Annotated in this window: 173 protein-coding genes, 2 tRNA genes and 1 pseudogene (2 of these 176 only partly in view); 74 read left to right on the top strand and 102 right to left on the bottom strand. The window is 39.1% G+C overall.

Translation table 11 applies throughout. The features are described 5' to 3' along the window. Window positions 1-186, top strand: a pseudogene (locus tag FFJ24_RS06990) (MaoC family dehydratase) (it extends 273 nt beyond the left edge of the window). Window positions 187-616: 430 nt separating this feature from the next. On the opposite strand, the gene FFJ24_RS06985 reads toward FFJ24_RS06990, so the two are convergent. The 4 genes from FFJ24_RS06985 to FFJ24_RS06970 form a co-directional block, all read right to left on the bottom strand. After that, the gene (locus tag FFJ24_RS06985; protein ID WP_138823823.1) at window positions 617-1,003 is read right to left on the bottom strand and encodes a hypothetical protein; all 387 of its coding nucleotides are present in this window, start codon (window positions 1,001-1,003) and stop codon (window positions 617-619) included. A gap of 193 nt (window positions 1,004-1,196) precedes the next feature. Beyond that, on the bottom strand, window positions 1,197-1,913 hold the full coding sequence (locus tag FFJ24_RS06980) for a DUF92 domain-containing protein (protein WP_138823821.1): 717 nt from the start codon (window positions 1,911-1,913) through the stop codon (window positions 1,197-1,199). 125 nt (window positions 1,914-2,038) lie between these two features. Then, complete coding sequence (locus tag FFJ24_RS06975; protein WP_138823819.1) at window positions 2,039-2,737, bottom strand: DUF1826 domain-containing protein; 699 nt, start codon at window positions 2,735-2,737, stop codon at window positions 2,039-2,041. A gap of 202 nt (window positions 2,738-2,939) precedes the next feature. Then, window positions 2,940-3,542, bottom strand: coding sequence for a HEAT repeat domain-containing protein (locus FFJ24_RS06970; RefSeq protein WP_138823817.1), 603 nt, complete (start codon window positions 3,540-3,542; stop codon window positions 2,940-2,942). Window positions 3,543-4,158: 616 nt separating this feature from the next. Between FFJ24_RS06970 and FFJ24_RS06965 the strand changes: the two genes are divergently transcribed. After that, window positions 4,159-5,538 carry a serine hydrolase gene (locus FFJ24_RS06965; protein ID WP_256377628.1) on the top strand — a complete coding sequence of 460 codons (1,380 nt, stop codon included), beginning with the start codon at window positions 4,159-4,161 and terminating at the stop codon, window positions 5,536-5,538. A gap of 122 nt (window positions 5,539-5,660) precedes the next feature. On the opposite strand, the gene FFJ24_RS06960 is transcribed toward FFJ24_RS06965, so the two are convergent. Next, window positions 5,661-6,347, bottom strand: coding sequence for a DUF421 domain-containing protein (locus FFJ24_RS06960; protein ID WP_138823815.1), 687 nt, complete (start codon window positions 6,345-6,347; stop codon window positions 5,661-5,663). An 872-nt stretch (window positions 6,348-7,219) separates the two neighbouring features. Here FFJ24_RS06960 and FFJ24_RS06955 point away from each other — a divergent pair. After that, on the top strand, window positions 7,220-8,014 hold the full coding sequence (locus FFJ24_RS06955; protein WP_138823813.1) for a hypothetical protein: 795 nt from the start codon (window positions 7,220-7,222) through the stop codon (window positions 8,012-8,014). A 74-nt stretch (window positions 8,015-8,088) separates the two neighbouring features. Here FFJ24_RS06955 and FFJ24_RS06950 read toward each other — a convergent pair whose 3' ends face one another. Further along, window positions 8,089-9,696, bottom strand: coding sequence for a DUF6377 domain-containing protein (locus FFJ24_RS06950; RefSeq protein ID WP_138824043.1), 1,608 nt, complete (start codon window positions 9,694-9,696; stop codon window positions 8,089-8,091). Window positions 9,697-9,987: 291 nt separating this feature from the next. On the opposite strand from FFJ24_RS06950, the gene FFJ24_RS06945 reads away from it, so the two are divergent. The 6 genes from FFJ24_RS06945 to FFJ24_RS06920 all read left to right on the top strand — a co-directional run bounded on the left by FFJ24_RS06945 (window position 9,988) and on the right by FFJ24_RS06920 (window position 19,093). Beyond that, window positions 9,988-11,091, top strand: coding sequence for a family 43 glycosylhydrolase (locus FFJ24_RS06945; protein ID WP_168202405.1), 1,104 nt, complete (start codon window positions 9,988-9,990; stop codon window positions 11,089-11,091). Between the two features lie 192 nt (window positions 11,092-11,283). After that, entirely contained in the window at window positions 11,284-14,436 is a 3,153-nt protein-coding gene (locus tag FFJ24_RS06940) for a TonB-dependent receptor (protein WP_138823810.1), read from the top strand. A 4-nt stretch (window positions 14,437-14,440) separates the two neighbouring features. Then, window positions 14,441-16,294 carry a RagB/SusD family nutrient uptake outer membrane protein gene (locus FFJ24_RS06935; protein ID WP_168202404.1) on the top strand — a complete coding sequence of 618 codons (1,854 nt, stop codon included), beginning with the start codon at window positions 14,441-14,443 and terminating at the stop codon, window positions 16,292-16,294. A gap of 517 nt (window positions 16,295-16,811) precedes the next feature. Further along, entirely contained in the window at window positions 16,812-17,393 is a 582-nt protein-coding gene (locus FFJ24_RS06930) for a Crp/Fnr family transcriptional regulator (RefSeq protein ID WP_138823806.1), read from the top strand. 98 nt (window positions 17,394-17,491) lie between these two features. Beyond that, window positions 17,492-18,559 carry an SDR family oxidoreductase gene (locus FFJ24_RS06925; RefSeq protein ID WP_138823804.1) on the top strand — a complete coding sequence of 356 codons (1,068 nt, stop codon included), beginning with the start codon at window positions 17,492-17,494 and terminating at the stop codon, window positions 18,557-18,559. 460 nt (window positions 18,560-19,019) lie between these two features. Then, window positions 19,020-19,093: transfer RNA gene (locus FFJ24_RS06920), tRNA-Arg, on the top strand. 132 nt (window positions 19,094-19,225) lie between these two features. On the opposite strand, the gene FFJ24_RS06915 is transcribed toward FFJ24_RS06920, so the two are convergent. From FFJ24_RS06915 to FFJ24_RS06900, 4 genes are all read right to left on the bottom strand, one after another. After that, window positions 19,226-19,459, bottom strand: coding sequence for a hypothetical protein (locus FFJ24_RS06915; RefSeq protein ID WP_138823802.1), 234 nt, complete (start codon window positions 19,457-19,459; stop codon window positions 19,226-19,228). A 224-nt stretch (window positions 19,460-19,683) separates the two neighbouring features. Further along, window positions 19,684-20,847: a mannonate dehydratase gene (gene uxuA / locus FFJ24_RS06910; protein WP_138823800.1), complete on the bottom strand. Its 1,164-nt coding sequence runs from the start codon at window positions 20,845-20,847 to the stop codon at window positions 19,684-19,686. A 67-nt stretch (window positions 20,848-20,914) separates the two neighbouring features. Then, window positions 20,915-21,739: an SDR family oxidoreductase gene (locus FFJ24_RS06905; RefSeq protein ID WP_138823798.1), complete on the bottom strand. Its 825-nt coding sequence runs from the start codon at window positions 21,737-21,739 to the stop codon at window positions 20,915-20,917. Between the two features lie 135 nt (window positions 21,740-21,874). Further along, a complete protein-coding gene (locus tag FFJ24_RS06900; protein WP_168202403.1) occupies window positions 21,875-23,704 on the bottom strand; it encodes a glycoside hydrolase family 2 protein in 1,830 nt (609 codons plus the stop codon). Between the two features lie 252 nt (window positions 23,705-23,956). Between FFJ24_RS06900 and FFJ24_RS06895 the strand changes: the two genes are divergently transcribed. Continuing rightward, the gene (locus tag FFJ24_RS06895; protein ID WP_138823796.1) at window positions 23,957-24,976 is read left to right on the top strand and encodes a LacI family DNA-binding transcriptional regulator; all 1,020 of its coding nucleotides are present in this window, start codon (window positions 23,957-23,959) and stop codon (window positions 24,974-24,976) included. A gap of 148 nt (window positions 24,977-25,124) precedes the next feature. On the opposite strand, the gene FFJ24_RS06890 is transcribed toward FFJ24_RS06895, so the two are convergent. Next, on the bottom strand, window positions 25,125-26,354 hold the full coding sequence (locus tag FFJ24_RS06890; protein ID WP_138823794.1) for an MFS transporter: 1,230 nt from the start codon (window positions 26,352-26,354) through the stop codon (window positions 25,125-25,127). Between the two features lie 170 nt (window positions 26,355-26,524). Between FFJ24_RS06890 and FFJ24_RS06885 the strand changes: the two genes are divergently transcribed. Both FFJ24_RS06885 and FFJ24_RS06880 read left to right on the top strand, forming a co-directional pair. Next, window positions 26,525-26,968 (top strand): MarR family winged helix-turn-helix transcriptional regulator, encoded by a 444-nt coding sequence (locus tag FFJ24_RS06885; protein WP_138823792.1) that lies wholly within the window; start codon window positions 26,525-26,527, stop codon window positions 26,966-26,968. A gap of 46 nt (window positions 26,969-27,014) precedes the next feature. After that, window positions 27,015-27,851, top strand: a complete 837-nt coding sequence (locus FFJ24_RS06880) for an MBL fold metallo-hydrolase (protein WP_138823790.1) — start codon at window positions 27,015-27,017, stop codon at window positions 27,849-27,851. Window positions 27,852-28,198: 347 nt separating this feature from the next. Here the strand turns inward: FFJ24_RS06880 and FFJ24_RS06875 are convergent, their stop codons facing one another. Next, window positions 28,199-28,711 carry a glutathione peroxidase gene (locus tag FFJ24_RS06875; RefSeq protein ID WP_057934336.1) on the bottom strand — a complete coding sequence of 171 codons (513 nt, stop codon included), beginning with the start codon at window positions 28,709-28,711 and terminating at the stop codon, window positions 28,199-28,201. Between the two features lie 554 nt (window positions 28,712-29,265). Here FFJ24_RS06875 and topA point away from each other — a divergent pair. Both topA and FFJ24_RS06865 read left to right on the top strand, forming a co-directional pair. Continuing rightward, a complete protein-coding gene (gene topA / locus FFJ24_RS06870; RefSeq protein WP_138823788.1) occupies window positions 29,266-31,830 on the top strand; it encodes a type I DNA topoisomerase in 2,565 nt (854 codons plus the stop codon). Between the two features lie 73 nt (window positions 31,831-31,903). Next, window positions 31,904-32,308 carry a hypothetical protein gene (locus tag FFJ24_RS06865; RefSeq protein WP_138823786.1) on the top strand — a complete coding sequence of 135 codons (405 nt, stop codon included), beginning with the start codon at window positions 31,904-31,906 and terminating at the stop codon, window positions 32,306-32,308. Window positions 32,309-32,467: 159 nt separating this feature from the next. Here the strand turns inward: FFJ24_RS06865 and FFJ24_RS06860 are convergent, their stop codons facing one another. After that, window positions 32,468-33,622, bottom strand: a complete 1,155-nt coding sequence (locus tag FFJ24_RS06860; RefSeq protein ID WP_138823784.1) for an ATP-binding protein — start codon at window positions 33,620-33,622, stop codon at window positions 32,468-32,470. 48 nt (window positions 33,623-33,670) lie between these two features. Continuing rightward, window positions 33,671-34,105, bottom strand: a complete 435-nt coding sequence (locus FFJ24_RS06855; RefSeq protein WP_138823782.1) for a nuclear transport factor 2 family protein — start codon at window positions 34,103-34,105, stop codon at window positions 33,671-33,673. 213 nt (window positions 34,106-34,318) lie between these two features. On the opposite strand from FFJ24_RS06855, the gene FFJ24_RS06850 reads away from it, so the two are divergent. The 4 genes from FFJ24_RS06850 to pbpC all read left to right on the top strand — a co-directional run bounded on the left by FFJ24_RS06850 (window position 34,319) and on the right by pbpC (window position 44,411). Continuing rightward, window positions 34,319-39,910, top strand: a complete 5,592-nt coding sequence (locus FFJ24_RS06850) for an alpha-2-macroglobulin (protein ID WP_138823780.1) — start codon at window positions 34,319-34,321, stop codon at window positions 39,908-39,910. Window positions 39,911-40,022: 112 nt separating this feature from the next. Beyond that, window positions 40,023-40,658, top strand: coding sequence for a hypothetical protein (locus FFJ24_RS06845; protein ID WP_138823778.1), 636 nt, complete (start codon window positions 40,023-40,025; stop codon window positions 40,656-40,658). A gap of 211 nt (window positions 40,659-40,869) precedes the next feature. Next, window positions 40,870-41,955: a Fic family protein gene (locus FFJ24_RS06840; RefSeq protein ID WP_138823776.1), complete on the top strand. Its 1,086-nt coding sequence runs from the start codon at window positions 40,870-40,872 to the stop codon at window positions 41,953-41,955. A gap of 74 nt (window positions 41,956-42,029) precedes the next feature. Next, window positions 42,030-44,411, top strand: coding sequence for a penicillin-binding protein 1C (gene pbpC / locus FFJ24_RS06835; RefSeq protein ID WP_138823774.1), 2,382 nt, complete (start codon window positions 42,030-42,032; stop codon window positions 44,409-44,411). Between the two features lie 398 nt (window positions 44,412-44,809). On the opposite strand, the gene FFJ24_RS06830 is transcribed toward pbpC, so the two are convergent. Beyond that, window positions 44,810-45,502, bottom strand: coding sequence for a lysoplasmalogenase (locus FFJ24_RS06830; RefSeq protein ID WP_138823772.1), 693 nt, complete (start codon window positions 45,500-45,502; stop codon window positions 44,810-44,812). A 545-nt stretch (window positions 45,503-46,047) separates the two neighbouring features. On the opposite strand from FFJ24_RS06830, the gene FFJ24_RS06825 reads away from it, so the two are divergent. Beyond that, window positions 46,048-46,680, top strand: a complete 633-nt coding sequence (locus FFJ24_RS06825; protein WP_138823770.1) for a phosphatase PAP2 family protein — start codon at window positions 46,048-46,050, stop codon at window positions 46,678-46,680. 418 nt (window positions 46,681-47,098) lie between these two features. On the opposite strand, the gene FFJ24_RS06820 is transcribed toward FFJ24_RS06825, so the two are convergent. Continuing rightward, entirely contained in the window at window positions 47,099-47,737 is a 639-nt protein-coding gene (locus tag FFJ24_RS06820) for a Crp/Fnr family transcriptional regulator (RefSeq protein WP_138823768.1), read from the bottom strand. A 186-nt stretch (window positions 47,738-47,923) separates the two neighbouring features. Here FFJ24_RS06820 and FFJ24_RS06815 point away from each other — a divergent pair, with 186 nt between their 5' ends. Next, on the top strand, window positions 47,924-48,589 hold the full coding sequence (locus tag FFJ24_RS06815; protein WP_138823766.1) for an HAD family phosphatase: 666 nt from the start codon (window positions 47,924-47,926) through the stop codon (window positions 48,587-48,589). A gap of 71 nt (window positions 48,590-48,660) precedes the next feature. Here FFJ24_RS06815 and FFJ24_RS06810 read toward each other — a convergent pair whose 3' ends face one another. Continuing rightward, window positions 48,661-49,833 (bottom strand): aldose epimerase family protein, encoded by a 1,173-nt coding sequence (locus FFJ24_RS06810; RefSeq protein ID WP_138823764.1) that lies wholly within the window; start codon window positions 49,831-49,833, stop codon window positions 48,661-48,663. 363 nt (window positions 49,834-50,196) lie between these two features. On the opposite strand from FFJ24_RS06810, the gene mgrA reads away from it, so the two are divergent. Then, entirely contained in the window at window positions 50,197-51,186 is a 990-nt protein-coding gene (mgrA, locus tag FFJ24_RS06805; protein ID WP_138823762.1) for an L-glyceraldehyde 3-phosphate reductase, read from the top strand. An 811-nt stretch (window positions 51,187-51,997) separates the two neighbouring features. After that, on the top strand, window positions 51,998-52,939 hold the full coding sequence (locus FFJ24_RS06800) for a cation diffusion facilitator family transporter (protein WP_138823760.1): 942 nt from the start codon (window positions 51,998-52,000) through the stop codon (window positions 52,937-52,939). A 204-nt stretch (window positions 52,940-53,143) separates the two neighbouring features. Here the strand turns inward: FFJ24_RS06800 and FFJ24_RS06795 are convergent, their stop codons facing one another. The 4 genes from FFJ24_RS06795 to FFJ24_RS06780 all read right to left on the bottom strand — a co-directional run bounded on the left by FFJ24_RS06795 (window position 53,144) and on the right by FFJ24_RS06780 (window position 57,930). Next, on the bottom strand, window positions 53,144-54,073 hold the full coding sequence (locus tag FFJ24_RS06795; protein WP_138823758.1) for an NADP-dependent oxidoreductase: 930 nt from the start codon (window positions 54,071-54,073) through the stop codon (window positions 53,144-53,146). An 11-nt stretch (window positions 54,074-54,084) separates the two neighbouring features. Continuing rightward, window positions 54,085-55,458: an NAD-dependent succinate-semialdehyde dehydrogenase gene (locus FFJ24_RS06790; RefSeq protein WP_138823756.1), complete on the bottom strand. Its 1,374-nt coding sequence runs from the start codon at window positions 55,456-55,458 to the stop codon at window positions 54,085-54,087. Window positions 55,459-55,511: 53 nt separating this feature from the next. Further along, window positions 55,512-56,657, bottom strand: a complete 1,146-nt coding sequence (locus tag FFJ24_RS06785; RefSeq protein ID WP_138823754.1) for a PAS domain-containing sensor histidine kinase — start codon at window positions 56,655-56,657, stop codon at window positions 55,512-55,514. A gap of 106 nt (window positions 56,658-56,763) precedes the next feature. Next, entirely contained in the window at window positions 56,764-57,930 is a 1,167-nt protein-coding gene (locus FFJ24_RS06780) for a DUF3095 domain-containing protein (protein ID WP_138823751.1), read from the bottom strand. Window positions 57,931-58,089: 159 nt separating this feature from the next. On the opposite strand from FFJ24_RS06780, the gene FFJ24_RS06775 reads away from it, so the two are divergent. Further along, a complete protein-coding gene (locus FFJ24_RS06775) occupies window positions 58,090-60,588 on the top strand; it encodes a TonB-dependent receptor (protein ID WP_138823749.1) in 2,499 nt (832 codons plus the stop codon). A gap of 56 nt (window positions 60,589-60,644) precedes the next feature. Here FFJ24_RS06775 and FFJ24_RS06770 read toward each other — a convergent pair whose 3' ends face one another. From FFJ24_RS06770 to FFJ24_RS06745, 6 genes are all read right to left on the bottom strand, one after another. Continuing rightward, entirely contained in the window at window positions 60,645-61,139 is a 495-nt protein-coding gene (locus tag FFJ24_RS06770) for an RICIN domain-containing protein (protein WP_138823747.1), read from the bottom strand. Window positions 61,140-61,176: 37 nt separating this feature from the next. Beyond that, entirely contained in the window at window positions 61,177-61,374 is a 198-nt protein-coding gene (locus FFJ24_RS06765) for a hypothetical protein (RefSeq protein ID WP_138823745.1), read from the bottom strand. A 483-nt stretch (window positions 61,375-61,857) separates the two neighbouring features. Next, on the bottom strand, window positions 61,858-62,154 hold the full coding sequence (locus FFJ24_RS06760; RefSeq protein WP_138823743.1) for a Dabb family protein: 297 nt from the start codon (window positions 62,152-62,154) through the stop codon (window positions 61,858-61,860). 51 nt (window positions 62,155-62,205) lie between these two features. Beyond that, a complete protein-coding gene (ligD, locus tag FFJ24_RS06755) occupies window positions 62,206-64,902 on the bottom strand; it encodes a DNA ligase D (RefSeq protein ID WP_138823741.1) in 2,697 nt (898 codons plus the stop codon). Between the two features lie 9 nt (window positions 64,903-64,911). Beyond that, complete coding sequence (locus FFJ24_RS06750; protein ID WP_210419479.1) at window positions 64,912-65,085, bottom strand: DUF3606 domain-containing protein; 174 nt, start codon at window positions 65,083-65,085, stop codon at window positions 64,912-64,914. A 108-nt stretch (window positions 65,086-65,193) separates the two neighbouring features. Next, entirely contained in the window at window positions 65,194-66,405 is a 1,212-nt protein-coding gene (locus FFJ24_RS06745) for a glycosyltransferase family 87 protein (RefSeq protein WP_138823737.1), read from the bottom strand. Window positions 66,406-66,689: 284 nt separating this feature from the next. On the opposite strand from FFJ24_RS06745, the gene FFJ24_RS06740 reads away from it, so the two are divergent. Continuing rightward, window positions 66,690-66,911: a DUF3606 domain-containing protein gene (locus FFJ24_RS06740; protein ID WP_138823735.1), complete on the top strand. Its 222-nt coding sequence runs from the start codon at window positions 66,690-66,692 to the stop codon at window positions 66,909-66,911. Window positions 66,912-66,919: 8 nt separating this feature from the next. Further along, window positions 66,920-67,123, top strand: coding sequence for a hypothetical protein (locus FFJ24_RS06735; protein ID WP_138823734.1), 204 nt, complete (start codon window positions 66,920-66,922; stop codon window positions 67,121-67,123). A 3-nt stretch (window positions 67,124-67,126) separates the two neighbouring features. Here the strand turns inward: FFJ24_RS06735 and FFJ24_RS06730 are convergent, their stop codons facing one another. From FFJ24_RS06730 to FFJ24_RS06705, 6 genes are all read right to left on the bottom strand, one after another. Continuing rightward, complete coding sequence (locus FFJ24_RS06730; RefSeq protein WP_138823732.1) at window positions 67,127-68,272, bottom strand: serine hydrolase; 1,146 nt, start codon at window positions 68,270-68,272, stop codon at window positions 67,127-67,129. A gap of 68 nt (window positions 68,273-68,340) precedes the next feature. Then, window positions 68,341-68,802, bottom strand: a complete 462-nt coding sequence (locus FFJ24_RS06725) for a VOC family protein (protein WP_246862760.1) — start codon at window positions 68,800-68,802, stop codon at window positions 68,341-68,343. Between the two features lie 799 nt (window positions 68,803-69,601). Further along, window positions 69,602-70,432 carry an aldo/keto reductase gene (locus tag FFJ24_RS06720; protein ID WP_138823729.1) on the bottom strand — a complete coding sequence of 277 codons (831 nt, stop codon included), beginning with the start codon at window positions 70,430-70,432 and terminating at the stop codon, window positions 69,602-69,604. A 422-nt stretch (window positions 70,433-70,854) separates the two neighbouring features. After that, on the bottom strand, window positions 70,855-72,288 hold the full coding sequence (locus FFJ24_RS06715; protein WP_138823727.1) for a TolC family protein: 1,434 nt from the start codon (window positions 72,286-72,288) through the stop codon (window positions 70,855-70,857). Next, window positions 72,281-75,451, bottom strand: coding sequence for an efflux RND transporter permease subunit (locus FFJ24_RS06710; protein WP_138823725.1), 3,171 nt, complete (start codon window positions 75,449-75,451; stop codon window positions 72,281-72,283). The genes FFJ24_RS06715 and FFJ24_RS06710 overlap by 8 nt, the downstream gene beginning before the upstream one ends. 24 nt (window positions 75,452-75,475) lie before the next feature. Beyond that, window positions 75,476-76,558 carry an efflux RND transporter periplasmic adaptor subunit gene (locus FFJ24_RS06705; RefSeq protein ID WP_138823723.1) on the bottom strand — a complete coding sequence of 361 codons (1,083 nt, stop codon included), beginning with the start codon at window positions 76,556-76,558 and terminating at the stop codon, window positions 75,476-75,478. 759 nt (window positions 76,559-77,317) lie between these two features. Between FFJ24_RS06705 and FFJ24_RS06700 the strand changes: the two genes are divergently transcribed. Next, on the top strand, window positions 77,318-77,872 hold the full coding sequence (locus FFJ24_RS06700) for a hypothetical protein (protein WP_138823721.1): 555 nt from the start codon (window positions 77,318-77,320) through the stop codon (window positions 77,870-77,872). A gap of 251 nt (window positions 77,873-78,123) precedes the next feature. Here FFJ24_RS06700 and FFJ24_RS06695 read toward each other — a convergent pair whose 3' ends face one another. From FFJ24_RS06695 to FFJ24_RS06685, 3 genes are read right to left on the bottom strand one after another with little or no spacing between them, the layout of a single operon-like run. Next, on the bottom strand, window positions 78,124-78,627 hold the full coding sequence (locus tag FFJ24_RS06695; protein WP_138823719.1) for a hypothetical protein: 504 nt from the start codon (window positions 78,625-78,627) through the stop codon (window positions 78,124-78,126). Then, a complete protein-coding gene (locus FFJ24_RS06690) occupies window positions 78,624-79,844 on the bottom strand; it encodes a hypothetical protein (RefSeq protein WP_138823717.1) in 1,221 nt (406 codons plus the stop codon). The genes FFJ24_RS06695 and FFJ24_RS06690 overlap by 4 nt, the downstream gene beginning before the upstream one ends. A gap of 30 nt (window positions 79,845-79,874) precedes the next feature. After that, entirely contained in the window at window positions 79,875-81,293 is a 1,419-nt protein-coding gene (locus tag FFJ24_RS06685; protein ID WP_138823715.1) for a membrane dipeptidase, read from the bottom strand. Between the two features lie 387 nt (window positions 81,294-81,680). Between FFJ24_RS06685 and FFJ24_RS06680 the strand changes: the two genes are divergently transcribed. From FFJ24_RS06680 to FFJ24_RS25995, 4 genes are all read left to right on the top strand, one after another. Next, window positions 81,681-82,634 carry a hypothetical protein gene (locus tag FFJ24_RS06680; RefSeq protein WP_138823713.1) on the top strand — a complete coding sequence of 318 codons (954 nt, stop codon included), beginning with the start codon at window positions 81,681-81,683 and terminating at the stop codon, window positions 82,632-82,634. Then, window positions 82,618-83,340: a hypothetical protein gene (locus FFJ24_RS06675; RefSeq protein WP_138823711.1), complete on the top strand. Its 723-nt coding sequence runs from the start codon at window positions 82,618-82,620 to the stop codon at window positions 83,338-83,340. The genes FFJ24_RS06680 and FFJ24_RS06675 overlap by 17 nt, the downstream gene beginning before the upstream one ends. Window positions 83,341-83,351: 11 nt before the next feature. Next, window positions 83,352-83,546 (top strand): hypothetical protein, encoded by a 195-nt coding sequence (locus FFJ24_RS06670; RefSeq protein ID WP_138823709.1) that lies wholly within the window; start codon window positions 83,352-83,354, stop codon window positions 83,544-83,546. Window positions 83,547-83,670: 124 nt separating this feature from the next. Continuing rightward, a complete protein-coding gene (locus tag FFJ24_RS25995; RefSeq protein ID WP_168202402.1) occupies window positions 83,671-83,826 on the top strand; it encodes a hypothetical protein in 156 nt (51 codons plus the stop codon). 135 nt (window positions 83,827-83,961) lie between these two features. On the opposite strand, the gene FFJ24_RS06665 is transcribed toward FFJ24_RS25995, so the two are convergent. Next, window positions 83,962-85,842: a gamma-glutamyltransferase family protein gene (locus FFJ24_RS06665; RefSeq protein WP_138823707.1), complete on the bottom strand. Its 1,881-nt coding sequence runs from the start codon at window positions 85,840-85,842 to the stop codon at window positions 83,962-83,964. 106 nt (window positions 85,843-85,948) lie between these two features. After that, window positions 85,949-86,272 (bottom strand): TfoX/Sxy family protein, encoded by a 324-nt coding sequence (locus FFJ24_RS06660; protein WP_138823705.1) that lies wholly within the window; start codon window positions 86,270-86,272, stop codon window positions 85,949-85,951. 136 nt (window positions 86,273-86,408) lie between these two features. On the opposite strand from FFJ24_RS06660, the gene FFJ24_RS06655 reads away from it, so the two are divergent. Continuing rightward, entirely contained in the window at window positions 86,409-86,693 is a 285-nt protein-coding gene (locus tag FFJ24_RS06655; RefSeq protein WP_138823703.1) for a hypothetical protein, read from the top strand. Window positions 86,694-86,751: 58 nt separating this feature from the next. Here FFJ24_RS06655 and FFJ24_RS06650 read toward each other — a convergent pair whose 3' ends face one another. The 3 genes from FFJ24_RS06650 to FFJ24_RS06640 form a co-directional block, all read right to left on the bottom strand. Next, window positions 86,752-88,170, bottom strand: coding sequence for a glycoside hydrolase family 28 protein (locus FFJ24_RS06650; RefSeq protein ID WP_138823701.1), 1,419 nt, complete (start codon window positions 88,168-88,170; stop codon window positions 86,752-86,754). Between the two features lie 50 nt (window positions 88,171-88,220). Further along, complete coding sequence (locus tag FFJ24_RS06645; protein ID WP_138823699.1) at window positions 88,221-89,849, bottom strand: sodium/sugar symporter; 1,629 nt, start codon at window positions 89,847-89,849, stop codon at window positions 88,221-88,223. A 124-nt stretch (window positions 89,850-89,973) separates the two neighbouring features. Continuing rightward, entirely contained in the window at window positions 89,974-90,981 is a 1,008-nt protein-coding gene (locus FFJ24_RS06640; protein WP_138823697.1) for a LacI family DNA-binding transcriptional regulator, read from the bottom strand. Window positions 90,982-91,454: 473 nt separating this feature from the next. Between FFJ24_RS06640 and FFJ24_RS06635 the strand changes: the two genes are divergently transcribed. From FFJ24_RS06635 to FFJ24_RS06605, 7 genes are all read left to right on the top strand, one after another. Beyond that, window positions 91,455-92,342, top strand: a complete 888-nt coding sequence (locus FFJ24_RS06635) for an inositol oxygenase family protein (RefSeq protein ID WP_138823695.1) — start codon at window positions 91,455-91,457, stop codon at window positions 92,340-92,342. 60 nt (window positions 92,343-92,402) lie between these two features. Further along, on the top strand, window positions 92,403-95,444 hold the full coding sequence (locus tag FFJ24_RS06630) for a TonB-dependent receptor (RefSeq protein WP_138823693.1): 3,042 nt from the start codon (window positions 92,403-92,405) through the stop codon (window positions 95,442-95,444). 12 nt (window positions 95,445-95,456) lie between these two features. Next, entirely contained in the window at window positions 95,457-97,055 is a 1,599-nt protein-coding gene (locus FFJ24_RS06625; protein ID WP_138823690.1) for a RagB/SusD family nutrient uptake outer membrane protein, read from the top strand. Window positions 97,056-97,252: 197 nt separating this feature from the next. Continuing rightward, entirely contained in the window at window positions 97,253-98,233 is a 981-nt protein-coding gene (locus FFJ24_RS06620) for a metallophosphoesterase (protein WP_138823688.1), read from the top strand. A gap of 25 nt (window positions 98,234-98,258) precedes the next feature. After that, window positions 98,259-99,491 (top strand): acyltransferase family protein, encoded by a 1,233-nt coding sequence (locus tag FFJ24_RS06615; RefSeq protein WP_138823686.1) that lies wholly within the window; start codon window positions 98,259-98,261, stop codon window positions 99,489-99,491. 1 nt (window position 99,492) lies between these two features. Beyond that, a complete protein-coding gene (locus tag FFJ24_RS06610) occupies window positions 99,493-101,700 on the top strand; it encodes an alpha-N-acetylglucosaminidase (RefSeq protein ID WP_138823684.1) in 2,208 nt (735 codons plus the stop codon). A 106-nt stretch (window positions 101,701-101,806) separates the two neighbouring features. Further along, the gene (locus FFJ24_RS06605) at window positions 101,807-104,095 is read left to right on the top strand and encodes a GH92 family glycosyl hydrolase (protein WP_138823682.1); all 2,289 of its coding nucleotides are present in this window, start codon (window positions 101,807-101,809) and stop codon (window positions 104,093-104,095) included. Window positions 104,096-104,541: 446 nt separating this feature from the next. Here FFJ24_RS06605 and FFJ24_RS06600 read toward each other — a convergent pair whose 3' ends face one another. From FFJ24_RS06600 to FFJ24_RS06590, 3 genes are read right to left on the bottom strand one after another with little or no spacing between them, the layout of a single operon-like run. Then, complete coding sequence (locus FFJ24_RS06600; protein WP_210419478.1) at window positions 104,542-105,555, bottom strand: ABC transporter permease; 1,014 nt, start codon at window positions 105,553-105,555, stop codon at window positions 104,542-104,544. Next, window positions 105,542-106,513: an ABC transporter ATP-binding protein gene (locus tag FFJ24_RS06595; RefSeq protein WP_138823680.1), complete on the bottom strand. Its 972-nt coding sequence runs from the start codon at window positions 106,511-106,513 to the stop codon at window positions 105,542-105,544. Before FFJ24_RS06595 ends, FFJ24_RS06600 begins: the two co-directional genes overlap by 14 nt. A gap of 38 nt (window positions 106,514-106,551) precedes the next feature. Further along, window positions 106,552-107,406: an NEW3 domain-containing protein gene (locus FFJ24_RS06590; RefSeq protein ID WP_138823678.1), complete on the bottom strand. Its 855-nt coding sequence runs from the start codon at window positions 107,404-107,406 to the stop codon at window positions 106,552-106,554. Window positions 107,407-108,131: 725 nt separating this feature from the next. Here FFJ24_RS06590 and FFJ24_RS06585 point away from each other — a divergent pair. From FFJ24_RS06585 to FFJ24_RS06570, 4 genes are all read left to right on the top strand, one after another. Further along, entirely contained in the window at window positions 108,132-108,401 is a 270-nt protein-coding gene (locus tag FFJ24_RS06585) for a hypothetical protein (RefSeq protein ID WP_121283211.1), read from the top strand. A gap of 47 nt (window positions 108,402-108,448) precedes the next feature. Continuing rightward, window positions 108,449-109,003 (top strand): hypothetical protein, encoded by a 555-nt coding sequence (locus tag FFJ24_RS06580; RefSeq protein ID WP_138823676.1) that lies wholly within the window; start codon window positions 108,449-108,451, stop codon window positions 109,001-109,003. Between the two features lie 436 nt (window positions 109,004-109,439). Beyond that, entirely contained in the window at window positions 109,440-109,880 is a 441-nt protein-coding gene (locus tag FFJ24_RS06575; protein WP_138823674.1) for an Hsp20/alpha crystallin family protein, read from the top strand. An 81-nt stretch (window positions 109,881-109,961) separates the two neighbouring features. After that, window positions 109,962-110,264, top strand: coding sequence for a hypothetical protein (locus FFJ24_RS06570; RefSeq protein WP_138823672.1), 303 nt, complete (start codon window positions 109,962-109,964; stop codon window positions 110,262-110,264). A gap of 335 nt (window positions 110,265-110,599) precedes the next feature. Here the strand turns inward: FFJ24_RS06570 and FFJ24_RS06565 are convergent, their stop codons facing one another. Beyond that, window positions 110,600-112,705, bottom strand: coding sequence for a hypothetical protein (locus FFJ24_RS06565; protein ID WP_138823670.1), 2,106 nt, complete (start codon window positions 112,703-112,705; stop codon window positions 110,600-110,602). Here FFJ24_RS06565 and FFJ24_RS06560 point away from each other — a divergent pair. The 4 genes from FFJ24_RS06560 (at window position 112,704) to FFJ24_RS06545 (ending at window position 116,423) form a co-directional block, all read left to right on the top strand. Beyond that, window positions 112,704-114,026: a DUF4272 domain-containing protein gene (locus tag FFJ24_RS06560; protein ID WP_210419477.1), complete on the top strand. Its 1,323-nt coding sequence runs from the start codon at window positions 112,704-112,706 to the stop codon at window positions 114,024-114,026. The genes FFJ24_RS06565 and FFJ24_RS06560 overlap by 2 nt on opposite strands. Before the next feature lie 271 nt (window positions 114,027-114,297). Further along, a complete protein-coding gene (locus FFJ24_RS06555; RefSeq protein WP_138823668.1) occupies window positions 114,298-114,747 on the top strand; it encodes an SRPBCC family protein in 450 nt (149 codons plus the stop codon). A 203-nt stretch (window positions 114,748-114,950) separates the two neighbouring features. Beyond that, window positions 114,951-115,610, top strand: coding sequence for a hypothetical protein (locus tag FFJ24_RS06550; protein WP_138823666.1), 660 nt, complete (start codon window positions 114,951-114,953; stop codon window positions 115,608-115,610). A 153-nt stretch (window positions 115,611-115,763) separates the two neighbouring features. Next, window positions 115,764-116,423 carry a hypothetical protein gene (locus FFJ24_RS06545; RefSeq protein WP_138823664.1) on the top strand — a complete coding sequence of 220 codons (660 nt, stop codon included), beginning with the start codon at window positions 115,764-115,766 and terminating at the stop codon, window positions 116,421-116,423. 4 nt (window positions 116,424-116,427) lie between these two features. On the opposite strand, the gene FFJ24_RS06540 is transcribed toward FFJ24_RS06545, so the two are convergent. Beyond that, entirely contained in the window at window positions 116,428-116,640 is a 213-nt protein-coding gene (locus tag FFJ24_RS06540; protein ID WP_138823662.1) for a DUF6688 family protein, read from the bottom strand. Between the two features lie 722 nt (window positions 116,641-117,362). On the opposite strand from FFJ24_RS06540, the gene FFJ24_RS26750 reads away from it, so the two are divergent. The 4 genes from FFJ24_RS26750 to FFJ24_RS06520 all read left to right on the top strand — a co-directional run bounded on the left by FFJ24_RS26750 (window position 117,363) and on the right by FFJ24_RS06520 (window position 119,139). Next, on the top strand, window positions 117,363-117,566 hold the full coding sequence (locus tag FFJ24_RS26750) for a DUF5712 family protein (RefSeq protein WP_371716975.1): 204 nt from the start codon (window positions 117,363-117,365) through the stop codon (window positions 117,564-117,566). Window positions 117,567-117,626: 60 nt separating this feature from the next. Continuing rightward, window positions 117,627-118,208, top strand: a complete 582-nt coding sequence (locus tag FFJ24_RS06530; protein WP_138823660.1) for a Crp/Fnr family transcriptional regulator — start codon at window positions 117,627-117,629, stop codon at window positions 118,206-118,208. A 119-nt stretch (window positions 118,209-118,327) separates the two neighbouring features. After that, complete coding sequence (locus FFJ24_RS06525) at window positions 118,328-118,738, top strand: ester cyclase (RefSeq protein WP_138823658.1); 411 nt, start codon at window positions 118,328-118,330, stop codon at window positions 118,736-118,738. A gap of 170 nt (window positions 118,739-118,908) precedes the next feature. After that, complete coding sequence (locus FFJ24_RS06520) at window positions 118,909-119,139, top strand: hypothetical protein (protein WP_138823656.1); 231 nt, start codon at window positions 118,909-118,911, stop codon at window positions 119,137-119,139. A gap of 481 nt (window positions 119,140-119,620) precedes the next feature. Here FFJ24_RS06520 and FFJ24_RS06510 read toward each other — a convergent pair whose 3' ends face one another. From FFJ24_RS06510 to FFJ24_RS06490, 5 genes are all read right to left on the bottom strand, one after another. Then, a complete protein-coding gene (locus FFJ24_RS06510; protein WP_138823653.1) occupies window positions 119,621-120,196 on the bottom strand; it encodes a hypothetical protein in 576 nt (191 codons plus the stop codon). A gap of 5 nt (window positions 120,197-120,201) precedes the next feature. After that, entirely contained in the window at window positions 120,202-120,654 is a 453-nt protein-coding gene (locus FFJ24_RS06505) for a hypothetical protein (protein WP_138823651.1), read from the bottom strand. A 6-nt stretch (window positions 120,655-120,660) separates the two neighbouring features. Next, on the bottom strand, window positions 120,661-121,212 hold the full coding sequence (locus FFJ24_RS06500; RefSeq protein ID WP_138823649.1) for a hypothetical protein: 552 nt from the start codon (window positions 121,210-121,212) through the stop codon (window positions 120,661-120,663). After that, window positions 121,213-121,650: a hypothetical protein gene (locus FFJ24_RS06495; protein ID WP_138823647.1), complete on the bottom strand. Its 438-nt coding sequence runs from the start codon at window positions 121,648-121,650 to the stop codon at window positions 121,213-121,215. It abuts the gene before it with no gap. 735 nt (window positions 121,651-122,385) lie between these two features. Beyond that, a tRNA-Lys gene (locus tag FFJ24_RS06490) sits at window positions 122,386-122,458 on the bottom strand. Window positions 122,459-122,873: 415 nt separating this feature from the next. Between FFJ24_RS06490 and FFJ24_RS06485 the strand changes: the two genes are divergently transcribed. Next, window positions 122,874-123,488, top strand: coding sequence for a Crp/Fnr family transcriptional regulator (locus FFJ24_RS06485; RefSeq protein WP_138823645.1), 615 nt, complete (start codon window positions 122,874-122,876; stop codon window positions 123,486-123,488). A gap of 231 nt (window positions 123,489-123,719) precedes the next feature. Here the strand turns inward: FFJ24_RS06485 and FFJ24_RS06480 are convergent, their stop codons facing one another. From FFJ24_RS06480 to FFJ24_RS06340, 29 genes are all read right to left on the bottom strand, one after another. After that, window positions 123,720-125,558: a beta-galactosidase family protein gene (locus tag FFJ24_RS06480; RefSeq protein ID WP_246862758.1), complete on the bottom strand. Its 1,839-nt coding sequence runs from the start codon at window positions 125,556-125,558 to the stop codon at window positions 123,720-123,722. A 130-nt stretch (window positions 125,559-125,688) separates the two neighbouring features. Further along, a complete protein-coding gene (locus FFJ24_RS06475) occupies window positions 125,689-127,212 on the bottom strand; it encodes a glycoside hydrolase (RefSeq protein WP_138823642.1) in 1,524 nt (507 codons plus the stop codon). A gap of 14 nt (window positions 127,213-127,226) precedes the next feature. Beyond that, window positions 127,227-128,933: a RagB/SusD family nutrient uptake outer membrane protein gene (locus FFJ24_RS06470; RefSeq protein WP_138823641.1), complete on the bottom strand. Its 1,707-nt coding sequence runs from the start codon at window positions 128,931-128,933 to the stop codon at window positions 127,227-127,229. Between the two features lie 5 nt (window positions 128,934-128,938). Then, a complete protein-coding gene (locus FFJ24_RS06465; protein ID WP_210419476.1) occupies window positions 128,939-132,121 on the bottom strand; it encodes a TonB-dependent receptor in 3,183 nt (1,060 codons plus the stop codon). A 229-nt stretch (window positions 132,122-132,350) separates the two neighbouring features. After that, window positions 132,351-136,472, bottom strand: coding sequence for a two-component regulator propeller domain-containing protein (locus FFJ24_RS06460; protein WP_138823639.1), 4,122 nt, complete (start codon window positions 136,470-136,472; stop codon window positions 132,351-132,353). A gap of 501 nt (window positions 136,473-136,973) precedes the next feature. Next, window positions 136,974-137,759, bottom strand: coding sequence for an NIPSNAP family protein (locus FFJ24_RS06455; RefSeq protein WP_138823636.1), 786 nt, complete (start codon window positions 137,757-137,759; stop codon window positions 136,974-136,976). A 33-nt stretch (window positions 137,760-137,792) separates the two neighbouring features. Next, on the bottom strand, window positions 137,793-138,281 hold the full coding sequence (locus FFJ24_RS06450) for a DUF6265 family protein (protein WP_138823634.1): 489 nt from the start codon (window positions 138,279-138,281) through the stop codon (window positions 137,793-137,795). A 237-nt stretch (window positions 138,282-138,518) separates the two neighbouring features. After that, window positions 138,519-140,813 (bottom strand): S9 family peptidase, encoded by a 2,295-nt coding sequence (locus FFJ24_RS06445; protein ID WP_138823632.1) that lies wholly within the window; start codon window positions 140,811-140,813, stop codon window positions 138,519-138,521. A 77-nt stretch (window positions 140,814-140,890) separates the two neighbouring features. Further along, window positions 140,891-142,339, bottom strand: a complete 1,449-nt coding sequence (locus tag FFJ24_RS06440; protein ID WP_138823630.1) for an APC family permease — start codon at window positions 142,337-142,339, stop codon at window positions 140,891-140,893. A 42-nt stretch (window positions 142,340-142,381) separates the two neighbouring features. After that, a complete protein-coding gene (locus tag FFJ24_RS06435; protein WP_138823628.1) occupies window positions 142,382-144,160 on the bottom strand; it encodes a DUF885 family protein in 1,779 nt (592 codons plus the stop codon). Between the two features lie 84 nt (window positions 144,161-144,244). After that, entirely contained in the window at window positions 144,245-145,147 is a 903-nt protein-coding gene (locus tag FFJ24_RS06430; RefSeq protein ID WP_138823626.1) for an AraC family transcriptional regulator, read from the bottom strand. Between the two features lie 913 nt (window positions 145,148-146,060). Further along, window positions 146,061-147,302: an FAD-binding oxidoreductase gene (locus FFJ24_RS06425; protein WP_138823624.1), complete on the bottom strand. Its 1,242-nt coding sequence runs from the start codon at window positions 147,300-147,302 to the stop codon at window positions 146,061-146,063. Window positions 147,303-147,342: 40 nt separating this feature from the next. Continuing rightward, window positions 147,343-148,344 carry a 4-hydroxyproline epimerase gene (locus tag FFJ24_RS06420; RefSeq protein WP_138823622.1) on the bottom strand — a complete coding sequence of 334 codons (1,002 nt, stop codon included), beginning with the start codon at window positions 148,342-148,344 and terminating at the stop codon, window positions 147,343-147,345. Further along, complete coding sequence (locus FFJ24_RS06415; RefSeq protein ID WP_138823620.1) at window positions 148,337-149,923, bottom strand: aldehyde dehydrogenase (NADP(+)); 1,587 nt, start codon at window positions 149,921-149,923, stop codon at window positions 148,337-148,339. Before FFJ24_RS06415 ends, FFJ24_RS06420 begins: the two co-directional genes overlap by 8 nt. Window positions 149,924-149,937: 14 nt before the next feature. Next, entirely contained in the window at window positions 149,938-150,855 is a 918-nt protein-coding gene (locus FFJ24_RS06410; RefSeq protein ID WP_138823618.1) for a dihydrodipicolinate synthase family protein, read from the bottom strand. 335 nt (window positions 150,856-151,190) lie between these two features. Continuing rightward, window positions 151,191-152,861: a M1 family metallopeptidase gene (locus FFJ24_RS06405; RefSeq protein WP_138823616.1), complete on the bottom strand. Its 1,671-nt coding sequence runs from the start codon at window positions 152,859-152,861 to the stop codon at window positions 151,191-151,193. A gap of 542 nt (window positions 152,862-153,403) precedes the next feature. Further along, on the bottom strand, window positions 153,404-154,801 hold the full coding sequence (locus FFJ24_RS06400) for an aminopeptidase P family protein (protein ID WP_138823614.1): 1,398 nt from the start codon (window positions 154,799-154,801) through the stop codon (window positions 153,404-153,406). 832 nt (window positions 154,802-155,633) lie between these two features. Then, the gene (locus FFJ24_RS06395; RefSeq protein WP_210419475.1) at window positions 155,634-158,399 is read right to left on the bottom strand and encodes a DUF5695 domain-containing protein; all 2,766 of its coding nucleotides are present in this window, start codon (window positions 158,397-158,399) and stop codon (window positions 155,634-155,636) included. Window positions 158,400-158,994: 595 nt separating this feature from the next. Further along, on the bottom strand, window positions 158,995-160,770 hold the full coding sequence (locus FFJ24_RS06390) for an aminopeptidase P family protein (protein ID WP_138823612.1): 1,776 nt from the start codon (window positions 160,768-160,770) through the stop codon (window positions 158,995-158,997). A gap of 150 nt (window positions 160,771-160,920) precedes the next feature. Next, window positions 160,921-161,388 (bottom strand): hypothetical protein, encoded by a 468-nt coding sequence (locus tag FFJ24_RS06385; RefSeq protein ID WP_138823609.1) that lies wholly within the window; start codon window positions 161,386-161,388, stop codon window positions 160,921-160,923. An 8-nt stretch (window positions 161,389-161,396) separates the two neighbouring features. After that, complete coding sequence (locus FFJ24_RS06380) at window positions 161,397-161,777, bottom strand: LytTR family DNA-binding domain-containing protein (protein ID WP_138823607.1); 381 nt, start codon at window positions 161,775-161,777, stop codon at window positions 161,397-161,399. Between the two features lie 178 nt (window positions 161,778-161,955). Further along, entirely contained in the window at window positions 161,956-163,251 is a 1,296-nt protein-coding gene (locus FFJ24_RS06375; RefSeq protein ID WP_138823605.1) for an esterase-like activity of phytase family protein, read from the bottom strand. A 282-nt stretch (window positions 163,252-163,533) separates the two neighbouring features. Beyond that, complete coding sequence (locus tag FFJ24_RS06370; protein WP_138823603.1) at window positions 163,534-164,436, bottom strand: metallophosphoesterase; 903 nt, start codon at window positions 164,434-164,436, stop codon at window positions 163,534-163,536. 677 nt (window positions 164,437-165,113) lie between these two features. After that, a complete protein-coding gene (locus FFJ24_RS06365) occupies window positions 165,114-166,979 on the bottom strand; it encodes an alkaline phosphatase (protein ID WP_246862757.1) in 1,866 nt (621 codons plus the stop codon). Then, window positions 166,973-168,496, bottom strand: coding sequence for a RagB/SusD family nutrient uptake outer membrane protein (locus tag FFJ24_RS06360; RefSeq protein ID WP_138823601.1), 1,524 nt, complete (start codon window positions 168,494-168,496; stop codon window positions 166,973-166,975). The genes FFJ24_RS06365 and FFJ24_RS06360 overlap by 7 nt, the downstream gene beginning before the upstream one ends. Window positions 168,497-168,508: 12 nt before the next feature. Further along, window positions 168,509-171,739 (bottom strand): TonB-dependent receptor, encoded by a 3,231-nt coding sequence (locus tag FFJ24_RS06355; RefSeq protein ID WP_246862756.1) that lies wholly within the window; start codon window positions 171,737-171,739, stop codon window positions 168,509-168,511. A 237-nt stretch (window positions 171,740-171,976) separates the two neighbouring features. Continuing rightward, window positions 171,977-172,921: a FecR family protein gene (locus FFJ24_RS06350; protein WP_138823599.1), complete on the bottom strand. Its 945-nt coding sequence runs from the start codon at window positions 172,919-172,921 to the stop codon at window positions 171,977-171,979. Between the two features lie 63 nt (window positions 172,922-172,984). Beyond that, a complete protein-coding gene (locus FFJ24_RS06345; RefSeq protein WP_138823597.1) occupies window positions 172,985-173,500 on the bottom strand; it encodes an RNA polymerase sigma-70 factor in 516 nt (171 codons plus the stop codon). 424 nt (window positions 173,501-173,924) lie between these two features. Continuing rightward, a complete protein-coding gene (locus tag FFJ24_RS06340) occupies window positions 173,925-174,929 on the bottom strand; it encodes an LLM class flavin-dependent oxidoreductase (RefSeq protein ID WP_138823596.1) in 1,005 nt (334 codons plus the stop codon). Between the two features lie 449 nt (window positions 174,930-175,378). Here FFJ24_RS06340 and FFJ24_RS06335 point away from each other — a divergent pair, with 449 nt between their 5' ends. Further along, on the top strand, window positions 175,379-176,104 hold the full coding sequence (locus FFJ24_RS06335; protein ID WP_138823594.1) for a LytTR family DNA-binding domain-containing protein: 726 nt from the start codon (window positions 175,379-175,381) through the stop codon (window positions 176,102-176,104). Window positions 176,105-176,132: 28 nt separating this feature from the next. On the opposite strand, the gene FFJ24_RS26650 is transcribed toward FFJ24_RS06335, so the two are convergent. Then, complete coding sequence (locus FFJ24_RS26650; protein WP_256377611.1) at window positions 176,133-176,264, bottom strand: hypothetical protein; 132 nt, start codon at window positions 176,262-176,264, stop codon at window positions 176,133-176,135. Window positions 176,265-176,442: 178 nt separating this feature from the next. Here FFJ24_RS26650 and FFJ24_RS06330 point away from each other — a divergent pair, with 178 nt between their 5' ends. Beyond that, window positions 176,443-177,480 carry a sensor histidine kinase gene (locus tag FFJ24_RS06330; RefSeq protein WP_168202401.1) on the top strand — a complete coding sequence of 346 codons (1,038 nt, stop codon included), beginning with the start codon at window positions 176,443-176,445 and terminating at the stop codon, window positions 177,478-177,480. Window positions 177,481-177,683: 203 nt separating this feature from the next. Here the strand turns inward: FFJ24_RS06330 and FFJ24_RS06325 are convergent, their stop codons facing one another. Beyond that, window positions 177,684-178,571 (bottom strand): sugar phosphate isomerase/epimerase, encoded by an 888-nt coding sequence (locus tag FFJ24_RS06325; protein WP_138823590.1) that lies wholly within the window; start codon window positions 178,569-178,571, stop codon window positions 177,684-177,686. 355 nt (window positions 178,572-178,926) lie between these two features. Between FFJ24_RS06325 and FFJ24_RS06320 the strand changes: the two genes are divergently transcribed. Then, window positions 178,927-179,526, top strand: a complete 600-nt coding sequence (locus tag FFJ24_RS06320; protein WP_138823588.1) for a GIN domain-containing protein — start codon at window positions 178,927-178,929, stop codon at window positions 179,524-179,526. A 346-nt stretch (window positions 179,527-179,872) separates the two neighbouring features. Here the strand turns inward: FFJ24_RS06320 and FFJ24_RS06315 are convergent, their stop codons facing one another. After that, entirely contained in the window at window positions 179,873-181,243 is a 1,371-nt protein-coding gene (locus tag FFJ24_RS06315; RefSeq protein WP_138823586.1) for a YeiH family protein, read from the bottom strand. 328 nt (window positions 181,244-181,571) lie between these two features. Between FFJ24_RS06315 and FFJ24_RS06310 the strand changes: the two genes are divergently transcribed. The 7 genes from FFJ24_RS06310 to FFJ24_RS06280 are packed head-to-tail and all read left to right on the top strand — an operon-like array spanning window position 181,572 to window position 190,059. After that, the gene (locus FFJ24_RS06310; RefSeq protein WP_138823584.1) at window positions 181,572-182,819 is read left to right on the top strand and encodes an efflux RND transporter periplasmic adaptor subunit; all 1,248 of its coding nucleotides are present in this window, start codon (window positions 181,572-181,574) and stop codon (window positions 182,817-182,819) included. A gap of 4 nt (window positions 182,820-182,823) precedes the next feature. Next, a complete protein-coding gene (locus FFJ24_RS06305) occupies window positions 182,824-184,284 on the top strand; it encodes a TolC family protein (RefSeq protein ID WP_138823582.1) in 1,461 nt (486 codons plus the stop codon). Window positions 184,285-184,310: 26 nt separating this feature from the next. Continuing rightward, a complete protein-coding gene (locus FFJ24_RS06300) occupies window positions 184,311-184,976 on the top strand; it encodes an ABC transporter ATP-binding protein (protein WP_138823580.1) in 666 nt (221 codons plus the stop codon). 9 nt (window positions 184,977-184,985) lie between these two features. Beyond that, window positions 184,986-186,218: an ABC transporter permease gene (locus FFJ24_RS06295; protein ID WP_138823578.1), complete on the top strand. Its 1,233-nt coding sequence runs from the start codon at window positions 184,986-184,988 to the stop codon at window positions 186,216-186,218. A 10-nt stretch (window positions 186,219-186,228) separates the two neighbouring features. After that, window positions 186,229-187,410 (top strand): ABC transporter permease, encoded by a 1,182-nt coding sequence (locus FFJ24_RS06290; protein WP_138823576.1) that lies wholly within the window; start codon window positions 186,229-186,231, stop codon window positions 187,408-187,410. 20 nt (window positions 187,411-187,430) lie between these two features. Continuing rightward, window positions 187,431-188,804, top strand: a complete 1,374-nt coding sequence (locus FFJ24_RS06285; protein WP_138823574.1) for a sigma-54 dependent transcriptional regulator — start codon at window positions 187,431-187,433, stop codon at window positions 188,802-188,804. After that, window positions 188,788-190,059 carry a PAS domain-containing sensor histidine kinase gene (locus tag FFJ24_RS06280; RefSeq protein WP_138823572.1) on the top strand — a complete coding sequence of 424 codons (1,272 nt, stop codon included), beginning with the start codon at window positions 188,788-188,790 and terminating at the stop codon, window positions 190,057-190,059. The genes FFJ24_RS06285 and FFJ24_RS06280 overlap by 17 nt, the downstream gene beginning before the upstream one ends. 39 nt (window positions 190,060-190,098) lie before the next feature. Here the strand turns inward: FFJ24_RS06280 and FFJ24_RS06275 are convergent, their stop codons facing one another. Then, window positions 190,099-190,566 (bottom strand): Lrp/AsnC family transcriptional regulator, encoded by a 468-nt coding sequence (locus FFJ24_RS06275; protein ID WP_138823570.1) that lies wholly within the window; start codon window positions 190,564-190,566, stop codon window positions 190,099-190,101. An 847-nt stretch (window positions 190,567-191,413) separates the two neighbouring features. Between FFJ24_RS06275 and FFJ24_RS06270 the strand changes: the two genes are divergently transcribed. The 3 genes from FFJ24_RS06270 to FFJ24_RS06260 all read left to right on the top strand — a co-directional run bounded on the left by FFJ24_RS06270 (window position 191,414) and on the right by FFJ24_RS06260 (window position 194,179). Beyond that, window positions 191,414-191,920 carry a hypothetical protein gene (locus FFJ24_RS06270; protein ID WP_138823568.1) on the top strand — a complete coding sequence of 169 codons (507 nt, stop codon included), beginning with the start codon at window positions 191,414-191,416 and terminating at the stop codon, window positions 191,918-191,920. Beyond that, on the top strand, window positions 191,908-192,663 hold the full coding sequence (locus FFJ24_RS06265; protein ID WP_138823566.1) for an oxygenase MpaB family protein: 756 nt from the start codon (window positions 191,908-191,910) through the stop codon (window positions 192,661-192,663). The genes FFJ24_RS06270 and FFJ24_RS06265 overlap by 13 nt, the downstream gene beginning before the upstream one ends. A 925-nt stretch (window positions 192,664-193,588) precedes the next feature. After that, the gene (locus tag FFJ24_RS06260; protein ID WP_138823564.1) at window positions 193,589-194,179 is read left to right on the top strand and encodes a GIN domain-containing protein; all 591 of its coding nucleotides are present in this window, start codon (window positions 193,589-193,591) and stop codon (window positions 194,177-194,179) included. Between the two features lie 304 nt (window positions 194,180-194,483). Here the strand turns inward: FFJ24_RS06260 and FFJ24_RS06255 are convergent, their stop codons facing one another. The 11 genes from FFJ24_RS06255 to FFJ24_RS06205 form a co-directional block, all read right to left on the bottom strand. Next, the gene (locus tag FFJ24_RS06255) at window positions 194,484-195,749 is read right to left on the bottom strand and encodes a PA domain-containing protein (protein ID WP_138823562.1); all 1,266 of its coding nucleotides are present in this window, start codon (window positions 195,747-195,749) and stop codon (window positions 194,484-194,486) included. Between the two features lie 72 nt (window positions 195,750-195,821). Then, complete coding sequence (locus FFJ24_RS06250; RefSeq protein WP_138823560.1) at window positions 195,822-198,137, bottom strand: arylsulfatase; 2,316 nt, start codon at window positions 198,135-198,137, stop codon at window positions 195,822-195,824. Window positions 198,138-198,181: 44 nt separating this feature from the next. Beyond that, entirely contained in the window at window positions 198,182-199,702 is a 1,521-nt protein-coding gene (locus tag FFJ24_RS06245; protein ID WP_138823558.1) for a RagB/SusD family nutrient uptake outer membrane protein, read from the bottom strand. 27 nt (window positions 199,703-199,729) lie between these two features. Next, window positions 199,730-202,843, bottom strand: coding sequence for a TonB-dependent receptor (locus FFJ24_RS06240; protein ID WP_138823556.1), 3,114 nt, complete (start codon window positions 202,841-202,843; stop codon window positions 199,730-199,732). 161 nt (window positions 202,844-203,004) lie between these two features. Then, window positions 203,005-203,922, bottom strand: coding sequence for a formylglycine-generating enzyme family protein (locus tag FFJ24_RS06235; protein WP_246862755.1), 918 nt, complete (start codon window positions 203,920-203,922; stop codon window positions 203,005-203,007). A gap of 639 nt (window positions 203,923-204,561) precedes the next feature. After that, window positions 204,562-206,196 (bottom strand): ribosomal protection-like ABC-F family protein, encoded by a 1,635-nt coding sequence (gene abc-f, locus FFJ24_RS06230; RefSeq protein ID WP_138823552.1) that lies wholly within the window; start codon window positions 206,194-206,196, stop codon window positions 204,562-204,564. A gap of 458 nt (window positions 206,197-206,654) precedes the next feature. Further along, entirely contained in the window at window positions 206,655-207,554 is a 900-nt protein-coding gene (locus tag FFJ24_RS06225) for a glycerophosphodiester phosphodiesterase family protein (protein WP_138823550.1), read from the bottom strand. 27 nt (window positions 207,555-207,581) lie between these two features. Continuing rightward, complete coding sequence (locus FFJ24_RS06220; protein WP_138823548.1) at window positions 207,582-208,991, bottom strand: RagB/SusD family nutrient uptake outer membrane protein; 1,410 nt, start codon at window positions 208,989-208,991, stop codon at window positions 207,582-207,584. Between the two features lie 67 nt (window positions 208,992-209,058). After that, window positions 209,059-212,241 (bottom strand): TonB-dependent receptor, encoded by a 3,183-nt coding sequence (locus tag FFJ24_RS06215; RefSeq protein WP_138823547.1) that lies wholly within the window; start codon window positions 212,239-212,241, stop codon window positions 209,059-209,061. Between the two features lie 82 nt (window positions 212,242-212,323). Continuing rightward, window positions 212,324-213,394 (bottom strand): FecR family protein, encoded by a 1,071-nt coding sequence (locus FFJ24_RS06210; protein WP_138823545.1) that lies wholly within the window; start codon window positions 213,392-213,394, stop codon window positions 212,324-212,326. A gap of 79 nt (window positions 213,395-213,473) precedes the next feature. Then, window positions 213,474-214,061 (bottom strand): sigma-70 family RNA polymerase sigma factor, encoded by a 588-nt coding sequence (locus FFJ24_RS06205; protein WP_138823543.1) that lies wholly within the window; start codon window positions 214,059-214,061, stop codon window positions 213,474-213,476. Between the two features lie 274 nt (window positions 214,062-214,335). Between FFJ24_RS06205 and FFJ24_RS06200 the strand changes: the two genes are divergently transcribed. Further along, window positions 214,336-215,670 (top strand): putative sensor domain DACNV-containing protein, encoded by a 1,335-nt coding sequence (locus tag FFJ24_RS06200; RefSeq protein ID WP_138823541.1) that lies wholly within the window; start codon window positions 214,336-214,338, stop codon window positions 215,668-215,670. 36 nt (window positions 215,671-215,706) lie between these two features. Continuing rightward, on the top strand, window positions 215,707-216,954 hold the full coding sequence (locus FFJ24_RS06195; protein ID WP_138823539.1) for a HAMP domain-containing sensor histidine kinase: 1,248 nt from the start codon (window positions 215,707-215,709) through the stop codon (window positions 216,952-216,954). A 176-nt stretch (window positions 216,955-217,130) separates the two neighbouring features. Here FFJ24_RS06195 and FFJ24_RS06190 read toward each other — a convergent pair whose 3' ends face one another. Further along, entirely contained in the window at window positions 217,131-217,625 is a 495-nt protein-coding gene (locus FFJ24_RS06190; RefSeq protein WP_138823537.1) for a DUF6691 family protein, read from the bottom strand. 9 nt (window positions 217,626-217,634) lie between these two features. Beyond that, on the bottom strand, window positions 217,635-218,204 hold the full coding sequence (locus tag FFJ24_RS06185; RefSeq protein ID WP_246862754.1) for a YeeE/YedE family protein: 570 nt from the start codon (window positions 218,202-218,204) through the stop codon (window positions 217,635-217,637). Window positions 218,205-218,628: 424 nt separating this feature from the next. Between FFJ24_RS06185 and FFJ24_RS06180 the strand changes: the two genes are divergently transcribed. The 4 genes from FFJ24_RS06180 (at window position 218,629) to infC (ending at window position 224,420) form a co-directional block, all read left to right on the top strand. Continuing rightward, window positions 218,629-220,146, top strand: a complete 1,518-nt coding sequence (locus FFJ24_RS06180; RefSeq protein ID WP_138823535.1) for a hypothetical protein — start codon at window positions 218,629-218,631, stop codon at window positions 220,144-220,146. Between the two features lie 159 nt (window positions 220,147-220,305). After that, window positions 220,306-221,016 (top strand): outer membrane beta-barrel protein, encoded by a 711-nt coding sequence (locus FFJ24_RS06175; RefSeq protein ID WP_138823533.1) that lies wholly within the window; start codon window positions 220,306-220,308, stop codon window positions 221,014-221,016. Further along, window positions 221,013-222,176 carry a S41 family peptidase gene (locus FFJ24_RS06170; RefSeq protein ID WP_138823531.1) on the top strand — a complete coding sequence of 388 codons (1,164 nt, stop codon included), beginning with the start codon at window positions 221,013-221,015 and terminating at the stop codon, window positions 222,174-222,176. Before FFJ24_RS06175 ends, FFJ24_RS06170 begins: the two co-directional genes overlap by 4 nt. Window positions 222,177-223,850: 1,674 nt before the next feature. Next, window positions 223,851-224,420 (top strand): translation initiation factor IF-3, encoded by a 570-nt coding sequence (gene infC / locus FFJ24_RS06165; RefSeq protein ID WP_138823529.1) that lies wholly within the window; start codon window positions 223,851-223,853, stop codon window positions 224,418-224,420. A gap of 153 nt (window positions 224,421-224,573) precedes the next feature. Here the strand turns inward: infC and FFJ24_RS06160 are convergent, their stop codons facing one another. Then, window positions 224,574-225,347, bottom strand: coding sequence for a DJ-1/PfpI family protein (locus FFJ24_RS06160; protein WP_138823527.1), 774 nt, complete (start codon window positions 225,345-225,347; stop codon window positions 224,574-224,576). An 86-nt stretch (window positions 225,348-225,433) separates the two neighbouring features. Continuing rightward, the gene (locus FFJ24_RS06155) at window positions 225,434-226,357 is read right to left on the bottom strand and encodes a GlxA family transcriptional regulator (protein WP_138823525.1); all 924 of its coding nucleotides are present in this window, start codon (window positions 226,355-226,357) and stop codon (window positions 225,434-225,436) included. A 322-nt stretch (window positions 226,358-226,679) separates the two neighbouring features. Between FFJ24_RS06155 and FFJ24_RS06150 the strand changes: the two genes are divergently transcribed. Both FFJ24_RS06150 and FFJ24_RS06145 read left to right on the top strand, forming a co-directional pair. After that, entirely contained in the window at window positions 226,680-226,910 is a 231-nt protein-coding gene (locus tag FFJ24_RS06150; protein ID WP_132402219.1) for a hypothetical protein, read from the top strand. Window positions 226,911-226,934: 24 nt separating this feature from the next. Then, window positions 226,935-227,489, top strand: a complete 555-nt coding sequence (locus tag FFJ24_RS06145; RefSeq protein WP_138823523.1) for an STM3941 family protein — start codon at window positions 226,935-226,937, stop codon at window positions 227,487-227,489. A gap of 261 nt (window positions 227,490-227,750) precedes the next feature. Here the strand turns inward: FFJ24_RS06145 and FFJ24_RS06140 are convergent, their stop codons facing one another. The 3 genes from FFJ24_RS06140 to FFJ24_RS06130 form a co-directional block, all read right to left on the bottom strand. Next, the gene (locus tag FFJ24_RS06140; RefSeq protein ID WP_138823521.1) at window positions 227,751-228,419 is read right to left on the bottom strand and encodes a hypothetical protein; all 669 of its coding nucleotides are present in this window, start codon (window positions 228,417-228,419) and stop codon (window positions 227,751-227,753) included. Window positions 228,420-228,485: 66 nt separating this feature from the next. Next, on the bottom strand, window positions 228,486-229,073 hold the full coding sequence (locus FFJ24_RS06135; RefSeq protein WP_138823519.1) for a Crp/Fnr family transcriptional regulator: 588 nt from the start codon (window positions 229,071-229,073) through the stop codon (window positions 228,486-228,488). A 224-nt stretch (window positions 229,074-229,297) separates the two neighbouring features. Further along, entirely contained in the window at window positions 229,298-229,573 is a 276-nt protein-coding gene (locus tag FFJ24_RS06130) for a hypothetical protein (RefSeq protein ID WP_138823517.1), read from the bottom strand. 257 nt (window positions 229,574-229,830) lie between these two features. Here FFJ24_RS06130 and FFJ24_RS06125 point away from each other — a divergent pair, with 257 nt between their 5' ends. Next, complete coding sequence (locus FFJ24_RS06125) at window positions 229,831-230,385, top strand: RNA polymerase sigma-70 factor (protein WP_138823515.1); 555 nt, start codon at window positions 229,831-229,833, stop codon at window positions 230,383-230,385. Window positions 230,386-230,480: 95 nt separating this feature from the next. After that, window positions 230,481-230,686 carry the start of a FecR family protein gene (locus tag FFJ24_RS06120; RefSeq protein WP_168202399.1) on the top strand. It continues 820 nt past the right edge of the window, so the window shows 206 of its 1,026 coding nt (coding positions 1-206); its start codon is at window positions 230,481-230,483; its stop codon lies beyond the right edge, outside the window.

Here is a 230,686-nt window from a genome sequence, read left to right as displayed (position 1 = left end):
ATTGAACGTTTTAAATTTGGCCAGGCGGTTTTAGTGGATAACGAAGTGCAGTTAAAAGCTAAATTAATTTGTATCAGTAATTTGAGGGGAATCACTAAAGTTACCATTCAGGCTACTCTTGTAATTAAAGACCAACCGAAGCCGGCATACGTAGGTGACGTGGTATTCTTATATCATTTTATATAATATTATCTCATTTAGTTTTCATATCTGAGCAACTTAATGTCGGGCAAATTAATTTTGGCAAGCAACATTTAACCATATAGAAGCATTTGTTTCTGGGTCAAGGCGCTATTGAGTAAGTGACGTTTTAAGGTGTTTTTTACATGTATGGTTTAAAATATAAAATGCCCAGATATCCATCCGGGCATTTATAATCAACTAACCTAAACTTATAAATACTAACCAAATATTTACACCGCAAATCTAAATACCGATTATTAATCTAGTGTTAAATATTTATCACCTGTTATGGTAAAATTGATCTTCAATAATTAACGATACTGATTTTCAGGCTATTTTTCTGGGGCAATCAGTCTTCTTTTGCTAAACTATCACCGTAATGCCTGGCCTGCAAGTTCAAAATCAGCACTTTAAAAATTAATAATGCAAACCATTATTTTACAGCACGGGTTGCCTTATCAAAAGACAGTACCAGGTTTTTCTGATCAACCTGCTTTAAAGGCACTTCATGTACCTTCTTGGCCCGACCGGTAGTAAAATAAACTTCGGCTTTAACAGACTCCCCTTTTTCAATCCCATCCTCAAACAAAGCAATCCCAAAAAGGGTACTGTCAACTTTTGATGAGGCTATAACACTCACAGTACCTAAAGCATAGTTGCCATTATTCTTCAGGGTAACAATGCCCTGTTTATAACTGTAACTCACTCCTTTTAATGTTTCCAGGTAGGTTTTATTCTTGCTGGTGATAGGTTGATAAGTTTGCCCGTAACCTGAAAATCCACAGGCTGCCAGCAGTAAAACAAAAATGATTTTTTTCATGATCTTATGGAATAAACAATAGGATAAATATCGTAAAAAAACTTATTACAAATTGGCTAGAAATAAATTTTGATCGTACTAAAAAAGGGTATCGAAAAATTAAAGGTAGCAAAGTATAATCGGCCTGATATTCATAGGCGAACATGATTTTCGCTATCAAAATCATATCGTATCTACCTTATTCACAGCAATTTTAAATAAAAATAATTTCCAATATCAACATCACAAGCACGGCAGTTAATGTATTCAAAAAATTGACCATATTATTGCCTATTATCTCTTTGCGCTCTAGTACAGCACCCAGTATAGAATCAGTCAGGTTTCCCACCGTTCCAGCAATAACGATAAAGCAAAAGTTAATATTCCATCCATACCCCAGCGCATAAATAGCAGCAATAATACAACTACCTCCAATACCGATCACCGTTCCTTCCAGACTGATCACACCATCCATCCCGCAACGGTCGGGCTGGAAAGAAATAATATTAAAAAACCGTTTTCCATAAACCATCCCCAGCTCTGATGATAGCGTATCTGCAGTAGCTGAAGCAAAAGCTGCCGCCATTGCGGGAAGCATTAAATAAGTGAAAGAGGGATAAAATAAAATCACTATAGCCGCAAGACCAGCAGCCCCGGCATTAGCCAGCACCTGCAGCACACTGCGTCCATTTTTAGTTTCCGCTATTGTGGCAAAAGACTGCTTTTTATGTTTTTGCCAGGAAGTGGCCACAGAACCCATGATAAAAAACAGGCTCATCATCGCAACACCTGTGTAACCAGCGGCAATATAAATAAGACAGGCCAGCGTGCCGCCTGTAAGCGCAGCCAGAATGGTCAGTTTTTTGGCCAGGATACTATAAGCAATACCAGCAATAATGATGACAGGCAAAAAAATGCTGCTATTTAACATGTCGCAAATATATTTGAATTATATTGATGAATAGGGCATAACATATATTTACCAATGTTATTAGCGCATGAGAAAAATAGAAAACCATAACATTCAATTCTATTACAGACTTAACCCAGACTAATTTAGCAGATGAGCAGCAATCTATACTCCCCATTATTTTCTATTGGTGCCCGATGGATACAAGGTAAACACTGTTTCTCAGGATGATCTACCGCCAGTCTCCACAAATGGCCCAATCCCAGATTTACAGGTATTGCCCCTGGTTTGGCCTGGTAATGCAGGTCGAAATAATGCTCCGTCAAAAAACATTCAAACCCCTCCTCCGTACCATCATATAATTCCTGCAGCTTCTGCCTGATCTCTGGCAACAGCACTTTTTGTTTAGCTTGGTGATTGGCTAAGATTTCACTTACAGCACCATAATAGGTACATAAAAAAGTATCGGTAGCAATCGGCGACCGGTCTACGTGAAAAGAATATACATCTGTTGAAATAAAATCGAATTCTTCATCACGTTCGTAACTTTTAATTAAGTTCAGCGAAGGTGATGCGCCGGCATCGGTTAACAACTGAAAATCGTTTAGGATAACCGCCCTGGCCATACTTCCTTTTTCTGAGAGCTCGAGTGCCTGGAGATCTTCCATGGATACTACTGTCAGATCCGCTTTCAATTCAATTTTGGATACAATTTCCTTAAAATCGCCCAACAGGTCTCTATGCCAGCAAACTGCATTAATATCTCCTTTAAAAGCTGTATCTATAAGATCAGAAAAAGTGGATACAACCGCAACCTTTGAATTATCTGAGAATTTGTTATCCATTTTATAATATAACCATTTGCCCCCAAAAATAAGCAATAGCGCAGGCGAAAGTGAGGATGAGATGTTTTTTTAACAATAAAGGCGGTTAGCTTTTTACCGATTTCTTTCAATCGTAGTCGTAAACTAAGCCCAATCCTGTTTCAAGATTGTTTATATTCGCATATAAAATCTAAGCGCAGTCTTTCGACTCAACATCTGGAATTCACTTCCCCATAGCCAGTTGATAGGTAAATGCCGTTTTTTTCTCCTTCAAATCCCATTTCGAAATCTCATCTAACACTGCTTGGGAATGTTTTTTGCTGATATCGTGCAGGGCATTCCCAACTGATTTCCTCAGGTATTCGCTATCATCTGATTTATTTGTACCGATCAGCGTAATGGCAATATGCGGATGATCTTTAAAATAAGGGCGGCCTGTCCAGATGCGGAGCCCTTCTGTCACTGCTCTTTTCACATTCGGATTAGGGTCTGAAAGCCATTTTTTAATAATTGGAATACTTTTCTCGTAACCTGCAACTTTGCAATATTGGTCAAAAGCTTTTGCAAGCATTTCCTGCACCCGCCAGTTTTGATCATCTGCCACCCGTGTCTTAAGGGTCAGAAGCGCATCCGGATGGGTTGGCGAAAGCTCCCCCAAAATATAGGTAGCCAGCATCCTTACCTGGTAACTGTTGTCGGCAAGAAGCTTTAGAGCAAGGTCAAAATGATGCTCTTCCTGATCTGCTAAAATCTGATCGCCAGCCGCTATTATATGCTTAAAGCCATGTTCAATTTGTTTAATATGATCAATGATTGATGGTAACATCCTGTCTTGTATAGCGTTATTCAATTGTTCTGCTGTTTCAAAGTTTAATCTGTCACATCCGCGATTTTTAATCAGAGATTATGGCATGATCTATTCTACTATAAATATACAATCTCCAATTTATATGGCTTTAAATATTGAAAAGCAATTTATGCAGCTTTGATTTTTACCCGATGCATAATTACCCTCAAAAAGGGTATGTGGTTGTCTATTTTGTTCAGTAATTCTGCTCAGGTATCTCATTAGTACTTAATAAGCGTGCAACGTTTCCTGTGCCATATTTCAAAAACATCCAGGATTCTTTTTTAATTTTTACTTAACTCATTTATTATCAATATTTCTGGCCTACCGAAAATCATTTCAAAAGTTAAATTATTGATGTGTTTCTAACAACCTTGTTTTCCAGTAAACCCATTTTGAGATTAAAACCGTGCAATTCTCAGGTTTTATATAAATTGATTGCTATATCTGTATATCTTTATCCGTCATTATTCCAGACATTATCCTTACCTAGTCCATTATTCTACATGAAACATTTTTTGAAGTTTTTTCTGGCAGTTTCCCTATCACTTTCATGTACCCTTTCTGCTTTCTCTCAAACAGACAGCATTGATATATTTATTCAGCACCAGATGCAAAACGTAGGATTCCAGGACTACAACTTGCAATTGTGAGAGATGGTAAAATCATCAAAACGGGCTATTATGGAATTGCCAATATTCAGGACTCTATTGCTGTAACCAAAAAAACAGTATTTACAATCAACTCCATTACTAAGGCATTTGTGGGCGTTGCTATTCTACAACTTGTGGAAGAAGGAAAATTAAAACTGGATTTGCCGATTTCGACGTACCTGACAGATATTCCTGAAGCTTGGAAAACGGTGAAAGTACAGCAACTTTTATCTCATACTTCAGGAATTCCTGATCTTGTAGATGAAGAGGAAGCAGTAATGATTGCTGACAATTTTGAACTTTCATGGAAAAAGGTATTAGCAATGCCCAATGATTTTACTGCAGGTGCAGAATTTAGATATAATCAGACAAATTACTATCTGCTCGGTCTTATTATCAATAAACTCAGCGGCATTTCGTTTCAGGAGTATATTACTAAAAAACAGTTGGAAAGTGTAGGTATGCCGCTTACCATTCAGTCAGGGTTTGGCGCATCTAAAGAACTGGTACCTAATGCAGCCAACCAATACCAATTCGCTAAAGGCAAGCTCAATAATATGTTCTTTTCTTTCCCTATGCCATTACAAACGGCGGCAGGCATGAGCGCTACAGCCAATGAATTGGCAAATTGGGTTATTGCACTGCAGAATATGGTATTGTTAAAGCAGAAATCAAGTTTAGAAGCACTTTGGAAGCCAGATATATTAAATAATGGAAAAACCTCTGGTTTTAGCAGACTTCTTAATGGTTATGCAGCAGGGTGGCCGGTTATAGTAAGAAATGAGCATCCTGCAGTGGCTCCTGTAGGTGGAGGAAGGTCTGCTGTATTTGTTTATCCCAAAGATGATCTTTCCATTATCATATTAACGAATTTATCGGGTGGTACGCCTGATGGATTTATAGATGAACTTGCAGGAGTATTTATACCGGATATGAAGGCTGCTAATGGTTTCGGAATGTCTCCCTCTGGTAAAGCCTTGAAATTGGCTTTAGATAAGAACGGTTACAAAAATGCTTATGTAACCGTTAGAAAGTTAAAATCAAAAAATAAAGATTTTGTCCTGACAGAAATTGAAGTGAATGCTTGGGGATATCAATTTGTATCGCAGAAAAGACTGAAAGATGCCTTGGAATTATTTAAGCTAAATGTATACTTATATCCATCAAGTGCTAATGCTTACGACAGTTTGGGCGAAACCTATGCCGAGCTGGAAATGTATGATTTAGCACTTATAAATTATGAAAAGGCATTAAAACTCAATCCAAAGAACAAAAGTGCCGAAGTAATTATTGCTAAGCTAAAAGAACGGCTAAAAAAATAATCTTAATAAGTAATATACCAGGCGAGGCCTTTAATATGTAAGATACAAGCAAAATTATATGGATATTTTTTACACTATCCTCCAATGCAAATATGTCTGAAGCCGGCTTGTCGGCGCAAGTACTATTTAATACGCTTATCGCTAAGTGCGGCTACCCATTCTTCTCTGTTACAACGACTGCAAGCCTGCTGATGCGTTAGGTGTAAAACTTCTGCACAGTTTGTGCATGCATAAAGTCTGGGCTCAGCTATTACATTAGATTTCTTATTATATAGTTTTGGGTAGATGGGCAAGCCTGGTTTTACCTCTTCATCGTCAAAAAAAAGAAAACTTACCTGGCCGTTGGTTTCGAGCAAAGCAGCCCTTACCTGACCAACATGTTCAATGCCCTTTGCACGCATTTCAGCGAAAAATTCATCCTGCGCAAAATTGGCATCCCCTTGTTCATTCATGGTAAACCTGCCATCTTCAACAATATACATGGGTACACCCTCCAGTATATTCTCAATTTTTTGATATTTAGCGGCAAAAAAGGTAATGATCCTATAAATGAGTAAAATCACCAGGAAAACCAATACAGATGGAATGATTGCGGATTCACCACTCAACATGGGGTCGCCTGCAGCACTGCCAAGTGCAATAATAATGGCCACCTCGAAGATACTGAGCTGCCGTACTCCTTTTTTACCGGTAGACCGCAGGAATATCAGTACCAGGGCAAACATAATAACGGTACGGATGCCAATTTCCAACGCAATGGTGAAGTCAAGATCGTTTAGGAATATGTTTTTCCAGTTGAAGGAAGTCATAATAATCAATTAAGTTTTAGGTTGGATCTAATCATTTTTATATTGGAGTAATTTCCAAAAAATGATTTTTTTATAATTATCGCATTGAATGTGAAATGTGACGGCCATTAATCTAATGTTAATAATAACTGGATTATTATTCTCTCTTGCTCTTAACATGGAAATGGTAATAAAGGTTTATGCTTTGTTATTTAAAGTTTTTGAATTTGTAAAAAACACCTGTAAGAATAGATATTTCTAAACATTGATTTCATTTCTGTCAAAAATGATAAAAGCCCGGCTTTGAAAATTCTGATCAGATGAGGTTTATTTTCTAAACCGATCACAGGTGCGGAGGTTTAATATTATCCGCGAAAAGACTTAGTTATATTTAATCCATTGAATCATTTTTTTTGATTCTCCCGTTTCTGAACCAATTTATGCTGGTTAGCATAAAACCGCCTGATAAATTTTTACTTATGGTGTAATGTAAGGGGTGAACGTCCTGCACAGGAGAAAGCTTGAGCGCGTTAATTTAGATTGAGGGGTTAATTATGGATATAATTAATCCCCTTATTTTAAGTATCATAACTGATATGCCGTAGATAAAAGCCCGGAAAGTTTATATTAGATCAGTTTACTTTTGCCAGCAAGCTTATTCATTCCCGTAAATTGCTGATTATTTCTGAAGCGATCCCCAAAAAAATTAAAATTGTGCAATTTTAAGATGTGGTATCTTTAATACTTATTGCGCAAAACATTCATTACTAAGGTTTAAATAAAAACCAGTCAAATTTTATTATTTTCCCTAATACTTTTCGAAGAATTATTGTTAATAAAGGTATCGCATTACGCATAACCAGAATCAATATGCTAAAACGAACTTGAACTCCATGAATACAAAATATCAACTCCGCAGAGCCGAAACCTGGTTCTTGATCAGCTATTTCAGTTTATGGTTATTCATCTACCTGGCTTCACGTTTTATGTTCGAAATGACTGAAATCAAACTACAGTCGGGCCTGCTAAAATGGGTAGCGATAGGCATTTCACCTGTTGCCATATATGCTGCATTAAGAACCGGATTTGCTGAAAAGGCTAAATGGTATGGTTTTTTAGGCTATCTGTTGGGATATAGTGCCCTATTAACTTTTGCCACCCAATATATGGTTATACAAAGCAGCTTGCTTTGGGACTCGACTGTTAAGGAACAGACCCTTGCGCCAGTACAGATCATCGAGGTAAGAAAAGTTTTCAAACGCAAACTAGGTTTTGACCATACCGAAGTAACAATTTTACGGAATGGGAAGCTCATGAAAATGGAAGCCAGGCCATACGCTTATTTTTATCTTAAAGATAAGAAGCAACTTGATATCAAAATAGGCTATTCAGAAATGGGAGAATATGTGACCAGCATCAGCAGCAGTACATTTGTAGAAAAAACGGTTGCGCGCTGGCTGCACCTGAAAGACATGGTTTACCGGATGCGCTGGTTCGTTGGCGTAATCATTATCATTGTTGCAGCAAGCTTGATTAAATCCATCTATTTTCCCGATAAACCTGGAGGGGAAAAAAAGAAAATAAGTTTCTGGAAACAAATGGGCCTGGTAATGGCCATACTTTTCGCTATTGTACTTTTACTTTATGCGGGACTATGGATCTATGTCAGCTTTTTCGCAACCCGTTAAACGATACTGCAATAGCTCATAAATTAGCGTAATATCCTAAAGTGTTATTTACATATTTGGCACTTCCTGCTTCATCAGCGTTCATCTGTAAATTTAATTTCCATAATCTTTTCCTCAAACTGCTCCGGAGGCACCAATGCTTTTGCTTTCATACGAGCCTTATAGGTATACACCGTATTTACCGTATAATCCAGTATGCGGGCAATGGTTTCCGTATCGGTAACCCCTAAACGGATCAGTGCAAAAATACGGAGCGAGGCGGTGAGCATTTCCCCTTCCTTTAACTCAATCTGTTCATCGGTCCTTAAAAGTGCATTAAAAGAGGAAACAAAGTTCGGAAAAAGGGTCAGAAAAACGCTATCCAGGGTACTAAACAGCTGGGTTTTCTCTTTTTGTATGTGCACATTTCCCAGCACCTGGGTGGCATCCTGATATTTTCCTAATTTAATGTTGTGCTGCGCTTTGCGTTTTACTTTATCGAGCGTTTCGATGTAGGAAGAACAGGTTTTAAAAAACAGGCCAATGAGTTCTTCCTTGATTCGTGATGATTCCCACAATTTGCCATTTACATCTTCAAGTTCTGTATTCTTCTCTGTAATGATCAGATCGTTCTGTTCAATCCGGATCATCTGTTTGCGGAAAAGCACCAACTGGAAAAGCAATACAATGGCCACCAGAATAAACAGCACAATTCCAATCCAAAGCATTTCCTTTTCATGCTGTTTTTCCTCTATCAACCTGCTTGCAATGAGCGGTAATACCGACTCGATCTGTGCTGCCCTGTTTCTGGTTCCATAAAAAGCGGCATTACCGAGCGCCTCCTGCATACATACATAAGCATCATCATTCCTGTTCATTTTAAACAGTTCCTGCCCCAGCAAAAATATGGCAAAGGTTTCCTTCGTTGCCGACCGGATATCGTTAATTGCCGCAAGCGTAAGCAACATCAATTTATCCTCGCCTGAATAGGCATGACTGATTCTGGTGGCGATGATCGCAATCTGGTGTTCGGATAGATCGTGATTCAACAAATAGCGGTAATAAAATGCTGCATCTGGCTGCTTAGTTTGCCCGGAGCCATGCAAAAAAGCAAGGTTAATGGTTTTTTCAAGTTCACTTGGGTCAATCAAACTCCCCGCCTTTTCAAATTCTTTTCGGGCAGCCTTACGGTAGCCCCTGGCATAATATGCATCATTATCGTAAGCCGCTATTTCATCGAAAAGCATGCCACGTAAATTTAGATAGTCAAAATGTAATTTACCTGGGCCGCCAATGGTATCTATTCCAGCAATTGTTTCAAAAGCCTCCTTATAAAAGCCCGACTTTACCAAAACTGTAGCTAGTCCCATCTGGCTTTGAATGAGGTATTGTTTATCGCTCAGCTGTTTTGAAAGCGCAATTAATTTATTAGCATTTGTAATAGCAGAATCAAAACGAAAAGAACTATACTCATTAAATAATGCAGATAACAATCTGTACCGCTCCAGATACCTGGGTGTGGCAATGGCCGAAAGCTGGTTACGCAGTCTGGCAATCTTTTGTTCTTTTTGCCGGATATAATTGTTTTCTGTTGAAAGTTCCAACCTGAGTACTTTCCATAAACTGTCCGCTTTTGAAGTTTGCGCATAAACGGGAAACACATAAAGGAGCGGAATAATAAATGCAAAAATTTTCTTTATCATCAATAATGCTGTTGGCCTGCGGCTCTGTACATAAACATACAATAAATTATTATTTAAGTTAAAATGCTGTTTCCATATCATGTTCCAAAACCAGTAATGTAGTAGCTATCTCCACTCGAACATTAAAAAAAGTCTTGATTTTAAAAACACAAAATATTCATAAAATACTATATTTCAGATATTTATAATTTATCTGATTTTGATTTAAAGAAAAGCGGGCCTTGGATGGAAACGATACCGTTTTTTGATTGCTACTTTTGGCTAAACCAAATAACTATCATTTCAAACTTTATGAGAAACAGATTTTTTATCCTGATGGCTGCAGGGCTTCCGCTCTTCACCACAGCCTGTCAGAAAAGTTCTCAGGGAGATACTATTCTCACCACACAGGGCACGGTGGTGAAGTATTTTCAAAACCCATTGCTCAATGGCGATCATGCCGATCCTTTTGTAGCCCAGAAAAATGGAAACTATTATTTTCTTTCAACTAAAGGTAACCGTGTGGCAATAGCTAAAACAACGGCCATGTCGCAACTCGCTGCTGCTACTGAAACCACAGTTTGGACCCCACCTGAAAATACCGATCATTCTGCCGACCTATGGGCACCCGAGTTACATTTTTTAGCGGGAAAATGGTATATTTATGTTGCTGCAGCACAAAAGGGTGTAGATGATAGTAACCGCATGTTTGTGCTTGAAAATGATAACGCAGATCCTACCCAGGGTACCTGGAATTTCAAAGGTAAAATTGCCGATCCGGCAAATGATCAGTGGGCAATAGATGGTTCTGTGGTTACAGTAAGCAATAAAAACTATTTCGTCTGGTCGGGCTGGGAAAATCCAACAGAGAAATATAAACAATATATCTACCTCGCGCCCATGTCGAACCCCTGGACCATCAGCGGGCCGAGAATCAAGATCTCATCACCAACAAACGACTGGGAAAAATGGGAACCCGCTTTTCTTGGTGCAGGAGTAAACGAAGCACCGGTTATGCTACAACGCGACGCCAACAGCCCCTTATTTATCATTTTCTCGGCCAGCAGATACAGCAGTGACCATTACTGCCTGGCCCAGATCCAGTTGAAAACCGGCAGCGACCCCGCACTTGCAGAAAACTGGATCAACAAAAAACAGGTATTTGTAAAGAGTGATAAAAATGCGGTCTATGGGCCTGGACATAATGGTTTTTTTACCAGTAGCCACACCGATAAAAACGGCACGGTGAAAACCGAAAACTGGTTTATCTATCACGCCCGCAGCATGCCAAATGATCCCGGACAGGCCAGAACGACAAGAATGCAGCAGCTTTCCTGGAAGGCAGATGGATCACCTGATTTCGGAACCGCCAACAGTACGGGGATAAACCTCCCCTGTCCCATCAACGAACAATAGGCCAATGAATATAACCCCATCTTATACTGTGCCGCTAAAGCGGCAAGATGGGCACTGTTTAGCCTTTTTTTATATCACTAACCGGATCAAATCATGTATGATGCCAAAAAAAACCGTGATCAACAGAAAGACCGCCGTCTATCTGTCAACCTATTTTAAACCACTAATTGAAAAAAAACTATTTAACCAGCTATGAGAAAACTTTTACACTACAATAAAGGAAGAGCTGCTGCCGGAAGCCTTGGTTTCCGTAAAGTGTTCTTCATCATGATGATCTGCTGTTGTTCTGCTGCCCTTGTGCATGCCAGCACGGCTAAAAAAAATATGCCTGACATATTTTCTGTTAACTATGCATTGAGAGATATCGAAGTCAGAGGAACCGTAACCGACACCAGCGGGGTCGGCCTGCCCGGCGTAGTGGTTAGCATAAAAGGCCGCACTGGCTATGGTGTAGTTACCGACGTTAATGGTGGCTACCTGATCAAAGTTCCTGAAGATGCAACGCTGGTATATAGCATGGTGGGTTTTATCCGGCAGGAAGTCACCGTCAGTTCACGCGGATTTATTGCGGTTAAGCTGCGCCAGAACCAAGCCATGTTAGAAGATGTGGTGGTAGTAGGTTACGGTACCCAACAGAAAAATAACGTTACCGGTGCACTTACTTCGGTGAGCTCAAAAGAACTGTTGCGCACCCCAACCGCCAGTCTGACCAACAGCCTTGCCGGACGTTTACCCGGTCTTTTAACCATACAGAGCAGTGGCGAGCCCGGGGCCGACGGCTCTGCGCTTTACATCCGTGGGTTTGGTACCTACCAGGGCAAAAGCCCCCTGGTGTTGGTTGATGGGATTGAGAACAGTATTGATGGTATTGATGCGAACGATGTAGAAACGGTGAGCGTTTTAAAAGATGCAGCTGCCACAGCTGTTTACGGTATGAAGGGTGCAAATGGAGTTGTACTGGTTACGACTAAACGGGGAAAAACAGGTAAACCACTTATTTCACTTACCGCACAGACTTCGCAACAACGTCCGTTCAATATGCCAGAATACCTTGACTCATTCGATGCGCTAACCTTGTTTAGGGAAGCCCTGAATAATGACGGATTGAATGCCAACCTTTACACCGATGCCTACCTGAATAAATTCCGCGACCGCAGTAATCCAACCTATCAATACCTATATCCGAATGTGAAATGGACAGAAGAACTGATCAAGCCCTCATCCATGATGAGCCAAGCTAACCTCAATGTTAACGGAGGCTCTTCAACGGCCAGGTATTTTGTATCCATGGCCTATTTAAAACAGGATGGATTGTACAAATACGATGACCTCAATGCCTACAATATCAATGCAGTAATGAATAAATACAACTTCAGAAGCAACATTGATATTGATCTTTTGCCTACACTAAAGTTGGAGCTCAATCTTTCAGACATTGTTCGCGATCGAAACTATCCGACAGAAACGGCAAGCGCATTCTGGTCTGAAATACGCAATACACCAGCTTATCTTTATCCTTTAACAAATCCAAACGGTTCGGTGTCCGGGCAAAAAGATTCACCGGCCAATCCTTACGGCCGTTTAACTCAGTTTGGATATGGACGCTTTTTTGAAAATACCTTAAGCTCAATTATCGGATTTACCCTAAAATTGCCCTTTGTTACCGAAGGACTAAGTTTTAGAACACGCTTTGCTTACGATGCGCAGAACTTCAGAAACATTACCCGACAACGCAATTATTCTACCTACAGGTTTATCACGAACGAAAATGAAACGGACTTGAGCAAAGGCAGGTATGAAGAACTGACCACAGGTGATGGTTTGCTCGGTTTCGCCATCGCTGCCAACGGTAGCCGTAAATCGACCTTTGAAAGTTACCTGAACTATGACCGGACATTTGCGCAGAAAAATGTGGTTTCGGGGATGCTCCGGTATAACCAGTCGCAAAGTTTCCTGGCCACGGCCACGGCTGATGGCGCCATCGCTGCCTTACCCTATAAACAATTAGGAATAGTAGGTAGGGTTAATTATTCATTTGACAGGCGTTATGTGCTGGAATTCGATGCGGGCTATAATGGTTCAGAGAACTTTATGAAGGGGCGGCGCATGGGCTTTTTCCCGGCGGCCTCTGCCGGATGGATCATATCTAACGAGCAGTTTATGAAAGATTCTAAAGTGGTAAGCCTATTGAAATTAAGGGGGTCTTATGGTATAGTAGGTGTTGATAACAGTGTTGGCCGCTTTGCCTACCTCAGTACCTGGCAAACCGGTAACGGCAGTGGCTACCGCTTCGGTCTGGCGGCAGATGGAGATGGCTACTCCGGTGCTCAGGAAAGTGCCACCGGGAATTCATTTCTCACTTGGGAACAGTCAAAAAAAACCAATATTGGTGTAGATTTCGAATTATTTAAAGGGCAGATCGCTTTTACCGGTGATGTTTTTACCGAAAGGCGCTCGCAGATCCTGACCACGGCAGCCATCATTCCAAATGTAACGGGTGTTCAAAATTTACCTGCCATCAATGCGGGTATTGTAGACAACAAAGGTTTTGAAGGGGAAATTACCTTCCGCAAACGTTTCGGCAGCCACAACCTGATGTTACGGGGCTCCTATTCTTATGCCACCAACCGGATACAATATGCTGCCGAGCCGATATATGCATTGCCATACCGGGGATTAAAAGGTACGCAGATCAATGAAGCTTACGGCCTCACTGCACTTGGCTTATTTAAAGATGCAGCAGATATTGCTGCAAGCCCTACCCAGCAATTTGGTGCCGTTCGCCCGGGTGATATCAAATACTTTGACCGAAACAATGACGGTGTGATTAATAGTCAGGATGAAGGTTATCTGGGCCAGGTAACCACCCCAAAATCAATTTTGGGTTTAACGGTGTCCTACACTTATCAAAACTTTGACCTGAATGTCCTTTTCCAGGGTGCTGCCGGAGGAAAACTCTGGTTAACCGGTACTTCCGCATGGGCTTTCGCCAGCAACAGCTCTGTGCTGGCCGACTATATGGACGGACGTTGGACCATCCAGAATCCTGACCCAAATGCCAAATGGCCAAGATTATCTTCATCCAACAATGTAAATAACAACCAAAACTCAACCTTCTGGCTTAGATCATCCAATTATGTAAGGCTTAAAAATGTGGAGGTAGGATACACATTGCCCAAAACCTGGATCAAAAAAATCGGACTCACCAATATCAGGGCCTTTGCCACCGGATCAAATATTTTTACCTGGTCTGAAATGAAGATTTTCGATCCGGAGCGAACCAATGGCTTTGGAGACTATCCTCAAATGCGCGTAATCAACTTAGGAATAAATGCTTCATTGTAATCCCATGAAAAACATAATCAAGCTGCTTTTGGCAGCACTACTATTCAGCAGCACGTCCTGTAAAAAATACCTGGACGTTGTTCCCTCCGAATATTCGAGCGAAAATGATGTTTATAACAATATCAATCTGACAGAGCAGGCGTTGGCCCGTCTATACAACGCACTACCGAATGAGCTGACCTCACCCTTAACTGCTGCAACAGATGAAACCTACCACCACTGGTTCGATAATGGAGAGGCGGTAGATGCCTACAAATATAACCTTGGCGCATGGAGCACCAATGATAATCCGTATGGTAACTGGTCTGGCAAATACCAGGATATCCGCAGGGCCAATATCTTTATTAAACGCATAGACGCAGTTCCTGTACCGCTGGATCGGGAAAGTTATTATGCGATTTGGAAACCACGTTACAAAGCTGAGGCCCGTTTTCTTCGCGCTCAATTTTACTTTGAACTTTTTAAACGCTATGGAGCGGTTCCATTAATTACCAGCTCAAACGATGTAGACCCCGGGAACCTGGAAGATACCCAGGTAGCACGTAATTCGGTAGATGAGGTCGTAAATTTTATCACTTCAGAATGTGATGAAATTTCAGCTGCATTGCCACTCACTCAGGAAGCGGCACAAACCGGCCGCATTACCCGGGGCGCGGCACTGGCACTAAAAGCACGGACTTTGCTGTATGCAGCCAGCCCGCTATTTAATGGCAATCCCATTTACGCCAGTATAAAAAACAAAGATGGCAAAGTGCTCTTTAACAGTAGTTATGATAAAGAAAAATGGAAAAAGGCCGCAGACGCAGCAAAAGCGGTTATTGATTTGGGCATTTACAAACTGTATGCGCCTTTTCCAGATAATCCGGTACAAAATTATGCGGCACAGTTTTACACGCGCGATTATACCGAAACCATCCTGCAGCGCATCCTCAGTAATTCTACCGATATTGATGGTAATTATCTGCCCAATGGCTCCCCTTTTAAGGGAAATGGAAAACTTACCCCGTTACAGCAGTTTGTGGATGCTTATGAGATGAAAAATGGTTATCCGATTAACCAAACAGGTTCTGGCTACAATACTACCGGGGTTTGGAGCGGGCAGTTATGGGATGGCCTGAAATTTCAAACGGTAAGTAATATATCCAACATGTACAAAGATCGCGACCCACGGTTTTATGCCAGTATCTTTTTCCAGTACGATGTGTGGCGGTTCGACGCCACCAAGCGCCCGGTAAGACTGGCCTGGTATGGCGCCGGCAACGGCATAACAGATGGTTGGGCAACGGGCAAATCGGGTACAAATCCCTGGGGTTATAATGTCCGCAAGTTTTTGTCGCCCGGTTATGATAGAAATGCCAATTCAGGTACCGGCACGCGTAACTTTCCCATTTTCCGCCTGGCAGAAATATACCTGAACTATGCAGAAGCCATGAATGAATATCTTGATGCACCAGACCCCTCTGTTTATCAATACCTTAATCTGGTACGCAGTCGGGTGGCCATGCCCAACCTGCCCATTCTGCCTGCAGACAATACTAAAGGTGGTATGCGCAACCGGATCCAAAATGAACGCCGGGTAGAACTGGCATTTGAAAGCCACCGGTTCTGGGATGTAAGGCGCTGGCTAATTGCCAAAACAGTAGATAATGCCCCAGCATTAGGACTAAACGCCCGTCCTTCAGCAGCTGAACTGAGCAGTACAGGGCTGGATGTATCCAGCGAGGCGGCGGGGGTGGCTGTATTTTACAAAACCGTTATCTTGCAAAACCGTGTCTTTGCAGATAAACACTACCTGATGCCCATACCACAATCAGAAATTGATAAAGATCCAAACCTGGTTCAAAATTATGGCTGGTAAACCGACAAAAACCCGGAAGGGATAGTCGTTCCGGCAGCTCTCCAATGCATGCAGATGGTTCCTAAATCTGCATGCATTGTTTATTGTTACGATCCTCCCCTATATAATATCATGTTATCTATCATACAACATGGTGTTCAGGTCTGAAACGATCTATTTACTTCACTAAAATTTTTATTTGAGGCTGTTGAGTATCAGCACATACAATGATCAAGGTTAAACTTTGTACAAAGCTCAATCAAAGCTATTAATGCCAATTTTTGGAAACAATACCTTATTACCTGCTGGGTTATGATTAAGTTGTCCAATCCAGAAAACAATCTGATCTTTAAAAGATAAGGAATAGTCTTTTTGGGTATACTTTTGATAACCCGAATTTTAATACTTGTCATAACGATTCATTTTTGCATTGCTATTTCAGGACTAAACAATCATCACCGTCCTATTTAAATGCATCAATATTAAATCTGGCCGTTAATTTATTTTAAATTGCATTATTATTCATCTTAATTATTGAATGTTCGAAATTTTAATAAAACATATTCGTGATAAGGTTGATTTGAACCAAACGGATCTGATCTTGCTGAAAACTTTTTTTACGGGTAAAAGGCTCAAACGGAAAGCATTTTTGTTACGCGAAGGGGAAATCTGCAATCATCTCGCATTTGTAAGCAGCGGCATCCTAAAGTCATTTGTAAGCGATGAAAAGGGTCAGGAACGGATCAATCTTTTTGCTTTTGAAGGCTGGTGGATTTCTGATTTCAATAGCTTTATCAACAGGGAAAAAGCCCTGCTGAATATCAGTGCTATCGAAAATGCCGAATTGCTGCTCATCAGTTTTGATGATTATGAAGCATTAACGCTTCAGATTCCATTAATGGATCGCTATTTCAGAATCCTGTATCAAAATAGTCTGGTTACTAAAGATCGCCGGCTAATGATTTCCAATAAGTCTACTGCAATGGAAAAGTATCGCTCGCTGGTACACCATAATCCCGATATGGTTAAAAGAATACCACATACCCTTATTGCTTCCTATTTAGGATTAAGTCCGGAAACGGTTAGCAGGATAAGAAAAAAGCTATTATTTCATGAATAATTTTTCTATAATAAACTCTTGATCCTGGTCAAGTATTTTACCAAAGGTCTCTTCTTACTTTTGTGGTGATAAGAGAAATTTAACAAAAGGCATCAATTATGGAAAATATTGCATTGGTTGTGGGTTCAACCGGAATTACAGGAAGCAATCTTGCTGAGGAATTAATCGCACAAAACTGGACTACTTATGGTTTGGCAAGAAACCCCGGCATCCCTATTAAAGGGTTAAAAACTATTCAGGCTGATCTGCTAAATGAAGAAAGTTTATCTGTTGCACTAAAAGATGTTTGTCCTACTCACGTTTTATTTACCACCTGGATGAGGAAAGATAATGAAACAGAAAACATCATTGTTAACAGCACCATGGTAAGCAATCTGCTCAATGCCTTAGCTCCTAAAAAATCAGTTCGCCACGTAGCATTGGTTACCGGTTTAAAACATTATCTGGGCCCTTTTGAAGCCTATGCGAAAGCAGGAATATGGCCTGAAACACCGGTGAGGGAAGAACATCCCAGGTTAACCTACCCCAATTTCTATTATGCTCAGGAAGATGCAGTGTATGAAGCGGCAAACAGGGACCATTTCACCTGGAGCATTCACCGGCCGCATACCGTTATAGGCTATGCCATCGGCAACCTGATGAACATGGGCATTACATTAGCTGTTTACGCAAGTATATGCAAAGAAACAGGTGCAAAATTTGTATGGCCAGGTTCAGCAGCCCAGTGGAATGGGATATCAGATGTGACTGATGCTAAAATATTGGCAAAACAGCTTATCTGGGCCTCTACTGCAGAAAATGCTAGAAATCAGGCGTTCAACATCACCAATGGAGATGTTTTTAGATGGAAATGGTTATGGGAAAAAATAGCAGCTTATTTCGGAATTGAAGCAGATGGTTACGACGGTTCCATCAGGCCGCTGGAAAAAGAAATGGCAGATAAAGAGGATATCTGGGGCCGGATGGCCGCTCAATACGGCCTGAAAGAAAGCAATCTTCACCGGTTGACTTCAGCCTGGCATACCGACCTCGATTTAGGAAGGCCGCTGGAAGTGATGACCGATATGTCTAAAAGCAGAAAATACGGTTTTACTGCTTTTGAAAGCACGGAAGATTCTTTTGTCAGCTTATTCCAGAAATTGAAACAGAAAAAGATCATACCTTAAAACCACAGCATACCAGACTAATAAAGCCTACCGATTGGTATGGCGTTTTATTTTTACAGGATAAAATACCGTACAAAAAATTCAATACAGCGCTTTAGCAAATCTCAGGCCATCATATCGGTGAGCAATGCTGCTATACGCTTATCGCTCATTGCGGCCACCCATTCTTCTTTGGACTAGGATGGTGAAGGCCAGTTTTTCTTTCTGTCCACCGCTTGTTCCGCCTGAACATTCATAAAATTCCTTTTCCGTTCTATCCGAGCAGAAACGTTCGCTGGCGTTGAATTCAAAATAATCAGGTCTTTGAGGCCGAAAAACAAATTAATATGATAAAGATTCAATTTTAATTGCTTCGTTGTTAATTACTTATTTAAAATATAAAAAGTACATTCTAAATAGTTTAAAATATATTTTTACATATTAAATAGAACTTCTATATTTGCAGCTCATTAAAAAATGAGCCTCGGTAGCTCAGTTGGATAGAGCAACGGTTTTCTAAACCGTGGGTCAGGGGTTCGAATCCCTTCCGGGGTACAAAAAAAGCTTTCAGTGAAAACTGGAAGCTTTTTCTTTTTCTAGACTTTGTTTAACTTTAACCAACAAATTGCAGTGTAATTTTAAGTCTATTTTTTTTATAGGTAAATAACTATAAGTTTAACACCTAAATTAAGCGTCTTCCCCATTCCAGATATCATCATCTGCTTGCCTGATTTCGTCATGACTGGAGGTTATACTCTTTAATTCTTCGTGGTGATAGTTTCTTTCCGGATTTTCGGGCAATCCGCTATCGTGATCCAGCGGTACTTTCCTCAAATGTTCAGGCTTTTTAACCTCTGGTAAATCGTCATGCACAACAGAAGGCGTTAAAATTTTCTTCTTGGGATTATTGCTGTTTTCCATAATTTTAAGAGACTCAAATTTCAAGCCACAAGCAAAGGTGAGTTAAAATTTTGGCAATTGGGGTGTATTTATGGATAATAAGGATCAACGATAAGTGTTTGGCGGTTGGCGAAAAGCGGATACAAGAATGCGCACGAATAAATCAATGTTTATCTGTGCGCATTCTGGAAGACCCCGAAATGAATTCAGGGTGACGGCTGCTTATTTAGTTCCGATACTCTGGGTTAATAATTCCCTGTAACCCCGATTTCTAATCCCCTTAGTTCGGCCAAACCTCTTAACCTGCCGATAGCCGAATAACCCGGATTGGTTTCTTTTGCAAGGTCATCCAGCATCTGGTGACCATGATCCGGACGGAACGGAATCGATTTATCCCGAAGTGCATTTTCTTCTGTTAATGCTTTCATGATTTCGTACATGTTTACATCGCCACCTAGATGATCTGCTTCATAAAAACTACCATCTTCATCTTTTTTAACATTACGTAAATGCGCAAAATACACCCGCTCTTTAACCGCATTGAAGATTTCTAATGCATTATTCCCCATACCGGCACCCAGAGAACCCGTACAGAAACAAACCCCGTTAAAAGCCTGGTCTACTTCTTTGATAATGTAATTAAAATCATCCAGTGTACTTGCTATCCTTGGTAAACCCAAAATCGCATAAGGAGGATCGTCCGGATGAATGGTCATTTTAATGCCTTCCTCTGTACAAACCTCAGCAATAGCAGATAAGAAAAATTTCAGATTTTCTTTTAAACCCTGTGTACCAATAGCTTTGTATTCATTAATACTGTTACGCAAGGTATCCAGTTCGATTTCTTTCTCGTTGGGGATCCCCATTAATACATTGATCCGAAGATTAACCAAATCCTGTTCTGACAAGGTAGCAAATTTAGCTGCAGCCCGATCTAAAATAGATTTCGAATAATCAGCTGCTGCACCTTCCCTCTTTAAAATATAAAGATCAAAAATAGCCAGATCGATCCAGTTAAAATAAAGCGCTTTCGATCCATCGGTCATTTCCAGGTCCAGTTGCGTACGTGTCCAGTCTAAAACCGGCATAAAATTATAACATACGATCTTAATTCCGCTGGCCGAAAGGTTACGCAAAGAGGTTTTATAATTCTCAATATACTGCCCGGCATCTGCTCTACGTGTTTTAATCGCTTCGTGTACGGGAACACTTTCTACAACTGACCAGGTTAAACCGGCAGCCTCAATAATGGCTTTTCTTTCCTGAATATCTTCCAATGGCCAAACTTCGCCATGTGCAATATGATGCAATGCAGTTACAATACCTGTAGCGCCAGCCTGTTTAACGTCTTGTAAGCTAACCGGATCGTTTGGCCCATACCAACGCCAGGTTTGTTCTAATTTTTTCATTATATAATATATGATTACACTGATTTATATGATTACACCGATAATAGTTGGAGCATTACACAGATATTTAAACTCCGGAGAACGCAGTAAATCCTCCATCTACTTTAATATTTTCGCCGTTTACAAATTTAGAGGCGTCACTTAGCAAATACACCAATGCACCAATTAACTCTTCAGGAGCACCGAAACGTTTAAATGGTGTTTTATAAATAATGGCCTGCCCTCTTGCAGTTAAGCTACCATCTGCATTGGTCAGTAAAGCCCTGTTTTGGTTGGTGATAAAAAAGCCTGGAACAATTGAGTTGATCCTGATTTTATCCTGATAGCGGTTGGCCAGTTCTACAGCCATCCATTTGGTATAACAATCTATTGAAGTTTTGGCCAATGAGTAACCCAATACGCGTGTGATGGCCTGGTTAGCCGAAACAGATGAAATATTCACGATACTTCCCCCATTTTTTGCGATTTCTTTACCAAAAATCTGCGTAGGCAAAATGGTTCCAAATAAATTGAGGTCAAATGCCTGTTTCAGGGCCGGAATATTAAGATCAAAAATATCACTTCCTGGCTGAATCACAGCTTCCGCCACATTTCCACCCGCTGCGTTTACCAGGGCATCTATGCGGCCAAATTCTTTGATAATGTTTTCATTCGCATCAAGCAGGTTCTGCTCATCCAATACATTAGCAATTATATAAATGGCTTTTCCTCCTGCATTTGTTACATCAGTAACCCTTTGTTTTGCAGCCTCTTCATTTCTTCCTATAACAACAATTACAGCACCAGCGGCACATAATCCATTTACAAAAGCCTCACCCAAAACACCCGTAGCACCTGTAACCACTACCACCTTGTTTTTTAACGAAAACAGGCCTTCTATTTCTTTTACCATTTATTTAGTTCTTTTATTTATTCTATACCCTTACAATGGCGTGTGTAAACTACTTGCTGTTGCAGTCTCACATTTATCCATAAATTATATTTTATAATCTGATGATCCGTTAATCAACAGATTATGGTTCTTTATTTATTTATATTTAACCTGCATCTGGTCATAAAAATCTTTTAATACATAAAACGCTTTCTTTTTCTTACCTGTTTCACTGATTAATCCTTTGCGGTTCCAGAAATTCTGATAAATTGGATGTTGTCTTCTTGGCGATCTGAAGTCGGTTAAAATCCATGGCGTCATCCCGCGTAAAGCACCGATTTTGCTCAACATCGTAATCTGGTTTTTATACAATGCCTCCTGGTACTCTTCGCTCCAGCGGGTATTTTCATCAGCATGGAACCCGCCTAGTGCGTCGCCACCAAATTCAGTCACTACCACAGGTTTTTTATATTTGATATCGAAATTGTATTTGGTAATTTCCGATGGATTACCTCCCCAGTACCAGCCGGCATATTCATTAAAACTAACCAGATCAATTTTTTCGCCCAAAGGATCGTTTAAAATGATCGTATTCCCTTCTCGGTGCACCTCTAAAGCAGCAGCCACCAAACGGGTATCATCTAATGTGCGGGCAGTTTCTGCCAGATTACTCATAAAACTTAAACGGGCATCACTAAGCGGGGTTTCATTCCCGATCGACCAAACGATTACACTGGCCCTGTTTTTATCGCGTACAATTAAATCAGTCAATTGTTTTTTGGCATTGGCATAGGTTGCCGGGTTGGTCCAGCTAATGGTCCAGTAAACAGGCACTTCGGCCCAAACCAATAGTCCCATTTCATCGGCAAGGCGAATCATCTCCTCGTTATGCGGGTAATGTGCCAGCCGAACGTAGTTACAATTCATGTCTTTTGCCCATTGCAACATCATCCGCATATCCCCTTCTGAGCGTAATCGCCCGGCTAAAAGAGGGTTTTCATCATGAAGTGATATTCCTCTTAAAAAAACAGACTTACCATTTAACAGGATGCTATCGCCATCAACCCGAATAGTCCTGAAACCAATTTTATCATTAATATTTTCTTTATCGGTTTTAATATTTACGGCATATAATTTTGGTGTTTCGGGCGACCATAAGCTTAAATTGTTCCAGGTAAACTCATCAGCAATTTTACCTTCGCCATCGGTTTTATATTTCTTTTCGAGCTTAAGCTCAGGGATAGAAAGTGTGATTTCCTGTCCGGCAGTGGCATCGGCAAGTTTTACCGAAAAACTTAACAGGTTATTATTTCCTTTAACGAGCTGAAGTTTGTAATCACTGATAAAATGCTCAGGAAATTCTGCTAAAAAAACATCACGTGTAATGCCTCCATAATTCCACCAATCGGTATTTACAGTGGGAATTTCATCCTGTTTACGGATATTATCAACTTTAAGCACCAGGGAGTTTTCGCCAGCTTTTAAATTATTGGTTACATCGAACTGAAAGGGCGTAAAACCACCTTTGTGTACCCCTAGTTTTTTACCGTTGAGATAAACATGGGCTTCGTAATTTACTGCACCAAAGTAAACGAAATATTTTTTCCCTTTTTCGGGTTTTGCATCAAACTTTTTACGGAGCCAAACATTGCCCTCGTAAAGCTCTAATTTTTCTGATTGCGAATTCCAATCACCTGGAACATTCATTTGAGGCGAATGATCGAAATCATACTCAATCAGCTCTGACTTATCTTTCTGAACTTTATCATCATAAAAGCCCCCGGATCCGGTTTTCGATTGATCGTATGGATCATGACGATAATCATAATAACCATTTTCGTAAGGATCGACAATATAATTCCATTTACCATTAAGACTCTGGATTTTCCGGCCCTGAATATTCTGTATAGCCGTAACCTGACCGTAACTGAATGATGAAAGAAGCGAAAAGCAGATTAAAAATACGCTATAGGTTGTTTTTAGCATAACTTAAGTTTTAATATTATTAATTGATCGTTTCAAAACTAACAATTAATTGCGGACGGTTTCTCTGTCGCTAGCCTAAATTTGAGCAAGATTCTGTTTTTGCTTGGTTTATATTGTGATAACGAATTTAGAAAAGCTTAACAGATTAAGTGGTTTTAAAAAGGCCAAAGCGCGATAAAATCTACTGAAAATACATTTCAAACGTTTGAAATAATTGCTTTTTTTCTTAATTATGTACTGAGATTGGAAAAGATGATGAACAATACCCCTGTTACACTGAAATTCCTGGCTGAGAAGTTAAAGATGTCAGTTTCAACAGTATCAAAAGCCCTTAACAATTACCCAACCATAAACGCATACACCAGGCAGCGTGTTCAGGAAATGGCACGCGATCTGCATTTTACGCCGAATAAATCAGCTATCAATTTAAAAGAAAAGAGATCGCGCATTATTGGCGTTATTTTACCCAATCTTTTAGATCACTTTTTTACCAGGAGTATTTATGGAATAGAGCAGTTTGCCACACAAAATGGATACAATGTGATTATCAGTCAATCTCACGATGAGCTGGAAAAAGAGATTCAATCTGCAAATATGCTGTTACGGAGCCGGGTAGATGGCTTAATTGTGGCTATTTCGAAGTATACACAAGATTTTGCACACCTAAACCAGTTCGAAAACATAGGCATTCCGGTAGTATATTATACCCGGAACCCGAGTTTTAACCTCAACTGCCACAAAGTATTGTGCAATACTTTCCAGGGCTGTTACCAGGCTACCAAGTTTCTAATAGACAGGGGGCATCAGAAGATCGCTTATTTGGGTGGCCCCAAAATGATTAATTTCACGCACGATCGCTTTAATGGCTATATCAATGCCTTAAAGGATAAAGAGCTACCTTTTTCATCAGAATTAGTTGCTTATACCGATTTTGATAAGGAAAATACAATCTCGGCAATTAAGAATTTGTTCATCTATCCGGAAAATAAACCCACTGCACTTGTGGCTTTTAAAGAACCTATCTTATTCGATGCGATCAAATACCTAAAATCCACCAACCACTTGAACACTAACAAATTGGAATGTATAGGATTTGGCAACACTTCTTTCATCAGTTATCTCGATTCACCCCCTATCGCCTCTGTTGAAGAAAACCCCGAATCGGTAGGTGAAAATGCAATTTCTTTATTGATACAATTGATTAACAAAGAAATTGATATTCATAATTACCAAAAAGTAATGGTCGATTGTAAGTTGATGGTGCACGGGTAAATGCGGGTAGTGTATAGCGGCTGGCGTTTTGCGCGCAACTTTATATCCACGCGATCGTCATGCTGAATTTATTTCAGCATCTTTATCTATTAAGACCCTGAAATAAATTCAGGGTGACGACCACTCACACAAAAAAACGGACGAAATATTAATTCAGCGACATCGCACTGCTATTCAATTGATTTCTATGTTTTTCATGATATACAAACGCAGCCACAATCAACAACCCTGCAACACCTTCAAAGGCGACTACAACCTGGGTACCAAAAATATGCGCCAAATAACCCATCAATAAACTTCCGATCGGCAATACCCCCTGGTAAGCCATAATATAATAACTTAAAGTCCTGCCCCGCATGACATCATCGGCGTGGGTTTGCAAATAGGTATTAATAGATGAAGTTTGCGCCATTAAGCCTAAGGCAGCCATACTGGTGCAAATTAAAGCCATAATAAGTGATGGGGATATAGCCAGCGCCACAACAGAAATAGCCAGCAGCACACCCGACATCATAACAATTTTCTGTAGATTTTGGCCTGCCTTTAAAGTAGCCATATAAATTGCCCCGAAGAAAGCCCCAAGCCCTGCAGCACTTTCAAACCAGCCAAATGTTGTGGCATTTCCATTAAAAATATCTTTTGCAAAAACAGGCAACAAAGTAGTAAAAGGGATTACCAATAAACTCGATGCGGCCATCATTAATACCATAGAGGCCAAATCCGGAGATGATTTAAGATAATCGTAGCCTTTTTTCAGGTCGATCCAGATATTTTCTGTCGATTTTTGATGCCTGGTGAGTTTCAGTTTCATCATAACCAAACAACCTAATACCGCAATAAAGCTTACGAAATTGATCAGGAAACAGATATCTTCACCCCAGGTACTTAAAATTATTCCTGCCAATGCCGGCCCGATCAACCTTGCCGCATTAAACATTGAAGAATTGAGGGCTATGGCATTGGGCAAATCTTCTTTATCATCAATTAAATTTACCATTAACGATTGTCGGGCGGTAACATCAAAAGCATTTACCAGGCCCTGAACCAGCGCAAGTGCTGCAATCCAGAACATATCGTACACCTTAAACCAGATCATTAAAGCCAGAGCACCAGCCTGAAGCATCAGTATGACCTGGGTAATCACTAAAATCTTATACTTGTTATGCCTGTCAACATAGCTCCCTGCATAAGGCGCCAGTACCAGCGAAGGGATTAAACTTAAAAAAGTAATCAGTCCCAATAAAAATGCCGAACCTGTTAAACGGTAAACCAACCAGCTAATGGCAACACGCTGCATCCAAGTACCTATTAATGAAATGGCCTGGCCTGTAAAAAATAACCTGTAATTGTAATGTCTTAACGAACGAAAAATACTCATAATCAAAATAGTAAAGTAACTTTACAAAAGTATAAAATTCTAATTAAACTGTAAAACAAAAAGTACGTCTTTTTATCACGCTATCATCATAATTCACACACCTAATAAAAGCTCTTTAGTTCATCTATAGAAATAAAACCTTATATTTGTAAAGTTTATTTACCAATAATATGCCTACTCAAACACAAGAGATTGCCGCAAAATTAAGAAGCACCGTTACCCGCTTAACCAGGGAGTTACGCAAGCAAAATGTAAGTTCAGACTTTAGTAACGCTGAATTACTGACCATGTCGTTATTGGAACAACATGGCAAAATGCTTTCTACAGAACTGGCAGACATGGAAAGAGTATCCAAACAAGCCATTTCGCAGATCATTAACCGCCTGTTTGATGCTAAATGTGTAGAGCGCTTTCCAAGTGAAGAGGACAAACGAAAGGTTTTTATCGGCTTAACCAAACTTGGCGAAAAACATATTGTTGCAAGTAGAAAAATAAAAGAAGAATGGCTGGTACAAACCATGGAAAAAATCTTTTCTTCTGAAGAAATCAACCTCATCCAGGCTTTTTTACCCTTGCTTTCGCGTTTAGTAGAACACAATGGTGTCAGAGTATAATTTTCTTTTTTGCTTCGCCAAATAAGCCTTATCTTGCAACCTCAAAATGGCTTTATATTTTACATCAATCAATTCAGGCAGTAATGGCAATTGTTACTATATAGGTAATGATAATGAAGCTGTTTTGGTTGATATCGGCCTAACCTGCAAAGAGGTTGAAATCCGGATGAACCGTTTGGGTTTGCCTGTAAGCAAAGTAAAAGCTGTTTTTATCTCGCACGAACATAGCGACCATATTAAAGGGTTAGCTGTTTTTGCTAAAAAATATAAACTCCCGGTCTACATCAGTACAGCTACCTTAAAAAGCAGCCGGCTTCTTTTGGATGCAAACAATACCTTTTCATTAAACCATCAACAACATATTCATATTGGCAACTTAAAGATTACCGCCTTTTCTAAAGTTCACGATGCCGCTGATCCTTATAGTTTTACTGTTGAATGTAATGAAGTAAGAGTTGGGGTTTTTACAGATATTGGCTCAATATGCGATCGTTTAATTAGCCATTTCAAAAACTGTCATGCCGCTTTCTTAGAAGCCAATTATGATGCAGCGATGCTGGAGCGTGGTAAATATCCTTATTTTTTGAAAAGAAGGATTACAGGTGGCCATGGCCACCTGAGCAATGCACAGGCACTGGAACTTTTCATCAACCACAAAGCGCCATACATGAGCCATCTATTACTGAGCCACTTATCAAAAGATAATAACAACGCTGACTTAGTTGAAAGTCTTTTTAAAAATGTGGCCGGTGATACTCTTGTAAAAGTAGCTTCGAGACATGAGGAAACAGCGCTCTATTACGTTAGCAACAGGCAAAATACACCTGAAGTTTACAACTTCGATCCCAGCCTATACCAACCCGAGCAACTTAACCTGTTTTAACATCTCAGCGTCAAAAATATCCCGCCTTTTTCCATCAATTTGGTTACAGTATCGCCCATTTTACGTTATAAATAGGGATTGATCTGTTAACGCAATATTATCAACTAATAAATTTATTTTTTTCAAAAACTTTTTAGCTAAACAGGCGTTTTATTTAAACTTCATAAATAGTTTGTTTGGTTTATTGGGGCTTATGGATTTAAGCCCCTTTCTCTTGCCCAAAATTCTCCAATCTCTCCTATATTGTGTATAAAAAAAGGCAAAATGGCTATACCACTTTACCTTTTAAATAATTTGCAGAAGAAAGAAATTCATCTCCCCTCTTACATAATCCATTTTACATCCTTTTACAGGTTTTTTACGATCGCCTCGTCAGTAGGTTTTGTTTTAGAACGGAAACGGTGTACCAATTCTCCTTTTTCGTTGATTAGAAATTTCTCAAAATTCCATTTAATATCACCCTGCTCTTCAGTATTGGTCTGAGAAGTTAAATACTTAAACAAAGGACTGATATCATCGCCTTTAACACTGCTTTTTTCTGCAAGCAAAAACGAAACATTATACTTCCCGGTGCAAAACTCTTTAATTTCTGCATTAGTAGAAAATTCCTGTCCGCCAAAGTTACCCGCCGGGAAACCGATTAATACGACCTTTTTACCATATTGTTTCTGAAGTTTTTCTAAATCTTCATACTGTGGCGTAAAACCACATTTAGATGCAGTGTTAACAATTAGGATTTTTTTGCCTTTAAATTTAGAAAGCTTAATTTCCTTACCATCAATGGTTTTAAAGCTGAAATCGTAAACATTTTTTGGTGGAGATACCAATAAGTTTAATAGGATTAGAATAGTGCTGATCATCGTTGTTTTTATTTTTATATACGAATATAGGTACAAAACGGTTGTCTTGATGTAATGTGGCTGTAAATTATGTGATATCCATAATTAAAGCATTTGAGGTATTGCCAATAAGGCGGCTATTTGTCATAAATCATTATTTCTTTTGATCAAGAAATGAGCGCGCAGTAGTTCTTCGCAGTTGTAGCCCTGCTATCGCTTATAGTCCCCGCTGCGCTGTGGGCTATTCCGCTCTATCCGGTTTAATTAACAAAGTCTGTTCTTATCGCTTCATACTAGCAAAACGCTATTAAAACCTGAATAGCAGCATCAGCCAAGCCAACTAAACCCGACCGAAGTGAGATGCCGATTTTTCATCGGCAGAAACGGGGGCGGGCCCAACCTCAACCTAACAGCATTGTTATTGCTTTTCAAAAATAAAAAAGATTAAAACCAGATTAAAATCGACATATAAACCAACATATTTATCACTTAATTGATAAAAAAAATATATTAAATTCTCCTCAGGTTTGGATTTATGCTTTAATTATAGCTTTATTTGCACAAAAACGTATTTCATGGCCAAAAATTTATTAATCGTCGAGTCACCCGCAAAAGCTAAAACTATAGAAGGCTATTTAGGCAAAGATTTCCTTGTGAAATCTAGCTATGGCCACATCCGTGATTTAGTTAAAGGCGATATGGCGATTGATATTAAGAACAATTTTGCCCAAACCTACGAGGTTCCCGCCGACAAGAAAAATGTTGTCGCCGAATTAAAAAAACTAGCTAAAGAGGCCGAAATGGTATGGCTGGCATCCGATGAGGACCGCGAGGGAGAAGCCATCTCCTGGCACTTATTTGAAACTTTAGGCCTGAAAGTAGAGAAAACAAAACGTATTGTATTTCATGAAATTACCAAACCTGCAATTCTAAAAGCAATCGATAGTCCCCGTGGGATTGATTATAATCTGGTAAATGCTCAACAGGCTCGCCGTGTATTGGATCGTTTGGTGGGTTTTGAACTTTCTCCTGTATTATGGAAAAAAGTAAAACCATCCCTTTCTGCAGGCCGTGTACAATCCGTGGCCGTACGTTTAATTGTGGATAGAGAACGCGAAGTTTTAAACTTTAATGCAGCCGCTGCTTATAAAATTACTGCACAGTTTTCTACCGGAAAAGGAAAAGAAATGGTGAAGGCAGAATTGCCACAACGTTTTGAAAGTGAAGCGGATGCCGAAAAATTTCTTCAGGATTGTGTAAATGCTAAATTCGATATCACGAGTTTAGAAACCCGTCCGGCAAAGCGCAATCCGGCCGCCCCTTTTACCACTTCTACCCTGCAACAGGAAGCTTCCAGAAAATTAGGTTTTTCGGTTGCGAGAACCATGCAGGTTGCGCAGAGATTGTACGAAGCGGGTAAGATTACTTACATGAGAACAGACTCTGTAAATTTATCAGAAACCGCATTAAATGCTGCTGCTGCCGAGATTAAATCTGCTTATGGAGATAAATACCACCAACACCGCGTTTATAAAACCAAATCGGCTGGTGCGCAAGAAGCTCACGAAGCCATCCGCCCGACATATTTCGACAGACATACCGTAGATGGAGATATTTCAGAAAAACGTTTATACGATTTGATCTGGAAACGTTCCATTGCTTCGCAAATGAGTGAAGCTTTGTTTGAAAAGACAACCGCACAGATTACCGCTTCAACCAGAAAAGAACATTTAGTGGCAGAAGGTGAAGTATTAAAGTTCGATGGTTTCTTAAAAGTTTACCTGGAATCTACGGATGATGAAGAAAACGAAGAAAAAGAAGGTGGTGCAATTTTACCTCCTTTAAGTAAGGGGCAGGAATTATTTTTAAAAGAAATGCAGGCCACGGAGCGTTATTCGCGCCCGCCAGCCAGATATACAGAAGCCAGTTTGGTTAAAAAACTGGAAGAACTGGGCATTGGTCGCCCGTCTACTTATGCACCAACTATTTCTACCGTACAAAACCGTGGTTATGTGGTTAAAGAAGATAGAGACGGCAAACAACGAAAGTTTACTGCTTTTGTTTTAGCTGGTGGACAGGTAAAAAAAGAAATTAAATCGGAAATTACCGGTGCAGAAAAATCGAAACTTTTCCCTACTGATATAGGTGAAGTAGTAAACGATTTCTTAGTAGAACATTTTAAAGGTATTGTAGATTTTAACTTTACGGCCAAAGTAGAAAAGGAATTTGACGAAATTGCGCAAGGTTTACAAGAGTGGACCAAAATGCTGCATTCTTTTTATAATCCTTTCCATAGCGAAGTAGAAACCACTTTAGAAACTGCCGAACGTGCTACAGGTGAGCGTTTATTGGGATTAGATCCGGCAACTGGTAAAAATGTATATACTAAGGTTGGTAAATTTGGCCCATTGGTTCAGATTGGAGAATTGGATGAAGAGGAAAAACCCCGGTATGCCAGCTTAATGCGCACACAATCTGTTGCAACCATTACTTTAGATGAAGCGCTTGAACTATTTAAACTTCCTTTCCAGCTTCCTGATTTTGAAGGTAAGGAAGTAATGATTGGGGTTGGCCGTTTTGGTCCTTATGTAAAGTGGGGCGAAAGTTTTATTTCTCTTCCTAAAAACGAAGAGCCGCTATCGGTAACTTACGAAAGAGCAGTTGAAATTATCAAAGAGAAAATGGATGCTGATGCGCCGATTGCTTTTTACGAAGGTTTAGGGGTAACAAAAGGAAAAGGCCGTTTTGGTCCGTTTATCAAATGGAACGATCTTTTTATCAATATTCCGGCAAAAGGATACGATTTCGACAATTTAACACAAGAAGATATTAATACCTTAATCGGCAAAAAAGTAGAAAAAGAAGCCAACAGGTACATTAAAACCTGGGATGCTGAAAAAATCTCTATTGAGAATGGCCGTTGGGGACCGTTTATCCGTTTTGGCAAACTGATGCTCAAATTAAGGAATAACGAGGCGACCAAGCAGAAATATACACCGGAAGAACTGGCAGACATTGATTTGGAAACGGTGAAGAAAATGATCGTGGAACAGGTGCCTAATGCTTTTGAAACGAAGAAAAAAGCACCCGCAAAGAAAAAAGCAGCGCCGGCAAAAAAGGCTGTAGCGAAGAAGAAATAAATCTAAGATTAAAGATCATCTTGAAATTCATTAATTTACACAGTACGATTAAACAATTTAACAGTTAACCCAATTGAAATCAGATTTACCAGAAAATACAGTTGAAGATATCGCAATGGCCGTTGTATTAATGGGCGAAACACCTGAAGTAAAAAGCTGGACGGTTTATCTCGTCAATTTAAAAAACGAACCCATAACCAATGTTTTAATCAGCTCTAAGGGTTATGGAGAAAAAGACGGTAAGCAGGTAAAAACTTCTGTATTAAGGCACTTTGTTGGTGATATGGAAGCAAATTCTTTTGCTGGCGTAGAAGCCATTGATCCCGAGGTTTTTGGTTTAACCAACGAATACTGGCTGAGCTATTACATCGGCAGTACCATTTACGACAAAAAATTTATTTTCTTACCTGAAAGCATTATCGACTCTAATCTGATTAAAATTCCATTAGTGAACAGACCGGGGGTGATGATAAAATAGTTGGGAGTTTGGAGTGGTGAGTCTGGAGTCTTTTTCTAACGATTTAAAAGTATGAAGAAAAAATTAAATGATAAATTTTTTCTTCTGCATTTAGTCCTCACAACTCCAAACGCTCAACTCCAAACTCAGCTAAGGCACCTTAACCGCTTGTCCGTCTAGTTATTTCCAACCGATGCTGTTCCAAGGATAAATATTAATATCATTACTCCTTATCTGCGATTGATTTCCTGCATATATTATTGTACCTCCTATTCCAGAAGTCAATTTATTCCAAAAATTAATGCCCTTAAAGTAATCGGTGTTTATGGTTTTGCCAGCCTTAATTTCAATAGGATAAAGCGTACCTCCTTCATCAATCAGAACATCAATCTCATTCCCCACATTATCCCTCCAGAAATATAGATTATCGCTTAAACCTAAATTAAATCTTGATTTTAACATTTCAATAATAACCATATTTTCGAAAAGGCTTCCTTTACCTGGGTGAGTATCCAATTGTTGTTCATTTTGTATTCCAAGTAAAGCTGCTGCCAATCCTGTATCATAAAAATATAACTTTGGCATTTTAACTATACGTTTATTAAAGTTCTGATGATGAGGTCGCAGTAGATGTATCACGAAACTACTTTCAAGAACCGCAATCCACGAAGCAATTGTTTTGCTGTCTACCCCAACTTCAATTCCTAAACTGTTCATATTTAGTAACTGCCCGGTCCTACCTGCACATAGTCTTAAAAACCTTTCGAATAATGATAAATTGGTAATATTCTTTATCTGCCTCACATCTTTTTCCAAATAGGTATTTATATAATTTTGGTGCCATTTATTCGGCGGAATGTTTTGATCATAGATAGGTGGATAACCGCCCTTAAGAATAAAACTATTAATATTTTCTTCAAGCAAATTTGCAGATTTTAATTCTGGGATAGAAAGAGGTAGCAGTTTAATGTAAGCTACTCTCCCAGCTAAGCTTTGCACAATACTTTCTTGAAGTAAGAAATTATTAGATCCAGTTATGATGAACTTTCCTTTAGACTTCGATTCATCAAGAATTTGCTGTATATAAGAAAAGAGTTTAGGGGTCCTCTGGGCCTCATCTAAGATAGCTCCATTAGGAAATTGACTTAAAAATCCACGAGGGTCATCTTCGGCGTATAAACGCGTATCCGGATTTTCCAGAGAAACATAGGGTTTCTCTGGAAAAACATTTTTTGTTAAGGTAGTTTTTCCAGATTGCCTTGGGCCAATTACGGCTACTGATTTAAATTGATTACTTAAATCAAGAAGTTCTTTTTTAGCAGTTCTTTCTATCATTTTATAAATTTACAATTTCGGAATCGGATTCCGAAATTGTAAAAAAAATCATAGAACCTTAACAGCCTGCCTTCCAAGCAACTTCCAGCCTGATTTTTCTTTACTCCAGATTAAAAGAATATATAATTTTACATTTCCTGGAACATTTTTATCATTCGTTTTAGCATTTAAGGTATGCCTAACTAAGGCTGTTTTATTCTGAATAATAACCGATTGATCCGTTAAGTTGATATCTAGAAAATCAGATTCACCAGAAAGAAGCGAATGCATAAACTCTTGTTTAGTTTGCACTTTCCCGCTTGAGTGGCCATAACTCAGGTTATTGAGTAACAATTTGTCCAAACCCAGACTATCAGGATTTATCATTAAGCTGATCAGTTTGCTTACAGAATCATTTACTTCTTTTTCTGCATTTGTTTTTTGCGCAAAACAAAAATGCATAGAAATTAATAAACACGAAAGAATTAAGAGTTTCTTTGTCATATCTGGTTTTATTGAAGTTGATGCTGTAAACATATTCAAAACCCTGCAAATGAACAAACCATTCACTTTAATTTTCAACATTATTTCTTTTAACTTCAATTTAGTTGATTTTCGGGTGGAACAGTGGAATTTCGGTATATTCGAGTGAATTACGGCATAACAATTGTGGCAACCGCAGCGTTATAATCTCATTTATCTTAACGAATTTCATTTATGGAACAACCATCTACCTACCAATCGTCCTCAAAAAAGAAATTTATTTTTATTGGCTTGCTCGCTATTTCAATAGTTGCAATCGTATTTATTTATTTTAACAGGAAAAAGAAAAATCACGAAGAAAACCAGGCTTATGCGAAATATATCGAAGCTTATACTTCCGGTACCATTTCGAAAAAGAGTTTTATCCGCGTCCACCTGGCTAATGCCGCAACGGGCATGCAGGATCTGGGCAAAGCAGATACCCGCGAACTTTTCGACTTCTCTCCTTCTATCTCTGGAAAAACCTATTGGATAGACCCTCAAACAGTTGAATTCAGACCTGATGAAAGCCTTAAACCAGGTAAAAACTACGAGGCGACCTTTAAACTTTCGGAAGTTTCTCCTACAGAAAAAGGTCTTGAAGACTTCGATTTTGAGTTTAAAGTAATTACCCCGGGGATCATGCTTTCTCAAAACGGATTGGTGTCGCAAAACAACACTTCTCTGGATTACATGAAACTTACAGGTGAAGTAGCTACTGCCGACGTGGAAGAAACAAGTAAAATTGAAAAAACGCTGTCACTGGATTTTGATCAGAAATTAAAAATCAAATGGCAACATGATCCGGCTAAAAACACCTCGAAATTTACCATCGATAGCATTAAAAAGACGGGTAACGACCAAAATTTAAAATTAGAATGGGATGGTGATGCCATTGATGCCGATCAAAAAGGAGAAGTAGAAGTTCGTGTTCCGTCCATAAATAAATTCGAAATCCTTGATATGAAAGCCATTCAGGGAGAAGAAGATTATGCATTGGTACAGTTTTCTGAACCAATTGGTGTAGGACAGGATTTAACCGGTATGATCACCCTGGGCAACCTAAGTGATGTTAGGTACACCATTGATGCCAGTCAGGTTAAAGTGTACGCACCAGAAGAATTAAAAGGCAATTATGCTTTAAGTGTAAATGCAGGGGTCGAAAATATCAACGCCAAAACGCTAACCACCGGTAAAGTAGCCAATCTTGTCTTCGAAGATAAACTACCATCAGTTACCATTGCAGGTGCTGGCACCATTTTACCCAATTCAGGAAAATTGGTTTTACCTTTTGAAGCAATTAATTTAAAGGCTGTTGATGTAACAGTGATCAAGATTTATGAAAACAACATTCCGCAGTTTTTTCAAACCAATAGTTATAAAGATGGTAACGAATTGCGGAGAGTAGCCAAACCAATTCTGCAAAAAACGGTACGCTTAGATGAAGATAAAGCGCTTAACCTTCATAAAAAGAACCGCTTTACACTCGATCTGGATAAAATGATCCGTACTGAACCTGGTGCGATGTACCGTGTTACCATTGCTTTCAGACAGGAATATAACGCTTACAATTGCAAAGCCGGAGTAGAAAAAGGCGATGGTAATGATGAAGAAAGCGAATATGGGGATTATGAAGGTTATGGTGAAAAGATTGATGAGGATGATGATTTTTGGCAGCGTTATAATAATTATTATCCGCCAAATTACAGATGGGATGATAAAGACAATCCATGTACACCATCATTTTATACCAACCAGCGCTGGGCTAGCAGAAACTTAATTGCCTCAAATATAGGCTTAGTGGCTAAACGCGGTAACGACAATAGCATGCTGATTGTCGCAACAGATTTATTAACAGCAAAACCATTGAGTGGTATAAACCTGGAATTAATGGATTACCAGAAACAGATCATTTTTACGACTAAAACTGATGGTGATGGTTTTGCAAGTTTTGACCTGAAACGCCAGCCATTTTTATTGATCGCTAAAAATGGTTCGGAACGTGGCTACCTTAAATTAGACGATGGCAGCTCACTTCCTTTAAGCCGGTTCGATGTGGGAGGCGATATAGTTCAAAGTGGATTAAAAGGTTTTATTTATGGAGAACGTGGCGTTTGGAGACCTGGCGACAGTTTATTTGTTTCTTTCGTTCTGGAAGATAAATTAAAAAAACTTCCGGCCAACTACCCGGTAACCATGGAATTCTATAATCCTAAAGGCCAGCTTTACAAAAGATTGATTAATGGCAAGCCTTTAAATGGATTCTACACCTTTAAAACCGCGACAGAAAGTACTGCACCTACCGGTAACTGGATGGCCAAAGTGAAAGCAGGCGGTGCTACTTTTACCAAAACCTTAAAAATTGAAACCGTAATGCCAAACCGCTTGAAAATTGATTTCAACGTTGGCAATAAAACATATTTAAGCGCAGGAACCTCAGCTGCTACCCTATCTGCTAAATGGCTGTTCGGTGCCGTTGCACAAAACTTAAAAGCAAAGGTTGATGTAAACTTAAACACCACCGAAACCAAGTTTAAAGGCTTTGAGGGTTTTAGTTTTGATAATCCTACGGTTAACTTTGAATCGCAGGTTAAAACCATTTTCGAAGGTACATTAAACCAAAACGGTACCGCTCAGATTAACACCAATCTAAATGAGAACAATACTGCTCCTGGTGTATTAAGAGCAAATTTCACCACAAAAGTTTTCGAACCGGGAGGTAACTTCAGCATCGATAATTTCAGTATTCCCTATCACGTATACAACAGCTATTTAGGGATCCGTGCTGAAAAGGGCGATCGTTTAAGTGGTATGTTGGTTACCGGAAAAGAGCATAAAATTGAAATCGTTAATGTAAATACCGATGGAAAATTATTGAGCGGCACCAAAACCGTTACAGTAGAGTTGTATAAAACCCAATGGCGCTGGTGGTGGGAACAGGATGATCAGAACACTTACGCCAATTTCACTCAAAACCAGTTCAATAAACTGGTAGAAAGTCATCAGGTAAACCTATTCAACGGAAAAGGAAGCTGGAATTTACGCGTTGATGAACCAGAATGGGGCCGTTATTTAATTTTAGTACGCGATGTAAATGGCGGACATGTTACCGGCAAATCTGTTTACATTGATTGGCCGGGCTGGGCACAACGTGAACAAGGCAGCAACCCAACTGAGGCCTCTATGTTATCTTTCACAGCCAATAAAGAAAAATTTACCGTTGGAGAAGATATTACCCTAACCATTCCAACGGGCAAAAACGGAAGAGCACTGATCTCCATTGAAAATGGAAGCCGGGTATTAAAAACCTTCTGGGTAGATACCAAAGCCGGACAAACGCAATTTAAGTTCAAAGCTGAAAAAGAGATGGCACCTAATGTTTTTGCCAATATTACTTTATTACAACCGCATGCACAAACAGTTAACGATTTACCAATTAGAATGTATGGAGCTATTCCACTTTCTATAGAAGATCCGCAAACCATTTTAAAACCGACCATTAAAATGGCCGATAAAATTAAACCGGAAACCGAAAACACCATCACTGTTGGCGAGCAGAACGGTAAAGCGATGACCTATACCATTGCCCTGGTTGATGAAGGTTTATTGGATTTAACCCGATTTAAAACACCGGATCCACATGGTGCATTTTATGCCCGCGAAGGTTTGGGTGTTAAAACATGGGATTTATTCGACTATGTACTTGGCGCATGGGGTGGAAATTTAGAGCGTATTTTAAGCATCGGTGGTGATGGTAGCATCAACAAAAACCTTAATCCGGCTAAAGCGAACCGCTTTAAAGCAGTAGTTAAATTTATGGGGCCGTTTACCATTGGTAAAGGAGAAAGTAAAACACACAAATTTAAATTACCGCAATATATTGGCGCGGTGAGGGCTATGGTAGTTGCCGGACAGGATGCAGCTTATGGTTTTGCAGAAAAATCGGTTCAGGTTAAGAAGCCTTTAATGGTTTTGGCTACCTTGCCAAGAGTAATTGGCCCAGGTGAGAGTTTTACGCTGCCTGTAACCGTTTTCGCTACAGAGAATAACCTTAAAAAGGTATCCGTACAGCTTCAGGCCAGTAATTTAATTGTTCAGGGCAATAATAAACAACAGCTTTACTACAAACAAACGGGCGAGCAGATGACCTCCTTTGAGGTAAAAGCACCGAACAATGTAGGTATTGCCAAGGTAAAAGTGATCGCGCAAAGTGGATCAGAAAAAACGGTTTACGATGTAGAAATGGACATCAGAAATCCAAATCCTTATGTAACCAATGTGGTGTCTGCAACGGTTCAGCCGCATACCAAATGGGCTGTAAACTATTTACCGATCGGAATGACCGGTACCAATTCTGGTTCACTAGAAGTATCTTCTATTCCGGCGATTAACCTTGGCAAAAGATTGAGTTACCTCATTCAATATCCCCATGGCTGTATTGAACAAACTACATCAGGCATATTCCCACAACTATTTTTAGATCGGTTGAGCCCATTGAATGATCAGCAGAAAGCCAAAACAGAGAAAAACATCAAAGCTGGAATAAACAGACTAAAAGGTTTCCAAACTACTGATGGTGGTTTATCTTACTGGCCTGGAGAAGGAACATCTGACGAATGGGGAAGTAATTATGCCGGTCATTTCTTAATTGAGGCACAAAATGCTGGTTATACCTTACCTGTCGGCCTTCTGGATGAGTTATTGCGCTTTCAAAAATCAAAAGCGACAAACTGGGCACCAAACAGTAATAATTTCTATGGTGGCGATCTATCACAAGCGTACCGTTTATACATGCTGGCATTGGCTAAAAAGCCTGAAATGGCTGCCATGAACCGTTTAAAAGCTTTCCAATATTTATCTGTGGCAGCGAAATGGCGTTTGGCAGCAGCTTATAAACTAGCTGGGCAAAATGAGGTGGCCCTGAACATTATTAGAGGACTGGATACTTCCATCCAGGCTTACAAACAACTGGGTGGCACTTATGGGTCTGATGTTCGTGATCAAGCCATGATTTTAGAAACCTTAACCCTACTCGGTCAGAAAGCAAAAGCAGCCAGTTTATTACAACCTTTAGCAGCCAAACTTGGTGAAAACACCTGGTATAGCACACAAACAACCGCTTACAGTTTGCTGGCTATCGCTAAATTCTGCGGTTCAAATCAGTCTGCCAATAAATTGCAGTACCAATATATATTAGATGGAAAAACGGCACCTGTTAATTCAAATCAATATATTAACAGCACACCTGTAACCTTTAAAGGCAACACCGCATCGGTTACTAACAATGGAAATAATGTACTTTTTGTTCGCTTGGTTTTAGAAGGTCAACCAGTTGCTGGTCAGAACAACTTTTTACCTAACCGTCCTGAGGTTTTAGATATGAGTGTGAGCTACAAACGTTTAAACGGAAAAGTTCTAGATCCTACTACTTTAAAACAAGGAACAGATTTCTACGCAGAGGTAACGGTAAAAAATCCTGGCAGGATGGGTTACTACGAACAAATGGCATTAACTCAAATTTTCCCTTCGGGATGGGAAATTATTAATACCCGCGTTAACGATAACCAGAGTATTTTAGCTTCATCTCCTTTTACCTATCAGGACATTAGGGATGATCGCGTTTTCACTTACTTTAATGTTAGAGAGGGCGAAAGCCTGGTTTATAAGGTATTGCTGAACGCATCTTATCTGGGTAAATATTACTTATCGGCTGTTCAATGTGAAGCGATGTATAATAATGATATTTCGGCCACAGAAGCAGGTAAGTGGGTGCAGGTGGTGAAATAGAATATCTTTAAACCTCCCAGGTTTTAAAAACCTGGGAGGTTTAAATTTTTCGTGAGATACGAATGAAAAAATAGAGGAAATAAAACGTATTCATAAACAGAGACCGTCTAAAATGAAAATTATATTTACGATTTTAATTTTTCTTGTTCCGTTGTGTTCAATTGCACAAAAAACCGGAATTGTCTCCGACATTAACTATCAAATGGGATACGTTTACCTGAAAGGAGCATTTAAACCCAAAGCACTTGCTGAGAACGACTTAAGTTTTAATCTGTTAACTTATTTAACTGATTATTTAAATAAAAAAGATATTGAAAATAAGGAATTAGAAAATTTTGATTTTAAGGAACTGGAGTATTTTTCTCAGCGAAATAAATACAAAAAAATGGTTGCTTATGCTGAAGATTTCTGCATTAAAAATAACCTGGATCAAATTATAATTATTAGAAAAGAAAATGCTTATACCTTAACAGATCCTATGCAAATGTTTTATGGTTTCGATCATGATTTTGGCATTGCAACATTGAGTATATATGATAAGCGACCAATATTGTTTTATAATTTATCATTAATTAGGTATTTAAAAGGAAGCAATAATTTAAAAATACTTCTGGCGCCTGGCTACAAAAATCACAAATTCGATGATGTGGTTTTTGATAAAGAAAATTACAAACTCATAAATGATAAAGTTTTACTGTATTTCCGGCCAGTTTTTGAAACGATATTAAATAAGGGACTTGATAAATAATTTTATAAATCGCTTAAGCTTAGTAAAATCGATCTTAAATAGTATAGGATCAGCCAGATAATTAGGACACTTAAAAAACGAGGGTAAAATTAAATTTATTTTACTCCCGTTTATATTACGAGCGTAAATTTTACCCTTGTATAAATTACGAGTGTAAAATTTAACTATATTTACACTCGTTGTATGATTGCAGGTAAAATTTACTTCTGTTATGGAAAAGTTTAAACGAGAAATACCTTATAATAAATTACCCTTATTACCTCCTAATAAGGATATCGAAACCAGAGAAATATTGCTTAAAACAATTTCTGCAAGCAGAGCGCTTGCTCAATTAAATGGTGCACTTGTTAATTTACCAAACCCAACACTTTTTTTAGATACCATTCATTTACAAGAAGCAAAAGCCAGTTCAGAAATTGAAAACATCATTACAACAAATGATGAACTATACAAAAACCTAGTAGCCGACAATAATTTTGAGAATAGCTTGACAAAGGAGGTCTTAAATTACAAAGAAGCTTTGTGGCTAGGTTTAAAAAAATTAGAAAAGAAACCCTTTATCACCACAAATTTATGTATAGAGATAGTACAATGTATAAAACAGAACCAGGCAGCAATTAGAAACACACCAGGAACAACTTTAAAAAACAATAAAGGCGAAGTGATTTACACGCCACCCACAGGCGAAAATATTATTAGGGAAAAATTAGCTGATTTAGAAAAATTCATAAATAGCAACAAAGAAATTGATCCTTTAATAAAAATGGCGGCAATGCACTATCAGTTTGAGGCAATACACCCTTTCGCTGATGGAAATGGTAGAACAGGACGTATTTTGCTTTTATTATATTTAAAAATAAGTAAGCTTTTACACATTCCTGCAATTTACTTAAGCGGGTACATCATCAAGAATAAAAATGATTATTATAAAAATCTAAAAGCTGTAACCGAAACTAACAATTGGGAGCCTTATATCATTTATATGCTGGATATGATAGAGGTTACAGCGAAGACAGGCATTACCCAATTGGAAAATATTACTAGATTAATGAATGTAACTGCCGATGAAATTAAATTGAGATTACCTAAAGTGTATTCAAAAGACTTAATTGAAATTTTATTCAAATTACCCTATACAAAACGACAGACATTAACAAATGCAAATTTAGGAACACCTAAAACCGTCGGGAATTACCTTACTCTATTAGAGTCTAATGGTTTCTTAAAATCAACTAAAGTGGGAAAAGAAAAGCTTTATATCAATTATAAATTACTTGACATTTTAGAGAAAAATTAAATACGCCTGAGTATAAATTTACAAATAAAACCTCTCAAATTTTAAGTTTAAAGTTCCTTATCTTCAAAATCTACATGAACAAAATCCCAAAAGCATTTCTCATTTCTGATCTCATCTGTTTTGTCTTGCTTTTGGCATTTCTTTTCGCTTTACCCTCCAAACTTTTCAAAACAACTACTTCTTATGTAATTGAAGCCAGCAATGGCAATTTACTGAGTGCTGCAATTGCCAGCGATGGCCAGTGGCGCTTCCCGGTGGCCGATAGTGTTCCTGTAAAATTTAAAGATTGCATTATCGCTTTCGAGGATAAACGGTTTTATAATCACTTTGGTGTGGATATTTTGGCCATGAGCAGGGCCATGCGACAGAACTGGCGAGCCAAAAGCGTTGTAAGTGGTGGCAGTACCTTAACCATGCAGGTAATTCGCCTCTCACTAAAACAAGACCGAACGGTTTGGCAAAAATTATTGGAGGTGATTTTAGCAGTACGCTTAGAAATAAGATACTCAAAGGAAGAAATTATTGGCCTATATGCTGCTAATGCGCCTTTTGGAAGTAACGTTGTGGGTTTGGAGGCTGCAAGTTGGCGCTATTACGGACGCGATGCTCAAACGCTTTCCTGGGGCGAGATGGCCACCTTAGCCGTTCTTCCCAACAGCCCGTCGTTGGTTCATCCCGGTAAAAACTCGAGCAGGCTGATCAAAAAAAGAAACGATTTATTAGATAAGTTAGCCAGGCTAAAATACATCGATCAGGCAACGGCTAATTTAGCTAAGTTAGAGCCTGTTCCGGGCAAGCCCATGCCCCTACCGCAAAATGCGCCACACTTATTAAACCGTTTTAAAGCAGAAAGAGCAAGTTTAAAAATCAATTCTACGAGGATTACGTCCACATTAGATGAAAACATCCAGTTGAAAGTAAACTCGATATTAAAACGCTATAACAACCGCTATAGAGCCAACGACATTAATAATATTTCAGCTTTAGTGCTTGATGCCAGAACTGGTCATGTGGTGAGTTATGTAGGTAATATTTACCAGCCGGAAAATGCTGACCTGCAAAGTCACGTAGATATGATTAAGGCGCCGCGCAGCCCGGGTAGTACCTTAAAACCTTTGCTTTATGCCAGCATGATGAATGATGGATTCATATTGCCGCACACCTTAATTCCAGATATCCCGACTCAAATAGCAGGTTATTCGCCTCAAAATTACGATCTGGGTTATGATGGTGCCATCGCTGCAGATAAAGCGCTGAGCCGTTCGCTAAACATCCCGGCTGTAAAAATGTTGCAGCAGTATAAATACGAACGTTTTTATGATAAATTAAAAAAATTGGGGATCGGAACACTGAACCAGCAGGCAGATCACTATGGTTTGTCGTTAATTTTGGGTGGCAGTGAAGTTACGATGTGGGATTTGGCCAATACTTATATGGGTATGGTACGTACGCTAAACCATTTCAACACCTACAAAGGCCTCTATAATCCTGAAGATTATAAACAGGCAACTTACTTTAATAATAAAACTAAAGAAGAAAAAGACTATCAGCGTAACTCATTTTTAGATCATGGTGCAATATGGGCAACCTTTAATGCCATGGAAGAAGTGATGCGCCCAGGTGATGAAGGTTTATGGGAACAATTTTCCTCGTCGCAAAGAATAGCGTGGAAAACAGGTACCAGTTTTGGTTTCCGCGATGCCTGGGCCGTAGGCTTAACTCCAAATTACGTCGTATGCGTTTGGGTGGGTAATGCAGATGGTGAAGGCAGACCTGGTTTGGTGGGAATAGAAGCGGCCGCACCGGTGCTCTTTGATATTTTCAGGTTATTACCCAACGGAAAATGGTTCGAAACGCCCACAACAAAACTTAAAAAACTTAAAATTTGCAAAAAAAGCGGTTACAAGGCAGCAGAATATTGTACTGATGTGGTACAAGAACTTGTTCCTGTTTCGGGAGAAAAGACTTCCATTTGTCCATTTCACAAATTGGTCCATTTAGACAGAACCGGTACTTTCAGGGTTACCGACCAATGTGAAAGTATAACCAATATGCAGCACAAAAGCTGGTTTATTTTACCACCTGCCATGGAATATTATTATAAAATAAAAAACAGCGATTATAAATCCCTCCCTCCTTTTAAAGCTGGCTGTGAACTCTCAGGTGGAAATAGTGTAATGGAGATCATTTACCCAAAAAATAATGCGATAGTTTACATTCCTTTAGAACAGGATGGATCAAGAGGTAAAATTGTGATTAATGCAGCACACAGAAATCCAGGTGCTAAAATATATTGGCACATTGATAATGAATACGTAAGCACCACTACTAATTTTCATCAATTGGCCATTAGTCCGCCACCAGGTAAACATACCTTAACCTTAGTTGATGAAAATGGAGAACGCCTGGTACAGGTTTTTACAGTTTTGGATAAGGAGAAGAAAGGTGAAAAGTAGATGAAGGTTGATGTAGTGATTTATATTTTTCTTCTCTCTACAGTCTTGAGTTTTATAAACCTGGTATAGTGAAAATCCTTTTTAATTTGAAATGACCTTAAATATGTTGACATGCTGAAGGTTAATTTATTTCATATAAATCATTATAAATGACAGTATTAATCGACGCATAAAAATCCCTCGAGTTACCGTCATTTCGAGCGGAGTGCTACCTGTACCGATTTTACATCGGTAACGCAGTCGAGAACCACGAAGTGCTTAGCAAAGCTAAATCTAGCTAAATAGATCTCTCCATTTCGCTGTGTTACATCCGATAGCTATCGGATCGAGATGACGACCTTTATATTGGAGCCATGTCAATGGTAGGCACGAAGCATGACAAAGTACAAAACAACTCCCTACACTTCCGTCCGCGTTACCACCAACTTGCGCTCAATAGTACCGTAAACAATTAAATATTGGGCAATCATGTAAGTAGCCATAATCAGCGCACCACCTTGCGGAATGGGTTGTGCAAATTTATTAACGGCTAAAACACTATCAGACAGCAAGAAAAACAACGCACCATAAAGAATAAGTTTAAAACTAAAAATATTAACTTTCCCGTAGCGGTTAACTGCCATTAAGGCCATCACACAGATGATAATGGCATACATTAAAACCGGAAACTGCATAGGCCCAAGATGCGGCTGTAAATAGAAAAACAAACCAGAACAGAAAATAGCAAATGCACCCACAGCCCATAAAAAATATGGCGTCTTATGACTTGGATTGGATTTATGATCGAGTGTAAAAGCCCTGATGTAAAAAATATGGCAAACTAAAAAAGCAGCCAATCCGAAGATAAAAAAACTTGTCCCACCGTCCTGCAACATCAATAACAGATCTCCCGCCCAGGCAAAAATTAATCCCGTAAAAACCCTTTTATGGAAACGGCCTTTTAAATTTGTAGTAACATATAGCCACACCAAAAGCACCAACACAATTAAAGGTTTGGAAAAAGTACGCAAACTGGTATTATTGCTATATTCGGCGTAAAGCTGAATGATAAATATCAGAAAAAAAATAAATGAAAATAGCTTAGTCTTCATCAGCGTTAGGATTTGCCTTCTGCAAATTAAAAAACCAAATTACGGATATTAAATGGATAGCCACAAAAATTACTTGAGAACCTATCTGTAATTTAAAGAACAATACTGGTAAAACAACGGCCTAAAATGCCCGAAGCGCTAAAACGGAGATATGGTAACAACCTAAGCACCTCCTCATTTAAAGGAGGTAGGCTTTGGCCGAAGCGTTAATACAAAAAATATAATTTATGAATAAATTGTCGAAGGGTGCGCTTCGTTAGTCGGCAGGAATTAATCCTGCCAACCACTTAAGCATAGATATCCTTATTATCTGACCCGAAGATTAAAAATCATTTCAGCTTATCATAAAGAATTATACAGATAGGTTTATTTCCTTGATGAATCGGCTTATTTCCTTGATGAAATTTTTGGCTTGTAGTTTTCCATATCGTTAAATTTGGGCTTTTACCGACTTTTGTTCTCAATCATGTCCAATTTAAAAAGCTGAAAATTTTGCTTCTATTGGCATAAAATCCATAGTTTTGGCTTTTTATCAATCTGTGCCTATGCCTTTAAAACGAAATACATTAATTTTTATACTCTCATTACTAATTGCTGCTTTTACTTGTTTAAGTTTTTTTATTGCACAACATCACATACTTGGTTTTGACATTAAAACTTCGTTATTTATTCAGCAATACCACGCAGACTGGTTAGATAAATTAATGTTGGCCATCAGCTTTTTTGGCGAACTTCCCTATTCATTACTTTCAGTAGTAATAGTGGCGATCATATTTTATTATCAGAAATATAAACGCGAAGGAATATTTATTTCGACAGTATTATTATCTGGATTAATTATTCTGGGTATAAAAAATGTAATTAACCGTCCCCGCCCTACTGCATTTTACGTACGGCTGGTGGAAGTAAACCGGTTTCAAAGCTATCCGAGCGGGCATGTACTCTCTTATACGCTCTTTTTTGGATTCTTAATTATTTTGATGAATACGTTGAAAGATTTGCCAAAGCTAACCAAAAATATAGTAACTTATCTATCAGCCTTTTTGATGATCACCATTGCCCCGTCCAGAATTTACCTGGGCGCGCATTGGTTTACAGATACTGTTGGTGGTTTTCTGTTAGGCCTGATCTGCCTTTTTCCACTTTGTTACTTTTATTTTAAAAAGAAAAAAGATTAAGCGCATGTTTAAATTTTTACAACAAATATAAATAGCCCACTGCTGTCATCCTGGGAATAACTTATTTCATAAAGATCAATATAAAGGATGCTAAAAAATATCACTTGGCATATAATTCCCCTCTTTTAGAAAGGGTGTCCGCAGAACGGGGTATTTTATTTGTATATGGCCTAGTTGGATGGAAATGCGTAAGCAATAAAATATTGATTAATAACGATTTGCAAAATAACCTTAATGGCAGAGGTTAGAACCTTTTCAAATATGTTAAAAGGTTAATATACAAGAGGGCAAAATGATGGCAATTTTTTAAATCCGTCATTGATAGACTGGTCGAAGCACTTTATTTATGCGTTGAAATGATCTTCGACTACGCTCAGACCGACATACGAAATAAATTTCATTTCATTCTAAACAGGCGCTAACACCTTTCTTGCAGTTTTTCTTTTTTTCTGACTCTGCTTAAAGTTTCAATCCGCATCCCTAAATAGCTTGCCAAAAATTTTAGTGGCACCCTAGACTTTATAGCAGGATACCTGATTTTGAACTGTTTATACCTTAATTCTGCTGAAGGGATTAGTGACAAGATAGATCGCTCCTGCGACATATGGTAATGTATAGCCAATAATTTTCTGGCTAAAATATTGGTTTCGGGAAATTTTGCATACAGATCATCAATAAACCGATATGGAAATATAAGCAATTCGGAGTCTTCCAGTGCCTGATACTGTTCCTGGTAAGTTGGTCCAAATGCCCCTGGATTTCGAATACGACCAATCAAGTGATTTTCATCAATTAACCAGGCAGTGATGTCTTTTTCTTCATCCAGTATAAAAGCCCGTACTAAACCCTTAACAATGAAACATAAGCAATCCCCATTAATACTATTAAGGTTTGGCAAAACCTCATTCTTTCGCACAGATATTTTGAAGGTTTCGTTTTTTGCCCGATCAATTATCTCTTTTCTTAATGGCTGCAGTCCATTTAAATAATCAATAAGTGCATCGCATTCATCATGCGCATCAGTCATCATATTTATCTCTGGTGTTAAACTATACATTGCAATTAATTGAATACTAAATTTAAAAAAAATGAAAACGAGTGTAATTGCCAAAAAATTACGTTGAAGGGAAATTTATTTTCTCCATAATGTTTGCGCCCCGCAAACAAACAATTTTCAGTTAAATTTTCGTAATGATAACTGTATTTTAACAGAATCATAAAAAAATCTGATAATTTTGCCGCCATGACGAACGATAAACCCAAAGCTTTTCTTTTCGACTTAAATGGCACCATGATTAACGACATGGCTTTTCATAATCAGGCATGGCATAACATCCTTACAAAGGATTTAGGCGCGAGTATCAGTTTTGATGCGGTCAAAAAACAGATGTACGGTAAAAACCAGGATCTGTTGGAACGTGTTTTTGGTGTAGGTCATTTCTCTCAGGAACAGATTGATCAGATTTCCATTGAAAAAGAACACCGCTATCAGGCTGCATATAAAAAACATTTATCGTTGATAGCCGGTTTAGGCGATTTTTTGGAAAAAGCAAAACAATCAGGCATTCAAATGGCTATTGGTTCGGCTGCAATTCCCTTTAACATTAATTTTGTACTCGATAATTTAAATATCCGTTCTTATTTTAATGCGATAGTAAGCGCAGAAGATGTGATAAACAGCAAACCAGATCCTGAAACATTTACTAAAGGTGCTGAAATTTTAGGTGTTGAATCTAACCAATGTATTGTATTTGAAGATGCACCAAAAGGCGTTGAAGCTGCTCAAAATGCGGGGATGAAGTGTATTGTACTGACCACCATGCACACCAGTGAAGAATTTTCTGCTTACAATAACATTATTGCTTTTATAGAAGACTATACCGGTCCGGTACTACAAGATCTTTTCTAAACAGATACGGCCTGTGTTTCCACAGACCGTATACCATGTTATCATCACAGAGATGTAGGGATTACCAAATGTTATTTGGTAAATTTATAGATTGAACTTGTCTTGTAAACTTGTCCGGGTTTTAATACAGTTGAAGGAAATGCAGGCTGGTTTGGAGAATCCGGAAAATGTTGCGTTTCCATTGCAATTGCAGTTCTGAAATCATCTCTAGCACCAGTTTTAAAAGTATTTTTACTTTGCATAAAGTTTCCACTATAGAACTGTAAACCTGGCTCCTGCGTATAAATATCCATTATTATACCCGACTTATCTCCTCTAACTGTAGCCGCGTGGTACATGCCCATTGCCTTGGTTTTATTAAGTACGTAGTTATGATCATAACCTTTACCGAAGGTTAGTTGTTCATTTTTATCGTCTATACGGGCACCTATAGTTGTGGTTTTATTAAAATCGAAAGGTGTTCCGGCTACTTTATCAATTTTTCCGGTCGGGATCAATGTCGAATCTACAGGAGTATATTCATCAGCATAAATTTGCACTTCATGGTTTAAAATGGTACCGCTTCCATCGCCGTTTAAATTAAAAAATGCATGGTTTGTCAGATTTACTACTGTTGTTTTATCTGTTTTGGCTTCATAATCCATTTTCAATTCATTATCATCTGTTAAGGTGTAAGTGACCTTAACATCTAAATTACCAGGAAAATTTTCGTCGCCATCTTTTGATAGATAATGTAGCACCAAAGTATTGGGATTGGGCTGGCTCGCATCCCAAACTACATATTGATAGCCTTTTTTTCCTCCATGAAGGGTATTCTGCCCGTTATTGGTAAACAGCGAATAGGTTTTGCCTTCAAGCGTAAACTTACCTTTGGCAATACGGTTGCCATATCGGCCAATAGTTGCGCCAAAATAGGGTTCGGTAGATTTTTCGTAATCACCAACACTTTTAAAACCTACCACCACATCAATTAACTTACCATCTTTATTAGGTACTAATAAACTAACCAGGCGCCCGCCGTAATTGGTAAAAATTGCTTCCGCATTGTTGTTATTCTTTAAAGTATACAATGCTGTTGGTTTACCATCAATTTCTTTTTTAAATGAATCGGGAACTAGTTTAACAACTCCAGCAGAGTCGCTTTTCAAACTATCTGTAGAAGAAGTTTTTTTGATTTCAGATTGACAGGATACAAACCCGATTGCAGCCAGAACGCCGAGGCCAGCTAGTGATTTTAATTTCATAAAATGGAATACTTGGTTTAGATTTTTTATTTTTTTTAAATATAATGATATCACATAATATTGCAAATAAAACGATTTAGAATAAGTAAAAAGCATATCTTATAGAATAATTTACCTAAGACATCAGCAACGATGCGATTTGCAGAATTGATAATCACAAAATGTGGAAGTATTAAAATTACCTGATCTTAACTTTTAAGTAAACGAAGGCAGTTTATAATTACTGTTCTACTCCTGAGTCAAATATTTGCAGCAACAAGAGTGCTGATTTTGTAATTATCAATTATAAACTGATAATATATTAACTAATGGTCATTAAAATCCGTTGAAACTGATTATTATTGTGGCAATCAAACCACAAATATGAACCAGAGTATCTCAACAGATCGTTACGACCAAATGCTATATCGCCGTTGCGGAAACAGTGGCTTAAAATTGCCCGCAATATCTTTGGGTTTATGGCATAATTTCGGATATGTAAATGTTTTTGAAAACAGCAAAAACCTTATCTACACTGCTTTTAACAATGGAATTACTCACTTTGATTTAGCCAATAATTACGGTCCGCCCCCTGGTTCGGCTGAAGAAGTTTTCGGGAAAATTCTTCATGAAAATTTTAAGGGCTACCGTGACGAAATGATTATTTCAAGCAAAGCGGGATATACCATGTGGGATGGTCCGTACGGTGACTGGGGATCAAAAAAATACCTGGTATCGAGTTTGGATCAAAGCTTAAAACGCATGAAACTGGATTATGTTGATATTTTTTACCACCACCGTCCTGATCCAGAAACTCCGCTTGAAGAAACCATGGCGGCATTAAGCTTAATGGTTCAACAAGGAAAGGCTTTATACGTAGGCATATCAAATTACCAGGCGGAAGATGCTGCAAAAGCCATTAAAATTTTAAAAGATAACGGTACTCCGTGTTTAATCCACCAGCCGAAATATTCTATGTTTGAACGTTGGGTAGAAAATGGTTTACTTGATGTTTTGGAACAAAATGGTGTAGGCTGTATTCCATTTTCGCCATTGGCACAAGGTTTACTCACCGATAAATATTTACACGGTATCCCTGCCGACTCCCGGGTGGCTACCAGTGGTGTTTTCTTAAAAGAGAGCAATATTACCCCGGAGAGAATAGAAGTAATCGGCAAATTAAATGAAGTAGCAAAAGCACGTGGCCAAAAATTGGCACAGATGGCTTTATCATGGATTTTAAAAGATAACCGCATTACAACGGTATTAATAGGTGCCAGTAAACCAGAACAAATTGCTGATTCAATTAAAGCTTTAGATAATATCAAATTCAGTGAAACTGAAATCAAGTTAATTGATGAGATTTTAGGTTAAAAATTCCAAAAATAGCCGTCATCCCGATCCGATAGCTATCGGATGAAGCATCACGCAATGGAGAGATCTTTGAACTTTGTTAAAAGATTTCTCCATTGCAGTCGAAATGACGGTCCTGTTTATTTGTACTGGTCAAGACCAATCAAATAACGCCGTTTAAGAGTTAAAAAATCGTCATTCCCGCGAAGGCCTATCGTGTGGACACATCTTTTAAGTATTTTTAGGCGTTTTGCTAACTAACTTTAATAAAGCACGGATTATAACCAAGGACGCTGTCAATCCCAAGAGCCGGGGAAATCAAAAAAACAGGTGCACAACAGTAAAAATGGCAGTAATAAACCTGAAACGCAGTGGTTTTGTGTTCATAACCGATAATTTAATTTTTTAAAAAATATAGAACACAAACCCCGCAGGGCTCAATCAGACCAAAGAAAACACACACAATACCTGATTAAACGAAGTGTCACTGTTTTTTTGAAGCGCATGAGATTGTGTAAAAGCTCATTGCTGGATCCGATAGCCATCGGATGACAAAGCACTTTGGGTACTTTGACGCTCCAAAATGCGCAGCATTCTTGAACACAGCTAAAAACAACATTAACTGTGAAAAACTACCATGCCCCGCGGCATAGAGCGATAGAAGAATGTTATAATTAATTGTGTCCACACGATAGGCGAAGGCGGGAATCTTAAAGCGTATTGCATTAAGATTCCCAATTGAATTGGGAATACAGCATCTTTTCATCGCTCGTTATAAAACCAAATCAGATTAAAACCGTTTAAGAAATGAATCCTTTACATTCCTTAATCTATGGCAAGAGCCAACAATTCTATTTACAGCGCATTAGCGGCCAATTTATTAATTGCAGTAACTAAATTCATTGCAGGGGCATTTACTAACAGTTCATCAATGATTGCCGAAGGCATTCACTCTACGGTTGACACCAGCAACCAGCTTTTATTGCTGTATGGCTTAAAAAGAAGTGTAAAACCACCTGATAAGTCACGGCCATTTGGCTACGGTAAAGAGCTGTATTTCTGGTCGTTCATTGTATCCATCATGATTTTTGGTTTAGGTGGTGTAGTATCTATTTCGCAAGGGATTGCGCATATCCGCCATCCTGAAGTTTTGGGAAATCCAACCTGGAATTATGTGGTATTGGGATTATCTTTCTTATTCGAGGGCGCTTCTTTGATCATTGCAATGAAAGAATTTAACAAAACACGTAAAGGTTTGCCCTGGTGGAAAGCCATTATTAAAAGCAAAGATCCCTCTGGCTTTTTAGTATTATTTGAGGATGGAGCAGCCGTTTTAGGATTAATGATTGTTTTTATATTTATGGTGTTAAGCCACAACTTAAACCTTCCGTTTTTAGATGGACTGGCTTCTGTTTTAGTAGGTACACTCTTAATCTTTGTATCTTTTATACTGGCCAGGGAAAGCCGTAGTTTATTAATGGGCGAAGGCTTAACGCCAGAAACACAGCAGAAGATAAAAGAACTGACAGAAAATGATCAGGATGTAATTACGGTAACGAGCATATTATCCCAATATCAATCGCCAAAGGAAGTATTGCTGGTGCTCATTCTTACATTTAAAGCAGAATTAAACACTACCAATTTAACCAATGCGATTGACAGGCTGAGGGATAAAATAAAATCAGAATATAATGTGATCAAGTTTGTGATTATCCAGCCACAGTCTGTTGATGTAGCGGAAAATGATTTTAGCAAGGATATTTATATAAAATAATCATTGTTTTTTACCGAAAGTCGCTGAGCGAGTAGCAAAACACGTGAAAAGAGTTACAGGTTCTTTTTCACCATTAAGCTGTTAAGATCATTAAGATTTAGAGTCTGAATATTATCGTCCTTCTGAATAAATTCAGAAGGACGATAAACAATATGAATTATTATTTCTTCGGACCTCTAACATCCGACTTCGGACTTCCCTACCCTAAATTACCTGCAATACAATTTTTCCTCTTGTATGTCCCTGCTCGCTTTCGGTTTGAGCTTGTCTGGCGCTGGTAAAAGGCAAAACTTTTTCTATGATAGGTTTAACTTTACCAGAATCGATCAAAGTGGCAATTTCAGCCAGTTGATCGGGAATTGATTGTGCAGTAAAACCGATAAGATGAACATTTTTCACTTTCGCTTCTGCCACAAACTCTGGCATTAGGGTGGTGATTACCCTTCCCCCGTCTTTTAATATATTTAACGATTTGAGTTGCGTTTCTCCGCCAATAGTATCTAAAACCAAGTCAACATCACTTAAAGCGGTCTCAAAATCTTCCATTTTATAATCGATTACCTCATCGGCTCCTAAACGCTTCAAAAAATCGATGTTAGCACTTGAGGCGGTGCCAATTACATAAGCTCCTTTCCATTTTGCAAATTGTACGGCGTATGTTCCTACCCCACCGGCTGCTGCGTGAATCAGTACTTTTTGTCCTGCTTTTAACAAACCGTGGTCGAATAATGCTTGCCATGCTGTTAAACCTGCCAGGGGTACCGCAGCAGCTTCAGTATGTCCAATACTGGTAGGTTTAATGCTGATGATGTTGGCTTTAACCACAATGTATTCAGCATAAGCACCATTTTTTGTCGGATCGGGCCTACCATACACCTCATCTCCCTTTCTAAAAGCACTTTCTTTTTCGCCTAATGCCTCAATTGTGCCAGAAACATCCCAACCCAAAGTTAAAGGTAGCTTTACCGGAAATTTCTCTTTCCTTTGTCCTTCTCTAATTTTCCAGTCTACCGGATTTACACTGGTTGCATGCACTTTAATCAATACTTCATCTGGTGCTGGCTGGGGAACTGGTATTTCATCTATAGATAAAACTTCTGGTCCGCCAAATTCGTGGATTCTAACTGCTTTCATATAGGATATTATTATTTGATGTACACGGTTTTGATATTCACGAACTCATGAATACCGAACATACTTAATTCACGGCCGTAACCGGACTGGTTGATGCCTCCAAAAGGCAAAGCGGGATCTGATTTAACCCCCTCATTTACAAAACAAGATCCTGCTTCAAGTTTATTCCGGGCAATGTCTTCTGCTAATGCTGCATTTTCGGTAAAAACGGCTGCGCCCAGTCCAAAATTGGTATCATTGGCGATGCGGATGGCATCTTCAGTATCGTCTGCGGAGATAATTGCGGCCACCGGACCGAATATTTCTTCATCATAAGCCAATATGCCTTTTTTTACATGGGTTAATATGGTGGGTTGGTAATAGGCATGATCACCTTCCATACCGGGGATTTCGCCACCTAGAACACATTTTGCACCCTGTTCGATACTCTTTAAAACCTGCTGATGCAACTCATCGCGAAGGTCTGCCCTCGCCATTGGTCCTAAATCAGTATCGCTCTGCAATGGATCGCCAGTTTTTTTACTTTCCATTTCGGCTTTAAAAAATTTTGTAAACTGTTCTTCAACTGTTTTTACCACAATGAAACGTTTTGCAGCAATGCAGCTTTGCCCGTTATTAATTAACCTGGCTTCTGCACATATTTTGGCGGTCTTTTTTAAATCAGCATCTTCCAAAATCACATAAGGATCGCTCCCACCAAGTTCCAATACTGTTTTTTTGATCAGTTTCCCTGCTTGTTCGGCTACTTTTTTACCGGCTTCAGTGCTTCCTGTAAGGGTTATGGCTTTGATGTGGGGGTTTTCGATTACTTTTGAAATGGCTTTACTATTGCAGATCAGCGTTTTAAAAACATTTGCAGGAAAGCCGGCATCTTCAATTACTTTTTCTATTTCTATAGCGCAGCCTGTAACGCCTGATGAGTGTTTTAAAACACCGCAATTACCGGCCATTAATGCCGGCGCCAAAAAGCGGAACACTTGCCAAAAAGGGAAGTTCCAGGGCATAATAGCCAATACCACACCGATAGGCTGGAAGCTCACGTAACTTTTGGATGCGCTGGTTTTTATGGTTTGATCAGCCAAAAATTCAGCACCATTTTTAGCATAGTATTCACAAACAGAGGCACATTTAACAACTTCAGCAACACCAGCTTTTAGCGGTTTCCCCATTTCTAGCGACATAAGTCCGGCCAACTGATCTTTACGTTCGATTAATAGTTTCGAAACCTGCAGCAATAGTTTCGAGCGGCTTTGATAATCGGTTTCCCTGTAACTTAACCACGCTTGATGTACCTGATCGATTTTCTGACCGATTAACGCTTCAGTATCTTCCTGATAGGTTTTTATAATTTCCCCGTTTACAGGGTTTATAGATGAAATGCTCATTTAACAGTAACAAATAAGCATTTAAGATTGTGTTTTTTATTTGAATATATCAGCTAAGGAACAAGTGGAATATCAAAATGGAAGGTAGAACCTTCGCCATACTTACTTTCTACCCATATTTTCCCGTTATGGAGGTTAATAATCTCTGCGCTGAGGTATAAACCTATCCCAAAACCTGAAATGGTTTTAGTTTTGTGGCTTTCTACACGGTAAAACCGATCAAAGATTTTTTCCAGATCATGGGCCTGAATGCCAATGCCATGATCCGTTACAGAAACATTCATTTCATTCTCTCTGCTTGCAGATTGAATCAAAACGGTACTATTCTGATCAGAATATTTTACCGCATTGCTAATTAAATTTGAAATTACAGAGCCAATTTTATCTTTATCTGCGTAAATTAATTTAGAATCTCCCCCTTTAAAATCAATCTGATTAGTCGGATATACTAAACTTAAATCTTCAACAAGGTCGTGAATTAGTTTATTCAGATCAAAATATGATAGGTTCAATTGAATTTCTCCTGATTCTAAACGCGATACATTTAAAAAAGAGCTGATTAATGTGCTCATTTTCCGGATCTGCTTTTGCACCTTAGCTAAAGTATTTGCGATAAAAGCATCTGTTAAACTTCGACTCTGCATTAACTGTACGTAAGCACTGATAGAAGTTAATGGCGTTTTCAGCTCATGGCTTACCATACTGATAAAATCATTCTTTTGCTGTTCTTCCTTTATGCCGATTAAAATCTGTTCCTGATCCAGCGCTTCCCGCTGCAGTTCTGTTTCCTTGATCGCTTTTTTTGCCTTCATAATATCAGTAACATCGCTCGCGGTATGAAGAATACAATATGGCATTCCTGAATCGTCCTTAATGGCCCGGTATTCGTAGGTATAATAAGCGGTCTGTAACTTACCATCTCTCATCGTTTCGGCAGGGATAGCATCACCACTATCCGTAATGCCTGTTAGCAATACATTTTTCAGCATATTAATAAAAGGCTGCCCCTTTAACTCAGGTACGGCATCTTCCAGGCGTTTGCCAATAATAGAGCGGTCTTTACCCCAAAAAGAAATCATGGCATCGTTGGCCATTTCGATTACGATTTGTTCTGACGTGTATATGGCTGTTGCATCTTTAGATAGGAAAAGAACCTCTAAAAGTTGATCGTTACTTAAAACCTTTGAATAACTTTCCATATTTAAGGTAGACTATGCTGATATCTTGATTAATCGAATTAGACTAAGTATCATACAAGTAGCCTTCACAAATGTTTGGGGTAGTTTGTTAAATTGTTGACTTTTATCACTCAACATTAAATTTATGGCTTATTTTTTGTTTAAGGATCCCTGCGGCCCGGGTATATCCTCCATCCGCTCCATCAACAAAATGAATATGGTCGTCTTCCAGGTCCCTTACATAACAAGACATCACCGATTCGCCACTTACGTAAAAAGCGTACAAAATTTCATTATTTTTTTCAAGCTGGTTAAGGACTTGCGCTAATGCCAAACGTTGTTTTGCGGTACCGGTAATTACTGTATTTATCCTGCCATCTATTACCAGTGTATCCGACATTTCGACAAGTTGCTTCAGGTATTTTTTACCACGGTCTGTTCGGAAATAAATATATCCATAGATATTGATGAACCATGACTTAACAAGTTCAAAAAATTTGATCTTCCCTAAACGGTGTTTCATTTCCTGGCCCAGACTGTTAAAACTTGTCCTGAATATCAGTTTAGAAACCGAAATCGGCTGTCGTTTTTCAGGAGAGCCGTAAATCTGATCGAGGTGATGAATCACCTTGCTGAATACATCCGCCTGTTGCCCGTAGTCCTGTGCAATTACGATAAGGGTTACAATTTCTTCACTATTCTCTGGTGGTTCAATTTTATCCCATCGACATTGCATACCGCTTAAATCAATTTCATCACTGGCAGTATCGTGGCCCGATAACAGGTAATCTTCTCCTTTGATCAATTTTTCGGCGTAGGCCAAGCCATCTCCTAAAACAATTGGTATAGAAAATGTTTCAGCGCTAGCAAACTTACAAATCTGAAGGTTATGTCCCCTGGCATAAATTTCTGCAACAGGTACAATTCCAACCCTTAAATCAATATTAAAATTTTCGCTGGTGTTATTCTTATATTTCAGCAACGATTTCATCACGCCGTCTACAATTCCAGGTGGAACGATAAAGGTCGCTCCATCACCCCCAAAGAAAAATGGCACCGTAATATTGGCTTTAAAAGCAGTATTGAGCACTGCAACAATACTCCCTGTTGCAATAAGGTTTACATTTTCGTGCAAACCTGCATTAACGGCAGCTGTAGAACTTTTAATATCAGTAATGATTACATGCCAATCTAAAGGTATTTGCTTAAACAAATGCTTTTTAACCAATAGCTGGTATAAAAGAATTTTGTTAGTTGAAAGATTGGAATAAAAATGATCCTGGTTACTTGGCATAGTTCTGATACAACAGTTCTAATATACGTATTAGGAGATGATATATATTTCAAAAATATTCACAGAATCATTAATCTTATTTAGAACGAATAAAAATAATTTTGCTATTATGCTTATTAAACAGTTCCTTTGCGCCACCTAAGAATTAATCTAAATAAAATGAATAAAAAATTTGCTATTCTTTTAAATACTATAGCTCTTTTTCTGTTTTTAGCAGGGAATACAATGGCACAAATCAAAAACGGATCTGTTTCAGGTTCAGTTAAAACAAGTGATGGCAATCCAGCTGTGTATGTAAATGTTGGTTTAAAAAACACAGGTAAAACGACACAAACTGATGAGAAAGGTAACTTTATCATCAAAAATATAACACCTGGTACTTATACGATTAAAACATCTGCTATTGGTGTTTCAGCTCAGGAAAAATCAATTACTGTTATTGCCGGTCAGACTGTAAATGCAGATTTCGTCATAGCAGAATCTTCCTCACAATTAAATGAAGTAGCCATTAACGGTTATAAAACCCCCAATAGAAAGCCAGTTAACCTAGGTAAAATTGCAATTGCTCCTATGGATCTTCCGCAGGCTGTACAAATTATCGGGAACCAGGTAATTACCGATCAACAGGCAAACCGCTTAAGTGATGTATTAAAAAATGTAAATGGCGTTGCTTTTGGCGAAAACCGCGGATCGGTAAGTGGCGAAACATTCTTTGCCCGTGGTTATAGCTTAGGCGCCAACAACGTTTTCAAAAATGGATCACGTGCTACCAGTGGCGGTATGCCCGAAACCAGTACTTTAGAATCGGTTGAGGTTTTAAAAGGAAGTGCAGCCTTACTTTATGGTGGCGTAAGTGGCGGTGCTGTAGTGAATATGGTAACGAAAAAACCTAAATTCGAATATGGTGGAGAAGTTTCGATGCGTGCTGGTAGCTACGATATGTATAAACCAACCGCAGATATTTATGGCCCGATCACTAAAAATTTGGCTTTTCGATTAATCGGTACTTATGAAGATGCAGCCAGCTTTAGAAACAGTGTAACCTCGAACAGAGTTTATGTGAATCCATCTTTGCTCTATAAAATTAGCGAGAAAACAGACATCTTGTTACAAGGTGATTATTTAAAAAGCAACATGACACCAGATTTTGGTATCGGTACGGTGGAGAACCAGATTGCAGACATAGGCCGTAAGGCTTTTGTGAATGCGCCTTGGGCCTACAATAAAACGAATACCGCTACTACACAATTAAACCTTAACCATAAATTTAATGATAACTGGAAGTTGAATATATTGGCCAACCTACAATCTTACAACCGTAATTATTTCAGTGCAGAACGTCCATTTGCAGATACAAAAGCAGCCAATCCGCTTCCATATGGCCTTGCTTTACGTAATGTTACCCGTTCTAAAACAAAAGAATTTACTTACAATGAGCAGATTAACTTAAATGGTTACTTTAAAACCGGTAACATAACCCATACGTTATTAGTTGGTGCCGATGCAGATCAATCACGCACAACGAGTGGTGGATTTACTTACAATAATAACTTAACTACCTTTAACTATGGTACCGTTAACCTGCTTGATCCATCAACTTATTTCGGATCGGGTATTGAGCCAAACGTAAACACTGTTTCAGAAACTTTTGCACCGTTATATCGTATGGGGACTTTTGTTCAGGATTTGATCTCGGTTACAGACAAATTTAAAGTACTTGCAGGTGTTCGTTATACCTTTCAAAAAACGCCTCGAACGGTTACCACAAACCTGGCCACTGGCATACAAACTTTAAGCGTAAACAGTTTAAACAAATCTAAAGTAGAAAGTGCTTTCACCCCAAAACTTGGTTTAATTTACCAACCATTGAAAACGACATCAGTTTATGCAAGTTATTCGAGCAATTTTGTTCAAAATACCGGAACTGACATTAACTTAGCACCATTAGATCCTTCAACTTTGCAACAATATGAAGCTGGTGTTAAAAATGATTTATTTAAAGGCAGGTTATCAGTTAACCTAACCTGGTATAGAATTGCCAATGACAAATATGCACAACAGGCCCTTATCAATGCTCAGGGTGCACCAAATGGTGATGCAAACATCAAGGAACTTAATGGAAAATCGTTAAGCGATGGTTTAGAGTTAGATATTACAGGTACAATTGTAAAAGGCCTGAATTTTATTGCAGGTTATAGTTATAACTTTATTCGTTATACCGAAACCCGTGATAGAACAGTTTTAAAAATAGCAGCTCCAACACAAACCGATCCTAATGCCACCAAAGATGTTATAGTGGGTGGTGTGATAGAAGGACAAAGATTAGTAGGTTCTACCAAAAACACTGCAAACGGAACTTTATTTTATACTTTTCAGGAAGGAAGTGTTAAAGGCTTAAAGCTTGGTGCATCTGCTTATTATACAGGTTCGCGTAACGGTGGTTACAATGACACCAAGGTACAAACTTATAGCAGGTTAATTCCTTTAACTGCGTTTACCACATTCGATTTATCTGCCGGCTACAACTGGAAAAAGCTTTCATTATTGGCTAAAATTTCGAACATTACGAATGAGTTAAATTACTTTGTACATGAGAACTACAGTGTTAACCCAATTCCTCCACGTCAGTTTATGACTACATTAGCTTATAAATTTTAAGCAAAAGCGCCTATCAACAAAAAGCTCCAGTTTTAGTGATATGGAGCTTTTTGCATTTACATCGTAGGTGCTTGCTCATATATCGTCCATTGCTGTTCCTTGGTTTTCGTTTTCTTTGCCAGGATAATGGCTGAATTTGTAGTTACTTTTTTATCCTCTGGCGTGAGGTAAAGATCGGTTCCTTTGAGTTTTATGAAATAAGTATGTTTTCCGGCAGGCTCGAATTCGTATTGCTGAATATCGCTGCCCAGGGTTAAAGGCTGTTCCTCTAAAATTTGATCATTAGGTTTTGGCTGAAAAGTTTTTCCGGTAAAGAGATTTTTTAACTGATAAGTATTCCCCTCAACAGCAATAAAATTCCAGGTCATGCATTTCCAGTTCTGCGGTTGGTAAGCTACCAGTGGTGTTCCATTTTTACCGCTGGCATCTTTTACGCGCAACAGCATGCCGGTAAGCACATTTTTGATGGCGAAATTACCCTTAATGGCTTGAGCCAAAACAACTTGATTAACAAGCAATAAAAAAAACAATGCTATAAGATATCTTCTCATAACATAAATATAATCAATTTGTTAAACCTGGAAAGAATTAAAGAATAATCAATATGGTACCCGATTTTAGCAGTTTAAAGTAATAATGATATTCACCATGACGGTTTATCTTTTCAATTTCACAAACCTTACCCGATTTACCATATTCATCAGATAAAAAATCACCAATTTTAATGCTATCCAACTGATTTATATTAATTGATGCTCTTTTAATAAGTTTAGCTGTTTTTTCCATAATGATCGCGGTTTAAAACATTTACGCAATCAAAAACACTTTGGTTTTTCAGCATTACAAATTCTTTATAAATAAGTATATAAAATTGTATTTTTAATTAGTGATATACGATTTCATAAACCAGTTGAGCAGAGCACATTTATTTATAAAACCGTTTAGCCAGCAAGCCAATGTCATTAAGTTAAGGTTTTTAGCCACAGATGTACACAGATAAACATGGATTTTCACATTTGTGTGCATCCTTTTTATCTGTGGTTAAATTATTTCCACCTGTGCTAATGAGCTTACCTTAATCACATTGAGCCACAGGGCACGCTGAATAAAGCACAGTATATACTTAAGGCTTTTCTGTATCCTCATTACATTTTATCCGATGCCCCCTAATGAAGGTAATGACTGTTCTGTATAACAATGTGCTATTCAGAAATCCATTAGAAATCAAAACCTAAAAAATGCCTCCGGTTTATCGGAGGCATGAAATCTTTATTCTGCGTCGTAAATGACAACTTTTTCGAAATAAACCCTGAATTCATCCAGGAAAGCTTTATGCAATGGATGAACCTGGTAAACATCATGCGCAGCCAAATCTTCAAATAATAATAGCAAGCTAAAAGTATAAGTAGTATCTACAACGGCACGCTCAATCGGGGCTGGTACGCCAATATGAAAAGTTTTAACAACTTCAATGTTTTCTAATGTTTGTAAGCCATTGCGAAAGGCAGTTTTTTGCTCGTCAGTGGTATCGGTTTTAAGCCAGAATAAAACGTGGTGTGCTATCATTATTTTAATTTTTTTTCAAATATAATCAAAGCGGGAAAAGATCATTCATCTTTATCCAAAAACACTTTGGGCCTTATTTATGGCTTTTTTTAAGTCTATACCTTTACCTAAAACCCCTTTAAACAAGTCTCCTTCAACTTTTAAACGATCTATCGCATTAAAAATATTGAAATCTTTCATCTTCAAACCAGGTTTTACTTCATCCCAATGTAAAGGCATGGAAACCGTTGCCCCCACTTTTGGCCGTAAAGAGTATGGTCCGGCGATGGTCGCCCCTGGCCTGTTCTGCAAAAAGTCGAGATACATTTTTCCTTTTCTTGCAGCTACCATTCGCTCTAATGAAGTATAGTCAGGAATCTGTTTATGTACCAGATTTACAACGATTTTAGCGAACATCTGACTCTGATCGTAATCGTATTTAGCATTTAAAGGAATGTAAATGTGCATGCCTGTTGAGCCTGAAGTTTTGCAGTAACTGGGTACTTCAATTGCATCAAGCACTTTTTTGGTTTCGAGGGCAGCTTCAACCACCTGATCAAAAGAGTGTTTATCCGGATCGAGATCGATGACACAATAATCAGGATTATCAGGGTGTTGCACACGGCTAAACCAAGGGTTCATTTCAATACAGCCCAAACTGGCCATCCATAATAAAGAAGCCTCATCCGTACCTACCAGGTATTCCTTTTTCTCCCCTTCGCCATTTTCGTACGGAAAAGTTTCTGTCCAATCTGGTGCCTTTCCTTTTACATCTTTTTGGTAAAAACTTGGCCCGTGGATGCCTCCGGGGAAACGGTTAAGCGATTGTGGCCGGTCTTTAAGATAAGGTAAAATATAATCAGCAACCTGGTAATAGTAATTAAACATATCCCTTTTGGTTACTTTATCCTCTGGCCAATACACTTTGCTCAAATTGGTAAATTTAAGTTCGTGGCCTTTAATTTTTCTTACCTGTGTTTCATCTTTAGGGTTTAATAAGGTTTTGGGTTCTTTTCCTTTGGGCGGTTTAATAGCATGGGCATGCTCCTCTTTTTCTTTCACCTTACCAACAACCTTTTGAGTAGGTTTTTCCTCTTCCCGAACCACTTCTTTCGCTTTTTTATCCTCCCTCATCCCCTGAAAGGAAGGGTGACGGAAAACACCATCTTCGGTTACTTCAGTAAAAGCGACTTCGCAAACCAACTGCGGCTTTAACCAGGTGGCTTTTGCCTTCGGTGGATTTGGTCTGAAACGGGATGGTTTATTTACATCGGGGATACTTTCAAAAGGGCTTTTATCTATTATAATAGGCTTAAACTGCTCCATCATTGTTTTTTGCAGTTTATCGGAAAACCCGGTACCAACTTTACCTACATACTGCAATTTTCCTTTTTCATATAAGCCCAGTAAAAGGGAGCTGAAAGATTTGGAGGTATCGGCATTTTTGGTAAAACCGGCTATAACAACCTCCTGGCGTTTGTGCACTTTAATTTTCAACCACTCTTTCGATCTTCGGTCGGGAGCGTAGGTGCTATCCATTTTTTTAGCGATGATGCCTTCCAACCCCATCCTTTGTGCGGCATCAAAAAAATCGACACCACTGGCTTTGAAAACTTTACCTAAACGCACACGGTCATCATCTGTAGACAAAATATCATTTAAAATGGCCTGGCGTTCATTAAGCGGCATTTCCATCAGGTTTTTGCCCTCATACCAAAGGATATCGAAAACATAAAAAACAAGTTCACCATCTGCCTCACTTCGCCAGTTTTGTAATGAACCGAAATTGGATATGCCTTTATCATTTAACACTAAAATTTCACCATCCAAAACGGCATTGATTTTCCATTCTTTAAGCAGATCGTAAATAGGATAAAACTTTTCGTTAAATGATTTATTGTTCCTCGAAAAGAGCTCCACTTTTCCTTTGTTGATAAAAGCCAAAGCCCGGTATCCATCCCATTTTACTTCGTATTGCCAGTTTGGATCATCGAATGGCTCATCCACCAACGTAGCCAACATGGGTTTTATGTTTTTAGGCATAGCCGATTTTGGCGCTTTTTTCAGGATGGCTTTCACATCAATGCTTTTATCATCCCCTACTGGTTTTGTTTGTTTTTTAACCTTCGGCCCGGGATTTTTTCTTTCGGGCTTTATTTTTTGCTCTTTTCCTTCTTTCCAAACCTTATCTGATGTTTTTTCCATCTTTTCGATAGTTTTTCCTGAAAGAACCGATTTATCTTCTTTGGTTATATCTTTTGTGGAGGCATAATCATCTTTATGTTTAATGAGCAGCCAGCCATTTTCGCCCATCCCATGCGTTTTAACCAGCGCAAATTCGCCCTGAAGTTTTTCTCCGTTCAATTTAATTTTTAACGAACCTTCTTTTAACTGTTTTAAAAGATGCTTTTCCTGTGCTTTTTTGCCTTTTATAGCCTCAATTGGTTCGTAGGTACCTTCATCCCATACAATTACAGTTCCACCACCATATTCGCCTTGCGGAATAATGCCTTCAAAATCTTTATAATCGTAAGGATGGTCTTCTACCATCATGGCCAAACGTTTGGTTTTGGGATCGGTTGACGGACCTTTTGGTACGGCCCAGCTTTTTAAAACGCCTTCCATTTCAAGTCTGAAATCATAGTGCAGGCGTGATGCATCATGCTTTTGGATCACAAAGTGCAACTTGTTCGGATCGCTGCTTTCACCTGATTTGGGCTCTGCCGTTTTTGAGAAATCGCGCTTGGCAACATATTTTTCCAGACTCATAATCAATGTTTATTTTTTTAAAAAATCTTCTACTGCATGGGCAGAAGTACCCACCGTTTGCACAGCTGCTTTTAGCTTATCTTTGCTCACGCCAAATTTATTTGACCAATAATCCAGCTCATAATCCTCGTTAATGTTGATCCTACCGCGATCAGCACCCCCGTTTTTTTGTTTATCATCCATAATAATTTTTGATTACATTGCTATAAAACAGCCTGATAACAAAAAAGGTTTTAATATCTGTTTTTATAAACGGGTATTAAAACCTTTAAAAAAATAAAATTTTAAAATTTAATCTATTAGCACAGTAACCATTTCCGACTCTGTTTCTTCTGCATAGGCGAACCTGTTTTTAGTAGCGGTATAAACAACCCTTAACCACACCAGAAAATAAGGCAGGCTGATAATAGCCAAAAATAACGGGTGCGATTTCGCAAATACCGGAAATAATAATAGAGGGAAATTACACGTAATTAGAAGTAAAATGGGCAATAATACCTTTTTCATAGCCGCGTTACTTTCTCTCACATACCATACACCTACCCCAACAATAGAAATAATGAATGTACAGTCTTCCGCTCCAGTGCTGAATAATACTGGAAAAATCAATACCGATGACAGGATCATCAATTGGAATCTGCATTTTTTAAAACGCGATATATTTATAAATGGCAACATAAATAATACGGCACCAAGGATCAGGAATAGAAAATTCGGTATTTTCTTTTCACCAAAAAGCTCCCTAAAGAAACCCATAATGGAAATATCGATCCCTCCGCCTAACACGTTGACCATGTTTTTATCTATTAAAGAGTTTTTCCAATCTACATAACAGTGAACCACATAATCAGGAGACGCTAAAAGCATGGGCAATAAGAATAATATTATCGACCACATAATCAACCATAAGGTAAAAGCCGGCTTTTTTTTGGCAAAAAAGAAAAAAACCAGGCCTACAATACCGTAAAGTTTGATAAAAGTACCAAGTACAATGCAAAGTGCCGACCATATCCCTTTATTTTTATTCACCAGCGTATAACTCAATATCATCAGTGCACCTGCACCAGCATTAAACTGTTGGTTAAGCATAGATTCTATCAAACAGGGAATGGCAATATATCCAATAATTATTTTTTGATCTTCAGTTAATGGCAAAGTTTGTATAGCCTTAAAAAGCAGGAAACAGTTAAACAGGTTCCATAACAATAATCCTATCCAGTTATGAAAGATTGCAAATGGGGCAATTAACATACTAAAAATGGGACCATAATGATTCGCATCATCATGATAAGCCGGATAAACAGCATAGAGCGAATGCTCGTGCAGTAAGTTTCTAAATGTATTCTCGAAAATCAGGTAATTATTGTAACGATGTGTTGCCCACGAATCTATTACAAAAATCAGGGTAATCAGTACCCAAAGAAATAATACAAACCGGTTATCCTGATAATATTTTCGACTTGGATACAGACTTTGATTATTGGTTAGAAAATAATTAAGCATTGTAAAAATTATATTACAATACAATAATAAAAATGTAATTCAACAAAACCTAATGTTTTTGTAAAGAAAATATTACTAATTTCTTCAAATTAGTCTATGCTCGCTATTTATATGCTGAAATCAAGCGTTTAGATGGTTTTTAAAGCAAAAAATCATCGTCATTTATGTAATTTTTCATTTGTTCAACAGGTATGTTACTTTATCTGAGAATTTACTGACAAAACTCCAAAACCAAAAGTAATTTATTAGTGTTTCTTAAATATTACTAACCAAAAATTCATAAGATGGAATATCAATTAAATTCGATGAATGCGAGGAAAGAATTTATCGAAATCGCAGACGAACAAGACCGCAATTATTGGGCAGCCCGTTTAGGGGTAACAGGTGAGCAACTAAAATCAGTTGTTAAAGCCATTCAGAGTATGGAATTTTCAATATTGAAAGAATATTTAATGATGGAGAAAATTAAATCCGGAAGTACTTATCAAAGGTTTGCGAATCAATAATGGAGAAGATGGATTACGAGATTAACGAAAACAGAAATTTAGTAAAAACAGATGATCACACAATTACCGATTGTTCACATCTGATAGATTTGGCACCTGTAAAAAATGTTTTTGACGGTAAAGTGAAAGGAACTAATATCAATCATCCCAAAGCCTGTATTAAAATTTTAACAACCTTTTCGAATAAAAATGGTCTGGCAAACTTGCTTTAAATCTTATTTAAGAAAAGATTGGTACAAACTGTTAATAGCGGCGCGACTGAAATCGGGGAAACCATCGGTATAAGTTGCATTTATTCCATTGGTGATGATTACAAATCCAAATTTTTCTTTGGGATTGAAAAACATGGTACTATATAAGCCATAAGCAGAGCCAGTATGTCCTTTAAGTTTAACCCCGGGTATCAGGTGATCTGCAGTTCTGATGGCCAAGCCATATCCTTCATCATCAGTTAAGGCAGTTTGCATTTTTTTAGCGCTATTTTTACTTATAATTTTAACGCCATTCGAGGTGCCGTAATTCATGTGCATGATCATGTATTTAGCTAAATCTTTAGCAGAAATTTTCATCCCTCCTGTTGGCGAAAAAACCGGTGTACTATAACCCATCACATAATTTGCAATTTCGGCTCTCCTTGGAGCATAAGCGGTTGGCGAAGGACTAAAAGATTTTGTATCAGCATGATATTCATACAGGCTTACAAAACGGGTACTATCAAGAGAATCGACACAATAACCAGCATAAAGGCCTAAAGGTTTCAGAACATGGTTTTTCACATAGTTATCAAAACGTTCTCCTGATTTTTTCTCAATGATGGTGCCGATCAGGTTAAAATTGAGATTACAATAATCAAATTTGCTTCCTGGCGGATAATCATTATAACATTTGGCCCAATCGGGGTTTTTATCCGGATTAATTACATCGAGGTTCAAATAGCCCTGCGAATCATTTAAACCGGAGGTATGCGACAAGGCCATTTTTAAGGTAATTTTCTGATCAGGAAATTTTGGATTCCTGATTTTAAAACCTACCAGATCACCGAAATCATCATCTAAATGAATTTTTCCCGCTTCTACCAATTGCATGATTGATGTTGCCGAAAAAGATTTAGAAATCGAAGCGATCCTAAAAATATCCCGGTCGGTTAGAGGCAGTTTTTTCTCTAAATCTTTTAAACCAAACGAATGGGTATAAATAATCTGGCCATCTTTTACTACAGCTACTGAAGCGCCAATAGCACTGTATTTCTCCATAACCTGCTGAAAATCGGCTTCGGCTTTTTCATTTTGGGCATTTGACTGTTGCGTTATCCCAAAAAGTAAAAGAAGTACAAGAAGATGCTTAAGGCAAGATATTTTCATGAGTTTATCGGGGCTAAGCACTAAATATAAGTGATGAGACCAAACAAAGTTAATACGTAGTAAAAAATTTACTTCGCGTCGTTTACTTCAAGCCAATGACCGTCCGGATCTTTGAAATAAATCTGTTTTACACCATCAACTCGAAGAGTAATACCTTTTTCTTTGCCTGCCCAATCTTCAAAACTGATGTTTTTAGCATTCAGTTTCATTACAAAATCGTCAACCGATGGAACACTGAAACATAAATGCCCGTTTTTATCAAAAGTTTCATTTCCTTTTGCCCCCTGGATTAAATGCAACTGTCCGGCTGGCCCTAAGGTAAACCAGGTATGGCGGTTATCTTTAAAAGGTTCAGGAATCATTTTAAGGTTGAAAACACTTTCGTAAAAAATAGTGGCTTTACTCAGATCGCTTACATAAACAGCGATATGATTTAAAACTGCAGGTACATTTTCGGTTTTATTTTGCGCCATGGCTTTTTGAAATAGGATAGAAAATAAAATAATGCTGGTTAGGAAGACTTTTTTCATGCTTAAATATCCTATTTATAAAGGAATATTTTGAAAAAAAGATGAAAAGTTATTTAAAAAAAGAAAAATCGTCATCTCGACTGAAGCGCAGCGTAATGGAGAGATCTTCGAACCAAGTTATTGAAATCAAATTTAAAAGATTTATCTGCTGCGCTCGAAATGACGGCCCTTCTAAATCTATTATTAATTTAATAACTCCAACCACTCTCATTTGTGCGCACGGGAGAACCAATATTGACTGAATTTTTTGGTTCAGGGCTCTTCGACTACGCTCAGATTGACAGATCGATAGGAATTTTCCGTGTTCTCTGTGCTTCTGTTGCAAAAAAATAAATTATAAAAAAAAAGAGAACCAATATTGACAGAATACTTGGTTTAAGGCTCTTCGACTACGCTCAGAGTGACAGATCGATAGGAATTTTCCATGTTTTCTGTGCTTCCGTGGCAAAAAAATAAATTATAAAAAAAAGAGAACCAATATTGATTGAATACTTTGGTTTAAGGCTCTTCGACTACGCTCAGAGTGACAGATCGATAGGAAATTTTCCGTGTTTCTGCGCTTCCGTAGCAAAAAAATAAATTATAAAAAAAAAGAGAACCAATATTGACTGAATACTTTAGTTTAAGGCTCTTCGACTACGCTCAGAGTGACAGATCGATAGGAATTTTCCGTGTTTCTGCGCCTCCGTGGCAAAAAATAAATTTCATAAAAAAGGTCTTAGCGAGGACGCTAAGACCTGTAAAGACGCTAAAACCGGTAAAAAAGAAAAAGATTCCTCGCTACGCTCAAAACTTCTCCTTAATTCGCTAAACTTTCAAATTCTTCTTCAGTCAATTCGATTTCTCCGGCTTTTAAGTTTTCTTTTAAATGTTCTACAGATTTTGTCCCAGGGATTAAAATGATATTTGACGATCTTTTTAATAACCAGGCCAAAGCAATTTGTGCGGTTGTAGCTTTATGTTTTTCGGCAATCGCTTTAATCTTATCCGCTAACTTATGCGGACCAGAAGCCAAAGGAAACCAGGGAATAAAAGCCAGACCTTCTTCTGCCGTAAAATCTAAAACACTCTCCCATTGCCTGTTGCTAAGGTTATATAAATTTTGAACAGAAACTATCGGAAGAATATCCTGCACTTGTTTAATCTGATCGATGGTTACTTCTGATAATCCTACATTTTTTATTTTGCCTTCTTTCACAGCTTCTACCACAGGCGCCAGGGTTTTGGCAACATCCACATTGGGATCGATGCGGTGCAGTTGCCATAAATCTATTGAATCTACTTTTAATCGTTGCAAACTTCCTTCAATATCCTGCCTGATTTTTTCAGGGGCACCGTTAGGCACCCAATTGTCTGGACCTGGTCGATCAAAACCACCTTTAGTTGCAATAAAGAGATCTTTTTGAAAAGGAGATAAGGCATCAGCAATAAGTGATTCATTAAACTTCGGCCCATAAGCCTCTGCAGTATCAATAAAATTAACGCCATTTGCAACTGCTTCGCGCAAAACGGTTATCGCATTTTCGCGGTCTTCTACTTCGCCAAAAACACCCTTGCCGGTTAACTGCATTCCGCCATAACCTAAACGGTTAACTTCTAATTCGCCAAATTTAAATGTTGTTTTTCCCATTGTATTTCAGATATGATGATAAATTCCATGATAAAATAACCGCAGACAAAAGGCATTGTTTGCAAAATGAATTTTATGATAAATAAATGAACAAAGGGTAATTGTGAGGTGGGTGCTCGTTGTAAACTGCTCAGAGATCAAAAAAGAAAAGTTGTCATTGTAATGCATACGCTAATAGCGATTGTTGTAAGATTGCTTCCCCGAAAATCGGGGCTGGCTGTCGGCTGGAAAAGCCTTCTCAGCAACAACGATAACGAGAGGTATTCAACGCCTGTTAGAAAACGAGCGTAGCTATAAAGATTCCTCGCTGCGCTCAGAATGACAAAAAAGAAAAAGGCTGCTCCAAATGGAACAGCCTGATTGGATATAAGGATAATATACTTTAAAGTATTGTAATTATTTAAGGGGACTGTGGTATTCACCTATTTCCATCCGCCACCAAGCGCATGATAAATATCTACCACAGCGTTTAACTGCTGTTTTTTGGTATCGATCAGTTCTAATTTCGATTGTAAAGCATCACGTTGCGTCATCAATACCTCAAAATAATCAGCCCTGGCTGCTTTAAACAATTCGTTCGAAATATCGATCGATTGCGTAAGTGCGTTAACCTGTTTCGATTTCAGATCGTAGCTTTTTTGCAGGTTGCTGATTTTCGATAGCTGATTGGCTACTTCAATATAACCATTTAAAATGGTCTTTTCATAATCAAAAACAGCTTGTAGTTGTTTGGCGTTTGCAGATGAATATTCCGCCTTAATGGCATTTCTATTGATCAGCGGTCCGGCCAAATCTCCTGCCAAAGAGTAGATCAGAGATTCTGGTGTTCTTAATAAATATGAAGGATTAAAAGCCTGATAACCAATTGAAGCAGAAATACCCAATGATGGATAAAACTGTGCCTTAGCCACTTTAACATCTAATTTAGCAGCTTCTAGTTCATACTCTGCCTGTTTAATATCAGGACGGTTGGCCAACAACTGAGCTGGTAAACCCGAGTGTATGGTTGCAGGTACCAGATCGGTAAAGCTAGATCTATCCCTAATGATTGGCTGAGGAAAACGACCTAACAGGAAATTAATTTTATTCTCTGTTTCGGTAATATCTTGCTGAATATCAAATTCCAAACTTTTAGAACTTAACACCTCTGCTTCAAATTTACGTACAGCAAGTTCGTTAACCCTTGTGGCCTGTTTCTGGATCTTCATCAACTCCAATGCATTGCTTTGGAGTTCGATTGTTTTTTTTACCGTTTCCAACTGATTATCAGAGGCTAACAATTCATAATAAGAATTGGCTACTTCGGCAATTAAATTGGTGATTACGAAATTCTTACCTTCTACTGTCGACAGGTAGTGGTTAATGGCTGCTTTTTTCGAATTGCGCAGTTTATGCCAGATATCTGCTTCCCAGTTGGCCTGCAAACCAAAGTGGTAATCAGGCAATACTTCTGGCACCCCTTTGCCTGGAGTAATTTCAGTAGAGGCATCGCCGGCGCCCGAACTCGTATAACGGCCAACTTTATCCAATCCAGCGCCAACTCCATAGGTTACATTTGGCAAAAGTTCTCCTTTTTTTGCCTTGATTTCATTTTTGGCGATTTCGATATCCTGAAGGGTAATATTCAGCTCCTGGTTATTTTTCAGTGCGGTATCAATCAGGTTGATCAGATTAGGATCTGTAAAAAAGTTACGCCATTGAATACCAGCTATACTTACTGTATCCTGTGAGCCATTAAAGCTCACAGGTACATTTTTATTTTCGGCACGTTGGGCTACTTCCGGTAACTTACAGGCGGTATATGCAGCGCATATTAGCACTAATCCAAGGCCTTTATAAATATTATTTTTAAACATTATTCTCAATTTCTTCAGTTAACGGATGTTCTTCTTCAATTCTGATCAGCTTGTGTTTTGCTGCAATTGTTCCGAATATATAATATAACCCAGGGATCACAATTACCCCGAAAATGGTACCGAAAAGCATACCGCCTGCAGCCGCAGATCCGATGGTACGGTTACCGATTTTCCCCGGTCCACTTGCAATCATCAAGGGAATCAAGCCTGCAATAAAGGCAAAAGAGGTCATTAAAATCGGACGGAAACGTACACTTGCACCTTCCATTGCCGCCTTAAATATCGTTGCCCCCTGTGCATGGCGCTGCGTCGCAAACTCCACAATCAGTACGGCATTTTTACCCAATAAACCGATCAGCATCACCATGGCTACCTGCGCGTAAATGTTGTTTTCCAATCCTAATAATTTAAGGAAGAGAAACGCTCCAAAAATACCGGCCGGTAAAGAAAGGATTACCGAAAGTGGTAAAATGAAACTTTCATATTGTGCAGCCAGAACAAGGTACACGAAACCCAAACAGATCAGGAAGATATAAATAGCTTCATTACCTCTTGATACCTCATCTTTAGAAATACCTGCCCAATCGATACCGAATCCCCTTGGCAAGGTTTTCTTGGCTACTTCGGTAATGGCTTTAATGGCCTCACCGGAGCTGTAACCAGGAGCCGATTGTCCGCTGATCTCCGAAGCATTGTACATATTGTGTCTGGTAATTTCCGATAAACCATAAACCTTACGCATTTTGATGAAGGCTGAGAATGGCACCATCTCATCGCGATCGTTTTTAACCGATAGTTTTAAGATATCCTCTGGTAAAGCCCTGTATTGAGGCAATGCCTGTACGATTACTTTATACTGGCGGTCATATTTAATAAAGCTGGTTTCGTAGTTACTACCCACAAAAGTTGACAGGGTGTTCATCGCATTGTCAATACTTACTCCTTTTTGTTGCGCAATGTCGTTGTCAACATCAAGCATGTATTGCGGAAAACTCGCACTGTAGAAAGTAAATACGGATGATAACTCTTTACGTTTATTCAGTTCCCTTACAAAATCGTTGGCAACGGTTTCCATTTTTTTGTAGTCGCCGCTACCCGCTTTATCCAGTAAACGAAGCTCGAAACCACCTGCTGCACCATAACCTGGAACTGCTGGTGGCTGGAAAAACTCGATGGTTGCACCAGGGATAGATTTTGATTTTTCTTCAAGCTCTTCTATGATTTCTGCAGCCGAATGTTTACGCTCGCTCCAATCTTTCAGGTTAATTAAACAGGTACCCGAGTTCGATCCTGTACCTTCCGTAAGAATCTCATATCCGGCCAATGATGAAACTGACTTTACACCATCAATGTCTTCACACATTTTTTGCAGTTTCTCGGCAATCTGGTCGGTACGTTCCAAAGTAGATCCCGGAGGCGTTTGGATAATGGCATACACCATCCCCTGATCCTCGTTAGGAATAAAGCCTGATGGTACACTCCCACTTAATCCCCAAACCCCCAGACAAAAGGCAACCAATATACCAAAGGTTAATATCCTGCGGCTTACCACTTTGCTCAATACCAGTTCATATTTACCAGAAAGTTTGTTAAAACCATTATTAAAACCATCCAGGAAACGGTCGATTATGGTTTTCTTTTTGGTTGAACCATGATTATTCTTCAACATAATGGCACATAATGCAGGCGTAAGCGTTAAAGCTACAATACCAGAAAGGATAATTGCCGTTGCCATGGTAATGGAGAACTGACGATAGAAAATGCCCACCGGACCAGACATAAATGCTACCGGAATAAATACCGACGCCATTAAGAAGGTAATTGCGATAATCGCTCCACCAATCTCTTTCATGGCCTCCTGTGTAGCTTTTAAAACCGATAGATGTCTGTCGTGCTCCATCTTGGCATGCACCGCCTCAATTACTACAATCGCATCATCTACCACTACCCCAATGGCCAATACCAAAGCAAATAGGGTAATTAAGTTGAGTGTGATGCCGAAGAACTGCATAAACACAAATGTTCCGATCAACGATACCGGTACAGCAATGGCTGGGATAAGGGTTGAACGCCAATCGCCAAGGAACAGGAATACCACTAAACCCACCAGGATAAAAGCCTCTACCAGGGTGTGGATAACCTTTTCGATAGATGCATCCAGAAATTTGGAAACGTCGTAACTGATTTCGTAATCTAAACCTTTAGGAAATGATGCCGATTTAATCTCAGCCATTTTAGCTTTCACATCTTTAATAACCTGGCTGGCGTTACTGCCATAAGATTGTTTTAAAACAATCGCGGCAGATGCTTTTCCGTTTAAGGTAGAGTACAAGTTATAGGCAGAAGCACTAAAATCTACATCAGCGATATCTTTTAAACGAAGTAATTCTCCATTGGGAGTTGCCCTTACTACGATGTTTTCATATCCCTCTTTGGTATTAAAACGACCTGAATATTTTAATACATATTCAAAAGCCTGCGAACGTTTACCCGAACTCTCTCCTGTTTTACCGGGAGAGGCTTCTAAACTTTGCTCATCAAGCGATTTCATTACTTCATCAACTGAGATTTTATACGCCTGCATACGGTCTGGTTTTAACCAGATACGCATAGCATAATCCCTGTCGCCCAAAATATCGGCAAAACCCACACCATCAACCCTTTTCAGCTCTGAAAGCAAGTTGATATCTGCATAGTTGTACAGGAAGTTCTGGTTCATTTTAGGGTCTTTACTGTACAAGTTGATGTACATCAACATGTTCGACTCTTCACGGGTGATTTTTACCCCTTCGCGAACCACCAAAGGCGGAAGTTTATTGGTAACAGCGGCTACACGGTTCTGTACGTTAAGCGAGGCCTGATTGGGATCGGTACCCAGGTTAAATACCACCTGGATTGATGCTTCACCATCATTACCGGCATCAGAAGCAATATATTTCATTCCAGGTACACCGTTAAGTGCACGCTCGAGTGGAATAACTACCGATTTAATTAACAGCTCGTTGTTCGCCCCAGGATACTCTGCCGTAATATTTACTTTGGGCGGAGAAATGGAAGGGAATTGTGTAACCGGCAGGTAGCTGATGGCCAGCACACCAAGAAACACAATAATAAGCGATATTACGATAGAAAGGACTGGCCTTTGTATGAATTTACTAAACATAAAATAAGTATGGAGGGGTTTAGATTATTCTGTTTTCAATCTCAATTGTTTCATCACGTCCTGAGGCTGTTGGAATTTAAAGGCAATTTTATCATCGTCTTTAACCTTCTGTACACCTTCAAGTAAGATCTTATCTTCTACTGTGATGCCATCGCCAATAATGTATAAATCCGGCAGTTCACCAGCAATGGTGATGGCCCTGGAGTGTACTTTATTGTTTTTATCGATTACAAAAACATAAGTTTTATCCTGGATATCGTAAGTTGCTTTCTGTGGGATAACAATGGCATTTTTTAAAGGAACAACCATCTGAATTTTACCGGTTTCGCCGTTTCTAAGCAAGTTATCTGAGTTATTAAACCTTGCCCTGAAAGCAATATTCCCTGTCTCATTATCAAATTCACTTTCTATCACTTCCACTTTACCCTTAGATTTCAACAACTCGTTATTGGCCAGTAATAGACTTACTTCCTGCTGTCCTTTTGCTTTTGCTGCACTCTGGTAGTTTAAATATTCTGGCTCTGATACATTGAAATAAGCAAAAACCTGACTGTTATCCGAAAGGCTGGTTAACAAAGCGCCTTCATCAACCAAACTACCCAGTTTTAATGGAATTCGGTCGATGGTGCCATCAAACGGTGCCCTGATTTCGGTATTTGACAGGTGGAATTTTGCCAGTGAGGTTTCAGCATTTGCCGATTGAAGTTTGGCTTTGGCCATCGCCAGTTCATTTTTGGAAACAATATTTTTATCCGATAATAATTTGGTGTTTTCCAACTCAATTTCTGCCGATTTAGTTTCAGCCTGTGCTTTTAGCAACTCAGACTGGGCTGCTTTTGGCATAATTTTAAATAACAGCTGACCCGCTTTTACACGCTGGCCTTCATCTACATAAATATTTTGGAGATAGCCCTTTTCCTGGGCCCTAACTTCGATATTCCGGACAGATTTAATCTGCGAAACATATTCCTTGGTAAACGAAGTATCCATTCTTAGCGGCGTGGTTACCGCATAAGTAGCTACTTCTTCTTTTTCTTCTTTCTTCGAGGTACAACCTGTTACGTAAAGCAAAGTACACAAGCCTAAGCACATGAGAACTCTTTTCATTTTTTTTCGTTGAATGGTTTTAATCTGATTTATTTTTATTCTCTAATTAGTTTTCCCTGGCAACCAATTTATAATGAAAAGCTGTCTACGACCGGTTTGCAGACACTTAATTGATTTCAATAAATTATGGTTACGCAATGATTTAATTCGAAGGCGAAATAAATACAGATTTATGAAGTTTAAATGAAGTTGAAATTCATGTTTGCTATCCGAAAATCATGATTTAAAAGATAAAAAGATGATTTACAACCACAAACAGAATATTAAAGATGCTTTTTTGCCAATTTAGAGAATTAATAACCCTTTTTTGATGAAGAAACAATAAATCCACAAAAATGGCTCTTGTTTTTGGATGATCTGAATATTTTAACAATAAGGATAAAACAGGTTTTATGACTGTTTAACTACATGAAATGAATTAATCAATTGGAAAAAACGGGCGGCCCGCCCAGTTTATTAATTGCCGAGCACTCCTTTTAGCTCATCAGCTATCCGGGACTCAGCATCTATCAGTTTGATGTAAACGGCATATCAGAAATCGAGTATAAGAATACAGAGCAGTTTACCCTCATGTAATCATTTTTGGATAATCCGTAGCTCTACCTTCGTCATTTAATAAACAGTTGAAATAAAACAACACCAGCCAAAATAAAAGATTAAGCCGTTAAAAATAAAACACTTAGCAATAATTATTATATTTATTTAAAAGATAATTATCCAGCACCGCAGGCAAGCCTTACCTTTGCAAAAAATACCATAATGAACAGTACCCAATCAAAAGCGCTCGAACTAGTTGTAGGCATCATAAAAGATACCATTAGCGATATTAAAATTGAAAACACTTTTGCAAACACTGTTATCCTAAAAGACGGTAATGCCACTATGCAATTATCACAACAGGCAGGTGAAAATGCAGATCAGGAAACCATCGTAATCCTGGACCCGAAGGAAATTATTTACAGCGAAGACCTTCTTCCGGAGCTAAATGACCTCACTTCGGTTACGGTAATTATAAACGGTCTGAATATAGAAACACACCTCGTTTTTCAAGCGGTAAGAGATTGTTTTGATCAGATCAGCAACAGTTACGAATTTTTGAAAATATTTGAAAAAGACGTGATCAAAATAAAAAGCGGATTTAAATTCGGAAGCCATGCTTTTGTACTCAATGTACTGAATGAAAAAGATCAGATTTCTATTGGTGCAGAATTTGCAGCGTCATTTGATCCAGCGGTTAGAAAAACAGTTGAAACAGATGTAATCAAAGTACAAAAAGCCATTAATAAAATGGTTAAAGAAGACGGGGCAATTTAATCGTCCGTTTTTAAATAATAAATATTTCGATAGCCCTGTGCCAAAGCATGGGGCTATCGAAACCTATGATTTATATGTTCTTCAGGATAGGCATATTTATCTATCAATAACCGGCGAGGTGGCAGTTAAGTTTTTTAAGGTTATTGAAAAGCGGTAATATGGCTGCTTTTCTACAGAAACATAAATATAGTCCGGAGATTTCTCCACTCCACAGCTGCACCGGTTGGGATGGACACCGGTTGATACCAAAATTACTTATTAAAATAACACTTAATCACGGAGAAAATGTAGATCAGGATTACCCAACCTGCCATCACAAATTTAGGCCAGGCAATAAAATCTGTTCGCCAAAACTCACCCAGATTTCCAAGGTGGTGAAAGCTGTGAATCAGCCTGATATTCTCCACAACATCTGTTGTGCCAATTAAAAAGGCCAGAAATAAATTAAATCTTAGCAATTCATTTAACCAACTTGTTTTTTCTCTTTGCATTTGCGCATTAGACAGGGTCATGATGAGTAATACATATACCAAAATAAACAGAAAATCGAGGTGTGTATTCTTTAGTGCGAGGTTTAAAAGTGTTTGGTCGCCGTACAGCGTGTCGCTCCAAAGCGAGATGATTTCCGTTCCTGCATCTTTATTGGCGAGTTCCAGACTAATGATTCCTTTGCCGCTGAATTGCTGGAGTACATTTCCCTGAAAAGACATTATACCACAGATGGTAATAAAAACCAAAATTAATATCTTTTTCATTGCTGGCTTCCTTCCTGTTGTTTTAAAACTTCTACAACTGCAGTTCCATTTTGATTTGGGTTGTTAATGCAATGAATCAAGGCCGCTGCTGTTTTTTTGAAATGTTGGGGTAATGGATGCAATTCATCTGTCCAGCCATTTTTACCAACTGATCCTCTGGAATCGATATGGAATACCCGGTTCTCCCCTAACATTTCAGTAAAAATGCGTCCAATATCAATCATCATTTCATTAAACAGGTAAATCATGGCATAAACAATTTTGCGCTGATCTTCAGAATCGTAAATACCCCTGAGCTGCAAGGGCGTTTTTAGCCATCCGCCATGTCCGAGAAAGGTTCGTGCAAACAGCCGGTACCATTTTAGCGGATTATATCCTGCTATCTTTTTATCGCTTGGAATGGCATAATCGTAACCTTGTGTAATAATCTGTATGCCCGGAAATTTACCCTTTTCACCCTTACCTTTACCTCCGGTGAGAATTCCGTTTATAATAAAGTAATATTGGAGTTGAAAAAAGGCCAGCAAAGCATAAAAATCTTTGGATATGAACTGAATACCCCGCTTAAAATCTTCAGGTTTGTCGGGCGGATTAGCTGCATTTTGATAGAGGTATTTCGCAAATGCACTATTTTCAAATTCATTAGAGTCTCCCTTGTGTGTAACCATGGCTGCAATTCTCCGGTTTCCAACCAGATCGTTGCCTCCCCCGCTAATGATAAATACATCAGGCTGAAGTGTAGAAAGCTGTTCGACATATTTTTTGGCACTAACCATATTCATCAGCCAATCGCCTCCAGAGGCCAGACTATAAACAGCCATATTCTCTTCCATAGAAACCCAGTCGATTACATCACTTAAAAGGATCGGGTAATTGAACCAGGAATCGCCCTCTACCACTATTACCCTGTTTTTAAGTCCGTTATGCTTAGCGCTATGCTTACGAAAATTATTTTTTACCTTTTTTATAAAACGGGTATTACGCTGGCTATTTTTTAATGCGTCTACTTTAGCCATAACAGGCGCTAGTGCTGCTATTTTCCGTACCTGCTCCAGATTAAGGTCGTAGATATGCTGAATAATTTCAGAGAGATCAAACTCATTAATCTCCGGCCGCAACTCAACAAGTTCGCTAACCGTAATTTGATTATTAAGCAATTTGTCGATAAGACATTTCTTTATAGAAGGATCCATGGCTTTTCGATCGTTGTATATCATTTTCTATAGATTAAATATTGCATCTGGAAATTATCTGAAATTTTTCTCCATAAAACTGAGCATGTTCCGGCTCATAAACTTCTCTACAATTTCTGCTCCTGATATCAAATTATCCGGCATCGACATGTTGTAATCGGGATTTGCAACAAAAGCATTTGCGTGGATAAGAAGTCTGTCTTTCAGTAATCCAAAGTCGGCAGAGGTCCATATCCCATCAATAGGATTAACAATACCATCGTTGTCACTCCCTAAACATTGAATGTCCCAGGCGGGAAGCCTGTTAATATCGAGCAACACTGCAATATAACGAATCTGCCTCCAAACAAACAGTGCAGCATGAAGCAAGATTGCCTCGCTCCCGAGGTGCTTTCTAAATAGTGCAATTTCATGACTGCTGGCAATACGTCTTTCATCTAATTGTATCCCAAACAGCCCTTTAGTCTGGCCAATGAGCACAATTTCGCGGTCAGAGAAGTTAATATCCGAACTTAAAAACAAGTTATAAGCATGCTCGTCGCCACATATTGCCCCATGGCTCACAATTACCGGTATGTGCTCATTCTTGTATTCCTGATCCAAAAGTTCGAAATATTCTTTTCTGGATGCGATACTCATGTGTTTAATATCGATAAGGATCCGCTTTCCGTTTGTTTTGGATAATAATGCCCTAATCATATCCTTACCTAATGCATTTAGGCCTGTTCCAAGCATCACACTTTGATTGGTGATCAGCTTTACTGAAAAATCAGTTAAGCTGGCGGCATGCCCACATAATCCATTATAAAAATGATGGGCAAAAGTGATAAACAACGGGCAGTGCGGCCAGGCCTTTACCTTTGCCAGGTTATCCATTAAGCTTTGTTTTACCAAAGGATCGTCGCTCCCTACATCCTCAAAGCGATTGTAAAGGGCATGCATCCCTTCAAAAGATAATCCAATGTAGACTGTACGCACCTCATCATCTTCACTTTGGGCAATATGCTGAAAATCTATCAGCAATACATATCTAATTTTTTTTGGTCCAAAAGTGAAAACTTTTCCATCTAAAGCCTTTAAAAAAACATATTCATTTTCCAGATCTGCAAAATATCCATTGTGTGAATCCTGAATGTAATGTATACGCTCTTTTCCAATGCCAGTAACAAGGTTTACGCTATCGGTAACTAAATCACCTGGTAAGGCACCTTTCCTGACAAATCCTTTTTCGAAAGGATAAAGTGAGCAAAAAATAAGTCCGACACCTCCCTTTTCTAGCGCCTGAATGCCCGCCTGGGGAAAACTGGTAATACCTAAAATTTTATTGAGGATCTTTTTTACAAATGGTGGATCACCATAGAAATAAATGCAGTCTTTTATTAAAGGATTGGTCCCAGGTATCCTATCGGGAAAGCTACGCCCATAAGGTTTCATTGAAGGGTGGCAATGTAAATCTGCAACAGCGATATTCATAAGTTGAAAGGTTTTAGATGAAATGCCCCTAAGGCACAGCACAAAATCCACTTGGGGACATACCGAATAATATTAAATCAATTGAAAATATACAGCATTCAACCGAAGATAACAGCTTACTTTAGCCTAAAGCGCTCCAGTTATCGAATACGTAAATATAACGGATCATCTGATAGATTACAATACCCAATATTGGGTATAAAACCTGATCACATATTGGAAATCCAGTAAATACCTAATATCGGGTATTTGTATTCTGTACAAGAATAATTAAATTGCATTACCAATACAAATTGCTGTTATACCTTAAAATTAAGTTCATGCGTTCTGATTACAGGAAGTATGGATTTACGGTATTAACAACTTGATTATTTAAGTCGCTCTACCATGAAATACCTAATAGCGTTAGCCTTTTTAGCCCTTTTTAATGGTAATACCTATGCTCAAAAAGATTGGGCTTATGCACCATATTTCAGTTTCGGACTCAATGCAAATCTTAACTATGGAAAAAAGCAAACTTTTCCCGGGGTAAACCTTTATGGCGGGTTTGCAGTGAGCGCCGTTTACAAAAACAGCTTCATCGCAAACTATGGAGGCAGCATTTCTATATACAGGAAAACTGTTGGCACCAATCTGAATCCCCTGATTGATAATGTTGAAATAGACTTTACCAACGCTATATCTGCCGGATATGGAGGCCATCCGTTAAGTTACAATAAACTGATTCGCACGATGCAGAATTCAGCTTTCTACAACATTAACTTAAACAACAATTATTTCGGCCTGCTCTCTACCAATATTGTATTCAATAACCATCGGCGCAACCAGGTGGTAGGTTCGGTTACGCTTTCAGGGCCGGGACTTAGCTTTAATTATTATAATGATGGTGCTGCACCTGTAAAGTGGTTTGGCATTGGCGATGGTTTTGATCGCTGGTGGACGGGTGGTGGTTCATTCTTCGTACACTCCCGCAAGGGTTTTAACTATGGCGAGTTAAGTTTCGACCAGTTTACCGGTTACCAGCCATTTTTGTTTGAGCTTTCTGAAATCATCGGTATAGATGTTCCTCCGTATGCTCAGTCTGCCGATGATCAGTCGAAAAGAAAAAAAGATTCGAACTACAACAGTTCTCAATATCATCTCAGGATTGGACTAAATGAACATTTTAGTGTTGATGCGGGTGTTTTGGGTTCGTTAAGGGTAGGTGAAAACGGAACTATATTTTCTTTTCAGGATCTGATACACGTCATTGGCAAAATGCCTTTGCACCCAAATAACGATGTGAACAGGGTTTTTATTGGAGGATCATTTAATAATGTCAATTATGTTAAAGTTAAATAGCAGTAAACTCATTGTCTTTTTGCTGGTGGCGCTGAGCACTTCCTGCACCATCAGAAAACATCCGTTTAACTTTAATAAAGACATTGATAAAGCGTTTTTGCAAAATGTGATCAGCGGAAGTAAATCTATACTGGCCGCTGAAAAGAATGCCACCAGTGCAAGAGTATATAAAGCAGGTTTTCTACAAGGCTGGATGGAACAGAATCATTTTGTAGACTGGGCAGTTCTGAGTAAACAACGCAAAAATGAGTTTACTTCCTATAACCGTGGGGGCAAAAGCGAGTATGATGTTTACCTCATTTTGTTTGATGCAAAAAGTGGAAACAAGAACAGTTTCTTGTTTTTCACGGTTCAGCGGCCATGGTTAGATACTGATACTGCTACAGGCTTTAGCCCTTTTTATTATGGAATTTTAGACAGCCGGGCAGCTGGCCCCTATCTCCTTGCTGATGAAACTTTTAAGATAACAGCTAAATGCAAAGCTTATACGCCTACCAAGAGGAACAGTAACAAAATATATTTTTTACTGGATAAACGATATGGCTCCAACTTTAATTCAGACAGTCTCCGGATTGAAAAGGTAGTACTCACGCAAGACAATCAGCTAAGCGGCAACAAGGCATTAGTGATATCGGTTGATGATGTACTGGGCGATAAGGTATCGCTTATTATGAGGTATGAAGACACCATTATTTTGAAACCTTAACATTGTTAACAATGAGAAAATTAAGAAAAAAAAGGGCTAAGAGAGATAAACTATTTTTCTTACCTACATTAAGGTGCGTAGAAATTGATGGCGAGTTTTGTGTTTTCGAAAGAAAAGATGGTGGTTGGAGTGAAACAGGAATAACCTATACTACTTGTGAAGAATGCAAAAAGAAAAGCGGAACATATCGCTGTTTTTCTACATAATTCTTACCCTTTCAAAACAAACATTATCTTAACATTTACGAAACACAATACTTACATTAAAGGATTATCTTAGCAAACACAAACCAGCTTTCTTTGTTTTATAACCAGATTAGAGCGGCACAACATGGAAAAAGAAATGCAATCTGAAAGGGATATACAATGCGAATTCCTAAATATTTTTAAATTTATATGGGCAGCTTGTGGCATAGTTCCATTAGGTGAAGCGCCGGAAAATCCAGAGACAGAAAATGCAAATCTTAATCAAAGCATGCAATTATAAATATTAACTGTAATTACGTTTAGTAGTTAACTGCATTATAAATTTCAATACTAAGCGTGTTTAGACACGTGCATTTTGTTCATTATTTCTACCAAATAATAAAATTATAGCCCAGTATACTACGATCCTAATTTACTACCATGCAATGCCATAATCTTCTCCATGGTTACTCGATCCACCTTGCAAACTATTGTGTTTCCAATCAAAATAAATGGCATTGATAGGGCCACTGGTACGTTCTGAAAAACTGAGTGTATAACCCATTTTTTTCAATTCAGTACGCACCTCCTCTTTAGTATTGGCATTTAATAAGATCTGACCGGGCTTTGGTTCTCTGTCGCTCGTTTTAGTACCCCCCAGAGAAAGCCAAAGTTGATTGGTATTAAAATTAGCTGCTTCGGTTGCCCTTTGCACATTCATATCAAATTCAGCCATATTTAAAAAGAATTGCAGTAAGTTCTGGTCCTGGGTATCCCCACCCTGAACTGCAGCAGATATAAAAGGTTTACCATCTTTGAGAAATAGTGAGGGCGATAAGGTTACTCTTGGTCGTTTGCCAGGCGCAACAACATTGAAGGGGTTTAAGGCAGAATCGAGCACAAAACTTTGCATGCGCTGACTCATTCCAATACCTGTATTACCGGCAATACAGGCCGGAAGCCAACCTCCGCTTGGGGTAACTGATACTACCCAACCTGCTTTGTCTGCAGCTTCTATAGATGTTGTTCCCCGCCACAAGCGGTCTTCATAAATTTCTTTTGGCGTATTGTTGCCCAGGTCGTGCTTTGGTGCAAAATTACGTTTGGCTGTATCCGGGTTATAACCCCTGCTTTTTAACAGATTTAAATAAGGGTTTTTCTTTCCCTCATAAGGGTAAGGATCGCCAGGGCCTACATTTGCATCATTTTTATTAAATTGAATAAGTGAGGCCCGTTGTTTTGCATAATCTTTACTTAAAAGACCTTTTATTGGTTCAGCAGGATTTTGATCTGGATCTCCATAATAAAAATCACGGTCAGCAAACGACAGGTTCATTGCCTGATAAACAGTATGAATATATTTTGAACTATTATAGCCCATTGCTTTCAGATCAAAATTCTCCAGTATATTTAAAGCTTGCAGTAAAACAGGTCCTTGTGTCCACTGTTTTAATTTATACACCTTGATTCCTTTATAATCGGTGCTTAGCGCTTCTTCTTCAGCCGGTTTCCATTTAGCAAGGTCATCCATGGTAATTAAACCACCCTGTTCTTTGCTTCCGCGAACAAATTCTTTTGCGATATCTCCTTTATAAAAACGATCATAAGCGGCCATTAATGCCTCTTGTCGGGTGCTTCCTTTCTTTAATGCTGCTTGCTCTGCTTCAACCATTTTGGTTAGGGTGGCCAACAGCTCTTTTTGAACAAAAACCTCCCCTGCTTCTGGCGCCTCCCGTTTCTCACCCAAATGTGGCAACAACACCTTTTTACTGTAAGGCCAGGTTTTAATCAAATCTTTATCCCGTTCCATACTGTTTGCAGCCTGTGCTTCTATGGCATAACCTGCAGCCATCTGAATGGCAGGTGCTAAAACCTGACCCAGGCTCATGCTGCCGTATTTACTCAGCATGTAGATCAAGCCGCCGGGCGTACCCGGCGTGGTGGCGGCCAGAGGACCGTATTCTGGCGGAAAACTATAACCTTTAGCTTTAAAAAAGGCTACGGTTGCTCCGGTTGGTGCAACGCCCATCGCATTAATGGCGATCACCTTTTTTGTATTGGGATTGTAAATCAGCGCCTGCGTCTCTCCTCCCCAGCTCAAGGTATCCCACATGGTGCAAGTGGCAGCTAACATGGCACATGCCGCATCAACAGCATTTCCCCCTTGCTGAAAGATCATTGCACCTGCTGTCGCTGCCATTGGCTTTCCGGTGATGGCCATCCAACTGTTACCATAAAGCATCGGCTTTTGCGTTTGCTGTGCGAATAAAGGGCGAAAAGAAAGTGATAATAACAGAACAAGGAATAAATTTTTCATACTTCCAATATAGCTAAAATATGCACTACAACAACCCTGCTCCAGCAGTAAAAGCCTTAATTCAGGGCAATAAAACAAGCTTGTTACGAAATTTTAAATCATGTCTTCATTTCTTTTTCCGTGGCTTGGGTTCGGGTAGTTCAGCTACTGTAATGCTGATCAGTTTTTTTAACCAATCGCTATCTTCCAATTGCTCTTCTATTAAAAATTGATTTTTTGCACCTGGATAAGGTGGCGCTTCCACAACGTCAATGATATACGCTCTTCCCGATAAAGTAGGTTTAACAAACAATTTGTTATCGCACACGAGCGCAAATAACTTATCATCAAAATACAAACCGTATTCACCAAACATTTTCTTAAAGGTAACACGTCCGGAATAACCAATCTGATCGATAACAAAGTCTACGAATTTCTGATCTGATGCCATTTTTAAATTGATTTATTTGATTAAGATCTTTCTCTTTTGATTCTGGTTTGCAATAATACGCTTAATCACTAAATTTGCCGCTCTAAAAGCCAGTTGCCGATCAATCAACTGTTACGCTAAATGTTAAAAAACTAAAATGGAAGAAAACGATTTTGTTTCTATCTGGCTGGAAGAAAACGGAAATCCAGCAATTGAAAAACTAGAACAGCTAAACCTCGAAGTTGCCCTTAAAACTACAGAAATACTTGCAATAAAGGGTTCATCTGAAAAGGACCTGGCATTTATATTGGATATTAATCCTGATGAAATCAAAAGGTGGTTAACTGGCAGACATGTTTTCAGTATCAAAACTATTAATGAAATTACAGCTGCATTAGCTGAAATTGACATCAGTAACAACGGAAAGCAACAGATAAACTAATATATAAAAACACAGCAGGGGCTGGTTCACGAACGCAGCCCAGGTATTTAAAATCTCCTTACTTCTCTACTGTAGTTTCGCTAAAATTAACCGTTTTAAGTTTACTCACATTCTTTTCCTCCAAAGCTTTTCCTGCATAGTCTGGCTTATTTTTACCCCATACTACATTGCTGTTAAGCAGGCTGATGTATCCGGTATTTTCAAAATAAAATCCCGCAATTGCACTTTTAACCAGCCCTTCAACATTGCTTGGCCTGCGGTCATATACTCCCCCTCCTTCTTTTGTTGTTTTATCGAGGTAAACACTCACCTGGTCAAAATAGATATCAGAAATTTTATCGGGGCTTTCGCCACTGATGTACACACCACTTTCTCCGGTACACCGGATATTACTGAAATAAATATTTTTAACAGCCCCAACCTTGCCCTTGGTTTGGCCCTTCGGCAATCGCCAGCCAGCATCTTTATTATTGCTGGTTGCTCTTGGATAAGCGGTAATATAAATCGGCTCTGCCTTACCCCACCATACATCCGAAAAAAGTTTTGATTCGATAAACAGGTTAGAAAAAATCACATTATTTACGGTACCCTCATCACGGTTTTGAATACCAATACCGCGGTTACTCTTTCTGATATTACAGTTATTGATCAGTACATTACTGATCCGGTCCATATTTTCAGAACCTATTTTAATGGCGCAAGAGCTGGAGGTCATGGTACAGTTGCTGATCACAATGTTTTCACAGGCGCCATATTCTTCAAACTCTCGCCTGTTTTTTAAGCAGATACAGTCGTCACCCGATTCGATAAAACAATTGGTAATCCGCACATTTTTACTGTGATCCAGATCAATACCATCACTATTACGGATCTTAATGCTGTTCAGTAATGTTATATTCGATATCGAAACATCATTACAACCTATTAAATGAACGGTCCAGTAGGCAGAATTCTGAAAAGTTACCCCATCTATATTCAGTTTATTACAGCCGGTTAGTGTAAGCAAATGCGGTCGCGGATCTACAATATTAAAAGGTTTTAAAACATACGAGTCGCTAAGCTCCTCCCCCATGAACGAAATTCCATTTCCATCAATCGCCCCTGTTCCGCTAATGCTTACCTGTTCAAGCTTTTCTCCGCCTATCCAGATGGTACCCTCGCCTTTATTTTCTCTAAAAGCACTTTGCGTATACAGTTTTTCATCAGGACTGGCCAGGATTTTAGCACCACCCTCTACCCTTAAATCAACAAACGATTTTAAGTTAAATGGACCGGCTAAAAATACATTCCCTGCGGGTACAATTACCTGCCCGCCCCCTGCTGCAGAACAGGCATTGATGGCTTTCTGAATGGCCGCTGCATCGTTGTTTTTGCCATCGCCAACTGCACCATAATTTTTAATATTATATAATTTATTCTGGGCCATCCCACTGAAAGAAATCAGCAGTGCAAAAAAAAGTAAAATTCTTATCTTCATTTTTCAATTCGTTATAAATATAAATTGGGTTATTTTAAGTACATACTCACTTACCAAAAAACGGTATAAAGCGCTGCAAGAATACCACAAATAATAACCGAGGCAATGGTAAATGCCGGAGTAACCTTAAACATACTGCTATCAATCTCCAGTCCCTGCGGGTTATCTTTACTTTTAGGATCCGTTAAGGTTACCAGAACCATTAAAACCATAATAATCACAAATACCCATGACATTCTATTCAAGAAAGGAATCGGTGCAATAGCGCCGCTGCTTAGCGCAGGCAGGAATTTAAAAAAAGCAGATAAAGGGATGGTTAATAAAGAAGCGACAAGCGCAGCACGTGAAGTGGTTTTCTTCCAGAAAAAGCCTAGTAAAAAGATCGCAAAAACACCCGGCGAAATAAAACCAACATATTCCTGAATAAACTGATAAACCTGATCGAAACTCCGCAATGCAGGAGCGATAACGATAGCAATTAAAGATGCGACAACCACAGACCAGCGACCAACTGAAACCAATCGTGTTTCTGATGCTTCGGGTTTGATAAACTTCTTGTAAATATCAAGTGTAAAAATAGTGGCAATGCTATTACATTTTCCGGCAAGTGAGGCTACTATAGCGGCAGTAAGCGCAGCAAAAGCAAGTCCTTTTATTCCTGCGGGTAATAAATTCATGAGAACCGGGTATGCATGATCAGGTTTAACAGTTCCGGCTGCATCAAGCATTTCGGAATGGAAATAACCACGCTGATAAAGCACGTAGGCAGCAATACCTGGGATAACAACAATTACCGGAATGAGTAATTTCAAAAATGCGGCAAATATTAATCCGTTACGCCCGGTCTTTAAATCGGCTCCCAATGCCCGCTGAACAATATACTGGTTACAACCCCAATAATTTAAATTATTGATCCACAAACCACCTACCAGTACCGCAATACCAGGCAATTCGCTGTAAAATTTATCTCCTTTAGAAAATATCATATGAAAGTGATCAGATGCTTCGCTGCGCAATAATGGAAGAGAGGCCAAAACGCTGGGTGCATCCAATTTTTCAGCTACAAGTTTAAGCGCCATATAACAGGTAATCAATCCGCCTGCCACTAAAACAAAAACCTGTATCACATCAGTATAACCAATTACCTTCATGCCGCCAAGGGTGATAATAGCAGAAAAAATAGCCAGGAAAATGATGCATATATTAAAAGGAATGCCCGTAATCGTTTCAATAGCAATGGCACCAAGAAAGAAAATGGAAGTTAAGTTTACAAATACATAAACAAGTAACCAAAAAACTGCCATTAATGTACTTACCGTATTATTATAACGGTTAGACAGAAACTGTGGCATGGTGTAAATTTTGTTCTTAATGTAAATGGGCAGAAAGAATATAGCCACAATAATTAATGTAGCGGCAGCCATCCATTCGTAACTGGCAATGGCGAGCCCCATTGCAAAACCCGAACCCGACATGCCAATAAAATGTTCGGCAGAAATATTAGAAGCAATGATAGATGCACCAATTGCCCACCAGGTGAGTGAGCCTTCTGCCAAAAAATAATCCTTCGTATCAGTACGCTTTTTTTTCTTGCTTCGATAAACCCAATAGCCGTATACCGAAACAATGATAAAATACATTAAAAAAACAACATAATCGAATACAGACAAGTGATTCATAAGGGTTTTTTACATTTGGTTTTTTTAAAAGTCAGAAAAAATCCCAATGTTGAAGGTTTAATTCGATTATTTAATTACGTAAACGTTTTCGCGTATCAGCTAGCTATAACTTAAATTCAGCCTGTTAACAACCTGTAGATTCGCGTTTGGTCAGCACCGATTTCAATATGATATTCTGTTCATCGTCCAGTTGTTTATTGTTAAGGATTTTGAAAAGGCATTTTGCCGCTTCACGTCCAATTTCGAAGGCAGGCTGCGAAATTGTGGTAAGCGAGGGGCTTAAGAGCTTTGCCGTACTCAGGTTAGAAAAACTGAGAACTTTAATATCATCCGGAATCTGCAAACCCAATTCCCTGCAAGCGCAATAAGCAGGAATGATGAATTCTTCAATAGAAGAAAAAAGTGCATCGGGTTTATACTTCCCAAGCAATTCCTTGATCTGTTGCAGGTTAAATTCTTCGTCATCATGATATTTAACAATGACTTCATCCGAAGCCATTATCCCATGTAATTTCAGTGCATCGAGATAACCGGCAAACCTTGCTTTACCTGCCGGAAGATTTTCGAGGCCAAATAAATAGGCAATTTTGGTACAGCCGCACTCAATTAAATGTTCAGTGGCCTGGAAAGCAATCTCATAATCATCAGTAGTTACTTTAACCGCATCCAGGTTTTCATATACCCGATCAAAAAATACCAGAGGGATTTTCTTAACCAGATTGGCGTAATATTCACTATTGTATTCACTGCTTGATACGGAAGTAAGAATACCATCTACCCTCCCGTTTAACAAACTATTGGTGAAAGCTTTTTCTGCTTCTATATTTTCATGGGTTTGATAAATGAGCACATGGTAACCATGCTGTCGGGCTATTTCTTCAATTCCCATGATAGATAAGGAGAAAAAATTATTGGCTACGCAGGGTATAACTACTGCAACAGTTTTGGTTTTGTTGCTCCGAAGGTTACTCGCTGCCGGATTTGGTGTATAATTCAGTTCCTTAGCCAAAGTCCACACCCTGTTTTTGGTTTTTAAACTGATTTCATAGCTGTCGTTGAGGGCCTTAGAAACGGTTGCAATAGAAATATTCAATTCCTGAGCCAACCGCTTAATATTAACTGTTTCCGCCATGTCTTTAATTTTGTTTTGTTAGTTTTTTGAAGTTTACCTGGCTTCACCAAGAGCATTGAGATAAGCCAAATCCTCCCTTTTTTTCACCAGCAACTTCATCAAAAACAGCTGCTTCCTGGCTATACGGATATAACCAGGTGAAGTTGATGTTCAGAAACAAGTTAGCTGAGTAAGCAGCAGATATCTTTTCCTACCGGAATAAATATCTGGCCGCGAACGAAAATATAAAATAATCGTTACATCACCGTTCATTTTTTTCTTTTGTCTTTTCTCTAACATACGTTCAGTCAAATCAGCCAAAAATCATAACTACTTAAATTTAAACATTTTAAACCATATTTTTTAATCCAAAACAGGATTTTACGTAATCGTTTAAGTAAATAAAGTTGGTGAAACATAAAATTTTAAGCTTTCAAAAACTCAACTTTAACCCAACAACCAACAAAATTTCATACAAATCAATTTCTAGCCTTATGAGAAACCAAAGTGCATCTTCAGAGGACAATCAAAATCCATTGCAAAATCTTGATCAATGGGAAGAGGATATATTAACCCGCTATCCGGATCCTAAAAACATCAATGCTGACAAAAAAGAAGAGCAGTTCAGAAATTACGAAGAAACAGAAAAAGACAGTGTAAAAGAGTTTTACAGGCTTAACCATACCTATCAAACATACGATTTCGTAAAACAGAAAAAAGCAGATTACTTAAAGTTCGACAAGCAAGAGATGCCAATCTGGAGTGCGTTTGATTTTCTGAATAAGCTGGTGGATGATTCTGATCCGGATACCGATTTAGACCAGATGCAACACCTGTTGCAGACGTCTGAGGCCATCAGAAACGACGGCCATCCCGATTGGATGGTATTGGTTGGGTTAATCCACGATATGGGTAAAGTGCTTTGTTTATTCGGAGAGCCACAATGGGCCGTAGTTGGTGATACTTTCCCGGTAGGATGTGCGTATTCAGATAAAATTGTTTATCCGGAATTTTTCAGTCAGAATCCCGATTATAATAATGAAACTTATCAAACCAAATTGGGTGTCTACACTCAAAATTGCGGCCTGGATCATGTAGATATGTCTTGGGGGCATGATGAATATGTATACCACATGATGAAGCCCTACCTGCCAGAACCAGGTTTATATATGCTCCGTTACCATTCCTTTTATTCACAGCACAGGGAAAATGCGTATGAGCACCTGATGAATGAAAAAGACCATGAAATGTTTAAATGGGTTAACCTGTTTAACCCTTACGATTTATATTCTAAAAACCCCAATCAGAAAAGCTGGGAAGAACTGCAGCCTTATTACAAAGCACTGGTGGCTAAATATTTACCGGCTACTATTAAATTTTAATTCTATCTCCAAACATTAATAACCAAATAAACAATTTATGAATCTAATTTTACAAAAATCATGAGATTTAAATGTACACGCTTAAAGTATAGTGGCATATTTATGCTGCTTTTACTTATCAGCCAGGTGTTCAATGTTGCCTACGCGCAAACTGAACGAAAAATTACTGGAAATTTATTAGATAATACAAACCAGCCTGTAATCGGTGCGTCTGTTTCAGTAAAAGGTACCTCGAAAGTAACTTCCACAGGTACAGATGGATCATTCAGCATTTCAGCAAAAACCGGCGACAAAATTCTTTTCAGTTTCCTGGGCTATCAAACTAAAGAACTTACCGTAGGTACAGCATCTACCTATAAAGTCACTATCTTAGAATCTACGGCCGCTCTTAATGATGTGGTTGTAGTGGGTTATGGTAAAAGTTCAAGAAAAGCGTTAACCAGTTCCATATCTACGGTTAAAGGTGATGATTTGAATAAAGGGGCCATTAGTGATATTGGCCAGATGTTACAAGGTAAAGTACCGGGATTAAACATTACCAGAAATGGAGATCCTAGCCAAAATGCAGCAATCATTATGCGTGGTGCATCTACCCTTCGCGATGGTGCACAATCGCCGTTATTTGTAATTGATGGTGTGGTTGGTGCCGACATTTCAATTCTGGCACCAGATGATATTGCTTCGATCGATGTACTAAAAGATGCTGCAGCTGCCGCTATTTATGGTAACAGGGCTGCAAATGGTGTAATTATGGTAACCACCAAAAGAGGTGTAGCAGGTGCAACACAGATTGCTTACAATGGTTACTTTGGTGTAGAAAACGTATCTAACCGGTATGACATGATGAATGCTGATCAGTTAAAGGCATTCCTAGCGAAAAGCAATTCCGCCCTTACACCAGCCAATGATAAAGGTGCTAATACCAATTGGCAAAACGAGGTACAACGCAGTAATGCTTTATCATACAACCACAACGTCTCTTTAAGTGGTGGTACGGAAAAAACTACCTACAATGCCAGTTTAAATTATTTTAAACAAGAAGGAATTATCAAAACCAGCGATTTAGACAGATTTATCGGTCGCATCGGGATTGAACAAAAAGCTTTAAACGATAAGTTGAAGATCGGATTGAACATTAGCAACTCGGTAACCAACGCTAATCTGGTTCCATATCGTAATACCGTGCTATCGCAAATGCTTACTTACCTGCCAACAGCACCGGTAAAAAATCCTGATGGGTCTTATTTCGATAACTTAATCCAGACCAGCTATTATAATCCGGTTTCTATGCTTGAAAACGGTACAGAGAACCTGAAGAATAAAAATATCTTAGGAAATTTAACCGTTAACTTAAAATTACCATTTGGCTTCTCTTACGATGTTTCTGCATCTTACCAGAATAGCCAAAATGTTTATGGTGCATTTTATAATAACATCTATACTTCCAGGTATAACAATGTTCGTAACACGCCAGAACCACCGGCAACACCTAGCTTTGTAACCCTGGTGGGTAAAGATGGCTTGGCGGTTAGAAATGCCTATCAAAACACCAATAAAATTATAGAAACGTATTTAACCTGGAATAAAAAATTTGGTGACCACGACATCAATGCCGTTGTTGGTTATTCTTATCAGCAATCGCTAAATAATGATGGGTTTCAGGCTACCTCTACAAATTTCCCGATTAACCAGGTTAGTTATAATAATTTAAGTTTAGGAAACCCATACGCGGTAACTGATTTTAGAGTTGATTTTAATCCAAATGTAACTTATCAGGAAATTTTGATGATCTCTGATTTTGCAAGGGTAAATTATAATTATAAAAACAAATATCTTTTACAAGGATCGATTAGAAAAGACGGGTCGAATGTATTTGGTGCTAATGAGAAATGGGGATATTTCCCATCTGTAGGTGCAGCATGGAACATTGATCAGGAAAATTTCTTTAAAAATGTAGGTGTAATTAAAACCCTTAAATTAAGGGGTAGTTATGGTATTGCGGGTAACTCGCTTGGTTTTGCCCCCTTGACCACTAAACTCATTTATGGGCAGGTAGGACAATTTTATTATAACGGTTCGCCGAGAGAAGGTGCCTATGGCGCAATCCAAAACGAAAACCCTGATTTAAGATGGGAGAAAACCGCTACGACCAATATAGGTTTAGATTTTGGACTATTTAATGGCAGGTTAACAGGATCTGTAGACCTATATGATAAAAAAACAACCGATCTGATTTTGACATTTGGCGTTGATCCGAACTTATACCCAGCAGGTTCTTATACGGCAAATGTTGGTAGTCTGAGCAACAAAGGTATTGAGGTGGCTTTAAACGGTACGCCAGTAAGCACGGATAACTTCAGCTGGACTACCGGATTTAACCTGGCGCATAACCAAAATAAAATCATTACCTTATCAGATGATAGCAGATTCAATATCGAGGATCGCCTTACTGTTTCTCCTGATGGTGCCGGACAAAGTGGTGCAACACTTCAAATACTAAAACCAGGGCAGCCAATCGGAACTTTTTTCACCTTTAAGTATGCAGGTAAAGATGCAAATGGTGTTTCACAGTATTATGACGCTGCAGGAAATATAACAAAGACCCCGCTTAACAAAACCGACTATTATATTCTTGGCAATGCGCAACCGAAAGCGCTGTTAGGTTGGTCAAACAATTTAAGATATAAGAATTTTGATTTAAGTGTATTTATGAGAGCGGCGTTAGGCGTTAAAATTATGAACGTTACCCGTGCTGATTTGTTCAGACCGAGCACTGCACAGTTTACCAATATACCGGTAGAGGTTGAAAATGAATCACCAGCTGATTTCAACTCCTATAAATATTCGAGCAGGTTCCTGGAAAATGGTAGTTACCTGCGTTTAGATAATGCTACGCTTGGGTATACTTTCAAAAAAGGTCTTATTCCTGGTGTAAACGCTATCCGTTTGTATACTACAGCGAATAACCTGTTTGTAATAACAGGCTATAAAGGCATCGACCCGGAAATTAACCAGGGCGGTACTGCTCCGGGTGTAGATACCAATAACTTTTACCCTAAAACCAGAACATTTTTATTCGGGTTAAACGTATCATTTAATTAAAAATCACAAAAGATGAAAAATCTTATTAAATACATAGCAGGTACAGCTTTATCGCTAAGCCTGTTCACATCTTGCCATAAACTGGACTTGAAAGTGGAAACACAGCTCACCCCTGAAACATTTCCTCAAACAGACCAACACTTTATACAGCTAACCGGTCAGGTATATGTACAGCTTCGCCAAAACTGGAGTACCGATTATTTCTTTATGCAGTCTTTAAGTACTGATGAAGCCATTATGCCTGCCAGGGGCGGTAACTGGTATGATGGTGGCGTATTTGAAAACCACCATAAGCATACCTGGACTAAAGATAATGGCCATGTAAATAGTGGCTGGGGCTGGCTTTCCGCAACCATAAGTAAAGCAAATCAAAGCTTGTTCTTACTGAAAGATGCGGCTGAATCTCCGGGAAAAACAGCAGCAGTAGCAGAAGTTAGGGCTACCAGAGCCCTGGCATTATTCATGATGATGGATTTATGGGGGAATATTCCTGTTGTAACCACTTTCGGGCAAACAACGCCGCCTGAAACCAAATCGCGCCTTGAAGTTTTCAACTTTATTGAAGCAGAACTTAAGGAAGTATTGCCTAATTTAAGTAGCGCGGTAGGAACAGCGACTTATGGCCGCCCAAATAAGTATACAGCTTATGCTATTCTGGCTAAAATGTACCTGAATGCAGAAGTTTATATTAATACACCAAAATACAATGAAGCAGTAGCCATGTGCGATGCCATTATTGGGGCTTCAGGTTCTCCTTATAGCTTAGAAAGCGATTACAGAAAAATGTTTTTCATAGATAATGGACCTCAGATCAAAGAATTTATTTTTGCGATCCCTTTCGATCCGGGTTTTAGTAATGGTACCATGATTTATTCGCGTTACTCCTTACCTCGTTCTTTACAGAAAAAATACAGCTTAAAATTTACGCCAAGTGCACCAATGAGTACCTTGCCTGAATATTATGCTAATTTCAATGATCCTAATGATAAAAGGAATGCACAATGGATCAAAGGACTACAGACATATTATGATGGCTCACCGGTAACAGTGCCTACCACAAAAAAAGGATATGATCAATTTTATACCGGTTCAGATGGAGCAGATGCCCTTACCTATCAGGTTGATATTACACCAAATGTTACCCTTAGAGATGCATCCAGACCTTTTGATGCCGGAAACGATGAAATTGCCTGGAATATGGGATACAGAAATAATAAATTTTACTGTGACAGTACCTCATCCAGCAGAAACCAGAATAATGATGTACCGGTTTTCAGGTATTCTGATATTTTGTTAATGAAAGCAGAAGCGATATTGAGAGGCGCAACACCAACACAAGGTCAAACTGCTTTATCATTGGTAAATCAGTTACGTGCCGTTCGTACTACTTCACCTGCATGGACCTCAGTTACCTTAGAAGACTTATATAAAGAACGTTGCAGAGAAATGGCCTGGGAATGCTGGCACCGTAACGATATGATACGCTTTGGAAAGTATGAAGGTACATGGGGCTTTAAAACGGATGCGCAAACTTTTCACCGACTCATGCCGATTCCAGCCTCAGCTCTAATTTTAAATCCTAAATTGAAACAAAATCCAGGATACAATTAGAAATATCCAGCAAATTTATAAGAAGAGGTTGTCTCATAAATACAGATGTCATACCGAGCTTGTCGAAGGACTTGCGAAAGTGTCTTTTAAGGCGTTTCGACAAGCTCAACGTGACAAAATTCAAAGATAAATTGATTTATGAAATAGCCTCTTCTTATTTTTTTATCCTAAACTTGCAACAGCTTAAACCTGCCTTTATGATTAAAAAATTACTACTGATTTTCCCCCTTGTTATTTCGGGTTCATTATATGCTCAAACTATAACCAAAAGGCCTTCACAAAATATTACGGCAACAAAGGTGCTGACCAGAGATCCAACTGCCTTAAATTTCATCGCTATGGGCGATTGGGGACGGAACGGTGCCGATCATCAAAAACAGGTAGCCAAACAAATGGGTATTACAGCATCCGAAGTAAAGGCTAATTTTATTATTTCTACCGGCGATAACTTTTATCCCAGTGGCGTAATCAGCGCACAAGATCCTTCTTTTAAATATTCTTTCGAAGATATATATACCGATTTTTCATTACAATGGGACTGGTACCCTGTACTGGGCAACCACGATTATAAATCAAACCCCGATGCACAGGTAGAATATTCAAAAATCAGCCGCAGGTGGAAAATGCCGGCCCGGTATTACGCTAAAAAATTCCCCATCAATGGTGACCTCAATAACCAGGTACTCATTGCTTTTATTGACACCAACCCACTTATACCCGAATTTTACAGCAATGCCGAATACGGCCCAAATGTTAAAGGACAAGATACCACGGCGCAGAAACGTTGGATAGCTAAAACACTCGCCGATACTGATCCTGCAATTAAATGGAAAATCGTTGTAGGCCACCATCCTATTTATACGGGCGGCAGCCGCACCGATGCGTATGATACCAAAGCTGTGCGTAATTCCTTAAAATCAACGTTTGAAAAATATGGTGTAGATGTGTATCTTACCGGTCACGAACACAGTATGCAGTATATTAAACCTGCCGGAAAAACACATTATTTTATTTCTGGTTCTGCTTCTGAAAAAACACCAGTAAAACTCATTACCGATGCCGAAATGGTGGCATCTGAATATGGCTTTATGTTATTCTCGGTAAACAATAACCAATTACGCGTACAAGCCATTAACGATCAGGGTGAGATTATTTATAATACATTGATTAAAAAATAATCCAAAAACAAGCATCATCTGAATCATGGATCAACCAACCAGTACCCTATCTTCAACAGCACACCCGGCAAATAAACCAAAACGGCTGCTTTCACTAGATGCCTTACGTGGCTTTGATATGTTTTGGATTGTGAGTGGCGAAGGTATTTTTCATGGATTGGCCAATGGCATTAAAGAAGACCATGCACTGATAAGGGATTCGTATAACTGGACCATTGCAAGCACCCCAAACCTTTCCCTGTTCGAAAAGATTTTAGTGGGTATCAGCAACCAGCTGCACCATTCGCCCTGGAATGGCTTTACCTTTTACGACCTTATTTTCCCGCTTTTCATCTTTATTTCGGGAGTATCTATGCCTTTTTCTTATCAGAAGTATTTCATGGAAAAAGAGAGCGGACAGGCTTCAACAGGTAAGATTTATTATGCGCTGATTAAAAGAACCCTGATTTTAATTTTACTGGGTGCAGTGGTTAACGGCATGCTGCAATGGAAAGGTTATGAGCAGATCCGTTTTGCCAGTGTACTGGGTCGTATTGGCCTGGCCACTTTCTTTGCTGCTTTAATTTATCTGAATAGTTCACTTAAAAAACAGGTTATCTGGTTTGTATCAATCCTGGCTGGCTATTACCTCATCATGCGCTTTGTACCTGTTCCAGGCTTTGGTAGTGGCACATTTACGCCTGAAGGCAATCTTTCAGCTTATATAGATCGTTTGTTGCTTCCAGGCAAGCTTCACCGTGTAGTTTACGATCCGGAAGGTTTACTGAGTACTATACCGGCCATTTGCTCGGCCATGCTGGGCATATTTACCGGCAGCTTTATAAAGGATAAAACAGTATGCCCCAATCCAAATAAAAAAGTATTGTATTTAATCATTGCGGGTATTGCATTACTGCTCATTGCGCTTGCTGGCAGCTTCCTTTTCCCGATCAACAAAACCATCTGGTCGAGCACCTTTGTCATCTTTGCAGGCGGCTGGAGCATCATACTTTTTGCACTTTTCTATTATTTTATCGATGTGTGCAGTTATCAAAAATGGTGCATGCCTATGATATGGATGGGTACCAATTCCATCTTAATTTATATTTTTGCGCACGGTCTGTTCAATTTCGAATCTACTGCTAACTTCCTCTTCGGCGGAATCATCAATACCATCCCTACTGCGTGGCAACAGGCTGGCGTATGGACAGGTGTACTTCTAATACAATTGTTTGGCTTAAAGTTCCTCTTTGATAAAAAGTGGTTCCTAAAAATTTGATATGAAAATAAAAATGCTATTCGTAGTGCTGCTCGTACTATCGTTCAATAACCTTTGGTCTCAGGCATACCTGGCCTCATCTAATCAACTTATTGCGCGGATTTTACCAAAACAACACCAGGCATTCGTTACCAAGAGTATTGCTGCAGTAAACGGTAAAGATGTTTTTGAAATTGAAAGCAGCAACAACAAGATCGTACTTAGTGGCAGCAGCGGTGTTGCCCTGGCTTCGGCTTTTTATTATTACTTAACCGAATATGCGCACTGCCAGATTACCTGGAATGGCACCAATTTAAATCTGCCTGCTACCCTGCCTGCAGTAAAAACGAAATTAAGAAAGGAAACACCCTACGATTATCGTTACTATTTAAACTATTGTACTTTTAATTACAGTATGAGCTGGTGGGATTGGTCGCGTTGGGAAAAAGAGATAGACTGGATGGCCCTCCATGGTATTAACATGCCTCTTGCCATTACCGGCGAAGAATATACCTGGTACCTTTTATACAAAGAAATGGGCTTTTCAGATGAAGAACTTAAAGATTTTTTTACCGGTCCTGCTTATTTCTCCTGGTTTTGGATGGGAAATATTGATGGCTGGGGCGGTCCGCTTCCGGTAAGCTGGATGAAAAGTCACTTTGAACTGCAAAAGAAAATTTTAGCCAGGCAAAGGTCGCTGGGAATGAAACCGGTACTACCTGCCTTTACCGGACATGTTCCCGCAGCATTTAAAAATAAATTTCCACAGGCAAAGTTAAAAGCCACCAACTGGACCAATGGCTTTGCCGATACTTATATTCTTGATTCGGAAGACCCGATGTTTGCGCAGATCGGGAAGAAATTCCTGCAAAAACAAACTGAATTATTGGGCACCGATCACCTTTACTCTGCCGATACTTTTAACGAAAATGAGCCACCTTCTTCCGATCCCGGTTTTTTAGGTAAACTAAGCGCAAGAATTTACGACGGTATGGCACAGGCAGATCCGAAAGCCATTTGGGTAATGCAGGGATGGTTATTCTATAGTGACCGAAAATTTTGGAAAGAGCCGCAAACAGAGGCCTTATTAAAGGCTGTACCAAACGATAAGATGATTTTACTTGATCTGGCTACCGAAATAGAACCGGTTTGGAAAAGGACACAAGGCTTTTATGGTAAACCATGGATCTGGAATATGCTGCACAATTTTGGTGGCAATACCAACCTTTTCGGGCGGATGGATGTAGTGGCAACTGCCCCGGCCGAGGCGCTCAATGATCCGCAAAGTGGTAAAATGAAAGGTATTGGATTGAGCATGGAGGGCATAGAACAAAATCCGGTACTTTATGAGTTAATGATGGATAATGCCTGGCAGTCTAAACCAATAGATTTGAAAACCTGGTTACCCAAATTTGTGCGCAACCGCTACGGAAAAAGTAATGTAAATGCTTTAAAAGGCTGGGAAATATTGCGTAAAACCGTTTACAATGTACCTGCTGATCAATATATCAGAGATGGTGCAGAATCGATAATTCAGGCACGCCCTACCTTCGATTCGTTAACCCGTTGGGCAAAAACCACCTTAAATTACCATGAAAAAGATTTGCTTCCGGCCTGGGATGAATTTGTAAAAGCCGCACCACTTTGCAAAACCAGCGATGGTTTTCAATACGACCTGGTTGATATTACCCGACAGGTAATGGCCAATTATGCCTTGCCCGTACAAAGAAACATGGTGGCGGCCTACCGTAAAAAAGACCTGCTTACGTTTAAAAAAGAAAGTAGCAAATTTATCCAGCTGATTGATGATATGGACAGGCTATTGGCCACCAGAAAAGATTTTATGCTTGGACCATGGGTAAGTGATGCAAGGAAATGGGGAGAAACCCCGGCAGAAAAAGCGCTTTACGAAATGAATGCCAAAGACCTGATTACCCTTTGGGGAGATGCGAAAAGCCCCTTGAACGAGTATGCCTGCAGGCAATGGAGCGGCTTGTTAACTGATTTTTATAAACCAAGGTGGCAGCTTTTCTTTGCCCGTGCCGAACAATCACTAAAACAGCAAAGCGATTTTAATACCAGCCAATTTAATGAAGAAGTAAGCAACTGGGAATGGAAATGGGTGAATCAGCGAAAAGACTACCCGACTAAAACTGTTGGAAACCCGGTAAATGTGGCACTGGAAATGTATCAGAAATACCGCAAAACCATCGGGGTAGTGCACCAGTAAATCTCGTTAAGGAAATTAAAAAAACAGATCAGGTATACATTAAAAATATTATTGACCAGAAAGAGGCCATAAAAGCGCTGAGATGATTAACTTTTCCGATATAAAAATGATTAAAACGTTTACAAAACGAATTCACAACCGGACAGCCCGGTTAACATTTTATATCCGTATTTTATTGCTTTTTATACTTGTTGGTAGTAAGGGCATCGCGCAGCAACCTGTAATCAAATATGTGCAGCCATTTTCGGGTACATCTTCCAGTACCACACTAGCCAGCCAGCATATAGAAGACAAAACAGAACGGTTGGCTAATACCATACCAGCCGTTGCGCCACCCTTTAGTATGACCCAGTGGACGCCACAAACTCAGCTTTCGGAAAAGAAATGTCTTGCCCCTTATTATTACAATAACAAGAAATTTTATGGCATCAGGGCTAGTCACTGGATCAGCGGCTCGTGTACGCAAGATTATGGTAGCTTTACCATCATGCCCATTTCTGGCAAGCTGAAAACCAGCCCAACAGATTACGCTGCTGATTATACGCACCATAGTGAAGTAGCAACACCTGCTTATTACAAAACAAATTTACCTGGCTATCACCTCCGTACTGAAGCTACCGCCACTTTGCGTTGTGGCCTGATTAGAGTGACAGCACTAAATGCAGATAGTATTTACCTGTTAATTACCCCAAATAGTGATCAGGGTAAAGGATATATTAAAATTGACCGCCAAAGAGGTGAAATCTCGGGGTATAATCCTGTTCACCGCATTTACCAGGGCTGGGGACAGCCTGCGGGCTTTAGCGGCTATTTTTTCATCCGCATTACAAAAGGTTTTACAAGAAGTGGTGTATTTAGCGGTGGCCATGTTTCAGCACATCAATCTATCCAAAACCAGACAGATTTAGGTGCCTATGTTGGCTTTAAATTACAAAAAGGAGAAAGCATTAGCATTTACGCCGGTACTTCTTTTACCAGCATAGCTGCAGCAAAACGTAACCTCGAAACCGAGATCAACACCGCTAGCCTCGAAACCGTTGTGGCTAAAACAAGTCGGGCTTGGGAGCAGGCACTTGGCCAGATTAAGGTTAAAGACGCTAATGAAAAAAACAAGCGGATATTCTATACGGCGCTTTACCATGCACAGCAACACCCACGTTTATTTAACGATGCAGATGGTGGATACCCTCAGTTTGCAGGCAATTACCTCAAAAAAACACTGACCAAAGGAAATTATTATGATGATTTTTCGATGTGGGATATTTACCGCGCACAATTACCGCTTATCACATTTTTAAAACCCGATTTAACTAACGATTTTGCAAATTCCTTGGTGTTAAAAGGACAACAAGGTGGTTGGCTACCCATTTTCCCCTGCTGGAATAATTATACCGCAGCCATGATTGGCGACCACGTTACTGCTTTTCTGGCTTCGGCCTATAATAAGGGAATCCGCGGTTATAATGTAAAGGAAGCCTATCGCCTGATGCGACAAAATGCCTTTCAGATGCCCGATTCTGCCGATTACCTCAACGGCAAAGGCCGCCGTGGCATCAACAGTTACCTGAAATATGGTTATATCCCCATGGAAGACAGCATTCCGGATGCTTACCACAAACGGGAACAGGTGAGCAGAACGCTTGAGTATGCCTACGATGATTATGCTTTGGCTAAGGTAGCGAAAGACCTGGGTAAAACTGCGGACTATAAACAACTGATGGAGAGGGCTTCTAATTATAAAAATGTATTCGATCAACAGGTGGGAATGGCCAGGGGTCGCTTTGCAAACGGCACCTGGTATAAGCCCTTTTATCCTGACCACCGTGAACCCTATATTACGGAAGGAACCCCAAGGCAATACACCTTTTACGTACCGCATGATATGCCTGGATTGATTAAATTAATGGGCGGAAGTAAAAATCTCGAAAATGAACTGGATTCCCTTTTCGGCAAAAAGGAATATTGGCACGGTAACGAGCCTGGTCACCAGATCCCCTTTTTGTATAATTACACCACTTCTCCCTGGAAAACCCAACAACAGGTATCGCGTATTTTAGCAGAAGAGTATGATGAGGGGGCTGGCGGTTTAAGTGGTAATGATGATGCCGGACAAATGTCAGCATGGTATGTATTTGCAGCGATGGGTTTTTATCCGGTAGATCCTGTTTCAGGAAACTACCAGTTAACCAGTCCTTTATTTACACAAACGGTAATATCCTTTAACAATGGCAAAAAATTAACCATAACAACCTTCAAAAAGACTAAAAAATCTATTTTCATTTCAAAAATCACTTTAAACGGAAAATCTTTTACCAAAAATCAAATTACACATCAATCGCTGGTTCAGGGCGGAGAATTGATCTTTTATCTTCAGGATCAGCCAGCGATGCCTTAAATCACTATGAACTGATCTAAATTAAGCTTTAAACAAGATCAGGATCATTAGTAGCGCGCTGAGCAAAAGAATAAAAAATATCATCCTTTTGGGGAAGATGCCTTTATCCTCCTCGTCTCCGGTTTTATCTAATGTATTCGAAGCTTTCTTTTTAACCTTCATCGTTTGCACCTGTATAATACATCTGACTATGGTTAAGCCAAAAAGATTAACAGCCGAAAATTTTAATCTTATTCAAAGACAGATTGATGATCGAATTGAGGTTGTTTTGAGCAGGATCTGGTCAGTAAAACAAAAAATTATAAGTTAAATGTTAGCTACCCAAAACCGGATTGAGCAGAAAGCCAAGCGATCACCCTGATCTGGCTATTAGCATTTTGGGCAACTACATTCGATTTGAAACCGGAAATTAAACAGGAATGTTATTTTATTCAATCATCCGGACATTAACTTCTGATTTCACGACGCATGAAAAGATAATAAGAGCCCGCAAAACAAGCAATGCTGCCTGCCAGAAGTCCGCTAAGTTGCGGCCACACAATCATCAGGCTCTCCCGTAGCGGAAGCGGCAAGGGAATGGCTCCGGAAAGCTGCTCCATACTCAATGGCCCGAGACTTCTGATAGATGGCATTAGCATGGTCGTTGCAGCATCGCTGTATAACTGCCCCGGGGCAATACGCATGATACTCAGAATTAATTCATTGTAGGCCATAGTCTCACTTTGGGTCAGATTAGCTGCATCTGGTAAAAAAGCCCTGATGGCCAAATTAACCACAATCGGATAAAATACCGTAAAAAACAACCAGATGCCCAGCGCAGTTAAGGCTGAGGTGGCGGCGTGGCGAAAAGCAACCGAAAGCATAATAGACAGGCTTAAATAAAAACCGACATAAACCATGGTGAGTAAGGCAAAGGCAACAATTCTCAGAAACTCCTGAGGCTCAATCCTTACCCCGGTAACAAACAGTCCCCCGCCAATCATCAGCAAGGTGAGGGCAATAAACAGCGTTGCAATAATGAGCATTGCGCTGTAAAATTTAGCCAGCAGGATGTTGTCTCGGTATATAGGCTGGGCTAACAATCTTGTCAGCGAACCACTGTTCTGTTCGGAATTAATGGCATCGAAACCCATAGTGATACCAAGCAATGGTGCTAAAAAACTCATCAGGACATGAAAAGGTGGCATAGAACCATCTGTGGCTGTGAGCAGCTTGAGGTAAAAAAACGCATGATCAGGATCGTTGGTATTGGTAAAGGTTGCCCGGATGTTAGACATGGAAATGTACAATGAGGCAAAAAATGTGAGCACCACCAAAGCAAGCAGCAGGATAAAACGCCAGCTACGCACGTGATCTGACACCTCTTTTCTCACCATCACCTTAAAAGGACTGAGCTGGTAAGTTTCTTTTGAATTATTTTTGTTTGTTGCCCAATAATGGCTTTCGCTAAGCGCTTTCATGCTCTGGGGTTAAATTTGTGTTTTTTTCGAAATATTTCTCATAGATCTCATCCAGTCCATATTGTTTTTGGCTTACAGCCTGGATGTCTGCACCTGATTCGATAAGCCTGCGAATAAGTTTTGGGGTGATGTCTTCAGTGGTATTAAATTTCAGGCTCACACCGTTAATAGTCAGACTATTAAACTCCGGAAAACTACTGAATTTATCCTTTAGCACCTCAGGATCTACTGGTATTTGAGTCAGATCAATGCTGGTCTCTACACCTGTGTTTCCGAAGAGCTCGCGGGAGAGTGCAGGCAAATCCCCGGTAGCAAGCAGCTTTCCATCCACGAATATACCTACCCTGTCACACACCTGCTGAACGTGGTGAAGGTGGTGCGACGAAAGCAATACAGTTAAGCCTTGTTCCTGCTGCAGAGATTTGATAAGTTCAAGAAACTCCTTTACCCCGCTCGGATCCAATCCCAAAGTAGGCTCGTCCAGGATGATTAGTTCCGGTTTTTTGATAAGCACTTCAGCCAGTCCCAGTCTTTGCTTCATACCCCTGGAATAACTGGAGGCTAGCTTATCTGAAGCTGACTTCAGCCCTACCAATTCCATGAACCGACGGGCATTTTCAATCATATCCTTTTCAGCCAACCCGTTAAGCCTTGCCATATATACCAGGTTTTCAAGACCGGTTAACTGTGGATAAAAGCCCAGATTATCGGGCATATAGCCCACTTTTCGTTTTACTTCAATAGGATCTCGTGTGGCATTATGGCCACAAATAATGGCCGTGCCGCTATCGGGTTCAGTCAGGCCGAGCATCATCAGTATACTGGTAGTCTTACCCGCACCGTTTGGGCCCAGCAACCCGAATATTTCGCCATGAGGAATCTTTAGGCTGAGTTGATCAACGGCAACATGCGAACCGTAGCTTTTGCACAGGTCCTTTAAATCTATGATTGGTTCCATCTTTCTGGTTGAAGATTTTAAGGTTTCTTAAAAAATGGCTACCTACGACCGTACTTACGGATGAGCACATATACTGCTGCAACTGCCAGTGCAATAATGAGTATACCAATCCAGCCGGAAAGTACAGAGGTTTTAACAAAGATTCTAAAGGGGGCCTGAGCATTGGCATTGTTACCGCCCAGGGTAAAGGTGGCACTATAGTCTCCGGCAATTGTTTTATCCGGCACTTTTAGTGTCACTTTAACGGTCGCCTTCTTTCCACCTTCCAGTCTTTCAATCTGGCTTGGCGAAAAACTTGCTTCCCATCCGGTAGGTAATTGTGAAGAAATACTCAGCGAGGATAAAGGCAGGGTGCCCGTATTTTGCACCTCAAGCTCAATATCCTGATGAGAACCAGCCGTAAGTTCTTCACTCATCCTTCCGCCAGGCGTACCGATGCTGGCACCATAAGATCCCTTAACCACCGCTTCCAGTTGTAATGGCAGCGTCTGTGAAGAGGATACCGCTTTTACAGGAATAAGGTACTTTCTGGTAGCCGCGTTATTGGGTGCGGTAATTTCGATGGCGATCTCCCGCGTTTGGCCGCCTGCTAAATTAACAGAGGTTACCAGGCTACCATCTACGCGGTAGCTAATCTGCCATCCTATGGGCAATTCCGACTTCAGTTCGTAAACTTGTTGGCTGGCTGATCCATTGTGCAGTGAAGTGGAAAAGCGGAACGGTTCATTAACAGCCGATTCGATGTTAATCAGCTTGGCAGAAAACTCAGATGTCCCTTTCGGAGTTTCCTGATTTTGTGCATAAAGTGGCTTGGCCGCCACAAAAAAAATGATTAATAAAAATGTGCGAAATAAGCCTTTCCGCAAGGGTTTGGGTAGTAATTGTAGTGACATAATCTAAACCAAAATGTTAATAATTGCTCTAAAAAATGTTTTCTGATCTTCTTATCTGATGAGGCTTCAAAACAAAAAAAAGTTGTTTTTTTTTCAAAATATTTTAACATTTTTTAACAATTCGTATTGTTGTCTCATGTACATGCCGCATGCTATCTGATACTGTGTAAAAGGTAGCGCCTAAGATACTCCAGGCTACTCGTTAAAAATAGAATTTATGGAAGAAATTAAGGAATTGCCCACTCCTATCTGCACAATAAACTGCTCGCTGAATGAGTTAAAAGAAAATATTGCCATTATTTCCAGGGAATATTCCGCGTTGCACACCTCAGGAACGGAAGTATACTTGTATCTGACTGCATCTATATTAAAAAGGATTAGTACAGCAGAAAATTTATCTTTATTGTCGTTACATTCATCACATCTCTGTTAAAAAATTGAATATCTTTATTTACTGCCGCATAGTAACAGGAAAGCTCTGCGACTTCCTTTTAAAAAAATGTTTTCTTTTTTTTACAAATGAGGATGCGACATTACTCTCCCCAGCCTTCGGAAAACATATAACCAACATTTTTTTCCTCCAGAACACAACGCTATCAAACACTTAACAAACAAACAATAATCAGCTAACCTTAAGAAAACATTGGTTGGCTATTTTACAGGTACGTTTGCTTACAACAAGTAAAAAACAGGTAAATAACAATGTTTCCATAAAACATTAAGCGATGAAACAGCAAGCCAGAACGATACCAGGAAAACTGGTAGATTTTGATTATAACAGGTATAGATTACCCACTTTTGTGATGCAATTTAAGCCCTCCGTATATCAGGATGGTGATTGCTTTTATGCGGTATTATCCTTTGAAGAGGAACACGATGTTTCGGGCCTTGGAACCTCACCTGAAGATGCATTGATAGACTGGAATGATAAAGTGTGCGAAATGCTTGCCTTATCAGGTCCTTTACGTACATCATTAAGTATCAAAAACAAATAAGCTGCCGTAAAAACCAGCCATTCCTACCCTTACCTAAATTTATTCTGATGAACCACAATATATCTACCGACCTGGTATTTGATCAGGACTATCATGAGCAACCGAATTTTCTCCGCAATTGCCATTTTGAAATCAAAAGACCCTATGATTGTTCGATGATCCAGCTCCATCACTTCTATTTATTGTTGAGACAGGGAAATAAAGTTTCGCCTGTTGATCTGCACTTAAAGATTTTCAATGCAGCGTTTCTTGCATTCTGCTACAATGGAAAAAAACTGGTCGGCATTTCGGCTGTTAAAAGGCCATGTCCATCGTACCTGGAAGAAGTGTATAAAAAAGCTGGTATTATCGCAGGTATAGACAAACCATTTTTAGAAATCGGTTATTCGTTCACCCGTGAATCAGTTCGTAAAAAGGGAATCAGCAGCACATTAAAACGGATGTTACTCAGAAAAATCAGTGATCATCATGGTATTATATTTTCTACCACAGCAACCCCCAGCAGTCAGCGATTTCTTGTAGCCAACGGTTTCCGGGCAAAAGGGAATCCTTATCAGGGTAACTTCGATAACCATATCATCTACTTTGAACGTACGGCCTAATTAATGTTGATTTATGGTGCATTGGCGAATTGAGCAGCCAGTCAGGGATTCGAAAAAAATATTGTCCGCATCATATATCCGGTTTTGGTTGCTATTATCCGATGCTGCTGCTGAAATGCTTTAAGAATAAGTAAAATGGAGAAAGCAGACAAAATACGCTAAACTGCAATGAGCCATTAACGCTAAAATTACTTCATCTCGCTCATTTAAGAGCGGCCAGGCACAGAAGGGTAAAACTGAAAAAATTTCAGCAATGCACTGAAAAATTTTCATAAAAAATGAAAATTTTTCAGGTAAAACCGTTCGCAAACCTGCCTTGAACGCCCTGGCACAGCGCTTGATTAACCAGAGATGTAACCTTTGAAAGAAGGTTAAAGTGTTAAATTAATTGATTTATAGTCCATTTATTATTAAAACATTAAAAGGAGAAAAAACTATGACATTGGTTAAATTCAATCCGGAAAAAAAGAACAGTTCATTATTGCCAGGCTTTAATGACATCTTCGAATCAGTATTAGGCGATACTTTTTTTAACGACCGTCGCTTAAACAGCGTACCTGCAGTCAACATTTCCGAATCAAATGAAGCTTACCACATCGAACTGGCGGCACCTGGGTTAAAAAAAGAAGATTTCAAGGTATCCGTAGAGCGGGATATGTTGAGCATTTCTACCGGGCAGCATACCGAAAACAATAATGAGGGTAAAACCTATAACAGACGGGAATATAGCTACGCTTCATTTACCAGAGCATTTACCCTTCCGGAAAGTGCTGATGTTGATCGTATCGAGGCCGCTTATACAGATGGCATACTCAAACTTAACATTCCAAAAAAGGAAGAAGCTAAAGCAGTCTCCAGACAGATTGAGATACAATAATTTCCCAAGTGCCGCTACATGCGGCACTTTTTATTTGATCATGTACTCCAGTCTATTTAGAAAAAATACAACAGTTTAGCTATGGAAACCCGTTTCACCATCAATATCAGCCTTCAGGGACCAGGTGGAAAGATCACCTATGGCAAATTTTCTCTTGGCAAAGACAAAAAAGAAGCCAGCGAAATTTTCTCCCTGCTAAAAGGCAACGCAGAAGATACTCCAGGCTGTTCATTAAAAATAGAATTTCTGGAAGAAATTATGGAACTGCCCATTCCTATTGGCACCATAAACTGCTCGCTGGATGAGCTAAAAGAAAATATTGCCATTATCTCCAGAGAAATATTCCGTATCGCCCACCTGGAGAATGGAAATATTGATTATTGATATTTCGTGTGATCGATTCTTGTTAAAAAGGGATATTAAGCTTGCCTCCAACTTTTTTGCTTGATCCTGCTGAAACTGATCTATCTGGCACAAAGGAATATCAGCCAGAAATGCCTGGTAAGGCATTTACAACAGGTTCTTCGACAAGCTACCATTCCCAGACTCCAAGGGAATGGTCGTCATCTCGACCGCAGCAACGCGAAGTGGAGAGATCTTTTAACATAGTTCTCCACTACGGTCGAAATGATACTTCGAGATCCACCTGTCCATTCATATTGATTTTTATACAATAAATTATCCCTCAGGATGACAATTCTATATTTATTAGACAGCCTTTAGTTTTCCATTTCCTTGCCAAAAGCATCAAATTTTTTGCCAGCTATATAATATGTGGTTGTTGAAGCTTCTCCATGTACAGAGGCTACGTCATTGTCTCCTCTGTACATTAATGGTACAATCATTCTGCCGGTTACAATATTTAACAATCCGTTTCGCTGTTTACCTTCAGGCCCCTGTGCATCGGTAATTAGCGTAATATCATTGTATACTGGTGATAAACTTGTATTTGCGCAGGCTACTACCAGCTTTCCGGCATTGTTAATCACTCCCCAATAGCCTGCTTTCGACTTTACAAGTGCGTAATTGCCTACAAATTGCTTGATTACCACATATTCAGATAGATCAGCCTTTTTGTTTTTATTCTTATCCATCAGGTATTTGCCCTTGCCATTGCTCACCAGAAGGGCATCGCCAACATAGTTCGTCTCTAGTGCAAAGGTCCCTTCAGGCAGAAAATTTTTTCCTGAGCGGTTATCCAGTAACTTATATTTTTTATTCCCATCATTCGGATTACCCTCCTGTTCAATAAAGATGAAATTACCTTTACTACCGATTGGCTGGGCACTTCCCTGAATAATTGGCTTACCGGCTAGTGTGTATAAACCAAATTCTCCTTCACTGGTTTTCCCATTCTCTCCTGCGGTAATCAGATAATTTCCTGCAATCCATACGTCATAGTAAACCGGTTTCATGATAACGTTGCCATTTTTATCCATCACTCCATTATCATAGACTTTTGCGGGGTCGATATTTCTCTGTTGAAAAAGAACCAGATTTGCATTTAAAGCACGCTTCAGTACATAACCTTTTAGCTTGCTTTGCTCAAATGGAATCATTTTTTTATTCTTCGCATCCAATCTAAAGTATTCGCATTTTTCATCAGCAGTATACTCCTCACAGGTTCCGTAATAAAATGGATTTATAGCATGAAGGATTTTGAAAGAAGGTTTTATTAACCAACTGCCGTCTGCCTGTACAATTCCATAACCGCTTTGTTTTTCACCAATTCCTATAGAAAGACCAGTGGCTATAATATCCTCACTTCTCAGTGTCACCTGATATTCAACCGTTTTAACAGCCGCAGCATAATAAACCACAATCTTGGAAATATCCTGATAAAAGTGATAATTTGACAATTGGGAATTGGTTTCAGCGGCATCTTTTTCAGTGATTGATGAAGGTAAGGTAGCTTTTAGATCTGTAATTAATTCATCCACGTTTTTATATTTCCCTGCGTCGATCTTCTTCGTTGTAGATTTTAGAACTTCATTAAGTTCGTCCAGAAATTTACGTTTAGCAGCTGAAGGAATTGAGTTAGTAGCCGAACTATTATGATCAATCAATCTGCCTTGCGTATCCATTCCTGCTATTGATAGCAGATATCCCTCAGGCCCGTTATAGGTAAAGGTTGCCGAACCGTCGCCCAGCTGTTTAAGTTTTATAGTACCTTCACCAATTTTTTTCTCTGTCTGTTTCTCATCCAATATCACCTTTTCCATCTTAGTGATATAGGTATATTTTACAGTTGCTTTAAGGCTGTCTATTGGCTTTCTCCCCTTAATCATAATATTTTCATGACTGTCTGCCGATCCAATGTTGTCTTTTAAACTGGAATGGTCATGAAAATATAAACCATGCACTATAAATTCACTTCGTAAAACAGTAGATCCGTCTTTTCCTATAGGATCCTGAATAACGGGGGTATAGCCTGGTTTAAGAGATGTTGTGATAACCGAACCTTCAGGGAAGATCTTTTGTGAAAACTCATAGTGCTTAGCCATTTCATTAAGCGCAGGTCCTATGATTTTCTCCGGGCTAATTGTAAATGCAGGTCCGGATATAACGCCTTCAATAGAAGATGGATTACTACTTTTCGCAGGAGTTATCTCCAGCCGTGTATCCATTAATTTAAAAAGCCCTTCAATTTGTTCGGAATTACTTTTTAATAACTCATTAATTTCTTCCAGACTCTTGCCTTTGAATGCATTAACCATTTCATTAGCTAAAGAGTCATTGGATTTAGATTTGGTTTCCACCTGTCCTGAACAGGAAAAAAGATAACAACAGAAAAAGCAGACTACGGCGTAATTTAGTAATTTCATGGCGTGTTTAGTAATAAGCTTCAGGAATAGCGAAATTCATGCCATGTATGGTTCAGTTTTTGTTGCGATGATTCATCACCGGTTCAAAGTAAAACACATGATTTGTACGTATTATTCCCACTACATTGGGTTTGAAAAAATCGCAGACCTGCTTCAGAAAGAATTCCCTAAAGGGATATTATCCATCAGTGGTCCAGGTGAAGATAAAATAGCGCAACTGGTTATAAAAGGCGGGTTATTTAGTCCATCTGTTACGATTAGAGTAAGCTATCGTGAAAGGGCCTTTCCCTCCTACCAGCTTCCGGAAATTGACGACAGTCCGCTAACGGCAAACTTAAAAGGCCTTTACGGATATATTACATCATTACCGGCATCAAATGAACAGTTGAAACATTTGCTGCTGGCTAAAGTCTCTACTATAAATAGCGAGTTTTCTGTAGAACAGGAACCGCAGGACACCAAAGACATAAAACCACTGCTTCAAAAACTAGCAACTGAGTTTGATGCTATTATATTCACACAGCCAGGCACTTTAATCAGCAAGTCTGACGGACAACACTTTTTAGATAATAATTTAGCTCTAATTCTGGATACTTCAGGAAATTCAGAAATTGAGAAACTTAGTGTTAGTATTGAGTCGAAATATTTTGATAAGGAACAATCTCAATTATCTGATGACCAAATCAGAAGAAAAGAAAGAAGTGAAGCATTACTGAAAGTAAGGAGCATCAAAGTTAATTTAAGTTTACCCTGCATTAATGCTGAAAGTGAAACTTTAATCAGAACACCAAAAGAAATTGCGACCAGGTTATGCGTGCTAGCCGTCACTAATTTTGTTGCAAATAATGTAATACCGGCCGATATTGCAATTGCCTATTTGCAGCAATACGATTTATGGGCACAAACCACACCTGCAGAAAAAGAATTCCTGGGTAATCCTACCGAAGCGCGGAAAAATACGGAAAGTTGGAAAAGCGAATGTATTTACACGCTGATGTGGGCCTTAGGTAAGATTGATGAACTTGATTTGCCTGGCCAACTTTGCAATTTAAATGACATCCCTGAACAAGATTATCCTGTTGGTGCGGAAAAAGACCCCAATACTTTTATCAATTCCATCTCTGAAACAAGATCTGCAGCTGAAATTCTGGACGCAAATGACCTTTACTACAGAATCGACTGGGCTTGTGTAGATGCGAGATTGGCAAACGTCCAACTTGCAGAAGCTATTTCCGGCGTAGTATATGAAAGGCATTACGCCCTAAATTGGCTAATCAGGTATGGAGAACAAGATTGGGACGATGTAAGTTGTGATACCTAGCCTATCCCGGTTCGGTTAAAATTCATCCCCCATCATTCAATTACATAACATTGAAAACTCCTTTGGTATAGGCATTCATTATCACATCAGGAAACCATCAGACCCATCAATCACCTGGTGGGTAACCACAACGAAAGCTGGCCTGCACCATGTTGTCGAAGAAAATATTGTCCGATATCCCCTGTAAATTGTCGTATATAACCCTGCAAATTATCTGGTAATAACGTCATCTTTGTTAAGCAAAGTAAAATTCTAAAATAAAAATAATTGTATGTCAGACAACAGCGTTTCATTACACAGAGTTATTAAAGCATCCCCTGAAAAGGTTTACCGTGCTTTTACAGAGCCTACAGCACTTGCATCATGGATGCCGCCTTATGGATTTCTCGGCATCATTCATGACATGGATGTAAAGCCGGGCGGCACGTTTAAAATGTCTTTCCAGAATTTCACCACAGGAAGTACTAACGCGTTTGGTGGCGAATACTTAGAGGTTGTTCCGAATGAACTGTTAAAATACACCGATAAGTTTGAAGATTCAAATTTACCGGGTATCATCGTAAACACCATCTGGTTCAGAAAAACATCCGTAGGTACAGACCTGAAAATATTGCAGGAAAACATACCCGCGATGATACCCCTGGAGATGTGTTATCTTGGCTGGCAGGAATCCCTTGAAAAACTCATTAAACTTGTAGAGCCAAACATACCAGATGCTTAGCAAACCGGCAATCATGCTTATGGATCAGTTTTTGTTACAGGTTCGACTCTTAAAAACGTACCATGAGATGTAAATTTGCCGGTTTGATGATGATGCTGTTAGCTTCAGCATGTAATCCATTTCCAAAGAAGGATAGCCATCCGGAAGTGCCTTTAATTTCCGATTTACTTCAGGATCAGGGTAAGTTTAAGCTGGTTACAGACATGCAAAATTTAAGTGAAATTATCTTTTTAGAAGATGACAGATTTTTTTTGAAACCAGACAGAAGTGATGCTCCGTTTAAAATAATGGACGTAAACCAACGAATCATTTTTGAGAAAACTTATGACTGGGAGCTACCTTTTTTTATAGATAAAAAGGGTAATCTTTATTTTAATCGTAAAAAATACTTCTATCCGGATTATCGCAAATCCCAGGATTTCAAAAATGTAGTTTTTACAGACAGTCTGAGTGCAAAGTCGGAAGCGCTTAAAATTGAAAATGACAGTTTAAAACGTTTGGCACTTCATCAATATGAAACAGCACTTTTAAAACGATACGGTTACAAACCTTGTGAATATGTAACGGTACATCAGGAACGATGTAATATTTTTGAAATAAAAGATGAAACCTTATTTGTGCGCAATGACTATCTTTTCAACAGTGAATTTTCGAGAACTGCAAAAAACGTAAAAGAATTTGATGATGATGTTTTAGTTCGATGGAAAAAAGGCAGGCTTCCCTCTCCGGTATACATGTCTTATTATAAATTAGGTGACCTTAAGTTCAAGGCGGAGAACTTGGTTCTGCCACAAGTGATTGCCTTGCACGGCATCAAATATCTTTATTCCCCCGGTTTTGGATTGTACAGGATCATAGAGTAATTGCCCTGCCTTTTGCTAATTCTTTAGCATATTTTATATCAAACTATAAAATAATATAGATACGCAATTCTTCGTGCATTTTGGCTGCAATGATTACCTTGTATTCTTATTTCTCATCGTTCAATCCATTATGAAATTACCAGAACAGCCTCTATGACTAAAAAAATATTTACAATTTTTGTGTTATTTATCGTTTTATGCTCTTTTAGAGCAGGTTTTTTCCATCAAACACTAGGCGATTTAGCCGCAATTGACTTCCCTGATAAACCTCAAACCATTGATACCTTAGGGCAACATGTACATCATTATAGTGATTCATCAGGCTTTTATCTTGCCGGTCTTTCTGATCTTAGTAAAAACGGAGCAGGTTTTAGTCACAATGAACTTGACAGCCTTTATTCCGGATTCATTGGAGGAACATTAAAAACATCAAAGGGCGAACTTGTCAGTAAAAAGCCTTACCATCTCGATGGGTTGCAAGGATATGAGATTAAGTATGTAACCAACAATCCTAATTTATCAAATTTACGGTTTAAAAGGATTCTGTTCCTGAACAGTCAAATGCTTTATGTTGACTTCTGGACGGATAAGGATAAAGACGAAGTCTCTAAACCCGCCCGGGAGCGCTTTTTCAATTCCTTAAAGATTACCGCTAATAAGGCGAGCCGACAACAAGGTACTTCCAATATGGGAAATATAGCATTTGGATTAGGATATATTGTTGGCCAAGCGATAGTGTGGGTAGTGCTGGCAGGAGTAATTCTCGTTATTGTTTTCTTTATCATCAATAGAAATAAAAAACGGCCTCTGTAATCGCCTAGCCTTTTCCCATTGAATACTGTTTCCTGATGCGGTATTCAGGCTTCTGCGTAAAAAGATACAAACAGATCAGAAAAACCCACTCTAATGGCTTCATCAGTAAGTATGTTATATTTGATAAGCGTTCATTATTGATTTTTTTTGATAAATTATATCCATACTGGTCTTCAATGCCTGTAAACTTCTTAAACTGTGTTTCGTAAAGAGCCATGTATTTCAAAAACCTGATGCACGGCAACTGGTTACATTTTCGAAGAGGGGCCCGGGCATAAATGCAAGCCCATAAAAAATAAGTAAAACTATATTTTGGCTTACATCAGCGATTTCGGCACTTAACACAAAAGCATTTTGCGAAGCAAAAAATAGCGTTGCAAGATATAAAAACCCCTATTGCCGGTAGAAGGCAGCGTAAAAGATTTGCTTTCGGGGATAATTTGAAGAAAAGATGGGCCAAATCTCCAATGCCATCAGGCTGTTACCATGTCTCCTTTCTTACCAGAGCCTTAATTCTGCGGTTTGTAAAAAAGGGGCCTTTTGTTATTTAATTTTGATCATGACAACCCTGAAAACCATAATTTTAGTATCTTAGGATAATCAAAAAGGGATGATCACCCAAATCGATCCATCTGATTAAAAATCTCCAAAAAGAATATTCCAATTCCACCTTCACCCCACATCTACCCCACGTTTAAGCCACCTTCCGGCCAGGTCTGCTTCGTATCTGCTTGCACACTACTTCACACTTACTTCGGTTGAGCTGTAGCCTTGGTTTAGATGAGCTAGATCAAAAATTTACCTCGATTTCGATTGGCAGGTTCACAATAGCCAAATAAAAGGTAAAGAGAAAGTTAGCCTAAGGTATTGTTGGTCTACAGCTGTGTCGGAGCAGCACGGGGTAAAAGGCAATAAACAGCGGTTCGGGATTTCAGCATAGTGAAATCGTTTTCCAATGAGCGTTGGAGGATTTATGTGATCGTCAGCCGTAAGGACATTACTAATAGGATTAGGCTTAGCCCCCAAAATACCTCAAAGGGAAAGAACAAGGAGCATTCTGCTAAGCTTAGGGAATTTAACCGTAAAATCCAATTATCATTGCTAATGATTTACAGAATTTTAGTTCTATTTTTGCAGCTCTAAATTGCTGATTTATTTAGGAACTCTTTTCTGTAAAAACTATACAGGCTTAATATCAAAAACTTGACGATACAACCTTTAATTGAATATTTTAAAAAGTACCTTCCTCTAAATTCCGATGAAATAATTTTGCTTTCCGAAAGAGTAACGCCAAGGAAAATAAAACGGAGACAGATGATCTTACAGGAGGGCTTTATTTGCAAACATTATACATTTGTTGAGAAAGGCTGCTTTAAAATGTATGGCATTGATGAAAAAGGGACGGAACATAATCTAAGGTTTGCAGCAGAAAATGATTGGGTTGCTGATCTGGGGAGTTTCTATTCGGGAAAACCAAGCAAACTATTCATAGAGGCAATTGAACCTTCTACCATTTTGCAAATTGAGAAGCAAGACTTGCTTTATCTTTTTGTGAATTCACCAAAGTTTGACAGAAACTTTCGGGTGATCGTGGAGGAAAAATTTATTGAACTTCAGACCCGCTTGTTACAAAATTTCAGTTCAAATGCAGAGCAACGATATTTGGATTTTCTTGAACAGTATACCGAGTTATCTTCAAGATTACCCAATGCTCAGATAGCTTCCTATTTGGGCATAACACCTGAATTTCTGAGCAAAATCAGAAAAGATATATCATTAAAATAATAGTTACCCTTAAACTACATTAAGACTATTTATTAAGCTTGTTTATTGGCTGAAGAGACATTTGTAAACCATCTTTGCATTGTATAACAACACAGTTTTACAAGTCAAAAAAATATAAAATGGGAACAACAAAAGAATTCCTCAATCAATTTTTACAATTTATTAATACTGCTGATGAAAATTTGTCTCAACAATTAATAAGTCCAGCTGCGAAATTCTATGTGCCGTTTCAGGCTGATCCGTTGCAAGGGCCTAAAGGTTATCTAACGCTTATAGGAATGATGCGCAGCGGCTTTCCTGATATTCAATGGAGTATTGAAGATATGATCACTGAAAATGACAAAGTAGCCGTTAGATTTACAATGAAGGGAACCCATAAAGGAACTTTCTTTGGCGTACCCGCAACCGGAAAACCGATCGCAGTTAGCGCAATGAATTTTTATCGTTTATCTGACAACCAGATAATTGAAGAAATAGGACAACCTGATTTGCTAGCTTTAATGACTCAAATCGGAGCTATACCACAATAAAACTTTCGTTGCAAAAGTCTAGCGAGATGGTTTTAAATAAAGATCACGAAAAAATTAAAAACTTGAAATCACATGTATAACTAGCACTTGTTCAAGTTCATTAGGATTTAGGGGTATGGTTATTTTAGAAATAATTCTTTATTTTGGTGTTAACACTCAATATCATATCCATGCACATAGAAACACGTAAATTACATTTGATAGAAGAAATGCTCAAAGTAAAGAGTGAAGCTACTTTATCTGCTTTGGAGAAGCTATTAAAGAATAACAATAATAGAACAGTTAAGAAAACGCCAAGCTTAAAAGATTTTTCTGGAATCTGGTCTAAGGACGAGACGGAAGAAATGGAACGTATAATTACAGAATCTTGTGAAACAATCCACGCAGATGACTGGAAGTAATCTATTAGACACTAATGTGGTTATTGAGTTATTTAAAGGCAATCCAACAATTACAGCGTTTCTTGAAACCTTAGGGGAGGAAATAAATATTCCTTTTGCTGTATTAGGAGAACTATATCTGGGTGCTTACAGATAAGCTAACCCAAAGAGCACATTAAACAGATCAACTCAACTCTTTTCTAGAAAGGTGTAATGTTCTTATTGCTGATGAAGAAACAGCAAATCACTATGCCTTAACCAAAACTGCCTTGTTGCAAAAAGGTAAGCCAATACCGGAGAATGACATGTGGATAGCCGCAGTATCAAAGCAATTTGACCTAAAGTTACACACCAAGGACAAGCACCTTAAGGAAATAGACAACCTGAATTTAAAGAGCTGGTAAAGTATTATTAATTATTTATCCCCCCAACTTTTTTGCCTGATCCAAATTATCAAATATTAATATATTTGAAAGATGAGAACTTGATCATCAGGTACAGGTTATTGACTAAATGCACTATTTTTATTTGTATTGTCGCCCCCTATATAATCTATAAGCCATTTATTATCAGTTTTTGTCAATTGAAAAATCATATTAACATTTCTCTTAAAATTTATCCCAACTAATGCCTTATTATATATGACTAAAATTTTAGTGATTTTTAATGTCCCTATATTTTCTAAAATTTCTTCTGGTTCGAACGTGTTGAGTACGATATCCTGGTCTAAACCTTCAATTTTGATTAATTCCCCATCTTTAGGCTTATCCCCAAGAAATTTTTCATAATAGTTGAAATATTCTTTTAATTGCTCAATATATAATTCCGAAATTAAGCCACTATGCCTAAAATTATTATAATAAAGTTCTAAACTATCACGATCAAAATATCTTTTTCTGTCTCCCGTTCCGTCATATCTGGGTACGAAATAGTATTCTCCTAACTTTTCTTCTTTTCCCTCTTTATGCCATTTTAGAAACTTAACTATGGTGCCCTTAATAGCTTTGTCATATACTTGGGAGTAAGATTTGTTACATGTGAACAATAAAAGGACAAATAATATTAGTAGATATCTCATTTTTTTTATTTTTTTATGCTATTACGAACTTGGGTGACAATATAATCATGCATACCCGGATAATTTCTATAGTCAGTAACAGCTGTTTTCCCTGTGATTTTTCCTGTAGTAGAATTATAATAAAGTCGGTTACTGAAACTTGCACCCGTAGAAGGGTTATTAGTTGCGTTATCTACAAATTGTAAAAATTTTCCTTTTTCGTCAGTCCCCATTCCTACAACAACAACAAAATGATCTGTTGAGTTATCTGGATTTGCTGCTGGGGCACCCGATCTATTGTCAACACCTATTAATACTGGGATTTTTTGTGCCAATGCACTAATTATATAACTCAGCGCCTTTTTTGTTTCAGCTAAGTCAACACCTGTTGATGTTTTATATATTTGAAATGTTTGGCTCCATGGTAAATAACAGTTTGGACCGTTTTTTGAAAGAAGTCGTCGTGAAAACATTTTCATTCCTCGTTATATATAATGATCTGTGAAAAGAATGTCCGAAATTTTTATTTCATACCGGAATAATGGATCATCATCCAGAATTGAAAACTCATCTACCACTTCGTTTAAAATATCTCTACTTAACCAAATTGCTCTAATTGAGTTTACGTTACTGCATCTATATATTTCATCGCAAATTTCTGATTCATTGATGTTAACGTAATGAGGTACTTCATATTCATATCTACTATGAGCTAATTTTGCACTATGTTGATACACCGAAAAATAATTAAAAACACTTAATTGACATATAAATCTTTTTTCTTCACTTATTTGAATAAGAAATCTTATACATCTATCGTGATTAAAAAAATGGGTAAAGTTTTCCATTTTAATATTTGGGAAGCTATTACTCAGGTTACTTAAAAAAATAGTTGAAGCATTTGGGTTCTCCTTCTCAAATTTTTTGATTTGCACATTAATATTTTCAGTAGTAGTTATAGAACCCTGATCATAAAAAAAATCTCTTTGAAACTGATTTTTGATTATCTGATAAATTTTTTCTTTTATATTATCCATTTATTGACAATTTGTTCCGGTTACCGATGTATGAGGAGGCGTTTTCCCTGTTAATCTAGCACTTACTCTTGCACCGGGTATCACTGCCCCTAGTTGTATTTGCATTAATTTAGCCACCGATTTACCTAAGGTACCAGATTTTATAAGAATTGTTAGTCCTTTTGTTCCATAGCTTCTTTCAAGTCCTATCATTGTAGTGTTCGCAGCTAATGCAGCTTCTTTTGCAACTATCGCATTAGGAAGATCACCAGGCACTCCAACTGTCAAATCAAAACTCCCAGTAGCATATATGCTTGCTGTTGTGATAAGATCCCAAATGTTTTCCAAGTAACTTTCTGGTAGTACATTAATTGTTAAATCCTTTACCGCTGTTTCTTTCCATCCTCTAGAGTTGTGACTGGGATCTGGTATGACAACAGTTGAAAATAAAAACCCCACCTGAAATTATTTCAAAGCCATAATTTAAAATAAAAATTTACACAACTCTCCATGTCCCTAATAACGCTTATCTGTCATAGTCCATCCGTTACAAATACCTACACCAGAATAAATCCTATTTATTCTTAGGTTATGTTATGCAACGGCCTCCAATTCCAATAAGGTATGGGAATTGGTGAGTGTGCCGAGTTAAATGGATTTAATTGCATCTGCTGTAATCGGAAAGCCCATATCGAAAACACGTTAATGAGTATAATAAACGGCATTCTACAATTGGTTAAAATGGGTGTTCAACACCTTGATCTCTTCTTTAGAACCGATAGCCCAGGCCACCCTTTGCATTCCATCGCTTAGGGTCGCAATTCCGATTAGTGGCCATCTCCGCACGGTTTCTCTACAGTAATCCTTAGATAAACAGGAACAGCACCTTTAAGATAGTTTTTTGGTTTCTTCAGGTAGAAGAGCAGACTGAAATTAGTTTTCATAATCGACTGATTTAAAGTTAACAAAGTTAGCCTTGCAGTCTAATCGTATCAAGTCGTTAAATGATTTAACTTTTTGTAAGTCAATAACTTACGTTGTTTTTAGTGAGTATACCACTTTATAAAACTACTCACCGAATCACTCACTTTTTTTATGCGATTTATTGCATATTTTGGGTTTTCCGGTAAAACAAAAAAAAGCTTGCAATCATTAGATTTACAAGCTTTTACGTAGTTTTGATACTATCTTCTGTGATCCCGCTGGGATTCGAACCCAGGACCACTACATTAAAAGTGTAATGCTCTACCAGCTGAGCTACGGAATCATTTTCTCCCTTTCGAGGCTGCGAAGTTAGGAATTAAATTCATTCTTGCAAAAGGTAAATCCAAAATATTTAATAGAAAGTTAACAATAACTAAATAAAATGGAGTTAAATATTTAGGAATCATCAGGTTAAATGCGAATAAAAAAATCATTTTTTCTCCTTTTCAGTTAACTGATTCCAAGTTAATAAACCTCTTAAAGAAATATGTATTTAACCTGCCTAAAATCTCTTAGAATCGTTATTATCCTTTTACCATAAACAACCGAAAAGCGAATTACCAGCAATACACATTACCCTAATTTTTATGAATTTGTAGCTGATTAGCAATCGACATTCCCCTTGGTTGTAAGGAGAATAATGATTTTTTTATTTTTATAATTATTTTCACTTTTACATATATACTTCCTTTACCCTAATGAATATTGAAAATATTTATGGTGAAGATAAATGGGCTACGCTTGGTGGTTTCTCGCCAATTATTACAGTCTTTAGGTCTTACCATGCACTTACTCCAGAAATGGAGGAAATTATTAACTGTTACACATTCCCTGTACGTTTTGCTAAAAACAAACATATCGCTTCGCCATTAAAATACAACCGCTACATTTTTCTTATTCTGGAAGGAGCAGTACATGGCTACCTTAAAATGGGAAATAAAAAGATTACCACCTGGATTGCTGCAGAAAATGAATTGGCAGGAACCATCAGGAATTTATGGGAGAATGAAAGCTCTGATGAGTACATTGAAACAATAGATCCGGTATTTGCGATTGCGATTCCGCATGAAATGTCGAAACTGCTTTACGAAAATTTTCCTATCGCAAACTATGTTGGTAGAAAGATGACTGAAATTTATTTTCAGGGAGCATCTGAGAGAGCCTATATCTGCAGGCTTCCTACCGCATTAAAACGCTACCAAAGGTTCCTGATTTCTTACCCACACCTGATTAACCGTGTACCATTAAAGTACGTGGCCTCATTTACGGGCATGAGGCTCGAAACATTGAGCAGAATCAGGAGCATGATTTAACTGAAACCGCAAAGAAGTATCTTCTAAATTGATGCGTAAAACTTTTGCGTAAAAAGATGTATTGCTAAAAAATCAAATCCAACCTATATGTTCATCTGTTAATGATAAAGCAGCAATAGCCATTATGTTAAGCATATACTAACATAATGGCTATCGTTACAATTAAAACTTTAATTTCCTTAAGTCCTTTAATTATATTGGTGAAGCGTTAACCTAAAGGAAATGAAGATATTATTTTTTCAACTCATTTAAAATAGCTTTATTCAAACTGGTTAACGTCTTCTGCGCAGGTTTAAGCAGTTCAAAAACGACAATTTCATTCTTTCCTTTTTTAAGCCATTCTGCTGGCAGATAAATGGTTTGTTGCGGTCCGATACCCCAATATTTACCTAAATTATGTCCGTTAACCCAAACCAGTCCTTTCCCCCATTTGCGCATATCTAAATAAGTATCGGCAACTTTTGTTAAATTAAAGGTAGCTGATTTAAGTGCTGCTGCAGATTGACTACTTACTTTAGATTGCATTTTTTTGGTATCTATTTTATCAAATGGCAATGGATACATTTTCCACAATTTAATTTCTTCTCCATTAAAAGTTACGTTTTTAGTAATCCCTTTATTATTTTTAAGTAAGTAAGGGCCAAAATTAATTCTCCCCATGTTTTCTACCAGGATATCCAATTGCACATGGCCAACAGGAAGATTAAGCATCAAACTATCCTGGTAAAGTCTTCTGTCTAAAACACCTACAAGTTTTTTATTGATATATACTAATCCGTAATCGCGCAGCTCGTTGATTTTAATAACACCTTTGCGTCCGCCTTTTATTGTACTGCTGTACAATACAAAACCATAGGGCTGGTTAAGGGCTTCGAAGGTTAGTGGTTGTTCATTTAATTTTGGTTTTCCAATCAGGCTAAAAATATCGGTTGATTTGGCAAATGTAATTGCAGGCAATGCCGCTGCTGGCTTAGCGCCGGGTACATCAGGAAGTATCTGGTTTGCAGGCAGATTCTTTTTAATCGCTTCGCGAAAAAGCATAAATTTTGCTGTTGCATTACCTGCTTCATCTAAAGGTGCATCATAATCATAACTACTAATCTGTGGTTCGTAAGCTGTAGAATCATTAAAGTTGGCCCCGTTCATAAAACCTCTGGTTGTACCACCATGAAACATATACATATTAATAGAAATTCCACCTTTAAGTGCTGTATCCAGCTTATTGCCGTATGTTTTTGGATCTACCTCATGGTGTTTTGTACCCCACCAATCGAACCATGCCGGATACCATTCTGGTACAAAATAAGGTCCGGAACCATTGTTATATTTATTAATTAATGTTCTGATCTGAGCTGGATTATCGATACCATTTACGCCTGGAAGCAAGCCCGCCAAATGACCGCCTTCCAGTGCCGGAACCGGATCGCAGGTGGAAAGTACACCATCAAAACCGGCATCTTTAAACAGCTGAGCATTAATTTTCAGGTATTCTTTGTCATTTCCATAAGAACCATATTCGTTCTCCACCTGCACCATTAAGATATTGCCACCGTGGTTAATTTGCAAAGGTGCTAAACGTTTACCGATCTCTTTAAGGTATTCTTTATATTCTTTTAAATACTGTGTTTCTTTACTCCTAACCTGCAAACCTTTAATATTCTGTAACCAAAATGGATAACCGCCAAATTCCCATTCGGCACATACATACGGACTAGGGCGAAGCAATACCCATAAGCCTTCTTCTTTTGCAATGCGCACAAATTCGGCAATATCATTATTACCAGAAAAATCAAACTGATCTTTCTGAGGCTCGTGCACATTCCAAAACACATAGGTACCAATCGTATTTAAACCCATGGCTTTAGCCATTTTCATTCTGTCGCGCCAGGCTTCTCTAGGTATACGGGGATAATGCATTTCTCCCGAAATGATCTGAAAAGGTTTATTATCGAGCAGAAAAACAGAGTCTGCAAGTTTAAAAGTGTGCTGAACTTGTGCGAATGCACCAAAGCTGGCAAAACAAGTAATTAAAATTACTTTAATCATTACATGTTTTAGGGTAGGTTTCATTTAGGATGTGTTAAATATTAAAAAATCAAAAACATAGTTTTCCCATATCGGTTTATAAAGTGCTTTTCAGCTCAAACAAATAGGATGGGATTAAAAAATGAGGTGTGTTATCATTTCAAATCAATCAGGTTTAATTACTGAGTACAGTGGTAACAGATTTAGCCGGAATACGAACACGTTTGGTATCCTGGTATTGTTTATAGGGTGATAAATTATATTCGGCTGAGGTAACATAAGTTTGAACAAATTTTTGTTTATTCCCCTTTACCTCAATATCCAGATCAAGATCGTTTTCTGTAGGGTTAACTACTACTGTTACGAGCTTTTTATTTTGCAGATAGGATGATACATCAACCTGAGGTACATTTACCCCGGATGTTTTAACCTGAAGGCGTTTACTCCCTGGACTAACAAAACGACTATAATTACCGAGGGCCCATAACATTTTACTATCATAAACCTGCCCATCTGTTTTATTTTTGTCGATATAAACCAAACCATCCTTATAATCGCTGGCTGAGATGCCCAGCCACCACTGCCATGACGTAGCGTTTGATAAAACCAGGTCGTGATGGATTAACCGGGCGATAAATAATGCAGGAGCCATACCAAGGTCGCGCTTTTCTCCTTTCATTAAACTATCGCCTAAAATGCAATATTCAGACATCCAATACCTTAAACCTTTTATCTGAGCTACTGCCGCTCCTGTTTTTTTTCGCACAGTAATAAACTTTTGCTCCGGACTTGTTGTAAAATAGCTATGGCCGGAAATAGATTGATCTATGCCCGGTAGGTTGCCGACATAATTGGGTGATGAAGGATTAAAGAACTGATATACCTGGTTTCCTTTTACACTATTGCCATTATCGTATAAATAATCGAGCTGGCCAGCCTCTCCTATTTGTATTTTGGTTTTAACCTGATTTTTAACAAAGGCTTCATTAATACCCCTGTAAAGTTGAGCAAGTTCGTTATTGTTATAAGGACAGCCTTCCTGGTTGTGTTCATTCCATTTCCACTGCGGCTCATTAGCAGGGCTAAGGTAATTTAGCGCTATCCCGGTTGTTTTTTTTATTCCGTTGATGGTAGTTACAAGATCGGCAGCAAATTCCGGAAGTTTTTCAAAATTCAAATTGCAATTGCCATCTGTAGAATAGGCTTTCCCATTTTTGGTAAACAGGACATGCGGACTGTTTACAAAGCCGATAAACTGTTTCACTCCCCGGGTTTTGGCTGCTTTTAAAAACCAGACTTGCCCTGGCATCGCGTTCCAGTTATAAGTACGATCTGGCTGCAAAAAAGCATATTGACGACGCCATTCGTCGCCAATATTGCTTGCCTTACCTTGGGCGGCACTACCGCCACCTATACTGAAACGCCAGATGTTAAGCCCGATACCAAGGGGCTGCCCTTCTTTTGTGGTTTGGGTACTAAAAAGCAAATCAGCCATCTTATCCTTTTTCTCTGCAGGCCATAATCCGGCAAACTGACAACTCCAGGCATCAGAAGCGCCAAAGCCTTCTATAGTCTGAAATGTGCTGGCAGGATCAATTTCTATTTTCAGAATAGTTTCTTGTGCAAGAGCTGTTCTGCCACAGAAAAATAAGGCCAGGCAGATAAAAAAACTGTTAATATGTTGATATGACTTTACCATGTAAAACTTAATTTCTATTTATTGTAACCAGGGTTTTGCTCCAATTTACCACCTGAAGCTAAAATTTCGGCTCTTGGTATAGGTAACCAATAGTGTTTGGTTTCAAACTTGCGCCCGTCTAAAGCAACCTTAGGTGTATAAGTAAACCCACTGCCTGTTTTGGTAATAATCATTCCGCCAGCAGGTTTGTTTTCGGTTACATCGGCAATTTTCCATCTTCTTACATCATAAAAGCGATGTTCTTCAAAAGCGAGCTCTACCCTGCGCTCATAACGAACAGCATCACGCATTTGTGTCTGCGTAAGTCCAACAGCCAGTTCAGGCATATTAACACCTGGCCTTGCCCTTACCATATTAATGGCTTGCCTGGCCGACATGGTCGATCCGGCAGGAACAGCGTCAGGTCCGTAAGCTTCGTTAGCCGCTTCAGCATAGTTAAGCAAAATTTCTGCATATCTAAAATAGATCCATGGCTGAAAACCTGCATTACCCCAGGGGTTTTGCAATGGATAGGCATCATTCATAAATTTTTTGAGGTAATACCCGGTTTTGCTGGTATTCCAGTTATCATTTCCATCTTTACTGTCTTTTCCCCCAGGAATAAAAGTTTCTACATTACGCTCGCGATAAGCTGCTCCATTGTATAAAATGGTTGCGGCAAAACGCGGATCACGACCTTTGTAAGGTTCATTGATGTCGTAACCAGAATTAGGGTCGCTAATGGGTTTCCCGTTGGCCATTTCATATTCATCAACCAGGTTCTGCATTGGTAAATTTCCGCCCCAGCCGCCATAACCGTTTGGTCCGTTGGCAATTTCTAAGTGGGTATGATTGGCATTTTTGGTAAACAACCTTGCAAAAATAACCTCATTGCTTTGGTCAGTTAAAAACAAGTTCGCATATCCACCGGTATATATTCCATATTTATTTAAAGAAATAACTGCCTGCGCTGCTGTAACAGCCACCTGCCAGGTACCTGCATTATACAACGGACTCGCTGCATATAACAATAAGCGCGATTTGAGCGCTAGTGCCGCACCTTTGGTTGCCCTTCCTACCATCCAGCTTCCGCTATTATCTAAAGGTAAATCTGCTGCAGCCTGGTCAAGCTGTGCAGCGACATAATCTATACATTCTTTAATCGAGGCGCGTTGAAACAATGCCGGATCCTGCAAATTATCAGTTAGGTTGGTTACCTTATCGCCCATTAAAACTACGCGGCCATAGTTGCGAATTAAATCCTGGTAACGGAAAGCCCTTACAAATTTAAGCTCTGCTACCAATTGTTTTTTATGCGCGGCGCTCATTTCAATTTTAGCAAGCACACCAAGCGCATAATTACATTCTCTTATACTTCTGTAACTCCTGCCCCAATATACACCCGCACTTCCTAAATTTTCAGGTTCCAACTGTCCTCTTTGGATTAACCAGGTAGCATCGTCGTTATTATAAACAGATTCATCGGTAAAAGAACTCCACATGCTATACTCGAAACCTCTGCCAAAACCCGGTGCAGAGCCATCCGCTTCTTTGTCCTGCAATCGGGTACCAATGTATCTGTTCGTTATAAAAGCTTCCAATACCGCAGTATCTGTTTCTACAGTGGTGGTTGCAATACGATCTGTTGGTTCTACATTTAAAAAATCTTTCTTACAGCCCACAATACTCATGGAGATAAGAGACAGGCCTAAAAGTGATGTATATATTGATTTGTTATTCATGGTGTTTAGAATTTAATATTAGCGCCTAAATTAATAATGCGTTGCTGTGGATAGAACTGGCCACTACCATTGTTTCCTTCAGGATCGTAATCTTTAACTTTTGAGAATGTTAACAGGTTAAATGCACTCGCATAAAACCTTAAGCCAGATACATTTATTTTTTGAAGAAATGCTGCTTTAACATTGTAGGCAAGCTCTACGTTTTTAAGTCTTAAAAAAGAGGCATCATTTAACCAAAACGTATTGGTAAACTGTCCGCCACTGATGGCATTCGAAGCACGATCGGTTACCCTTGGATAAGTTCCATTCGGATTTGCGGCACTAAACCTGTTATCGGCCCAGCTGCTGTAAAAGTTACCAATGCTTCCTGCTTCAGGCAAAACGTATTGACTTACCTGTCCCTGGCCTGATAAAACAAATGATAAATCGAAATTTTTATAAGAAGCTCCGAAATTTAAACCATAAGTAATTTGAGGGGTATTGCTATATGGCGTTCTGGTTTGATCATCGGCAGTAATTTTGCCATCGTTATTATAATCCAAATACTTCAAATCGCCTACTTTAGCACCACTTACATGGGGGTAAGCATCTAACTCTTGTTGCGTTCTAAATATGCCAATACTATTGTAAAGGAGATCAACATTTAATGGTCTGCCCGTTTTGCGTTGATAATCTAAAGTACCACTGGCTTCATCAATAAAAATTACTTCACTTTTGGCATAGGTTATATTTCCAGAAATATTCCATTTCAGATTCTCGCCATTATGGTTATAGCCTAAAGTAGCCTCAAAGCCATTACTGTTTACTTTCCCAATATTTTCTGAAGGTACTAATGGCGTATAGTTCACACTCTTATCATCGTATGGATTTACGATACCTGAAGAACCTGGTACTGAAGCATTTCTGGTGGTTAAAATATCGGAGCGTTTTTGCTGAAAATAAATGGCTTCGATGCTAAAGTTTTTAAATACTGTAGCGTTAATTCCGATATCGAGTTTTTTTGCTACTTCCCAGGTAATGTTTGGGTTTGCCAATTTAACCAGGTTCACGCCAGGTTGTATGGTTGATGTTGTTGCACCAGGGCTTTGAGCTACGAAGCCATTGCCCACCAATACATAATTATCAAAATACTGGAAACCATTTACATTATCGTTACCCAGCGCACCATACGATGCACGGATTTTTAAGTTATCAATAAACTTAACGCTTTCGTTAAACCATTTTTCTTTTGAGATCACCCAACCTGCAGAAGCGGACGGAAAAACACCATACTGTTTCCCTTTTGGAAAAATGGATGATCCATCAACACGCAACTGGCCTTCAAAAAGATACTTGTCATCATAAGTATAAGCTAAACGGCTGATTATACTCCGGCGGTTATAATTAGAACTATAGCCCGAGTTCAGAAAATCGGTAGCGGCTGTGCCGCCTTGCGAAAGCTCAGGCAGTGATGTAGATAAATAATTAAAGCGTTGCGCATCGAAATATTCTAAATGATTTTCACTTTGTTCGTAACCCACAAAAGCATTAATATCATGCAGGTTAAACTTACGGGCATAGTTCAATTTAATATTTGAAGTAAGCAGCGATTCGTTTTTATGGCTTTCGGTTAAAGTTGCTTTTTGATTGTTACCACCAACGATTACACTTTTGTAGATTTGTGAACCTGTATCGTATTGATACAACAGGTAAGGTTTGTTAAAACTTTTACTAAAAACATTTGATTTATCTGCCGAGAAAAAGCCATCTACAGAAAGTCCCTCTACCCCTGGTATAATAAATGTAGCCCTTAAGATTCCGTTTAAAACCTGTGTAGGATTTTTATTGGTGCCACCGATATCGGTAACCTGCACCGCAGGGTTTGCGTTTTCTATACCCGTTGTTGGCAAACCATTTGGGTAATATGCCGCTGCAATTGGTTTTGCCCTATAAATGGATCTAAATATATCGCCTGCCCCAACTTGCGGAAACACTCGATTCTCTTGTCTGCCTGATACTGATAAGCCCACTTTAAGGTACTTAGAAACATTGGCATCTATATTCGTACGGAAATTGTATTGATTGTATTTAGTTGCTCCATTTTTGTACAACCCATCCTGAGAAACAGTTCCTAAGGACATGTAATATTTCACATCTTCACTACCACCATTAATAGAAAGGCTATGCTGGCTCTGTAAAGCTGTTTTTTCTAAAGTTTGATCCAGCCAATCGGTGTTAGGGTATAATAACGGATCGGAACCATTACGGAATTTTTCGATCTGATCTGCGGTGTAAGATTGATTAAGACCGCCTGCAGGATTGGAATCGAAACTAATTTCGTTCATAATCTGTGCATAAGTTGCAGCATCGGCCATTTTAGGCAACCTTGTTGGCGAGCTAAAGCCCTGGTTAAAACTATAATTGATAGTTGGTTTACCCGTTTTTCCTTTTTTCGTAGTCACTAAAATTACGCCATTGGCTGCTCTGTTACCGTAAATAGCTGCAGAAGCATCTTTTAATACCGATACACTTTCGATGTCGTTGGGATCTAAGCGTTCAAGTCCGCCAATTTGCCCGGGAATTCCATCTACAACAATTAATACATTATTGCTCCCGGTAGTAGCAAGCCCCCTTACTGTAATGGTAGAACCATCAACGCCAGGTTCGCCACTGCGGTTATTTACGATAACTCCCGAAAACCGGCCCGCTAAAGAGTTTGACAGGTTTGGTTGCGGACTCTTTACCAGGTCGGCTCCCTTTACCTGCGATATTGATCCTGTAAGCGTTGCTTTCTTTTGTGTTCCATAACCAACCACTACCAGTTCGTTTAGTGTTTTGGTATCAGAACCAAGCTGAACATTAATGGTCGTTCTATCGCCAACTGTTTGCTCCTGACTGGTGTAGCCTACATAAGAAAAAACAAGTACGTCTGTAGTGGCTGCCACGCTGATACTAAATTTACCTTTTGCATCGGTTTGAACCGCTTTTTCGGTTCCCTTAATTTTAACCGCTACCCCCGGAAATGTAGCTCCGGTTTCGGTTGTTACTGTACCCGTTACCACAATTTCTCTAAGCTGTCTTTTTATCCCTGTTTTAACGGAAACTAAAGATGCCATTGCCGGTAAACTGATGGATACGATAAATAGAAATGCCAGTGTTTTAATTGTAAAGAATTTTGGCAAAAATCCTTTCAGAACTTTTCTTCTCATATTTGTTTGCAAGTTTAATATTTGGTTAGCAGATCAATTTTATAACCTACCCAACAGAACCCTCTATCGGAATCGCGATTATAGCACTGCTTTATGAAAGGCTAAATTAGCGCCAACAAACAACTCCTATAGGGTGCAAACAATCCAAATTAGAGGGGCAAACAGACCGGATTATGCCCTAAATAAGGTTTTAAGACATATTGCAGAAAAACGGGCAAATAAATACAATTTATGATTTACCTTTTTTGCCAGTCGAATTTAATTGGATATGATTGGAAAACGGCTTCCTGAATTTTTTAATATACTGTGATGGATTCATGTTAAACAGTTTATAAAACTGCTCTCTAAAATATTTAGGATCGGTAATGGCTACCATGTAAGAGGTTTCCTGAATGGTTTTATCGGTATTGATAAAAATTTCGGCCGCTTTCCTCAACCTGATGAAACGGATAAAGCCATTGGCAGACTGACCTGAAATGGATTTTATTTTACGGTATAAATTAGATCTCGACATACCCAGGGCGGTTGACAGGGTATCGATATTAAAATCAGGATCGGTAAGGTGTTCTTCTACAATGCGGATGCAGTTATCTAAAAATTCTTTGTATTCTGCAGAGATTTTGGTATTGTTTGAGTTGAGCGTAATTTCATTATAAAAATACTTTTGCAGGGCATTTTTACTCTTTAATATACTGGCTACCCTTGCTTTTAAAAAGTCCTTATCAAAAGGTTTACTGATATAGTCGTCGGCGCCACCTTCAATTCCTTTAAGCTTAACCTCCGGAGCAGAAATGGCAGTAAGTAAAATAATTGGAATGTGAGAGATGGAAACATCTTCTTTTATTTTACTGCATAGTTCTATACCCGTTATGCCATCCATCATTACATCGCAGATCACAATATCGGGTAATAGCGCTTTCGTCATCTCATAGCCTTTTTCTCCGGTACTGGCTTCGTAAAGGTGATAATCCATTCTAAAAACCTGTTTAAGGTATTCTCTTATTTCAAGATTATCATCAATAATCAGCATGCTTTTTAGTTCGATGGCCAGCTGGTTATCCACTATTGGTCCTTCAGCAGCTTCTACAACTTTGTTGGCGCTGATCTCATCTTCTATCAATTCTTTAAATAATGAAGAGTCGGTATCTACTAATTCTTCCTGTAATATGATGGCATCTTTAAAATGACTCACTCCTCTTAACAAAGCGATATTAAAGGTAGTACCCTTATTTTCTATACTGGTATAGTTTATAGTGCCTCCGTGCATTTCAATAAAATTTTTAGCGAGGTATAAACCAATTCCAAAACCACCTTTAGCTGATTTGTTTCCGGGATCCTGATAAAATTTCTCGTATAATTTTTCTCCTGCCACATCTGTGATACCGCAGCCTGAATCTTCAATACTTATGATTACATTTTCCTTGCTGTTATCTACAATCATTCTAACCTTACCACCTTCCGGCGTAAATTTTATCGCATTAGAAAGGAGATTAAAGAACACAATTTCAATTTTTTCCCGATCGGCGTAAAAAGCAATCACCTCTTCGGTGCAGCTAAATTCGAGTATTACATTTTTTGACCGGGCCTGGTGTATAAAACAAAGAAATACCTCTTTGCACAAATTCACCAGATTTATCGGTGCCACTTTTAACTTTTCGCCGTAAGTATCTGCTTTCCTAAACAACAACAGCTGGTCTACCAAACTTAAAAGCCGTTTAGCGTTCCTGTACACAATATTTAAATCAGTAGTATCCACATTATTATCATTCTTATACAAAAGCTCCTTAACCGGATTGATAATTAAGGTAAGCGGTGTACGGAACTCATGCGATACGTTGGTAAAAAAGGATAGTTTCTTTTCACTCAGCTCCTTTTCTTTTTCACTTTCTACATGGGCCAGTTTAATCTGAAATTTTAAGTTAGATTGGTGCTCACGATATTTAAGATAGGCATACACAATGCCAAAGAAAGCCAGTCCATAAAAACAAAAAGCCCACCAGGTACGGTACCAGGGTGGCGTAATGATGATCTGGATTGAATTTCCTTTCCTATTCCAAACGCCATCGTTGTTTGATGCCCTTACTCTCAAGATATATTTACCAGGGTTTAAGTTGGTGTAGGTAATCTTATGTTCGCTGCCAGTATAATTCCATTTTTTATCAAAGCCTTCCAGAAAATAAGCATACTGGTTTTTCTCTGAAAGTGTATAGTTTAAGGCCACAAAGCCAAAAGAAAGTACACTCTGATCGTAAGGCAGTGTGACACTTTTTGTCATATAAACGGGTAATTTTAAAGGAGAATCTTTGCCAGGGAGAATCAGTTTGTTAAAAACTGAAAAATCAGAAAAGTAAACTGCAGGCGCTTCTTTATTGTATTTAAGTTGTTGTGGATTAAAATAAACGATGCCTTTACTTCCTGCCAGGTAAATTTCTCCTTTCGCATTTTTACAGATGGCAGCATTGGCATAAACACCATCTTTCTCATCGTAATTTTTAACCGTTTTGTTTACAGGATCGAAAAGTGATACACCTTGCTCGGTAGTTACCCACAGCTTGCCATTATTATCTTCTACCAGATCGGTAAAAACATTGCTCGCAAAACCGTTTTGTTTTGAATATATCTCGAAAGTATTTGTTTTAGCTACATATTTATTCAATCCATCGCGGGTACAGATCCAAACATTCTGGTGCGAATCCAGATAAAGGCTAATTACGATGTTATTGCTAATGCCGCCCGTTTTTGAATTATCGATCATGTAATTGCTGAACCTTTTTGTTTTAGGATTAAAACGGCTCAGGCCACTCCCGTATGTCCCTATCCAGATATTTCCCTGCGCATCTTTTAAAAGGCAGTATAAATGGTTATTACTCAGAGAGCCCAAATTTTTAGGATCATTATAGTAATGCGTATAGGCTTTAATTTTATCGTTATAGATTTTTAAGCCTGCATCTGTAGCTAAATAATATTCGCCATCATTTACCTCTATCAGGTCTCTGAAAACATCCTCGTTAAAAAAATTTCCCAATGCAGAACGATGGTGGTGATGTACAAACTTATTCTCCTTTTCGTTATACAGGTCAAATCCGTTCTCGCTCATTACCCATAACTGACCTTTTAAATCAACAGACAGGTTAATAATATCATTACTGGATAAACTGTTTAAGTTACTGGTGTGCGAAAGCCTGGTAACGGAGCGGTTATCTGGATTGTATTTATAAAGGCCCTTGTTGGTACCCAGCCAAAAACTGCCACGATCACTAATTATCGACCTGATTTCTGCCTGTCCGAAAGGAAGTGAAATAAAATTAAATTTATATTGGTTAAAATCAATTTTAGTCAGGCCGTTTTTACCACAGAGCCATATCATTCCGCTTTTATCACGATATAAACCGCCGTTGGCAAAAAATTCGAGCTTATCTATTTTTTCCCATTTATTTAATTTTGTATTTACCCAGAATATTCCGGCGCTGCCACCTACCAGTAATTTTCCGGCTCCTAGACTTAAAACATTAAATACGGAAGAATTACCTGTTCCCACACCTGGATAGGTTGTAAACTTTTCACTTTTAGGATCAAAGCGGAAAAGCTCGCCTTTCCAATAACATCCAATCCATATCATGCCATCATGATCAAGGCAGAGCGTCCAGATATCGTTCGGATTTTTTTGATTCGCGATTTCCTTTTGCATGTAATTGGTAAACCGCTTTGTTTTTTGATCGAATTTATTCAGTCCGTTACTCCAGTTGCCCAACCATAAATTGCCAGCGGCATCTTCTGCAATAGCATTAACAGATTTTCCTTTTATAGCATACTGATTTTTTGCATCGGGTTGATAAACCTTAAAAGTTTTTGAATTTTTGTTATAAAGGTTAAATCCATCATCGGTACCAATCCACAATTTGTTGGTTTTATCGATCAGTAAAGACCATACTTTGTTATTGCTTAGCGAAGCCTTATCGTTTTCTTTATGGTAAAAACGTTCAAATTTTTCGGTAACCGGGTCAAACCTGTTTAAGCCATTCATGGTACCCACCCAAAAATAACCATTGCTATCTTCTACCATAGCATTGATATAATTGTTGGTTAAAGAGGTGCTATCGCCGGCAATATTTACATAAACTTTAAAAGAATAACCATCAAACTTACAGAGCCCATTTTCTGTACCTATCCATACAAAACCTCTTTTATCTTTTAAAGCAACGGTAGTATTTTTAGATGGGAGACCATCATTAATGCCATAGGTTTTAAGCACATAATGTTCTGGAATAGAATTTTGTACCTGCGCATTAACGCTGTTAAAAAACAGCCAGAATTGCATAATAAAACCAAATGCTTTTATAAATCTCATCATTAGAAGGGCAAACCGACAGAATAGCTAAAAAAAAATCTTTTAGCGGAGGTAAAGATACAATTTGCTAAATTATTGTTACACAAAAACCGGTCAATCCGCAGTTCTGTTTATCTGAAAAGTCTTTCAGCTTTCGCCTTTTCTAACATTAAGCAATTAAGGGCATTAAGATTTTCATTGCTCAGATCATGCGATCGTCGTTCTGAGGGGGTAATTTATGGTATAAAGATCAACATGATTGACAGCAATTAATCTACGCGTAAAAATCTCCCCGGGTTACCGTCGAGAGGAGTCGAGAACCACGGAGTGCTCAGCGAGGCTAAATCTGTTTTGATAGATCTCTCCACTTCGCGCTGCTCCGGTTGAGATGACGACCATTCTATTGGAGTCTGTCAATGGTAACTTATTTCAGGATCTTTCTGGTTAGTTTTTTTGCCACGGAAGCACAGAGTTGCACGGAATTTAGTTTACCTTTTTGCTTTAGTCTTTCAGCTTTTGCCTTTCTTAAAAATCTGAATAGTCTGTTGGGTAAACAAATTTAGTATCGTTTTTAGAAACGTTGTGTTGATACTCTGGCATTGCTGAAAGTTTCTTCCAATATTCATCTGCTGAGAATGCTTTCCAGTGCGCATCTCTATCTGTTTTATTTTCGAAAGTGGTTAAATACATGAGGTTAGGCATACGACTTCCGGCGATTACTTCTCCATAAAATACGGCATTAAAATTTAATCTTTTGAATAAACCGATTTCGTCACCTTTATTAAACATTTGAACTTTATTCTGAAAATATTTCTCAGTAGGTGCCTCATAGCTTCTTAATTCGTACACCCGTTCATTCATCGGCGATTTTAGATTAGGTAGCATAAAGTGAGGTGCGTCTTCAAAAGCTTTTAATACAATTGATTCTAAACGCTCGAAAGGTGCCTCCGTGTAAACCGCATCCAGGTAAGCTTTAGCATCAACAGCATATTGTTTATCTTTTGCCAGCTTTTTATCCAGTTCCAAAATTCCATTAAATGATTTTAATGGAATGAATACATAAATCAGTTTCTCGTTAGCGCCAGTCTGATCACTTACAATGGGTTTAAATACACCAATTTTGGCTATTCCACTTCGATGTAATGCAGGCAGATATGCTTTTTGCAAATAATCATCCACCGTTTTTTCCTGAGCATCGGTTTTTAAGTGGTAAATTTTGATCTGATAGAAATCTATCGATGCATGAGCAGCAAATGCGCTGGATAATAACACAAGTAAAAACAGACAGGATATTTTAATTTTTGGCAACATATCAGGAGGTCAATATTTTGAATGGAAAAATACTTAAAGTTTTCGGGTAAAACTGAATATATCTTTTTTAGGCTGACCGTTTTTATCCTTTTCTTCCAGCACAACGCTTAATTTATTTTCAGTAATCAATTGATAGCTTAATCTCACCGACTTATCCTTCATTTCAAAAACAGCAAGTTTTCCCTTTAAGGATACCAGCGGAAAAAGTAGTGGTTTTTCTTTTTCTTCCCAGGCAATGCTTCCGCGGTTAAAATGCCGCATCTTCATCACAGGCAAACCCTCTTCAAGTTCAATCACAACGAATTCGTAAAATAAAGCTTTCCCATCTTTAACACACCTAAAGCTGCTCATCATACTTTCGCCATTTGGCCGGCTCCAAAATTCCTCCAAATCGCCCCATTCACTTTTCTGCACCCAGGTTCCGGACATAAATGCCAAATCTTTTACCGAAGCCTTTTTTATTTGTGCAAAAACCGGAATAGAAAAGAATAAGAAGGCAAAAATCAAAAAGTTATTTTTCATAGCGTAATTTATTACAGCTAAAATAACTAATTCTGTCTAATTATAGAATGAATCAGCGACCAATTTTCAGTTGCCAGTTTGCAATTTACAATTACCAGTTCTGCTTGTAGTTACCAATGGTAGAATTAAAAAGTCGCCGTCATTTCGACTGTAGCGCAGCGAAAATGACGTCCCATGTATATCTGCCATCAACCCTCCGATGTATTTGAAAAAATTCTAACTTCTACCAATGAACCCCTACTTTGAAATATTCGGATTTGGAGCTTCGGCATTTAGTAAATGTTTCACAAAGAAATCGCGTTTACGTCTGCGTCCGTAAACTCCCCCATCACTATGCCCCATACCCGGAATGCTTAAAATATCGAAATTTTTATTTGCTTTGATCAATGCATCGGCAAGTCGGTAGGTCGATTCCGGCGGTACATTTTCATCTGCTTCGCCCACAATTAGAAATAGATTGCCCTGTAATTTACCTGCATTGGTAATGTTAGATTGTTCTCCATAATGCGGCCCTACCGGATAGCCCATCCATTGTTCGTTCCACCACTGTTTATCAATGCGGTTATCATGACAACCACAGGCAGAAACTGCAGCCTTATAAAACTCAGGATGAGATAACAGTGCACCTGTTGAACTTTGCCCACCTGCCGAGGTGCCATAAATCCCTACGCGAGAAATATCAGCGTTTGGATATTTAACCGCCATAGCTTTCATCCACAATATCCTGTCAGGAAATCCGGAATCGGCTATATTTTTCCAACACACATCATGAAAGGCTTTAGACCGGTTGGCCGTGCCCATTCCATCAATCTGTACCACAATAAAACCCAGTTCGGCAATACTCTGCATTTCGCTGGCCGGCAGGAAATTTTTAGGCACAAAGCTATCATGCGGACCTGCATAAATATTTTCGATTACAGGATAAGTTTTACCCGGATCCATTTTTGAAGGGAGGCAAACAATGCCCCAGATATCCGTTTTGCCATCTCTTCCTTTAGCTACAAATACTTCAGGCAATTTAACACCTGTAGCTAAATAAGCATCTGTTTTTCCATGTTCTATTTCGTTTAATTTTTTAGTGCTTGCCGTTAACCTTAATTCGCTAACCGGTGGTACATTTACCTGAGAATAGGTATCGATATAATATTTCCGATCGGGAGAAAAGCTGAGGTTATGATTACCTTTTTCTGGTGTGAGGTTTACCAGGCCTTTTCCATCAAAACCGATCCGATAATAATGGATAAAATAAGGATCTTCGTCAGCATGCATTCCATTTGCCCTGAACCACACCTGGCGTTTTACGATATCTACACTGTCAATATCCCGAACTACATAATTTCCTTTTGTAATTAACTGCTGCTTTCCGGTTAAGGCATTTACCAGATAAAGGTGTTGCCAGCCATCTTGCTCACTCGTCCACAATATTTCATTTGTTTTAGGTAAGTATCTGGTATAAATGCGACTTTCATAAATGAAGGTTTTGGTTTTCTCGTCGATAATATTTTTGGTTTTCCCTGTTAAAACGTCCACTTCAATTACCCTGAAACGCTGATGCCCCCTGTCTACTTTCTCATAAGTATAATACCTGCTGTTATTGCCGCGCCAGTGCAGTTCCGGTGCACCAAAGAAATCGATCGGGTCGGCATCTACTTTAATTGTCGTTTTTGTCGCTATATTAAAAACATAGGGCTGATAAGCCGTAAAATCATCACCAGGCTGTGCATATTCTCTCGATTTTAATTCGCCACGGGTAGTGCCCGAAACAGAACTTAATACATAATATACTTTTTTAATTTCTTTGGGATCGATTTTGTAAGCCACAATATTTTTTCCATCAGGCGACCAGGCAAATTCGCCGTAAGGTTTATCGGCATTACCATCGGTACTCAGCTGGGTTTCAGCCTTGGTTGCCAGATCAATGACAAACAGGTTGCCGCCGCGGATCAGGATTTCACTTTTGCCATCCGGCGATTTTTTGGATTCGCGGTTTCCTTGCCAGCGCGATCTCCTTTGCTGTAAAGGTCTTTTGGCATTGTAACGATAAATATTGGTATCATTGGTATTGGTTAAGCTATAATCATTCAGGTTTAACTGATACCAGTTATTTTGTATTTTTAGTTTTGCCGTATTGCCCTGATCGGCGAAATATAACTCAGCAAGCTGAATTTTTAGTGGATTCTGTTTTTTACCGGTAACCTTTTCGATATTCTGCGCAAGTTTATGATGATCAAATGCGGCCTGGCGTTTACCTGTTGCGGCATCTACATAATAATATTCCCATGTTTTATCAGGAAGATTCTTTTTATACCAAAATGCTGTCCCGTCTTTTTTCCAGAAGGGAATGATATCATTGTTAGTTGGAATATTACGTAAGGTAGTATCCATTTTCAAGGATAATTGATAGGCATCCGCCACTTCAGCAGGATTTGGGGTGTATGGCTGCAACCTGGCTTGCTGTGCCAGCAATTGAGCGGAAACAAAACTTAGTAAGATAAAAACTATTGATTTTTTAACGGTTGCGTAAATGCTCATTACAGATTTTTTGTGGGTAAATATAGTATTGCAGCTTTGCAGGTTTTCTTTAGATTTTGATGAATAACATTAGTATTTTAACCATTCACATCAACCGGATCTTTTGATTTCAAATCCTGGCGGGCTATATTTCCTTTAATCAGGTAATAAACCGGGATACCTATTAATGTGATAATTAATCCAGGCCAGGTAAATTTGGGTTTAAAAATAATCAGTAATATGCAAAAGGCCAGTCCCATTATCATATAGATGATTGGCAGGACAGGGTAACCAAAGGCTTTGTAAGGTCTTTCGGCATCAGGCCGTTTTTTACGAAGGATAAAAATCCCGAAAATAGTGAGCATGTAAAACATCACCACCACAAACGAGATCATATCCAACAGATCGCCATATTTTCCGCTAATGCACCATAAACAGGCAAAAACACACTGGATCCAGAGTCCAAATCCGGGAACCGCATTTTTGTTGAGTGTACCAACTTTTTTAAAGAATAACCCATCTTTGGCCATTGAGTAATACACCCGGGCACCAGCCATAATTAAACCGTTATTACAACCGAAAGTCGAAACCATAATCATTAATGCGATAATGATGGTACCAGCAGTACCAAAAATATGGTTGGCAGCAGAAACCGCCACCCGGTCTTTATCAGCGTAGGCAATATCATGTAATGAAAGTACACCGGTATACATCACATTGGTAAGGATGTAGAGTACAGTTACGATGATGGTTCCTAAGGCTAAACTCAAACCAACATTGCGCGCAGGATTTTTAATTTCGCCGGCAATAAAGGTAACATTGTGCCAGGAATCGCTACTGAATATCGAACCCACCATCGCGGCAGCAATGGCTCCGAAAGCAGCCAAAGTAGTATAAGAACCAATACTGCCATCGGCAGATAAAGGTCCCAAAACCCACATATTTTCCCAGTTTGTTTTCCAGATTCCTTTATCTAAAAAGAAAAGTCCAAAAACAATCAGGCCAAACAAGCTTAACAATTTGGCCACGGTAAAGGTTGTCTGGATTATTTTACCGCCATTTACCCCTCTGTTGTTGATATAGGTTAGTAAAACAATTACCCCAATGGCCAGGAGTTGTGCGGGTGAGATGGTAAAAAAACCTAAATCAATGGCAACTAAATCTTCACTTAATGCAGGTATGAGATAAGCGGTAAACTTGGCAAATGCGACACCTACTGCGGCAATGGTTGCGGTTTGGATTACCGTAAAAAAACTCCAGCCATATAAAAAACTAATCAGCGGATTGTATGCTTCCTTTAAATAAATATATTGTCCTCCTGCTTTAGGAAACATGGCACTTAATTCGCCATAACTTAATGCTGCAGTAAGCGTCATGAAGCCTGTAATCAGCCAAACCACTAACAGCCAGCCAGAGCTGCCTACATTTCGGGTAATATCGGCACTTACAATAAAAATACCCGAGCCGATCATACTTCCGGCTACAAGCATGGTTGCATCCATCAGTTTAAGTGAGGGTTTAAATTGTGTGGTTTCTTTTTCAATCATCTGTTCGGTTGCTTGGTTGTTTTAAGGTTGGTTGAAGTTTATTTATTTAAGCTGATCGTAAAAATGCCATGAAGTTTTGAAATCTCGTGTTAAGGGCTGATTGGTTAAAGTAGCCCTGATCATTTCTACAGGAATTAAATTTTCTTTAATTACTGCATCATGAAAATCCTTAAAGCTCATTTTGCCGCTATCAACCAATTCTTTTTTCAGTGCAAAAAGCTGAAGACCACCGGTAAGGTACGCGACCTGGTATAAAGGACTATAATCGCCTTTGAAAGATCTGCGTACTTCGCCTTCTGCATTGGCACGTTCATGCCCTACACGATCTACCAGGAAATCGACGCATTGCTGAGGTGTCCATTTACCCAGGTGAAAGTTCAGCGAAAAAAGAATCCTCGCGCAACGGTGCATCCGCCAGAAAAGCATCCCCATTTTTTCTTCAGGCGTTTTGGCAAAACCTTTATCGTAAAGCAAAAGCTCCCAATATAAGGGCCAGCCTTCTACGCTGAAAGGTGTTTTAAAAGGATCGCGATAGCTTTTATAACGGTTATTCATAAAATACTGGTAATGATGGCCTGGTAAGAGTTCGTGCTGAACCGTTCCTCTTGAAAAATAAGGATTATTTCCACGCATACTCATTAACTTATCGTCTTCCTCCATCGAATTTGTCGGATAAGAAATACTGATTTCGCGCCCACCGGTAAAAAATGGATTTACCAACTGGCGTTCGGCCGACATCATGACCATACCCCAGGTTTCTTCTGCAAGTGCCGGGATAGTGATCAGATCGTTGGCCTTTATAAAACTTAAGGCATCATCCTGTAGTTTTACAATCAACTCTGGCTGTTTACCCAAGGGCACATAACTGTTCTTGATTTTCTCCTGAGCTTTTTTCCAGTCATTTCCGAAGCCCATAGCGGCTGACGCTTTTAAAAGTTCTTCATCGCAAAACTTAAATTCTTTTTCCGCAAGCTTGATCAGTTCTTCCGGTGTGTAAGGAATAAGCTCTGCATTTAGCTGTCTGATCAGTTCTTCCCTTCCGATAGGATTTCCTTTAATTTCTGTTTTATTTGATTTTAGGGAAAGAGCAGCACCACCATTATCATTAAAAAGTTTAGCGTAACTGGTTAAGGCCAGGTCTAATTTTTCGTAGGGTTTAGGTACCCACCAGGTAAAACCCGGCTCATAATCCATATAAAACTGGTAAAAGCCTTTTAAACGGTGTTTTAAACCTGAGGTTATCGCTGCTGCCATTTTAAGCTGATCGGGCGTTAATATTCCTTTCTTAAAATTTAGACTCAGGGCATCAACCTGCTTCGAAATTTCATCCATCTCTGCAGCCAGCAAAGCGCCTTCTTTATAAGTACCCCTTCTTCTTAATTTTTCGAGTGCATAAATGGCATCGGCAAAGGTAAAATACTTTGATAGGATGTTATAGTCTGCCTCCTCTTTACCTAAGAGCCATGCAGAAGATTCGATCTGTTTTTTAAGAAGGATATAATCTACCTTGCCATAAATACTAAAGCCTTCAAATTTGGCAGATTTTAACTTGTTTAAGTAATCGTTATTGATATCCTGCAGACGTTTTCTTTGCTCCGGACTTTTAAAAGTAGTCATCGGATAAGAATAAGTACCCCCTGCGGAATAAGGATAGTAGAAATCATTAATGGCATCAACATCTCTTTGGTAACCTACAATCAGCGTACCCATTTCACTGGTTTGTTCGTACAAGCTTTGATTTGGTGTTTGAGCCAGTACAAAAGTGCCAGATAACAGACTAGCGATTAAAAAAATGGCGAAAAAGTTTAATTTGTTTTGCATTTGGTTTGGTTAAAACAGGCAAATAGCGTTTGCCTCCATTTGAAAAAATGGTTCGCTTATTTAATATAAAAAATATCTTTTTGCTTAAGCCCCTATATAGCTCACCCTGCTTACATTATTATAAGTATCGATATATGCCCTTGGCGATTGACCAATAATACTTTTAAACACCCTGTTAAAATTGGTAATGCTGTTAAAGCCAGCCTTATAAGCCACACCTGAGATACAATCGGCTTTTTCTCCTGATATAAGACTTTTACAGGCATCATTAATTCTCACTTCATTTAGAAATGACACAAAAGTATGCCCGGTATGTTTCTTAAAATACCTGCAAAATGCCTGTGGCGTCATAAATGCAGCATTGGCTACATCTTCTAATGAAATCTGATTATTGTAATTTTCGGTAATGAAGTTAATGATTTTACTCAAACGTATACCTTCATTTTCAGTTACGTTAGAAGAATACATATCTGAGCATAAGGATTCTACATCTTCATTTAAATCCTGAAAACTGTTAACCAGTTTCAAAAAGTTAAACAATACATCAACTCCTGATGCCTCATGAACATTTAACATTTTGGTGATCATGTTTTTGGTAGCAGCAGCCGGAACTTTGAAACCATGTTTGTTTTTAGCTAAAAAACCACTTGCCATCTTCATTTCAGGAAGATTAAACAAAGCCGCTAAAATACCGTTCGGATTAAAGTAAATGGAACATGCTTTGATGGTTTTATTGCTATCAGCAGAGAAATATTCGGGGTTACTTTTAAATAGGTGTGGAAGTTTTGCCCCGATTACAAAAATATCACCCGATCGGAAAGCATGCATATCATTGCCTGCAATTAATGTCCCCTCTCCTTTTTCGATATACGTGATCTGCCATTCATCGTGACGGTGCAGATATTGGTAAAAAAAAGGCGATTCAATATGTTCCGATATCACACTCTTGTCATCGGGAACAAGCATGGTAAATGGTAATACTTTCATGATTCAGTTAGTTAGGTTTGGTTGTTGATTACAAATTGAATGTATGAATATTAACTCAAATAAACCAATAAAACTTAAATAAGGTTAAAATCCTGCTATAATTTGATAATATATGACGGATTTAATGATGAATCCGGTAGCTGGAAAATTACTAGAAATTTAGTTAACCCACTGTAATGCAAGATTTAAAACGATTAATTTAAACAAGTAATGTTTGCTGTTTTTGACTTAGTAGTCTATTCCGGCTTTTTTTTGGGGAAATTGCTCTAGAATTGATCATTTAATGACGTTAAATAATAGGATAATTAATTATTAGTGTTTTATTATCATTTTGCATGAAGACGAAACAAAATAGTTAATACGATTTAAAGCTTGTTTTGAACACAAAGAATCCTATAGATTAACAAACTCGATTGGAATCGGTATAACCTATGGTATTATATATTTTAAATCCACCAGTAAAGGATTGAAAGCCCTTTAGACGGGATTACAAATCCCGAATAACAGGGTTACACATCGAATTTTGGCTTTTCTCTTAAATACTTTATTGTTGATCTATTAATTTTGGTTGTGCTTATTTTTTTAGGAAATCTAATTGCTGAAAAGTGGATAAAAACAAATGAAATAATGTAAGCTAATCATTGATTTGAGAACCAGAAGTAGCAGAGCAATCAGGTTTTTAAAACATTGCCTACGCTATTTTTAGACTAAGTTATCATTGAAAGACTCCGATAGAAAAGTCGTCATCTCGACTGTAGCGCAGCGAAATGGAGAGATCTTTGTGCCAAATTATTGAACAAATTTAAAAGATCTCTCCACTACGGTCGAGATGACGGTACCTCTCAACATATCCTACCAACCCTTTTTGAAAAATGGCGTCTGGTAATGACTAAACATACAATACAAATTCCTATTATCGAACTACTTTATATGGCTCCATTTTCAGATCAGTGGCCATGCCTGAAACAATCTGGCTAACCAATAAACCTGTTGCCGGTCCTAAACTTAAACCCATCATGCCATGGCCGGTAGCGATGATCAGATTTTCTCTTTTTTCGCTTCTGCCAATGTATGGCAAACCATCAGGTGATGAAGGACGGAAACCGTACCAGATATTTTTTTCTGAAGGAACCGCAGGTTTTAAATCGGGAAAATATGCCGGAACCGATTCTACGATCCCTTTAACTCTTTGCATATTAATACGGGTATTGATCTTATCCAGCTCCATAGTACCGCCGTATCTAATCTGACCGTTCATTGGTGTGATGGCTACCCTGGCTTCACATAACAATGCAGGAATAGTTAAACGCTGCTGAGGTTCAGGCTCCATAAAAGAATAACCTTTACCGGGCATTAAAGATATTTTAACATCGGCCATTTTAGCCACAGCAGGCGACCACGAACCAGTTGCCAGAACATACTGATCGGCTTCCCAGGCGATACCACCTGTAAAAACCTTTGTAATGCGATTACCTGCCGTCTCCATTTTATCAACTTCTTTATTATGCGCTATTTTAACGCCATTGCTTAATAAATACTTAAGCAAAGCATTCATCAACTTTGTTGGATAAAGGTGCGCATCACAACGATAATGTACCGCTCCTAAAACATCTAACTTTAAATCTGGCTGTAAGGCATGGCATTCGTCGGCAGTGAGTACAGCCATATCCAAGCCCAGTTCAATTGCTTTTGCAGCTAAATGTGCTTCTTCTTCTCCCGCTTTTTCTGTTTTATAAAATGCCAGAATACCATTGTTGGTTAATTCGAAATCGAAATCAGACTCTTTTGCCAGGCCTTCATATAGTTTTTTGCTCAGTAACGATAAATCGCGTAATGGCACTGCTGCCTGGCTTACATGCTTTGCCGTGGCATGTTTCATAAATTTCAAACCCCAGTTAATAAGGTTCATATTTAGAGATGGGCGAACATAAAAGGGGCTTTTGCTGTCGAACATCCAACGGATCCCCTGTTTGATCATTCCAGGTGCAGCCAAAGGAACAAAATGACTTGGAACAATCATCCCTGCATTACCAAATGAGCAATTGTCGGTAATATCTCCTTTATCCAAAACCGTTACTTCGTAGCCTCTTTTCTGCAAGTAATATGCTGAAGTTAAACCTACTATTCCACCACCTATAATTAATACTTTCGACATGCTTTTAATTTATACTGCTGATATTCTTTTTAAAAACTCATTAAATCACCTGAAATCCGTATGCATAGGGATCATCTTCAGCATCGATTTTTATAGTATTATAGCCGTAAACCTTCGCCCAACCTTCTACACTCGGTATAATGGCTTTGATCCCATTCAGGTCTACCACCTCTTCTACTCTTCCAATAAACTTGCTGCCTATAAAACTTTCATGGATAAAATCCTCTCCCTGTTTTAGTTTTCCTTTTGCAAACCACTGTGCCAAACGGGCTGAAGTGCCCGTACCGCAAGGCGAGCGATCGATGGCTTTATCACCATAAAAAACTGCGTTCCTGGCAGTTGATGCAGGATCTATTGTTTTTCCTGTCCACAAGATATGGCTACAGCCATTTATCGTAGGGTCTTGTGGATGAACAAAGCTATAAAGCTCATTAATGCGTTTTCTTATGGTCTGGCTCCAGTTAATTAGTTGCGAAGCGGTATAGTTTTCCAGTCCGGGGAAATTTTCCTGCGGATCAACGATTGCGTAAAAATTTCCGCCATAAGCTACATCGAAAGTAAGTGTGCCTAAATCAGGGCATTCTACCTGAAGATTTTCAGCGGCCAGGTAAGATGCCACATTTTTCAGCTTAACAGACTTTACTTTTTTTCCTTCCTGTTTGTATTCAATCAGTACCAATCCGGCTGGCGCTTCCATTCTGATCACCCCTGGTATTTTCGGTTGGATGAGTCCTTCTTCAATAGCAATGGTAATGGTGCCAATAGTACCGTGCCCACACATTGGCAGGCAGCCACTAGTCTCGATAAAAAGTACAGCTACATCATTTGCAGGGTCGTGAGGTGGATAAAGAATACTACCCGACATCATATCATGTCCACGGGGTTCGAACATTAAACCTTTTCTGATCCAATCAAATTCATTCAGAAAATGCTGACGCTTTTCGCTCATGTTTGAGCCAATAAGCTGAGGTCCTCCGCCTGCAACCAATCTAACCGGATTTCCGCAAGTATGTGCATCTACACAAAAAAAAGTTTTACTCATGAGATTTCGTTAATTTTTGATTTACCGTTCTGAAAATACCCAATGGATTGCCATCTTTCAATTCATCCGGCAATAATTCCTGTTCCCAATCCTGGTAAGCCAGTGGCCTCACAAAACGATTGATTGCAGTAGAACCAACAGAAGTAAAACGGCTATCGTTAGTAGCCGGAAATGGTCCGCCATGTTGCATGGCAGCACAAACTTCTACACCTGTAGGCACACCATTCAGTATAATTCTTCCGGTTTTATCAGTCAGCTTGTTTATCAAAGTCTGGTAATGCTGAAGTTCCTGTTTTTCGGCCATTAAGGTTACCGTAAGCTGTCCTTCCAAAACTTCAATAGCCTGCTCCAGTTCTGCACGATCCTGAGCAACAACCAATAAAGAGTATGGACCGAAAATTTCCTCACGGAGTTTTGGATTTTTAATAAAATCGGCAGCACTTACCTGAGCAATTTTCGCCTCTGATTGATTTTGAAGCTCCGTATTTTTTACGGTTGACGCCGATAAAAGCGCAACACCACTTTCGTTTACTACTTCAGCAGAAAGTTTACCATAATTGTTGGCAATACCTTCAGTAAGCATGGTTGCCGAAGGAATAGTTGAAATAGCTTCTTTTAAAACGGCTTTAAAATTTTCGAGTGCAGGTGATTGTACCGCTAACAATAAACCTGGGTTAGTACAAAACTGACCGGCGCCTAAGGTAATAGATGCGGCGTATTTTTTAGCCAGTTCTTCTGCCTGATTTTCTATGGCTTGCGGAAGAAAGATTACCGGGTTAATACTTCCCATTTCGGCAAAAACCGGAATAGGTTGTTCGCGCTGCTGAGCAAGATTAATTAAGGCCATTCCGCCTTTAAACGAACCGGTAAAAGTTACCGCTTTAGTTAGCGGATGCTGAACCAGGCCAGCACCAATGGTATAACCATCATCATACAACAAAGAGAAAACACCTTTAGGCATTCCTGTTTTTTCTGCTGCTTTAACAATGGCACCACCTACCAAAGCACTGGCTCCGTAATGTGCGGGATGTGCTTTAACAACCACCGGGCAACCAGAAGCTAATGCTGATGCGGTATCGCCACCTGCAACTGAAAAAGCAAGTGGGAAATTACTTGCACCGAAAACTACTACTGGTCCGATTGGGATTAGCATTCTCCTGATATCAGGTCGCGGTAAAGGCTGTCTTTCAGGTAATGCGGTATCAATAATTGCGTCAACCCAGGAGCCTTCTGCAACCAGATTGGCAAATAACCTTAATTGTCCTGTAGTTCTTCCCAATTCGCCTTGTAAACGGGCTAAAGGTAAACCACTTTCTGCCGAAGCCCTGTTTACCAGTTCCTCGCCAAGATTAGCAATTTCATCGGCAATGGCGTTTAAAAAAGCGGCTTTAAGATCTTTGTTAAGATTTCTGTAGCTTTGGAAAGCCGATGTTGCTGATGTTAAGGCATCATCAACAAGTTTTTCGTTCGCTTTAAAAAACTCACCATCAAGCGTTAATCCCGTTGCAGGATTAACCGCTTTAAGGCTTCTTTCATTAATTTCAATATAAGTGCCGGCTACAATATTTTTCCCGTTCATATTTGGTTTTTAAACTATTTCCCCCAGCTACCTGCAGGTAATTCCGGACGAACAGCTAGTGCATCATTAATAATTTTCAATACTTTCTCTCTTTCTGCTCCACTTAATGGTAACCGTGGTGCACGAACGGCCTCGGTTCCTAATCCTGTTGCAACTTCTGCTAATTTAATGTATTGAACCAATTTTGCATGAATATCCAACTCAAGCACAGGTAAAAACCAACGGTAGATCGTTAGTGCTTCAGCAATGCGATTTTCTTTAATCAACCTGAAAATAGCAACGGTTTCTCTTGGAAAAGCATCAACCAAACCTGCAACCCATCCGTGTGCACCCATCACAATGCTTTCCATCGCTAACGGATCTACTCCGGTAAAGATTTTGAAACGGTCGCCAAAACGGTTGATTAACCGCGTTACATTTGATACATCCCTTGTTGATTCTTTGATCGCCTGTATGTTATCGTATTTGGTCAAAACCTCGAACATATCTAATGTTACCTCGATTTTATAATCAACAGGATTGTTATAAATCATGATCGGTAAGCTGGTACTTTCAGCAATGGCACCAAAAAAGGCCAGAGTTTCATCCGGAGCAGCGTTATAGCGCATTGGCGGCAATAACATTAAACCCTGTGCACCTAGCGATTCGGCTTTTTTAGCCACTTCGATTGCTTTTTTTGTAGTTGACTCAGCAATGTTTAATAAAACCGGTACACGTCCATTTACCACGGTTAAGGTATGCGATAACAGACCAAACTTTTCCTCATCGGTTAATACACTGGCTTCACCAAGCGATCCACCTAAAATTATCCCTTCAGCACCTGCTTCTAATTGCGCTTCGATATTTAAATCGAAAGCCGGAAAATCTAACTCATCATTTGCTGTAAATTTTGTAGTTACAGCAGGGAAAACCCCAGTCCATTTGATACTCATTGTAATGTTATGTTTTTATAATATTTTCAAAAGTTAATCTGGCCTAAAACCCAAAAACCGGATCTAATCGCCAGGCATCATTTAATCAGATTACCGGAGATAAAACTAAATAAACGATATTCAAAGTTAGGAAATTGCCCAACAGCAATATTGTTGGATTTTAACCGATATTAGTCATAAATACGCCACTTCAATCAGACAGATTTGATTGGAAAAAACCAGAAGGAATTGTAAGTGAAATTAGATATCACAAAAAAAATGTCCTGCCAAACAAGAATGCCTTTAAAATCAGTCAGATAGAGAACCATCCCCTATCCTTTTTGTTTCGCCATGATTTATTTTGTGTTTTTTACCTGCAGGTAGTACATAAATTCAATACCCGATTTTGTGAAAAGTGCATTCTGCCCTTTGGCCAATGTAATTTGCTGCCAGTTTTGCGAAGGAATAATTTTAAGCGTTTTAATTCCTTCTTTTTTCAAACTTAAAGGGAGATTGAAGCCCTTAACACAGTCGCTATACCGGTAAAAAGCTTTACCATCTTTAAGGTAATATTCAAAGACAGGAACCTGTACCGTACGCAAATATTGATCAAAAACCTTTGAAAAATTGTAACCTGCTTTTTTAGAAATATAATTTTCGATCTGTGCAGTAGTTACCGTTTTATGGTAAAAGGTTTGGTTAAGCCCTCGTAATATGGATCTAAAAAGTTCGTCGTTATTTAAACTATGCCTGATGGAATGCAGCATGTTGCCTCCTTTTGGATACATATCGCCACTGCCTTGTGCATTTACACCATAAGGGGGAATAATAGGACTATCATTTTTAATGCCTTTTCTAATCCCAAAATTGTATTCATTTCCAGCCTGGTTACCAAAAATATAATCGACAAAAAGTGTTTCGCTATAGTTCGTAAATCCTTCATGTACCCACATATCGGCCAGATCATTGGTAGTAATGTTGTTGCCAAACCATTCGTGCCCGCTTTCGTGAATAATGATAAAATCCCACTTCAAACCCCAGCCGTTGCCAGACATATCTCTGCCTCTGTAGCCGAACTTGTACCCATTACCATAAGAAACCGCAGATTGATGCTCCATACCCGTATGCGAAGCATCGATTAACTGATAACCATCTTCATAGAAAGGATATGGACCAAACCAATGCTCCATACTTTTCAGCATTTTATGTACCTGATCGGGCATGTAGGTTTTAGCCTTTGGGTAATTGTAATCAAGCACCCAATAATTCACATCAAGGGCACCTTTTTCGCCTGCATATTTCTCCTTAAAATTAACATACTTACCTATGTAAGGGATAATGCAATAATTACTGATCGGATTTTTAACATTGTACTGATAGGTCGTGGTACCATCGTGGTTATCCTTTTTAAATACCAGGCGCCCGTTACCTACTGCCACCAATGTATCCGGAACAGTCATGGTTAAAGATGCACCCAGATTAGGCTCGTCGCTTTGATGATCCTTATTTGGATACCAAACCGAAGCACCTAAGCCCTGGCAGGCTACGGTCATCCACGGACGTGAAAGTGAATCGGTAGTAAAAATAAAACCGCCATCCCAGGGAGCTCTTTTGGCCTGATGTACCTTTCCATGGTAAAAGATATGGACATTATTCATTGCCGATAACTTTTGTGCAGGCACATGTACATACCAGACACTGCCAACATGTTCGAATTTCACCTTTGAACCACCATTATATAAAACACTATCAATGATTAATGGCTCCTGCAAATCGATCTGCATACGGGTATTACCATTGTTGTGCTGCACTACTTTGTATACGATTTTATTTGAGCCTGTTATGCTCTTATCATTGTAATCGGGCTTAACTGAAAGTTCGTAACGCTGCACATCCCACCAGTTCCGTTCGGCATTTAAGCTTCCTCTTAAGGTGTCGGCCAAAGTGTAAACCTTTTTGGGGTTTTGTGCAAAAAGCAGGGTACTAAACGTTAAGAAGAGTAGGGTTAAGGAGGTTATTTTTTTCATATCTTTTTGCTGGTTGTTATGTTGCAATAGCGTATTATTATTTGAAAAACAGTTTCAGTTTTTCATCGGTTAGGGTAGTCCTGCTATCCCTCCTGCTCCGATGAAGAATCGGGAGCATCCGTTCTATCAGGTTTATTTAACCCTGGTTCTGTGCTTTGCCGACGTATCTAGCCCTGACAGCAGCGGGCATTCCGATCCTTCATCGGAATAAAGCGGATGGCAGGAACATTCTTTAAAAAAATCGAATGGACCTGCGCTCCAAAAGCAATAGCAAAATATTAATTTGAAAAGCAAATGCAGCTTTTCATGGGTTACGGTAGTCCTGCTTTCTCTTCTGCTCCGATGAAGAATCGGGAGCATCCGTTCTATCAGGTTTATTTAACCCTGGTCCTGTGCTTCTGCCTACGTATCTAGCCCTGACAGCAGCGGGCATTCCGATCCTTCATCGGAATAAAGCGGATGGCAGGAACATTCTTTAAAAAAATCGAATGGACCTGCGCTCCAAAACAAAAAACAACAGTCATTTCAAATAACCAACGTTACTAATAAGCTTCGCTCCTAACCGATTCAATTTCATCCGTAGTTAAGGCCAAATATTTTCCCAGCATCCGGCTTCCGTTTTCGGTAATCAGAAAATCGTCTTCTACCCTGATGCCGCTAAAGTTTCTGAACTGCTCCAATTTATCGTAGTTAATAAATTCGGCAAACTGGTTAGTGGCCTTCCAACGGTCTATTAGCTCCGGGATGATGTAAACACCTGGTTCTACCGTTAATACATAACCCGCTTCAAGCGCTTTGCCCAACCTTAACGATTTCAATCCGAACTGGGTGGTATTTTTAGTCAGCTCATCTGTATAACCTACATATTGCTCACCTAAATCTTCCATATCGTGTACATCTAAGCCCATCATGTGTCCTGTTCCACATTGAAAGAACATGGCATGCGCACCAGCCTGCACGGCATCGTCTATATTACCTTTCATCAGGCCAATATCTTTTAAACCCTGTGCCAGCATTTTACACGAAGCCAAATGCACATCTAAGTATCTTACCCCCGGTGCCAGCATATTTTTGCCATGCGTGTAAGCACTCAATACAATATCATAAATATCTTTCTGCCCTGCACTAAATTTCTTTCCTACGGGAAAAGTGCGCGTAAGATCGCCAGCATAACCTAAAGCTGTTTCTACACCAGAATCGTTTAAAACCAGTTGTCCTTCCCGGAGCTGATTGCCATGGTAGTGGTTATGCAGAATTTCGCCCCGAACCGTTAAAATAACCGGATAGGCCAGATTACCGCCCGAAGCCAATGCAGCACCTTGAATTTTAGCTGCAAGTTCGCGTTCATACATGCCGGGTTTTGCCTGCTGCATGATCATTAAATGAATATCGGCAGATATTACTGCAGCACGATCCAGCTCTTCAATTTCTTCAACCGATTTAACCGACCGTTGTGCCACTACAGCCTTAATAAAATTAAGCGATGCTTTTTCTTTAAGCTGATCAATTGGCAGGTTAAGCCAGTTGGCAAGTTTAATCTTATTTTCAGAACGATAAGGAGGTAAGAAATGAACCTCACGATTTTTGTCCTGGCATTGTTTAAGATAGGTGTTTAGTTGCGCAAAAGGCAGAACTTTGGTTAGACCAGCATCCAAACTTTTTTCTTCCAGTGTTTTCTGCCTGCCCATCCATACAATATCATCAATTCCCATTTCATCACCGAAAAGAATTGCCTGATCTTCATCCAGATCTATAATAGCGCCCAAAGATGGCTCACTGATTCCAAAATAATACAAAAAGGTACTATCCTGCCTAAAATGATAGGTATTGTCTTTATAATTCATCGGGCTTTCTTCATTACCCAAAAAGAGTAATATTCCCGAATTTATCTTTGATTTTAGTGCTGCTCTTCTTTGGAGGTAAACTTTCTTTTCAAACATATTTTTATGTGTTAAGCAAATATCCAAAAAGCCATATTCATTACATCAGAATTAAAATGAATGGATAAAATATGGTGTATATCTGCAAATTATAAGCTATGGTTATGGCACAAAAATCACAATAAATTTCAGGTTAGCGAAAAAAAAGGATAAAATCTGCATACAATAAGGCTGATTAAAAAAAGTTAACATTAACAATTTTAGCGGATACACAGAACATTTATCAAGTTTCTTTTGTCATCATGAGGGGGTAACTTATTGTATAAAAATCAATATGATTGACAGCAATTAATCTACGCGTAAAAATCCCCCGAGTTACCGTCATTCGAGCGGAGGGCTACCTGTACCGATTTTACATCAGAACGCAGTCTAGAACCACGGAGTACTCTGCGAAGCAAAATCTGTTTTGATAGAGGCCTGCGCGGGAATGACGACCATCCTATCGGAGTCTGTCAATAGCAGGCTTAATCTATTTCATAAAAAACCGCTTTTCTCAAGCTATCCTCGCTACAAACGAGGACCATCTAAACAATTTTTAAATGGACTACACCACTATTAAATTATATACTTATTTGAACTATAAAATTTTAAATTAATTAATATGAAGTAAATATGTAGTTATAAATAAAACAAAATCAATGGTTTTCGATTTATAAAACACGTCTATCCAAGTTCAATGTTTACTTTAATAATCTGGAATATAAATGATATAGATATATTATATCAACACATAATATTGATAAAGCATATATATGATTGATTATCAGAATTAATTGAAAATACAAAGTCCCGTAATTTTAATCACGGGGCTCAGACAGTAGGTGGATTGATATTATCTTTGAAGAATAATCTCAGTGGTATCAGCTTTTGAAAGTGGGAATTCGTATCCTCCTCTCTTCTCCATACCATTGCCTTTTATGGAATAAACACCAACTCCATTAACTTTTGTCGGTTGCGACAACCTTAACAAGGCAGTAGGTAGGTATTCGTTTGCCTTAGCTAGCTTTAAGCGAATTTCACCATTTACCGTATTATAATCTACTTCATCAATGGTTCCGGCATCAAGACTAATCCAAAGCCCCACAGGCGCAATGTAAACCGACGATTTTGCTGCTGTAGTTAATTTAACATTGATGACGTTCCCCTTTTTCTCCAAATTGCCACCAAAAGATAACCAACCAAATTCGGGATGTTGTAAAATGTAAGATGATGTATTAACCGCATAGCCAAAAAAGCCAGATCCATAATCGCCGGTAATGCCGTCATTTTTTAAGGTTGATGGGTAAGCATGAAATGCCGCAGGTGCAAAACCTTCCTGGGTGATATTGGAGATCGAACCTAATAACCCACCGTAACCGGCACGTAAAAGATAGAAATCGCCTGGATTTTTGCGGTAATCCATTAAAACAGGAATGGCATTAAGCGCTGAACCGTAATGATGGATCATCCGTTCGATACGCGAGAGTTTACCTCCATAAAGAAAATCCCAGTACCGACGGGCATTACCGTTGTAAGCCCAATGCGGTACCACAGGCATATAGGCTAATATGGCATCGAGCGTTACATTTGCTTTATCCTGGTAGCCAAAATAGCTCGACCACACATAAACTTCTTCCTGACCTGTAGAATCCCAAGGCATCTCACTACCAAAGGGATATTGTAATGAACGCCAGTGGTTGGCTCGCTTCTTCATTTCATTTTCTAACCTGGCTGCTTCATCTGTTAGTCCTTCGTTTTTAAGGTCATTTAAGATGAGATAAAATACCGTGCCTTCCATTTGACCAAACTGTGCGTAATAAGGGGCTATGTTAACCATAGCCATACCTGTTTCAGCAGCATCGATAAGGTGTTGTTTCCAACTCTGCTCCTCAATAAGGCCGCTATAATTACGCGCTAACCGGTACATCACCCAATGGGCTGCTGCAACATGCGGGTAGTTATAAGACCGGCCCAGGTTATCAGCTTCTTTTTTTGGCCATGCAGACCAGGTTTTAAAATTGATCTTTGCATCATAAGTATCTTTAGGGAGCGAATCCGGTGCATAATAAAACAAACTCTTTTTTACCCCATATTTCTGAGGACCATTTTTAAGTTGTATCCTCCCAAACATTACACTATCAACAAATTGCTTCAGTTTATCAACCTCTTCTTTTTTGGGTTGCACCAACTGCTTCATTATCGCACCTAACCATGAACCCGCACCACCTTCGTCACTCAAACCCGATATCCAGGCACGGTTATCCTGAATTACCTGTTGCTGTTTTTCATTGTCATAAGTAATAACAGAAGGATTTCTATTAAAAACAGGATCGGCCTGGTTAAACCATTGCTTGGTTGTTAAAAAATTACCGTAAGCCGCAATGACATCACTTTCCGCTTCAATTACTTTATAATTAATACTTTGCTCCAATCCATCTTCGTAAGTAATAGATAATCTTGCTCTACCCCAGGTATTCCCCTTAACTGCGTAACTTTTCCAGCCATTTTTGGTTGAGCCTGACGCAACTATTTTTAAGGCATTTTCAGGCTGAACCTGAATAGTTTTAATCTTTTTAGCATAGTTGATAAACAATTTCCCTTCCACATCTTTAGGAAGCACATAACCCGGAACGGATATAGCAACAGGTCTTTTATTTTCGATCAGTTTACTTTCAATATCTTTTGCGGTTCCTGACAGAATAAACTGAAGGGCATAACTACGGCTTTCGCCCGGCTTTAAAAAGATTGAAGTAGGTGTATTCCATTGCTCGGCATTTTTCCATTCGTTTTCAGCATAGGCTTTACTGTACACCATCCATTCGTAAAAGCCTTCAAAAGCAATCCCCCTTGGTGTGCGGTCGTCATTAAGTGGATTATAAGCTTCAAATGGTGTATGCCCCAACGGAGCAACCAGTAAAGAAGGCGCATGCCCGCTTAACCGGGTAACCTGTAAATAACCAGCATCTTTACCGATGTAAGGATCGTAAAATACATTTTTAGCATGAGTTTGCTCCAATGTACGGCCTTCTAAAATATTATCGAAAATCATCGGGATCCCCAATGCACCGATTTCCAGATTTTTATCGGTCTTGTTTTTAAGCTCGAAGCGCAATACCAGCTTTCCGTTCAACATTTCCCAGATCCTTTTTACCTGCAATGGGATATCAGCCGGAAGTGTTGGAGCCAGATCGGCAGCGGCGAGTACATTTTTACCCGGCACTATATTTTTCACAGGGCTTCGTTTCATGGCCGTGCTGTAGCTTTTCCAGGCTTCTTCGCCAATATAACGCAACTTCAGGTTGATATCGCCCAAATGATACAAACCATCTGAACTACGTACTTTTAAACTGTCACTCGGTACAAAATCAAAATCTTTTACCACTTTAGGCTGGAGACCTGCTACAGTTTGTGATGATTTAACAAGCTTTAGGTTAAATGCTCCGGCATTGTAAGTCGAAAATCCATTTTCCAGTCCCAGCGTAGATGGCTTTTTGCCTAAAGCAATCCAAGGTGATTGGGCCAGAACAACCTCAATATTTATAAAAGATAAAATACAGCAAAATATTGCTTCAAAAGCTATTATGGATAAGGTTCTCTTCTTTTTTAGTTCGATAATCATGATGATAAAGGAAATTTAGGAATGTGGTTAAATCAAAATTAAAATTTAAAAGATAAAGCAGGCATCGAAGTTAAAAATAGCGCAAAATCGGTAAAGAATTGGTGTATTTACGAGAAGTTGGGCATGGCAGTAAGTGGACGGCGGGATCGATGGTGAATAGCAGGAATTCATTCCCCATATCAAATTATTAACCACATAAGAGATATAAGAAACATTTAAGCAATTGATCACTAAATAGCATAAGGGTCTTCGACAAGCTCAGACTGACAACGATTATATTGAATACTAGTCCATTTAATTCCCGCAGATTACGCAAAAAAAACGCAGATTATCATACATGAAGGGAAAACCTAATCATTAGCATCAACGATACCCTGAGAGGTCAGCTTTTTAGAAAAACATTGGAGTGGAGATCACATTTATTCACCGCAACGTCATTCCCAACCCGATAGCCATCGGGTTGATTGGGAACCACGTAGTGCTCATGAATGCCTTTAAAACAAGGGAAGCTTATGAATAATCGTCATGCAAGCGCTTTAACATTCCCGCCTGCGCGGGAATGACGATCATATTTAAAATCATTGGTAAAAAATGATTAAACAGGCTGACATTTCACTTTCAACCATTCGGATTCTTCATCAGACAACACGGGCTTAAGCTTCTCAAACACCATTTGATTGTATTGATTTAACCAGGCGATCTGATCTGTTGCTAAAAGTGTTTTATTGATGATAGCGGTATCGATAAAACATAAAGTTAAGGTTTCAAAAGTGAGAAAATCGCCAAATTCACTATTTCCCTTAGGCACACACAAAACCAGATTTTCAATACGTATGCCATATTTCCCCGGACGATAAATACCAGGCTCTATGGAGGTTATCATACCTGGTTTAAAGACTACATCTACATTGGCAGGACTAATATTCTGAGGTCCTTCATGTACATTGAGAAAAAAACCTATACCATGACCTGTACCATGACCAAAATTTATGGAATGTTCCCAAAGCGGTTTTCTACAGATGGAATCGATTTGATAACCTTTGGTACCTTCCGGAAAAATTAATTTAGCACCTTCAATCAGGCCTTTTAATACTAAGGTATAATCATCAGCCTGGCTTGCCGAGCAATTACCAATAGGCATTACCCTTGTAATATCGGTTGTACCATACAAATACTGGCCTCCGGAATCGACAAGAAACAAACCATTACCTAAAATTTCCTGATTGCTTTCTGCTGTTACGATATAATGTGGCAATGCACCATTTGCATTATAACCAGCTATGGTATTAAAACTCAAACCCACGAAAGAAGCTTGTTCTGCTCTGAAGGAGGCCAATTTCTCTGCTGCAGACCATTCTGTAATTTTTTCCCTGCCCAAATGATCTTCCATCCATTTAAAGAACCTGGTTAAAGCTACCCCATCGTGAAGCATCGCCTTTCGGATATGATTAATTTCAGTATTATTCTTTAAACTCTTTAAATGTGTACTTGGATTAATTCCTGCAATGATTTTGGAACTTTTTGGCAAACATTCGAACAAACCGAAACAGGTACGTTTTGGATCGATAAAAATCTGCATATTTTTTGGCAGACTTTTTAGTGCCTGAGCTACTTCGCCATAAGGATGCAAAGTTACGCCCTGCTCATTTAAAGTAGAAATATCAGTTTGCGACAGCTTCTTTTTATCGATAAAGAGTTTTACCATTGCAGGCGTTATTAAGGCAAAACTTAAAGTTACAGGATTATAATCTACATCTTTTCCTCTTAAATTAAACAGCCAGGCGATGTCATCAAGCGAAGAAATAAAATGATAATCTGCTTTATTTAATTTTAAAGCCGTTCTTACTTCGTTTATTTTAGCCGAAATACTAAGTCCCGCAGCTTCTTCGTCAATTAAAAAAGCATTTTCTACGGGTAGCCCTACCCGATCTGGCCAAATTGCGCTGATAAAATCAATATCAATTATTTCTATTTCATACTGGGCTAAACTATTCTTCATCTCGAGTGCTAATGCCACCGTAATGAGCTCGTGGTTAAAGCCTACTTTTGCGCCACCTGGCAAAATTTCGAGTAACCAATTGATATACTCCGGTGTATGCGGTACTTTCAACTTTACCAATTCGTAACCGGTACCGCTCAATTGTGCTTCAGCCTGTGTAAAATATCGCGAATCAGTCCACAGACCTGCAAAATCCTGGGTAATGACCAGCGTACCTGCCGATCCTGTAAATCCACAAGCAAAAGGTATGGCCTTATAATGTGCCGGTAAATACTCACTGATGTGTGGATCTGCAGCGGTAATAATATAGGCATCTACTTGCTGAGCAAGCATTAATTGGCGTAAGGCCTCCAGTTTTTCTACAAAGGTCATATTGAGGATTGTTTTATCGCGCCAAATTTAAATATTACATCGACATCTTAAAACAAACAAGATTAATACCATACCGTTGAGATTGTTTTATCCTGAAGCCAGACTTAAGCAAGAGAATTGTAGTATCTGAGCGCGGAAATGCGATAAAAGTTAAACATAACGATCAATCGCCGGCGCTTTAATTACTTCATAATAATCAGATCTCTGAAAGCAACGTACTTTAAAAGTAATGGCCGATTCTCTTTGCGCCAGCGCATGAATACCCAGTGTAAAGCGTTGTTTAAAACGTTTGGAACAAGCCTCTTTATGGCAAATTATTTCGTAACAGTCTATATTTTCCACAACTACATCAAGTACATATTTTGACCATTGTTTTTTAATCAGATTTGGCAACCAGCTAAATTGCTGCATATTAATCAAATCGCCCATCCCTTTAATGACCATTGGTGGAATATCTCCTCCAGCAATTTGCTTCCATGATCCTTCAACTTCATCAATAATACCCAGCACTTTGCATCCGGATAATACTAACCAGGGGTCTTCGGTACCGGCCCGGATTAACTGATAAGATACATCGTCTAAAAATTCCTGCTCAAAAAGGTAAGTAAGTTCGATCATAAACTATTTCAATTGTTTATCGGCAGATTATTGAGTCGTATCAGTTTATCAATGGTACCTGCAAAACGTTTCATGGAGATCGGTTTGCCCAGATAACATTCAAAGCTGGAATCTATTTTTCTCACCTCATTTTCAAGGTGGGAAGATGCGTAGATCACAAACCTGGCTTTGGAGCGGAGATGCTGGGATAATTCAGTTCCCTTCATTCCATCCATATCTATATCTAAAAAAAGAAAATCGATTTTATCACCTGCACCAATTGTTTTTAATGCATCAATGGGATTTTTAAAGGTGCTAAAGAGTTTCAAAAAACGGGTGTCTTCAATATAATCATGAAGTACATCAATGGCGTGCTGTTCATCATCGACAATTGCACAGCTATAATACATAGGCAAATTAAGATAGGTTATACCAAACTTAACAATCTTAACCTGAATGTATGCAGAAAGACATAAAAAAGGTAAAATTACGGTAGTTACCGACTTACTAAGTATACGTAATTTTCAACTTATGTCTTATTTCATGATATAAATTAGCCATGAGTCAATTGATACATGGCTAAATACTTTAAAGTTTAATTTTAACAAAGTATAAACGGTTTCTATCAACCGAATTTGTTAAAGGCAATATTTTTTGTGCAAAGCCACTTGCACCATTATCCACCACACCAAAATCATCATCGTTAGAAATTACGAGGATATTGCCAGGAAGTAAGGCCAAACCTTCTGCTTTATCGTGCGGATAAATGGATGGTAGATCTTTTAACAGGTCTAAAACAACCGCTTTGCTTACCGGGGTAATTCCCGCTGCGCTTAAACCTGCTGCATTGTTCAGTTCTTCCACGGTTTTGCCACCATAAAGTTTTCCTGTTGCACCATTGCCGGAATCAGAAATATCGGTAGCACCACTCAGGTCTATTTTGAAAACTTTTTTAAATGTTGCCGGATTGCTTGCTGCGCCGCCATACAATCCATCACGTTCAATAGTTAAGAAGGTAGTGCTGTTAACGGCAACAATATCGCTCACGCCTGTTAAAGTAGTATTATCCATCAGGTAAGCGTATTGCCTGGTTGCTCCGCTTGCGATATCAAAAGTCAAAATTCTTAAAACCACCGAATTCGCAACCGCAGCTTTAGACGGGTTGTACATTGGCGACTGCATCATGCCTACCAAAGTTTTTCCATCTGGGGTAATGGCCAAACCTTCCATGCCACGGTTTGCTCTTCTATTAGCAAATACAGCCGGAATGGTACGCCCGCCGGTTCCCGTTCCAAATGGGTTAATGCGTTCTATTGTTTTACCAGTTGCATCGAAGTGTGCAATATGTGGACCGTATTCATCGCTGATCCAAAATGATCCGTCAGCTGCTCTTACCAAGCCTTCTGAGTCGATTCCATCGGCACTTGGAGCAATCACCTGTCCATTTAAGTCATAAGCAGTTTCACCAGAAGCCCCCATTCCTGCAGGATTTGGAAGTCCGTTTAATTTATTGCCAGATGCATTTTTAAGTTCGATAGTTTGTTCGAGTACCAATTTCCCATCTTTCAGCCTGAATTTTCCAATTTGTGGATCAAAATCAGGTTTTCCGATGATGATTGAGTTTGCGAGCTGTCCGGCAACGTTCGCCCCCCTGTCGGTCAGCATATAAAAAACATCCGGCGAGTTCGGATCGGCGGCAACTGCTGATCCAAAACCTCCGTTATATACTTTTACACCAGCTGCAGTGGTAAAAAGTACCGATGGATCGGAGACTTCGGCCACGGCCGGGTAAGTAAATTCTGCTGGTGTTTCTTCATGATTCTTTTTACACGATACCATACCGATAGATATGGCTACGATTAGGGTGAGTAGTTCTTTCTTCATTTAATTTTTTTGAACAAAGCAAGGATCTGGATGTGAAGGCAATGTTAAGGGAATAACAAGAATAGTTTTAAGGCTTTATCTTGAATAATCAATTTTTTATTTATAAGCAGGGGGCAGAGTGCAAAGGGCTTAAATGCAGCTTTCTTTCTAAAACAAGTCGTCATCTCGACTGGAACGCAGTGGAATGGAGAGATCTGTCTCGATAGATTTTGCTTCGCAGAGCCTTCGGGTTCTCGACTTCATTACACTCCGCTCGAAATGACGGTTCTAGGAAGCCAATCATTAGTAATTCACATATTTTTCTTCAAAACTCCCATCCTCATACAAATCAACTAAACCGTAACCTGGTGCGGTTTCCCTCCTGTTGCCTTCCCACCATGCACCAGATACCGCTCCATTGCAAAGATAGGTCACATTGTTGTATATAACTTTATCGCGCATGTGCAAATGACCACTTAAACACAGTTTTACATTGGGATGCTGATAAAAAAGGTTAATAATTTTAGCAGTATCGGTATGCATATCTCCTCCCAGCATGGTCCATTTGTTTACAATATCATCTTCTATCATCAATAGTGCAGTAAGGATTGGAATGTGCGACATCACCATGACCGGCATTGTTTTACTGGTGTTTTCCAGTTCGTTTTTAAGCCAATCTAATTGCTCATCGCCCAATTTGCCAATGTACCAGGTATTATCGATATCCAAATGGGTACTATCCAGCACAATAATTTTCCAGCCGTTCTGTACCAGGCTATAGTAAGGTTTAACCAGCTGCAATTTATCCAAGGCGTATTTTTTTCCATAAAAAACATCGCCTTTGCTATCTTCGTTCCACCAGATATCATGGTTCCCCAAACAGTAATGTACAGGAATGCTGCATTCGTTTTTCATGGTTTCCTGTACCAGTTTCCATTGATTATTAATGGTATTCATGTTTTCCTTGTTCATATCAAAAACAATATCTCCACCATTTAAAATCAGATTTACTTTTGGAGATTGCGCCTGTAAGTGGTGCAAACATTTTGCAAATCTTGCTGGTGCATTAAACTGATTTTTCAGATGGACATCGGTAATGTGCGCAACCCTTAAAACGGTCTTTTTTTCAGTGGATAACGAAACTTTTGATAAGGTTGGCAGCAAAAACAGGCCACCGATATTTTTGAGCGCAGATCTTCTTTCCATTATCTGTTATTTGTTGGGTTAAAAGTAGCAACGGTATGTTAAATAACACGAATTAAAAAAGCGGTGTTGTGAATAATGTCATTACGTAAATGTAATTAACCACAACTTATCCCGGTCTTTCCTATCGTGTGGACACAATTAATTATAACATTCTTCTATCGCTCTATGCCGCGGGGCATGGTAGTTTTTCACAGTTAATGTTGTTTTTAGCTGTGTTCAAGAATGCTGCGCATTTTGGAGCGCCAAAGTACCCAAAGCGCTTTGTCATCCGATGGCTATCGGATCCAGCAATGAGCCTTTTACACAATCTCATGCGCATCAAAAAACAGTGACACTTCGTGTTGTGTTCTATATTTTTTAAAATTAAATTATCGGTTATGAACACAAAACCACTGCGTTTCAGGTTTGTTACTGCCATTTTTACTGTTGTGCACCTGTTTTTTTGATTTCCCCGGCTCCTGGGATTGACAGCGTCCTTGGTTATAATCCGTGCTTTATTAAAGTTAGTTAGCAAAACGCCTAAAAATACTTAAAAGATGTGTCCACACGATAGGCTCTTTCGGGAGATAAAAAGGATGCACACAGATATAGATCCGTGTTTATCTGTGTGCATCAGTGGTTAATGATATTGTATTCTGGTATACAGACACCACCATTGGGATTTGGTTTATTCTTTTTTATTTGGACTTCGCTAAACGATAAGCCTTCATGATTTTATGAAAAATCTGGTTATTAGGATAAACACCGGTAAAGTTTTGCGAGCCAGGACCGTAGGCAAACACCGGAACCATAATACCCGTATGATCGTTGGTGCTAAATTCGCCCCTTACCATTCCTTTTTCAGCAGCACCATCTAAAAGTGTTAATCCTCCTGTTTCATGATCGGCAGTTACGATCACCAGTGTTTCACCATCCTGATCAGCAAAGCGAAGCGCTTCGGCAATCGTACGGTCAAAATCGTGTAATTCGGTAACGAGATAATGCAAATCGTTGGTATGACCACCGTAGTCGATCTGCGCGCCTTCGGCCATAATGAAGAAACCAGCTTTATTTTGCGATAAAATCTCCGCGGTATGTGCTAAGGATTTTTTAAGCATATCGCCACGACCTTTTGTCACCGGTCGGGTAGCCGAATCATCCAGCAAAACCAATTGTTTACCTTCATGTTGTTTTTCAAAATCAGCTAAACTATTTGTTACCTGAAAACCTTTAGTTTTCAGATCTGCCAAAAGCCTGCTGTTTTTATTCTGCTCAAAAGCTTTGCGGTTAGAACCCACTAAAACTTCGGCCTTGCTGCTTAACAGATCATTCGCAATTGCGCCGTTGTATGAGCGGTCGAGTTGATGGGCGTAAAATACTGCTGGCGTTGCATCGGTCATATCGCCCGCGGTGATGATACCACTTTTGATACCGAAGATGGATAAAGTATCAACTAAATTGGTTTTATGCTGATCATCAGGTCCCATGCCAATGTAACGGTTATTGGTTTTATGGCCAATTGCCATAGCACTGCCTCCCGCAGCCGAATCGGTGTTTCCGGCATCAGCCGCAGCGGTTTCAGAAAAGCCAATGTAATGGAACTTTGCCATATTCAGATCCCCATGATTGGCAATTAACCCAGCGTGGATTGCAGCCAGTCCCATCCCATCACCAATTAACAAAATGACATGTTTGGGTGCTTTGTCCTGGCCGTCGGTTTTATAAGTTGGTGAATAGGTTGTATATGGTTTTGGATTGGTATAACTCAGTTTATCCTGATGAAGATAAAAATCTTTCAGTTTGGTCGGTTTATCCGTATTGATCCAATCTGCGCCAAGCCTTTCGAGCACAATCCAGGTGTTCGGACTATCCTGCGAAGCCCAGAAGCGGAAAGGTTTGCCCTTACGATGTGCCTGCTCTATCGTGGCTCTCATCTTTGCTTCATCGGTTTTGGTAGGATTGCCCTTTCCATTCCATACGGTGTGATTTTTCAAATCATCACTGATCATCGCCACCCTTGCCAATTGCGCATCGGTATAAGTTGTTGCCGGCCTGCCATCGAAAGATAATTTCTCATCATAATTTTTAAAATCGGCTGGTGCAGGCATATCGCCACTAACCACTACTTTAATCGCATTGGCATTCTTTTTTGCATCGAATACCTCAGCATAACCTTCGAGCTCTTTTAGTAATACCGGTAGTACATGCTTGTAATCTTCTTTTACATCAACCACCAACTGCAGTTTTAAGGCTGCATTGCTATAGGGATGATTTCCTTTTGATTTAAAAAACCGGGCTAACGGATCAAGGTATATTTTTTTAAGTGTAAAATCCGGTTTAATTTCTGAAGCCTCATGTGCTACATATAATTGCCCTTCCTTTAAAAATACATCCGCCTCAATAGATCCCATTTCGGCATAATATGCCGCTAAAAGGGGAATTTCCTGCTTATAATCGTTATGGCTATGTCCGCGGTTTGCACTCAGTTTTACCTGGGCAGATGCACTTTGCAGCCCCAGCACAAAGGCCAGCGCTGCAAAGTTTATCCCTATTTTTTTTACCATCCTGGATTTTGTTTAATCACGCCCGCACTGTTATCAATTTCTCTTTGTGGCACCGCCCAAACATCGTGTACCTGTGGGTTGAAAGTTCTTGCCGGCCAGATTACAGTTCCATCAAAATCGTGTAATGGTTTAGCATAAGTGGATTGCGCATCGCCCCATCTTACTAAATCGCGGTGACGATCTGCCCATTCTCCGGCAAGCTCATTACGACGTTCGCGTTTAAGGTCATCTATAGTCATTCCTGTTTTAGCATTTAAACCTGCACGAAGCCTTATTTTGTTCAGTTCGGTATCTCCCGCTCCTGCACCGCTTAGGTTAATGGCAGCTTCTGCTTTGATCAGCAGAACTTCGGCATAACGCATTAATGGCACATTTAAATCAGTTGTTCCATTATCACCATTAGGGTTAACATGAGTTGGAATTGGGTTGGCATAAGAAAACGGCTCCATGTATTTTTTAAACTGGTAATTGGAAGTTGCTCCCCCATCTTTAGTAAAGCTACGCTCGGCACCAAAGAACATAAATTTATCGCCAGGTTTCAAAATGGTAGCTTCTCTGCGTTGATCGCCGGCTTCATAAGAATCGTAAAGTTCTTTGGTTGGCAGATAATAACCCCATCCATTATAAATACCCCATGCTTTGTTGGTTAGCATTACACCCGGGAGCTTGCTACCCCAGCCTGTTCCGCCACCGCTTGGTGTACAAACTACCGACCATATATATTCTTTAGACCAGTTGTTTGACGCTTTAAAAACATCGGCAAAACCCGTATTAATTAAATCATGCTGACCTGAAGTGATGACCATATCAGCATATTTTGCAGCATTGGCATAATCTTTTTTGAACAGGTACACCTTAGATAAGTAAGCCCAGGCAGCCGTTTTATGTGCTTTACCATAATCTGCAGGTTTCATTGCCGAAAACAGGGGAAGGTTATCAGCTGCCTTTAAAAGAAGCGAAATAACATAATCGTAGTTCTCGTTTACATTGCTGGCGCGGGGAATAGGCTGAGATGCATCGGTTTCAGGCTTAACAATTGGTACACCCGCTTTATCGTTTCCATAATTTGCAGCCAGCTGAAAATAAACCAAACCGGCATTAAAATAAGCATCGCCAATGATCTGTTTCTTTAAATTTTCATCCATATTGATCTTTGGCACATTGGTAATGATATCATTGGCACGTTTGATGATGGCATAACGCATGCTCCACTGCGTTTCGGTATAACCACCGCCTACGTAAGTACGGTTAAAGTTTTTAATGTTATCAGCCTCTGGCTTGTTACGGCCGGTAACCATATCATCGCTGGCATTGATAAACCAGAACATCCCGCGACCGTAAAAATCTTCAGCATTATAGATTTCGTACATTCCACCTTCGGCTTTCAATGCATCCTCTTTAGTTTTCCAGAAGTTTTGCGCTGATGGAGACCCTTCAGGTATGATATCAAGTTCTTTTGTGCATGAAGAAAAAGCAGCAAGTACTGCAAATGCGATATATTTAAAATTCTTTTTCATTGTTGTTTTTGATTATAGATTTACACTTAAACCAAGGATAAAACTTCGTGCCTGCGGATAACGGCCAACATCTACTCCGTTGTTGTCCATTCCGATTTCCGGATCAAAGCCTGAATATTTAGTAATGGTAAAAAGGTTGTTTGCTGTGGCATAAATTCTTACACCACCTGTTTTTAATTTATTAGCGATCGATTTTGGCAAACTGTAACCCAGGGTTACGTTACGGATACGCAGATAAGAGCCATTTTCCACATAAAAATCAGAAGCTGCAAAATTTCCGTTGGCATCGCTAGTTGAAATAATCGGCACTTTGCCACCTGGATTTTCTGGTGACCAGGCATCTAAAATACCGACCAATTTGTTGTATGAAGGACCACTAGCGCTATAAGTAGTACGTTTTACGGCATTGAATAATTTATTTCCTTGTACGCCCTGTGCAAAAATATTAAAGTCGAAATTTTTATAACTTGCGTTAAAGCTCAACCCATAAGAGAAATCGGGATAAGCGCTACCAGCAAAATAACGGTCTTTACTGTCAATAGATCCATCACCGTTGATATCTACAAATCTAAAATCACCTGCCTTTGCATTTGGCTGAATTTTTTGTCCTTTAGCATTTTTATAGTTATCGGCTTCTGCCTGACTTTGGAAAATACCATCCGTTTTTAATACAAAATAACTATACAGTGGCTGTCCTACCCTATTGGTAAGGGGGGCAACTTCATTCCGGAAATTGGTAGATACAACCTGGTTTTCTATACCAGGAATAAGTTCTTCTATATTGTTGTTTATTTTGGTTAAAGTAGCATTTACGGAATAAGTAAAAGCTGCATTTTTATCACTATTATAATTTAATCCTAACTCAAAACCTTTATCTTTTACTTTACCGGCATTAATGGTCTGAGTACCTAAACCTGCTGTTCCGGGTAATGTTCTCACCAGGATCATTTTATTAATTTCTTTAACAAAATAGTCTGCTGTAAGACTCAATCTGCCTAATACGGCTACATCAACACCAAAGTTTGTTTGTTTAGATTCTGCCCATGCGATATTAGGATTGGCCAAAACCGTTTGAACATAACCATTTTGCAAAGTTGGCGTTTGGCCAAAATAACTTTGTGTTGGACTTAACAATGGGTTCACCGCAGCAGAAGTAAGTGCCGCTAAATTACCGAGAAAACCATAGCTACCCCTTAATTTCAATTCATTTAACCAACTTACATCTTTAAGAAAGTCTTCTTTGCTCATTAGCCATCCAACAGAAGCTGAACCATAATTCCGGGTCCTGTTATTTTTGGTCAGTAATGACGAGCCATCACGGCGACCGATTAACGACACCAGGTATTTTTCGCGATAGTTATAGTTTGCCCGCAGAAACAATGACGAAAGTGCCTGTGCGCTGTAACCGCTGGAAGAAGGCTGTATTACTGTGGCGTTCATCAAGTACCTGTATTGTGGCGATTCATCATCAAAACCTGATCCTGAAGCAAATAAACTTCTGTATTGTGTTTTTTGAAATGAGTAACCACCTGTAAGATCGAGCTGATGGCTACCAAAGGTACCTTTGTAATTTAACACTTGTTCTGTCAGGAAATCGCTATTATGGTTGCTGCTTTCCTGTAAACTATTGCTTAATACGGGTTTTCCTACCTCAGGCCTTTTTGGTGTAAAGCTTTTAAAAGCAGCATCTGTTTTGGTGATGCTTAAGTTAGACCTAAAAGTTAAACCTTTGGCTAATTTAATATTGGCATAGGGATTAACGACCAACACATTTACCGGGTTGTTGATATCAATACGCATTAAATCGGCAACAGGGTTAACAATATCGCCATAATCTCCGGCATACGGCCCAGGTAAACCTGCAAAACTACCATCGGCATTGTAAGGTGTGGCATTTGTAGGATAATAAATGGCCGAAAGTAAAGCACCCGTATAATCGCTGCTGGTATTGGCGCCGTTTCCGTTAGTGCTGCTGTACGATAAGTTTTCGCCAATTTTTAACCAATTGGTTACCTCATGTTCGGTATTGATCCTGAAATTATAACGTTTGGTTTTAGTGTTTAACACAATCCCTTCGGCATTGCGGTAATTGAAACTCAAATAATAATTCGATTTTTCAGAGCCACCGTTAATTGCAGCATTATAATCCTGCAATAAGCCATCTCTAAACACTTCATCCATCCAGTTGGTACGTGTAATCTGCCCGTCAGGATATTTTGCGGCATCAAAGGCTGGCAATATGGTAGTACCACCGTTTTTAGCTGCAGTTGCGGCAACCTGTGCACGCTGTTGTGCATTTAATGATTCTAGTTTTTTCCAGGCACTTTGTTGTCCAATTTTAGCATCAAAACTGATCTGCATCTTACCGCTTTTACCTTTTTTGGTCGTAATTAATATTACACCGCCAGAAGCTCTTGCGCCATAAATGGCTGCAGATCCATCTTTTAGCACCGATATCGATTCAATATCGTTAGGGTTAAGCTGTGGAGTACCCGAAAAGATAGATCCGTCGATTACGTAAAGTACATTTTCTCCATTGATACCGCCTGAGCCACGAACATTGATACGAGGCATCGATGTCGGATCGCCACCCTCGTTGGTCACAATTACACCCGGAGTTTTTCCGGCAAGCACCTCACCTACACTATTTAATGATCGCGAAGAAAGTTTATCCATCCCCACAATACTGATTGCTCCGGTTAAGGTTTCTTTTTTCTGTGTACCGTAACCTACAACCACTACATCGGCAAGTGTGGAGCGTTCTTCTTTCAAAACCATGTTAATTACCTGGTTTTCGCCAACTTTTGCTTCCCTGGTCTGATAACCAATCATGGAGAATGACAGTACGGCATCAGCGGCAACTGCAATGCGATAAGCACCGTTTCCATCGGTAATAGTACCACTTTGTGTGCCCAATACTTTCACCGAAACACCTGGAAGTGCCAAACCTGTGGTATCTTTTACTACCCCTGTGATTATCCGGTCTGGCTTATTCATTACGGCATTGTTTAAAATCACGTATCCACCTTTTTCTAAAACCTGCAAACCAAGTCTGTCTAAAAGTGATCTTACGGGTTCTGTGTTAAAATCGCCACTTAAAGACATGTTTTTTTGTTGCAGCTGATCTGGATTGTACACAAAACTAAGCCCGGTACGGGATTCAATTTCTTTGATGATCTCGGTCATCTTACGGCCTTTATTGATGGTAATACTAACCGTAGTTTTCTCTAATTTTTGTGCCATACCTGCCGAAGCGAGGATAGAGCTGCAAAAAATGCAGAGGATTGTAAATGTTAAACATGAGTATTTCATGATCTTGTAAAGAGCTGGTGTCCTCTTAGCGGAGGTTGTTTTCATTGCTTAATTTGTTTGATTTTATTTTTGTAAAGCTTTAATTATACTGGCTTTTATTGCCAGAAAGAAAGATTGCGGCGAACGATCTGACCGGTACCGTAGATAATTTCTATATCATATCCTATCTCATCTGTATATATTAAATGTTTTATGATTTTTTGATGCATTGAACCTGAGGTGATGCAGACTGCAGATAATATCCAAAATTTCTTCAGGCGATTGTTTGCTGCTGAAGGATGCAGTAGTTTTAAGTTTACCCAAAGTGATATCGTTCAGCAAAATTTTAATGCTATAAACATATTGGAGTTTAGTGATCACCTGATTGAGGTTTGCACCATCGAAAGCAAATTCGATAAAAGCAGACGCTTTGATTTTACAGATGGCAGCGCGACCGTCATTTTTATCATAAGTTAAAAACTCATCCTTAACCAGCGTAGCCAGGTTGCCTTTTTGATTGCTCACCGCAACTTTACCCGTAACTACAGCCACCTCCAGCTGTTTATTTGCCTGATATGATTTAACTTTGAAAGAGGTCCCTAAAACTTTAATGTCTACCCCGGCGCTTGTATGCACTGTAAACGGCCTTTTTTCCTGATGAGCAATATCAAAAAAAGCTTCCCCTTCTTTAAGTGCAATATGGCGGCTGTTTGAAGCAAAGGCTTTAGGATAGCAGAGTTTTGCTGACGGACCTAACAAAACCACCGAACCATCTGACAAAGTAATTCGCTTCTGTTGCTTATTTCCGGTAACTACTGTTACCTGATTTTCAGGCGCTACTTTTGTATTGAGTTTCCAAACGCTTATTCCAATTGTTATGATGAGGAATACGGCGGCAGCAATCCTGATAAAAGATTGTAGTTTGAATACTTTGACGGGTTTTGGCTTCTCTTGCATAGCCACCTGAAGGTGAGCAAACATCTGCGCCCCTATCGCTGCTTTCCGATCGGCGGATAATGCCACATCTTTTGACTGAAGTGTAGCGTACCACTCTTCAACTTTTTTTTGCTCTTGCGGACTTGCCTGCTGATCGAGATATTTCTGCAGCAGTTCCTTTGCCTGTTCTTCTGTCATCTAAATACATGTCAGTTGAAAAGGAGATCGGTACCAACCAAAAATGTTATCTATAGATTAACTTTATGTTAAGCCGATCAATACAGCAATTAACAGGATATAGGAAAGACTTTTTTTAAGAAGCTTTAATGCTGCAGAGATCTGGTTCTTTACCGTCTGCACAGAAACGTCGAGTTCAGCAGCAATTTCTTTGATGGATTTTTCCTGTTTTCTGCTCATCGAGAAAACCTGTTGCATTTTCTCTGGTAAAAGCGCAATGGCGGCATCCACCTCCAGGTGAAGCTCTTTTAAAATTAGTTTATCATCCGCAGCAGCAGAATGCTGTTCATCCATCAGGGTCGTAAGCGCAGTTTGGTGCTGTTCTTTAATACTGCCCGACCTGAAATAATTAATCACCTTATATTTTACGGCTCCATGCAGATAAGCACCCAGGCTTCCGGAAAGGTTAATCGTTTTATGGTTTTCCCAAAGCGAAATGAAAATCTCCTGGGTAATATCCTGTGCAAGGGCTTCATCACCCGTTTTTTTTAGCGCAGCATCAAAAACATCTTCCCAATAAAACTGGTAGATTTTTTCCATGGCCAGATGGCTTCCGCACTGTAAAGATGAAAGTAAAGTTTCGCTCAAGGGATGGTGCTTTTTTTCACAGCAAAGCTACCAGCTCAATATTCCCTTATTATTAACAAATCTTAAAGTGTACGTGATGATGTAAAATGGAAGGGATTCGGCGCTCATCGGCGATATCTGCAGGAACATTAGCGATTAGCCCCCCGCAGATCTAAAAAGATTGACGCAGATATTTATAACAGAGTCTTAATGTCATTAACTATTTAATGGTCAAAATGAAATAAGTTCTGCGTAATCAGCGATATCGGCAGGAACATGATGCGATTGATTTAACAATATAGTCTTAATTTCATTAACTGCTTAATGTCAAAAAGCAATAGGTTCTGCGCAATCAGCGATATCTGCGGGAGCATGACGCGATTGATATGACTCGCAACTACCCAAACAACCCTGCAAAAATTTTATTCGAATGCAATTTTGCCTGATGATCATAAATATGCGAGGTGCTCATAATTTCGTTTATGCCATATTTGACAACAAATGCTTCTAAATTTTCTTTAATGGTATTAGCACTACCAATAAAAGAATAATACAACATCTGCTCTACAGCTTCTTTTTCCAACTGACCCCAATATTCATTAATATCATCAACGGCAGGTTTTAGTAATTCTCTTTTGCCTGTTATCACTCCTAAAAACATACGTTTTACAGAGCTTGATAAACGTTCTGCTTCCGCATCAGTATCTGCAGCTACCACATTCACACATGCCATTACATAGGGTTCCTGTAAAAATGCCGAGGGTTTAAAATTATTTTTATAAATGGATATCGCCTGTTCAAAATAGGTTGGGGCAAAATGACTGGCAAAAGCATAAGGAAGTCCTTTTTCTGCGGCTAAGCGCGCGCTATCTGTACTCGAACCTAAAATCCAGATCGGAATATCCAAACCTTCTCCAGGCATAGCCCTTACACTTGCCCGGTTATTACTGGCAGAGAAAAACTGTTGCAGTTTCTCAATATCCCTGGGAAAGCTATGAACAGCATTAAAGTTTTCACCTCGGATGGCCATTGCCGTAACCTGATCGGTTCCGGGTGCCCTGCCCAAGCCCAGATCGATCCGGTTAGGATAAAGCGAAGCCAGCGTGCCGAATTGTTCTGCTACAATTAAGGGAGCGTGATTGGGCAGCATAATACCTCCGGAACCTACTCGAATGCTATTGGTATTACCAGCAATATAACCAATTAGTACCGCCGTTGCTGAACTGGCCACACCAGCCATGTTATGGTGTTCTGCAAACCAGTAACGTGTATAACCTAAAGTTTCAGACTGTTTAGCTAAATCAAGACTGGTTTTAAAGGTATCTGCAGCAGTAAAACCGTCTAAAACGGTTGCAAGATCGAGAACGGAATAAAGTACATTTTTCAATAAGTGATCGGCCATAATTAAAGGAGTAAAATCTGTATTGCAAAAATATCTTTAATAAAACCAACTCACGTTTAAATGAATACAAATGACGTTTAGCCAACATAATCCGTAAGGTACGTTGCAATGCAATGACACAAAACATGAAATGCTTAATAAATGGCTACAACTACATGGGTGTAGGGATATGTATATTCTTGTAACAAAGCAGTTGGGCCCTTGCTCTTAATTTGAATAAATTTCAAACTTATAATAGATTAGCAAATCCGGTAAAGATGAGTATACGTTTATCGGTATTAGCATTATTTTATGGATTGTAGCTATTACCCGCATCTAGTAAACTTAATCGAGAATTTTTCTATTAAATTAGTGAATAAGGAAAAAATTTAAAATTAAAGCGTACAGATAGTATTCTTTTCGTTACGAAAAGGCGTAATTTCGTTATAAGAGAACCAGATTTTTTGAAGATGATTAAGTGCATAGCCATAGACGACCAGTACAGCTCCTTAGCGGGACTACAAAAATATATTGAGGATACTCCAAACATGCGGCTAGTGCAGCAATATACCGATCCAATTACTGCCTTAAGGGAGTTAGCCAATTCAGAAACGGTTGATGTAATTTTTATGGATGTGGAAATGCCCCAAATTTCGGGGCTGGAACTGGCCAAAGCCATCCGCTTCAGAACCAGAAAACTCATCTTCACTACTTCTCACCAGGAGTATGCTTTTGATGCTTTTGAAGCTGCAGGAGATGCTTATTTGCTTAAACCATACAGCTATGCTAAATTTGCTACAACAATTACCAGGCTTTTTGGACATGAAATGACTGGAGGTGCCAACGAGGATTATTTTCTGGTGAAAAATAAGGAAGAAGAGCACCGTGCGGTAATGGTTAAATATGAAGATATTATTGCCTTTGAAAGTTTTCATAATTACATTAAATTACATACTGTAGAAAAAGTAATTATTGCTTACTTAAGCTTAAAAGATGTTCGGGAACAGCTTAGCATCAAAAACGGTTTTATACAATTACACCGTGGTTATATTGTGGCGATTGATAAGATTTTGTATATAGATGGCAATCGGATTACCATGAACAACCAGATTAGCTTTACGGTTGGCGATATTTATTATAACGAATTTAAAAGTTTTATTTCCGAAAGGTTAATCATCAGTAGCCGTAAAAAATAACGGCTACTGATGGAAACATTTAATGGTTTTAAATTAAACCTGAAACTGTAGTAAATGTTGTGGTGGTGGGTTCAGAAATGGTTGTTGGCCTATTGATCTTTCCGCTCTGTTTTTTTTTAAATACAAAAAGTGTTTTTTTTGCTAATTTTTGAGTTTTCATAATTGTTTTTTTTCGAAAACTAGCGGCAATGGCACCCTATAACTTTAGTTGTTACACAAATAGTAAATATGCCTTTATGAATAGGTTGAAATGGCGCAACGGTACGTTGCAAAGATGGTTATACACATATCGTATACACATAATTGCTTGGACAGCATTTATCGTTTGGGAGACTGTGATGGTTATTTACTTCCTTGGCCTGTTAGGTACATTCGGTAACTACGCTATTCATTACACGATTAATATCACCTTATTTTATACCTATGCTTTACTGCTGGAAAAAGCAACGGCATTTCATAACGGAGCAGTATGGAAAGTTCCTCTGGTTGTTATATCAACTATCTTGATTTATTTAGGCATAGTTACAGGTGTTGACATTTTGCTAAATACTTATACCAATATTTTACCCGGGCAACTGCCAAGTCTCAAGATCAGAATAACCAAGGTACTTTACAGGGGTTCTTTTTTCCTTCTTTTTTCTACAGGGTATTATTTCTTAAAGCGGTTTATTAAAGAAAAAACAGAAAAATCCCGTATCGAAAAACAGCGTTTTCAAATGCTTATTGAGAAGGAAAAGATGGATAAGGAACTGGCCATGTCTAAGAATGCTTTCATGAAAGCACAGATTAATCCGCATCTGCTGTTCAATACATTTGAGTTTGTACACCAAAAATTAAGTGCTTACTCTCCGGAAGATGCTAAAGTGATGCTTTATCTTTCTGATATGATGCGCTTTGCAGCCAGCACGCAACATAATGAAGGTTATGTCCGTTTAAGTGATGAAATTTCGCAGTGTGAAAACCTGATCGGCCTGCACCAAATTACCCAGGGTGCAATTTATATTGAGTTTGCCAGCGGACCTGATCTTGATGAAATTAAACTCATTCCGCTTGTTTTGCTTACTATTCTGGAAAATATGTTTAAACATGGAAACCTTAATGATGCAGAAAATAAGGCCACTATTGATGTTTACACTATTGATGGCAAATTGCATATCGAAAGCCGTAATCTACCGAGATCGATAAAAAGCAAGGTAGGCTTTGGCTCAGGCATGGATAATATCAGTAACCGACTCAAATATGCCTACCATCAACATGCAGAAATGACCGCAGGAATTGATGAAGAGGGTTTCTACACTTTAAATATCAGTATTTCCTTAAATGCACTAACCATAGAATCTAAAACTAAAAAAGCTGAACAGCCTATCCTTGTTTAGAAATATCGACCGTCAATTTATGCTTAACTTAGTGAGAGCCATCGCTGCGATTAGTAAAAATGAAAATCTACCCTTAACCTTTGAAACCAGAATGGCAAAAAATGAGTCTACCAAAAATTGATAAGGCTGCGAAAGAATCAAATATGCAATCATTGGTGTTATTATCGAAATAAGTCAAGTTATATCTTCGATAGGAGATAACATCAATCTGTTTTCTTTTCTGAATATACTTCTGCAATCTGAGCAGAAAGATATTTGAAAGCTAGCGGCATTTCGACAGCAGCATTTTTGATGCTCCCTTCAATAAAAATGAAACCTTTATAATTTATTTTGTGCAAAGCTCTTAAATAAGGTTTAAAATCGTCGCCCATAACACCAGGCAATGATCTGTTTTGTTTTTCGGCAACCTCTGAAAATCCAATCAAGTCACCGGCCTCAATAATTTCATCAGGAGATTCTCCTTCACGCATCATGTGGAATATATCGGCGTTGAGCCTGAAATTAGGATGATTAACTTCCCTTACTATCTCTGCTGCTGACTTTAATGAAGTGATGAAGTTAGTTTCGGTGGTTTCGAGGTTCTCTAACAAAATGGTAACTTTATATTTTCCTGCAATTTGCGCCAGCTTTCCAGCCAAAATAACGAAATCAGATTTTGCCTTAACGATATTATAACCTGCGGGAATGCTCCTTGCACCCGAGCTACCCAAAACAATAAACTTAACACCTGCTTGCCCCGCTCTTGAAAGAACAGTTTCGGTATAAGTTAAAACCTTCGCTTCATCTACCTCTGGTCCAGCTATTTTTATGTTCGCCGGAAAAAAAAGGTTACAGCTTAATACTTTACATTTTGCTGCTTTAATCTTTTTTAAACTGGCATTAAACTGATCATCGGTTAATACAGGTGAAAGCAGCTTCGGAACCGATTCACCGATCATTTTAAAACCAGAAGCATAAGCTAAACTATCCTGTGCCAGACCAGATACAATACCTAAACGCGGATAAACCTGTTTCTCTGAAATAAAACCACAAAAACCGATATAAATCAGGCAAATCAAAAAAAACGGATAGCTGAATTTCGCACCTCTCATATATTTTTCAAATTATTTGGTTAAAAAAATTTAGATCTCAAGATTCCTCCCGCTCCTAATTTATTAATAAATACAGCAGCATTTTGAGAATTCTTGTTTAAAGATAATATAAAATCTAACTATTAAGTTTTGTATTAATAGAATCTGCGATAGAGCAGAAATTAAACAAACAGCAACTCGTAACATTAGAATACAAAAATAAATCCGACCATTGGGCTGTTTTTAAATCCAGTTGGTCGACAATTTAGCTGTGTTGGTATAATATCGATATTTCTGCTGCAACGTTTTGAGGGCATAGGCGTCTTATCTACAAAACAAACACAAAGTATTAATTAAAAATATAAACAACAGCATTATGAAAACCTCAATCAATACCTTAACAAAATCTATATTAGCAGCTATCGTATTAAGTTCTGCTATTTTCTCTACAAGTGCAATGGCTGATGAGAAACAACCAACTAAAGTTTATGCGCCTAAAAACGTAACCCAGGTTAGCGTAAACGGAAACGTAGAAATCACCTTAGTTCAAAGATCGAAAGAAGGCATTAGCTACAATGATGACAATACTGGCAAAGTAAAAGTAACACAAGAAGGATATGCATTAAAAATCAGTTCTGTAGATGATGAAGTCGCCAAAATTACACTTTATGTTAATAATATTTACAGGGTTAAAGCATCCGGTGACGCTGTGGTAAAAACAGAGGGCAAATTGGCTTTGAAATATCTTCAGGTATTTTTAAAAGAAAATGCTGTTGCCGAAATCAATTCTGATACAGAAAGTTTATATACCGTAATCGAAGACAATGCCGATTTAAAATTGAGCGGGGCTACTGAAAAACATACCTTAGTAATGAGTAAAACACCAAAATTAAACCTGGATAGATTTGCTGCACTAACAACAGAAGTGAGTAACCCGGATACAAATGCATTGCAAACTGTTGCACTTGCAAAATAATGAAACCAAAAGAGTAAAAAATCGACAGAAATGTCGCTTTTTTACCAATCGTGGGCTGAGAGGAATCGTCATTCCCAACCCGATAACTTTCGGGTTGATTGAGAATCACAGAGCGCTGATGAATACCTCTGAATAAAAGGACAACTTATGGATAATCCTAATTCAAGCGCTTTAAGATTAGCTTCGCTGAGCACTGCGTGGTTCCTGCCTGCGCGGGAATGACGATTCTGTATATAAAACATTGGTTTTGAAGTATTATCATTTCGATCGTAGTGGAAAAATGATGATACTTCAATTTTTGTGAAGGTTTAAAAATTTCTCGACTTCATTAAACCCAATTCCCATTCTATTTAAAATCAGGCACAGGTAATAAATATCCGCCAAATAAAATATACGACCATAAAAGGGTCCAGAATATATTAAATATTTGTGCGGTAACAAAAGTAAATGCAGGTTTCCCTCCCTGAAGTTTTACCAATGATGAAAATTTAGCTTCCATACCGATAGAAATAAATGCGATTGCAAACCACACAGTACGTAAACCATTTAGTGTTGGCCCGACACTTTTTGCCGTTGCAGGAGATAAAAGAAAAGAAAATACTAAAGATGCCGCAACAAAACCCAATACAAATTTCGGAAATCGTTCCCACACAATTTTCAATCCCGGGCGCTCTGCTTTAAGGATTACGCCATCTTCCCCTTTAGATTTTTTATAGGCCCACCATATTGCGATAAAAAAAGCAGCTACACCGATAAAAACATTTTGTGAAAATTTGGCAATAACACCCGCTTTAACAGCTATTGGCCCAACCAAATCGCCTGCAGCGGTTACGGTTGCCGTTGTATCTAAAGTACCGCCCAGCCATGCTCCTCCAATTACTTCAGGTATATGAAAATACTTTACCGCCCAGGGCAAAATTACCATCATCGGGATAGCCATAATTAACACTAAAGTGGTGACATAAGATAATTTACGTTTATCGCCATTAATAGCTCCGGCAGCTACAATTGCTGCAGAAACTCCGCAAATAGATACTGCTGACGCTAATATCACACCAAATTCATCATCAACTTTTAACTTGCGGCTCAACCACATCGAAAAAAACCAGACTACCGTAACAACAATAACCGCCTGTATGATACCAGGTAAACCAGCTTTAATCAAATCGGCCGACAAAATAGTTGTTCCCAATATGACTAAACCTGTTTTAATATAAAACTCAGACCGCACTGCTTCTTTTAACCAATAGGGCAACCTGATCAGATTACCTAACGCGATACCGATAAGCAATGCAAATACCACATATTCCAATCCAAAATAGGATACACTTTTATTGCCTCCGATAATAAAGGAAACAATGGCTAATAAATAGATAAGTGCAAAACCACCAGCAAACCGTGCAACATTACCCCCCGATAAACCTATAGCCATTGAAGCTAAGGCAAGAAAAACAGCCCCCATTTCAACAATCAGCAATAAGTTAGCTCCCGATAATATCTTGCCCAAAAGATCTTCACTATTTGCCCATTTAAATGCAGGTAAACTGATTACAGTACCATTGCTGGTTAAATAAAGCACAGTGGCAATAATCACTGTTCCCAATATCACCGCCCACCAATCTTCGGTGAGTGATTGTAAAAATGTTTTCTTATCAGGGCTTATTCCGGCATCTGTTAAGGCTCCGGTTGTATCGGCTGCGTTGTTTCGATTCGACATAGTATGATGTTAATTTGATTTCAGTTCTAAAAATACTTTTACCGCATTCGGCAGGTTGCAACAAGCGAATATGATCTAATTATAATATAAGCCGTTACTCAATATCTAACTAAAGTAGTTATTCAGCAAGATTTTATCCGTAACAAATATTTGACCTTAAATCTTTTGTCACAAATCTGTAGACCATTCAGCCTTTCATTTTTTTGCCCGATAATAAACAGGATGTTCGATATCGGGCATTTTTAAATCTGAAATAAAAAACAAATCACTAATAAACAGCAACTTAACAATGGCATCCCTATTGTAAAGCGTGGTATAAATTATTTAAATGGACAAACTCATTGAAGAAGAAGTTTCTTCGAAAAGGAAAAAGAAAACTTATCTCATCATTTTTATTATCATCATTATTCTGGCGATGATCATCTGGTTAGTGCGGTTTTATTTTAAGCCATCGCTAACCGGTGCCGATATTACTACAGCCAGGGTACAGACCGGAATAATTGAAAATACCATTAATGCTACCGGCGAGGTATTACCTGAATTTGAAGAGGTTTTAACAAGTCCGATAAACGCATCGATTAAAAATGTCTTAATGGATGCCGGTAACAAAGTAAATAAAGGTCAATCGATTTTATCACTTGATAAATCGGTGAGTCAAACGGATTATGGAAAACTTCAGTTTCAAATGGAATCAAAAGAAAATGAGATCCGTAAGCTGAAATTAGATCTGGAGAAGAGTTTTTTCGATATCAAATCCAATAACAGCATTAAACAATTACGTATCAGTAATCTTAAAGACGCAGTTTCTTCAGCTAAAAGATTATTAAAAGCCGGCGGCGGAACAAAGGAAGATGTAGAACGCGCTGAACTTGACTTAAAAGTTGCTGAACTGGAAAAACTTCAACTGGAAAATGAGATTAAGAGTAAACAGCAGACTATGAAAATCGAAATCAGGGAAGCTGAAATTGCTTTGGCCATCCAGAGGAATGATCTTGATGCGCTTAAACGAAAGCTCGATCTGGCCGATGTAATTGCAACAAGGCCCGGCGTAATTACCTGGGTAAACAAAAATATAGGGTCGAGTGTACATGAGGGCGATGCTTTGGTCAAAATTGCCGATCTAAGCGGTTTTAAAGTTGCCGGAAGCATGTCTGATAACTTGCTGGATAAAATACACAATAATATGGCCGCCATTATCCGCATCGGCAATACACAGTTACGCGGCTCCATTGTAAACATCTCTCCTTCAGTAAGCAACGCCATTGTTTCATTCGACATTCAATTGAACCAAAAGGACAGTAAAGAACTTCGCCCAAACCAAAAAGTTGATGTTTTTCTGGTTACCGCCACCAGAAACGGGGTATTAAGGATTGCCAATGGTCCGGCATTTAATGGTTCCAATCTTCAGGAAGTTTTTGTACTTAAAAATGGAATTGCCGAACGCAGAACCGTTAAAACCGGTTTAAGCAATTTCGATTATGTAGAAATTCTAAGCGGACTAAAAGCCGGCGATGAGGTAATTACCTCAGATATGGGCAATTATAAAAATACAAAAACCATAACCATCAGTAATTAAGACTATGCGGGGAAAATTTTTACTTATGGGTTTATTGATTATGGTTACTTTGAAAGGTTTTGCATTTCCAAAAACAGACACCCTGCAATTCACCTTACAACAGGTTGTGGAAATGGCGAAGGCAAATTCTATTGCCGCCAAACAGGCCATCACCGTAAAGGAAACCAAATACTGGGAGTGGCGTACATTCAAATCCAATTACCAGCCACAACTCGCATTGGAAGGGATTTTGCCCGGATACACCAAAACCTACACGCAGGTTCAGCAGCCCAACGGAAGTATACTTTTTCAACCTGTACATTACGATAACTCCTCGTTGACATTAAATTTTAGTCAGAGCATAGCCGCTACCGGAGGAAACATTTATGGGACCACACAGTTACAGCGTTTTGACGATTTCGACAGAAAAAGTGTGCTGTACAACGGAATCCCCTACGGCATTGGTTATACACAACCCTTACTACAGTTTAACAGCCTAAAATGGGACAAAAAAATAGAACCATTAAAATTCAATGAAAGCAAACAGGTTTTTATAGAAACACAGGAAAAAATTGCCATAACGGTTACAGAGTATTTTTTTGATTTGTTACTGGCACAGGTTAACCTGAACATTGCCGATTTAAATTATGGGAATACCAAACGCATTTTAACCATTGCCGGTACAAAATTCGAATTGGGCAAAATCTCTAAAAATGAAATGCTGCAGCTTCAGTTAGAAGTGTTAAATGCGCAGAAAGCAGTGGGTACCGCAAAACGCGATGTAGAAATTGCCACCTTAAACTTGCGGAGTTACATTGGCATTGAAGGCGACGACAGGATTAAACTACAGATGCCTGCAGTAGTGGCCCAAATGACCGTCATTACAGATAAAGTTCTAGCCGAAGCCTTCGAAAACCGTTCGGATGCTATTGGCTTTATCCGCCGTTTGGCCGAAGCCAAAAGAGATGTAGCAAAAGCAAAAGGCGAAAATGGCTTAACTGCAACCTTGAGGGCTAACCTCGGTTTCTCCAATGCGGCAAACAGTGCATTCGACATTTACCGTTCGCCAAAAAACCAGCAATCTGTCGAATTAAAGCTTGCTATCCCCGTGATGGATTGGGGAAGGTCTAAATCGCGAACCAAAACTGCTCAGGCCAACGAACAATTTATCACCTATGCTGTAGAGCAGGATAAACAGACGTTTAAACAACAGATTGTAACGCAGGTAACACTTTTTAACATGATGAAAGAACAGATCCTGCTTACTGATGAAGCCGAAAAGATTGCTGCTGAAAAATACAAAATTGCCAGCGAGCGCTATGTTCTGGGCAACCTGAGCATTAGCGATCTCAGTATCGCCTTTCAGGAAAATGACAGAGCAAAACGAGATTATGTTTCATCCCTGCGCGATTTCTGGGGTGCTTACTACCAGCTCCGTTACCTCTCGCTTTACGATTTCGAAAAAAACAGAAAAATAACCTATTAATAAATCTTAATTACTAATTATACATTATGATTCGCTTACAAAACATTGAAAAAGTTTACCGGACCGATACGGTAGAAACACTTGCCATCAACGGAATCAGCCTGGATATTGCCAAAGGTGAGTTTCTTTCGATCATGGGGCCATCGGGCTGTGGTAAAAGTACGCTCCTGAATATCATGGGTTTACTGGATGAGCCATCAAAAGGAAACATTGAAATCGACGAACAGGATATCAGCCGGTTTTCAGATCAGAAACTGGCAAAATTCAGAAATCAAAAACTGGGTTTTATCTTTCAAAGTTATCACCTTATCAATGACCTTAGGGTACTGGACAATGTAGAATTACCCCTATTGTACCGTACTTCATCGGCCAAAGAAAGAAAAGTACTTGCTACTGCAGCTTTAGAAAAAGTTGGGTTAAGCAACCGCTTAAAACATTTCCCCACGCAGCTTTCGGGCGGTCAGCGGCAGCGTGTGGCCATTGCAAGGGCTATAGTTGGCAATCCACAGATTATTTTAGCCGATGAACCCACCGGAAATCTAGATAGTGCCATGGGAAATGAGATTATGGATATCCTGATCAACCTGAATAAAAATGAAGGCACCACCATTGTTATGGTAACGCATGATGAAAGTATGGCACATAAAACACACCGCCTGGTGCGTCTGTTTGATGGTTCACAAGTTCAATAATCCGAAGTTATGCTAAAAAACTACTTTAAAATAGCCTTGGCTGTATTGAAACGGAGAAAATTCTTCACTTTCATCAGCCTGTTCGGGATCAGCTTTACGCTCACCATTTTGATGGTGGTTACGGCACTGGCTGATAAAATGATCAGTCCGGATTACCCCGATTATAAAAGAGAACGTTCATTATATATAGAAAGGATTGAAATCAAAAATTCTAAAGAAGGTTGGATGAACAGCAGTAATGTTTCCGTTTATTTTTTGGAACATTATGTAGCCACATTAAAAAACCTGCAAAAAATGGCCATTACCTCGGGTTCCAAATCATCTAATGCTTATGTAAACAATAAAAAACTGGTTATAGGCTATCAATACACCAATGCAGATTACTGGAATGTACTGGAATATAAATTTCTGGAAGGAAAAGCCTTTTCACAGAAGGAAATCGATAATGCAGAATTGGTTGCGGTAATTTCGAAAGAAACAAAGGAAGCCTATTTTGGTGATGAAAAATTTGTTGTGGGTAAATTTATTTCTGCAGACAACATCAATTACAGGGTTATTGGGGTAGTTGAAAATGTATCAGAAACAGTCCGGAATTTTAATGGCGATATGTATTTACCTTACAGTATTGCAAAAGAAAATCGCAACAACACTGATGTAATGGGCGCTTACAATGCAGTTCTGCTCGCAAAAAGTAAGGCCGATATTCCTAAATTAGAAAAGGAATTTAAGCAGATGATAAAGAAAGTGCCTATTCCAAAAGATTTTGATAAACTGTACTGTAATGCTGATCCGTTTTTTACCAGCGTTAGCAGAAGAATTGGAGGCGACTCTACAAATGGTGCAGTTGCAAAGGTAATTATTTTGGCCGGCGGGTTTATACTGCTTTTCTTGCTACTGCCAACCATCAACCTGGTTAACATCAACATTACCAGAATTATGGAACGTTCGTCTGAAATTGGCGTCCGTAAAGCCTTTGGTGCCTCTTCGAAAACATTGGTTTACCAGTTTATTGTAGAAAATATGATCCTTACCTTTCTTGGTGGATTTATCGGCATCATCCTTTCGCTTATTGTGATTGCACTTATTAATGAATCCGATTTTCTTTCCAACATGCGCCTTACAATGAATTTCGCAGTATTGTTCTATAGTTTCCTTGCCTGCGTATTTTTCGGACTCATTTCTGGTGTTTATCCAGCCTGGCGCATGTCGAAATTGAATGTAGTTAAAGCCCTTAAAGCCTAAAGATATTATTATGTTTATACACCTATTTAAATTGATATGGAATAAAAGGAAACAGAATTTTCTTTTCCTTTCCGAAATCCTGATTTCCTTTCTGGTGATATTTGCGGTTTTTTCTTACCTCACTTATTATTACCAGAATTATAGCAAACCACTTGGTTTCGATTATAAAAGCGTTTGGTCGGTTGCCTATGGTAATGGCCAGCTTACCAAAAACCGCGATTCGCTGATTACTTTTTATGATAATCTCACTAAGTCATTAAAAGCCATGCCGCAGATCGAAAGTATCTCCCTTTCAAGTTCTAATTATCCCTATTCTGATAGTTTTATGAGCACAGGACTTACGCATAACAGGCGAAAATACGATCGTGTGAGCAACTACATGGTGGGCAATGATTATCAGAAAGTATGGAACGTTGCTTTACTAGAGGGCAGGTGGTTTTTGCCGGAAGATGCGGTAAGCAAAGACAAAGGGGTTATTATTAATGAAACCTTAAAAAATGAGATGTTTGGAAAGCAAAAAGCAACAGGAAAATTTATTGGCGATTTTGATGACAAAAACAAATTAAAGGTTATTGGCGTAGTAGCTGATATTAAAGCGAACGGCGATTTCCAGCCTGGTAATAATGCTTTGTTCAGCCCTTTAGATACTGGTTACTTAAAATGGACTGGTACGGTTTTAATTAAAGTACGCGAAAGTGCAGACGCCACTTTCGAAAGTAAGTTGTATAAATTTATGGCAACCTCTACACATAACGCGGTGGAAATACAACATCTGGATGAAATGCGCGATAAGAGAAATAAGCAAACCATTATCCCAATGGTTATTTTTATCATTATCGCCAGTTTTCTGATTATTAATGTTGCATTGGGTTTATTTGGGGTATTGTGGTATAACATCAATAAAAGGAAGGGAGAAATCGGATTGCGCAGGGCTATCGGTGCAAGCGGCCGAACTGTTTCTTATCAATTGGTGATGGAAGCGATCATATTGGCTACTATGTCGTTACTGGTTGGTTGTTTCTTTGCAATCCAATTTCCATTACTCAGTGTTTTTAATGTTCCCGCAGGTGTTTACATCATTGCGATGCTTTTATCGGTGGCATTCATTTATTTACTGGTTTTGTTCTGTTCGTTATATCCCGGTAAACAGGCGGCCAGCATCCACCCTGCTATTGCATTGCATGAAGAATAACTTATCTTAACTTCGTATATATGATATTAATTGTTGATGACGATATAGCTGTACGTACTTCGCTTTCGCTTCTTTTAAAAAACACAGGAAATGAAATTGTGAGTACAGATAGTCCTGTTCAGGCTTTTGAGGTGGTAAAAACCCAAAAGCCTGAACTTATTATTTTAGATCTGAACTTTTCTATTGGTACTTCGGGCAAAGAAGGTATGGATCTGCTCAAAAAAATCAGGAATTTCGATGCTGCTTTACCTATAATATTGATCACTGGCTGGGCGAGCATCGAACTTGCGGTGCAGGGAATGAAACTGGGCGCAAACGATTTTATCAATAAACCATGGAATAATGACTATGTACTACAGTCGGTAGAAACGTTACTACAGTTAAACGGCAAAAAAACACTATCGCGAAGCCGAAAAGAGCTCGATAAAAAGTATAATTTTAAGCAGATTATTGGGGAAGATCCGGGTTTGCTGGCCATTCTCGAAACCATTGGACGTGTAGCATCTACCAATGCCTCCATTCTGATTACAGGTGAAAGTGGAACGGGAAAAGAGCTGATTGCAGAAGCCATCCACGAAAACAGCAACCGCATGAGCAAGCCATTTGTAAAAGTAAACCTGGGCGGCATTTCTTCCTCTTTATTTGAGAGTGAAATGTTTGGCCATGTCCGGGGTGCGTTTACCGATGCCCGTTTTGACAGAACCGGCCGTTTTGAAATGGCAAACAAGGGCACTATATTTCTGGATGAAATTGGCGATCTTGAAGCTTCGAGTCAGGTAAAACTATTAAGGGTACTGCAAGACAGAACTTACGAGGTTTTGGGTAGCAGCCGCACTAAAATAGTTGATACCAGGGTAGTTTGCGCCACCAATAAGAACCTGAACGAAATGGTGGCTGCAGGTCTGTTCAGAGAAGATTTATTGTACCGGATCAATTTAATTACCATTCATCTGCCTGCTTTAAGAGAACGTTCATCAGATATTCCATTACTTGTAAATTTCTTCATTAACAACATGAAAGAGATTTATAACCGTCCGGATTTATCCATCTCCTCAGCGGCAATGCGCTGGTTGCAACAACTGGCCTTGCCAGGAAATATCAGGCAGTTAAAAAACCTGGTAGAGCGAACAATATTGATCAGCCATAAAAATGAATTGGGAATAGATGAATTTCAATCTCAACTGAATTTATCTCCTTTAAGGAACGAAAAAGTAAAATTGCCTGGCGTTGGCACGATGACTTTAGACCAGATGGAAGCTGAGATGGTTAAACAAGCCATGAGTTTCCATAAAAACAGGATTACAAAAGCCGCTGCATCTTTGGGCATTACCCGAAATGCACTTTACCGCCGGTTGGAAAAATATCAAATCCCTTTTAATGAAACTGAAGACTAAATATATCCTCTTTTTAGTGCTGCTCCACCTGATTTGTCTGGTGATGAGCTACTTCATTTTTAAAGAAAATAAGCTTATTTTCTTGCTTGCTGAGCTACTTATTATCATTTCTATATTGATTTCGCTGAGTTTATACAAACAGTTGATTGCGCCCCTTACCTCTTTGAGGCAGGGTGTTTCGGCAATAAAGGATAAAGATTTTAATGTTAAATTTCTATCTACCGGCAAAAAAGAAGTAGATGAACTGGTAGATGTTTACAACCGGATGATCGATGAACTTAGAACCGAACGGACCAAACAACAGGAACAGCACTTTTTTCTCGAAAAACTGATTCAGACCTCTCCTACCGGCATTATTATATTAGATTACGATAAGCAGGTTAAACAGATTAACCCAAAAGCGACTGAAATTTTAACAGACAACCAGTATCTGCTTGAAAAACAAATACATGAAATAAAAACAGGCAGTTCTAAAGTAGTACGCGTTAACGGGCTGCATACCTATAAGATCCAGAAATCAAGATTTATTGACCGGGGTTTTGAGCGTATTTTTATCATGATGGAAGAAGTAACCGCCGAAATTTTTGCGGCAGAGAAAGGTGTGTACAGTAAAGTGATCCGAATGATGGCACACGAAGTAAACAATACGGTTGGACCAGTAAATTCGATCATCAATACCGCGCTATCACAACAAAACCTGTGGCTAAACGAACAGGACTATTCCTTAAAAAATGCGTTAAAGATTGCTGCAGACAGGAATCAGAACTTAAATATTTTTATGCGCAACTTTGCGGATCTGGTTAAACTACCAGCGGCAAACAGAAAAAGAATAAACCTGGTTGAGCTGATAAAATCGGTTACCCAACTTATGTATTTTCAGGCAAACGAAAAAAATATCAAAATTGATTTCGAAGGCACCCATGAAAGCTATTTTATCTCGGCCGATGTTGAACAAATGGAACAGGCACTGATCAATATTGTTAAAAATGCAATTGAAGCCATCGAAAATACAGGAAAAATTACATTAACGCTGAATCAGTCTAAACAAATGCTCACGATATCAGATACCGGAAAGGGAATCTCTCAACTAGATACTGAACAGCTATTCAGCCCATTCTTCAGCACTAAAAAAGATGGACAAGGAATTGGACTGACCTTAGTGCGTGAAATTCTTTTAAACCATGGCTTTGATTTCTCGCTAAAAACAATAAAACCTAACGAAACACAGTTTTCGATCAAGTTTACATTAAGTTGATTGGTTAGGGATTATCAATTAAATACATTATTTTAAGCCCTAAACAGGCAGAGCAGTTTCGCGCTTGGCCTGTGTAATTACTAGTGAACTATTAAGGGTACCTATATTATCCAAACGCCCCAATTTATTGGTTAGAAAATCATTATAAGCGATCATATTTCTGGCAACAACCTTGAGCATAAAATCGAAGCCACCTGTAGTGTGGTAACATTCCAGTACTTCATCCAGTTTGTTTACCTCCTGCTGAAATACCTTAAAGGTATTAACAGAATGATTGGTAAGCTGAACCTGCAAGTAGCAGATCATACAGTTGTCGAATTTATTGGGATCAATTAATGCCACTACAGAAGAAATGAATCCTAAACGTTCCAGGCGTTTTACGCGTTCCTGAATCGGAGATTTTGAAAGATGTAGTATAGCTGCAAGTTCTTTATAGGTCAGTCTTGCATCTTTTTGTAAAAGTGTTAAAATATCTCTGTCTGTTTGGTCAGGGGTGTATAATTCCATTATAGTGGTTAGTCTATTTATTTCTTTTCTAGGCTTAGTTTATAATGAATACCCAAATATATGAATACTCTCCTATTAACCCTTATACAGATCACAAAAAAAAGAACAAAATTTCATTAAAAAGTATCATTAAAAATACAAACAAAATTAAATTCCGTCAAAACCTATCCAGCAGGACATTTTCCGTATTTATTAACCGCCTTCGTTTTAATTGTCAATCAAAGGGATATTTGTTTAACAAATGAAGGAACTGCTAGGAGCAGTGCGTTTATTTAGTTTAGTTAATGATAACAAAAGCGCCAGCGCGATGCTGGCGCCTTTGCTTTTTAAAACGTACAGTATTTGTGCAAACCCATGGTAAATAACCAACTATTCCACAATCTTTAAGCACAACTGGCTCCCTCATTTCTAATCTAAATGCAAGACAAAAAAATTCTTTTAACCTCAGTTCGGTTAATATTTATTTATACTGACTAATTTTAAGCCTATGCAACAAACGCGACCGTCATGCTGAATTTATTTCAGCATCTTTCCTGCTATACTAGACCCTGAAATAAATTCAGGGTGACGATTATGAACGAAAGATGTCTGCAGTAGACCTTTAAAGAAATATTAATAATCGAAACGAGATTCTTATCAAAATCTTCAACTTTTTTTGGAATGTTCAATTTTTAGCACTTACTTTGAAAAACAAAGCGCTTTCCAAAAAATAGAAATATGAAGCAATTTATTTCATCAGAATTACAAACCCCTCAATATTTTAGTATAAAGTTTCGTCTTTGGATTTTATTGTATTATCAGCAGGTCTATAATTACTGGCAAATCAACATTATTTAACCGGCAAGCGATGAATACGGAAGAACAAAAACTAAGGCTACACGTCAAAATATGTATCTGTACAATTATTGCAGGATTAGTGATAAGCGGATTAACCGCTTTTCCTTTAGAAACCGAAATAGCTTATTTGGTTAAACACAGTGAAACATATCCAATTAGCCTTAAAAACTGGCTTAGAACGGTTTATCAGGCAATTAAAACAACCAATCTGTATTATACGTTTTTGAGTTATGGGACCGATTGGCTGGCTTTTGCTCATCTGATGTTGGCCGTGCTTTTTATCGGGCCTTTAAAAGATCCTGTCAAAAACAAATGGGTGATCGATTTTGGTATGATCTGTTGTATTGCGATTATACCATTGGCTATAATTGCGGGAAATATCCGTCAGATCCCGGTATTTTGGCAAATGATCGATTGCTCTTTTGGCATTATTGGAATTATCCCATTGACATTATGCTTTTCCAAGATTAAAAAAATTGAAAAATTAGAAGAAAACTACGGCTTATGGACTTTGTAGATAAACATTCCATCGTAAGGAAAATATGGGGCAATACGGATGTTATTCTTTTTATTTTTGCTGGTGCCGCAGCAGAGTTTAGCCTGAATAAAGCTGTTGATTGGTTATATTTTACCGGTAAACTGCCCAAAGATCCATTGGGAAGACTGTTTTCTACGGTTGGTTATGCGCAGAAAATCGTATTTTCTACTTTAACTGAAGCCCATGCAGCGATAGATCAGATTACGATAATTCATCGGCATGTTGAAGCTGGAAGAGGTGCTAAAATTCCAGATTGGGCCTATCGGGATGTATTATTTATGCTGATTAGCTATTCCATCCGCGCTTTCGAAGTGCTGGAAAGAAAACTCACTTTAAAAGAAAAAGAGGAAATATTTACCACTTTCTATCAAGTTGGGCACCGCATGGAAATAAACGGACTTCCTACTAATTTTCAGGCCTGGAAAATGATGCATGAACAACAGTTACAGGAAAATTTAGTTTATAGCCGTTTTTCTCATGATCTTTTTGATCAGTACAAAAAACACCTGGGTTTTCTGAGATATTCGTTAATGCGAAAAATACAAGCACTCATCGTTCCGCTTAAAGTGAATGAATTACTTAAACTGGGGGAAGGAAAAACCATTAAACAAGTGCTTACTTTATACAAAATAAGCAGGAAACTTAAGGTGAACAAACCTTTAAGAAACCTGATTCTGCCTGCTGCTTATAAGGCACAGATTTTGAAGCTCGAAGCTTTTTAAGCATAATGAAGCTGTATCAAAAAGTTAAATTCGATTCGTATTGTCACGTTGAGTTTAGCCTTTACTGAGCTTGACGAAGTATCGAAACGCCCTGCCAAGGCCTATTTAATCTAACCCTTCGATAGGTTATCAATGACAGAATCCAATAAATGGTCGTCATTATAAGTAACCACCAGGTCTGTGGCCTGGAAAATAGGAATGACGTCCTATATGCGTTTTCTAACGTATTAGGTTTAAGATTTTATATGCTGCAAAACTCATTGAGCTAAGATGTCTAAGGTGGTCGCAAAAATTAAAGACTACACAGTTTAATTAACCACCTTAGACACCTAAAAACATCTGATTTATAAAATAATCCTTTAAGCTTTCACACCATACAAGAACATGTAAACTTGTATGGTCCTCAAACGTCTTATATGGTCAAAAAAATAACACTAAATATCAGTTGTTTACATAACGTCATTACAAGGCACGAAACAATCTTAAAGCCCCACGCTGGTAGAGAATGCTTCGCCGGCTGAAAAAGCCTTCTCGCATCGGATAGTTAGCTATCGGATGACGATTATTTGCAGCCTATCGATTCGTTTAAATTCTCTGTCATTCATACCGATTTAAGGCAATAAATTAACTTCACCATTGACATTACTTCACAAGTGATTATTAATCAACGCTTTAATCAATAACGTTTTTAACCGGAGTTCTTTATTAGCGTTATATAAAACTGTTCGCTGTCGCACATCAACTGTTCGGAAATGAACAGGTCCCGACAAGCCATGAGCAAAAATACCTCTTATAGAGCGATTAAAGGCACATTTACATTTTGGCACCAGCTTGGTTAACTATGCAACTGAATAATATTGGTGTAAACTGATTCACATTAGCAGACCACCCTAACATAAAAAATTTAATATTTAATAAACACAACATGAAAACCTCAATTAAAACGCTAATCACTATGGTATATGCCGTAATAACCTTAATGGTTACCCTTCCAAATGTAAAGGCTGCAGAAAAAAGCAGAACATTACTTTATAAAATTCAAAACTTTAGAAGGATTGTGATAAAGGGCAATGTAGAAGTGATGTTGGTTCAGCGACCAACTGTTGGAGTATCTTATGCAGATGATAACGCGGGTAGTGCGAAAGTTACGCAACAGGGAGAGACCCTGCGCATTACCAGCCCCAATACAGAAAAGTGTAAACTTATTATTTATGTAAACGATATCTATCGCATTGAGGCCGATGAAAATGCTGTAGTGAAAACAGAAGCAAAACTTACTACTAAATTTCTCCAGATCATTCTTAAAGGGAATGCCTTTGCCGATATTGATACCAGTAGCGAGGGCTTGTATACGGAAATTCTCGACAAAAGCACATTAAAACTCAAAGGCAATACCAATCGCCATACGCTGGTTATGAGCAAAGCACCAAATTTGACTATTGATCATTTTGGGGCCACCCAAACAGACATTATTCAGGTGGGAACCGGGGAAGAAATTGCTGCGCTTGTTCCTTAGCTTATAACAATAGTAAATCAAAAGGGAAAAGATCCTTAAATGATTCTTTTCCCTCAATCAATTTGTATTTGGCTGTCGTCATCCTGAACCGAGCCTTAGCGAGTTCACCGAAGGTAATTTATTTCAGGGCCTTTCTTCAATAAAAGATGCGAACCACGTCTACTTGTAAACAAGTTCTGCACGACATATTATCCAGCATTGCAAGTGCTTAAGTGTAAAATTATAGAGCGTGTTAATCGATCTTTTTTTCAACTTTAATGCACTAAGCTAATTTAACCATATAACGCAACCCAATTTAATTTCATTACAAGTGATTCGCCAATTCTAATTCAATTGCATTCCTGATCAGTAAAGCAGTTTCTTCTAATATTTTTGGCGATGTAGCGGTCTCGTCATCAACTGGTGTGTGGAAATAAGGATTAAAATCGGGGCCAACAAAACCGAAATAAGAAGCGTACCCGTATTTTTTGGCTACACTAAGCTCTCCTAATGCAACATCCTTCAGCTGAGTAATCGATTTGTTATCAAAGGATTTATGGATTGTATTCTCCATATTTGAGCTATAATAAACTCTTCTTTTAGGATCAGCAGCATCAAGTTTTTTTATTCCGTCTGTTGTTTTTTGATAAGCATTTATGGCAAAACTTGCACCTAAATGCACCCACAACCTAACATTTTCTGGCTTTGGTGCCCTTTCATCAATAAATACATGGGTTCCCCTATGATCTTCCAGTTCGTGTGATGAATTTGCGATAAAAACAAAGGTATACGGTGGTTTGGTAATGCTTACCCATTCGGCAATGGCATTAAAAGTTGCAATTCCAGGTCCACGTTCTCCACCACAGGTAAACCAGCCGCTAATTGGAGTAGAAACAATTACTTCTTTTTTGCCAGATCCAATTTTGGCAATTACATTACGTGCTTGTACGTCTTTTAAACTGCCTTTAATCTGAAGGGAGGCTGTGGTACCGCTGATTAACTGCGCGCTATCTTTTGGCGCAATCTGAACCACAGGGATTTTCCATGATGCACCTGGTTGGGTATTTAAAGCTGCTATTTGGCCTGCATCATTATCCACAATCAAAATTATAGCGCTGGCATTCCGGGCAATCAAATCATTAAACCGATCGAGTTTTTCTAAACGGTCAATGTATTGACGGTCTTCTTTTTTCAATCTGATGATGGCAATTTTTCCCGAAACAGACTGTTTGTTCTTATCTGCATCAACTAAAACAGCATTTAAAGAAACATTGGCCTGAGCAACAGGCCAAAGCGGAAACACATTTAACACTTTATCTCTTACTTTTATTGAAGCACTTTCCAAGAAATACTGCTTCACCGGAAAATAAAGGTACTCGGTTTTATACCCTAATTTATCCAGTTTATTTTTTAGCCATGCTGATGTTTTGTTGTCGCCATCTGTCGCAGTTCTATGAATCCCAAAATCAACGTATTGCTTCACATCGGCAAACAATTTATTTCCATTAAAAATAGGATTACCGGCTTTATCCTGAGCCCATGTGTTTTTTGCCAAAACAGCGAGCATAAAAATTCTGAGTATTATTTTCATTTTTTTTCGATTTGAGAAATTGCTGTAAAACAAAAAAGGCTGCCAAAAGATGGCAGCCTGCTGTTTATCATCTTATTTATATTCAATAGTGATGTTGTTTAACTTTCCGGTAAAGTTAAAGGGTGCTTTGTAACGATCGGTTACAGGCGAATTTCTGTCTGCACCTACATCTATCCCATCTTTATATATTGCAATTCTACCTTCTGCAGCAACAATATTACGCTCACCTACTTTTTTATCATTGATATAAATAGCCTCAGTGCCTGCAGGTCCATTTTTATCTTTACTTTCGTGAGCCGGCGCAGTGAAATTAAATTCGAACTTCAGTTTTGATCTGCCCAGCGAAACCGGAATATTCGATTCCAGATACTTAACAATGCTACCTGTGTTATGTGCCACTACAAATTTTCCATCTTTGATAAATAAACTTAAGCCTTCAAATTCAGAACCGGTAGCAAATAAAACCCCTTGCGCTCCTGCCGATTTGATATCAACATCTGCAGTAATAGAAAATGCATCGTTCTGGAACTGTGGTCCGCTAAGGGTTAAAAACTGCTCAATGCCTGGGTAAAGCACCACCTTTTTATCAAGACCAAACGGGCTGCGGGCTCGCCCGCCGACGCTGTGGCCGAGGGCATTGTCATTTAATGGAAATACATTATACTTAATGGCCTCCTGCTCAAAAAGTGCCTGTAAGTCTTTTACTTTTTCAGGGTATTTTGCAGCTAAGTTAATCCGTTCGTTAAAATCTTCATTCAGGTTATAAAGTTCCCATACATCTTTATTAAAATCACTTCCGGATTTATGAAAGACAGAAGCTTTCCAGCCGTCTTTCACAATAGCCCGCTTTCCAAATAACTCATAGTATTGAATTTTGTGCCTGTTTTCTGCATTAGCGTCTTTAAACGAATAAACCAAACTCGTTCCTTCAATCGGTTTCTGTACACTTCCTTTAATAACTTCAGGAACCTTTGCCCCCGTTAACTCATATATGGTTGGTGCAATATCAATTACATGCCCGTATTGACCGCGGATATCACCTTTTTTAAGCTGACCATTCGGATAATACACAATAAGCGGCTGATGTGTACCTCCCTCACTGTTGGGGTCTGCTTTCCATAACCTGAACGGTGTATTGGTTGCCTGTGTCCAGCCTGAAGGTGCATCTTCAAAAGAATGTTCTGTACCTAATTTATCAATGTTTTTATATAACTCTGCAACTTGTTTATCTTCATCCAGTGAGCTGATATAACCGTTTAAGCTACCATGCTCCGGGCTGTGACTTGATCCGTTATCACCAATGCTTACCAGGATCACCGTGTTATCTGCCTGTCCGATTTCTTTTACATAGTTAACAATGCGGCCAAACTCGTAATCCGCATGCGTTAAGAAACCTGCATAAATTTCCATAAAACGGGCATATACTTTCTTTTGCTCTGGCGATAAGCTATTCCAGGCTTTAACCGTAGGATCGCGATCGGGCAGTACAGCATTGGCGGGTATTACACCCAGTTTTTTCTGACGGGTAAAAACTTCTTCTCTATACCAATCCCAACCTTTATCAAATTTGCCTTTATACAAATCGCTCCATTTTTTATCTACCTGATGCGGAGAATGAATAGCACCGGTTGCAAAATAGAGGAAGAAAGGTTTATCATTTGCAATGGATTTTTGATTTGAAATATAGTTGATTGCTTTATCAGCAAGTAAAGTGGTCAGGTGTTTCCCATTAGGTTCCGGATCAACAACTTTAGTGTCTTCGTAAAGATTTGGATGATACTGATCGGTATGCCCCAGTTGAAATCCATAAAAGTGATCGAATCCCCGGCCAACAGCCCATCTATCATACGGGCCAATTGCTGTAATTTCATTAATCGGCGCAACATGATATTTACCTACAGCGAAAGTGCTATAGTTATTTTCGTGCAGTACTTCGGCAATTGTTCCCTTATCGGCTGGCATAATTGCGTCATAACCAGGGAAACCACTCGAGCTGTAATTTAAGGTACCCATGTGTACCGAATGGTGGTTACGGCCAGTGAGCAGTGCAGCACGTGTTGGAGAACAAACCCCTGTAGAGTGGAAATTGGTATAACGTAACCCATTATTGGCCAAACTATCTAACACCGGCGTTTGCATTAAACCTCCAAAAGCACTCGATGTACCATAACCGGCGTCATCAATTAAAAATACAATTACATTTGGCGCACCCGCTGGCGCTTTTTTCTTTTCGGGAAAATATTCCTGAGATTCGGCTGCTGTTCTGCCAATTTTGCCTTTAAAACCCTGATCGGATGTTAATGGGTTTGATGTTTGTGCAGATGCTGCTTGAAATATTGATGATATTAAAATAGCTGCTCCCGCAATCTTATAATGTATCCTTTTCATAATACGTATCATTTAAAGTTTATGGTTTTCTAAAAATTTGTTTCTTACCAGCCTGGGTTTTGGGTAAGTTTTGGGTTTCTATCAATTTCACCTTGTGGGATGGCGTATAAATAATGTCGCGCTGCTACATTCGTTTTTCCAACGAGTTTCAGGTTCTTAAGTAAAATCCCTTTCCCTTCAGGACCAACTCCTGTAACTTCGGTTCCCGTCTGGCGGATCAGGTCGAAATACCTGTGGCACTCTCCTACCAGTTCCAGGCGACGATCCAGATAAACCGAATCCCTGAACTGATCTTTGGTTAATCCTGTTGTTAAATCGGCCAAACAGGCTCTCTTCCTGATTTTATTGATTGAAGTGTAAGCTTTGCCTGTTGGCCCGTTGAGTTCATTTTCAGCTTCGGCGTCTATCAAAATCACTTCCGCAAAACGCAAGATGTTCATATTGGCATCAGAGTTTCCGGTGCTGGCATAATTAGGATCCCAGTTTTTATTGATAAAAGGAACAGAATCGCCAGGTGCATTGATCGTTGCATACTTTTTGCCGTCTGCCGGACTGGTATAATAGGTAACAAATGATACACGCTTTCTTTTATCCTTACTTGAATAAAGTTTGTACAAGCTGAAAAAATTATCGCTTCCAACGGTATAAAAAGCCAACTGATTTCCATAGGATCCTTTTAATCCGGGAACACCGGAGCGGATATCACTTGAGGTAATTAAGTGACCGGTACTGATCGTACTTCCTTTTATCTGTGCGGAAAAAATGTGTTCTTTTCCATTTTTATAGGCCGGTAAAAAAACCTGCGCATAATCATCAAATAATGCATATCCATAAGTACCTGTAATTACAGCTTCAGCATATTTTACCGCATTGGCCCAATCTCTTCTGGTTAAATACACTTTGGATAACAAGGCAACCGCTGCACCCTCGGTAGCGCGACCTGCTTCGCCACTTGAGCCCGCTTTGAACAAAGAGGCAGCGGTTTCCAGATCATTGATAATCTGCAGATAAACCTGTTCTTTCGGTGTTCGTGGCACCTGCAGTTCAGCAATGCTCAACTGTGTCTGGTCTTTTAACAGCAATGGAACATCGCCATAAAGCCTGACTAAATTGAAATAATAAAAGGCCCTCAAAAATTTAGCCTCACCAAGTAAGCGGTTTTTAAGCTTGCCATCCATTTCTATAGCGGGGATTCTTTCCAGGGCAATATTCGCTTTATTAATGCCCTCGTAATGTTCTGTCCAGATTTGTTGAATACGCAAATTTGTAGAGGCATGGGTTAACTTGGCCAGTGCCCTTACTTCTGCATTTGGAGAACCCGGACCAGCATCCAGATCATCCGTCAGGAAATCCAATCCTGTATAAAACAACCGGTTATATATCGGCTGTGCGCCTGTGCTATTGTCAACCATTGGATAATATATGGCGTTAACAGCAGAAATGGCATCTCCAGCTGTTTTGTAAAATTGCTCTGGCGAGATGAATGATTTTGGGTTTTCATCCAGTTTTACGCAGGCTGAAAGACTGGCAACAGCAATTGCCAGCAGTAAATATTTTATTTTCATCGTAATAAAAATTAGATTTTGAAAAAATTAAAGCGTAAGGCTAATGCCACCCTGAATTGATTTTGCATTCGGATAAGCTGCCCTATCCATCCCAGTGCTTATCGAGTTCTGCCCATTTGTACTTACCTCCGGATCGTAACCTGTATACTTCGTCCACGTGTAAAGGTTCGAACCTGAAACATAAACCCTTATTGCACTTAATTTAAATTTGGAGAGTAAGCGGCCCGGAATGCTATAACCAATAGAGACATTTTTCAGTCTGAGGAAAGAGCCATCCTCCACAAAACGGTCAGAAATAGTTACTGCCGGGTTTTCTATGGCTTTGTGCACATCAGTATTCCGGTTGGTTGGTGTCCAGCGGTCGAGCAATGTTGCTACAGCACCGGTATAACCAGTTCCTAACTCCAGGTTGGCGCGCGTCCAGTTGAAGATTTTGTTCCCATAAGAGGCATTAAGGAAAACCGACAGATCGAAATTTTTGTACCTAAAAGTATTGGTAATGCTTGCCAAAAATTTTGGTTGTGAACTACCCACAATCTTACGGTCGGCATCTTGCGTTATCGCACCATCACCATTTAGGTCTTTGTACTTTTGTAAACCCGTAGCAGGATTTACACCATCAGTTTCATACATGTAAAATGCACCAACCGATTCACCAACTTTAATAATCTGGGTTGGTAAAGTGGTGGGACTGGCCGGATCTGTAACAAAGAAATAAGGCGCGCCACCAAGCGTAATAATTTTATTTCTGTTGGCAGAAAATATCAGGTTGGTTGTCCAGTTAAAATCGCCCTGGAAGTTTATGGTTTTCAGCCCTAACTCTACCCCTTTGTTTCTTACCACACCTAAATTTTGAAATGCGCTGGTCAAACTTGAAGAATAAGGCACCGGAACTTCAAGCAATAAATCTGAAGTTCTTTTGTAATACACATCAGTTGTTAACTGGATTCTGCCCGAAAACAGTTCCAGGTCGATACCAAAGTCATATTGGGCTGTTTTTTCCCATGTTAGATCAGGGTTTGCAAAACTGGCAATAGCCAAACCATTAACCAGGGTATTGGCAAAAGTATATTGATAACTTGACAAGCGCGAAAGTGATCGGTATGGATCGATCTCCTGGTTACCGGTTACACCCGCACTAAAACGGAATTTCAACGAACTGATGGCTTTTATACCCTGAAGAAACTCCTCATTTGAGGCATTCCAGGCAATTGCTGCCGAAGGGAAAGTTCCCCATTTATTATTGATACCGAACCTTGATGATCCATCTGCGCGGGCCGTTAAGGTTAAAAGGTATTTATTATCGTAAGCATAATTGATACGGGCAAGGAAAGATTGCAGTGACCACTCTGTTTTTAATGATGTTGGAGTTACCAGTACAGTTCCGGAAGCCAGATTATTGTATTTAAATGCATCGCTAACAAAATTTGAAGCACCGGCGGTAAAAACTTCGGTAACCGATTTCTGTTGTGTATTACCTAAAAGTATATCGAAGCTGTGTTTTCCATTAACTGTTTTTTTGTAGTTAATCGTATTTTCATTTAGCCAGTTTAATGTAGATAAAACGCCTATTGATGCATTTCCACCCGGCAGACTTTCGTAAAGTGTAGATGGCAGATATCTGTTCTGTTTGTTATTGATGATATCTGCGCCTAGTGAAACCCTGGCTGTTAGTCCATCGATAATGGTGTATTCTCCAAAACTGTTGGCCAAGAACCTGGTGGTTTTTGTTTCGTTGGTTTGCAAGCTTAATGTGGCTACCGGATTTGCAACCGTTGCCCCAAAACTACTGTTGGCCGTAAAATTTCCATTAGCATCTTTTACCGGAACAACGGGTACCATAGAAAGAATATTGGCCACAATCCCACTTGGCGCAACATCAGCATGGGTTACACTTCCGTTCAGATAAGCCCCCAATTTGAATTTAGCGTTTACTTCATGATCAACATTTAGCTTTGCCGAATACCGGTCAAAACCTGTATTTAAAATTACCCCTTCTTGTTTGAAGTAATTTCCAGAAAGTAATAAACGTGTTTTTTCATTACCCGACGAAATTGAAAGGCTGTGATTCTGCACGGGCGCTGTTCTGAAAGCCTCACCCTGCCAATCGGTTCCTTCTCCAAGCTGGTCTAACTGCGCCTGTGTATAAAAGGGTGCTTTACCGGCATCGGTAAGGGCGTCGTTTTTTAGCATCCCCCATTCCCTGGCATTCAATAAACCTATTTTCTTACTCACTTTTTGTGTACCATAATAACCGCTATAGTTAATGGAAAAACTATTTTTGCTTCCTCTTTTAGTGGTAATCAGAATTACACCATTTGCACCGCGAGAGCCGTAGATTGCAGTTGCAGAAGCATCCTTAAGTACATCTATCGATTCGATATCGGCTGGATTAATTGCAGAAAGCGGATTGATAGCCGGTCCGTTGGTTATACCTGCGTCAACTGATGCATCGCCATTGTAAACCGGGAAACCATCAATTACATAAAGGGGTTCGTTCCCTGCGTTTATAGATGTTCCGCCACGTACCCGGATCGAAACCCCACCGCCAGGCTGTCCGCTGGATTGGGTAACCTGGGCACCAGAAATTGCACCCTGGATAAGCCGGTCTGGCGAGGCTACCGGAACGCCTTTCAGTTCAGTGGGAACAGAAGAAAGAGCGCCTGTAAAATCGCTTTTTTTCTGCGTTCCATAACCTACTACCACTACATTGTTCAGTGTATTTACCTGTTCATCAAGTTTTACTTCAAGGGGCGAGCCGTTGGCTACTACCTGCAATGTTTTATAGCCAACAAAACTAATGGTAAGCGTATACGGAAACTTTTGTCCGGTTACGAAACGGAAAATACCGTTATTATCTGTTAGTGCCGTATGGGTAGTACCATTTATGCCCACATTTACGCCTGGTAAAGTTTCACCCGTTCTGGCATCCCTAACCGTTCCGGTTAAGGTTGAATTAATAAGCGGGGTGGTTTGCGCATGTCCAGTTTTTGAAAGTACAAGCAGCAACGATAAAATCAGGAAGCTGAAGGTTATTTTTTTTCTTCCGATGAAGGAAACAGAGAATAGCTTCCTAAAGTATTGTGTAAGAAATTTTGAAGTAAGCGTGCGCCGGGCACGTACTTCATAGAAATTTTGCATAATTTTGTTTAGAATTAAGTTACCATTTGAATCAGGGCCAACGCCAATTGAGAACCTGGTTCGAAGATTTATTTAGTTTGGAGGGAGAAATGAAAATTTTTCCCTTTTTTATTTTCTGCAGTTCATTTTCATTTGTTTTTGGTTTATAGTTAAGAATCTGGTTATTTATCTTTTACACATCTGAAGCCAAGGTGTTCCAGACTACTGTCTTCTGATGTTTTCATTCTCCGTGCAACCCGATATCCGGAGCAGTAGCTGGCATTACATAAAAAGGATCCGCCCCTGATCGATCTTTTTATGGCAAAAGTATCATCAGGATCAAAAGATTTAGCCGGACCTTTGGGGTTATCGAAAACTTTGGCACTTGCATAATATCTGCTATCGTAATAATCTGAACACCATTCCCATACATTACCTGCCATATCGTACAGCCCATAGTTATTGGGCTGATAAGATTTTACCGGTGCAGCATAATAGTAGCCATCTTTCTTCGCGTTTTGATTAGGAAATTCTCCTTCCCAGGTGTTTGCCTTCGCTTTACCTATGTTGAGGGCTTCATTACCCCAGGGATAGATTTTATTTTCGAGCCCACCCCTCGCTGCCCACTCCCACTCCGCTTCGGTTGGTAAACGCTTTCCGGCCCATTTACAATAAGCTAATGCATCTTCGAAAGAGATGTGAACTACAGGATAATTATCTTTATTTTTAATATCGCTCTCTGGTCCATGAGGATGTTTCCAATCCGCATTTTTGGTCCATACCCACCATTGAGAATAGTCATTTAAATCGATCTTATTAACACTCGGTTTAAAAACCAGCGAAGCTTTTGCGAGTAAACTAGGGTCAGGTTTAGGGGTGTTGGGGGGAAGCTGTTTTTTGATCACCTCCCAATCGGGAGTTCGCTCAGCAGTAGTTTTATAATGTGTTGCATTGACGAATTTTCTAAACTGGGCATTGGTTACTTCGGTCACATCAATATAAAAACCTTTAACACTTACCCGGTGCTTTGGATATTCATCGGCCTGCGCCTGCTTATCATCCCCGCCCATTAAATAGCTTCCGCCGTTTATCCATATCATTCCAGCGATAGCCTTTTCCCGAATGCGGGGAAAATTTTCTTTGGATGGATTTGATGCTGTAAATTTTATCCCATACCGATTTGGAAGCTTAGATGAACAGCAAGATAAAACAGAATAAGCTACCGGATAAGATTTAACAATGGGATCTGCCTGCTTAAAGTTCAAAAAAAAGCATGTCAGAAAAATAACCAAAAAGCTGATTACCAGTTTTCTGAAAAGGATATTCATAAAAAGGGATAATAAGGATATATTAAATAATATTTATGGCGAGCGCTAAGTTGTTACCGGCACATACAACAATCTGAATCTATCTCACAACAAATTTCAGCAAAGCTTAAAACGATGTTTAATTTAACTTTAGGTAATGTAGAATTGTTAATGTAAAGATGGTTCATATCGTTATGTGTAACATTTACACTGCAAATATATAAATATATCTATATTATCTATGGATATAGTAGATTTATTATAAATATTAAATTATCAGCCTGATGCGTTATCGATTTTGCAAAAAGAATGGCATTAAAAAATATAGAATTGCCAATACTGTAAAGTAAATTATTCGTTTAACTCATTTACTCCTAACAAAAAAGCAGTTCTTTTCAGAACTGCTTTGAAAAATTTAGTATTTAAAGCGTGTTAACTCTGCTCAATTTCCTTCAGGCTATTCATTTTTTTATAGGCTAAGAATCCTTTTATATCTTCAAAGTGTTCGCGAACACGTTTATTGCCGAATTCGAATACTTTTTGTACCAATCCATCTAAGAAATCCCTGTCATGCGATACCAAAATTAATGTACCATCAAAATCTTTCAAGGCATCTTTAATAATGTCTTTGGTTTTCATGTCCAAATGGTTGGTTGGCTCATCCAGGATTAATACATTTACAGGCTCTAATAACAGCTTAATCATAGCTAAACGCGTTTTCTCGCCACCAGAAAGTACTTTAACCTTTTTAGTGGTATCATCGCCACTGAACATAAAGGCACCTAAAAGGTCTTTGATTTTTATTGAGCCGTCGCTTAACGGAATTTGATCAATGGTTTCAAATACGGTGAAGTTCTCATCAAGTAAAGCGGCCTGGTTTTGCGCAAAATAGCCAATTTTAGCATTATGCCCTACTTTTAAACCGCCTTCAAAATCTATCTCCCCCATGATGGCTTTAATCATAGTCGATTTACCTTCGCCATTTTTACCAACGAAAGCTACTTTTTCTCCCCGTTCGATCACCATAGATGCTTTTTCAAAAACAACATGATCGCCGTAAGTTTTGGTAAGTTCTTCTACCATTACCGGATACTGACCTGAACGCGGCGATGGCGGAAACTTCAATCTTAATGCCGAGGTATCTACTTCATCAATTTCGATTACTTCGAGCTTCTCGAGCATTTTTACGCGCGATTGCACCTGTAAGGTTTTAGAATAAGTTCCCCTAAAACGATCAATAAACTCCTGGTTATCGGCAATAAAACGCTGTTGTTCTTCATAAGCCTTTAACTGGTGTATACGGCGATCAGCACGCAGTTGAAGATAATGGGTATATTTAGCTTTATAATCATATATCCTGCCCATGGTTACCTCAATGGTGCGATTGGTAATATTATCTACAAAGGTACGGTCGTGTGAGATTACCATTACCGCTTTTGCTGAATTGATCAGGAAATCTTCCAGCCATTGAATACTTTCGATATCCATGTGGTTGGTAGGCTCATCCAGTAAAATCAGATCAGGTTTCTTTAATAAAATTTTGGCTAACTCAATGCGCATACGCCACCCACCTGAAAACTCAGAAGTTTGACGGCTAAAGTCTTTACGCTCAAAACCCAATCCTTTTAATACCTTCTCTACTTCTGCATCATAATTGGTTTCTTCAATCGAATAAAATTTCTCACTCAGTTCTGATACGCGCTCGATAAGCTTCATATAATCATCACTTTCGTAATCGGTACGGATAGTAAGCTGCTCGTTCAGTTCATCAAGCTCTTTTTGCATTTGGTTTACCTCTGCAAAGGCTTTCATGGTTTCCTCAAAAACAGTAACCTGATCTTGAGTAAGCAAATGTTGTGGCAAATACGCTATCACAGCTTCTTTCGGACCTGTTACACTACCGGAAGTAGGTTTAGCTACATCAGCAATTATTTTGAGTATGGTCGACTTGCCTGCACCATTTTTACCCATAAGGGCGATTTTATCGTTCTCGTTTATCGAAAAGGTTACGTCGCTAAAAAGGGTAGTTCCGCCAAATGAAACGGAGATATTATTTACATTGATCACAAAAAGGGAATATTAAATTAGCGGCAAAGATAAAGGAAAGCGGTTAAATTTAATAACCAGTCTGGAAAAACCTAAAACTATCTACTCCATCTCATCAAATAAATCCAATCTATAGTCTGTTCGCAAAAAAAGTGGCATTAAATTGGTCTCTGCAAAAACATTGATTTCGAACTGAACTATATTAAACAAGAAGCTGTATCATAAATATTGAGTTGTCATCTTGAAGGATAGTTTATTTTATAAAAACCAATATAAAAGACAGTAATTAATCTTCATGTAAAAATTCCCTCGTGTTACCGTCATTTCGAGCGGAGTGCAACGCAGTCGAGAAATCTAACTAAATAGATCTCTCCACTTCGCGTTGCTCCGGTCGAGATGACGACCATTCTATTGGAGTCTTTATAATACAGCCTCTATACAACACTTAGCTATACTTAATCAAAATCCAGCCAGAAAAACTAATGATGAAGTTTTTTCGCTCTTAAATATTCAATAAGTTCTTTTGGCCGGTCCGTCTGAATCAGGTTTGCTTTACGGCTAATCAACCAGCCCCAGCTTTCATCCTTTTTGTTTTCTTCAACTGCCAGGTCATCATCATGACCACCGTTCTGTTCTGGCCATAAACTATTGATCCATAAACCGTAATTTGCTCTCAGGCTGTCCATATTTTTTAAAACCGGTAAGGTATCGGTACTGAAGTTGGCCTGGATAATGGTTTTTTGATGGGGTTTATAACTGGCAATAATTTCTGAAGCATCAGCTCTTTTCATATCCACTATTGGCATAATGGTAATGTCTTCCTCAATTTTACCTACCTCCTGTTCTATCTGGGGTAATGGTGTACTTCCTTTTACATTCACGATGGCCTGGCCGATCATTCCCTGTTCGCGCAGTTCCTTAATTACCTGCGGGTAATAATCATATCCCTTATCTACGTCAATAATGATCTTATCTTTCGCAATGGCCAGTATTTCGATAAAGGTTGGCAGATGGTGTTTGGTTGGATGCCCTGAACCTGAGCGTAGGAAAAATGTTTTTATTTCAGCCAGGGTATAATCAGACACGTTACCTTTTCCTGTTGTGGTTCTATCAATGGTTTGATCGTGCATGATCACCAGATGTCCATCCTTTGTTTTCTTCAGATCCAGTTCCATAATGTCTACTCCCATAGCAATACAGTTTTTAAGGGCCTGAATTGAATTTTCAGGCGTATTGCGCCAGTCGCCACGATGGGCAGTAACCAATACCCTTTGGCTTTTAGGGTTAAGTACTTCTTTTAAGCTAGCTTCTGGTACTGATTGTGCAAACCCGCTAAAAGCAATAAATGTTATAACTAAGTGCAGAATAATTTTTTTCATTTCGTTTTTATTTAAATTGGATGGTACTTATGGATTTTGTTTAATTGCAGGATCTGTATCAATCTGGTCTTGCGGAATAGGTTGCAGCAGATCGCGGTCTGTAATTCTGGTGGTTATATTTTGCGAAGCAAACCAGGCGTTCATTACCGAAATGGCAGTACCTGTTCTAAGCAGATCAAACCAACGATGGCCTTCCCCTATCAGTTCCAATCTTCTCTCCAGGGCAATAGCAGCCCTTACCTCGACTACACCTTCCTGTGAGGCATCTGTCAGACCCGCTCTCTTTCTGATCATATTAAGATATGTCTTTGCCACCTCCCAATTTCCCAACTCATTTTCATCTTCAGCCAGCATTAAAAATACATCTGCATAACGCAATACCACAAAATTACTGCCTCCGTCTACCGGCGTTGTTGCTGAAGCCTTCAGTTTAGTAGAGAAAGGAGTTCCGGTACTGGTTAGACCAACATAAGCTGTTTTGCGTTTATCTGAAGCACTGTACAACTGGTAGAAACTTTTGGTTGGTAAGTTATGGCCTTTTGCGCCACTGATGGTACCCGATGGGCTGAACTGCTGGTAAGCTGAACTGCCTTCACTATTTCCGTTTATGCCAGATGCAAACTGCACGGCAAAAATAACTTCATTGTTGTTTTTGTTGCTCAACGAAAAAATATCTGCAGGTTCGGCGAGTAACGTATGCTTCCCGGAGGCAACTACATCAGCAAGTACAGCTTTACTCTCTGCAAATTTACCCAAAGTCAGATAGACTTTCCCGATTAAAGATTGAGCAGCTGTTTTAGTAGCTTTTCCCGGTGTAGTGGTACTTGCAGGCAATTCTTGTATGGCATTGGTCAGGTCTGAAATGATCTGTGCATATACCAGACCTTTATTTGTCCGTCCCTGCCCAAAAAATTCGTTGGGATTAGTGGTTTCTTTGGTCACTAACGGTACGTCGCCAAATATCCTAACCATATTAAAGTAAAGCAGGGCACGAATAAAGTGCATCTCTCCTTTTCTTGCCTGTTTTACGGCAGCGCTGGCATAAGGGATACCATCAATCCTGTTCAGCACGGTATTGGCACGCTGAATGCCCTGATAGGAATTCTTCCATAAATCTGAAAGCATGCCATTGGAGGCAACGGTGGTAAACTGATCGAGCTGGCCATACATCCCGCTGTCGTTCGCAGGCACCTCATCGAATGTATTATCTGATGGAATTTCTCCGATGGCCGGCAGGTAAAGGCCATATAAGCCGTTTAATTGTAAGGTACCGTAAACCGCGTTCACATACTCTTCAACTTCTGTTTCTGTAGTGAGAAAATTAGTGAGTGATTTAGAGGTAATAGGCTTTTGATCAAGTTCTTTAGTACAGGAAGTTAGCCCTAAAAGACAGAAAATTCCTCCTGTAACAAGTATTTTATTGATTATTTTTTTCATCGGTATATTATGGTTTTTAAGCGGCAAGCTTGATGAGGGTTTCATATAATTAATATGTTGCTTTACATTAAAAGGTTAAATTGAAACCTGCTACAAAAGACCTGGCCACGGGATAGTTGGAATTAGAATAGCCTGAGGTCAATACGTTATCGCTGGTGGCATCAGGATTAAATCCCCGAAAATTAGTTACGGTGAGCAGGTTATTTCCGGTTACATATACACTTGCCCTGGATACTTTTAGTTGAGACAATAATTTTGAAGACAGGTTATAAGTAAGCTGAACATTACGCAAACGGATATAATCAGCCTTTTGGAAGAAAATATTCGAGGCATTGGTATTTAGCCTGTTGGCCGAGTAATTGGTATTGGGTTGCGCCAAAAAACCATTAGGGTTGTTAACAGGATGGTATCTGTTCTCGTAATAATAAGTATCGGCCATCGAGAAACCTTCTCCGGATTCCATATTGACTAATCCATTATCATAAATTTTCCTTCCCCATATTCCGTTGATGGAGAAATTCAGTTCAAAGCTTTTATAAGCCAGACTACTGTTGAAACCATAAGTAATTTTTGGTGCATAGGTACCAAAACCCATCCGGTCATCGGGCGTTATTTTTCCATCGCTGTTTACATCCTGCACAATATAATCGCCCAGCAGGGTTCCGGCAACGTGCGGACTGTTGTCTATCTGAATTTGGTTTTTGTACACACCGGTTACATTATAACCATAAAGCTCGGCAATTGGGCCACCCACTTTGGTTCTGAATGCGCTATTGGTACCAGTAACAATCTGGTTCTGTCCCGGCCCCAGCTCCAATACCTTATTTTTATTGGTGGCAATATTAGCACCAAAATTCCAGTTTAAGGGACCAAGTTTAATATTTGTACCAGCGAGTTCGAGTTCCAGGCCTTTATTGCTGGCCCTGCCTACATTTTGCAATGCGCTATCGTAACCCGATTGCGAGGGCACGGGAACCTGCAATAAAAGATCTGAAGTTACCATCGAATAATAATTGGCAGAAAGGTTCAAGACCTTGAAAAGCCCTAAGTCCATTCCAAAATTATAAGAGGTTTTAGTTTCCCAGGATAGTGTACTGTTTGCCGGATTAACTGCAGCAAAGCCTGGAAGAAGTGTTGATCCGCTTACATAACTTAGCGGATTTGCAAGGGCATAAGAGCTATAGTTACCAATCTGATTATTTCCGGCCTTGCCGTAAGTAGCCCTAAACTTTAATAAATCAATCCAGTTTACCTTTGGAAAAAAATCTTCCCTGCTTACGATCCATCCACCGGTTAACGATGGAAAATTACCCCATTTGGCATCCTGACCAAACCTTGAAGATCCATCTCTCCTGATGGCTGCCGAAAACAGGTATTTGTTTCCATAAGCATACTGTAATCTGGCCAGGTAAGAAAGCTGTGTCCAGATGTACCTTTGCGGAACCACAGAAAATGAAGATGCACCGGCGATGTTGTCAATATTATTATCAGGAATTCCGGTACCTGAAACCAGCGTACTGTTACCAGATTCTTTCTGAAAAGTGGTTCCAGCCAGCACATTGATATCGTGTTTTCCAAAGGTCTTCTCAAAAGTAAGGGTGTTCTCCCAAAGGTAATTGATCACTGAGCCATTTGTTTCGCTCGTCCGGGCTGGTTTTGGTGCTGCGGTACGGTATTCGCCCACATCAGATGGGGTAAAAAAGTCGATAAAACTATTACTGTAATCTCCACCTAAAAGTGATTTAAAGGTAAGCCCCGTAATTGGTTTAAAATTAAGGTAGGCATTACCAAAGGTGCGGAACAGGTTTTTATTGTATTTCGTTTTTTCCATTATTGCAACAGGATTTTCACCAAGGGCACCATCTTCCGGTGTATTCGCTGTAATCTGCTGGCTTATGGCCAAAGCGCCATCGTTGTTTCTGGAAGGGAAAAAAGGATACATGATCAGTGCGGCACCAATGGCATCGCTGCTCCTGCTCGCATCATTCTGGAAAAATTTCTGACGGTTGTAACTTGGGTTAATGCTCAAACCCATATCAAATGATTTAGAGAGTTTAGAATCAAACTTAAACGACATGCTGTAACGTTTCAGTCCGGTTTCTATCACGATCCCGTCCTGATCAAAATAATTGCCCGAGAAATAATATTTAGATCTATCATTTCCGCCTGAAACCGCAACATTATAACTGCTGATGGGGGCCGTTCGAAAAATCTCATCCAGCCAATCGGTATTGGTTAAACCTGGCTGGTAATTTAAATAGGGCTGAATGTAGTTTAACCTTAAATCTCTTTTATTCGCACCTTTCGAAACCCTGGTGGCATAATCATCGGTAATACTTCTGTTTGTTGGGTTTCTCGACACATAGCCCCAATCCCGTGCTTCCGTATTCAGCTGGGCGAACTGATAGCCGTCTACAAGATCAACTTTATCTGCACGCACCTGCGCACCGGTATAAAAGTCGAAAGAAACGGTGTTCTTATCTGAACGGCCATTTTTAGTGGTAATCAGGATCACCCCATTGGCAGCCCTTGAACCATAAATGGCTGCTGATGCCGGATCCTTTAAAATATCAATTGTTTCTATATCCTGTGGATTCACTGTATTGAGCGAACTTCCTTCAGAGAGCGGAAAACCATCTACCACGACCAAAGGACTTACGCCTGCCGTAAGCGTACCGATGCCGCGTATTACGATCTGTGGATCAGTACCTGGCTGCGCCGAAGCATCATTAATCACCACACCAGCTGCTTTACCGGCGAGTTGCTGGGCGAAGTTACTGCCAGCATATTTATTCAATTCCTCTGATTTTACCTGCGAAATTGCTCCGGTAATCCTGGTTTTACGCTGGCTGCCATAACCTACCACCACCACATCGTTCAATCCTGAAGAACTGGTTTCCATTCGGATGAGGATAGAGTTATTGATACCTGGATTGATTAGAAAGGCCGGTGATGTCTTCTTTTCGTAACCGACATAATTAAAAGAAAAATCGTACCTGTTTCCTATTTTAACATTGTTAAAAACAAATATTCCTTTTAAATCGGTAACGGTACTTTCTTGTTTTTTAGTTGTCTGATCCATCATCATTACCGATACCCCGGGAAGCGTAGCACCTTTTTCATCAACTACGGTTCCTTTAACGGAAGTATTCTGCTGTGCATAAACAGCATGGGTAATCATGGTCAGTAGCGCAAATGCGGCAAAACATTTGAATTTTCTGATTGTCTTTTTAAGTTTGTTTGTTTGCATGATATGATTAAAAATTAAGCAATAGCGTCCCTTTATCCCGTTTCGGGGACATTCATTTTGGTTTAAAACCAGGGTTTAAAAATTATTTTTGTTTGCTGATGGTGATGCTTTTGGCGGTAAGTTTATAGGTTAACCCGTTCATGTTACAGATAACAGGCAGTATTGTATTCAATTTTTCGGCAGCACCAATGCTACCGGTAAAGTATAATTTCTGCAGTTCGGTCTCTTCAACTCCCTCATAAACAAGATCAGTGTCATAGCGTTTCGACAAGCTGCTAAACACCTCACTTAAAGGCGTTTCATTAAACAAGAGTGCATCCTTTGTGGCTACCCTTAGTGTTTGTTGCTGCTTAACTGCTTTATCCGGATCTTTAAAATTGATCAGGCTATGCAACTTTAGTCTGGTATTAATGGATAACTGCTCGCCGGGAATTAAATAAACATCGCTCATTTTCATCCTGCTTTCTGAGCCAGCTTTAACAACTACCTTCCCTTCTATCAGCTTTACCGTGAGCCGATCTTTTTTATTGGTATTAATGGTAAATTCAGTACCCAGTGCAGTTGTGGTAAAACCATTTGCACTTACGATAAAAGGATGGTGCTTATCTTTGGCAACTTTGAAAGTAGCCTCACCCTTCATGCTGATATTTCTACTTCTGCTATCAAAAGGTTCATAATAACTCAGTGAACTCTGAGGCTGCAGGGTAACGCGTGAACCATCAGAAAGATTTATAATCATCTCACTTTTGCCAGAGTTGTATGGCTGCCTGAGTATTTCTTTTTTTATCTGTACATCGTTATCGGCCAATCCTTTCTTTTGTGGGGCATCATTACGATTGAAATATAGTGTTGAAATTAAAGCAACAACTAATAAAGCAGCAACCATTTTTATCCAATGGTAGATTGGGAATATTTTTGCACTATGTTTTACCTCCTGCTCATCCATACGGATATGGAGCCTGGCTAAAATATGCTCGAATCGCTTTTCGGTAATTTCTTTATTACCCTTTGACAGCTCCCGGTCATAGCCAGTTTTTAAATCAGATTTTAACCCATCTGAGTCTTTTTTTAAAGATTCCAGGAGTTTATGCTGCTCTTCTAAACTGATCTCGTTAGACCATAATTTATCTATGAGTTGATTTATTTCGTTCATCTGCCTGTAAATACGCAGAAGGGGGTGAAATGGGGGTGGCCAAAAATGTTATTAAAACATTAAGTTACCGTTAAGAAAACTACAGATGGACTAACATCACCAGGACCGATACGCTGATTATTCCACCGGTTGGATTTTTGGATAGCATATACTCCCTGATGAAGTATTTGGATTGTTTGAGGTAGTCTTTTACCGATTCAGTAGATAATCCCAGTAGCTGTGCAGTTTCTTTTTGCGATTTCCCTTCAAACCGGCATAACCTAAATACCCTTTGTTTTTGGGGCGAGAGTGCATTTATAGCCTCTTCAAGCATACTAAGTTCTGCCTCGATCAGGTATTGATCAGGAAATATTTCTTCGGCAACAGTTTGAAAAGGATCATAACTAGCTATATAGCTGATATTTTGTTTAATTTTCTTTCTGAGGTAAGATATTGATCTGTTGTAACTCACTACAAATAACCATGCAGATACCGGTTGTTCGGGATCTAGTTTAGCCTTATTTTCCCAAAGTACAAAAAATACATCCTGAAGAATATCCTCGGCGATGGAAGCATCCTTGATCAGTTTAAAAATATTGGCATATACAGCCTGATGGTACTCCTTGTAAATCTGATCGAAAACATCCCTATTGTGCAACGGATCGTTTTGAAATTGATGCTTTACCATGAAGAATTAGATTGACCAAAAATATTTATGCAAAAATAGGGTGTCCATGTTAACTATATATTAAGCTTTCTATTACGGAATGCTGCAGATGCAAGGCCAATCCTTAATATCATTAAGTTAAGAGTTTTTAACCACAGATGAGCACAGATAAACACGGATTTTCATATCTGTGTGCATCCTTCCTATCTGTGGTTAATTATTTTTTTTAAAAACACTATACATCTATCTGCTGTTATAAACCGTATATCAAGCCAAATAACAGCGCTATCAAGCAATGATTGAGGAAAAATCAAAAACAACGGACCTTGCAGCGCATATCCATGCCAAGCTGAACCATAGCAGGTTGGCATTGGCCACTCCCCCATTAATTGTTCTTGAAGAACTTTTCGAATGCCTTTTCTACACCTCGATGAGAACCGAAGAGGGCGAGTTGACCAAGGTGGCCGTAACGCTTATCGATCCTGCCAACCCTGATCCCAATCCGCCGCGAAAAATCGTTTCTGAAAGATGGAGCTGCGTGGAATTCGGCCATCACATTCCTCTCGACATCAGGTCTCTGACCAAGCTATCTAAGGCAGCCGACCCGTCTGGAACTTCGCTGGCAGTCTATTATGATCAGGATGGAAAACTCTTTATCTGGGGAATGATCGACCAGGCTATGCACTACCAGAGCTTTCTGAATTATGAATCCGAATCAGGGTCGGAACAACCCGGGCTGTTCCAGGTATTTATAGATGATATTGCCACGCTTAAGGTAATGTTCGATTACGAACTGCTGGCTACCCTAAAACAGAACGTACTGGTTACCCGTTACCTGGATGTATTCACCATTGGACCAGTATCCAAGATCATCAGAAAAAATGCCAGCGCAATCAGGGCCGAGATAAAGGCCTTTTTACTTGCCTCCCATCCGGGTGAAGATTTTGCAGACTGGGAAGGATTTGTAGACAGTATCTGGACCCAAACACTTTCCAGGCTGCTGCTAAAAATTCAAAACTATCATCATGGCGGAGCGGTGTTGATCTCAGAAGATAGTAGTGCCGTCGACATTAAATATGAGCTTAACTATAAAAGGTTGCTTCTTGCCATCATCGCTTACCTGAAGCAGACCATCAACAATTATGTTACGGAGCAAATGATCGACCAGCGGCTGGCTTCGGGCAAACAAACGGTAACCAGATCGCTCTATGAGCAGGAAACAATCGCCCTGCATGCAAAAACAGAAGTGGCAAACGAGATTAAGGGTTCGGTGAGTTTCATCGCCTCCCAGAGCTGCGTAGACGGTGTAGTGCTATTTGGACAGGACATGATAGCACGGGGTTTTGGTGGGGTAATCAGATCGAAAAAGATGCCAGGAAAGATCTATATATCCTCTACTGCCACCGCAACCCCTAAGTCATTGATCGCCATAGATCCGAAACATTTTGGTACCCGGCACCGCTCAATGATCGCTCATTGCTGGTTGCACACCGGCAGCCTGGGTATTGTTATTTCCCAGGATGGGGATATCCGTGTATTTTCCAGAATCGAGGACAGGCTGATCATGTGGGAAAACATCAAAACCCAGCAGTACCAAAAGAGTGGAAAGCTCAAGGCAACCAGAAACTGATTCTAAAGAAAAAACTAAAGCTAAATTTACCACGATTTGAACAATACACCAAACCTTCCCGATACCGAACAGCAAAGATTACAGGCGCTAGATTCTTACCAAATTATGGACAGCCTGCCTGAAGAGGATTTTGATGAACTGACCAAAATGGCTTCTCAGATCTGTGGAACGCCCATTGCGCTGATTACCCTGGTAGACAGCTCGCGCCAGTGGTTTAAAAGTAAGCTGGGCATTGATGTTCAGCAGACCCCCAGAGAACATGCATTCTGCGCATATACCATTACTGATCCATCAGGAATACTAATGGTTAGCAATGCAAGGGAAGATCAGCGATTTGCCGAGAACCCGCTCGTTACGGGTGATCCCAATATTGCGTTCTATGCAGGGATCTCACTGCAAACCTCAGAAGGGATGCAACTCGGTTCGCTGTGCGTGATAGATACTATTCCAAGAACACTGGATGAGCAGCAGCTTTGGTCGCTGAAGGTACTGGGTAAACAGGTAATTGCCCAGATGGAATTAAGAAAGAAACTACTGCTGCTCAGCGAGGCGAACAGGCGTCTTGCTGAGACCAATCAATTTATGCAGCAGTTTGCCACAGCTGCAGCCCACGACATCAAAAACCCATTAACTACCATTTCTATGAGTACGGAGCTTTTGACTCGTCACTTAAACCATAGCGGTGACCATAAAGGGCACAAGCTGGCATTAACCAGCCTAAATAGTGCAAAAACCCTTGCGAAACTGATTAACGACATGCTCGACTATTCCATCAGACCAGAAATTCTGACGGCACAACACGAATCCATTGAACTTGGTAGCTTTCTACGCAGAACGGTATCTATGCTCAGCATTCCAGAAAATGTACAGATCAGCTACCCGGAAGCAAAGATTGAGATCAACACTTCAGCAATCGCGCTCCATCAGATCATGATCAACCTATTAACCAACTCGGTGCGGTATAACGACAAACAGACTTGCCTGATCCAAATAGATTGTGTAATTAAAGACGACCTGGTCAACATTACCGTTTGCGATAACGGGATGGGTATCAGAAAAGAAGAGCTGGAACGTATCTTTCAAAGGAACGTTACCCTAAACACTTCTGACCGCTTCGCCCAAAGCGGAACCGGAATTGGCCTTGCGACGGTAAAACTTTTGGTTGAGAAACTTGGCGGACAAATCAGCGTCCAGTCTACCCCTGGCACAGGCAGCGCCTTTACTTTTACCATCAGCTCAAAAAAAACCAGCATTAAGAACAATTCGAAAATCGTTTTGCAATAAAAAAGAGGTAATGAAGGCTCAGTAAAGGTGGCTATATCTTTATAAAAATCTCTTTACTGAACTTAAAAATATTACAACAATTTGAGATTGACGCTTAGAAAATAACTGTATAAAGAATTGAAAGATTAGCCGATTATACACACACGTAAAAGACTAAATATCAGTATATTAATAAATTAATGTGGCAGCCTGCCTCTAAGTAGTCCATATACCCAGGTACCAGCAATAGCACTTACAAGCGTAACAGAGATTACCGTTGCACCCGTTCCAATTTGCGCAAAAAGCGGCCCCGGACAGGCTCCTGTAATGGCCCAACCAAAGCCGAATAGCAAGCCGCCAAATATCTGACCTTTATTGAAAGTCTTCGGATGAAATTCGATACTTTCTCGGTAAATGGTTTTAATATCGAATTTTTTGATTAACCAAATAGAAGTCATCCCTACCACTATCGCACTGCCTATAATGCCATACATTTGGAATGACTGCAGACGAAACATTTCCTGGATACGGAACCAGCTTACCACTTCTGATTTCACGAAGACAATGCCGAACAGTACGCCTACAACCAGGTATTTAATGTTATGGTACCATTTGTGTGTTAATTGACTTTCGTTTACGCACACCGCATCTAAAGAGCGGGTTTCAAAATCTGTGTTTGTATGTTGTTTCATGATGATTGTTTAGAGGAATAAAATGTGGGGCAAAATTAAATTGGCCATAATGAATCCGCCAATCATAAAACAAATGGTGGCTACTAATGATGGCCATTGTAAATTAGACAAACCCATAATGGCATGCCCGCTGGTACAGCCACCAGCATACCGGGTGCCAAAACCGACTAAAAACCCACCAACTACCATTAGCAAAAAGCCTTTTAACGTGAGTAACGCCGGCCAATTCATAATGTCCTGTGGTATTAGGTTATCGTAATTGGTAATGCCATAACCGGCTAACTCCGCGGCTAACTTTGGGTTAACTTCAACAGGCTTTGGATTGGAGAGAAGTCCTGTTGCGATGGCACCACCCATTAAAATCCCAAATACAAAGAACAAATTCCATGCTTCTTTCTTCCAATCGTATTTAAAAAAAGGGATGTTTGCAGGCAGGCAGGCTGCACAGATGTGTCTCAAAGAAGAGCTGATGCCAAACGACTTGTTGCCGAGGATCAACAGTGCTGGTACGGTTAATCCAATTAGCGGACCGGCTACATACCAAGGCCATGGCTGCTTTAAAAACTCTAATATATTCATATCATCTACTTAATTGCTTCAGTCAATTTTAAGTTATCTATTGTTTCGAACAACGATGAAAAAATTCCATAAATGTATTAAATCATCGCCTGATATTAATCACGAAACAGGTAGTTTAATGGATTTTCTCAGAATAGTTTACATTTTATTGTGATGTTTATTTTGACGCAAAAGAATAATCATCGGAAAGAGCTACTTGCTTCGTTTCAGACGGAACAGCTGACAGGCAGTGAAGGCGTAGAAAACCACCAGGCATACCCAGTTACTAATTTTATTATTCAGGTGATTTAACAATAAATTCTAAATTCATTTGATCCTTGGTTAAAATCAAAAACAGACTTAACTATTTGATCACCATCAATTAACATTTGATAACTACCATTGGATGAATATTCAGTTCAGCATTTAAATCAAATCACATCCAATGAAAAAAGCCACTTCTTACAAAGCAATTGCATTTCTAATTTCTTTATTTGTTTTTTCAGGTTGCCATAAAGATAACCTGTCCAAAAGCATTACTGTAAAATCTACGACAAAAGATGTACCCAATTATTATTTTAACTGGGAAACCGCTTCAACAATGCCGGTCGCGGGATCATCTCCGATAGTTTCTCTTCCATGGCAGAGCCAATCTGGTAATTACATCGACCCGTCATTGGTCAGTGACTATAAAAGTAATGATGGATGGGAGCTGGTTTATAACACGTTTAATCCTAATGTCATTGCAACAGCTGCAAGTCAACCGGCTGGCGGATTATATTTTGCCCTTTATAACCGCTATCGCGGCATAATAAGGTATTATCTTTATATACCTACAGGACTGTTTGGAAACAGTTCTAGCATCGAACATGGTTTAAGCACTTACTCAGATAATAGCACATCGTCTAAAATGTTGAATTTTGATGGGGTTGACATTGTTGATCCTAATATAAGCACACCATCGTTTGTAAAAACAAATAATCAGGGTGTAGCTGTAGGCGGAGGCTGGTATTCTATGCAGTATGAAATAGGCTATGATCCTGCATTTGCAGATACTACTTATCCGCATTTAGGATTTACGTGGAATTCAAAGACAGTAAACATTTCTCAAATAGCATTGAACGGAACCAATGTCGGTACCTTAAACGGTAATATTACTCAACCCTCAAGCGGCTTTGATTTGGCAGGCACATTGATCAACGGTATTGTCGGAGCGGCAGAAATTTACGGAACCGTTGCAACAGCTGGAGCAGCATCGGGAACATTTTTGTCAGGTTTAGGTGGCGCGGCAGCCGGCGGTTTAGCCGGTAACGTAACGGGCTTTCTAAGCGGTATCTTCGGTGGAAATAGTAACAACTCGCAGGAAGTAGATTTGAAAATGAATTCTACCATATCACTAAACGGAACATTATCAGGAAGCCAGCCATTAGTTCCTAATAGCCTGGTGTTTCCAGGTCAAACTGTTGCAAATACAATAGGTGCTCCGGTTCCATTAATTGGTCATCCGCTTGGCGTATTTAACTTGAGTGCAAGACCTACTGTAAACGTCCACACAACCAGACAATCGGTTTTGGTAAATGAAGGTGGTCAAAATATCCCTTACAACCAATACTCCATACAGTATACCGTTAACTCGTCAATTTTTAATAGCTTAGTTCAACAAAACACATCTGTTATTAATTCAAGTGCAACAGGCGCCAGCATTCAGAATTTAACCTGTCAGGTGGTGATGATAAACCCAAATACAGGTTATAACTTTAATGCTAATGCTACACATGAAAACATTGGCTCACTTTCCGTTTATACTGGATCGTCAGTTACTTTACAATATTTGGCGGAGCATAGTTTACCCGTTAATAATACGCAGGTCGCCGTAAGGGTTTCCTTTAATGTAGTGCCAAATAATGGCGCTCCATCTTCGCTGATCGTGAAGAGTTTTGTTGCCAACTTGGTCAACAATTAACTAAAAATTATAGATCTTGATTTTTGAGTTTCATGAGTTCAAAAGGCTATTTTTTTATTTTTGTCATACCTAAAACTAGGATAGACCAGTTTTATTTCAAAATGGAATAATCGATTAGATCCATGATGTGTACAATTAAGTTATTCTAGAATCTGGCTAATGAGGCTATCCAAAGGTATTACTGTTGTATTATTAATATCATTTTCTCTTACTTCAAAAGCCCAGCAATTGTTGGGCTTTGAAGCAGGAGTCAGCCGTAACTTTCTAAAAACGAATGACCTCAGTAAAGTTTCAACACGTGTTGATGCCCAAAATGGTTACTATTTTGCGTCAAGAATTCAATTTAGATTAGGTCATATAATAGCTATTGAAACAATGCCAGGCCTTATTGAAAAGAATTACAGCGTTAGTCGAACAGACTCACTTGCGGGCATTTATACACATCATAGCAATAAGTATTTACAGATTCCATTAACCTTGCATGCGGTTACCGGAAAAAGATTGAAGTATTTTTTTGACGCTGGTATCTTTGGTGATTATTGGGTAAACAGCAAAATTGAGGGTACCGTGCCGGATATATTCTCAGTAAACAGCGCTAAAAATCAGCATGGTCAAGAATTTAACTTAGTTCCCTACAGTCAGAGCTATAGGTTTGATAAGCAAAAAGATCAACGATTCGATTTTGGTTATGTAGGCGGTTTAGGGCTACAATTCAACTTCTTTCAACAGTTGGATGGGTTTATTGCAGGCAGATATTTTTACGCAATTTCTAACCGGCAAAAAAATAATCCAGCTTATAATATGACCAGTTATAACCAAACCACATCGGTCTCTTTAGGGATTACCTATAATTTAGTCAAAAGAAAATGATAAGGAATCGTATAATCAGGTTGGTTTTAATTTTATCTCTGTTATTTGCCGAGTCAAGCTGCAAGAAAGAGATGGATGTCTCAACCCCGAAAAATAATCTTCAAAGTTTTGACGCGATTTTTAAAAGCTATTGGACACAAATGAGTACAAATTATGTTTACTGGGATATTGATACGACCAATTGGGATAATGTGTACAAAAAATATCAGCCCTTATTTTCCAACCTAAAAACCAACAATAATAATGATTTAAATACAGCCTTTAGCTACTTTGAGTCAATCACTCAAGGCTTAACAGATGGTCATTATACCATAAACTTCAATTTAATGGGGCTATCGGGCCGCTATATTTATCCTGCTGCTACCAGAAAAATAGCGGCAAAGCAGTTTCATACACCATACAATTACATTGCAATAGATACGGTTTACTTGGATAAAGGCTTTAAATCAGGTTATTTCATAACCAGCGATAACAAAAGATTGCAGGTAACCAGCGGCTTAATTAATAATCAAATCCTGTACTTTAATTGTAATTTATTTTCGCTGAAAGAAGCTTTTACATCCAAGGAAAAGAACACCGCTGCCGAAACACTATCCTATTTTTTTAATCGTTTGAAGTTAAAAAAATCACTTTTAACGGCTGTTATTGTTGATATTAGGAATAATCCGGGAGGAAACATTGAGGATTTAAATTTCTTTGTTGGTCATTTCATTGACAAACGATTGAATTTCGGCTATACACGATATAAAAATGGCGGAGGAAGAAAAAACTATACACCGTGGATTAGTGCTGCCATTAATCCTGACCAGGATGGCGAATCACTTGCTATGCCAATTATTGTCCTTACCGATCATTTCACGGTCTCATTAGCAGAAGCTGCGGCAATGGCGCTTCGCTGTCTACCCAATGTCAGCATAATTGGGGAACAAACCTGGGGAGCTACCGGACCGATCACAAATTATGGCGTTTACAATGCCGGACCATTCGAAATATATGGTATCTTATCTGTTTATACATCATCTGCAGCATTTAAATACATAGATGGAAAGATGTATGAAGGCATTGGTTTTCCACCAGACCTTCAGGTTACCACAGATCCTGGTAATTTCATTAATGGACACGATGACATACTTGATAAGGCGCTTCAAACAGTTAGATAGTTAAGTTAATCTTCGTCATTGATATATCCTAAAATGATGGGAGGAGAAACAAAGCTTATTTTGAAGGCTGAAGAAAATGTAACGATCATTAACGGATTAGGTGGAAATGGAATGACCCTTTCCTTTGGTCTCTGCGAGGAATATTGCTTCAATATTTGATTAGGAAAATTTTAAAAAGCTGGAATTGGAAATGAAAAATACAGCAGTCATTTACAGCACAAGATTAGCATTCGCGTGCAAACTGAAAGTTATCCATTGATTAAATCGAGGGCTAAAAATTCGGAAGTATCTGAGTTCTCGAATTAAAACTCATAGTAAAGATTTTTTGATTCGCTTATACAATTTGATCTGGGCCATAAAGATGTTGTTTCACTATAAATCATGATTTTAATAATAACTCTTAAATTAGGATGAGTACTAAAGACTTAACGAATGGGATCAATGCACTTTAATTTTTTAACTCGTTCGAAGTCACTTAAATTGCGAGTATAGATTTCGAGGTTATGTATTAAAGCAGTAGCAGCAATAAGACTATTCACCAAGTTTAAGATTGTACTTTTTCCGAATTTCAATAGCCTTATCAAATATGTCTTGATCAGGAAGAATGATTGCGACATATTCAAAAATATCATTAAAGTACTTTTATTCCTCTTTCTTTAACGCATGATAACCGAGCACTTCAACGCGAGATATTTCTGATACTATACAGGATCCATCAATAATTAAATCCCTTAAGTATTCGTACTCATTTGAATACGAATAAATAATTAAATTACTGTCTAAAAGAAAAGCCATACCTATGAAAAGGCAATTCACGGTCAGAACGTTGATGTTGTTGCCATTCAGCTGCATTGCCAAAAGACGAAGATGTTGTAGCTTTAAAATTAAGGATACGGTTCTTAAGAAGAACCTTAGCTGAATTATCAAAATCAATGTTTTTCTTCTCAATAATCACATTTAACTTCTTAGCTAAAGCAATAATCTTCGCAACACTTTCTTCGTTATTTGATTTTAAAATGAGTTCTATGCTGAAATATTATGATGAGATACACACACAAATACTAAAAATAAAGTTTTCAGCATATAAATGTATTTGTAGAAATTGAGTTAGAATTTCCTTTAAGACAATCAGTATAACAGCAAAAAAATATTATTTTAAACTTTTTTACTACCTGTTGGTCTATTTTGTATGATAGAAACACAAGAGACATTCAATTTCACTACAATACCACTGGTTAGCGGCATCTTACTGCTGGTTTTCGGCACCTTCATTTTCCTATTTGCGCTATGGCGCAGAAACGAACGGAGAAAAGTGACAGGGATCAGCAGATTTACCTGCCCTGACAGGATGGTTAACACCAAAAATACGGAAAAAATCCTCCGGGTTTTGGCTATTTTGCTCCTAATATCCGGATTTATCTTAATCACCTCTGAAGCACTGAGGACTGAAAACAAGGCAGTAAATCAGGTAACCACAGGCTAAAGGATTGGCAATTTTAGCTCAACGACTCCCTATGTCTGGATGTACCTAAAGGCATATTAACGTCATAAAATTACGCATATAGTCATCATTTAACTACAGGTTTTGATTTATGGGCATAAAAAGCTATATTATCATTCATCCGAAATTAACCGCTCCAGTTAACATCATTTTTTCATTAAAACTTTTCAAATTTGGCATTAAAAAAAGCAGGATTTTACAGGGGGCCACGCTTGCCCTTCAAAAAAAAAGAAGCAGAACACAAGATTAATAATTTTATCACCTCACCGGAGGTACGCTTAACCGGAGATAATATTGAGACCAATATCTATCCGCTGGCTGAAGCACTCAAATTGGCTGAAGAACTGGATTTAGATCTGGTTGAAATTTCCCCGAACGCCACGCCGCCAGTTTGCCGTATCATCGACTACAGCAAATTCCTTTACGAACAGAAAAAAAAGCAGAAGGAAATTAAAAGCAAGGCGAAACAGACCATCATCAAGGACATCCGTTTCGGGCCTAATACCGATGAGCATGACTTTCAGTTCAAGCTCAAACACGCCGTTTCCTTTTTAGAAAGCGGAGAAAAAGTGCGTGCCTTTGTGCATTTCAAAGGAAGATCGATTGTTTATAAAGACCAGGGAGAAATACTGCTGCTGAAATTTGCGCAAGGCCTCGAAGAGGTAGGCAAGGTAGAGTTATTCCCAAAACTTGAAGGCAAGCGGATGTTTCTGACCTTAGCGCCAAGAGCAGGAAAAAGATAAACCTGGCCGCAATTTAACAAATTAACGTTCTCATCCATTACCTGGTTAATTACTGAAGTTCATAGAACACGATCACTGTTTAAGTGTCGTGGAACACAATAGTTGTCCATGATCAACTTCCAAAATATATCCGTTTAGCTTAACTGCAGACTTTTAGTGGGATAAATCCATACCCTGTTCAGGCACATATTTATCATATTCTATCTGTTTTGCAACTGCTTGCGCCGCTTCTTTACCGCTAAGTTTCGAAACCAGGTGTAAGGCTCCATCGATACCGGCCGATATCCCTGCTGTGGTGATCACCCTGCCATTGTCAACATAACGGACATTGGAAAGCACTTTAGCCTTTGGTACGGCCTTTTGAAGATTTATTATGCTTTTATGAAAAGTGGTAACGGTAAGCTGATCAAGCAGTCCAGCTTTGCCAAGAATAAACGCCCCGGTGCAGACAGAAAAATAGCTTTTGGTTGTGCTATCCCTGGATTTGATCCAGGAGATAACTTCAGGATCATCTGTTGCTATCTCGTCAGAACCGCCAAATACTGCAAAAATATCAGCCTGCGGAGCGTCTTTAATACTGTAATCCGGAGTGATTTTCAAAATCCCCTGTGACAATACAGGAGCTTTCGTTTTTGCGACGGTGATAATTTTGAACCCCGCATAGGAAAACACTTCCATCGGTCCGGCAAAGTCCAGAACCTCTACCCCATCATATAAGTAAAAGCAGACCGTTACTTTTTTTTGATCATTTAAAACCTGTTCGTTTTTCGTTATTAATTTCATCCCACAATGCGCACATATCCCGGGTTGTTGGTAAGTATGCGTGTCACAAGGACAGTTACAAGGAGGACACACATAGGTATTCGCATAGACCTGCGAAAATGCCAGGCAGGGTATAAAAAAGAGCAGGTGTAACAGCTGTTTCATAAATGTATCATTTGAATCCAAAATTAATAGGATACAGCCGATAAATCCGGACAGACATGGTCACGATCCGGCCATTCTATTTATGACTAATTATTAACACTTCGAGCCCTAACCAACTTCCGCATCTGAGACGTACTATTATAACCACATTGACATGCTACCCAGGCTATCTTATGCCCGGTTTTGAGCAGATGTTTGGCCTTTTCCTGTCTCACTGATTGGATATATTGTCCGATGGTTATTCCCGTGGCAATTTTGAACAAACGTGTAAGGTTGCGTGGGCTAATAAAAACCAGTTCAGCCAGTTCGCCAATTGTTATTTTTTGATGCAGATTTTTGATAATAAAATCCTGTACCTGATGGATATGATGATCAATATGCTGCCTGTTTTGCAAATAAACACTGTCTTGTGAGTCCATTCCATCTCTGCGCAGGTAAACCACCATATCTTTTGCTACAGTGTGTGTAAAAGCTGCTCCGTGCTGCTCTTCGACGAGGTAAAGTGCGAGATCAATACCTGTGGCAATTCCGGCGCTGGTAAAGATCCTGTCACTTTGTACAAATAGTTTATTCTCTATTACCTTAATCTGTGGATATTGTTGTTGCAAAGCTTTCGTCCACGACCAATGTGTGGTGCAATTCTTCCCATTTAAAAGTCCGGTAGCAGCAAGCGCGAAGGCGGCCGTACAAATTGAACAAATTGTTGCACCAGTTGCAGCGGCAGACCGCAGCCAGGGCATCCACAGCTGGTCATCTGCCCTGTTCCATTTTTGAATTTCCATTCCTGCAACGATTACAATATCATTCCTGTTTACTGTTACTGAACTGAGCGGCTCAACATTAGTAAAGCCAAGACCAGAGGAGGCTACAGGATGCTCATACGGCGAGACATAATGTAAATCGTAATTTTTTCCGCAGCATCCGGATTCATAAAAAACGGTGACAGCACCAGCCAGATCTAAAAGATGAACATTATTGAATATGAAAAATATAACGCGGTTAGGCTTCATTTTCCAAAGTTAGTGTTTTAGTATAAACGTATAATGGGCATTCCATCGATAGCGGCCAATAGGCTCAGTCCAAATGATGCGCTGTACTGTTATGTATCCGAAAGACCTGTTAAAATTATTTGTAAAATACAAGCTCCCGATTTAAGATGCTAACAGGTACTCAGCAATCTCCGTAAATCGCTGCAACATTGATACATAAAAAGAGAAAAAGTGGCGTTAAGACAAAAAACATCGATAGATAAGACGATTTTAAAAAAGCACTGTGCAAAAAGAGCGCAAACAAAAAGCATTTCCCGAAGTTATAAGCACTAAAAATCAAAATATGTCAGATAACAAAAAAGTAACCGATATTCAAAAATTCATTGAAAAATTCGAGCCATCAAAATTCAAAATGCTTTCTCGGGGAATTGAAGTACGCGGGATTAAGGACCTGAACAGAAGCATCAGTTTCGCGAAGGAAGTAATTGAAAAATTAAAGCTAAAACTTGTCATATCCCACAGTGCTGAAATGGCGATGTATGGCAGCTTTGAAGTGAACTATTTACAGCATTAAGTAGTTAAAATTCAAATACAGTAAATGGAATTTTACAGAAACAAAAAAAAATCAGCGCAGCTTATCTTTATCTGCGCAGGCATCCTGATTGCACTTGTGGCGGTATTTTTATACAGTATCGGATTATTCACCGGTAATATCGCCACTAAACTTGCGGGGGTGTCGGCCGCTTTAGGAATCATCCTTTTGATTGTCATCATCAGGATGCTGATCTCCCTAAATCGTTTAGCTCCCCTACTCATACTTAGTAATGAAGGAATATACTCAGAAGTTACCGCAGTGAGTAAAGCCGCAGGTCTGATATCATGGAAAGACATCCTCGACATCTCCATTACGAAAGCCGGATGGGATACCCTGGTGGTACTAAGTATAGGCAAGGCAGCGCATTATATGCCCATCATTCAAAAAAAACTATCTGCCATGGTAGTCAGTGGCATACAGGATCCTGCCGGGAACCTGCAGATCTCTCTGACCGCATCAGAACTGGATATGAACGCAAATGAACTTTTGATAGTAATCCAGGACTATCGCAAACACTTAGAGGGAAGCGATAACGACCAACATGACCAATTCAAATAAGGGCTGAAGTAAACCACTCATACAACATCTTCACGACCTGTTGATGTAACTATATCCTACAGATGCCTGCCCGGGATTGCATTAAATAACTTTTGACGACGGAAGCATTTGCCCGAAAAGTTGTAGAGGAAGGAATCGAACCTTCGGCATGCTACCGGCCAGCGCTCTACACGATCATTTCTTTTTGATCGCCGCAAAAGTAGTAAGTCAGCTTACATTTCAAAGTGCAAACCAAAAGTTTAACAGTTTAGTAATATGGGGCTACTCCTGAAGCTTTGCGGATCTGTTCAACTTAAACAAACGGTAAATGGCATAAACACCTGGTATCATGGGTAATATTGCTGTCCACATACCTGGAAAATAATATTTTCCGGTTGTGCCGAGGTAATAATTGCGCATATTGACAATTAGTTTTCCATGAATAGGCGCTGTAAGTGCATCCAATGTTGTTGCGTTTAGTTGTGGCCTGATCAGCGGAAAAATAAAATGGGTAAACTCTGCTACTCCCGGGCCTATAAAAATAAACCAGGCAACAAAACCTGCAATCGGAATTCTGTAATACAAACCAAGGGCAGTAAGGGTGTAAATTGTTGGTCCAATCAGCGCAAAAACCATCAAGAAACTTTTTTCACTCCATGGAATGCCAAAAAGCCTGCTCATTGCGGGAGCAAAACCCGTGAGGTACTCTTCTATGATGTGGATCTGAAGACCAGCAACCGTGAGCAGAAAAAGTGGTAAAATGATTTTTGGTTCGACGGGATTTTTAAGATAAGTGGCACACCAGCATACTAAACCAATCAGTGCAGATCCACCCACAATAATAACAGGCGGCAATCCGATGGAAAGATATCCCACTATTGGTGCAACCAGGGTAAAAATAATCGCGATTACCAGGCTTAACTTTTGCGGTACAGAGAATTGTGTTTTCATCACCTTTAAATTTATATTCAAACCTAGTACATCTGTGACGGTGAAAATTTATCAAATGATAAAAAATTACATTCCAGCCCTGATCCTGCTTAAAGAAACCTGGGTAATGCCCAGGTAACTGGCCAGATCGCGAAGGCTCACCCTCTGTAGGAGGCCTGGATTTTCCTTTACAAAATTTTCGTACCGCGCTGATGCCTGTTCTTCCAATATTTCACCGATCCTGGCCATCATATTAACCGAAGCCATGGCAGCCAGTTTCCCAAAAAAAGTTTCCATGTGGTGAAAACGGGTACGGAGTTTATCCATTTCTGTTCGTGATATCTGCGTAATCACTGTATCTTCCAAAGCCACAACTTCATAAGAAGAGGGTTTCTGCGAGAGGTAACTATCCAAAACGGTAAACATCTCGCCTTCGGCAAAAAAACGCATAACAAAAGTGCGGTCTTTACTTTCAAAGCCTGTTTTAACCAGTCCGCTGTTAATATAATATAGGTACCTGCAGGTGTTTCCCTGCACCAATATAGCCTGTCCTTTTTTAAAACGAAGGATTTCTAATTGCCTGGAAAGCATTGCGGCTGCATCTTCTTCCAAGGCACAAAGATTGTTCACAAAGCCGATAAAATCTCGGCCGGATTGATACTTTTCTATCTCCATATTAACGATTTAGCCTGCAACACATCTTTTTACCTCCGGTATAAATCTATGAGATAAATTACAGATAACCTGGCCTGAATGTTTTGGGATCAATGTAAAACTGTGTTTGACTTTGATCTTCAAAATACCGGTGTGATGTTAATACAACATGAAATAAAGTTCACTCAATGAATTGCTTATGACAGCATTTCTGGTAAGTGCCGAAGTGATATTTTAAGCTCGCTTTAGGAGGCATTTGAAACCGGCCCACCGGTCATCGAGTCAATTTCGCTATAGGGACGAAAGGCGGCAGCAAGTTTGCCTATCTCACGCTCCGGGATCAATCCTGGATCTTTGAACTGTATGTTTATTATATCTGTTGGGATCTCCATCATTCCCTTATCGGTTTTGAGCAGTACATAATCATCAAAAGGCAGTGCAGATCGGAATTCTCCAATCTCAGGTCTAAAAATGGTCAATCTGATCAGCAGCTCGTAGTAAAGAAAAAGAGGAAATTTCATTGATACAAAATTACCTAATGATAAATTTAATGTTAAATTATCATTATAACAAGATAAAAAAGATACTTAACAATGAATTAACCTGCCTGTAATTTAACACTAACTAAATATCCCAGATAAAAACAGGTTAAATAGTATCCAATGCTTAATATTCCCTTCTCAAATCATTTATAACTGAACGCGAAATTACCATGAGTATTTAATATTGAGTTAATATGTGTATCGTTTCTGAATTTTAATTTTGACGCGATAATTTTATGGGCGAAAACAATACTGCCGGTTTTAATAATAATAAGAAGAAGTTTGACGAAAAATCTTTCGAAGATCTTTACCGCCGCATGTACCCCACGCTGAAAAAGTACGCCATTTACCTGGTAAAGGATATAGAAGATGCGCAGCTTATTTTAAATGATGTATTCATATCCATCTGGAAAAATGAAACTATCCTTTCTAACGAAAAAGCCTATCTATTCCGTGCCATAAAAAATGCTGCTACAAATTATTATAAAGCGCCAAAAGCAAACCTTCTGCGTATTGATAACGAAGAAGAAGCCCCGGAAATTATCGATCGGAAAGAAACGCCTTCACAGGCTTTCCAGAATAAAGACCGGAACCGTGTACTTTATGCACTGATTGATCAGATGCCGGAAAGGCGACGGCTTATTTTCTATATGTATCGGATTGATGGCTTTAGTTATAAAGAAATTGCAGCTTTACTCGATATATCGGTGAGGACCGTAGAAGACCACCTGGTAAAAGGCTTTCAGTTTCTTCAGCAAAAAGTATTGCAAAACAGCGCTGAATTCAGGTAAAACACGGCGTTAATAATTTATTAACGCAAACTTAACAGGTTTCGACCCGTAGTTGCTCCTGCATTTCTTGTCTCTGTAGATACAAAAGCATGGGAATGGATCAGGAAACCTGGAAATTAGTACTCAAATATTTGGCTGTAAAGGAAGATTTGCCCAGCAGCAAAGCTGAAATTGCATTGCTGGAAAAAAGGCTCAGGGATTGGGTAGGTAAAGATGGTGATCGTGAGGAGCAGTTAGAAGAGGTGTTATTGTTATGGCAGGACACGGCGCAACTACCGGATGACGGATTGTGGAAGGAAAG

The sequence above is a fragment of the Pedobacter sp. KBS0701 genome, assembly GCF_005938645.2.
Taxonomy (GTDB): domain Bacteria; phylum Bacteroidota; class Bacteroidia; order Sphingobacteriales; family Sphingobacteriaceae; genus Pedobacter.
This window is presented reverse-complemented; position numbering and strand designations above follow the sequence as displayed.

What these genes read in the sequence shown, in the direction of transcription:
- FFJ24_RS06325 (WP_138823590.1), bottom strand. Translation starts at nt 178,571, where the DNA reads ATGAGAGGTGCGAAATTCAGCTATCCGTTTTTTTTGATTTGCCTGATT.
- FFJ24_RS06265 (WP_138823566.1), top strand. Translation starts at nt 191,908, where the DNA reads ATGGACTTTGTAGATAAACATTCCATCGTAAGGAAAATATGGGGCAAT.
- FFJ24_RS06145 (WP_138823523.1), top strand. Translation starts at nt 226,935, where the DNA reads ATGGAATTTTACAGAAACAAAAAAAAATCAGCGCAGCTTATCTTTATC.
- FFJ24_RS06480 (WP_246862758.1), bottom strand. Translation starts at nt 125,558, where the DNA reads ATGAAACCTACCCTAAAACATGTAATGATTAAAGTAATTTTAATTACT.
- FFJ24_RS06140 (WP_138823521.1), bottom strand. Translation starts at nt 228,419, where the DNA reads ATGAAAACACAATTCTCTGTACCGCAAAAGTTAAGCCTGGTAATCGCG.
- FFJ24_RS06890 (WP_138823794.1), bottom strand. Translation starts at nt 26,354, where the DNA reads ATGAGTATTTTTCGTTCGTTAAGACATTACAATTACAGGTTATTTTTT.
- FFJ24_RS06380 (WP_138823607.1), bottom strand. Translation starts at nt 161,777, where the DNA reads ATGTATTATAGCTGTGCAATTGTCGATGATGAACAGCACGCCATTGAT.
- FFJ24_RS06975 (WP_138823819.1), bottom strand. Translation starts at nt 2,737, where the DNA reads ATGGATAACAAATTCTCAGATAATTCAAAGGTTGCGGTTGTATCCACT.
- FFJ24_RS06660 (WP_138823705.1), bottom strand. Translation starts at nt 86,272, where the DNA reads ATGGCATCAGATCAGAAATTCGTAGACTTTGTTATCGATCAGATTGGT.
- FFJ24_RS06630 (WP_138823693.1), top strand. Translation starts at nt 92,403, where the DNA reads ATGAGATTTAAATGTACACGCTTAAAGTATAGTGGCATATTTATGCTG.
- FFJ24_RS06930 (WP_138823806.1), top strand. Translation starts at nt 16,812, where the DNA reads ATGTTCGAAATTTTAATAAAACATATTCGTGATAAGGTTGATTTGAAC.
- FFJ24_RS06780 (WP_138823751.1), bottom strand. Translation starts at nt 57,930, where the DNA reads ATGCCAAGTAACCAGGATCATTTTTATTCCAATCTTTCAACTAACAAA.
- FFJ24_RS06200 (WP_138823541.1), top strand. Translation starts at nt 214,336, where the DNA reads ATGATTGAGGAAAAATCAAAAACAACGGACCTTGCAGCGCATATCCAT.
- FFJ24_RS06635 (WP_138823695.1), top strand. Translation starts at nt 91,455, where the DNA reads ATGAGAAACCAAAGTGCATCTTCAGAGGACAATCAAAATCCATTGCAA.
- FFJ24_RS06275 (WP_138823570.1), bottom strand. Translation starts at nt 190,566, where the DNA reads ATGGAATTATACACCCCTGACCAAACAGACAGAGATATTTTAACACTT.
- FFJ24_RS06210 (WP_138823545.1), bottom strand. Translation starts at nt 213,394, where the DNA reads ATGAACGAAATAAATCAACTCATAGATAAATTATGGTCTAACGAGATC.
- FFJ24_RS06810 (WP_138823764.1), bottom strand. Translation starts at nt 49,833, where the DNA reads ATGAAATTAAAATCACTAGCTGGCCTCGGCGTTCTGGCTGCAATCGGG.
- FFJ24_RS06725 (WP_246862760.1), bottom strand. Translation starts at nt 68,802, where the DNA reads ATGAAAAAAGTCTTCCTAACCAGCATTATTTTATTTTCTATCCTATTT.
- FFJ24_RS06720 (WP_138823729.1), bottom strand. Translation starts at nt 70,432, where the DNA reads ATGGGAAAAACAACATTTAAATTTGGCGAATTAGAAGTTAACCGTTTA.
- FFJ24_RS06285 (WP_138823574.1), top strand. Translation starts at nt 187,431, where the DNA reads ATGATATTAATTGTTGATGACGATATAGCTGTACGTACTTCGCTTTCG.
- FFJ24_RS06695 (WP_138823719.1), bottom strand. Translation starts at nt 78,627, where the DNA reads ATGAAAAAGATATTAATTTTGGTTTTTATTACCATCTGTGGTATAATG.
- FFJ24_RS06700 (WP_138823721.1), top strand. Translation starts at nt 77,318, where the DNA reads ATGAACAGTACCCAATCAAAAGCGCTCGAACTAGTTGTAGGCATCATA.
- FFJ24_RS06315 (WP_138823586.1), bottom strand. Translation starts at nt 181,243, where the DNA reads ATGTCGAATCGAAACAACGCAGCCGATACAACCGGAGCCTTAACAGAT.
- FFJ24_RS06615 (WP_138823686.1), top strand. Translation starts at nt 98,259, where the DNA reads ATGGATCAACCAACCAGTACCCTATCTTCAACAGCACACCCGGCAAAT.
- FFJ24_RS06690 (WP_138823717.1), bottom strand. Translation starts at nt 79,844, where the DNA reads ATGATATACAACGATCGAAAAGCCATGGATCCTTCTATAAAGAAATGT.
- FFJ24_RS06125 (WP_138823515.1), top strand. Translation starts at nt 229,831, where the DNA reads ATGGGCGAAAACAATACTGCCGGTTTTAATAATAATAAGAAGAAGTTT.
- FFJ24_RS06590 (WP_138823678.1), bottom strand. Translation starts at nt 107,406, where the DNA reads ATGTCACTACAATTACTACCCAAACCCTTGCGGAAAGGCTTATTTCGC.
- FFJ24_RS06600 (WP_210419478.1), bottom strand. Translation starts at nt 105,555, where the DNA reads ATGAAAGCGCTTAGCGAAAGCCATTATTGGGCAACAAACAAAAATAAT.
- FFJ24_RS06250 (WP_138823560.1), bottom strand. Translation starts at nt 198,137, where the DNA reads ATGAAAAGGATACATTATAAGATTGCGGGAGCAGCTATTTTAATATCA.
- FFJ24_RS06300 (WP_138823580.1), top strand. Translation starts at nt 184,311, where the DNA reads ATGATTCGCTTACAAAACATTGAAAAAGTTTACCGGACCGATACGGTA.
- FFJ24_RS06980 (WP_138823821.1), bottom strand. Translation starts at nt 1,913, where the DNA reads ATGTTAAATAGCAGCATTTTTTTGCCTGTCATCATTATTGCTGGTATT.
- FFJ24_RS06775 (WP_138823749.1), top strand. Translation starts at nt 58,090, where the DNA reads ATGAATAAAAAATTTGCTATTCTTTTAAATACTATAGCTCTTTTTCTG.
- FFJ24_RS06215 (WP_138823547.1), bottom strand. Translation starts at nt 212,241, where the DNA reads ATGCAAACAAACAAACTTAAAAAGACAATCAGAAAATTCAAATGTTTT.
- FFJ24_RS06655 (WP_138823703.1), top strand. Translation starts at nt 86,409, where the DNA reads ATGGAAGAAAACGATTTTGTTTCTATCTGGCTGGAAGAAAACGGAAAT.
- FFJ24_RS06400 (WP_138823614.1), bottom strand. Translation starts at nt 154,801, where the DNA reads ATGTTTGAAAAGAAAGTTTACCTCCAAAGAAGAGCAGCACTAAAATCA.
- FFJ24_RS06260 (WP_138823564.1), top strand. Translation starts at nt 193,589, where the DNA reads ATGAAAACCTCAATTAAAACGCTAATCACTATGGTATATGCCGTAATA.
- FFJ24_RS06950 (WP_138824043.1), bottom strand. Translation starts at nt 9,696, where the DNA reads ATGATAAAGAAAATTTTTGCATTTATTATTCCGCTCCTTTATGTGTTT.
- FFJ24_RS06710 (WP_138823725.1), bottom strand. Translation starts at nt 75,451, where the DNA reads ATGTTTAGTAAATTCATACAAAGGCCAGTCCTTTCTATCGTAATATCG.
- FFJ24_RS06820 (WP_138823768.1), bottom strand. Translation starts at nt 47,737, where the DNA reads ATGTATAGTTTAACACCAGAGATAAATATGATGACTGATGCGCATGAT.
- FFJ24_RS06650 (WP_138823701.1), bottom strand. Translation starts at nt 88,170, where the DNA reads ATGAAGATAAGAATTTTACTTTTTTTTGCACTGCTGATTTCTTTCAGT.
- FFJ24_RS06575 (WP_138823674.1), top strand. Translation starts at nt 109,440, where the DNA reads ATGACATTGGTTAAATTCAATCCGGAAAAAAAGAACAGTTCATTATTG.
- FFJ24_RS06770 (WP_138823747.1), bottom strand. Translation starts at nt 61,139, where the DNA reads ATGAGAAGATATCTTATAGCATTGTTTTTTTTATTGCTTGTTAATCAA.
- FFJ24_RS25995 (WP_168202402.1), top strand. Translation starts at nt 83,671, where the DNA reads ATGGAAAAAGAAATGCAATCTGAAAGGGATATACAATGCGAATTCCTA.
- FFJ24_RS06370 (WP_138823603.1), bottom strand. Translation starts at nt 164,436, where the DNA reads ATGGAAAGAAGATCTGCGCTCAAAAATATCGGTGGCCTGTTTTTGCTG.
- FFJ24_RS06665 (WP_138823707.1), bottom strand. Translation starts at nt 85,842, where the DNA reads ATGAAAAATTTATTCCTTGTTCTGTTATTATCACTTTCTTTTCGCCCT.
- FFJ24_RS06290 (WP_138823576.1), top strand. Translation starts at nt 186,229, where the DNA reads ATGTTTATACACCTATTTAAATTGATATGGAATAAAAGGAAACAGAAT.
- FFJ24_RS06675 (WP_138823711.1), top strand. Translation starts at nt 82,618, where the DNA reads ATGTTAAAGTTAAATAGCAGTAAACTCATTGTCTTTTTGCTGGTGGCG.
- FFJ24_RS06390 (WP_138823612.1), bottom strand. Translation starts at nt 160,770, where the DNA reads ATGACCTTTGTAGAAAAACTGGAGGCCTTACGCCAATTAATGCTTGCT.
- FFJ24_RS06310 (WP_138823584.1), top strand. Translation starts at nt 181,572, where the DNA reads ATGGACAAACTCATTGAAGAAGAAGTTTCTTCGAAAAGGAAAAAGAAA.
- FFJ24_RS06410 (WP_138823618.1), bottom strand. Translation starts at nt 150,855, where the DNA reads ATGAGTATCAAATGGACTGGGGTTTTCCCTGCTGTAACTACAAAATTT.
- FFJ24_RS06225 (WP_138823550.1), bottom strand. Translation starts at nt 207,554, where the DNA reads ATGAAAAAAATTATTCTGCACTTAGTTATAACATTTATTGCTTTTAGC.
- FFJ24_RS06295 (WP_138823578.1), top strand. Translation starts at nt 184,986, where the DNA reads ATGCTAAAAAACTACTTTAAAATAGCCTTGGCTGTATTGAAACGGAGA.
- FFJ24_RS06185 (WP_246862754.1), bottom strand. Translation starts at nt 218,204, where the DNA reads ATGAATATATTAGAGTTTTTAAAGCAGCCATGGCCTTGGTATGTAGCC.
- FFJ24_RS06445 (WP_138823632.1), bottom strand. Translation starts at nt 140,813, where the DNA reads ATGAGCATTTACGCAACCGTTAAAAAATCAATAGTTTTTATCTTACTA.
- FFJ24_RS06340 (WP_138823596.1), bottom strand. Translation starts at nt 174,929, where the DNA reads ATGGCCGATCACTTATTGAAAAATGTACTTTATTCCGTTCTCGATCTT.
- FFJ24_RS06505 (WP_138823651.1), bottom strand. Translation starts at nt 120,654, where the DNA reads ATGAAAATGTTTTCACGACGACTTCTTTCAAAAAACGGTCCAAACTGT.
- FFJ24_RS06900 (WP_168202403.1), bottom strand. Translation starts at nt 23,704, where the DNA reads ATGCTAAAAACAACCTATAGCGTATTTTTAATCTGCTTTTCGCTTCTT.
- uxuA (WP_138823800.1), bottom strand. Translation starts at nt 20,847, where the DNA reads ATGAAAAAATTAGAACAAACCTGGCGTTGGTATGGGCCAAACGATCCG.
- FFJ24_RS06305 (WP_138823582.1), top strand. Translation starts at nt 182,824, where the DNA reads ATGCGGGGAAAATTTTTACTTATGGGTTTATTGATTATGGTTACTTTG.
- FFJ24_RS06545 (WP_138823664.1), top strand. Translation starts at nt 115,764, where the DNA reads ATGACTAAAAAAATATTTACAATTTTTGTGTTATTTATCGTTTTATGC.
- FFJ24_RS06220 (WP_138823548.1), bottom strand. Translation starts at nt 208,991, where the DNA reads ATGAAAAAAATAATCAATAAAATACTTGTTACAGGAGGAATTTTCTGT.
- FFJ24_RS06915 (WP_138823802.1), bottom strand. Translation starts at nt 19,459, where the DNA reads ATGGAAAACAGCAATAATCCCAAGAAGAAAATTTTAACGCCTTCTGTT.
- FFJ24_RS06585 (WP_121283211.1), top strand. Translation starts at nt 108,132, where the DNA reads ATGAAACAGCAAGCCAGAACGATACCAGGAAAACTGGTAGATTTTGAT.
- FFJ24_RS06190 (WP_138823537.1), bottom strand. Translation starts at nt 217,625, where the DNA reads ATGAAACAACATACAAACACAGATTTTGAAACCCGCTCTTTAGATGCG.
- FFJ24_RS06485 (WP_138823645.1), top strand. Translation starts at nt 122,874, where the DNA reads ATGAATATTGAAAATATTTATGGTGAAGATAAATGGGCTACGCTTGGT.
- FFJ24_RS06540 (WP_138823662.1), bottom strand. Translation starts at nt 116,640, where the DNA reads ATGGCTCTTTACGAAACACAGTTTAAGAAGTTTACAGGCATTGAAGAC.
- FFJ24_RS06860 (WP_138823784.1), bottom strand. Translation starts at nt 33,622, where the DNA reads ATGATAGAAAGAACTGCTAAAAAAGAACTTCTTGATTTAAGTAATCAA.
- FFJ24_RS06620 (WP_138823688.1), top strand. Translation starts at nt 97,253, where the DNA reads ATGATTAAAAAATTACTACTGATTTTCCCCCTTGTTATTTCGGGTTCA.
- FFJ24_RS06470 (WP_138823641.1), bottom strand. Translation starts at nt 128,933, where the DNA reads ATGAATAACAAATCAATATATACATCACTTTTAGGCCTGTCTCTTATC.
- FFJ24_RS06970 (WP_138823817.1), bottom strand. Translation starts at nt 3,542, where the DNA reads ATGTTACCATCAATCATTGATCATATTAAACAAATTGAACATGGCTTT.
- FFJ24_RS06455 (WP_138823636.1), bottom strand. Translation starts at nt 137,759, where the DNA reads ATGTTGCCAAAAATTAAAATATCCTGTCTGTTTTTACTTGTGTTATTA.
- FFJ24_RS06745 (WP_138823737.1), bottom strand. Translation starts at nt 66,405, where the DNA reads ATGCTTAATTATTTTCTAACCAATAATCAAAGTCTGTATCCAAGTCGA.
- mgrA (WP_138823762.1), top strand. Translation starts at nt 50,197, where the DNA reads ATGAACCAGAGTATCTCAACAGATCGTTACGACCAAATGCTATATCGC.
- FFJ24_RS06430 (WP_138823626.1), bottom strand. Translation starts at nt 145,147, where the DNA reads ATGAAAGTATTACCATTTACCATGCTTGTTCCCGATGACAAGAGTGTG.
- FFJ24_RS06420 (WP_138823622.1), bottom strand. Translation starts at nt 148,344, where the DNA reads ATGAGTAAAACTTTTTTTTGTGTAGATGCACATACTTGCGGAAATCCG.
- FFJ24_RS06680 (WP_138823713.1), top strand. Translation starts at nt 81,681, where the DNA reads ATGAAATACCTAATAGCGTTAGCCTTTTTAGCCCTTTTTAATGGTAAT.
- FFJ24_RS06875 (WP_057934336.1), bottom strand. Translation starts at nt 28,711, where the DNA reads ATGATCAGCACTATTCTAATCCTATTAAACTTATTGGTATCTCCACCA.
- FFJ24_RS06280 (WP_138823572.1), top strand. Translation starts at nt 188,788, where the DNA reads ATGAAACTGAAGACTAAATATATCCTCTTTTTAGTGCTGCTCCACCTG.
- FFJ24_RS06605 (WP_138823682.1), top strand. Translation starts at nt 101,807, where the DNA reads ATGATTAAAACGTTTACAAAACGAATTCACAACCGGACAGCCCGGTTA.
- FFJ24_RS06985 (WP_138823823.1), bottom strand. Translation starts at nt 1,003, where the DNA reads ATGAAAAAAATCATTTTTGTTTTACTGCTGGCAGCCTGTGGATTTTCA.
- FFJ24_RS06885 (WP_138823792.1), top strand. Translation starts at nt 26,525, where the DNA reads ATGCCTACTCAAACACAAGAGATTGCCGCAAAATTAAGAAGCACCGTT.
- FFJ24_RS06360 (WP_138823601.1), bottom strand. Translation starts at nt 168,496, where the DNA reads ATGAAAAAGAATTTTAAATATATCGCATTTGCAGTACTTGCTGCTTTT.
- FFJ24_RS06715 (WP_138823727.1), bottom strand. Translation starts at nt 72,288, where the DNA reads ATGTTTAAAAATAATATTTATAAAGGCCTTGGATTAGTGCTAATATGC.
- FFJ24_RS06375 (WP_138823605.1), bottom strand. Translation starts at nt 163,251, where the DNA reads ATGAAGAAAGAACTACTCACCCTAATCGTAGCCATATCTATCGGTATG.
- FFJ24_RS06395 (WP_210419475.1), bottom strand. Translation starts at nt 158,399, where the DNA reads ATGATTATCGAACTAAAAAAGAAGAGAACCTTATCCATAATAGCTTTT.
- FFJ24_RS06855 (WP_138823782.1), bottom strand. Translation starts at nt 34,105, where the DNA reads ATGACAAAGAAACTCTTAATTCTTTCGTGTTTATTAATTTCTATGCAT.
- FFJ24_RS06880 (WP_138823790.1), top strand. Translation starts at nt 27,015, where the DNA reads ATGGCTTTATATTTTACATCAATCAATTCAGGCAGTAATGGCAATTGT.
- FFJ24_RS06735 (WP_138823734.1), top strand. Translation starts at nt 66,920, where the DNA reads ATGGATTACGAGATTAACGAAAACAGAAATTTAGTAAAAACAGATGAT.
- FFJ24_RS06800 (WP_138823760.1), top strand. Translation starts at nt 51,998, where the DNA reads ATGGCAAGAGCCAACAATTCTATTTACAGCGCATTAGCGGCCAATTTA.
- FFJ24_RS06405 (WP_138823616.1), bottom strand. Translation starts at nt 152,861, where the DNA reads ATGAAAAAAATAACCTCCTTAACCCTACTCTTCTTAACGTTTAGTACC.
- FFJ24_RS06350 (WP_138823599.1), bottom strand. Translation starts at nt 172,921, where the DNA reads ATGACAGAAGAACAGGCAAAGGAACTGCTGCAGAAATATCTCGATCAG.
- FFJ24_RS06730 (WP_138823732.1), bottom strand. Translation starts at nt 68,272, where the DNA reads ATGAAAATATCTTGCCTTAAGCATCTTCTTGTACTTCTTTTACTTTTT.
- FFJ24_RS06595 (WP_138823680.1), bottom strand. Translation starts at nt 106,513, where the DNA reads ATGGAACCAATCATAGATTTAAAGGACCTGTGCAAAAGCTACGGTTCG.
- FFJ24_RS06475 (WP_138823642.1), bottom strand. Translation starts at nt 127,212, where the DNA reads ATGGTAAAGTCATATCAACATATTAACAGTTTTTTTATCTGCCTGGCC.
- FFJ24_RS06925 (WP_138823804.1), top strand. Translation starts at nt 17,492, where the DNA reads ATGGAAAATATTGCATTGGTTGTGGGTTCAACCGGAATTACAGGAAGC.
- FFJ24_RS06155 (WP_138823525.1), bottom strand. Translation starts at nt 226,357, where the DNA reads ATGAAGCCTAACCGCGTTATATTTTTCATATTCAATAATGTTCATCTT.
- FFJ24_RS06750 (WP_210419479.1), bottom strand. Translation starts at nt 65,085, where the DNA reads ATGGATGATAAACAAAAAAACGGGGGTGCTGATCGCGGTAGGATCAAC.
- FFJ24_RS06570 (WP_138823672.1), top strand. Translation starts at nt 109,962, where the DNA reads ATGGAAACCCGTTTCACCATCAATATCAGCCTTCAGGGACCAGGTGGA.
- FFJ24_RS06625 (WP_138823690.1), top strand. Translation starts at nt 95,457, where the DNA reads ATGAAAAATCTTATTAAATACATAGCAGGTACAGCTTTATCGCTAAGC.
- FFJ24_RS06365 (WP_246862757.1), bottom strand. Translation starts at nt 166,979, where the DNA reads ATGGTAAAAAAAATAGGGATAAACTTTGCAGCGCTGGCCTTTGTGCTG.
- FFJ24_RS06425 (WP_138823624.1), bottom strand. Translation starts at nt 147,302, where the DNA reads ATGTCGAAAGTATTAATTATAGGTGGTGGAATAGTAGGTTTAACTTCA.
- FFJ24_RS06180 (WP_138823535.1), top strand. Translation starts at nt 218,629, where the DNA reads ATGAAAAAAGCCACTTCTTACAAAGCAATTGCATTTCTAATTTCTTTA.
- FFJ24_RS06760 (WP_138823743.1), bottom strand. Translation starts at nt 62,154, where the DNA reads ATGATAGCACACCACGTTTTATTCTGGCTTAAAACCGATACCACTGAC.
- FFJ24_RS06415 (WP_138823620.1), bottom strand. Translation starts at nt 149,923, where the DNA reads ATGAACGGGAAAAATATTGTAGCCGGCACTTATATTGAAATTAATGAA.
- FFJ24_RS06685 (WP_138823715.1), bottom strand. Translation starts at nt 81,293, where the DNA reads ATGAATATCGCTGTTGCAGATTTACATTGCCACCCTTCAATGAAACCT.
- FFJ24_RS06245 (WP_138823558.1), bottom strand. Translation starts at nt 199,702, where the DNA reads ATGAAAATAAAATATTTACTGCTGGCAATTGCTGTTGCCAGTCTTTCA.
- FFJ24_RS06960 (WP_138823815.1), bottom strand. Translation starts at nt 6,347, where the DNA reads ATGACTTCCTTCAACTGGAAAAACATATTCCTAAACGATCTTGACTTC.
- FFJ24_RS06525 (WP_138823658.1), top strand. Translation starts at nt 118,328, where the DNA reads ATGGGAACAACAAAAGAATTCCTCAATCAATTTTTACAATTTATTAAT.
- FFJ24_RS06785 (WP_138823754.1), bottom strand. Translation starts at nt 56,657, where the DNA reads ATGGAAAGTTATTCAAAGGTTTTAAGTAACGATCAACTTTTAGAGGTT.
- FFJ24_RS06555 (WP_138823668.1), top strand. Translation starts at nt 114,298, where the DNA reads ATGTCAGACAACAGCGTTTCATTACACAGAGTTATTAAAGCATCCCCT.
- FFJ24_RS06235 (WP_246862755.1), bottom strand. Translation starts at nt 203,922, where the DNA reads ATGATATGGATAAACGGCGGAAGCTATTTAATGGGCGGGGATGATAAG.
- ligD (WP_138823741.1), bottom strand. Translation starts at nt 64,902, where the DNA reads ATGAGTCTGGAAAAATATGTTGCCAAGCGCGATTTCTCAAAAACGGCA.
- FFJ24_RS06345 (WP_138823597.1), bottom strand. Translation starts at nt 173,500, where the DNA reads ATGGAAAAAATCTACCAGTTTTATTGGGAAGATGTTTTTGATGCTGCG.
- FFJ24_RS06825 (WP_138823770.1), top strand. Translation starts at nt 46,048, where the DNA reads ATGCCTTTAAAACGAAATACATTAATTTTTATACTCTCATTACTAATT.
- FFJ24_RS06435 (WP_138823628.1), bottom strand. Translation starts at nt 144,160, where the DNA reads ATGCAAAACAAATTAAACTTTTTCGCCATTTTTTTAATCGCTAGTCTG.
- FFJ24_RS06170 (WP_138823531.1), top strand. Translation starts at nt 221,013, where the DNA reads ATGATAAGGAATCGTATAATCAGGTTGGTTTTAATTTTATCTCTGTTA.
- FFJ24_RS06270 (WP_138823568.1), top strand. Translation starts at nt 191,414, where the DNA reads ATGAATACGGAAGAACAAAAACTAAGGCTACACGTCAAAATATGTATC.
- FFJ24_RS06130 (WP_138823517.1), bottom strand. Translation starts at nt 229,573, where the DNA reads ATGAAATTTCCTCTTTTTCTTTACTACGAGCTGCTGATCAGATTGACC.
- FFJ24_RS06935 (WP_168202404.1), top strand. Translation starts at nt 14,441, where the DNA reads ATGAAAAACATAATCAAGCTGCTTTTGGCAGCACTACTATTCAGCAGC.
- FFJ24_RS06795 (WP_138823758.1), bottom strand. Translation starts at nt 54,073, where the DNA reads ATGAAAGCAGTTAGAATCCACGAATTTGGCGGACCAGAAGTTTTATCT.
- FFJ24_RS06840 (WP_138823776.1), top strand. Translation starts at nt 40,870, where the DNA reads ATGGAAAAGTTTAAACGAGAAATACCTTATAATAAATTACCCTTATTA.
- FFJ24_RS06640 (WP_138823697.1), bottom strand. Translation starts at nt 90,981, where the DNA reads ATGGCGGAAACAGTTAATATTAAGCGGTTGGCTCAGGAATTGAATATT.
- FFJ24_RS06940 (WP_138823810.1), top strand. Translation starts at nt 11,284, where the DNA reads ATGAGAAAACTTTTACACTACAATAAAGGAAGAGCTGCTGCCGGAAGC.
- FFJ24_RS06175 (WP_138823533.1), top strand. Translation starts at nt 220,306, where the DNA reads ATGAGGCTATCCAAAGGTATTACTGTTGTATTATTAATATCATTTTCT.
- FFJ24_RS06205 (WP_138823543.1), bottom strand. Translation starts at nt 214,061, where the DNA reads ATGGTAAAGCATCAATTTCAAAACGATCCGTTGCACAATAGGGATGTT.
- FFJ24_RS06355 (WP_246862756.1), bottom strand. Translation starts at nt 171,739, where the DNA reads ATGGCACAAAAATTAGAGAAAACTACGGTTAGTATTACCATCAATAAA.
- FFJ24_RS06790 (WP_138823756.1), bottom strand. Translation starts at nt 55,458, where the DNA reads ATGAGCATTTCATCTATAAACCCTGTAAACGGGGAAATTATAAAAACC.
- FFJ24_RS06955 (WP_138823813.1), top strand. Translation starts at nt 7,220, where the DNA reads ATGAATACAAAATATCAACTCCGCAGAGCCGAAACCTGGTTCTTGATC.
- FFJ24_RS06845 (WP_138823778.1), top strand. Translation starts at nt 40,023, where the DNA reads ATGAAAATTATATTTACGATTTTAATTTTTCTTGTTCCGTTGTGTTCA.
- FFJ24_RS06815 (WP_138823766.1), top strand. Translation starts at nt 47,924, where the DNA reads ATGACGAACGATAAACCCAAAGCTTTTCTTTTCGACTTAAATGGCACC.
- FFJ24_RS06565 (WP_138823670.1), bottom strand. Translation starts at nt 112,705, where the DNA reads ATGAAATTACTAAATTACGCCGTAGTCTGCTTTTTCTGTTGTTATCTT.
- FFJ24_RS06465 (WP_210419476.1), bottom strand. Translation starts at nt 132,121, where the DNA reads ATGAGAAGAAAAGTTCTGAAAGGATTTTTGCCAAAATTCTTTACAATT.
- FFJ24_RS06160 (WP_138823527.1), bottom strand. Translation starts at nt 225,347, where the DNA reads ATGAAACAGCTGTTACACCTGCTCTTTTTTATACCCTGCCTGGCATTT.
- FFJ24_RS06550 (WP_138823666.1), top strand. Translation starts at nt 114,951, where the DNA reads ATGCAAAATTTAAGTGAAATTATCTTTTTAGAAGATGACAGATTTTTT.
- FFJ24_RS06945 (WP_168202405.1), top strand. Translation starts at nt 9,988, where the DNA reads ATGAGAAACAGATTTTTTATCCTGATGGCTGCAGGGCTTCCGCTCTTC.
- FFJ24_RS06765 (WP_138823745.1), bottom strand. Translation starts at nt 61,374, where the DNA reads ATGGAAAAAACAGCTAAACTTATTAAAAGAGCATCAATTAATATAAAT.
- FFJ24_RS06255 (WP_138823562.1), bottom strand. Translation starts at nt 195,749, where the DNA reads ATGAAAATAATACTCAGAATTTTTATGCTCGCTGTTTTGGCAAAAAAC.
- FFJ24_RS06705 (WP_138823723.1), bottom strand. Translation starts at nt 76,558, where the DNA reads ATGAAAAGAGTTCTCATGTGCTTAGGCTTGTGTACTTTGCTTTACGTA.
- FFJ24_RS06905 (WP_138823798.1), bottom strand. Translation starts at nt 21,739, where the DNA reads ATGGTAAAAGAAATAGAAGGCCTGTTTTCGTTAAAAAACAAGGTGGTA.
- FFJ24_RS06500 (WP_138823649.1), bottom strand. Translation starts at nt 121,212, where the DNA reads ATGGATAATATAAAAGAAAAAATTTATCAGATAATCAAAAATCAGTTT.
- FFJ24_RS06450 (WP_138823634.1), bottom strand. Translation starts at nt 138,281, where the DNA reads ATGAAAAATAACTTTTTGATTTTTGCCTTCTTATTCTTTTCTATTCCG.
- FFJ24_RS06830 (WP_138823772.1), bottom strand. Translation starts at nt 45,502, where the DNA reads ATGAAGACTAAGCTATTTTCATTTATTTTTTTTCTGATATTTATCATT.
- FFJ24_RS06645 (WP_138823699.1), bottom strand. Translation starts at nt 89,849, where the DNA reads ATGAATCACTTGTCTGTATTCGATTATGTTGTTTTTTTAATGTATTTT.
- FFJ24_RS06740 (WP_138823735.1), top strand. Translation starts at nt 66,690, where the DNA reads ATGGAATATCAATTAAATTCGATGAATGCGAGGAAAGAATTTATCGAA.
- FFJ24_RS06135 (WP_138823519.1), bottom strand. Translation starts at nt 229,073, where the DNA reads ATGGAGATAGAAAAGTATCAATCCGGCCGAGATTTTATCGGCTTTGTG.
- FFJ24_RS06610 (WP_138823684.1), top strand. Translation starts at nt 99,493, where the DNA reads ATGAAAATAAAAATGCTATTCGTAGTGCTGCTCGTACTATCGTTCAAT.
- FFJ24_RS06330 (WP_168202401.1), top strand. Translation starts at nt 176,443, where the DNA reads ATGGTTATTTACTTCCTTGGCCTGTTAGGTACATTCGGTAACTACGCT.
- FFJ24_RS06510 (WP_138823653.1), bottom strand. Translation starts at nt 120,196, where the DNA reads ATGAGATATCTACTAATATTATTTGTCCTTTTATTGTTCACATGTAAC.
- FFJ24_RS06850 (WP_138823780.1), top strand. Translation starts at nt 34,319, where the DNA reads ATGGAACAACCATCTACCTACCAATCGTCCTCAAAAAAGAAATTTATT.
- FFJ24_RS06670 (WP_138823709.1), top strand. Translation starts at nt 83,352, where the DNA reads ATGAGAAAATTAAGAAAAAAAAGGGCTAAGAGAGATAAACTATTTTTC.
- FFJ24_RS26650 (WP_256377611.1), bottom strand. Translation starts at nt 176,264, where the DNA reads ATGAAAACTCAAAAATTAGCAAAAAAAACACTTTTTGTATTTAAAAAA.
- FFJ24_RS06440 (WP_138823630.1), bottom strand. Translation starts at nt 142,339, where the DNA reads ATGATTGAAAAAGAAACCACACAATTTAAACCCTCACTTAAACTGATG.
- FFJ24_RS06580 (WP_138823676.1), top strand. Translation starts at nt 108,449, where the DNA reads ATGAACCACAATATATCTACCGACCTGGTATTTGATCAGGACTATCAT.
- FFJ24_RS06560 (WP_210419477.1), top strand. Translation starts at nt 112,704, where the DNA reads ATGGCGTGTTTAGTAATAAGCTTCAGGAATAGCGAAATTCATGCCATG.
- FFJ24_RS06460 (WP_138823639.1), bottom strand. Translation starts at nt 136,472, where the DNA reads ATGATGAGATTTATAAAAGCATTTGGTTTTATTATGCAATTCTGGCTG.
- FFJ24_RS06320 (WP_138823588.1), top strand. Translation starts at nt 178,927, where the DNA reads ATGAAAACCTCAATCAATACCTTAACAAAATCTATATTAGCAGCTATC.
- FFJ24_RS06335 (WP_138823594.1), top strand. Translation starts at nt 175,379, where the DNA reads ATGATTAAGTGCATAGCCATAGACGACCAGTACAGCTCCTTAGCGGGA.
- pbpC (WP_138823774.1), top strand. Translation starts at nt 42,030, where the DNA reads ATGAACAAAATCCCAAAAGCATTTCTCATTTCTGATCTCATCTGTTTT.
- FFJ24_RS06240 (WP_138823556.1), bottom strand. Translation starts at nt 202,843, where the DNA reads ATGCAAAATTTCTATGAAGTACGTGCCCGGCGCACGCTTACTTCAAAA.
- FFJ24_RS06150 (WP_132402219.1), top strand. Translation starts at nt 226,680, where the DNA reads ATGTCAGATAACAAAAAAGTAACCGATATTCAAAAATTCATTGAAAAA.
- FFJ24_RS06520 (WP_138823656.1), top strand. Translation starts at nt 118,909, where the DNA reads ATGCACATAGAAACACGTAAATTACATTTGATAGAAGAAATGCTCAAA.
- topA (WP_138823788.1), top strand. Translation starts at nt 29,266, where the DNA reads ATGGCCAAAAATTTATTAATCGTCGAGTCACCCGCAAAAGCTAAAACT.
- FFJ24_RS06385 (WP_138823609.1), bottom strand. Translation starts at nt 161,388, where the DNA reads ATGATCGAACTTACTTACCTTTTTGAGCAGGAATTTTTAGACGATGTA.
- FFJ24_RS06895 (WP_138823796.1), top strand. Translation starts at nt 23,957, where the DNA reads ATGATGAACAATACCCCTGTTACACTGAAATTCCTGGCTGAGAAGTTA.